Annotated in this window: 169 protein-coding genes and 2 pseudogenes; 61 read left to right on the top strand and 110 right to left on the bottom strand. The window is 73.0% G+C overall.

Annotation, left to right across the window (positions count from 1 at the left end; translation table 11 throughout):
- Positions 1–114: 114 nt before the first annotated feature.
- Genes argF through argC form a run of 5 tightly spaced genes read right to left on the bottom strand, consistent with a single transcriptional unit; the run spans position 115 to position 5,320 of the window.
- Positions 115–1,032 carry an ornithine carbamoyltransferase gene (argF, locus tag AB1673_01005; GenBank protein ID MEW6152556.1) on the bottom strand — a complete coding sequence of 306 codons (918 nt, stop codon included), beginning with the start codon at positions 1,030–1,032 and terminating at the stop codon, positions 115–117.
- On the bottom strand, positions 1,032–2,195 hold the full coding sequence (locus AB1673_01000) for an acetylornithine transaminase (GenBank protein MEW6152555.1): 1,164 nt from the start codon (positions 2,193–2,195) through the stop codon (positions 1,032–1,034). The genes argF and AB1673_01000 overlap by 1 nt, the downstream gene beginning before the upstream one ends.
- Complete coding sequence (gene argB, locus AB1673_00995) at positions 2,192–3,061, bottom strand: acetylglutamate kinase (protein ID MEW6152554.1); 870 nt, start codon at positions 3,059–3,061, stop codon at positions 2,192–2,194. The genes AB1673_01000 and argB overlap by 4 nt, the downstream gene beginning before the upstream one ends.
- Positions 3,058–4,227: a bifunctional glutamate N-acetyltransferase/amino-acid acetyltransferase ArgJ gene (argJ, locus tag AB1673_00990; GenBank protein ID MEW6152553.1), complete on the bottom strand. Its 1,170-nt coding sequence runs from the start codon at positions 4,225–4,227 to the stop codon at positions 3,058–3,060. Before argJ ends, argB begins: the two co-directional genes overlap by 4 nt.
- A gap of 46 nt (positions 4,228–4,273) precedes the next feature.
- Positions 4,274–5,320, bottom strand: a complete 1,047-nt coding sequence (argC, locus tag AB1673_00985) for an N-acetyl-gamma-glutamyl-phosphate reductase (protein ID MEW6152552.1) — start codon at positions 5,318–5,320, stop codon at positions 4,274–4,276.
- Between the two features lie 94 nt (positions 5,321–5,414).
- Between argC and AB1673_00980 the strand changes: the two genes are divergently transcribed.
- Positions 5,415–5,855, top strand: a complete 441-nt coding sequence (locus AB1673_00980; GenBank protein ID MEW6152551.1) for a hypothetical protein — start codon at positions 5,415–5,417, stop codon at positions 5,853–5,855.
- A 39-nt stretch (positions 5,856–5,894) separates the two neighbouring features.
- Here the strand turns inward: AB1673_00980 and AB1673_00975 are convergent, their stop codons facing one another.
- Together AB1673_00975 and pheT are read right to left on the bottom strand one after the other, a co-directional pair.
- Positions 5,895–6,464, bottom strand: a complete 570-nt coding sequence (locus tag AB1673_00975) for a hemerythrin domain-containing protein (protein MEW6152550.1) — start codon at positions 6,462–6,464, stop codon at positions 5,895–5,897.
- A gap of 71 nt (positions 6,465–6,535) precedes the next feature.
- Positions 6,536–8,899 (bottom strand): phenylalanine--tRNA ligase subunit beta, encoded by a 2,364-nt coding sequence (gene pheT / locus AB1673_00970; protein MEW6152549.1) that lies wholly within the window; start codon positions 8,897–8,899, stop codon positions 6,536–6,538.
- A 92-nt stretch (positions 8,900–8,991) separates the two neighbouring features.
- On the opposite strand from pheT, the gene AB1673_00965 reads away from it, so the two are divergent.
- Positions 8,992–9,369 carry a hypothetical protein gene (locus tag AB1673_00965; GenBank protein ID MEW6152548.1) on the top strand — a complete coding sequence of 126 codons (378 nt, stop codon included), beginning with the start codon at positions 8,992–8,994 and terminating at the stop codon, positions 9,367–9,369.
- A gap of 127 nt (positions 9,370–9,496) precedes the next feature.
- Here AB1673_00965 and pheS read toward each other — a convergent pair whose 3' ends face one another.
- The 6 genes from pheS to infC form a co-directional block, all read right to left on the bottom strand.
- A complete protein-coding gene (gene pheS / locus AB1673_00960) occupies positions 9,497–10,528 on the bottom strand; it encodes a phenylalanine--tRNA ligase subunit alpha (GenBank protein ID MEW6152547.1) in 1,032 nt (343 codons plus the stop codon).
- Positions 10,525–11,568: an ATP-binding protein gene (locus AB1673_00955; GenBank protein ID MEW6152546.1), complete on the bottom strand. Its 1,044-nt coding sequence runs from the start codon at positions 11,566–11,568 to the stop codon at positions 10,525–10,527. Before AB1673_00955 ends, pheS begins: the two co-directional genes overlap by 4 nt.
- A complete protein-coding gene (locus AB1673_00950) occupies positions 11,565–12,374 on the bottom strand; it encodes an RNA methyltransferase (protein ID MEW6152545.1) in 810 nt (269 codons plus the stop codon). The genes AB1673_00955 and AB1673_00950 overlap by 4 nt, the downstream gene beginning before the upstream one ends.
- Positions 12,375–12,401: 27 nt before the next feature.
- The gene (gene rplT, locus AB1673_00945; protein MEW6152544.1) at positions 12,402–12,752 is read right to left on the bottom strand and encodes a 50S ribosomal protein L20; all 351 of its coding nucleotides are present in this window, start codon (positions 12,750–12,752) and stop codon (positions 12,402–12,404) included.
- A 63-nt stretch (positions 12,753–12,815) separates the two neighbouring features.
- Positions 12,816–13,010, bottom strand: a complete 195-nt coding sequence (gene rpmI / locus AB1673_00940) for a 50S ribosomal protein L35 (protein ID MEW6152543.1) — start codon at positions 13,008–13,010, stop codon at positions 12,816–12,818.
- 31 nt (positions 13,011–13,041) lie between these two features.
- A complete protein-coding gene (gene infC, locus AB1673_00935; GenBank protein MEW6152542.1) occupies positions 13,042–13,566 on the bottom strand; it encodes a translation initiation factor IF-3 in 525 nt (174 codons plus the stop codon).
- A 260-nt stretch (positions 13,567–13,826) separates the two neighbouring features.
- Here infC and AB1673_00930 point away from each other — a divergent pair, with 260 nt between their 5' ends.
- The 6 genes from AB1673_00930 (at position 13,827) to AB1673_00905 (ending at position 18,863) form a co-directional block, all read left to right on the top strand.
- A complete protein-coding gene (locus tag AB1673_00930; protein MEW6152541.1) occupies positions 13,827–14,243 on the top strand; it encodes a hypothetical protein in 417 nt (138 codons plus the stop codon).
- A gap of 4 nt (positions 14,244–14,247) precedes the next feature.
- The gene (locus tag AB1673_00925) at positions 14,248–14,808 is read left to right on the top strand and encodes a DUF3105 domain-containing protein (protein MEW6152540.1); all 561 of its coding nucleotides are present in this window, start codon (positions 14,248–14,250) and stop codon (positions 14,806–14,808) included.
- A 113-nt stretch (positions 14,809–14,921) separates the two neighbouring features.
- Positions 14,922–15,428, top strand: coding sequence for a TlpA disulfide reductase family protein (locus AB1673_00920; GenBank protein ID MEW6152539.1), 507 nt, complete (start codon positions 14,922–14,924; stop codon positions 15,426–15,428).
- A 130-nt stretch (positions 15,429–15,558) separates the two neighbouring features.
- Complete coding sequence (locus AB1673_00915; protein ID MEW6152538.1) at positions 15,559–17,190, top strand: LuxR C-terminal-related transcriptional regulator; 1,632 nt, start codon at positions 15,559–15,561, stop codon at positions 17,188–17,190.
- 193 nt (positions 17,191–17,383) lie between these two features.
- Complete coding sequence (locus tag AB1673_00910; protein MEW6152537.1) at positions 17,384–17,983, top strand: GNAT family N-acetyltransferase; 600 nt, start codon at positions 17,384–17,386, stop codon at positions 17,981–17,983.
- A gap of 34 nt (positions 17,984–18,017) precedes the next feature.
- Positions 18,018–18,863, top strand: a complete 846-nt coding sequence (locus AB1673_00905; protein ID MEW6152536.1) for a methyltransferase domain-containing protein — start codon at positions 18,018–18,020, stop codon at positions 18,861–18,863.
- Between the two features lie 55 nt (positions 18,864–18,918).
- Here AB1673_00905 and AB1673_00900 read toward each other — a convergent pair whose 3' ends face one another.
- The 25 genes from AB1673_00900 to pyrR all read right to left on the bottom strand — a co-directional run bounded on the left by AB1673_00900 (position 18,919) and on the right by pyrR (position 45,014).
- A complete protein-coding gene (locus tag AB1673_00900) occupies positions 18,919–21,615 on the bottom strand; it encodes a calcium-translocating P-type ATPase, PMCA-type (protein ID MEW6152535.1) in 2,697 nt (898 codons plus the stop codon).
- A 169-nt stretch (positions 21,616–21,784) separates the two neighbouring features.
- Complete coding sequence (locus tag AB1673_00895; protein ID MEW6152534.1) at positions 21,785–23,509, bottom strand: sialidase family protein; 1,725 nt, start codon at positions 23,507–23,509, stop codon at positions 21,785–21,787.
- Positions 23,510–23,617: 108 nt separating this feature from the next.
- On the bottom strand, positions 23,618–23,842 hold the full coding sequence (locus AB1673_00890) for a cold shock domain-containing protein (GenBank protein ID MEW6152533.1): 225 nt from the start codon (positions 23,840–23,842) through the stop codon (positions 23,618–23,620).
- 2 nt (positions 23,843–23,844) lie between these two features.
- Complete coding sequence (hisG, locus tag AB1673_00885) at positions 23,845–24,720, bottom strand: ATP phosphoribosyltransferase (protein ID MEW6152532.1); 876 nt, start codon at positions 24,718–24,720, stop codon at positions 23,845–23,847.
- Between the two features lie 21 nt (positions 24,721–24,741).
- Positions 24,742–25,233 (bottom strand): 6,7-dimethyl-8-ribityllumazine synthase, encoded by a 492-nt coding sequence (gene ribH, locus AB1673_00880; GenBank protein MEW6152531.1) that lies wholly within the window; start codon positions 25,231–25,233, stop codon positions 24,742–24,744.
- Positions 25,230–26,441 carry a bifunctional 3,4-dihydroxy-2-butanone-4-phosphate synthase/GTP cyclohydrolase II gene (locus AB1673_00875; protein ID MEW6152530.1) on the bottom strand — a complete coding sequence of 404 codons (1,212 nt, stop codon included), beginning with the start codon at positions 26,439–26,441 and terminating at the stop codon, positions 25,230–25,232. The genes ribH and AB1673_00875 overlap by 4 nt, the downstream gene beginning before the upstream one ends.
- 5 nt (positions 26,442–26,446) lie before the next feature.
- The gene (locus AB1673_00870; protein ID MEW6152529.1) at positions 26,447–27,010 is read right to left on the bottom strand and encodes a riboflavin synthase; all 564 of its coding nucleotides are present in this window, start codon (positions 27,008–27,010) and stop codon (positions 26,447–26,449) included.
- 4 nt (positions 27,011–27,014) lie between these two features.
- A complete protein-coding gene (gene ribD, locus AB1673_00865) occupies positions 27,015–27,998 on the bottom strand; it encodes a bifunctional diaminohydroxyphosphoribosylaminopyrimidine deaminase/5-amino-6-(5-phosphoribosylamino)uracil reductase RibD (protein ID MEW6152528.1) in 984 nt (327 codons plus the stop codon).
- Positions 27,995–28,495 carry a MogA/MoaB family molybdenum cofactor biosynthesis protein gene (locus AB1673_00860; GenBank protein ID MEW6152527.1) on the bottom strand — a complete coding sequence of 167 codons (501 nt, stop codon included), beginning with the start codon at positions 28,493–28,495 and terminating at the stop codon, positions 27,995–27,997. Before AB1673_00860 ends, ribD begins: the two co-directional genes overlap by 4 nt.
- A complete protein-coding gene (locus AB1673_00855) occupies positions 28,492–29,364 on the bottom strand; it encodes a methionyl-tRNA formyltransferase (GenBank protein ID MEW6152526.1) in 873 nt (290 codons plus the stop codon). Before AB1673_00855 ends, AB1673_00860 begins: the two co-directional genes overlap by 4 nt.
- An 11-nt stretch (positions 29,365–29,375) precedes the next feature.
- Complete coding sequence (gene def, locus AB1673_00850; GenBank protein MEW6152525.1) at positions 29,376–29,888, bottom strand: peptide deformylase; 513 nt, start codon at positions 29,886–29,888, stop codon at positions 29,376–29,378.
- 42 nt (positions 29,889–29,930) lie between these two features.
- Complete coding sequence (locus AB1673_00845) at positions 29,931–30,569, bottom strand: hypothetical protein (protein ID MEW6152524.1); 639 nt, start codon at positions 30,567–30,569, stop codon at positions 29,931–29,933.
- Between the two features lie 110 nt (positions 30,570–30,679).
- A complete protein-coding gene (locus AB1673_00840) occupies positions 30,680–32,395 on the bottom strand; it encodes a hypothetical protein (protein MEW6152523.1) in 1,716 nt (571 codons plus the stop codon).
- Positions 32,396–32,508: 113 nt separating this feature from the next.
- The gene (metK, locus tag AB1673_00835; protein MEW6152522.1) at positions 32,509–33,705 is read right to left on the bottom strand and encodes a methionine adenosyltransferase; all 1,197 of its coding nucleotides are present in this window, start codon (positions 33,703–33,705) and stop codon (positions 32,509–32,511) included.
- Between the two features lie 12 nt (positions 33,706–33,717).
- Complete coding sequence (gene coaBC, locus AB1673_00830) at positions 33,718–34,941, bottom strand: bifunctional phosphopantothenoylcysteine decarboxylase/phosphopantothenate--cysteine ligase CoaBC (GenBank protein MEW6152521.1); 1,224 nt, start codon at positions 34,939–34,941, stop codon at positions 33,718–33,720.
- A 31-nt stretch (positions 34,942–34,972) separates the two neighbouring features.
- Positions 34,973–35,245, bottom strand: coding sequence for a DNA-directed RNA polymerase subunit omega (gene rpoZ, locus AB1673_00825; GenBank protein ID MEW6152520.1), 273 nt, complete (start codon positions 35,243–35,245; stop codon positions 34,973–34,975).
- Positions 35,238–35,783: a guanylate kinase gene (locus tag AB1673_00820; protein MEW6152519.1), complete on the bottom strand. Its 546-nt coding sequence runs from the start codon at positions 35,781–35,783 to the stop codon at positions 35,238–35,240. The genes rpoZ and AB1673_00820 overlap by 8 nt, the downstream gene beginning before the upstream one ends.
- Before the next feature lie 29 nt (positions 35,784–35,812).
- Positions 35,813–36,136 carry an integration host factor, actinobacterial type gene (gene mihF, locus AB1673_00815; GenBank protein ID MEW6152518.1) on the bottom strand — a complete coding sequence of 108 codons (324 nt, stop codon included), beginning with the start codon at positions 36,134–36,136 and terminating at the stop codon, positions 35,813–35,815.
- A 90-nt stretch (positions 36,137–36,226) separates the two neighbouring features.
- On the bottom strand, positions 36,227–36,919 hold the full coding sequence (gene pyrF / locus AB1673_00810; protein ID MEW6152517.1) for an orotidine-5'-phosphate decarboxylase: 693 nt from the start codon (positions 36,917–36,919) through the stop codon (positions 36,227–36,229).
- Entirely contained in the window at positions 36,906–37,865 is a 960-nt protein-coding gene (locus AB1673_00805) for a dihydroorotate dehydrogenase (GenBank protein ID MEW6152516.1), read from the bottom strand. The genes pyrF and AB1673_00805 overlap by 14 nt, the downstream gene beginning before the upstream one ends.
- The gene (gene carB / locus AB1673_00800; GenBank protein MEW6152515.1) at positions 37,862–41,191 is read right to left on the bottom strand and encodes a carbamoyl-phosphate synthase large subunit; all 3,330 of its coding nucleotides are present in this window, start codon (positions 41,189–41,191) and stop codon (positions 37,862–37,864) included. Before carB ends, AB1673_00805 begins: the two co-directional genes overlap by 4 nt.
- Entirely contained in the window at positions 41,184–42,320 is a 1,137-nt protein-coding gene (carA, locus tag AB1673_00795; protein MEW6152514.1) for a glutamine-hydrolyzing carbamoyl-phosphate synthase small subunit, read from the bottom strand. Before carA ends, carB begins: the two co-directional genes overlap by 8 nt.
- The gene (locus tag AB1673_00790; protein ID MEW6152513.1) at positions 42,317–43,597 is read right to left on the bottom strand and encodes a dihydroorotase; all 1,281 of its coding nucleotides are present in this window, start codon (positions 43,595–43,597) and stop codon (positions 42,317–42,319) included. Before AB1673_00790 ends, carA begins: the two co-directional genes overlap by 4 nt.
- Positions 43,594–44,514, bottom strand: a complete 921-nt coding sequence (locus tag AB1673_00785; GenBank protein ID MEW6152512.1) for an aspartate carbamoyltransferase catalytic subunit — start codon at positions 44,512–44,514, stop codon at positions 43,594–43,596. The genes AB1673_00790 and AB1673_00785 overlap by 4 nt, the downstream gene beginning before the upstream one ends.
- The gene (pyrR, locus tag AB1673_00780; GenBank protein ID MEW6152511.1) at positions 44,511–45,014 is read right to left on the bottom strand and encodes a bifunctional pyr operon transcriptional regulator/uracil phosphoribosyltransferase PyrR; all 504 of its coding nucleotides are present in this window, start codon (positions 45,012–45,014) and stop codon (positions 44,511–44,513) included. The genes AB1673_00785 and pyrR overlap by 4 nt, the downstream gene beginning before the upstream one ends.
- A 276-nt stretch (positions 45,015–45,290) precedes the next feature.
- Here pyrR and AB1673_00775 point away from each other — a divergent pair, with 276 nt between their 5' ends.
- Positions 45,291–45,824, top strand: a complete 534-nt coding sequence (locus AB1673_00775; protein ID MEW6152510.1) for a hypothetical protein — start codon at positions 45,291–45,293, stop codon at positions 45,822–45,824.
- On the opposite strand, the gene AB1673_00770 is transcribed toward AB1673_00775, so the two are convergent.
- From AB1673_00770 to AB1673_00700, 15 genes are read right to left on the bottom strand one after another with little or no spacing between them, the layout of a single operon-like run.
- Positions 45,750–47,573: a DUF2207 domain-containing protein gene (locus AB1673_00770; protein ID MEW6152509.1), complete on the bottom strand. Its 1,824-nt coding sequence runs from the start codon at positions 47,571–47,573 to the stop codon at positions 45,750–45,752. The genes AB1673_00775 and AB1673_00770 overlap by 75 nt on opposite strands.
- Positions 47,570–48,001 carry a transcription antitermination factor NusB gene (gene nusB / locus AB1673_00765; GenBank protein MEW6152508.1) on the bottom strand — a complete coding sequence of 144 codons (432 nt, stop codon included), beginning with the start codon at positions 47,999–48,001 and terminating at the stop codon, positions 47,570–47,572. The genes AB1673_00770 and nusB overlap by 4 nt, the downstream gene beginning before the upstream one ends.
- A 1-nt stretch (position 48,002) precedes the next feature.
- The gene (gene efp, locus AB1673_00760) at positions 48,003–48,563 is read right to left on the bottom strand and encodes an elongation factor P (protein ID MEW6152507.1); all 561 of its coding nucleotides are present in this window, start codon (positions 48,561–48,563) and stop codon (positions 48,003–48,005) included.
- A complete protein-coding gene (locus AB1673_00755) occupies positions 48,560–49,663 on the bottom strand; it encodes an aminopeptidase P family protein (GenBank protein ID MEW6152506.1) in 1,104 nt (367 codons plus the stop codon). The genes efp and AB1673_00755 overlap by 4 nt, the downstream gene beginning before the upstream one ends.
- Positions 49,664–49,713: 50 nt before the next feature.
- The gene (locus AB1673_00750; GenBank protein ID MEW6152505.1) at positions 49,714–50,169 is read right to left on the bottom strand and encodes a type II 3-dehydroquinate dehydratase; all 456 of its coding nucleotides are present in this window, start codon (positions 50,167–50,169) and stop codon (positions 49,714–49,716) included.
- Positions 50,166–51,194 (bottom strand): 3-dehydroquinate synthase family protein, encoded by a 1,029-nt coding sequence (locus AB1673_00745; GenBank protein ID MEW6152504.1) that lies wholly within the window; start codon positions 51,192–51,194, stop codon positions 50,166–50,168. Before AB1673_00745 ends, AB1673_00750 begins: the two co-directional genes overlap by 4 nt.
- On the bottom strand, positions 51,191–51,730 hold the full coding sequence (locus AB1673_00740) for a shikimate kinase (protein MEW6152503.1): 540 nt from the start codon (positions 51,728–51,730) through the stop codon (positions 51,191–51,193). Before AB1673_00740 ends, AB1673_00745 begins: the two co-directional genes overlap by 4 nt.
- Positions 51,731–51,780: 50 nt before the next feature.
- Positions 51,781–52,536 carry an A24 family peptidase gene (locus AB1673_00735; protein ID MEW6152502.1) on the bottom strand — a complete coding sequence of 252 codons (756 nt, stop codon included), beginning with the start codon at positions 52,534–52,536 and terminating at the stop codon, positions 51,781–51,783.
- An 11-nt stretch (positions 52,537–52,547) separates the two neighbouring features.
- Complete coding sequence (locus tag AB1673_00730) at positions 52,548–53,420, bottom strand: shikimate dehydrogenase (GenBank protein ID MEW6152501.1); 873 nt, start codon at positions 53,418–53,420, stop codon at positions 52,548–52,550.
- Positions 53,417–54,487, bottom strand: coding sequence for an endolytic transglycosylase MltG (mltG, locus tag AB1673_00725; GenBank protein MEW6152500.1), 1,071 nt, complete (start codon positions 54,485–54,487; stop codon positions 53,417–53,419). The genes AB1673_00730 and mltG overlap by 4 nt, the downstream gene beginning before the upstream one ends.
- The gene (ruvX, locus tag AB1673_00720) at positions 54,484–54,924 is read right to left on the bottom strand and encodes a Holliday junction resolvase RuvX (GenBank protein ID MEW6152499.1); all 441 of its coding nucleotides are present in this window, start codon (positions 54,922–54,924) and stop codon (positions 54,484–54,486) included. Before ruvX ends, mltG begins: the two co-directional genes overlap by 4 nt.
- Positions 54,921–57,506, bottom strand: a complete 2,586-nt coding sequence (alaS, locus tag AB1673_00715) for an alanine--tRNA ligase (GenBank protein MEW6152498.1) — start codon at positions 57,504–57,506, stop codon at positions 54,921–54,923. The genes ruvX and alaS overlap by 4 nt, the downstream gene beginning before the upstream one ends.
- A 35-nt stretch (positions 57,507–57,541) precedes the next feature.
- Complete coding sequence (locus AB1673_00710; GenBank protein ID MEW6152497.1) at positions 57,542–57,784, bottom strand: hypothetical protein; 243 nt, start codon at positions 57,782–57,784, stop codon at positions 57,542–57,544.
- Positions 57,784–58,152, bottom strand: a complete 369-nt coding sequence (locus AB1673_00705; GenBank protein ID MEW6152496.1) for a hypothetical protein — start codon at positions 58,150–58,152, stop codon at positions 57,784–57,786. The genes AB1673_00710 and AB1673_00705 overlap by 1 nt, the downstream gene beginning before the upstream one ends.
- Before the next feature lie 25 nt (positions 58,153–58,177).
- Positions 58,178–59,482, bottom strand: coding sequence for a replication-associated recombination protein A (locus AB1673_00700; protein MEW6152495.1), 1,305 nt, complete (start codon positions 59,480–59,482; stop codon positions 58,178–58,180).
- 23 nt (positions 59,483–59,505) lie between these two features.
- On the opposite strand from AB1673_00700, the gene AB1673_00695 reads away from it, so the two are divergent.
- Positions 59,506–60,297: a hypothetical protein gene (locus AB1673_00695; GenBank protein ID MEW6152494.1), complete on the top strand. Its 792-nt coding sequence runs from the start codon at positions 59,506–59,508 to the stop codon at positions 60,295–60,297.
- Between the two features lie 146 nt (positions 60,298–60,443).
- On the top strand, positions 60,444–61,169 hold the full coding sequence (locus tag AB1673_00690) for an SGNH/GDSL hydrolase family protein (GenBank protein ID MEW6152493.1): 726 nt from the start codon (positions 60,444–60,446) through the stop codon (positions 61,167–61,169).
- Positions 61,170–61,394: 225 nt separating this feature from the next.
- Here the strand turns inward: AB1673_00690 and aspS are convergent, their stop codons facing one another.
- Positions 61,395–63,122: an aspartate--tRNA ligase gene (gene aspS, locus AB1673_00685; GenBank protein MEW6152492.1), complete on the bottom strand. Its 1,728-nt coding sequence runs from the start codon at positions 63,120–63,122 to the stop codon at positions 61,395–61,397.
- 31 nt (positions 63,123–63,153) lie between these two features.
- Positions 63,154–64,407 (bottom strand): histidine--tRNA ligase, encoded by a 1,254-nt coding sequence (hisS, locus tag AB1673_00680; GenBank protein MEW6152491.1) that lies wholly within the window; start codon positions 64,405–64,407, stop codon positions 63,154–63,156.
- 95 nt (positions 64,408–64,502) lie between these two features.
- On the opposite strand from hisS, the gene AB1673_00675 reads away from it, so the two are divergent.
- The 3 genes from AB1673_00675 (at position 64,503) to AB1673_00665 (ending at position 68,621) form a co-directional block, all read left to right on the top strand.
- Positions 64,503–64,922 carry a pyridoxamine 5'-phosphate oxidase family protein gene (locus AB1673_00675; GenBank protein ID MEW6152490.1) on the top strand — a complete coding sequence of 140 codons (420 nt, stop codon included), beginning with the start codon at positions 64,503–64,505 and terminating at the stop codon, positions 64,920–64,922.
- A 62-nt stretch (positions 64,923–64,984) separates the two neighbouring features.
- Positions 64,985–65,731: an ABC transporter ATP-binding protein gene (locus tag AB1673_00670; protein ID MEW6152489.1), complete on the top strand. Its 747-nt coding sequence runs from the start codon at positions 64,985–64,987 to the stop codon at positions 65,729–65,731.
- Positions 65,732–65,747: 16 nt separating this feature from the next.
- On the top strand, positions 65,748–68,621 hold the full coding sequence (locus tag AB1673_00665) for an FtsX-like permease family protein (GenBank protein MEW6152488.1): 2,874 nt from the start codon (positions 65,748–65,750) through the stop codon (positions 68,619–68,621).
- A gap of 82 nt (positions 68,622–68,703) precedes the next feature.
- On the opposite strand, the gene AB1673_00660 is transcribed toward AB1673_00665, so the two are convergent.
- From AB1673_00660 to ruvC, 6 genes are read right to left on the bottom strand one after another with little or no spacing between them, the layout of a single operon-like run.
- The gene (locus AB1673_00660; GenBank protein ID MEW6152487.1) at positions 68,704–70,947 is read right to left on the bottom strand and encodes a bifunctional (p)ppGpp synthetase/guanosine-3',5'-bis(diphosphate) 3'-pyrophosphohydrolase; all 2,244 of its coding nucleotides are present in this window, start codon (positions 70,945–70,947) and stop codon (positions 68,704–68,706) included.
- A gap of 8 nt (positions 70,948–70,955) precedes the next feature.
- Positions 70,956–71,480, bottom strand: a complete 525-nt coding sequence (locus tag AB1673_00655; protein MEW6152486.1) for an adenine phosphoribosyltransferase — start codon at positions 71,478–71,480, stop codon at positions 70,956–70,958.
- A 56-nt stretch (positions 71,481–71,536) separates the two neighbouring features.
- Entirely contained in the window at positions 71,537–71,851 is a 315-nt protein-coding gene (gene yajC / locus AB1673_00650; protein ID MEW6152485.1) for a preprotein translocase subunit YajC, read from the bottom strand.
- A 41-nt stretch (positions 71,852–71,892) separates the two neighbouring features.
- Entirely contained in the window at positions 71,893–72,915 is a 1,023-nt protein-coding gene (ruvB, locus tag AB1673_00645) for a Holliday junction branch migration DNA helicase RuvB (protein ID MEW6152484.1), read from the bottom strand.
- Positions 72,916–72,918: 3 nt separating this feature from the next.
- Positions 72,919–73,527: a Holliday junction branch migration protein RuvA gene (ruvA, locus tag AB1673_00640; protein ID MEW6152483.1), complete on the bottom strand. Its 609-nt coding sequence runs from the start codon at positions 73,525–73,527 to the stop codon at positions 72,919–72,921.
- Positions 73,524–74,081, bottom strand: a complete 558-nt coding sequence (ruvC, locus tag AB1673_00635; GenBank protein ID MEW6152482.1) for a crossover junction endodeoxyribonuclease RuvC — start codon at positions 74,079–74,081, stop codon at positions 73,524–73,526. Before ruvC ends, ruvA begins: the two co-directional genes overlap by 4 nt.
- 421 nt (positions 74,082–74,502) lie before the next feature.
- Between ruvC and AB1673_00630 the strand changes: the two genes are divergently transcribed.
- Complete coding sequence (locus tag AB1673_00630; protein ID MEW6152481.1) at positions 74,503–74,976, top strand: hypothetical protein; 474 nt, start codon at positions 74,503–74,505, stop codon at positions 74,974–74,976.
- 50 nt (positions 74,977–75,026) lie between these two features.
- Here AB1673_00630 and AB1673_00625 read toward each other — a convergent pair whose 3' ends face one another.
- The 9 genes from AB1673_00625 to AB1673_00585 form a co-directional block, all read right to left on the bottom strand.
- The gene (locus tag AB1673_00625; protein MEW6152480.1) at positions 75,027–76,436 is read right to left on the bottom strand and encodes an NADH-ubiquinone oxidoreductase-F iron-sulfur binding region domain-containing protein; all 1,410 of its coding nucleotides are present in this window, start codon (positions 76,434–76,436) and stop codon (positions 75,027–75,029) included.
- 91 nt (positions 76,437–76,527) lie between these two features.
- Positions 76,528–76,917: a CBS domain-containing protein gene (locus AB1673_00620; protein ID MEW6152479.1), complete on the bottom strand. Its 390-nt coding sequence runs from the start codon at positions 76,915–76,917 to the stop codon at positions 76,528–76,530.
- 51 nt (positions 76,918–76,968) lie between these two features.
- Positions 76,969–77,733: a YebC/PmpR family DNA-binding transcriptional regulator gene (locus AB1673_00615; GenBank protein ID MEW6152478.1), complete on the bottom strand. Its 765-nt coding sequence runs from the start codon at positions 77,731–77,733 to the stop codon at positions 76,969–76,971.
- A gap of 16 nt (positions 77,734–77,749) precedes the next feature.
- Positions 77,750–78,322 carry a pyridoxal 5'-phosphate synthase glutaminase subunit PdxT gene (gene pdxT / locus AB1673_00610; protein MEW6152477.1) on the bottom strand — a complete coding sequence of 191 codons (573 nt, stop codon included), beginning with the start codon at positions 78,320–78,322 and terminating at the stop codon, positions 77,750–77,752.
- Between the two features lie 33 nt (positions 78,323–78,355).
- Entirely contained in the window at positions 78,356–79,246 is an 891-nt protein-coding gene (gene pdxS / locus AB1673_00605; GenBank protein ID MEW6152476.1) for a pyridoxal 5'-phosphate synthase lyase subunit PdxS, read from the bottom strand.
- A gap of 42 nt (positions 79,247–79,288) precedes the next feature.
- Positions 79,289–80,344, bottom strand: coding sequence for a DUF3048 domain-containing protein (locus AB1673_00600; GenBank protein ID MEW6152475.1), 1,056 nt, complete (start codon positions 80,342–80,344; stop codon positions 79,289–79,291).
- 6 nt (positions 80,345–80,350) lie between these two features.
- Entirely contained in the window at positions 80,351–81,220 is an 870-nt protein-coding gene (locus AB1673_00595) for a M48 family metallopeptidase (GenBank protein MEW6152474.1), read from the bottom strand.
- Between the two features lie 61 nt (positions 81,221–81,281).
- The gene (locus tag AB1673_00590) at positions 81,282–81,827 is read right to left on the bottom strand and encodes a LemA family protein (protein ID MEW6152473.1); all 546 of its coding nucleotides are present in this window, start codon (positions 81,825–81,827) and stop codon (positions 81,282–81,284) included.
- Between the two features lie 19 nt (positions 81,828–81,846).
- Positions 81,847–82,941: a glycosyltransferase family 4 protein gene (locus AB1673_00585; protein ID MEW6152472.1), complete on the bottom strand. Its 1,095-nt coding sequence runs from the start codon at positions 82,939–82,941 to the stop codon at positions 81,847–81,849.
- 117 nt (positions 82,942–83,058) lie between these two features.
- Here AB1673_00585 and pepN point away from each other — a divergent pair, with 117 nt between their 5' ends.
- Positions 83,059–85,566, top strand: coding sequence for an aminopeptidase N (pepN, locus tag AB1673_00580; GenBank protein MEW6152471.1), 2,508 nt, complete (start codon positions 83,059–83,061; stop codon positions 85,564–85,566).
- Positions 85,567–85,592: 26 nt separating this feature from the next.
- Here the strand turns inward: pepN and AB1673_00575 are convergent, their stop codons facing one another.
- The 4 genes from AB1673_00575 to AB1673_00560 form a co-directional block, all read right to left on the bottom strand.
- A complete protein-coding gene (locus AB1673_00575; GenBank protein ID MEW6152470.1) occupies positions 85,593–89,756 on the bottom strand; it encodes an Ig-like domain-containing protein in 4,164 nt (1,387 codons plus the stop codon).
- Between the two features lie 69 nt (positions 89,757–89,825).
- Entirely contained in the window at positions 89,826–90,125 is a 300-nt protein-coding gene (locus AB1673_00570) for a hypothetical protein (GenBank protein ID MEW6152469.1), read from the bottom strand.
- A 100-nt stretch (positions 90,126–90,225) separates the two neighbouring features.
- Complete coding sequence (locus AB1673_00565; GenBank protein ID MEW6152468.1) at positions 90,226–91,185, bottom strand: phosphatidylinositol mannoside acyltransferase; 960 nt, start codon at positions 91,183–91,185, stop codon at positions 90,226–90,228.
- Positions 91,107–91,859 (bottom strand): CDP-alcohol phosphatidyltransferase family protein, encoded by a 753-nt coding sequence (locus tag AB1673_00560; protein ID MEW6152467.1) that lies wholly within the window; start codon positions 91,857–91,859, stop codon positions 91,107–91,109. Before AB1673_00560 ends, AB1673_00565 begins: the two co-directional genes overlap by 79 nt.
- Positions 91,860–91,980: 121 nt before the next feature.
- On the opposite strand from AB1673_00560, the gene fusA reads away from it, so the two are divergent.
- The 3 genes from fusA to AB1673_00545 are packed head-to-tail and all read left to right on the top strand — an operon-like array spanning position 91,981 to position 95,170.
- Entirely contained in the window at positions 91,981–94,044 is a 2,064-nt protein-coding gene (gene fusA / locus AB1673_00555) for an elongation factor G (protein ID MEW6152466.1), read from the top strand.
- A complete protein-coding gene (locus AB1673_00550) occupies positions 94,041–94,622 on the top strand; it encodes a DinB family protein (protein MEW6152465.1) in 582 nt (193 codons plus the stop codon). Before fusA ends, AB1673_00550 begins: the two co-directional genes overlap by 4 nt.
- Positions 94,619–95,170: a DinB family protein gene (locus tag AB1673_00545; protein ID MEW6152464.1), complete on the top strand. Its 552-nt coding sequence runs from the start codon at positions 94,619–94,621 to the stop codon at positions 95,168–95,170. Before AB1673_00550 ends, AB1673_00545 begins: the two co-directional genes overlap by 4 nt.
- On the opposite strand, the gene AB1673_00540 is transcribed toward AB1673_00545, so the two are convergent.
- The 8 genes from AB1673_00540 to npdG all read right to left on the bottom strand — a co-directional run bounded on the left by AB1673_00540 (position 95,118) and on the right by npdG (position 102,549).
- Positions 95,118–96,875: an NAD-binding protein gene (locus AB1673_00540; protein ID MEW6152463.1), complete on the bottom strand. Its 1,758-nt coding sequence runs from the start codon at positions 96,873–96,875 to the stop codon at positions 95,118–95,120. The genes AB1673_00545 and AB1673_00540 overlap by 53 nt on opposite strands.
- 99 nt (positions 96,876–96,974) lie before the next feature.
- Positions 96,975–97,487: a hypothetical protein gene (locus AB1673_00535; protein ID MEW6152462.1), complete on the bottom strand. Its 513-nt coding sequence runs from the start codon at positions 97,485–97,487 to the stop codon at positions 96,975–96,977.
- 2 nt (positions 97,488–97,489) lie between these two features.
- Positions 97,490–97,717: a hypothetical protein gene (locus AB1673_00530; GenBank protein ID MEW6152461.1), complete on the bottom strand. Its 228-nt coding sequence runs from the start codon at positions 97,715–97,717 to the stop codon at positions 97,490–97,492.
- An 11-nt stretch (positions 97,718–97,728) separates the two neighbouring features.
- Positions 97,729–98,226 (bottom strand): HIT domain-containing protein, encoded by a 498-nt coding sequence (locus tag AB1673_00525; GenBank protein MEW6152460.1) that lies wholly within the window; start codon positions 98,224–98,226, stop codon positions 97,729–97,731.
- On the bottom strand, positions 98,223–100,160 hold the full coding sequence (thrS, locus tag AB1673_00520; GenBank protein ID MEW6152459.1) for a threonine--tRNA ligase: 1,938 nt from the start codon (positions 100,158–100,160) through the stop codon (positions 98,223–98,225). Before thrS ends, AB1673_00525 begins: the two co-directional genes overlap by 4 nt.
- A 50-nt stretch (positions 100,161–100,210) precedes the next feature.
- Entirely contained in the window at positions 100,211–100,720 is a 510-nt protein-coding gene (locus AB1673_00515; GenBank protein ID MEW6152458.1) for a choice-of-anchor D domain-containing protein, read from the bottom strand.
- A gap of 25 nt (positions 100,721–100,745) precedes the next feature.
- Positions 100,746–101,876 (bottom strand): cysteine--tRNA ligase, encoded by a 1,131-nt coding sequence (cysS, locus tag AB1673_00510; GenBank protein ID MEW6152457.1) that lies wholly within the window; start codon positions 101,874–101,876, stop codon positions 100,746–100,748.
- Between the two features lie 16 nt (positions 101,877–101,892).
- Positions 101,893–102,549 (bottom strand): NADPH-dependent F420 reductase, encoded by a 657-nt coding sequence (gene npdG, locus AB1673_00505; protein MEW6152456.1) that lies wholly within the window; start codon positions 102,547–102,549, stop codon positions 101,893–101,895.
- A gap of 86 nt (positions 102,550–102,635) precedes the next feature.
- On the opposite strand from npdG, the gene AB1673_00500 reads away from it, so the two are divergent.
- Entirely contained in the window at positions 102,636–103,793 is a 1,158-nt protein-coding gene (locus AB1673_00500) for a GGDEF domain-containing protein (GenBank protein MEW6152455.1), read from the top strand.
- A gap of 107 nt (positions 103,794–103,900) precedes the next feature.
- Positions 103,901–104,869 carry a M23 family metallopeptidase gene (locus AB1673_00495; protein ID MEW6152454.1) on the top strand — a complete coding sequence of 323 codons (969 nt, stop codon included), beginning with the start codon at positions 103,901–103,903 and terminating at the stop codon, positions 104,867–104,869.
- On the opposite strand, the pseudogene cbiB reads toward AB1673_00495, so the two are convergent.
- The 3 genes and pseudogenes from cbiB to AB1673_00480 form a co-directional block, all read right to left on the bottom strand.
- Positions 104,832–105,545, bottom strand: a pseudogene (gene cbiB / locus AB1673_00490) (adenosylcobinamide-phosphate synthase CbiB). The gene AB1673_00495 and the pseudogene cbiB overlap by 38 nt on opposite strands.
- A 761-nt stretch (positions 105,546–106,306) precedes the next feature.
- Complete coding sequence (locus AB1673_00485; GenBank protein MEW6152453.1) at positions 106,307–107,008, bottom strand: adenosylcobinamide-GDP ribazoletransferase; 702 nt, start codon at positions 107,006–107,008, stop codon at positions 106,307–106,309.
- A 1-nt stretch (position 107,009) separates the two neighbouring features.
- Complete coding sequence (locus AB1673_00480) at positions 107,010–107,507, bottom strand: bifunctional adenosylcobinamide kinase/adenosylcobinamide-phosphate guanylyltransferase (protein ID MEW6152452.1); 498 nt, start codon at positions 107,505–107,507, stop codon at positions 107,010–107,012.
- A gap of 101 nt (positions 107,508–107,608) precedes the next feature.
- Here AB1673_00480 and cobO point away from each other — a divergent pair, with 101 nt between their 5' ends.
- From cobO to AB1673_00425, 11 genes are all read left to right on the top strand, one after another.
- Complete coding sequence (cobO, locus tag AB1673_00475) at positions 107,609–108,211, top strand: cob(I)yrinic acid a,c-diamide adenosyltransferase (GenBank protein MEW6152451.1); 603 nt, start codon at positions 107,609–107,611, stop codon at positions 108,209–108,211.
- Positions 108,212–108,274: 63 nt separating this feature from the next.
- Entirely contained in the window at positions 108,275–108,901 is a 627-nt protein-coding gene (locus AB1673_00470; GenBank protein ID MEW6152450.1) for an FKBP-type peptidyl-prolyl cis-trans isomerase, read from the top strand.
- A gap of 308 nt (positions 108,902–109,209) precedes the next feature.
- Positions 109,210–110,025, top strand: coding sequence for an ATP-binding protein (locus tag AB1673_00465; GenBank protein ID MEW6152449.1), 816 nt, complete (start codon positions 109,210–109,212; stop codon positions 110,023–110,025).
- The gene (locus AB1673_00460; protein ID MEW6152448.1) at positions 110,022–110,657 is read left to right on the top strand and encodes a response regulator transcription factor; all 636 of its coding nucleotides are present in this window, start codon (positions 110,022–110,024) and stop codon (positions 110,655–110,657) included. The genes AB1673_00465 and AB1673_00460 overlap by 4 nt, the downstream gene beginning before the upstream one ends.
- Before the next feature lie 5 nt (positions 110,658–110,662).
- On the top strand, positions 110,663–112,270 hold the full coding sequence (locus tag AB1673_00455) for a sialidase family protein (GenBank protein MEW6152447.1): 1,608 nt from the start codon (positions 110,663–110,665) through the stop codon (positions 112,268–112,270).
- A 112-nt stretch (positions 112,271–112,382) separates the two neighbouring features.
- A complete protein-coding gene (locus tag AB1673_00450) occupies positions 112,383–112,799 on the top strand; it encodes a VOC family protein (GenBank protein ID MEW6152446.1) in 417 nt (138 codons plus the stop codon).
- A 60-nt stretch (positions 112,800–112,859) separates the two neighbouring features.
- Positions 112,860–113,198, top strand: a complete 339-nt coding sequence (locus AB1673_00445; protein MEW6152445.1) for a hypothetical protein — start codon at positions 112,860–112,862, stop codon at positions 113,196–113,198.
- Between the two features lie 90 nt (positions 113,199–113,288).
- Positions 113,289–113,540: a hypothetical protein gene (locus AB1673_00440; protein MEW6152444.1), complete on the top strand. Its 252-nt coding sequence runs from the start codon at positions 113,289–113,291 to the stop codon at positions 113,538–113,540.
- Positions 113,537–113,956 (top strand): pyridoxamine 5'-phosphate oxidase family protein, encoded by a 420-nt coding sequence (locus AB1673_00435; GenBank protein MEW6152443.1) that lies wholly within the window; start codon positions 113,537–113,539, stop codon positions 113,954–113,956. The genes AB1673_00440 and AB1673_00435 overlap by 4 nt, the downstream gene beginning before the upstream one ends.
- Before the next feature lie 167 nt (positions 113,957–114,123).
- Entirely contained in the window at positions 114,124–115,203 is a 1,080-nt protein-coding gene (locus tag AB1673_00430) for an AAA family ATPase (protein ID MEW6152442.1), read from the top strand.
- Entirely contained in the window at positions 115,200–115,946 is a 747-nt protein-coding gene (locus AB1673_00425; protein MEW6152441.1) for an AAA family ATPase, read from the top strand. The genes AB1673_00430 and AB1673_00425 overlap by 4 nt, the downstream gene beginning before the upstream one ends.
- Here AB1673_00425 and AB1673_00420 read toward each other — a convergent pair.
- The 3 genes from AB1673_00420 to AB1673_00410 all read right to left on the bottom strand — a co-directional run bounded on the left by AB1673_00420 (position 115,936) and on the right by AB1673_00410 (position 118,263).
- Positions 115,936–116,826 (bottom strand): DUF1385 domain-containing protein, encoded by an 891-nt coding sequence (locus AB1673_00420; GenBank protein ID MEW6152440.1) that lies wholly within the window; start codon positions 116,824–116,826, stop codon positions 115,936–115,938. The genes AB1673_00425 and AB1673_00420 overlap by 11 nt on opposite strands.
- 127 nt (positions 116,827–116,953) lie before the next feature.
- The gene (locus tag AB1673_00415; GenBank protein ID MEW6152439.1) at positions 116,954–117,547 is read right to left on the bottom strand and encodes a TlpA disulfide reductase family protein; all 594 of its coding nucleotides are present in this window, start codon (positions 117,545–117,547) and stop codon (positions 116,954–116,956) included.
- Complete coding sequence (locus AB1673_00410; protein MEW6152438.1) at positions 117,544–118,263, bottom strand: cytochrome c biogenesis protein CcdA; 720 nt, start codon at positions 118,261–118,263, stop codon at positions 117,544–117,546. The genes AB1673_00415 and AB1673_00410 overlap by 4 nt, the downstream gene beginning before the upstream one ends.
- 80 nt (positions 118,264–118,343) lie before the next feature.
- Between AB1673_00410 and AB1673_00405 the strand changes: the two genes are divergently transcribed.
- The gene (locus tag AB1673_00405) at positions 118,344–119,057 is read left to right on the top strand and encodes an HAD family hydrolase (protein ID MEW6152437.1); all 714 of its coding nucleotides are present in this window, start codon (positions 118,344–118,346) and stop codon (positions 119,055–119,057) included.
- A 161-nt stretch (positions 119,058–119,218) separates the two neighbouring features.
- Here AB1673_00405 and AB1673_00400 read toward each other — a convergent pair whose 3' ends face one another.
- Positions 119,219–121,372, bottom strand: coding sequence for a hypothetical protein (locus AB1673_00400; protein ID MEW6152436.1), 2,154 nt, complete (start codon positions 121,370–121,372; stop codon positions 119,219–119,221).
- Between the two features lie 26 nt (positions 121,373–121,398).
- Here AB1673_00400 and AB1673_00395 point away from each other — a divergent pair, with 26 nt between their 5' ends.
- From AB1673_00395 to AB1673_00385, 3 genes are all read left to right on the top strand, one after another.
- Positions 121,399–122,310, top strand: coding sequence for a glycosyltransferase family 2 protein (locus tag AB1673_00395; protein MEW6152435.1), 912 nt, complete (start codon positions 121,399–121,401; stop codon positions 122,308–122,310).
- Positions 122,311–122,333: 23 nt separating this feature from the next.
- Positions 122,334–122,963 (top strand): class I SAM-dependent methyltransferase, encoded by a 630-nt coding sequence (locus AB1673_00390; protein ID MEW6152434.1) that lies wholly within the window; start codon positions 122,334–122,336, stop codon positions 122,961–122,963.
- Between the two features lie 619 nt (positions 122,964–123,582).
- Positions 123,583–124,089, top strand: a complete 507-nt coding sequence (locus AB1673_00385; protein MEW6152433.1) for a lysylphosphatidylglycerol synthase domain-containing protein — start codon at positions 123,583–123,585, stop codon at positions 124,087–124,089.
- Here AB1673_00385 and AB1673_00380 read toward each other — a convergent pair.
- Positions 124,070–124,471, bottom strand: a complete 402-nt coding sequence (locus AB1673_00380; protein MEW6152432.1) for a secondary thiamine-phosphate synthase enzyme YjbQ — start codon at positions 124,469–124,471, stop codon at positions 124,070–124,072. The genes AB1673_00385 and AB1673_00380 overlap by 20 nt on opposite strands.
- A gap of 107 nt (positions 124,472–124,578) precedes the next feature.
- On the opposite strand from AB1673_00380, the gene AB1673_00375 reads away from it, so the two are divergent.
- Complete coding sequence (locus tag AB1673_00375) at positions 124,579–126,546, top strand: AAA family ATPase (GenBank protein ID MEW6152431.1); 1,968 nt, start codon at positions 124,579–124,581, stop codon at positions 126,544–126,546.
- A 190-nt stretch (positions 126,547–126,736) separates the two neighbouring features.
- On the opposite strand, the gene AB1673_00370 is transcribed toward AB1673_00375, so the two are convergent.
- Positions 126,737–128,509: a hypothetical protein gene (locus AB1673_00370; GenBank protein MEW6152430.1), complete on the bottom strand. Its 1,773-nt coding sequence runs from the start codon at positions 128,507–128,509 to the stop codon at positions 126,737–126,739.
- A 341-nt stretch (positions 128,510–128,850) separates the two neighbouring features.
- On the opposite strand from AB1673_00370, the gene AB1673_00365 reads away from it, so the two are divergent.
- Entirely contained in the window at positions 128,851–132,093 is a 3,243-nt protein-coding gene (locus AB1673_00365; GenBank protein ID MEW6152429.1) for a BTAD domain-containing putative transcriptional regulator, read from the top strand.
- Between the two features lie 60 nt (positions 132,094–132,153).
- Here the strand turns inward: AB1673_00365 and AB1673_00360 are convergent, their stop codons facing one another.
- Positions 132,154–132,384: a hypothetical protein gene (locus tag AB1673_00360; GenBank protein ID MEW6152428.1), complete on the bottom strand. Its 231-nt coding sequence runs from the start codon at positions 132,382–132,384 to the stop codon at positions 132,154–132,156.
- Positions 132,385–132,531: 147 nt separating this feature from the next.
- Positions 132,532–133,728 (bottom strand): hypothetical protein, encoded by a 1,197-nt coding sequence (locus AB1673_00355; protein ID MEW6152427.1) that lies wholly within the window; start codon positions 133,726–133,728, stop codon positions 132,532–132,534.
- A 164-nt stretch (positions 133,729–133,892) separates the two neighbouring features.
- On the opposite strand from AB1673_00355, the gene AB1673_00350 reads away from it, so the two are divergent.
- Complete coding sequence (locus AB1673_00350; GenBank protein ID MEW6152426.1) at positions 133,893–134,648, top strand: methyltransferase domain-containing protein; 756 nt, start codon at positions 133,893–133,895, stop codon at positions 134,646–134,648.
- 89 nt (positions 134,649–134,737) lie between these two features.
- Here AB1673_00350 and AB1673_00345 read toward each other — a convergent pair whose 3' ends face one another.
- The 9 genes from AB1673_00345 to AB1673_00305 form a co-directional block, all read right to left on the bottom strand.
- Complete coding sequence (locus tag AB1673_00345) at positions 134,738–135,352, bottom strand: DedA family protein (GenBank protein MEW6152425.1); 615 nt, start codon at positions 135,350–135,352, stop codon at positions 134,738–134,740.
- A 139-nt stretch (positions 135,353–135,491) separates the two neighbouring features.
- Complete coding sequence (mnhG, locus tag AB1673_00340; GenBank protein MEW6152424.1) at positions 135,492–135,869, bottom strand: monovalent cation/H(+) antiporter subunit G; 378 nt, start codon at positions 135,867–135,869, stop codon at positions 135,492–135,494.
- Positions 135,869–136,132 (bottom strand): monovalent cation/H+ antiporter complex subunit F, encoded by a 264-nt coding sequence (locus AB1673_00335; GenBank protein ID MEW6152423.1) that lies wholly within the window; start codon positions 136,130–136,132, stop codon positions 135,869–135,871. The genes mnhG (AB1673_00340) and AB1673_00335 overlap by 1 nt, the downstream gene beginning before the upstream one ends.
- Positions 136,129–136,686: a Na+/H+ antiporter subunit E gene (locus AB1673_00330; GenBank protein MEW6152422.1), complete on the bottom strand. Its 558-nt coding sequence runs from the start codon at positions 136,684–136,686 to the stop codon at positions 136,129–136,131. The genes AB1673_00335 and AB1673_00330 overlap by 4 nt, the downstream gene beginning before the upstream one ends.
- Positions 136,683–138,179, bottom strand: a complete 1,497-nt coding sequence (locus AB1673_00325; protein ID MEW6152421.1) for a Na+/H+ antiporter subunit D — start codon at positions 138,177–138,179, stop codon at positions 136,683–136,685. Before AB1673_00325 ends, AB1673_00330 begins: the two co-directional genes overlap by 4 nt.
- A gap of 223 nt (positions 138,180–138,402) precedes the next feature.
- Positions 138,403–138,792: a Na(+)/H(+) antiporter subunit C gene (locus AB1673_00320; protein MEW6152420.1), complete on the bottom strand. Its 390-nt coding sequence runs from the start codon at positions 138,790–138,792 to the stop codon at positions 138,403–138,405.
- The gene (mbhE, locus tag AB1673_00315) at positions 138,789–141,581 is read right to left on the bottom strand and encodes a hydrogen gas-evolving membrane-bound hydrogenase subunit E (GenBank protein ID MEW6152419.1); all 2,793 of its coding nucleotides are present in this window, start codon (positions 141,579–141,581) and stop codon (positions 138,789–138,791) included. The genes AB1673_00320 and mbhE (AB1673_00315) overlap by 4 nt, the downstream gene beginning before the upstream one ends.
- Positions 141,582–141,717: 136 nt before the next feature.
- Complete coding sequence (gene secD, locus AB1673_00310; protein ID MEW6152418.1) at positions 141,718–144,165, bottom strand: protein translocase subunit SecD; 2,448 nt, start codon at positions 144,163–144,165, stop codon at positions 141,718–141,720.
- 62 nt (positions 144,166–144,227) lie between these two features.
- Complete coding sequence (locus AB1673_00305; protein ID MEW6152417.1) at positions 144,228–144,578, bottom strand: hypothetical protein; 351 nt, start codon at positions 144,576–144,578, stop codon at positions 144,228–144,230.
- 92 nt (positions 144,579–144,670) lie between these two features.
- Between AB1673_00305 and AB1673_00300 the strand changes: the two genes are divergently transcribed.
- From AB1673_00300 to AB1673_00280, 5 genes are read left to right on the top strand one after another with little or no spacing between them, the layout of a single operon-like run.
- Positions 144,671–145,672 (top strand): pirin family protein, encoded by a 1,002-nt coding sequence (locus AB1673_00300; protein MEW6152416.1) that lies wholly within the window; start codon positions 144,671–144,673, stop codon positions 145,670–145,672.
- A gap of 51 nt (positions 145,673–145,723) precedes the next feature.
- Complete coding sequence (glgC, locus tag AB1673_00295; GenBank protein ID MEW6152415.1) at positions 145,724–146,959, top strand: glucose-1-phosphate adenylyltransferase; 1,236 nt, start codon at positions 145,724–145,726, stop codon at positions 146,957–146,959.
- Positions 146,956–148,128: a glycogen synthase gene (gene glgA / locus AB1673_00290; GenBank protein ID MEW6152414.1), complete on the top strand. Its 1,173-nt coding sequence runs from the start codon at positions 146,956–146,958 to the stop codon at positions 148,126–148,128. Before glgC ends, glgA begins: the two co-directional genes overlap by 4 nt.
- Positions 148,129–148,166: 38 nt before the next feature.
- Positions 148,167–148,421 (top strand): type II toxin-antitoxin system prevent-host-death family antitoxin, encoded by a 255-nt coding sequence (locus tag AB1673_00285; GenBank protein ID MEW6152413.1) that lies wholly within the window; start codon positions 148,167–148,169, stop codon positions 148,419–148,421.
- The gene (locus AB1673_00280) at positions 148,411–148,809 is read left to right on the top strand and encodes a PIN domain-containing protein (GenBank protein ID MEW6152412.1); all 399 of its coding nucleotides are present in this window, start codon (positions 148,411–148,413) and stop codon (positions 148,807–148,809) included. The genes AB1673_00285 and AB1673_00280 overlap by 11 nt, the downstream gene beginning before the upstream one ends.
- A 23-nt stretch (positions 148,810–148,832) precedes the next feature.
- Here AB1673_00280 and AB1673_00275 read toward each other — a convergent pair whose 3' ends face one another.
- Complete coding sequence (locus AB1673_00275; GenBank protein MEW6152411.1) at positions 148,833–149,975, bottom strand: cupin domain-containing protein; 1,143 nt, start codon at positions 149,973–149,975, stop codon at positions 148,833–148,835.
- 73 nt (positions 149,976–150,048) lie between these two features.
- On the opposite strand from AB1673_00275, the gene AB1673_00270 reads away from it, so the two are divergent.
- Genes AB1673_00270 through AB1673_00260 form a run of 3 tightly spaced genes read left to right on the top strand, consistent with a single transcriptional unit; the run spans position 150,049 to position 153,877 of the window.
- The gene (locus AB1673_00270) at positions 150,049–151,929 is read left to right on the top strand and encodes a nickel-dependent hydrogenase large subunit (protein MEW6152410.1); all 1,881 of its coding nucleotides are present in this window, start codon (positions 150,049–150,051) and stop codon (positions 151,927–151,929) included.
- Positions 151,930–151,936: 7 nt separating this feature from the next.
- Positions 151,937–153,316, top strand: a complete 1,380-nt coding sequence (locus tag AB1673_00265; GenBank protein MEW6152409.1) for a SpoIIE family protein phosphatase — start codon at positions 151,937–151,939, stop codon at positions 153,314–153,316.
- A gap of 39 nt (positions 153,317–153,355) precedes the next feature.
- Positions 153,356–153,877 carry an SMI1/KNR4 family protein gene (locus AB1673_00260; GenBank protein MEW6152408.1) on the top strand — a complete coding sequence of 174 codons (522 nt, stop codon included), beginning with the start codon at positions 153,356–153,358 and terminating at the stop codon, positions 153,875–153,877.
- Positions 153,878–153,962: 85 nt separating this feature from the next.
- Here the strand turns inward: AB1673_00260 and AB1673_00255 are convergent, their stop codons facing one another.
- Positions 153,963–155,357, bottom strand: coding sequence for an aminotransferase class V-fold PLP-dependent enzyme (locus AB1673_00255; protein ID MEW6152407.1), 1,395 nt, complete (start codon positions 155,355–155,357; stop codon positions 153,963–153,965).
- 405 nt (positions 155,358–155,762) lie between these two features.
- Between AB1673_00255 and mbhE (AB1673_00250) the strand changes: the two genes are divergently transcribed.
- Genes mbhE (AB1673_00250) through mnhG (AB1673_00220) form a run of 7 tightly spaced genes read left to right on the top strand, consistent with a single transcriptional unit; the run spans position 155,763 to position 161,684 of the window.
- Entirely contained in the window at positions 155,763–158,063 is a 2,301-nt protein-coding gene (mbhE, locus tag AB1673_00250; protein ID MEW6152406.1) for a hydrogen gas-evolving membrane-bound hydrogenase subunit E, read from the top strand.
- Positions 158,060–158,542, top strand: coding sequence for an MnhB domain-containing protein (locus tag AB1673_00245; GenBank protein ID MEW6152405.1), 483 nt, complete (start codon positions 158,060–158,062; stop codon positions 158,540–158,542). Before mbhE (AB1673_00250) ends, AB1673_00245 begins: the two co-directional genes overlap by 4 nt.
- The gene (locus AB1673_00240; protein MEW6152404.1) at positions 158,539–158,907 is read left to right on the top strand and encodes an NADH-quinone oxidoreductase subunit K; all 369 of its coding nucleotides are present in this window, start codon (positions 158,539–158,541) and stop codon (positions 158,905–158,907) included. Before AB1673_00245 ends, AB1673_00240 begins: the two co-directional genes overlap by 4 nt.
- Positions 158,904–160,460 (top strand): Na+/H+ antiporter subunit D, encoded by a 1,557-nt coding sequence (locus AB1673_00235; protein MEW6152403.1) that lies wholly within the window; start codon positions 158,904–158,906, stop codon positions 160,458–160,460. Before AB1673_00240 ends, AB1673_00235 begins: the two co-directional genes overlap by 4 nt.
- Positions 160,457–161,077, top strand: coding sequence for a Na+/H+ antiporter subunit E (locus AB1673_00230; GenBank protein MEW6152402.1), 621 nt, complete (start codon positions 160,457–160,459; stop codon positions 161,075–161,077). Before AB1673_00235 ends, AB1673_00230 begins: the two co-directional genes overlap by 4 nt.
- Complete coding sequence (locus AB1673_00225; GenBank protein MEW6152401.1) at positions 161,074–161,334, top strand: monovalent cation/H+ antiporter complex subunit F; 261 nt, start codon at positions 161,074–161,076, stop codon at positions 161,332–161,334. Before AB1673_00230 ends, AB1673_00225 begins: the two co-directional genes overlap by 4 nt.
- A complete protein-coding gene (gene mnhG, locus AB1673_00220) occupies positions 161,334–161,684 on the top strand; it encodes a monovalent cation/H(+) antiporter subunit G (protein ID MEW6152400.1) in 351 nt (116 codons plus the stop codon). The genes AB1673_00225 and mnhG (AB1673_00220) overlap by 1 nt, the downstream gene beginning before the upstream one ends.
- A gap of 9 nt (positions 161,685–161,693) precedes the next feature.
- Here mnhG (AB1673_00220) and AB1673_00215 read toward each other — a convergent pair whose 3' ends face one another.
- Positions 161,694–162,827, bottom strand: a complete 1,134-nt coding sequence (locus AB1673_00215) for a site-2 protease family protein (GenBank protein MEW6152399.1) — start codon at positions 162,825–162,827, stop codon at positions 161,694–161,696.
- A 148-nt stretch (positions 162,828–162,975) separates the two neighbouring features.
- On the opposite strand from AB1673_00215, the gene AB1673_00210 reads away from it, so the two are divergent.
- The 5 genes from AB1673_00210 to AB1673_00190 all read left to right on the top strand — a co-directional run bounded on the left by AB1673_00210 (position 162,976) and on the right by AB1673_00190 (position 167,141).
- Entirely contained in the window at positions 162,976–163,656 is a 681-nt protein-coding gene (locus AB1673_00210) for a response regulator transcription factor (protein MEW6152398.1), read from the top strand.
- Between the two features lie 10 nt (positions 163,657–163,666).
- Positions 163,667–165,079, top strand: coding sequence for a HAMP domain-containing sensor histidine kinase (locus AB1673_00205; GenBank protein ID MEW6152397.1), 1,413 nt, complete (start codon positions 163,667–163,669; stop codon positions 165,077–165,079).
- On the top strand, positions 165,076–165,729 hold the full coding sequence (locus tag AB1673_00200; protein ID MEW6152396.1) for a GerMN domain-containing protein: 654 nt from the start codon (positions 165,076–165,078) through the stop codon (positions 165,727–165,729). Before AB1673_00205 ends, AB1673_00200 begins: the two co-directional genes overlap by 4 nt.
- An 82-nt stretch (positions 165,730–165,811) precedes the next feature.
- On the top strand, positions 165,812–166,612 hold the full coding sequence (locus AB1673_00195) for a class I SAM-dependent methyltransferase (protein MEW6152395.1): 801 nt from the start codon (positions 165,812–165,814) through the stop codon (positions 166,610–166,612).
- A gap of 112 nt (positions 166,613–166,724) precedes the next feature.
- On the top strand, positions 166,725–167,141 hold the full coding sequence (locus AB1673_00190; protein ID MEW6152394.1) for a PLD nuclease N-terminal domain-containing protein: 417 nt from the start codon (positions 166,725–166,727) through the stop codon (positions 167,139–167,141).
- Positions 167,142–167,295: 154 nt separating this feature from the next.
- On the opposite strand, the gene AB1673_00185 is transcribed toward AB1673_00190, so the two are convergent.
- The 3 genes from AB1673_00185 to AB1673_00175 form a co-directional block, all read right to left on the bottom strand.
- A complete protein-coding gene (locus AB1673_00185) occupies positions 167,296–169,089 on the bottom strand; it encodes a hypothetical protein (protein ID MEW6152393.1) in 1,794 nt (597 codons plus the stop codon).
- A gap of 35 nt (positions 169,090–169,124) precedes the next feature.
- Entirely contained in the window at positions 169,125–170,087 is a 963-nt protein-coding gene (locus tag AB1673_00180; GenBank protein MEW6152392.1) for a glycosyltransferase family 2 protein, read from the bottom strand.
- 84 nt (positions 170,088–170,171) lie between these two features.
- Complete coding sequence (locus AB1673_00175) at positions 170,172–171,230, bottom strand: alpha/beta hydrolase (protein MEW6152391.1); 1,059 nt, start codon at positions 171,228–171,230, stop codon at positions 170,172–170,174.
- Positions 171,231–171,286: 56 nt separating this feature from the next.
- Between AB1673_00175 and AB1673_00170 the strand changes: the two genes are divergently transcribed.
- Together AB1673_00170 and AB1673_00165 are read left to right on the top strand one after the other, a co-directional pair.
- Positions 171,287–173,986, top strand: coding sequence for a DEAD/DEAH box helicase (locus tag AB1673_00170; protein MEW6152390.1), 2,700 nt, complete (start codon positions 171,287–171,289; stop codon positions 173,984–173,986).
- Positions 173,986–174,879, top strand: a complete 894-nt coding sequence (locus AB1673_00165) for an SWIM zinc finger family protein (protein MEW6152389.1) — start codon at positions 173,986–173,988, stop codon at positions 174,877–174,879. Before AB1673_00170 ends, AB1673_00165 begins: the two co-directional genes overlap by 1 nt.
- A 31-nt stretch (positions 174,880–174,910) precedes the next feature.
- On the opposite strand, the gene thpD is transcribed toward AB1673_00165, so the two are convergent.
- Entirely contained in the window at positions 174,911–175,816 is a 906-nt protein-coding gene (gene thpD, locus AB1673_00160; protein ID MEW6152388.1) for an ectoine hydroxylase, read from the bottom strand.
- A 51-nt stretch (positions 175,817–175,867) separates the two neighbouring features.
- A pseudogene (locus AB1673_00155) lies at positions 175,868–176,191 on the bottom strand (ectoine synthase).
- Positions 176,192–176,253: the final 62 nt, after the last annotated feature.

Genomic DNA, 176,253 nt, shown 5'->3' with positions numbered 1-176,253 from the left:
ACCGGGTGCTGTTCGAGGATGCGGGCCACCCGGTGCTGGCGTTGCGGTTTCGCCAGCCTCACGGCTGGCTCCACATGTCCGAGGGCGCCGCCTCCCGGGCGGCGCGTGCCAGCCTCACGGCTGGCTCTCGGGGGCGGCACCGGCCAGCCACAGCAGGAGGCCCCGCTGGGCGTGGAGGCGGTTGGCGGCCTGGCGCCACACGACGCTGCGGGGACCGTCGACCACCGAGGCGGCCACTTCCTCGCCCCGGTGGGCCGGTAGGCAGTGGAGGAACACGGCCCCCGGGGCGGCCATGGCCATGAGGGCGTCGTCGACGATGAAACCGGCGAAGTCGATGCGCCGCTGCTCGGTCTCGGCCTCCTGGCCCATCGACGCCCACACGTCGGTGTACACGGCGTCGGCCCCCGACACGGCCTCGGCCGGGCTGGCTGTGATCACGGCGTGGCCGTCGGGCGGAGGCTCGTAACCGGGCGGGCTGGCCACCCGCACGACCATGCCGGCCAGGCGGCCCACGGCCATCAGCGAGCGGCACACGTTGTTGCCGTCCCCCACGTAGGCCACCGTTCGACCTTCGAGCGTCCCGAAGCACTGGCGCAGCGTGAGCGCGTCGGCCAAGGCCTGGCAGGGGTGGGCCCGGTCCGACAGCAGGTTCACCACCGGGACCGGCGACACAGCCGCCATGCGCTCCAGCACCCGGTGGTCGAACACCCGGGCGGCGATGACGGCGCAGTACCCGGCCAGGGCGCGGGCCACATCCTCGGCCGGCTCACGGGTGTCGATGCCCACCTCGTCAGGCCGGATGGTCACCGGGTGGCCGCCCAGCTCGACGGTGGCCACCTCCATCGAGACCCGGGTGCGGTTGGACGGCTTCTCGAACAGGAGGGCAACTGCCCGGCGGGCCAGCACCGCGGGTGGGGTCCCGAGCGCGGCCAGCTCGAGCACCTTCGTCAGCTCGGCCGGGGACAGGTCGTCGACGTCAAGCACGTGGCGGACGGCCCCGGGGGCCCGGGGGGACGCGCCTTGACCGCCCATCAGGCGGCCAGTACCGAGGCCAGCACGGCCACGGCCTCGTCGAGCTCGTCGTCGGTGACGAGCAGCGAAGGCATGAACCGCAGGGTCGTCGGCCGGACGGGGTTGACCAGCAGCCCGGCGGCCAGGGCGGCCGCCGCCACCTCGGGGGCGCTGCGCCCATCCAGCTCGGCGCCCACCAGGAGGCCCTGGCCCCGCACCTCGGCGATGCCAGGCAGACCGGCGAGGGCGTCCATGAGCCGGGTACCCGCGGCCGCGGCCCGGGCGGGCACGTCCTCGGCCTCCATCACGCCCAGGACGGCCCGGGCCGCGGCGGCGGCCAGAGGCTGGCCCCCCAAGGTGGTCGCATGGTCGCCCGGGCCGAAGGCGGCAGCCACGTCGTCGCTCGCCCAGCACGCACCGATGGGAACGCCGTTGCCCAGGGCCTTGGCCAGAGTGACCACGTCGGGCCGCACCCCCTCGTGCTGGAAGCCGAACCACCGCCCGGTACGGCCCAGTCCGGTCTGCACCTCGTCGACGATCAAGAGGGCGCCCACCTCGTCGCACAGCCGGCGGGCACCCGCGAGGTAACCCGCGGGTGCGGGCCACACGCCGCCCTCGCCCTGCACGGTCTCCAGCACCACGGCGGCCACGTCGGGGGCGGCCACCGCCTCGGCCAAGGCCTCGAGCGAGCCGTAGGGCACGTGGCGGAACCCGGCGGGGAGGGGCTGGAAGGGTGGGTGCCGGTGGAACTGGCCGGTGGCCGCCAGGGTGGCCAGGGTCCGGCCGTGGAACGAACGCTCGGCACTGACGACCACGAACCTGGCCGGCGCCCCGGCCCACTTGCGGGCCAGCTTGAAGGCGCACTCGTTGGCCTCGGCCCCTGAGTTGGCGAAGAACACCCGGCCTCCGCCCCCGACGAGGCGGTCCAGGGTCGAGGCCACTTCCGGCCCCACGGTGGTGCCGTACAGGTTCGAGACGTGCAGCAGGGTTCGGGCCTGGTCGGCCAGGGCGTCGGCCACCGCCGGGTGGCTGTGGCCCAGCGAGCACACGGCCACGCCCCCCACGAAGTCGAGGTACTCCCGCCCCTCGCTGTCCCACAGGCGCGACCCCTGGCCCCGCACGAAGGTCACGGGCGGGGGCGGGTAGGTGTTCATCAGGCGGCTGTCCTTGACGGCGGTGCTCACGGGCCGACCATCGTCCCGATGCCCTCGTTGGTGAACACCTCGAGCAGCAGGGCATGGGGCACCCGGCCGTCGAGGATGTGGGCCTGGCCGACGCCGCCCCGCACGGCCCGGGCACACGAGGCGACCTTGGGGATCATCCCCCCGCTGACCGTGCCGTTGGCCAGCAGGGCCTCGACCTCGCCCACCGACACCGTGTGGACCAAGCTGGCAGGGTCAGCGACATCGGCCAGCACACCTACGACGTCAGTGAGATAGACGAGCTTCTCGGCTCCTAGGGCCTCGGCCACGGCCGCCGCGGCTACGTCGGCGTTGATGTTGTAGGCCTGGCCTTCGGTGTCGCTGCCGATGGTGGCCACTACGGGGATCAGCTCTTGGGCCAACAGCCGCTCCACGATCGTGGGGTTGACCGACACCACGTCACCGACGAAGCCCAGTTCGGGGGAACGGGCGGCCGCCGTGATGAGGCCGGCGTCCTCGCCGGAAAGGCCCACGGCCAACGGGCCATGCACGTTGACGGCGGCCACGATGTCGCGGTTGACCTTGCCGACCAGCACCATGCGGGCGATCTCCAGGGTCTCGGCGTCGGTGACCCGCATGCCGTCGCGGAACTCGGGCACCTTGCCGAGGCGCCTCATCAGCGAGCCGATCTGGGGGCCGCCACCGTGGACCACGACCGGGCGCATACCTACCGAGCGCATGAGCACCACGTCCTGGGCGAACAGGGTGGCCAGGCTCTCGCTCTCCATGGCCGCCCCGCCGTACTTGACGACCACGATCTTGCCCCAGAACCGGCGGATGTAAGGCAGGGCCTCGGCGAGTACGGCCGCCTTCGAGGCCGCCCCGGTACCCGCGACCGACGTGCTCACGATGTCCGCATGTTCTCGTCGATATAGGCGGGCGACAGGGCCGTGGCCAGGAAGGTGGCCTCCCCCTCGCCCAGCCCCAGGTCGGCGGCCACCTCGACCATCCGGCCGTCCATGTGGTCGCGCACACGGGCCGTGTCGTGGTCGACGGCCACCCCGTCGCGCGCCACGACCACCCCGCCGTAGGACACCCGGACGAGGTCGGGGTCGAAGTCGGCACCCGACGAACCGAGCTCGCTCACGATGCGGCCCCAGTAGGGGTCGCCCCCGTGCAGCGAGCACTGCACGAGCTGGCTCTCGGCCACCTTGCGGGCGGCCCGCCGGGCGTCGTCGGAGGACCGGGCACCGGTCACCTTGATGGTGGCCACCTTGGTCGCCCCCTCGGCGTCGTCGGCCATCTGCTCGGCCAGGTCGGCACAGGCCAGGGTGAGAGCGTCAGCCAGCGCGCCCGCCGGGGGGCGCCCGCCCTTGCCGCTGGCCAGCACGATGACCGTGTCGTTGGTCGACGTGCAGCCGTCGACCACCAGGGCGTTGAACGTGCCGGCCACGGCCACCCGCAGGGCCTCGGCCAGCTCCTGGGGGGTGGCTTCGGCGTCAGTCGTGAGGACGGCCAGCATGGTGGCCAGGTTGGGGGCGAGCATGGCCGCTCCCTTGGCCATCCCCCCGACGGTCAGCAGGCCAGTGCCCACGGTGGTCTCCTTGACCCGGGTGTCGGTGGTCATGATGGCCTGCGCCGCCAGCGCGCCGGCCGCCTCCGAGCCCTTGCGGGCCTCGACCAGAGGCCCGATCCCGGCGAACAGAGGCTCTTCGGGCAGGGGGATCCCGATGAGCCCGGTGGAGCACACGAGTACCTCGGCGGGCTCGCACCCCAGGCCCTCGGCCACGAGGGCACAAGTCCTCTCGGCCGCCTGCCGGCCGGCCTGGCCGGTGGCCGCGTTGGCGTTGCCGCTGTTCAGGACCACGGCCGCGGCCATGCCCCCGGTCGCTTCCAGGTGGGCGCGCGACACCAGGACCGGGGCGGCTGAAGCCCGGTTGGAGGTGAAGACGGCCGCGGCCGGCACCGGCTGGCCGTCGGCCGTGGCCACCAGGGCCAGGTCGAGGGCGTCCCCCGGCTTGATGCCGCAGTGGACGCCGGACGCCGAGAAACCCTTGGGACGGGTGACGCTCACCCGCTGCTCCTTTCACCGGTGTCGACCGGGGGTAGTGCCTGGCGGCTCACGGGTACACGCCGACCGAGGCCAGCCCGGCCCGCTCCTCTAGGCCGAGCAGCAGGTTGGCACACTGGACGGCCTGGCCGGAGGCTCCCTTGACCAGGTTGTCGATGGCCGCCAGGGCCATCACCCAGCCGGTGCGGGGGTCGTAGCGGGCGCTCAGGTGGGCGGTGTTCGAGCCCCAGGCCGCCTTGGTGGACGGCGGGGCCTCGGCTACCACCACGAAAGGCTCGGTCTCGTAGGCCGCCGCCAGGGCCTCCAGGAGGGTGCCGGTGGACAGCTCAGCGCCCGCCGCCGGGCGGGCGTAACAGGTGGCCAGGATCCCCCGGGTCATAGGCACCAGGTGGGGCGTGAACAGCACCTGCACCCCGCCCCTGGCCTGCCCGAAGGCGGCCACGGCCTGTTCGATCTCGGGCGTGTGGCGGTGGTCGAGCAGGCCGTAGGCCACGAAGTCCTCGTTTACCGTGCCGAAGTGGGTCGTGTGCTTGAGGCCCCGCCCGGCTCCCGATACACCACTGGCGGCGTCGACCACGATCCCCTGGGGCTCGATCAGCCCGGCCCGCACCAGCGGGGCCAAGGCCAAGGTGGCGGCCGTGGGGTAACACCCGGGGGCGGCCACCCCATCGGCCTTGGCCACGGCCTCCCGGTTCAGCTCGGGCAGGCCGTAGGCCAGTCTCCCGAGGATGTCGGGACAGGCGTGGGGCTCGCCGTACCACTGCTCGTAGGACGCGGTGTCGAGAAGGCGGAAGTCGGCTGCCAGGTCGACGACCTTGGGGCCGTGGTCGAGCAGGCCAGGCACGATGGCCTGGGAAGCCCCGTGGGGCAGGGCCAGGAAGACGAGGTCGACGCCCTGGGCCAGTTCCGGCCGGTAAGCCTCGAAGGCCAGGCTCGGGTAGGCGGCGGTCAGGCTGGGGTAGAGCGAAGCGACCCGCGTACCAGCCTGGCTATCCCCCGTGGCCCACGCCACGTCGAGCTCGGGGTGGCCGGCGCACAGGCGCAGGAGCTCGCCCCCCGTGTACCCGGACCCCCCGATAATCCCCACGGTTGCCATCGGCAAGCAGCATACACCCGATTGCATTCCTATGCAGGCGCCCTTTGTGAAACGATCTACGGGCGGCGCATGTCACGCGAGGAGGGCGGTCGGGATGCGAAGGACGTTTCGGGTTGTGGCGGCGGTGGCCGCAGCCGTGATGTTGGTGGGCTGCGGGGACGGTGGCGGTGAGGGCGCGGCCACCAACAAGGCGGAGTGGGAGGCCCAGCACGGTGAGCTGGTAGCGGCCTACAGCCGCGATCTCACAGCCGTCCTCAACACCATCAACCAGGGCGAACGGACCACCACGATGGCGACCTGCAACCAGGTGATCGACGACGCCAACGAGGTCAAGGAGAAGGCCCTGCCCGTGCCCAACGCGGCCGTCGACACGGCCCTGCGCAAAGCCGTCGACATCGGGCTCAGCGCGGCCGACAACTGCCTCAAGGGCGCCCGCAACACCGAGGCCCACGCCGTCGAGGTCGCCCAACGCGAGTTCGCCGAGGCCCGCGAAGCCATGGACGAAGCCGAAGCCGCCATCGAAGCCTGGACCTGACCGGCCCCAGCTGACTGCGCCGGGCTAGCCCAGCCCGAGTCAGGAGGGGGCGACGGTGGCCAGGAGCTCCTCGCGCGACATCGAGGACCGGCCGGGGACCTCCTGCTCGCGGGCCAGGTCGCGGAGCTCTTCGGTGGTGAAGGCCTCCTTGTCGGCCACGGTGGGGGCGCCCAGGCGGGCCTTTAGGGCCTCCAGGGCCTGGCCCATCTCGTCGAGGGCGGCGGCGTCAAGCACCTTGCGCACCTCGGGGAACATCTCGGACTCCTCCTCCTCGGCGTGGTGCTCCACGCTCTCGATCAGAACGGTGATCTTGGCCTCCCAGGCCTCGTCGCCCGGGGCCAGGGCCTTGATCTCCTCGATGAGCGTCTTGGCCACGTGGTGCTCCTCGACCCCTTCCGCCACCGTCTCGGCCAGTTCCTCGCTGGCCTCGCGGATCGACGGGTAGAAGATCTCTTCCTCGATCTCCGCGTGGACCTCGAGCTCCTCGATGATCTTGGCCGCCACCGCCGTCATCTCGTCCTGGTCGTCGGCTTCGTGAGCGTCCTCGAACTTCTTGAACAGCCCCCGCACGCGGTTGTGGTCGGCGGTGAGCAAGAGCAGTGCGTCCATGGCGGTTCCTCCGGGCTACGGGCGTTCGGCCTGTCGCCCGATCAATTCCCCGCGCGGACCGCCCCCGAAACTCAGCCCCGCAGCGTGGCGCCCACGGCCTTCTCCACGGCGACGATGGCCTGGGCCCGCAACTCGGCCAGCTCCTCGTCGCCGAGCGTCCGGTCGGGGGCGGCCACCCGCAGGCGAAAGGCCAGGCTGCGCCGGCCCTCCCCCAACTGGGCACCGCGGAACACGTCGAACAGCCAGATGTCCTCCAGCAGGTCGCCGGCGGCCAGCCGCAACGCCTTCTCGACGTCGGCCGCGGCCACCTCGGGACCGACCGCGAACGCCAGGTCGAAGTCGGCCGACGGGAACCGGCTGACGGGCCGGTAGTCGGCCCCGACCCGGGGGGCGGCCAATAGCCGGCCCAGGTCCAGCTCGAGCCACGCCACCGGCCCGTCGAGCCCGTGGGCCGCCACGATGTCGGGGTCTACCTCGCCGACATGGCCTACGGGCACGTCCGAGGCCGTCACGGTGGCGCTCCTGGTGGGGTGCAGGCCCGGGGGTACCGACGGGGCCAGCACCACCGCGTCGACCCGTAGGGCGCCGGTGAGGACGTCGAGCAGGACCTTGGCCGCGCCGGCGTCGGCCCCGGCCAGGACAGCCCCGACCAGCTCGGGCTCGTCGGGCAGGCCCTGGCCACCGGCCGGGGGTAGGAAGACCTTGCCGATCTCGAACAGGCGTACGTCCGGGTAGCGGTGGCCGGCGTTGGTCGAGACGGCCCGCAGCAGGCCGGGGAGCAGCGAGGGCCGCAGCACCGACTCCTCCTGGGCCAGCGGGTTCTCCACCTCGACGGCACCGGGCCCGAAGCCGCACCGGTCCAGGTCGGCAGGGGCCAGCAGGGAGGTCGACCAGGCCTCCGACAGGCCGGCCCCGGCCAGCACGTCGCGCACCCGCCGGCGGTCGCGCTGGTGGGCGGTGAGCCCTCCGCCGCGGGCCACGGCCGGCAAGGTGCGGGGGATGCGCGAGTAGCCGTGGTGGCGGGCCACCTCCTCGACGATGTCCGCTTCCCGGTCGCTGTCGGGCCGCCACGAGGGCACGGTGACGACCAGCTCGCCGGCGGTGCCCGCGGGCTCGGTGGCGAACCCGATGGGCTCCAGGTACCCGACGACATCCTCGGTGGTCAGCTCGGTGCCCAGCAGGGAGTTGACCTTGACCGTGCGCACGTTCACCCGGGGACGGGCGGGACGCTCCACGCTGGCGTCGACAACTGGGCCGTCTACGGTCGAGCCCGCGAGCTCGGTCGCCAGTTGGCAGAAGCGGGCCACGGACCGTTCGATGCCCTCGGGGTCGGTGCCCCGCTCGAAGCGGACCGACGCCTCGGTCCGCAAGCCCAGGCGCTTGGAGGTGAGGGCGATGGCCAACGGGGTGAATGCGGCCGCCTCCAAGAGCACGCTCGTCGTGGCCTCGCCGATCTCCGACGACGCCCCGCCCATGACGCCCCCGACCCCGACGGCCGTGCCCTCGGCGTCGCAGATCACGCAGTCGTCGGGGCCCAGGGCCCTCTCCAGGCCGTCGAGGGTGACGAGCACCTCGCCGGTCCGGCCCCGGCGGACGAGCAGGCCGCCGCCGGGTAGGCGCTCGAGGTCGTACGGGTGGTTGGGCTGGCCCATCTCCAGCATCACGTAGTTGGAGATGTCGACGACGTTGTTGATGGGCCGCATACCGGCCATCGTCAGGCGGTTGGCCAGCCACGCCGGGGACGGGCCGACGGCCACGCCCCGCAGCCTGGTGGCCGTGAACCGGGGGCACAGGTCGGGGGCCTCGACGACGACCGTGCTCCCCGGACCGGCCACGGCCCGATCGAGCCCGGGCGGCTCGGGCACCGTGAAGGGGACCTTCAGCCGGGCCGCGAGGTCGCGGGCCACCCCCACGATGGAGAGGGCGTCGGGGCGGTTGGGGGTGACGTCGATGTCGAACACGCAGTCGGCCACGATGCCGAGGGCCTCGGTGAGCGCCGAACCGGGCTCGGCCGCCCCCGATGGGAGCACGAGGATCCCGTCGTGGTCGTCGGACAGGGCCAGCTCGGCACCCGAGCACAGCATCCCCTCCGACCACTGGCCGCGTACCTTGCGGCGGCCGATCTGCATGCCCCCCGGTAGCCGGGCCCCGACGGGGGCGAAGGGCACGAGGTCGCCGGGCCCGAAGTTGAAGGCCCCGCACACCACGTGGGCCACCTCGCCCCCGCCGGTGTCGACGTCGACCAGTTGCACCTTGTCGGCCGCCGGGTGGGGGGCGGTGGCCAGCACCTTGGCCACCACGATGTCGCCCAGGCCCTCGCCCACCCGGTCGATGCCCTCGACCACCAGGCCCAGGCTGCTCAGGGTGGCGGCCAGGTCAGCCGGCTCGCCTTCGACGGGCGCGAAGTCGCGCAGCCACGACAGGGGGACTCGCATGACGGGCAAGGGTAGGCGACGGCCACCGGCGGCGTACCGGTAGCACCGCCCTCCTGGTGACGCCCCGGCCGGCCGTCGTTACGATGGCGGGCGTGAGCCGGGCCAAGCTCGACGACCGCGCCGCATTCGCACGGGAACTGCGCCGTATGGCGGCCGGCGACCGGCGCCGCTACGAGTACTTCCGCCGGGAGGTGGCCCGCAGCGTGCGCAAGGGCGAGGCCGTGGTCGACCCCTCGGCCGCCCCCCTGGCCATAGCCGCCGCCCGCCTGGCCCAGAAGGCCCCGGTGTGGCCTTGGACCGTGGTCGTGCCCGTCGTCGTGCTGGCCGCCCTGGCCTTGGCCATCGGCGGCTTCGCCCTCGTGTGGTTCGTGGCCACCGTCGTGCCCGCGGTCGCCACCGAACCTCTCCGTGCCCGCCGCCGCCGCAACCGCGCCCTGTCCGCCGAGGCCGCCAACCTCGCCCTGGTGTAGGGGTCGCGGGTGCACCCCCGAAAACCTGCGCGGGAATCGTGGGCGTTTCGCCCACGATTCCCGCGCAGGTTTCGTGGGGTGGGGCCCCGGACCGGCCCGACCTGGCCCGCCGGGCCCGGCCGGCGGCCTAGAACTGGCGGAGGAAGCGGATGTCGTTGGTGATGAAGTGGCGCAGGTCGTCGACGTTGTGGCGCATCATGGCGCAGCGGTCGATGCCGAACCCGAAGGCGAAGCCTTGCCACTGCTCGGGGTCGAGGCCAACGGCCTTGAACACGTTGGGGTCGACCATGCCGCAGCCTCCCAGTTCGATCCAGCCCGAGTGGGAGCAGACCCGGCAGCCGGCCCCCTCGCAGAAGATGCACGTCACCTCGAACTCGGCCGATGGCTCGGTGAACGGGAAGAACGAGGGCCGCAGCCGGGAGTGGATGGCCGGCCCGAAGTAGGCCTCGGTGAACGCCTCGATGGTGCCCGCCAGGTCGCCGAAGCTCGTGCCCCGGTCGACCACCAGGCCCTCGATCTGGTGGAAGACGGGCAGGTGGCGGGCATCGGGGGTGTCGCGGCGGTAGCAGCGGCCGGGCATGACCACGTAGATGGGGGGAGGCTCGGACTGCATGACCCTGATCTGCACAGGCGACGTGTGCGTGCGCAGCAGGGTCGACTCGGGGGCGCCGAGCTTGACGTAGAGGGTGTCCCACATGCTGCGGGCGGGGTGGCCGGGCGGCATGTTGAGCGCTTCGAAGTTGTACCAGTCGGTCTCCACCTCCGGTCCCTCGGCCACCCGGTAGCCCATGGCCACGAAGATGTCCTCGAGCTGGTCGCGCGCCTGGGTGACCAGATGGAGGTGGCCCCGGTCGATCTCCGGACGGAACTCGGTGAGGTCCATGCGCTCGGCCTCCAGCCGCTGGCGGCGCTCGGACTCCTCCAGCGCGGCCCGGCGGGCCCCGACCTCTTCCTCCAGACGCAGGCGGGCCTCGTTGACGGCCCGGCCCGCGTCCCGGCGCTCCTCGGGGGCGAGCTGGCCCAGGCGGCCCCGGGCGGCCACGATGGCCGACCGCCGGCCCAGCACGGCGCTCTCCACCTCGTCCAGTTCGCCAAGGGTGGCGGCCGCCGCCACCCGGGCCGCCCCTTCCTTGACAGCCGCCTCAAGCTCCTCGTTCACGGTGCCAGCTCCGGGGGTAGGTCGGTGGGGAGCGTGAAGCGGAACGTCGAGCCCCTCCCCATCTCGGACTCGGCCACCAGCCGGCCACCGTGGGCCTCCACCAGGCCCCGGCTGATCCACAGACCGAGCCCCGAACCGGTCGGCTTGGTCTCGGCCCGCCGGAAGAACTTCGTGAAGACCCTGGGCAGGTCGGAGGGGGGGATGCCGCTCCCCCGGTCGGTGACCAGTACCTCGATGGCACCGTTGCCGGCCGTCCCGGCGACCGTCATGCCCTTGGGGCTGGCGTACTTGGCCGCGTTCTCCACCAGGTTGGTCAACACCTGCTCAACCTTGTCAGGGTCGGCGTAGGCGCGCGGGAAGTCGGGGGGGAAGCTGACCTCGACCTCGAGCTCGGGCTCGGTCATGCGGACCTTCTCGGTGACGGCCTCGACCAGGTGGGGGATGTCCACGAGCTGGCGGCGCAGGGCCAGCCGACCGCTCTCCAGCCGGCTGATGTCGAGCAGCTCGTTGACGAGCCTGGTCACCCGGTCGGCGTCGTGGTGGACCTGCTCGAGCATCATGCGCTTCTGGTCGTCGGCCAGGCGGTCCCACCGGTTCAGCAGCAGGCTGGTGTAGCCCTTGACGGCCGTGAGCGGGGCCCGCAGCTCGTGGCTGACCGTGGAGATGACCTCGATCCCCTCGGCCGGGGACCGTCGGCGGGCGGCGCTGCGCAGCACGAGGACGGCCCCCGCCAGTGACCCATCGGCCTCCCGGTCGTAGCGCCCGGTGACGAGGGCGGTCACGACCCGGCCCTGGGCCGTACGCAGGCGGACGCGCTGTTCGGGCACCCTGGCCACCGAGCGCAGCCGGGTGGAGCGGTGCCAGCCACCGGCCGGTACCCCGTCGAGGCGGGCCAGGTCGAACAGCTCGTCGATCGTGCGGCCCTCCATCTCCGCGACGGCATAACCCGTGAGGCGGCTCGCGGCCGAGTTGGCGGCCACCACCCGGCGGTGGGCGTCGAGCTGGAGGACCGCGTCGGGGAGCAGTTCGAGGTCGATCACGTACCGCGTTGGCGGGCTGCTTCGAAACAGACCACAGCCGCCGCCATGGCCACGTTGAGCGACTCCGCCCGGCCCGCGATCGGGACGGTCACCCACTGGTCGACATGGCCCTCGAGGCCGGCCGGCAGGCCCACGGCCTCGTTGCCCATCACGAGGGCCGACGGGTGCCCGAACGAGACCTGGTGGTAAGGGGCCCCCCGGTTGGCGGCCGTGCCGAGCCGGCGCATGCCCCACGCGCCCAACTGGTCCAAAACCACCCCCACTGGCCCTCCTCTGGCCACCAGCCGAACGTGGAACAACGACCCCGCCGACGCCCGTACGCACTTGGGGTTGTAGACGTCGACCGTCCCCTCGCAGCAGACTACCCCGCCCACCCCGGCCGCCTCGGCCGTTCGTAGGATGGTGCCGAGGTTGCCCGGGTCGCGCACGTCGACGCACACCACCAGCAAGTTCGCGTCGAACAGGTCGGCCAGGACCGCCTCGGCCATGCCCACCACCGCCAGCAGGGCTTGGGGGGTGGCCGTGGCCGCCACCCGCTCGATCACCCCCGGTGCCAGGCCGAACACTCGCACGCCCGCGGCGTGCGCCCGCCCGACGACCGGGTCGGCGAACCCCGCAGGGGCGGCGTACAGGCCCTCGACGGCGGCACCGGCGGCCAGGGCCTCGGCCACCAGCTTGGGCCCCTCGACCACGAACGCCCGCTCGCTCTGGCGGTAGGAGGGCTGGGTCAGCAGGCGCCGGAGCCTCTGCGTGCGCTTGTGGCGTGGCCCCAGGAGGTTGGGGGCACCCCGTGGCCCAGTCGTCATGACATCCCGCTCAGCCGGCGGGCCCGATCACTCCCCGGCCGCGATCTTGACCAGCGCGGCGAAAGCCGGCGGATCGCTGACGGCCAGGTCGGCCAGAACCTTTCGGTCGACTTCGACGCCCGCGGTGCGCAGGCCGGCGATGAAGCGGCTGTAGCTGGTGCCGTTGACCCGGGCGCCGGCGTTGATGCGCTGGATCCACAGTTGGCGCATGTCACCCTTGCGCGCCCGGCGGTCGCGGAAGGCGTACTGCCCCGAGTGCATGACCTGCTCGTTGGCGGCCTTGAACGACCGGCTCTTGTTGCCGTAGTAGCCGCGCGCCTGCTCGAGAACGGCGCGATGGTGCTTGCGACCGTGCACCGCGCGCTTGACCCTGGCCATGCCGTGCTCCTTTCCCTCGTCCCTCTCCGTGGCGGCGTCGCCCCTGGGCGACGCCGGGCATCCCTACAGGCCCAGCAGCCTCTTGACCTGAGCCTTGTCACCGCCGACGACCTCGGCCTCCTGGGCCAACCTCCGCGTGCGCTTGCTGGGCTTCTTCTCGAGGATGTGGGCGCGGAACGCCTTGCGGCGCATGATCCGGCCGGTGCCGGTCACCTTGAACCGCTTGGCGGCTCCCCGGTGCGTCTTCATCTTGGGCATCGTCAGGGCTCTCTCGTTCTCGGCGTCCGGCTCAGGACGCCGTCGCGTTCTCCTTGGGCTTGGCCCTCTTGTCGGGGGCCAGGACCATGATCATGTTGCGCCCGTCGAGGCGGGGAGCGGCTTCGACCTTGGCCGGAGGCGCCAACTGCTCGGCGATCCGGTCGAGGATCCGCTTGCCCAGCTCGGGGCGGGCCATCTCCCGGCCCTTGAACATGATCGTGATCTTCACCTTGTGACCCTCATCGAGGAAGCTCGACACCTTGCGGGTCTTGGTGTCGAAGTCGGCCTCGCCGATCTTGATCCGGTACTTCATCTCCTTGATCGGGGAGTTGCCGCTCTTGCGGCGCGACTCCTTGTCGCGCTGAGCAGCCTCGTACTTCCACTTGCCGTAGTCGAGGATCCGGCACACCGGGGGGTCGGCGAGCGGCGCCACTTCCACGAGGTCCATGTCCAGCTCGCGAGCCAGATAGAGAGCCTCGGGAAGAGGTTTGATGCCGAGCTGGCGCCCATCGGGGTCGACCAAGCGCACCTCGCGCGCCCGGATGCGGTCGTTGATCCTGAGGTCGGTCCCCTCCGGTCCGGCGATGCGACATCACTCCTTCCCGCCGCTTCCCGGACGGCGAGCTCAGTGGTCCCAGGTTGCGGGGAACGCGAAGAAGGCGGACGTTGGGAAACGCCCGCCCCTGGCGGTCGACCGACCCGACGCACCAAACTCCCTGCGGAGACTTCTGGCTCCTCGCGGAACCCGCCTGGTGGCCGGGTGGGGGCCCGGCAGGCCCCGCTTCCCTTCTTCGAATGTGGACCTAGGGTAGCAGCATGAGCACCATCTGGACGCCGTCGGGCGAACGACCGGTACGCCGCGAGCCAGACCCCCAGCCCGCCGCTCCCGCGGAAGGGGCCGGGCTGCCGGGGGCAGGCGGCGACCGCCAGCCCACCGAGGAGGAACTGGCGGCCCACTTTGCCGAGGTCCAGCGCCAGCTCCTGGGGACGCCGGCCTCGGTCGTGATCGCCAATCACGTCATCGGCCTGTTCCAACTGGCCGTCCTTCACCTCGAGCAGCCCCAGCCCCGGCTGACCGAGGCCAAGTTGGCCATCGACGCCATGGGCGCGGTCGTCGAGACCCTTGGGCCCCGCCTGGGCGAGGAGGAGGCCCCCATGCGCGAGGCCCTGGCCCAACTACGCCTGGCCTACGTGCAGCGACAGCCGGTACCCCCGGAGCCGCCGGTAAGCTGACCACATGCGACGAGCCGGGCCCCTGACCGCGATGGCCCTGCTCGCCGTCCTGGTGCTCGCGGCGTGCGGCGATGGAGGCTCTTCTGGCGCCCCCTCGGGGGCAGGCGTCTCCTCGGGCGCCCTCGACGCCCGGGTCGAGCGTTTCACGGTCAACAGCGCCAACCACGTCAACGGCCAGGTCAACTACGCCCAGACCCCGCCCGTCGGGGGCGACCACAACGCCGCCTGGCTCAACTGCGGTTACTACCCCCAGGCCGTGATCGTAGAGATGGCTGTGCACTCCATGGAGCACGGCGCCGTCTGGGTCACCTACCGGCCCAGCCTGCCCTCGGACCAGGTCGACATCCTGCGAGCCTTCGCCCGCTCCAACCGTTACGTGCTCGTCTCGCCCTGGGCCGACGACACCCTGCCCGCCCCCGTGGTGGCCTCGGCCTGGGGCCTGCAGGTCCAGGCGGGTACGGCCGAGGACCCGGTGGTGGCCGCCTTCGTGGAGACCTACGCCAACGGCCCCCAGACCCCCGAGCCCGGCGCCCCCTGCTCGGGCGGGGTCGGCTCCCCCTCCTGATGGTCGCCCCGGCGGCGCCACCTCCGGGCGCGGCCGGCACCGGTGGGCCTCGGGACGCTCCCGGCCCGCCCCCCTCCTCCCCGCCCGACGGCCGGCCACGGCGTGCGCCCCTGGTGGTGGCGGCTGTGGTGGCCGTGGCCGCCCTGGCCGCCGCCGGCTACTTCTTCGGGACCGACGCACCGGGGCCGGCCCGCTCGGCCGGAGGGGTTGCCCCCGACATCGTGCTGCCCGACCTGCGCAGCGACCGGACCGTGACCCTGGCCGAGCTCCGGGGCAAGCCCGTGGTGCTCAACTTCTTCGCATCGTGGTGCGTCCCATGCCGCAAGGAGCTCCCCGCTTTCCAGGCGGCGTCGGTCCGCCTGGGCGGCCAGGTGGCGTTCCTGGGCATCGACCACCAGGACGACCGTGAGGGCGGGCTGCGCCTGCTGTCCGAGACGGGCGTGACCTACCCGACGGGCTACGACCCCGACGGGAAGGTGGCCACCTCCTACGACCTGTTCGGCATGCCCACGACCGTCTTCATATCGGCCGACGGCCGCATCCTCGACAAACACACGGGCGAGCTGACCGAGAGCCAGCTCCTGGCCACCGTGGCCCGGCTGTTCGAGATCGAGCCGTGAGCACCTGCCAGACGGTCTTCCTGGCGGCTGTGCTCCTGGTGGTGGCCACCGTCTTCGCCGTCCTCACCGTGGAGGTCTTCGGCCGAGGGTGAGCGGGCACGGACGCGCGGCCCGAGGGAGAATGGGGCCCGTGCAAGAGGTGTCCACGGTTCTCGACGAGGCCAGGTCCGCCTACCGCCGGCGGGACTGGGCCCTGGCCCGGGACCGCTTCGGGGCGGCCGCGGCCGAGGGGCCCTTGGGCGCCCAGGACGCCTACCAGCTGGCCTCGTGCCACTGGTGGCTGGGCGAGCTCGACCAGGCCTTGCCCGCCCTGGCCGCGGCCTACCGCCTCTTCCTCGACGCCGGCCTGGACCGCACGGCCGCCCTCGTCGCCCTGGAGGCGGGCTACACCCACGCCCTGCGGGGGGATGGCGCCCAGGCCTCGGGGTGGACGGCCCGGGCCGCCCGCCACCTCGACAACGAGACCGACTGCGGGGAGAAGGCCTACCTCGACTACCTCGCCCTGGAGGACGCCCTGGGCCAGCGCGACCTCGACCGCGCCCTGGAGCTGGCCCTCCATCTCGTGGCCACCGGCAAGCGCTTCGGGGACCCCAACTTGGTGGCCCTGGGCGTGCTCGGCCAGGGCGAGGTGATGGTCCGCCGGGGGGAGGTGGCCCGGGGGCTGTCGCTGCTCGACGAGGCCATGGTGGCCGCCGTGTCCGACGACCTGGACCCGGGCTGGGCCGGCAACATCTACTGCCACCTCATGCAAGCGTGCGACGACCTCTACGACTGGGGCCGGGCCGCGGAGTGGACGGCGGCCACCGCCCGCTGGTGTGAGGCCATGCCCGGTGCCGGGCCCTTCATGGGGATCTGCCGCGTGCACCGGGCCCGGGTCCAGGGCGTGCGGGGTGAGTGGGACCAGGCCGAGGCCGCGCTGGCCCTGGTGTGCCAGGAGCTGGCCCACTTCCTGCCGGCCATGGTGGCCGAGGCCCACTACTGCCTCGGTGACCTCCGGCGCCAGCGGGGCGACCTGGAGGGGGCGGCAGCGTCCTATGCCCAGGCCCACAGCCTGGGCCGGGACCCCTGCCCCGGGTTGGCCCTGCTGTGGCTGGCCCAGGGGCGGACCGGGGCGGCCCGGGCCTCGCTGCGCCGGGCCCTCGACGGCGCTGGCACCGACACCCTGTCTCGTGCCCGCCTCCTGCCGGCGGCCGTGGAGGTCGCCCTGGCTGCCTCCGACGTGGAGATGGCCCGCTCGGCGGCCGACGAGCTGGCGGCCGCGGCCCGCCTCTACGGCACGACCGGGCTTCGAGCCGAGGCGGCTACCGCCACCGGGGCGGTGCTGCTCGACCAGGGTGACGCCGCGGCTGCGCTGGTCTCGCTGGGCGAAGCACTGCGGGGTTGGATCGAGCTCGGCGCGGGCGGCCAGACGGCCCGGCTGCGCCTCTTGCTGGCCCGGGCCCACGAGGCGCTGGGCGAGGCCGAGGCTGGCGAGCTCGAGGCCCGGGCCGCCCGGGCCGAGCTCGAACGCCTGGGGGTGGCCCCGCCCCGGTCCCGCCCCGGGCCCCGGGCCGACGGCCTCTCGCCCCGGGAGGCCGAGATCCTGGACCTGGTGGCCGATGGGCTCACCAACCAGGACATCGCCCAGCACCTGGTGCTCAGCATCCGTACCGTCGAGCGCCACCTGGCCACGGTGTACCGCAAGCTGGGCCTGGAGGGCCGCAGCGCCCGCGCCGCGGCCGTGCGCCATGCCCTCTCGGGCAACCCCGCCGAGCCCCGCTGAGGGCGCCAACCGCCGGGGCCGGCCGCCGGTCCTACGTAGTGGGCCCTTCCCGAATGCGTAGTCGGTTGCGTGCTGGCACCGATGCCCGCGCCGGGGCCTCGGCCGTACCTTGCCTACGAGCCGCTGCTCGCCGGTAGCCGAGGCCTCCGGCGGGCAGCGGACCTGGAAAGGTCAACCGAGAGCAGGAGGCCAGATGCCCCACGACGAGACTACGACCGGGCCCCTCGGCCAGGCCCACCGCCGGCCCGGCGAGCGCGAGCACGCAGTGGCCGTGATCGTGGCCGCCTTCGCGGCCGACCCGCTGATGCGCTGGGCCCTGCCCCAGCCCGCCACCTACCTGTCGGCCTTCTCCGAGCTGGCCGACATGCTGGCCGGCACGGCGTTCGGCTCCGGGACGGCTGATCTGGCCGGGGCAGCCGTCGCCCTGTGGTTCCCTCCCGGCCAGGACCTCGACGGTGAGGCCGTCGGTGGACTGCTGGCCCGGGCGGTCGACGATGACCGGCTGCCCCACGTGTTCGAGCTACTCGGCCGGATGAGCGAGCACCACCCCCAGGAGGAGGTGTGGTACCTGCCCCTGCTGGGTGTCGACCCGTTCCACCAGGGCCGCGGGCTGGGCTCGGCCGTACTCGCCCAGGGCCTGGCCCGGGCCGACGCCGACCACCGGCCGGCCTACCTGGAGGCCAGCTCACCCCGCAACCGGGCCCTGTACGAACGCCACGGCTTCACCGTCGTGAGCGAGATCCAGGTCGGGACCTCCCCGCCCCTGTGGCCCATGGTCCGCCCCGCCCGCTGAGAGCTTCACAACTCACCAAAGGAGAGACGATCTCATGACGACCACCCCCCAGACGGCGACCCCCGAGACGGTGACCCCGGCCCACGCCTACCAGGCGTACTTCGGGCCGGCCATCTTCGAACCGCTGAGCGAGCTGGTGGTCGGCTGCGCCGCCCCCGCGCCGGGCGACCGGGTGCTCGACATCGCCTGCGGAACGGGCATCCTCACCCGCCGCCTGGCCGCCCTGGCCGGGCCCACGGGCCGGGTGCAGGGCGTCGACATCAACCCCGCCATGGTGGCTGTGGCCCGGTCCATCGCCCTGCCCCCGGGAGCCCCTGTCGACTACTCCCAAGGCAACGGCACCGCCCTCGACGTCCCGGGCTCGTCGTTCGAGGCCGCCTACTGCCAGCAGGGGCTCCAGTTCTTCCCCGACCGAGCCGCGGGAGTGGCCGAGATGCGCCGGGCGGTGGTGCCCGGCGGGCGGGCCGTCGTGGCCGTGTGGAAGGGCCCCGAGCACCACCCGTTGTACGAGGCCATGGCCGACGCCGAGTGGCCCCACCTGGCCGAGGCCGGCCTCGACGTGACCCGCGACGACCTGGTCGCCCCGTTCTCGCTGGGTGACCCCGACGAACTGCGGGCTCTCCTGGCCGACGCCGGGTTCTCGCGCGTCGAGGTCCATGAGCGCTCCGTCGAGGCCCGCTTCGCGGACGCCGACAACTTCATCGAGCGCATGGAGTTCGCCTACGCGGCCGTGATCCCCCGCTTCGCCGAGGACCCCGCCGCCTTCCAGGCCTACCTCGACGCCATCTCCGGCCAGACGAGGGCACTCGTGGCCGAGCACCGCCAGGGCGACCACGTGGTCGTGCCCATGCACACCCACATCGCGGTGGCCCAGGGCTAGGCGCCAGCACGCGGTGTTCTCTCGGTAGCTTTGCGTCCGCTGAGCGGCGACAAAGCTACCGAGACTGCACGGGCCCCGCCGGTACCGGGGCAGCGGCCGTCCTGAGCCGGCCCACGGCCCGTACCAGGGCCGAGACCACCAGCACGGTGGCCCCCAGGGAGATCGACACGCCCCAGTCCCGCAACGACAGGGGGACGGTTGAGAAGACCTCTCCGCCGAAGGTGATGATCAGGAACTGGAGGGCGACGATTACCGCGACCACCCACAGGAAGGTGTAGCTGCGGTGCAGGCCCGTGAAGGGGCTCCGGTTGAAACGGGTCGAGCGAGAGTTGAACTCGTTCCAGATGTGCAACCAGACGAAGGTGTTGAACAGGAAGGTGGCCCGGTAGTCCGAGTCGGTCGTGTCGGTGAACACGTCGGTGGTCAGGACGACGATCAGCAGGACGAACATGTACAGGCCGATGGCCAGGACGTTCGTCCACATGGTCCGGGAGATGAGCGGCTCCTCCCGACCGTGGGGGGGCTGGTCGAACAGCTCGTCGGTGGGTGGCTCGAGGGCCAGGGCCAGGGCGGCCAGCGAGTCCATGATCAGGTTCACCCACAGGAGCTGGACGGCGGTGAGGGGCGTGCCGTAGCCGGCCAGGGCGGCGGTGAAGGCCGTGGCCAAGGCCACCACGTTCACGGTCAGCTGGAACTGGAGGAACTTGCGGAGGTTCTCGAACACCGATCGTCCCCACCGGATGGCCCGCACGATCGAAGCGAAGTTGTCGTCCACGATGACGATGTCGGAGGCCTCGCGGGCCACCTTCGAGCCCGAGCCCATGGAGAAGCCGACGTCGGCCGTGACCAGGGCGGGGGCGTCGTTCACCCCGTCACCGGTGACCGCCACCACGTCTCCCTCGCCCTTGAGCAGCTCCACCAGGCGCTTCTTGTCGTCGGGCAGGGCCCGGGAGAGCACCTTGAGGCGACCGATGTCGGCCCGGACCTCGTCGTCGGACATCCCCCGGAAGGCCGGGCCTTCGAGCGCGAGGTCGCCGGGGACCATGATGTGGGCCTGGCGGGCGATCTCTTTGGCGGTGTCGACGATGTCGCCCGTGATCATCATCACCCGCACCCCCGCCCGCCGGCACAGCTCCACGGCGGCCGGCGCCTCGGGCCGGAGCGGGTCGGCGATCACGAACACCCCGGTGAACGTCAGGCCCTCGTCGAGGTGATCCTGATCGGTGCCGGCCGCCACCCGGCCCTCGGCGAAACCCAGGGTCCGGTTGCCGCGGCCCGCGCTCTGGTGCAGCGACTCCATCACGGCCCCCGCCCGAGCCTCGTCGAGGTCCACCGGCCCGGCTTCGGTGGCGATCGTCGTGCAGTGCGAGAGCACGACCTCAGGAGCGCCCTTCATGTGCACCTGCCACGTGCCGTCGCCGCTGTCGGTGACGGTGAGCATGTGCTTGCGGGTCGAGTTGAACTCCCGCCTGACGGCCACCGCCGCGCTGTCACGCTCCCGGCGGTAGTCGAAGCCCTGGGCCGCCAGCCACTTGAGCAGAGCGCCCTCGGTGGAGTTGCCGGCCACGACCACCTCGCCGTCGCGCTCGACCAGGTCGGCGGTGGAGTTGACGGCGATGCTGCGGGCCAGCGAGGAGAACAGCGGGCCCTGAGCCTCGTCGCGGCCCACCACGGCCAGGACCTCCGGCCCCCAGAGCTGGCCCCCGACCTCGGCCGACTGCAGGTTCATGGTGCCGGCGGTGAGCGTGCCCGTCTTGTCGGAGCAGACGATGGTGGCCGCGCCCATGGTCTCGCACGCCGCCAGCTCCCTGACCAGGGCCTTGTCCTGGGCCATCTTGCGCGTCGTGTAAGCCAGCGACAGGGTCACGGCCAGGGGAAGGCCCTCGGGCACGGCCACCACCACGATGGTCACGGCGATGATCAGGGCGTCGAGGATGAACTCCGCGAAGTCGGCCGTCAGCCCGAAGGGCGGTGCCTCGCCCCGGGCCACGGCCGAGAGCACGAGGGCACTGAAGGTGAGCACGGCCGCCACCGCCCCCACCTTGCCGATCCGGCTGGCCAGGGCGTCCAGCCGCTCCTGGAGCGGGGTCGTCTTGTCGCGGGCGCCGGTGGCCAGCCGAGCCTGGCCGAACACGGTGGCGTCACCCACCTCGGTGACCACCGCCCGGCCACTTCCGTCGAGCACGCGCGAGCTGGAGAAGAGCTCGTCGCCCACGGTCTTGGTCGTGTCCGGCTCACCGGTGATGGCCGCCTCGTTGACTAGGAGCTCGGCGCCCTTCACGTAGCGGGCGTCGGCCGGCAACACGTCCCCGGTGTTGACCTCGAACACGTCGCCGTGGACGAGCTCCTCGGAGTCGACCTCTTGGACCCGACCGTCCCGTACCACCTTCACCGCCGTCTTGCGGGAGACGGCGTCGAGGGCCGTGTAGTCCCGCAGGGCCCGCACCTGGTTGTACGTGCCGACGGAGGTGACCATGAGTACGGCCACGCTGATGGCGATCCCGTCGATCCAGTGCCCCGTGAAGGCCCCCAGCACCAGGGAGAACCCGGCGCACACCAGGAGGATCTTCAGCATGGGGTCGCCGAAGGCCTCCGAGAACAACTGCCAGCCCGACTTGGTCGGCAGGGGGCTGAAGGCATTGGTGCCGGCGGCCCGGCGGCGGGCCACCTCGGCGGCCGTGAGGCCGTGGATTACGTCGACATCGTCCAAGGCCTGGGCGGAGGCGTCGCCGGTGGCGAGCTGTTCTGTCACGGGGGGCTTGCTCCTTGGAGGCCCGCTCGGGGTGTGCTCCGGTTACGCACGGGAAGACGGGGTGCAGAGACGTTAGGGCTCGGCTACGGGCTGCGAGAGTACCGCCCCCCGGACGCGCACCGGCCGCGCCGGCGGTGGTGCCGGCGCGGCCTGTGCGAGGGAGCGCCTGCTAGGAGACCTCGGCGGGCGCCTTGGTCGATGCCTTGGCCTTCGACCTGGCCCTCGGCGAGGGCCCGCTCTGGCCCCTGGCCAGGAACGAGACCAGCAGCAGTACCAGGCCCACAGCCACCAGCCCCACGACCCCGGCGATGATCGCCTTGGCCGCCTTCGACATGCCCCCGCCGAGGGCCGCGAACTGGACGTTGGCCACGTAGATGTCCTGCAGGCCGCCGCCGAGGTTGGTGTTGTCGCCCACGCTGACATCGGTGTGGCGGGTGTCGTCCCATCCGATGATGGCGTGCTCGTTGGCCGAGGCCAGGCTCGGAGGCGTGGTCATGTCGTAGTTGATGGCCCACACCCCGATGCGCCGGTCGACCGAGCGGTCGGTGATGCGCTGGTTGGCCGACCACGTCTGGCCGTTGTCCTCGGAGTAGGTGTACATGATGTCGTTGGAGCGGATGCCCGGGTCGAACCGGGTGTCGTAGAAGGCCACGTCGATCCGGCCGTTGGGGGCCACCTTCAGGTTCGGGTAGTACTGCCCGTGGTAGTCCTCGGGCCGGTCGTCGGTGAGGTTGCGGGGCGTCTCCCACGTCTCTCCGCCGTCGGTGGAGCGGATGTAGTACACGTCGTGGGCCCCGAGCACCTCAGGGCGCTCCCGGTACTCCCACACGCCGTGGAGCGTGCCCGCCGGGCCGCCGCCCGGAGTCCAGGCCAGGTGGGCGAACGTGTTGTTGGCATAGGAGAAGGGCTGGGCCTGGCTGGTAGTCCACGTCGCCCCCCGGTCGGTCGACTTCGACAGGAACAGGCCCACGGGCGGCCCGGGGTTGATGTTCGCCGTGTTCGAAGGCCAGATCGCATAGGCCGTCCCATCGTCGGCCACGGTCACGACCGGCTGGAACCCGCCGAAGTTGACGGCCTGGTTGGGCTCGGCCGCCCGGGAGCCGGCCGGGGCCGTGTTGGGCGGGGTGCTCGCCCCGGGGATAGTCGTGCGGGCCGTGAGGCCCCGGGTGCGCACGCTCTCGTCGCTGAAGATCGTGACGGGCAGGTGCACGGGCTCGGCCCAGGTGGCGCCCGCGTCGGTCGAGACCATGACGGTCGAGATGGCGGGGGCCGCGTTGGGGTTGCTGAACCCCGTGAGGCGGGTCGTGAAACCCACGTAGACGATGTCCTGCGAGCCGCTGCGGGTGTCCACGGCCAGCGAGCCGATCGGGCGCTGGAACTCCTGTTCCTCGCCCTGCTTACCCCGGTTGTTGCGGGCGATGACCGTCTCCCAGCTGTCGCCGAAGTCGGTCGACTTGGCCACGATGATGCTGGAGTTGCCGCGCGTACCTGCGTCGGATTCGTCCCAGCCCGGGAAGGCGTAGTAGATGGTGCCGTTGCGCCCGAAGGCGATCTGGCCCTGGAAGGCCCCGCGGTTGTTGGTGGTGCAGAACGGGAAGGACTCGGGCGCCGGCTGGGCCTCGGGCTTCGTCCACGTCTGGCCGCCGTCGCTGGAGCGCATGAACCCGCACGACTTCGTGCGTAGCTCGTTGAACCCGGCCGCCACCCGCTTGGGGTTGGACGGGTCGATGGCCAGGGCGGGGGCCTGGTAGAGCCGGCCCGGGTTGAGGTCGTCCTTGGTCATCTGTACCGGCTGGGTGATCCCCATGGGCTCGGCGCTCAGGGCCGTCCCCTGGGCCAGTACGGTCATCGCTGCGGCCAGCATGACCAGCCGGCGGCCTGTCGAACCTCTCACTTGTTCCCCCCGTTTGCCTTGTGGCGGATTGTCCCAGCCGACCCCTCGCCCCGTCGGCGACCAATTGTCCACCGCCCCACCGCGGGTCTCAATAGATGTTCAACCCACCTATATGCGCTCAGGTCGCGATTCGAGCAGGGCCGCTTCCCACCGTCCTCCGTGGCCCGGGACGACCGAGTAAGCGACGGCCCGGCCGACCTCTATGGTCCGCGACCCGTCGGCGATGGCCGTGCAGTGGAAGAACAGCGTGCGCCCGTCGTCGCCCCTGACGGTGCCGTAGCCGGCGTGCTCGTCGAAGGTGGCCACCGTCCCGGTAGCCCGGATGTCGGCCACCGTCAGTGGACGATCTTGGCGATGGCCAACTCGACGATGTCACTGGCCCCAGCGTCTTTGAGAGCGGGGATCAGGGTGTTGATGGCCGACTTGGCCACCACCGTCTCCACCGCGTAGGCGTCCCCGCCGAAGAGCTTCGACACCGTGGGCGAGCGCAGCGCGGGCAGGATGCCGATGACCCTGTCGAGGTCGCCCTCGGCCACGTTGAGCTTCACCAGCACCCGGCCCCGGGCCTCGAGGGTGCCCTGCAGCAGGGTGTGGACCTGGGTCATGGCGTGGCGCTTTTCGGGGTCCTCGCAGGCCGCCGGGTTGGCGATCAGCTCGGTGAAGCTGACCAGGAGGGTGTCGATGATGCGCAGGCCGGCGGTCCGCAGGGCCCGGCCCGTCTCGGTCAGCTCGACCACGGCGTCCACGATGTCGGGCACCTTGGCCTCGGTGGCGCCGTACGACAGCCGCACGTCGGCCTCGATGCCCAGCTTCTCGAAGTAGCGGCGGGTGATCTCGGGGTACTCGGTGGAGATCCGCACCCCCGGGGCCAGGTCGGAAGCCCTCTCGACGGGCGACTCGTCGAGCACGGCCAGCACGATCTGCACGGGCCGGGCCGTGGCCTTCGAGTAGTGGAGCTGGCCCAGCGAGACGACCTCGGAGCCGGTCTCCTCGATCCAGTCGCGGCCGGTGATGCCGATGTCGAACAGGCCTTCGGCCACGTAGCGGGGGATCTCCTGGGGCCGCAGCACACGCACGTCGGCGATCCGCGGGTCGGCCACCGACCCCCGGTAGTCGACCGAGGACGACCGGGTCACGGCCAGGTCGGCAGCCTCGAACAGGTCCATGGTGGCCTTCTCCAGGGAGCCTTTGGGCAGGACGAGCTTGAGCATCTGAAGGGTGCCTCTTTCGGGTCAGGATCGGGGGGAAGGGAGCCGGCGCAGCAGGTCGGCCATCTCCACCGCGGCGGCCGCGGCCTCGGCCCCTTTGTTGCCGTGGGCCCCGCCCGCCCGGGCCTGGGCCGCTTCGATCGTCGTGGTCGTCAGCACGCCGAACACCACGGGCACACCGGTGTCGAGCTGGGCCCGCTGGAGCCCGGCCGCGCACTGGGTGGCCACGTGGGTGTAGTGGTCGGTCTCGCCCATGACGACCGCTCCCACGCACACCACGGCGTCGACGGTCCCCGACTCCGCCAGGCGCTGGGCGGCCAGGGGGAGCTCGAAGGCCCCCGGGACCCACAGCTCGCTCACGTCCCCGGGCGCCACCCCCAGGCGCTCGAGCTCGGCGCCCGCCCCGGCCGCCAGCCGCCCGGAGATGTCCTCGTTGAACCGGCTGGCCACGACGGCCACCCGCAGGCCTCGGCCCGTGCCCGGCCCCGGGCCGGGGGGGGCCGCCCCGGTCGTCACTCCAGGCCCTCGAGCAGGTGGCCGAGGCGGTCCTGCTTGGTGCGCAGGTAGCGGATGTTCTCGGCGTTGGGCGTGGTCAGCAGCGGCACCCGCTCGACGATCTCCAGCCCGAAGCCGTCGAGGCCGGCCCGCTTGGCCGGGTTGTTGGTGAGAAGGCGCATGGTCGTGATGCCGAGGTCCACGAGGATCTGGGCGCCGGTGCCGTACTTGCGGCTGTCGACGGGCTGGCCCAGGGCCAGGTTGGCCTCGACGGTGTCGGCCCCCTCGTCCTGGAGGGTGTAGGCCTGGAACTTGTGGGCCAGGCCGATACCCCGGCCCTCGTGGCCCCGCAGGTAGAGCACGACGCCCAGGCCCTCGACCGCGATGCGCTCGAAGGCCCCCCGCAACTGCTGGCCGCAGTCGCAGCGCATCGAGCCCAGGGCGTCGCCCGTCAGGCACTCGGAGTGGACCCGCACGAGCACGTTGGGCTGGCCCTGGACGGCCCCCTTGACCATGGCCACGTGCTGGTCGCCGTCGAGGGCCGACTCGTACACGTAGGCCGTGAAGTCGCCCCACTCGGTGGGCACCCGGGCGGTGGCCACCCGGGTGACGAGCTGCTCGCGCTGGCGCCGGTAGCGGATCAGGTCGGCGATGCTCATGAGGGGCAGGCCGTGGCGGGCTGCGAAGCGCTGGAGCTCGGGCAGCCGGGCCATAGTGGTCTTGTCCTCGCTTACCACCTCGCACAGCACGCCCGCGGGGTAGAGGCCGGCCAGGCGGGCGAGGTCGACGGCCGCCTCGGTGTGGCCCGCCCGGTTGAGCACGCCGCCCTCGCGGTAGCGCAGGGGGTACATGTGCCCGGGCCGGGCCAGGTCGGTGGGGTGGGTGCCCGGGGCGATCAGGGCGGCGATGGTGGCCGCCCGGTCGGTGGCCGAGATCCCCGTGGTGGTGCCCTGGCGGGCGTCGACCGAGACCGTGAAGGCCGTTCGGTTGGGGTCGGTGTTGTCGGCCACCATCGGAGGAAGCTCAAGCTCGTCGAGCCGCTCCCCGGTCATGGGCATGCAGATGACCCCCGAGGTGTGGTTGAGAAAGAAGGCGATCTTGTCGGAGGTGGCGAACTCGGCGGCCATGATCAGGTCGCCCTCGTTCTCGCGGTTGGCGTCGTCGACCACGACGACGATCTCGCCCCGGCCGAAGGCGGCGATCGTCTCGTCGACGTTGGAAAAGGCCATGGCGCTCATTCTCCCAGCAGTCGGGCGACGTACTTGGCGATTATGTCGAGCTCGACGTTGACCCGGTCCCCGGCCCGGCGGGAGCCGAGGGTGGTGACGGCTGCCGTGTGGGGCACGACGGCCACGTCGAACCAGTCCTCGCCCACCTCGACGACCGTCAGGCTCACCCCGTCGACGGTCACCGACCCCTTGGGGGCCAGGTAGCGAAGGTGCTGGGGGCCGTCGATACGAGCCCGGAAGTCGGGTGCGGGCCGCACAACGGTCCCCACCGTGTCGACGTGCCCCTGGACGAGGTGGCCGTCGAGGCGGTCCGACAGGCGCAGGGGCCGTTCGAGGTTGACGGGGTCGCCGGGGACGAGCGCCCCGAGGTTGGTGCGGCTCAGGGTCTCGTCGACCACGTCGGCGGCCCACGTCCCCTCCCCCATGGCCACGACTGTGAGGCACGCCCCGTTCACCGCTATCGAACCGCCCAGGCCGGTCCCCTGGGTGACGAGCTCGGCCGCGAACGTGAACCGGCTGGCCTCGCTCCCGACGAACCGCCCCAGCTCCTCCACGATCCCGGTGAACACCGCCTCAGGCCTCCGTGGCCGGCTCGAGGTCGACCCGCACGTCGGGGCCCAGGCGGGTGACGGCGGTGATGCGCCCCCGGAAGGCGGTGTCCATGGTGGGGGCACCCGCGCCGGCCAGCACGGGCCGGCCGTCCTCACCGCCCATGAGGGCGGGCGCCAGGTAGAACACGTAACGGTCGACGAGCCCGGCCCGGTGGAACTGGCCGGCCACGGTCGGGCCCCCCTCTACGAGGACCTGCACCACGCCTCGGCGTCCCAGTTCGTCGAGCACGCCGCCCAGGTCCCCCGAGAGCTGCAGGGCAGGGTGGGCGCGGGCGTCGTCTGGGGCGTGGCCCAGGACGACCCGCAAGGGCTGGCGGGGCGCCTCGACATCGCGGGCCGTGAGGCGGGGGTCGTCGGCCCGCACGGTGCCGGCTCCCACCAGCACGGCGTCGCTCTCGGCCCGCAGGCGGTGGGCGTCGGCCCGGGCCTCCTCACCGGTTATCCAGCGCGACGAGCCGTCGGGCGCCGCGGTACGGCCGTCGAGGGTGGCGGCCAGCTTGAGGACCACCCAGGGCCGGCCCGTCGTCCGGTGCTTGAGATAGGGGGCCAGCTGAGCGCGCGCCTCGGCGGCCCGCAGGCCGGTCTCGACCTCGACCCCGGCGGCCCGCAAACGGGCCAGGCCCCGGCCGGCCACCCGCGGGTCCGGGTCCTCCACGGCCACCACCACCCGGCTCACCCCGGCGGCCACGATGGCGTCCGTGCAGGGCGGGGTGCGGCCCGTGTGCGAGCACGGTTCGAGGGTGCACACCAGGGTCGACCCCCGGGCCGCGGGGCCGGCGGCCCGTAGGGCCACGACCTCGGCGTGGTCGCCTCCGGGGGGACGGGTCGCCCCCTCGAAGCCCCCGGGTAGGACCACCGCACCCACCCACGGGTTGGGCGAGGTGGTCAGCCGGACGCTCGCGGCCAGCTCTAGGGCCCGGTCCATGGCCGCCTCGGTGGATGTCACCGGGGGTGTTCGGTGGGCTCGCCGGCCAGGAGGGCGAGGGCGTGAGGCAGCACGTCGAGCACGGCCTCCAGGGACTCCACCGCCCCAGCCGCCGAACCGGGCGTGTTGAGCACCAGGCAACGGCCCAAGGTGCCGGCCACGCCGCGCGACAGCCGGCCCTTGGCCGGGTCGGCGGCCCGCATGGCCTCGGCCAGGCCCGGGGCCTCGCGTTCGAGCACCCTCCGGGTCCCCTCGGGGGTCAGGTCGCGGGGCCCGAACCCCGTGCCCCCGGTCGTGACGATCAGCCCGGCCCAGCCCCAGGCCAGCTCGGTCAGGGCACCGGCCACCCGCTCGTCGCCGTCGGCCACCACCCAGCGGTCGGCGACGTCCCAGCCGGCCGCCCCCAGGCAGTCGGCCAGTGCCGCCCCCGACAGGTCCCGGCGGGTGCCGGCCACCACCCCGTCGGACACCGTGAGCACCTTGGCCCGCAGCCGCCCCGCCCCGGCCGGGCCGCTCATGTCCCGAGCCTTTCGCCCGGCCCCAGGCGCGCCCCCCGGGCCCAGTCGCCCGCGGCCTGGGGGTTGCGGCCCTCGGGTTGAACCTCGACCAGGACGAGCCCGCCGTCCCCGGTGCCGACGGTGACGGTGGGGGCCGACGGCCCGGGCCCGACCTCGCCGGGGCCGAGGGCGTAGACCGGCCCGGCGGGGGCGGGTGTCGCTCGCAGCACCTTCAGGCGCCGGCCCCGCACGGTCGTCCACGCCTGGCCCACCCGCACCACCCGGTGGAGGTGGGCGGCCGGGCGCTCCCAGTCGAGGCGATGGTCGTCGGGCCCGAGCTTGGCCGCGTACGTGGGCTCGCCTTCCTGGGGCCGGGGCCGGCCCAGGCCCTCGCCCAGCAGGCCCACGAGCAGCTCCGTCCCGAGCACGGCCAGCTGGGCCCGCAGCTCGGGGGCCGTGGACTCGGGGCCGATGGACACCTCCCGGCAGGCGTACACCGGGCCGGTGTCGAGCCCTTCCTCGAGGCCCATGATGCAAACCCCGGTGCGCTCGTCGCCGGCCAACAGGGCGCGTTCCACGGGGGCCGCCCCCCGCCAGCGGGGCAGCAGCGAGAAGTGGACGTTGACCATGGGCAGGGCGGCCAACACGTGGGGCCGGACCAGGCGTCCGAAGGCGACCACCACGCCGAGGTCGGCGCCGGCGTCGAGCACGTCGTCCACCCGCTCGGTGACGACCAGCCCCAGCTCGGTGGCCACCTGCTTGACGGGGCTGGGCACCAGGGCGCCGCCCCTCCCCCGGCGCCGGTCGGGCTGGGTCACGACCACGGCCACGTCATGGCCGTGTTCGACCAGGGCCCGCAGGGTGACCCCGGCCTCGACGGGCGTGCCCAGGAAGGCGATCCTCAGCCCCGCTCGCTCTCCAGCGAGAGCCCCAGGCTGCGGTTGCGGAGGGTGCGAAGGGCTTGCTTCTTCTCGCCCCGGGAGAGCCTCTCCAGGAGCAGCACACCGTCGAGGTGGTCGGTCTCGTGCAGGAACACGCGTGCCAGCAGGTCCTCGGCGTCGACGGACAGTTCGTTGCCGTCGAGGTCGAGCCCGGTTAGGTGCACCGCCGCGGGCCGCACGATGGGCCACGACAGACCGGGCACCGACAAACAGCCCTCCTCGTACTCCCACTCGCCGGACCGTTCGGTGATGCGGGGGTTCACCACCGTGAACGGCCCGTCGCCGATGTCGTAGACGAAGATGCGCTTCTGGACCCCGATCTGAGGGGCGGCCAGGCCCACGCCCGGGGCCTCGTACATGGTCACGATCATGTCCTCGGCCAGCCGGACGAGGTCGCCGTCGATGTCGGTGACCTCCTTGGTGGGTACGCCCAGGACGGGGTCGCCGAAGACACGTATGTCATAGGGGGCCATCGGGCGGCCAGGGTACTCCCGCCCCTGGCCCCGGCGGGCGGGTCAGCCCGGCCGGGGTTCCCCCATCTCGTGGCGGACGCCGCCGCCCGGCACGGCCGTGACCCGCGACGGCCCGCAGTCGCCGTCGCCCAGGTGGTCGTGGGACCGGGCCGGGGACACGATGCCGTCGGCCACGGGCGGGGAGAACACGACCGACGAGTACGGCAGGTCCGAGCAGCGGGCCCGCGGGCCGCCGTAGTACTCGGTCCACATGACCGACCACCGCCCGAGCCCGCCCCAGGCCGCCGGAGCCCGGATGCGGCCCATCTCCTGGTCGTCGACCGACGCCGACCACACCCTCTCGCCGGTGCGGTCACCGGTGCCATCGCCGGTGCCATCGCCGGTGCCCTCGCCGGCCACCTCGAGGGCGAGGCGGTAGGGCCGGCCCGGCTCCCACAGCAGGGGGATGCGACAGCTCCAGCCCACACCCTCGCCCCCGAAGCGGACGACGCCCGGCCCCTCGGCCCCGATCGTGTCCCAGAACGAGAAGATGGCCATCTTGCCGAGGCTGCCGTCAGCCCGGTTGCCGTGGGTCTGCAGGCCGAGGTAACCACCCTCGCCCGCTTCGGTGCGGAACTGGTGGGCCCAGAAGTAGGTCGTCCCCGGTCCCGGGTCGACCTCGATGGTCAGGGAGTGTTCCAAGCGGGAGTACCCCTCCCCCGGCCAGTGCCAGTCGCTGTAGGTGCCTCTCGGCCGTAACGTCCGGCGCCTGAACATGGCCGCATTCTGACCGCCCGCGCGCCACCCGTGGGTCAGGCCCGGAGGGGGTCGACCTCGACCCGGGTACGGGCTGGGGGCCGGGGGGTGGCCGCCAGGGCGTCGCACAGGGTTCGATGGTCGGGGGCGCGGACGAGCCAGCGGTCGTGGGACGGGCCCATGACCTCCAGGTCGAGACGGGCGGACAGGACGGCCGCCAGCTCGGGGGCGCCGGGGCCGGACAGGCGGGCCACGGCCGTCTCGGGGGGAAGGCTCAGGGCGGCCCGGCGGGCGGCTTCCACCACCGCCAGGCGGCCCGGGTCGCCGTGGAGGGCAGCGTCGAGGGCCTCGTGGCCGGCCAGGCGGGTCTGTACCAAGACCCGGCCCCGGTTGTCGCCGCCGTCGCGTCCGCCCACCACCCGACCGGCCCGGGCCAGCAGGGCCAGCGCCCGCTCGGCGGCCCGGTAGCGGGGGGCCATCAGCTCCTGGTCGAAGTCCAAGAAGGCCACAGCCGCCGCCCCGGCGGCCCGGTGGAGCAGGGCCTCGGTGCCGACCAGGACGGGAGCGTCGGGCAGCTTCCCCTCGGCCGTGTCGGCCGTGACCTCGGCCACGTCGAGGCCGGCCAGCAGCTCCAGCTCCTCCCGGGCCCGGGACACGCCGATACGCACGGCCTTGAGCCGCCCGGCCCCACACCACCGGCACAGCGCCGGCTGCCCGGCCCCGCAGCGGCGGCACCGCAGACCGGCTACGGCCGTCTCCAGCGGGCCCTCGCAGGCCTCGCACCGGGCCAGCTCGCGGCACTGCCCGCACGCCAGCAGCACGACCCGCCCCTTGCGGTTGAGCACGCACAGCACCCGCCCACCCGGGCCCGCCCCCCGGACCAGGGCCACCAGCCGTTCCGAGTACAGCCCCAGGCCGGGGGCCTCCTGGCGCCGGTCCACCACCTCCAAGACCGGCCACCCGGCCCGCTCCTCGGCCCGGCCGGGGACCTCCAGCCGGGCCCGGGCCAGGGTGTCGAGTGACGGGCACGGCGAGGTCAGCACGCAGGGCACCCCGGCCCGCCGGGCGCGCTCGACGGCCACGTCGCGTGCGTTCCAGGTCGGGGCCCGCTCCTCCTGGTACACCTCGTCGTGCTCGTCGACGACGACCACCGCGGCCAGCCTGGGCACCGGCGCCCAGGCCCCGGCCCGGGCCCCGACCACCGAGCAACCCCCGGCGGCCGCCCTGGCCCAGTCCCGGGGCACCTCGGCCACGGCGTGGCCCCGGTTGCGCAGGCGGGCGGCCACGATGGCGGCCTCGGCCAGCGACGGGGCCAGCACCAGGGTGTCGCCCTGGGCGGCCGCGTGGGCCACCAGCGCGAACGCGTCGCCGGCGGGAGGCACACGGACAACCACCACGTCGCCGGGGGAACGGGCCGCCCCAGGGGCGGCCAACGGCCGGGGCCGGGGCCCGTCGTCGACGAAGGCGGCCCGCGGCGGCGAAGCCGTGCCCAGGAAGCGGTTGGCCGGCCCGGCCCAGCGCCAGGCAGCCCACCAAGCCAGTTCGACGATCTCGGGGCCAGGGCCGTCGCTGGACAGCCGGGCCAGGGCCAGCAACCGGCGCTCGGTCGACGGCTGGCGCGAGAGCCCCACAACCCACCCCTTGACCCTCCGCCCGTGGAACGGGGCGCGCACTATTGACCCGACCCGTATGCGCCCGGCCATCGACGGAGGGACGAGGTAGTCGAACTCCCGGCCCGACAGGGCGGCGATGTCGGGCGCCACCCGGGCCACCAGTTGACCGGGGCCCGTGCCCTCGCCCAGCGGGGGGCCGGCCCGTTCGCTCCCCGCCCGCGGCCCGGGTGCCGTGGTCGGGGCCGGCCCCTTCCCCGGGCCCGCCTCCGGGCCTACCCCAGGGCCAGAGCCTGCTTCACGTCGTCGAGGCGGTTCAGGTGCTCCCAGGAGAACTCCTTGTCGGACCGCCCGAAGTGCCCGTAGGCCGCGGTGCGCCGGAAGATGGGCTTGCGCAGGTCGAGGTCGCGGATGATGGCCGCGGGCCGCAGGTCGAAGACCTCGCCCACCATCTTCTCGATGGCCCGGGGGTCGACCGTCTCGGTGCCGAAGGTCTCGACCATGACCGACACCGGGTGGGCCACGCCGATGGCGTAGGCCACCTGGATCTCGGCCCGCCGGGCCGCGCCCGAGGCCACGATGTGCTTGGCCACCCAGCGGGCCGCGTAGGCGGCCGAGCGGTCGACCTTCGAGGGGTCCTTGCCCGAGAAGGCCCCTCCGCCGTGGCGGGCCGCTCCCCCGTAGGTGTCGACGATGATCTTGCGCCCGGTCAGGCCCGTGTCGGCGTGGGGGCCGCCCAGCTCGAAGCTGCCCGTGGGGTTGGCCAGCAACTGGTAGTGGTCGTCGGCGAACTCGGGCGGCAGCAGGGGGTGGATCACGTGCTCGCGCAGGTCGGGCTTGAGCAGCGTCTCGATGTCGATACCGGGCTGGTGCTGGGACGAGATGAGCACCGTCTTGAGCCGGACAGGCCGCCCGTCCTCGTACTCGAAGGTGACCTGGGTCTTGCCGTCAGGGCGCAGGTAAGGGAGCACGCCCGCCTTGCGCACCTCGGCCATGCGCTGGGCCAGCCGGTGGGCCAGCCAGATGGGCAGCGGCATGAGGTCATCAGTCTCGTCGCAGGCGTAGCCGAACATCATCCCCTGGTCACCGGCCCCCTGGGAGTCGGTGACGTCCTCGGTGCTGTGCCCGGCCCGGACCTCGTAGGCGGTGTTCACCCCCTGGGCGATGTTGGGCGACTGCTCGTCGATGGCCGTGACCACCCCGCACGTATTGCCGTCGAACCCGTAGGACTCGCGGTCGTAGCCAACCTCGCACACCGTGCGGCGCACGATGCGGGGGATGTCGACGTAGGCCTTGGTGGTGATCTCCCCGGCCACCACGACCAGGCCCGTGGTCAGCAGCGTCTCGCACGCCACCCGGCCCATGGGGTCCTCGGCCAAGATGGCGTCGAGGATGGCGTCGGACACCTGGTCGGCCATCTTGTCGGGGTGGCCTTCGGTAACCGACTCGGAGGTGAAGGTGTAGCTGCTCATGGGCTGCAAACCCTACTCCGGTGTCCTGGTGCCGACGGCGAGGGCGGCCACCACCTGGTCGACCACCACCGACGCCACCGCCCGCTTGCTGGCCATGGGGACGACCACCTCCCCGCCGGCCCTGTCGATGATCACCACCTCGTTGGTCTCGGACTCGAAACCTGCCCCCGGCCGCGTGATGTCGTTGGCCACGATCAGGTCGGCCCCCTTGGCGGCCAGCTTGGCCGCCGCCCGCCGCCGCAGCTCGCCTCCCCCACCCGTGGCTTCGGCCGCGAAGCACACCACGACCTGGCCGGGTGGGCGCCGCCGGACGACCTCGGCCACGATGTCGGGCGTCGGTTCGAGGACGATGTCGGGCACGCCGTCGGCCTTGGCCAGCTTGCCCTCGGCTGGAGCCTTGGGCCGGAAGTCGGCCACGGCCGCGGCCATGACCACCGCGTCACAGCCCGCCGACCTAGCCAGGACGGCGACCTCCATCTCCGCGGCCGTGGACACCCGCACGACCTCGGACCCCGCCGGGCCGGCCAGCGCCGACGCCGTCACCAGTAAGACCTCGGCCCCCCGGGCGGCGGCCTCGTCGGCCAGGGCATGGCCCTGGCGCCCCGACGAGCGGTTGGCGATGTAACGGACAGCGTCGATGGGCTCGCGGGTGCCGCCCGCGGTCACCAGCACCCGGCGGCCAGCCAGGTCCCGGGGCGCCAACGCGGCTTCGGCCGCGGCGACGATGTCAGCGGGCTCGGCCATCCGGCCCAGCCCGTCGTCCCCACCCGCCAGCCGCCCGGCCGCCGGGCCGCACAGTCCCACCCCCCGGGCCCGCAGGGTGGCCACGTTGGCCCGCACGGCCGGGTGCTCCCACATCTCGGTGTGCATGGCCGGGCAGAGCACGACGGGCGCCCGGGTGGCCAGCAGGGTGGCCGTCAGCAGGTCGTCGGCCAGCCCGGCGGCGTAGGCGGCCAGCAGGTGGGCGGTGGCCGGCGCGACCACGACGAGGTCGGCTCCCTGGCCCAGGGCGGTGTGGGGTACCGGGTCGGCCTCGTCCCACAACGACGACTGCGCCTTCTCCGACGCGAGCGCCGAGAAGGTCACCTCGCCCACGAACCGCCGGGCGCCGACGGTCAGGACGGGCACCACGTGGGCACCGGCCTCGACCAGCCGGCGGCAGAGCTCCACCGCCTTGTAGGCCGCGATCCCCCCGCTCACCCCCAACACGACCCGGCGGCCGGCGAGACGTCCCACCGCGTGCGGGGCAGGGACCGGGACCGGGGGCCTACTCCCCTTCGCCGTCGGCTGGCTCCTCGGCCCGGGGCTCGAAGGTGATCTTGTTGGCCGCGATCTCCTCGAGGGCGATCGACAGCGGCTTGCGGGAGACCGACGCCACCTGGGGAGGCACGATCGAACCCAGGCCTTCGCCCAACTGGCTGAAATAGGAGTTGATCTGCCGGCCGCGCTTGGCGGCCAGGCTGACCAGGCTGAACTTGGAGTCGACCTTCGAGAGGAGGTCCTCGATGGGGGGGTAGATCATCGTGCTGCGGTCAGCCATCGTGTCGGTCTCCAAGCTCTGAACGGTGGGCCTCCACAATACCAACGACCTCGTCCACGGCCCGCGACAGGTCGTCGTTGACGACTATGTGGTCGGCCAGGGCCCGACCCTGCTCCTCCTCGGCGTCGGCCTTGGCCAGCCGCCGGGCGATCGTCTCCTCGGGGTCACCGCGGCCCCGGAGCCGCTGCTGCTGAACCGCCCGCGACGGCGGGAGGACCAGCACCACCACGGCGCCGGGCCAGCGGGCCTTGACGTCCCGGGCCCCCTGCACGTCGATCTCCAAGAGGGCGTCGTGGCCTCTGGGCGGGTCGGGCAGGGGCGTGCCGTAGAGGTGGTCGAACACCTGGTTCCACTCCAGGAAACCCCCGCCCGCGGCCCGAGCGGCGAAGGTGGCCCGGTCGACGAAGTGGTAGGCGTCGGCCGGTTCACCAGGCCGGCGTGCCCTGGTCGTCCACGAACGGCTGAGCCACAGATCGCCGGCTCGTTCGAGCAGGCCAGCCACGATCGAACCCTTGCCGGCCCCGGACGGCCCGGCCACCACCAGGACGAGAGGGGGGCGTTCGGTTGTCAGTGGTTGTCGGGGAACAGCTTGAGCAGGGCCTCGCGCTGGTTGGCACCCAGGCCCCGCACCCGCCGGGCCTCGCTGATGTCGACCTCTTCGAGGATGCGCCGGGCCCGGACCTTGCCGACCCCGGGGAGCGACTCGAGGACGGCCAGCACCTTCATCTTGCCGACGACCTCGTCGCGTTCGCCCTGGTCGAGCAGCTCGCTGAGCGACAGCGAGCCCATCTTGAGCTTCTCTTTCAGTTCGGCCCGCTGGCGCCGGGAAGCAGCCGCTTTCTCAAGGGCAGCCTGGCGCTGTTCGGGCGAAAGCTCGGGAGGCAGCGGCATGGGCCGCACCATAGCGCGCCGCCGGCCCCCGCCGTTCTTGTCGTGCCGAGCTCGCCCGCAGCGTTCCGGGGCGGCAGGGCAACGGAGGGGTCAGCCGGCGGCCGGCGCAGCCAGCGACGCCACCAGTTCGGCGGCCGCGGCCGCCGGGTCGGGGGCGGCCGTCACGGCCCGCCCGACCACCAGCAGGTCGGCGCCCGCCCCCAACGCCGACTGCGGCGTGGAGGCCCGGGCCTGGTCGTGGCGGTCGGCGTGGGCCGGCCTGATGCCGGGGACTACGGCCAGCATGCGGGGGGCCAGCTCCTTGACCTCCCGCACGTCGCCGGCCGCGCACACCACCCCGCCGCACCCGCCCTCGACGGCGGCTGCCACCCTCCGCCCGAGGATGTGGGGCGGGGCGTCGGCGTCGCTGGTGAGGACGGTGACGGCCAGGGCCACCGGGGCGGGCAGACCGGCCGCCTCCGCCCCGTCGCGCATGCCGTCGACACCCGCTCGCAGCATGACCGGCCCCCCGTGGGCGTGCAGGGTGAGGTAGCTGGCCCCCAGCCCGCCCACGACCCGCGACGCCTTGCGGACCGTCGTGGGGATGTCATGCAGCTTGAGGTCGAGCATCACCTCCACCCCTTCGTCGACCATGGCCGTCACGGCCTCGGGACCGGCGGCCGTGAACAGTTCGAGGCCCACCTTCACCACCCCGAACCACTCCTTGAGCTGGCGGGTCAGCCGTTGGGCCAGCACCAGGTCGTCGACGTCGAGCACCAGCACCAGCCGCTCACGCATTTCCATGTGCGCTCCCTATCAGATCTGCGACCCGGAGCACACGTTGGGCCTGGCACCACCGGGCCAGCTCGTCTCTCACCCGGGCCGGTGAACGGGGGTCGACGAAAGTGGCCGTGCCGACCTGGACGGCGTTGGCCCCGGCCACCATCAGCTCGGCCGCGTGCTCCCCGGTGGACACCCCGCCCACGCCCACGATGGGCGCGGCGGGGAACGCCCGCCGGCACTCGTACACAGCCCGCACGGCCACCGGGCGCACCGCCGGCCCCGACAGGCCCCCGGCCCCCGCCCCCAGGACGGGCCGGCGGGCCACCGGGTCGACGGCCATGCCGGCCACGGTGTTTACCAGGGTGAGGGCGGCCGCCCCCGCCTCCAGGACGGCGCCTGCCACCGCCACCAGGTCGGCCGTGTTGGGGCTGAGCTTGGCCCACAGCGGCCGCCCGCAGGCGGTGACCGCCTCCACCACCTCGGCGGCCGCCGCCGGGTCGTGGGCGAACATCCGGTGGCCCCGGCCCAGGTTGGGACAGCTCAGGTTGACCTCCACGGCCACCACCGAAGGGCCCGCGCTCGCCAGCAGCGAGGCCGCCCGGCCGTAGCCCTCGACCGAGTGGCCCCAGAGCGAGGCCACCACCGTCGCCCCCGTGGCCGCCAGGGCGGGCAGCTCCTCGGCCAGCCAGGCGGGCACGCCGGGGTTCTGGAGGCCCACGGAGTTGAGCATGCCCCCATCGGTGGGATGGACCCGGGGCGCCGGGTTGCCGGCCCACGGCTCGGCCGACAGCGACTTGACCACGACCGCCCCCAGGGCCGACAGGTCGAGGTGGCGGGCCAGCTCGGCCCCGTGGCCCGCCGTCCCCGCGGCCGTCATCACCGGGTTGGCGAGCATCACCGTGCCTACGGTGACGGCCATGTCGGGCGCCCGGCCCCAGGCCCGGGGGCGGGGGCGGGGGCCGCTCACACCGGAAGGCGGAGCTGGTCGCCCCGGTGGAACTCCTGGAGGCTGCGAACCGACAGGCCGTGCTCCAGCCAGTCGGCGATCCCCCCGGCGGCGGCCAGGGCGGCGGCCACCGTCGTCAGGCAGGGCACGTTGTGGACGTTGGCCGCCCGGCGGATGTAGGCGCCGTCGGCCCTCGCTCCCCTGCCCCGGGGGGTGTTCAGGACGAGGTCGATCTCCCCGCTGGCCAGCCGGTCCACGGCCGTACGGTCCCCCTCGCCCACCTTGTCCACCACGGCGCGCACCGGCACACCCGCCTCCCGCAGGCGGGCGGCCGTGCCCGCGGTGGCGATCACCGCAAAGCCCAGGTCGACGAACCGCCGGGCGGCCAGCACGCCCCCCTCCTTGTCCCGGTCGGCCAGCGACATGAAAACCGTGCCGGTCGTGGGCAGGCGGTCGCCGGCCGCGGCCTGGCTCTTGGCGAAGGCCAGCCCGGTCGTGCGGTCGATGCCCATGACCTCGCCCGTGGCCCGCATCTCCGGCCCCAGCAGGGTGTCCACGTCGGGGAAGCGGTTGAACGGCAACACCGCCTCCTTCACCGACACGTGGCCCCCCTCCACCGGGGGCCGCAGCAGGCCCTCGGCCCGCAGCTCGGCCAGGGTGGCCCCGACCATGACCCGGGCCGCCACCTTGGCCAGGGGCACACCGGTGGCCTTGGCCACGAACGGGACGGTGCGGCTGGCCCGGGGGTTGGCCTCGATGACGAACACCTGGGGAGCCGTCTGGCCGCCCGAGGGCGCCGGCCCGGCGTGCTTGACGGCGTACTGCACGTTGATCAGCCCGATCACCCCCAGGGCGTCGGCGATGGCCCGGGTGTAGCGCTCGATCACCTCGATCACGGGGCGCGACAGGGTGGGCGGGGGGATCACGCACGCACTGTCGCCCGAGTGGACGCCCGCCTCCTCCACGTGCTCCATGACCCCGCCGATGACCACCTCGCCGGTGGTGTCCCTCAGGGCGTCGACGTCGACCTCGATGGCGTCCTCCAGGAACCGGTCGACCAGCACCGGTCGCTCGGCCGACAAGCCCCCTTCGCGCCCCAGCGACCCGAAGCCCGACAGCTCGGCCATTGCCCGCTCCAGGCCGGCGTCGTCGTAGACGATCTCCATGGCCCGGCCCCCGAGCACGTAGGAAGGGCGTACCAGGGCCGGGTAGCCGATGCGGCCCACGATGGCCAGCGCCTGCTGGTAGGTGACGGCCGTGCCCCCGGCAGGCTGGGGGATCTCCAGCCGGGCACACAGCGCGCTCCACCGCTCGCGGTCCTCGGCCAGGTCGATCGACTCGGGCGGCGTTCCCAGCACCAGCTCCGGGGCCAGGCGGCCGGCCAGCTTCAGGGGGGTCTGGCCCCCGAGGCTGACGATCACGCCTACCAGGTTGCCCGTACGCGACTCCGAGGCAATGACGTTGAGCACGTCCTCGTGGGTCAGGGGCTCGAAGAACAGGCGGTCGCTGGTGTCGTAGTCGGTGGAGACGGTCTCGGGGTTGCAGTTGACCATGACCGTGTCGAAGCCGGCGTCCCGCAGGGCGAAGCTGGCGTGCACGCAGCAGTAGTCGAACTCGATCCCCTGGCCTATGCGGTTGGGCCCCGAGCCCAGGATGATCACCGTGGGGCGGTCCCCGCCCCGGGCCTCGTCCTCGTCCTCGTAGGTCGAGTAGTGGTAGGGCGTACGGGCCTCGAACTCGGCCCCGCACGTGTCCACCGTCTTGAACGTGGCCGCCACCCCAGCCGCCAGGCGAGCGGCCCGCACGTCGTCCTCTCCCTCTCCCCACAACCACGCCATCTGGGCGTCGGCGAACCCCAGGCGCTTGGCCCGCCGCCAGTCCGCCCGGGTCATGGCCGCTGGGCCACCGGCGCCGGCCAGCCACTCCCGCTCGGCCGTGACGGCCGCGATCTGGTCCAGGAACCAGGGGTCCACCCGGGTGGCCTCGTGCAACCGCTCCACCGAGATGCCCCGGCGCAGGGCGGCTTCGAGCTGGAAGGGCCGGTCGGGGCTGGCCACGGCCGCCCGGCGCACGAGCTCGTCGTCGGAGAGGGCGTCGAGGCCGGCCTCGGCAGGGTCGCAGTTGAGGCCCCAACGGCCGTGCTCGAGCGAGCGCAGGCCCTTCTGGAGCGACTCGGGGAACGTACGGCCGATGGCCATGGCCTCGCCCACGGACTGCATGCGGGTGCCCAGCACCTCGGCAGTGCCCGGGAACTTCTCGAACGCCCACCGGGGCACCTTGGTGACCACGTAGTCGATCGTGGGTTCGAAGCTGGCCGGGGTCTTGGCCGTGATGTCGTTGGCGATCTCGTCCAGCCGGTAGCCCACGGCCAGCCGGGCAGCGATCTTGGCGATGGGGAAGCCGGTCGCCTTTGAGGCCAGAGCCGACGACCGAGACACCCGCGGGTTCATCTCGATGACGACCATGTCGCCGTCGGCCGGGTTGACGGCGAACTGGATGTTGGACCCGCCGGTGTCGACCCCGATGCGGCGGATGCAGGCGAAGGCGGCGTCGCGCATCCGCTGGTACTCCACGTCGGTCAGGGTCTGGGCCGGGGCGACCGTGATCGAGTCGCCGGTGTGCACTCCCATGGGGTCGAAGTTCTCGATCGAGCACACGACCACGCAGTTGTCGGCGTGGTCGCGCATGACCTCGAGCTCGTACTCCTTCCACCCCGCGATCGAGCGCTCGATGAGGATCTCGGTGGTGGGGCTGGCGTCGAGCCCGGCGGCTGCGATCCGGCGTAGCTCCTCGGAGTCGGCCGCGATGCCCGTCCCGCCCCCGCCCAGGATGAACGAGGGCCGCACGATGACCGGGTAGCCGATCTCGTCGCCCACCTTGACGGCCTCGTCCACCTGGTAGGCGAAGCCCGACGACGGGACCGACAGTCCGATCTCGGTCATGGCCGCCTTGAACCGCTCGCGGTTCTCGGCCGTCTGGATGGCCTCGGCCGACGCCCCGATCATCTCCACGCCGAACTCGGCCAGCACCCCCCGTTCGTGGAGGGCCATGGCCAGGTTGAGGGCCGTCTGGCCGCCCAGGGTGGGCAGCAGCACGTCGGGCCGCTCCCGTTCGATGACCGCGGCCAGCACGTCGGGCTCCAGGGGCTCCACGTAGGTCCGGTGGGCGAAGTCGGGGTCGGTCATGATCGTGGCCGGGTTGGAGTTGACCAGCACCACCCGGTAGCCCTCGTCGCGGAGCACCCGGCACGCCTGGGTGCCCGAGTAGTCGAACTCGCAGGCCTGGCCGATGACGATCGGGCCCGAGCCGATGAGCAGCACGGAGCGGATGTCGGTGCGCTTAGGCACGGGTGGGCGCGTCCATCAGGCGGGCGAACTCGTCGAACAGGTAGCGGGCGTCGTGGGGCCCGGGGCCGGCCTCGGGGTGGTACTGGACGCTGAAGGCGGGCACGTCCCGGCACCGCAGCCCCTCGACGACCCCGTCGTTGAGGTTGAGGTGGGTGACGTCGGCCGACGCCACCGACCCCTCGGCCACCGCGTAGTTGTGGTTCTGGCTGGTGATCTCCACCCGGCCGTCGGCCAGGCGGCGCACCGGGTGGTTGCCCCCGTGGTGACCGAACTTGAGCTTGTAGGTGCTGCCCCCCAGCGCCGAGGCCAGGAGCTGGTGGCCCAGGCAGATCCCGAACACCGGCACCTGCCCCAGCAGGCCGCCGATGGCATCGACGGCGTAGGTCACCGCTGCGGGGTCGCCAGGACCGTTGGACAGGAACACCCCGTCGGGCCCGCGGGCCAGGACCTCGGCCGCCCCGGTCGTGGCCGGCACCACCTCGACGGTGGCGAACTCACCCAGCAGGCGCAGGATGCTGGTCTTGACCCCGAAGTCGTAGGCCACCACTCGCAGGGGCCCGTCGCCGACGACGTAGGCCTCCGAGGTCGTTACCCCGGCCACCAGGTCGACGCCCTCGGTACCCGGTTCGGCGGCCGCCGCGGCCTTGAGCTCGGCCTCGCTGGCCGTGCCGAAAGCGCAGCCCATGGCCCCCGTCTCGCGGATGTGGCGGGTGAGGCGCCGGGTGTCGACGCCGCAGATGGCGGGCACGCCGTGGCGCCCCAGCCAGCCGTCGAGGTCCTCCTCGGCTCGCCAGCTCGAGGGCCGGGCCACCAGGTCACGGACCACCACGCCCCGGCAGAACGGCCGCCGGCTCTCGGCGTCGGCCCCGTTCACGCCGTAGTTGCCGATGTGGGGGTAGGTGAAGGCGATCACCTGCCCGGCGTAGGAGGGGTCGGTGAGGACCTCCTGGTAGCCGGCCATCACCGTGTTGAACACGACCTCGCCGGACGTGACTCCCCCCGGTGCGGGCGCCCCCGCGGCCTCACCCTCGAACACCGTCCCGTCGGCCAGGACCAGCCGCGCCCCCGGACGATGCCCGCCTGGCGAGGCGCCGTTGCCGCGCCCAGGCGCCCCGGGGTGGGTCGTCATCGCTGGGCCTGGCCGTCGATCACGACTGGTTCTCCCTGGTAGAGGGTGTGGCGGACACGGCCGGCGAGCCGCCGGCCGGCGTAGGGGTTGTTGCGGCTGCGGCTGGCCGACCGGGTCGGGTCGACGACCCACTCGGCGGTCGGGTCGAACACGAACAGGTCGGCGGCCCGGCCCTCGGCCACCGGGCCGGCGTCGACACCCACCAGCCGGGCCGGCTGCCACGACATGAGGGCCAGCACCCGGGCCACCCCCAGGTCGAGGTAGGTCAGGGCCACGGCCAGGGCCGTCTCCAGGCCCAGCATCCCGGGCGGGGCCTGGTCGAAGGGCCGTTCCTTGTCCTCCTGGGGGTGCGGCGCGTGGTCGGTGGCGATGGCGTCGATGGTCCCGTCGGCCAGCCCGGCCCGCACGGCGTCGACGTCGGCCTGGGGCCTCAGGGGCGGGTTGACCTTGAACACCGGGTCGAAGCCGGCCACCGCTGCGTCGGTGAGGCTCAGGTGGTGGGGCGTAGCCTCGGCCGACACGGCCAGGCCGCCGGCCGCCTTGGCCGCCCGCACGAGGGCCACCGAGCCGGCCGTGGACAGGTGCTGGAAGTGGGCCCGGCCCCCTGTGAGGCGGACCAGGGCCAGGTCGCGGGCCACCATGAGCTCCTCGGCCTCGGCCGGCACACCCGCCATCCCCAGGCGGCTCGACCACTCCCCCTCGTGCATGTGCCCGCCCGCGGCTAGCCGCTCGTCCTCGCAGTGCTGGGCCAGGGTGACCCCCAGCCCGGCCGCGTACTCCAGGGCCCGGCGCATGAGGCGGGCGTCCTGCACGCCCCGGCCGTCGTCGGTGAACAGGCGCACACCCAGGGCCGCCATCTCGGCCATGGGGGCCAGTTCCTCGCCCCGCCGTCCCTTGGTGATGGCCCCTGCGGGCAGGACGGCGCACAGCGCCTTCTCGGCCAGCTCCTGCACCTCGCGCACGACGGCCGCTCCGTCGATGGCCGGCTCGGTGTTGGGCATGGCCACCACGGTCGTGTAACCACCCAGGGCGGCCGCCCGCGACCCGGTCTCCACCGTCTCGGCCTCCTCCCGGCCGGGTTGGCGAAGGTGGGTGTGGAGGTCGACGAGCCCGGGGGCCACCACGCAGCCCGCGGCGTCCAGAACCGTCCAGCCGGCGGCGGGCGCGATGTCCACCTCGACGGCCACCACCGCACCGTCGCGCACCAGCACGTCGGCCCGGCGCTCGCCGGTGAGGTCGACCACCAGCCCGCCCCTGAGCAGGACCTCCCCGCTCACGCCGCGGGAGCCGATCCGAGCAGCAGGAAGAGCACGGCCATGCGCACGGCCACCCCGTTGGCCACCTGGCGGGTGATCACCGACAGCGGCAGGTCGGCCACCTCGGCCGCGATCTCGACCCCCCGGTTCATGGGCCCGGGGTGCATGACCAGGGCCCCGTCGGCCAGCAGGTCGGCCCGGCGCCGGGTCAGGCCGTAGCAGGCCGTGTACTCCCGCAGCGAGGGCAGCAGCGCCTCGGACTGCCGTTCGGCCTGCAGGCGCAGCAGGTAGACGACGTCGGCCTTGGGCAGCACGTCGTCGATGTCGTGGCTCACGGCCACCACCGGCCAGCCCTCCAGGCTGGGGGGCAGCAGGGTGGGCGGGGCCACCAAGGTCACCTCGGCGCCCATCGTCGAGAAGGCCAGGACGTTGGAACGGGCCACCCGGGAGTGCTTGACGTCGCCCACGATGGCCACCCGCAGGCCCTCCAGCGAACCCCGGGCCCGCCGGACGGTGTAGCAGTCGAGCAGGGCCTGGGTAGGGTGCTCGTGCCAGCCGTCGCCCGCGTTGACCACCGAGCAGCCCACCCAGTTGGCCACCTGCCAAGGCACCCCGGCCGACGAGTGGCGCACGATCACGGCGTCGACCCCCATGGCGTCGATCGTCTGGACGGTGTCGCGCAGCGACTCGCCCTTGGCCACCGACGAACCCGAGACCGAGAAGTTCATCACGTCGGCCGACAGGCGCCGGGCGGCCGTCTCGAAGGACAGGCGGGTGCGGGTCGAGTCCTCGTAGAACAGCGACACGACCGTCTTGCCCCGCAGGGCCGGGACCTTGGGGATGGCCCGCTCGCTGACCTCCACGAACGAGTCGCTGACCTCCAGTAGCTCGGCGATGCCCGCGGCCCCGAGGTCGGCCACCGAGAGCAGGTGCCTCACGCCGGCCGCACCTCGCCCAGGTCGACCCCGTCCTCTCGCACGTCGACCACCTCGTCGGCCCGGGTGGGCAGGTTCTTGCCGACGTAGTCGGGGCGGATGGGCAGCTCGCGGTGGCCCCGGTCGACGAGGACGGCCAGCTGCACGGCCCGGGGCCGGCCGTAGTCGTTGAGGGCGTCGAGGGCGGCCCGCACCGTACGGCCCGTGTAGAGCACGTCGTCGACCAGCACGACGACCATGCCCGTGAGGTCGAAGGAGATGTCGGTCACGGCCTCGGGGAGCACGGGGCGCAGGCCGATGTCGTCGCGGTAGAAGGCCACGTCGAGTGTGCCCACGGGCACCTCGGTGCCCTCGATGCGGGCCAGCTCCCCGGCCAGCCGGTGGGCCAGGGGCACACCCCCGGTCTGGAGCCCCACCAGGGCCAGCCCGTCGAGCCCGTGGTTGCGCTCCAGCACCTCGTGGGCGATGCGGGTGACGGCCCGGCGCAGGGCCTCGCCATCCATGACCTGGGAGCGGACCACGAACACACCGCCCTTCGACGGCGTGGGCGCACGGGCAGCGCGCTCTCTCACTCCCAAGCTGGGCTCCTCACTTTCCGTGCCGGCCTCTCGGGACCGGCCTTAACGGCTGGCCCACGCTACCACCGAGCGCGCCCGCCGAGCGGCTGCTCCCGCCAGCACTGGTGAACCCACTGGCCGCTCGGCCAGCGACGGTCCCTTCATTGGTTCAGCGCGCCGCTGAGCCGGCTCCGAGGGCCCATCGGGGTAGCGTCGCCGGGCGTGGGGGTGGTCGATGAGGTCTTGGCCGAGGTGGCAGGGGCGGCCGTGGCCGCTGGCACCCGCATGGTCGACCACGTGGCCGCCCAGGAGGCGTGCCGGCGGCGAGGTATCGCTCACGACCACTTCGTGGCCGCCCTCGTCGAGCTCAAGGCCGCCGACATGGTCGGGTTGCAGTTGTCGCCCGCGGGGGCCGTTGTGCTGCTGGCTGTCAGCAACGCCGGCCTGCAGCACCACCTGATGGCCACCCGGGCCGACCTGGGCGAGCTGCGGCGCCGGGTCGAGGGGGCGGCGGGGGCGGCCGTGGGGGCCGGGCCGGTGCGGCTGCAGGACCAACTGGGCGAGCCCGCCCTGGTCGTCGAGTGCCTGCTCGACTCCCTGGTCAACCGGCGGCGGCTGGTGTACAGCAAAGCCCCGGGCCGGCGCTTCCTCGTCCACCGCGTCCACCGGGACGGCCCCGGGTCACCAGGACCCCCCGCCCCCGCCCCCGAAGCCGCCGCCCGAGGACCCGCCGCCGCCGAAGCCGCTGGACCCTGAGGAGGCGGCGGTGGACACGATGGTGCCTGCGGTGGTGACCGAGAAGCTGTCCATGGAGCTGCCGAACGAGTTGACCGAGAACGGCTGGCTGGACACGTACCAGCCGGCGGTGGCCTGAGCCAGTTCGGTCTCGAGGCCCGAGAAGGCCCGGGCCCACTTGTCGGTGGCCCCGAACACGATGGCGTAGGGCAGGTACTCGGAGAACAGGTTGGCCCGCTCCGCGAACCGGGCGCGCTCGGCCTCGCTCTCCTCGATGAACCGGCGGAACCCGTTGGTGCGGCGCAGGACGGCGTGGCCCTTGGGCGTGCGGTGGGGCATGCGCCCGGCCCCGGCCAGCAACACGATGGCCCCGATCACCAGGGGGATGCCCACGAGGGCCATCTTGGTGGCGACTATCAGGAACACGGCCACCGCCAGGGCGGCCAGCAGGGCGAACACGCCCAGGCCCCTCCACAGCGCCCGCACCTTGTCGGGCCGGGTCGGGAACCAGCCGGCGGCCACGACGTCCTCGTAGAGGGCCTCTTGGACCTTGCGCAGGCGGTCGGCGAACTTCTGCTTCAGGTCGGACAGCTCCACCTCGTCGCCGCTCTGGAACAGGCCGTTGAGCAGCAACCGCTCGTACTTGAGCAGGCCGTCGGCCCCCTTCAACTTGGTCAGGCGCCAATCGGGCTTGCCGAACCAACCCTTCTTGGGGATCTCCTCGATGCGCAGGTAACCCCGCACGGCCAGGTCGACGATCGTGGCCGTGACATCGAGGGGGTTGGCCACCTCGTCGATCAGCGTGCCCAACTGGCCGGGCCGGATCTTGTCCGGGGGCTCGTACTCCACGGGGTCGATGGAGCGGGCGAAGAGCGGGACCCGCTCCTCCTGGCCCATCTCGTTGCCGAACACGGTGTCGACGTGCGAGCCCGTCCACCGCCGGTCACGGCCGCCGCTCAGCAGGCGAGCGGCCCCGGCCACCGCCCCCAACAACACGACCGCGCTCAAGCCGATCGACGCGGGGGTCAGCGAGAACGCCCGCCCCAGGTCCCACTTCTCGTCGAGGATGGGTGGCGGCACGGTGACCGTCCCCTTGGGCATGCCGACCACGACGGTGACACCCTCGAAGCTCGACAGGCCCGAGTGGGAGAACGTGGCCTGGGGGCCGTCGCCCCCCGACGCCCGGTCGCACGTCAGGCGGCTGCCCGTGGGCCCGGCGAAGCACGCCACCTGGGTGATGGGCCCGGGGGCCGACACCGTGACCGAGGCGGCGTCGATGGGCACGCCCCAGTTGTTGCCGGTGGCGTTCCAGAACAGCTCGTCGTGCTCCTCGAAGGCGTTCAGCGCGCCCCGCACCCGGTAGCTGATCGTGTAGTCGTGCACGCCCCGCAGGTAAGTGTCGGGGTCGCCGATGCGGAACCGCTTGACCCGTCCCGAGTCGGTCACCTCCAGGTCGCCAGGGGTGCCCGGCGCGGTGCGTACGCTCACCTGGTCGATGCGGGTCACCCGCTCGAAGCGGGGGTCGGGCTCGTAGTCGAAGCGCACGGGGATCTCCCGGAAGATGCCCCGGCGTTCGTTGGGACCGAAGTCGTAGCGGATGCGCTCGGTGACCTGGAGCGCCCCGTCGGCCCGGACCTCGACGGTTATGTCGAAGGCCCGGATGCCTTCGCCGCCCTGGGCCCAGGCCGGCCCGGCCCCGCTGGCGGCCAGCGCGGCCACGACGGCCAGGACCACCGCCAGGGCGGCCACCTGGGCCGAGGCCCGCCTCATCCGGGGCGCACCTCGCCCGCGATCTTGGCCAGCACGCCGTTCACGAACCGCCCCGACTCCTCGGTGGAGTAGATCCCGGCCAGCTCGACGGCCTCGTTGAGCACGACCGCGGTGGGTACGTCCGGGCGGTGGACGAGCTCGAAGACGGCCATGCGCAGCAGCGCCCGGTCGAGGGCCGGCATCCTCTCCAGGGCCCACCCCCGGGCGAACCGCCGGATGAGCCCGTCGACCTCCTCGGCGTGCTCCCCTACCCCGGCCACCAGCTCGGCCGCGAACGGCACGGGGCCGACGGGCAGGGCGGCCAGGACGGCGGCCGGGGAAACGTCTTTGGACTCGGCCTCGTAGAGGAGCGAGAGCGCCCGCTCGCGGGCCTGGCGGCGGGAGGGGACGATCGGAGAAGGCGGGGCCGCCCCGCGCCCGCGGGCCACCTCAGACCCGAGTCAGGTAATCGCCTGACCGCGTGTCGACCTTGACCCGGTCGCCCACGTTGACGAACAGCGGCACCTGGACCACCAGGCCCGTCTCCAAGGTGGCCGGCTTGCGGGCACCCGAGACCCGGTCGCCCTGCACTCCCGGCTCGGTCGCCGTGACCTCCAGCTCGACGGCCGCCGGCAGGTCGAGGCCGACGACCGACTCCTTGTACATCTGGGCCACGACCGAGTCGCCCTCCTTGAGGAAGCTGCCGGCCTCGCCCAAGGTGGCCGCGTCCACGTGCATCTGGTCGTAGCTGGAGTTGTCCATGAAGACGTGGTGCTCGCCCTCGCGGTAGAGGTACTGCATCTCCCGCTTGTCGATGATGGCCTGCTCCAGCTTCTCGTCGGCCCGGTAGGTGCGGTCGATGACGGCCCCGGTACGCACGTTCTTGAGCTTGGTACGCACGAACGCCCCGCCCTTGCCCGGCTTCACGTGCTGGAACTCGACGACGGTGACGAGGCCTTCGGGCAGGTCGAGGGCCATGCCGTTCTTGAGGTCGTTGGTCGATACGTTCATGGGCTGACGACAAGCTCCTTTGGGGCGTTGGTGAGGGCCCGGCAGCCTTGCTTGGTGACGAGGACCATGTCCTCGATGCGGGCACCCCCGTGGCCGGGAAGATAGACGCCCGGCTCGACGGTGACCACCGACCCTTCCACCAGGGTACCGGTCGCCGCCAGTGCCAACCGAGGGGCTTCGTGCACCTCCAGGCCCACCCCGTGGCCCGTGCCGTGCAAGAACGCTTCCCCCATCCCCGCCTCCTCGATCACCGCCCGGCAGGCGGCGTCCACGTCGGCCGCCCCGGCCCCGTGGCACACGGCCGCCACCCCAGCCCGCTGGCTCTCGGCCACGACTTCGACCATACGCCGGGCTTCAGCGGTCGGCTCGCCCACGCACAGCGTGCGGGTCATGTCCGACCGGTAACCGTCGACCACCGCCCCGAAGTCGACGATGACCAGCTCGCCGGGGCCGATGGGCCGGTCGGTGGGCCGGTGGTGGGGACGGGAGGCGTTGGGGCCGGCGGCCACGATCGTGTCGAACCCGGGGCCGGCCGCCCCCCGGGCCCGCATCTCGGACTCCAGGTCGAGGGCCAGCTCGGCCTCGGTGGGGCCCAGCGCCAGCCGGGGGCCGACCGCCGCCAGGGCGCCGTCCGCGGCCGCCGCCGCGGCCTCCATGCGGGCCACCTCACCGGCGTCCTTGACCAGGCGCAGGCCCTCCACCAGCCCGGTGGTGGCCACCAGCTCGCAGCCCGCCAGCCACCGGTCGCGGTAGCGCTGCTGCTGGGCCCAGGTCACGGCCTCGGCCTCCAGCCCGACACGGGCGCAGCCGGCGGCCGCGGCGGCCAGCAACTGGCCCTGGGCCTCCTGGGTCATGGCCGTCTCCACCCGGGCCACCACCCCGGCGGCCGCCAGCTCGGCGGCCGCCTGTTCCCGGTAGCGGCCGTCGGTGACCAGCACCAGCTCGCCGGGCAGCACGACCAGCACGGCCGACGACCCGGTGAAGCCCGTCAGGTAGCGCACGTTGACCAGGCGGGTCACGCACAGGGCGTCGCAGCCCGCCTCGTCCATGGTCGCCCGCAGGCGGTCCGCCCGGCTGGCCACGTCCATGGGGACCACCATCTGGCGATGGTCGCCCAGGGATCGCTGATCGGACCGGCCTCCCGGGCCGGTCATGGGCGGTCGGCCAGAAGCCGGGCCGCGGCGAGCACGGCCAGCTCGTAGCCGTGGCCCCCGAAACCGGACACCGTGCCGGTGGCCACCGGCGACACCACCGACGTACGCCGCCACTGCTCGCGGGCCTCGGGGTTGGAGATGTGCAGCTCGACGACCGGTCCGTCGAAGCAGGCCAGGGCGTCGCGCAGCGACCACGAGTAATGGGTGAGGGCGGCCGCGTTGACCACCAGGGCGGCGGCCCGCCCTCGGGCGCCATGGACGGCATCGACCAGAACCCCCTCGTGGTTGGACTGCACGTGTTCGAGATCGAGGCCGTGCTCGTCGGCCACCCGCCGGGCCGTGGCCACGTGGTCGTCGAGGGCCTGGGGACCGTAGATGAGGGGCTGGCGCTGGCCCAGCAGGTCGAGGTTGGGGCCCGACAGGAGCACGACCAGAGGCCGGCCCGTGCTCACCCGGCCACCTCGGCGACCTCAGCCACCTCGGCCAGGGTGGCCTCCACCGCGGCCCGGTCGACGCCAGCCACCACCTCGACCCCGGCCGGCCCGTCGAGGGCGAAGGTGAACCCGCCCACGGCCTTCTTGTCCCGGGCCATCACGGCCACCAGGGCGCCGAGGTCGTGCCCCGCCGGCACCCGCGACGGCAGCCCGTAGGTGGCCACCACGGCGTCGTGCTCGGCCACCCGCTCGTCGCCCACCCGCCCCAGGCGCCGGGCCAGGCGGGCCGCGTAACAGAGCCCGACGGCCACCGCCTCGCCGTGGCGCAGGTCGTAGTGGCCCACGGTCTCGAGGGCGTGGGCCAGGGTGTGGCCGTAGTTGAGGGTGGCCCGCAGGCCGGCGGTCTCCAGCTCGTCGGCCGCCACCACGGCCGCCTTGATGGCTACGCACCGGGCCACCTTCTCGTCGAGGGCCAGGTCGGCCAGGCCCTCGCCCCCGGGAAGGAAGTGGTACTTGGCGATCTCGCCCAGCCCGCTGCGGTACTCCCGGGGTGGCAGGGTCTCGAGCACCTCGGTGTCGCACAGCACGGCCCCCGGCTGCCAGAAGGCCCCCACCAGGTTCTTGCCCTCGGGCAGGTTGACCCCCGTCTTGCCCCCGATGGCGGCGTCGACCTGGCCCAGCAGGGTGGTGGGCACGTGCACGACGGCCACTCCCCGGTGGTAGACGGCCGCCGCGAACCCGGCCACATCGGTCACCACCCCGCCCCCGACAGCCACCACCACGTCGGCCCTGGTCAGCCCGAAGCGGGCGAAGCCCCGGCACAGCTCCTCGACGGTCTCCAGGCACTTGGCCTCTTCGCCGGCGTCGACGAAGAAGGGCTCCTGCTCGACACCCGCGTCGACCTCGACGCCCACCGCCTTCTGGGTCACCACCGCGGCCCGCTTGGCCCCCACGGGAACGACCTCGGCCAACCGGTGGCGGGCACCGCGCCCCACGAGCACGTCGTAGCTCCGATCGGCCAGCGCCACACCGACGGTGATCACGGCCGGGCCCGGGGACCGGTGGCCGCGGCCACGGCGGCCACCACCCGCTCGACGGCCTCGGACGCCGCCAGGTCGTCGACGTCGACGACCGTACCGGCCACCTCCTCGTACAGGGGCCGCCGTTCGGCCTCCAGGCGGACCAGGGCAGCCGCCGGCCCCCCGGCCAGCAGGGGCCGGCCCTCGCCCGTCCCCACCCGGCGGGCCAGCGTCTCGGGCCGGGCCCGCAACCACACGACCGGGGGGTGGCGGCGCAGCAGTTCACGGTTGGCGGGGTCGAGCACAACCCCCCCGGCCGCGGCCACCACCGCCGGACGCTCCTCGGTGGCGGCCAGGGCGTGAGCCAGGGCCTCGGCCTCCAGGCGGCGGAAGCCGTCCTCGCCCTCGTCCCGCCAGATCTGCTCGACCGTCCGCCCGGCCCGGGCCTCGACCTGGCGGTCGCTGTCGACGAAAGCCCAGCCCAGGCGCTCGGCCACGGCCTGGCCCACGGTCGTCTTTCCCGCCCCCATCATCCCCACGAGCACGGCCGAGCGTCCCACGTCCGAACTGTACCGGCGGCCCCCTGGGCCCCGGACGGCTTTACCGGCGGTCAGCCGATCCAGGCCCTGACCAGGGGGTCGCCCACCAGGACGCCCAGCGTGGCCCCTACGGCCAGGAAGGGCCCGAAGGGCACGTGGTCGGTGCGGCTCCGCAGACGAACGAGCACCAGGCCGCCCCCGACCACCGCCCCCAGCAGGAAACCGAGGAACATGCCCACGAAGACGTGGCCGTAGCCCTGCCAGCCCAGGAACAGCCCGAGCAGGAACGACAGGCGGACGTCGCCGAACCCCATGCCCCCGGGGGAGACGAGGTGGACGGCGAACAGGGCCAGCCACGCCAGCGTGGCCCCGGCCAGGGCCCTCCACAGCGGCGTCAGGCTGCCCGAGGCCAGGGCGGCGGCGGCCAGCAGCGGGACCGAGGCGAAGATGGCCGGGTAGACGATCCGGTTGGGGATGATCTGCAACTGCAGGTCGACGACGCTGATGGACACCAGGGCCGCGAAGAACACGAAGTGGGCAGGCAACGCCCAGTCGGCCCCGAAACGCACGGCGGTGGCCGCGAACAGCCCGGCCGTGGCCACCGGCACCAGGAAGTAGCGGGCCGGCAGGCGCTGGCCGCACCCGGGGCACGGCCGCCGGGGTACCAGCCAGGCCAGGGGGGGCACCCCGGCCCGGCCCTCGAAGTCCTCGGGGCAATTGGCGCAGCGGGCGCGGGGCGGCCACGGCACCTTGCGGGCCGGCACCTTGTCGACGACCACGTCGAGCAGCAGGCCGGCGGCCAGGCCCAGAAGAGCGCAGGCCGCCACGCCGAGCACGCTCACCCGGAGGGGGCGCGCCGGGCCAGCTCGGCCAGAGCGGCCGCGGACATGGCCGCTACCGGCGGGCCCGAGCCGGTCCACAGCCGGAAGGCGAGGGCGGCCTGGTGGACCAGCATGCCCAGGCCGTTCACGGCCACCGCCCCCCGGGCGCGGGCCTGCTCGACGAGGGGTGTGATAGCCGGGTTGGGAACGAGGTCGACCACGAGCTGGCCGGGGCCGAGGTCGGCGTCGCGCATGGGCGAGGAGCCCTCCGCACCCCCGCCGACCATACCCAGGGGGGTGGCGTTGACCACCAGGTCGCACTCGCCGGCGTCGGCCGCCACCCCGACCCGGGCACACCCGGGAGCCAGGGCGGCCACCGCCTCGGCCCGTTCCGCCGTGCGGTTGACGACCACGATCTCGGCCGTCCCGGCGTCGGCCAGGGCCTTGACGACGGCCCGGGCGGCCCCGCCCGCCCCCACGACCAGCGCCCGGCGGCCGACGGGGTCGAAGCCCTCGTCGGCCCGCAGTGCCTCCATGAACCCGGGCCCGTCGGTGTTCTCCCCCCGCAGTGTGCCCCCCGGGTCGAACACCACGGTGTTCACCGCCCCCAGGGCCTCGGCCAGCGGCGAGAGGCGGTCGACCGAGGCAGCCGCCGCCTCCTTGTGGGGGATGGTCACCGACAGCCCGGCCAGCCCCAGGGCCCGGGCCCCGGCCAGGGCGCGCCCGACCTCACCCGGGGCCACGTCGAATGCGAGGTAGGCCCAGTCGAGGCCCAGCGCCTCGAAGGCGGCGTTGTGCATGGCCGGGGACAGCGAGTGCCCGACGGGATGGCCGATGACGGCCGCCAGCCGGGTGGCGGCCCCGAGCCGCCGGTCGGGGCGCTCGGTCAGAAGACACCCCGCGAGCGGGCGTCGGCCACCAGGCGGTTGTGCTCGTCGAGGGTCACGGCGAAGGCGTGCTTGCCGTTCTCTTCGTACTTCACGTAGTACAGCCAGCGCCCCACGTCGGGGGACACGGCCGCCTCCAGGGACGCCCGGCCCGGGCTGGCGATCGGGCCCGGCGGCAGACCGTCGATCTGGTAGGTGTTGTACGGGTGCTGCACCTCGAGGTCGGCGAACAGCACGACGTCTTTGTGCTCGCCCAGGGCGTAGAGAACGGTGGCGTCGATCTGCAGGCGCATGGGCACGGCCAGCCGGTTGTGGATGACGCGGGCGATCGGGCCCCGGTCCTCGGGCACCCGGGCCTCACGCTCCACCAGAGAGGCCAGCACGATCAGTTCGTAGGGCGTCATGTTGAAGCGCGCCGCCGCGCTGCTGACGTCGAGGGACGAAGCCAGGCGGTCGAAGGACTCGACGAGGCGCCGGGCGATGGCCGTCTCGTCCTCGTCACGGGCCAGGAAGTAGGTCTCGGGCAGCATGAGCCCCTCGAGGTTGGTGCTGCCCGGCGGCTGGTACTGCGAGCGCACCTGGCCACTGGATGCGACCTCCAAGAAGCGGTCGCGCGACCGCCCCGGCAGCTCCCCCACGATGTCGGCGATCTGGGGCAGCGTCAGCCCCTCGGGTATGGTCAGCACGTCGGGCGTCTCGGTCGACGCCGCCCCCCCGCCGAGCACGTCCAGCACCCGCCCCATGCTCTCGTTGCGGCGCAGGGTGTACTCCCCGGCCTCCACCGCGTCAGGCCCGTTGAGGCGGACGTAGAACCTCCACACGGTGCTGTTGGAGATGACCCCGATGTCGGCCAGCATCTCGCCGATCTCGTTGACCGACATGCCAGGCTCGACCCTCACCACGACCTCGTCACCGGGGCCCCCCGGCGGGTTCACCTGGTTGCGTACCCACAGGAAGGCGGCCAGCAGTACCAGCAGGACGGCGACGAGGCCGCCCAGAAGCACCCACGGCCACCGAGAACCCTCACGGTCGTAGTCGTGGTCGAGGTCGTAAGGGGTGAGGACGCTCATGGCCCGGTGCGCCCTCCGGCCGCCGGGCGGCGGGTGTCGAGCCACGCCTGGAGCAGCACGGTGGCCGCCACCTCGTCGACCCGGCGCCGCCGGGCCCGGCCCCGCGTGCCGGCGGCCGCCAGCGAACGGTTGGCCGTCACCGTGGTGAAGCGCTCGTCGACCATCTCCACCGGGACCGCGAGCACGGCCCGCAGGGCCTCGGCCTCGGACTGGGCAGCCCGGGCCGCCGGCCCGTGGGAACCGTCGAGAGACAGGGGGAGGCCGACCACGACCACCTCGGCCCCGAGCTCGTCGACGAGGGCAGCCACCGCCGAACGGTCGGCCTCCGGGTCGCCGCACCGCTCCAGGGCGCCGTGGGGGACGGCCAGCGCCCCGCCCGCCCCGCTGACGGCCACGCCGATACGGCGTTCGCCCAGGTCGAGGCCCACCGCCCTCACGGGCGCGTCCCGTCCCCGCCGGCGGCATGGCGCGCCTGGTCGAGGGCCTCCGCCAGCTTTCCGGGGTCGCGCCCTCCGGCCACGGAGACGTCCTTACCCCGACCGGCACCGCCGCCTACCGTGCGGGCCGGGCCGGAGAGGATCTGGCCGGCGTCGAGCCCGGTGCCCGCGCCCACGGCCGCCACCAGGGCGACGCCCCCGGACGCGGGCGCCGAACCGAGTACGACCGCCTTCACCCCCGGCAAGTCGCGGACGGCGACGGCCAGAGGCTGGATGTCGGCGCGGTCCATGGGCGACACGTCGGCCACCACTATGCCGTCCACCGCCCCCGCGGCCAGGTCGCGCGCCCCGCCCACGGCCGCCTGGCGGCGGGCGGCGGCCAGCTCGTCACGCAGGGCCTTGTAGTCGGCCGCCATGCGCTCCACCGCCTCCAGGACCTCGGCGGGCGCCACTCGAAGGGCGCGGGCCACCGCCTGGACGGTGCGCTCCTCGTCACGGATGTGGTCGAGGCTGCCGGTGCCCGTCAGAGCTTCGACGCGGCGCAGGTTGGACCCGATCGACCCCTCCCCCAGCAGCTTCACAGGACCGATCGTGCCGAGCGCGCTCACGTGGGTCCCGCCGCACAGCTCGATCGAGTGGTGCCCGGCCTCCACCACCCGCACGACGTCGCCGTACTTCTCGCCGAACAGGGCCAGCGCCCCGGCCTGGCGGGCCTCCTCCTGGGTGGTCTCGTAGGCCCGCACGGGGTCGTTGGCCAGCACCTCGCGGTTGGCCAGGCGCTCGACCTCGGCCAGCTCGTCGGGGCCCACCTGGCTGAAGTGGCTGAAGTCGAAGCGCAGGCGCTCGGGAGCCACCAGCGACCCGTGCTGGCGCACGTGGTCGCCCAGGACGGCCCGGAACGCCCAGTGCAGCAGGTGGGTGGCGGTGTGGTTGCGCCGGACGGAGTCACGACGTTCGGTGTCGACGGTGGCCAGCGCCTCCTGGGCGGGCAGCAGGTGGCCCTCGACGATCTCGACGGTGTGGCGGTGGAGCCCGGGCAGGGCGTGGGTGGTGTCGACCACCCGGGCCACGCCCGTCTCGGTGCGGATCAGCCCGGTGTCACCCACCTGCCCGCCGGCCTCGGCGTAGAACGGGGTGCGATCGAGGAAGACCTCGTTGCCGGCCACCACCAGCACCCGGGCCTCGCTCTCGGTGCGCGAGTAACCGACGAACTCGGTGGGGCCGAACTGGTCGGCCAGCTCCCGGTAGGCGCTCACCCGCCCGGCGTCGGCCGCCGGACCGGCGTGGGCCGCCCGGGCGCGCGACCGTTGGGCCTCCATCTCGGCCTCGAAGCCGGCCACGTCGACCTCGAGGCCCCGCTCGGCCGCGATCTCCAGGGTCAGCTCCAGGGGGAACCCGTAGGTGTCGTGCAGGCGGAAGGCGACGTCGCCCGACAGGGTGCGCCGCCCCCCCGACAGCTCGTCGTCAAGCATGGCCGACCCGGTGCGCAACGTCTGGCGGAAGCGCTCCTCCTCGCGGGTGACCATGTCGACGATGAAGTCGCGGTTGCGGGCCAGCTCGGGATAGGCCTCGCCCATGACCTCCACGGCCGCCTCGGCCATGGGCGGCAGGACCAGGCCCTCGACGCCCAGCCCGAAGCCCTGGCGGACGGCCCGGCGCATGATGCGCCGCAGCACGTAGCCCCGGTCCTCGTTGGAGGGGAACACGCCGTCGTTGACCAGGAAGGCGGCCGTGCGGCCGTGGTCGGCCAAGATGCGCAGGCTGGTGTCGACCCTTCGGTCCATGCCGTAGCGCTGGCCTGTGGCCCGCTCGGCGGCCTCCACCAGGCGGCGCAACTCGTCGGTGTCGAACACGCTGTCGACGCCCTGGAGGGCGGTGAGCGTTCGTTCCAGGCCCTCGCCGGTGTCGATGATGCGGTTGGGCAGGTCACCGAGAGTGCCGTCCTCGGACCGGTTGTACTGCATGAAGACCAGGTTCCAGATCTCCCGGAACCGCTCCTCGCCGCCGTGGGCCGGTCCGCCGTCGGCGCCCGCCTGGGGACCGGCGTCGAAGTAGATCTCCGAGCTCGGCCCGCACGGGCCGGTGTCGCCCATCATCCAGAAGTTGTCGTCGCCCATGCGCTGGATGCGCTCGGCGGGGACGCCCACGGCGTCGCGCCAGATGGCCGCGGCCTCGTCGTCGCTCTCGTGGACCGTGACCCACAGGCGGTCGCCGTCGATGCCGTAAACCTCGGTGAGCAGCTCCCAGGCGTAGGCGATGGCCCCGTCTTTGAAGTAGTCCCCGAAGCTGAAGTTGCCCAGCATCTCGAAGAAGGTCAGGTGGCCCCACGTGCGCCCGACGTTGCCGATGTCGTCGTGCTTGCCCTTGACCCGCACGCACTTCTGCACCGACGTGGCCCGAGGAGGGTCGGGGATGGCCTCTTCACCCAGGATCACGGGCAGGAACTGGTTCATCCCCGCGTTGGCGAACATGGGGGCGGCCGGGTGGTGGGGTATCAGGCCCATCGAGGGCACGGCCCGGTGGCCCCGCTCGACGAAGTAGTCGGTGAACGTACGGCGGAGCTCGGCGGCGGTCATCGGCATGGCTGGGGCCAGGATAGGCGCAGGGGCGGGGGCGGCTACCGGGCGGGAGGGCGGAACTGCTCGCGCAGCGCCTCCTCGCGCTCTCGCATGGCCGCCCGAGCCTCCCGGCTGGCGGCCTTGACGTCGTCGCCCAGCGAACGCACGCCGGCCGACACCTGCTGGGCCACCCGCTCTGGGTAATACCGCTCCACGGTTCGCCTCAGCCGGCGCTGGGCCCAGACCGAGCCCCCGAAGCCGACGGCCGTGCCCACCGTCAGCCAGAAGAGCCGCTTGAACATCAGGCCGCCTTCTTCTTGCGCCGCCACAGGCTTCGGTAGGCCCGGGCCACGCCCGTGCCTGCGGCCATGGCCTTGACCACCGGGTTGGCGACCGCCGTGTAGGTGAGGCGGGAGGCGGCGTCGATCGTCGTCTGGATGGTCTCGGCGTTGTCGAGGATGGTGTCGACCTTCATCAGGTCGGCGTTGGCCTGGCGGACCCCGACGTGCACATCGGCGATCAGCGGCAGGGTGTGGCTGGTTATGTCCTCCACCGCCCGCCGGAAGGTGCCGATAGCCCGGATGGCGGCCCCCATCGTGAACAGCAGCCCGACGACGGCGATGCCCACCGACACCGCCACCACGATGGCGGCTACGTCACCGGCGCTCACGAGCGGCCGCGTCCGATCGGTCCCATCAGCTCTCCCGGTCCCGCATGCGCTGCGCTACCTCCCGCTCGAACCCGTGGTCCGAGGGCTCGTAGTAGACCCTCCCGTCGACCTCGGGGGGACGGTACTTCTGGGGCACCCACCCCCGGGGGTCCTCGTGAGGATAGTCGTAGCCCTGGCCGTGGCCCAGGGCAGCCGCCCCCCGGTAGGACGAGTCCCGCAGGTGGGCGGGAACGGCGCCCGCGGGCCGCTCGGCCACGTCGGCCTGGGCCCGGCGCAGGCCCTGGTAGGCCCGGTTGGACTTGGGGGCGGTGGCCAGGTGCACGACGGCCTGGGCCAGGTTGAGCTGGGCCTCGGGCAGCCCCACGAGCTCCACCGCCCGGGCCGCCGCGTCGGCCACCACCAGGGCCATGGGGTCGGCCATGCCCACGTCTTCGGAGGCCAGCACCACCAGGCGGCGGGCGATGAACCGGGCGTCCTCGCCCGCGGCCAGCATGCGGGCCAGCCAGTACAGCCCGGCGTCGGGGTCCGAACCCCTCACCGACTTGATGAACGCCGAGATCGTGTCGTAGTGCTCGTCCCGCTCGTAGCGCAGGGCGCGGGCGTCGAGGGCGGCCTCGGCGTCGGCCAGGGTGATGCGGTCCGATGACCGCCCGGCGGCCAGGGCACCCGCCACCTCCATGGCGTTGAGGGCGCTGCGGGCGTCCCCGTCGGCCCGGTTTACGAGGTGGGCCAGGGCCTCCGGTTCGGCCTCGGCCCCCAGGGCGGCCAGGCCCCGGGCCAGGACCAACCCGACCTCCTCGGGCCCGAGCGGCTCGAGGCGGAACAGGAGCGAGCGCGACAACAACGGCGAGTTCACCTCGAAGTAGGGGTTCTCGGTGGTGGCCCCGATGAGCACGACCAGCCCGTCCTCCACCAGGGGGAGCAAGGCGTCCTGCTGAGACCGGCTGAAGCGGTGGACCTCGTCGAGGAACAAGATGGTGCCCACGCCGTGCTGGCCGAGGCGGTCGCGGGCCCGCTGGGCGACCTCGCGCACGTCCTTGACCCCTGCGCTCACGGCCGACAGGGTCTCGAAGGCCTTGGCCGTGGCCCCGGCCACCAGGCGGGCGATCGTGGTCTTGCCCGTTCCCGGCGGCCCCCACAGCACGACCGACGAGAGGCGATCGGCCTCGATCAGGCTGCGCAGGGGCTTGCCCGGGCCTATGAGGTGGGCCTGGCCGACGACCTCGTCGAGGGTGCGGGGCCGCAGCCGGGCAGCCAGGGGGGCTTGGCGGGCGAGGCGGTCCTCGAGGGCGGCGCCGAATAGGTCCCCGCGGGCGCCGGCCGACGACATCTCCCCGACGGTACTGTCTTGCCGTGGGACGCCGGTGGTTGGCCGCGGCGGTGGTGGCCTCGCTGGTGGGCGGGGCCTGTGCCTCGGGCACCGGTGACCGGGCCGGTGAGAGCCGGGCCGGCACGGCGGTCCAGTCGCCCCCCACGATCGGCGCACCGACCCTTACGACCGGGCCGGGGCCCGAGGCGGGCGAGGTCACCCTGGTGGTGAGCGGGCTGCGGTTGGTCAACTCCGAGGAGTCCGACAACGGGTTCCGGGTGTTCGTGGCCTCGCCGTCGGCCCAGGTCGCGGTGGTGCTCGATGGGATGGCGTCGCCTAACCGGGTCGTCCACGTCTGCCCGGCAGTCGAGCTCGAACGCTACGTGGGCGCCCCCGGCTGCACCCCGCCCGAGAACGGCCAGACGGTGAACGTGCGCCACCAGCCCGACTACCGGGGCCTGCAGGTCGTCCAGGTAGGCGTCCAAGGGCCGGGTGAGGGGGGGCGCTCGACCGTGGTCGGGACGATCAGGGCGACCTTCACGGCTGCGTCGCGCGAGGTCCGCTTCCGCCTGCCGCCCGTGGCCCCCGGCGAAGTCGTCTCGTTCGCCCTCGGGCCCCCGGGCGACGGCACCTACCGGGCCACAGGCACGTGGCCGGCAACTGGCCAGGGCGAGCTGGTGCTGACCTCGGGCAGCCGGGAGATCAGCCGGGCCGAAGGGGGTACGGGTACGAGCCTGACCGGCAACCTGTCCCCACCCGCCCCGGCCACCGTCACGTTCCGCAACGCCGGGACAGCCCACCTGGCCGGCGTCGTGCTGACCATCGGGTTCCCCTGACCGGTCCGGGCCGACGCCGCCCGCACCCGGCCGCCCGGTGGCTGGCGGGTGCGGCTCTGACCGCCCTGGCCGCGTGCTCGGCGCCTACCGCCGGCCCCGGTGCGGGCCCCACGACCACGGCCGAGGATGTGCGACCAGGCCCGGAGGTGCGCCATGTGGCCTTGGGCGACTCCTACTCGGCGGGCGGAGGGCTGTCGGGGGGTACGGCCCCGTGCGGGCGGGCGCCGGGCGCCTACCCGGCGCTGGCCGCCGCGGCCGAGGGCTGGGACCTGGTCGTCGCCACCTGCAACGGGGCCACCACGGCCGACGTGGTCGAGCGCGACCAGTACCCCGGTGTCGGCCCCCAGGTCACCGCCTTGGCTGGCCCGGTCGACCTGGTGACCATCTCCATCGGCGGTAACGACATCGGCTTCGCGCCCACGATGACCGAGTGCGTGATCGGCCAACTGCCCTGCGACCGCCTCGAACCCGAGGTGACGGCCGCCCTGGCTGCCCTGGGCCCCAGGCTGGCCACGGTGCTCGACGAGTTGCGGGCGCGCGCCCCCGCCGCCCGGTTGGTCGTAGTGGGCTACCCCCACCTGGTGGCCGACCCCGACCTCGCGGGCTACCAGACCTGCGCGGGCGTCACCGCCCCTGAGGCCCGCTGGCTGCGGGCCAAGGCCGTCGACCTGGCGGCCGTCGTGCGCTCGGCGGCCGAGGCCGCCGGCGCGCTCTACGTCGACAGCCTGGCCGCCTTCGCGGGCCACGAGGCGTGCACGGCCGAGCCGTGGATGGCCGGCCTCACCCTGTCGGGCATCGACGGCTCGTTCCACCCCAACGCCGCCGGCCACCAGCGCCTGGCCGACCTCGTCCGCCAGGCGGCCCGGGCCTAGCTGCCTGGGCCTAGGAGGCCGCGCCCCCGACGTACGGCTTACATGTCGCCTCGAACGCCCTGTTCGGCCAGGCGCCCGCCGTCAGGTGCTCGGCCAGGGCCCCGAGGTAGGGAGGCGTGGTTCGGCCTCGATGGCCCGGGCCAGCAGTCCGGCACGGGCGAGCAGGGCGACCTCGTCGCAGCGGGTTCACACGCAACCGCTCGGCGAACGTCTCGGGGCGGGTGCTCATTGCGCCTTGGGGACCACGACGAGGCCCAGCTCGGCGAGCTGACGGGGCGCCAGGGGGCTGGGGGCCCCGGTCAGGGGGTCGGCGCCCGACTGGGTCTTGGGGAAGGCGATGACCTCGCGTATGTTCTCCTCGCCGGCCAAGAGGGCAACCAGGCGGTCGATGCCGAAGGCGAAACCGCCGTGGGGCGGGGCGCCGTGGCGGAAGGCGTCGAGCAGGAACCCGAAGCGGGCCTCGGCCTGCTCGGGGCCGATCCCCAGCAGCGAGAAGACCTGCTGCTGCACGTCGGGCCGGTGGATACGGATGCTGCCCGAACCCAGCTCCCACCCGTTGAGCACGAGGTCGTAGGCCAACGAGCGCACGGCCAGGGGGTCGGTGCCCAGCAGGTCGAGGTCGTCGGGGTGGGGCATCGTGAACGGGTGGTGGGCCGGTATGGGCCGGCCTTCGCCATCGAGGCCCTCGAACAGGGGGAAGTCGGTGACCCACACCAAGCGCAGGCCCCCTTCGTTGACGGGCGGCCGCCCCAGCTCCAGGCGCAGCGCCCCTAGGGCGGCATTGGCCACCCGCCGCTCCCCGGCCACCGCCAGCAACAGGTCGCCGGGCACCGCCCCCGCGGTCGCCACCGCAGCGATGATCTCCTCGGCCGTGAGGAACTTGGCCACCGGCGAATCGAAGCCGCCGTCGACGACCCGCCCCCACACCAGCCCGGCCGCCCCTGCGGCCCGGGCGCGGGCCGTGAGCCGGTCGAGGGCAGCCCGGTTGAGGTCTCCCTGGCCAGGCACCACCAGGGCCTTGACCGCGGCCGGGGGCTCGAAGGCCCGAAAGCCGGTGGAGGCGAAGACAGGGGTGAGGTCGACCAGCTCCATGCCGAAGCGCAGGTCGGGCTTGTCAGTGCCGAACCGCTCCTGGGCCTCGTGCCACGTGAGGCGGGGGACCTCGGCCACCTCGGCCTCGGGACGGGCCACCTTGGTGGCGGCCATGACTGCCTCGGTGATGAAGGCGATCACGTCCTCGGTGTCCACGAACGACGCCTCGGCGTCGAGCTGGGTGAACTCGAACTGGCGGTCGGCCCGCAGGTCCTCGTCGCGCAGGCACCGGGCCAGCTGGTAGTAGCGGTCGGTCCCACCCACCATCAGCAACTGCTTGAACAACTGGGGGCTCTGGGGCAGGGCGTAGAACGAACCTTGGGCCAGCCGCGAGGGCACCACGAAGTCGCGGGCCCCCTCAGGGGTGGACGCGATGAGCAGGGGTGTCTCGACCTCCACGAAGCCCTGGGCGTCCATGGCCGAGCGCACGGCCGCCACCACCTGGGCCCGCAGCCGCAGGTTGCGCTGCATCGAAGGACGGCGCAGGTCGAGGTAGCGGTGGCGTAGGCGGACCATCTCGTCGGCGTGCGCCCGGTCGGACACCGCGAACGGCGGGGGCTCGGCCTCGTTGAGGACCTCGACCGTGCAGTCGCCGATCTCCACCTCTCCGGTGGGCAGGTTGGGGTTGGTCGTACCCTCGGGCCGCAGCCGGCACGTGCCCGTCACCCGCACCACCCACTCCGAGCGCAGGTCGTGGCGCCCGTCGATCACGCACTGGACGGTGCCCGTGTGGTCGCGAACGTCCACGAACACCAGGTGCTCGCCGTGCTCGCGGTGGTGGTCGACCCACCCGCACACCGAGACGGTGCGACCCGCGTCCTCGGGCCCCAGGGCCCCGCAGTAGTCGGTCCGCAGGCTCATCGTGGTCGTACCCTCTCGGTCAGTTCTCGGTTCATGCCAGGCGCTCGCGGACGGCGGCCACGACCTGGTGGCGGTCCACGGTGTCCTGGGTGCCCTCGGCCAGGTCCTTCACCCCGACCGTGCCCCCTGCCACTTCGCGCTGGCCGACGATCAGGGCCAGGCGGGCCCCGGAGCGGTCGGCCGACTTGAGCTGGGCCTTCATCGAGCGGCCGCCGAAGGAGCGGTCGGTGGCGATCCCCGCCTCCCGCAGGTCCCGGGCCAGCACGGTGGCGTCGGAGCCGCCGGCGGTGTCGACGACCCACACGTCCACCGTGGCGTCGGGGCCCGCGAAGGAGCCCTCGGCGTCGGCTGCCAGGAGCAGCCGTTCGATGCCCAGGCCGAAGCCGATCCCGGCGGTGGGCGGGCCGCCCATGGCTTCCACCAGGCCGTCGTAGCGGCCTCCGCCCCCCACCGCGTCCTGGGCCGAACCGAGGGCCGTGGCCTGGAGCTCGAAGGTCGTACGGGTGTAGTAGTCGAGGCCCCGCACCAGCCTGGGCGCCAGCGTGTAGGGCACGCCCAGCGCCTCCAGCCCGGCCCTCACCTGCCCGAAGTGGTCGGCGCACGCCGGGCACAGGTTGTCGAGCAGGCGAGGGGCGCCGGCGGTGGCGGCCACGCACTCGGGCCGCTTGCAGTCGAGCACCCGCAGCGGGTTCACGAGCGCCCGCTCACGGTGCTCGGTACACAGCAGGTCGGTCCCGTCCTTGAGGAACAGGGCCAGGGCTTCGAGGTACGCGGGGCGGCACTGGGCGTCGCCCAGCGAGGTGAGGAGCAGACTGACGCCGGCCAGGCCCACGTCGGCCGTGCACACCGCGTAGGCCGTGGCCACCACCTCCACGTCGAGCTCGGGGTCGTCCGACCCCAGGGCCTCGACGCCCAGTTGGTGGTGCTGGCGGTAGCGCCCCGCCTGGGGCCGCTCGTAGCGGAAGCTGGGGGCGGCGTACCACGCCTTGAAGGGCACCAGCGGGCGGTGCTGGACGAAGGCCCGTACCACCGAGGCCGTGCCCTCGGGCCGCAGGGCCAGCCGGCGCCCGCCCTTGTCGAGGAAGTCGTACATCTCCTTGCGCACGACGTCGGTCTCTTCCCCCACCCGGGAGAACACGGTCACGTCCTCGAACATGGGGCTGACCACCAGGCCGTAACCCGCCAGCCCGGCCCGGTGGGCGAAGCACCCCACGAGCTGTGCCCAGCGGGCCGACTCAGGCGGGAGCACGTCTTTGGTGCCGGGAGGGGCCCGGAGCTCGGACATGGCGGGCAGGCTACCGGCCGGCCGGTGGGGCACCCGCCGAAATCCGCGGGCCTATAAGGTGGCGGTCCCGGGCCGCCCGGTGGACAGGAGGGACGGTGCACGTCGAACCCGGCATGGAGGTCATCCCCCGAGCCCGCTGCCTGAAGCTGCTGGAGTCCAAGCGGGTCGGCCGGCTGGGGTTCGTGGCCGACGGCGGCCAGCCCATCGTCCTGCCTGTGAACTACGCGGTGGCGGCCGACATCGTCCTGTTCCGTACGGGGGTGGGCACCAAGCTGGAGGCCGCCCTAGGCGCCAAGGTTGCCTTCCAGGTCGACGACATCGACGTCGAACGGGCCAGCGGCTGGAGCGTGCTCGTGCAGGGCGTGGCCGAGGAGATCACCGACGACCCCGGCGGCTTCGCCGCCATCCTGCGGGAGTCGCTGGCCCCCACGTGGGTGCCCGGCCCGGCCGACCACTCCGTGCGCATCGTGCCCCGCCTCATCTCCGGCCGCCGGCTCCCCGGTCCCCAGCGCTAGCAGGCGAGGGGCCAGCCCAAGGGCCGGGAGGCCGCCGCTCTGCCCGCTATCATCGACGCTCCGTGAACCAGAGCGCTGGGGCCCCGGCCGACGGGTACGTCCCCATCCTGGTGGCCGAGCAGGTGACCAAGGTCTACCGCACGACCGCCCAGCAGGTCACCGCCCTGCGGGGCGTCGACCTCGTCATCGAAGCCGGCGAGTTCGTGGCCGTCATGGGGCCGTCGGGATCGGGCAAGACCACGCTGCTCAACTGCCTCTCGGGCCTGGACAGCATCGACAGCGGGCGGGTGCTGGTCGAGGGGGCCGACATCCACGCCATGGCCGACGGGGCCCGCACCGAGCACCGGGCCCGCTCCATGGGGTTCATCTTCCAGAACTACAACCTGATCCCTGTCCTGTCGGCCATCGAGAACGTCGAGCTGCCCCTGCTCCTCAACGGGGCCAAGGCGTCGGTCGCCCGCAAGCGGTCGCGCGAGATGCTGGCCCGGGTGGGCCTGGCCGACCGCGACGGGCACCGGCCCAACGAGCTGTCCGGGGGCGAGCAGCAGCGGGTCGCCATCGCCCGGGCGCTCGTGGGCCGGCCGGCCATCGTGTGGGCCGACGAGCCCACCGGCAACCTCGACAGCCAGATGGCGGCCGCCGTCCTCCAGCTCCTGCGGGAGGTCCACCGGGCGGGCCAGACCATCGTCGTCGTGACCCACGACCCCACCATCGCGGCCGGGGCCTGGCGCCTGGTGCGTATGCAGGACGGGTGGATCGTCGACGACGGGCCGGCGGCCGAGCTCCTCGGTACCGGCCCGGGTTGGTGACGCCCCCCCTCGTCCCGTGCTGACCTGGGCGCTGGCCGCCCTGGCCGCACCCCTGGTCCTGCTCATCCTCCACGACATGGCCCGCCGGCCCTTGGTCAGGCGGCTGGCCGTACGCAACCTGGCCCGGCGCCGGGGCGAGGCCGCACTGATCATCGCCGGTTCCCTCCTCGGCACGGCCATAGTCACCGCCTCGTTCGTGGTGGGAGACACGCTGCGGGCCTCGGTGCGCGACGCGGCCCGTACCGAACTGGGCCCGGTCGACGAGGTGGTGACCGTCACCGGCCTGTCGGGGCTGTCCTCGGCCGACGCGGCCGTGCGCCGGGGCGTCCCGGGGACCGACGGGGTGCTGACGGCCATCAGTGCGCCCGCCTCCCTCCAGCGGCCCGGGCCCGACCCCCGCGCCCTGCCCTCGGTCACCCTGCTCGAGGTCGACTTCGACGAAGCCCGGGCCTTCGGCGGTGACCCCGCGGCCACCGGGCTGGCCGGGGCGGGCGTCACCCCCGCGGGTAATGACGTCGTGATCCCCGAGGACGCGGCCCGCGCCCTGGGCGTGCGGCCCGGTGACCGGGTCGAGCTGTTCTCCTTCGGGGCCCAGCGCTCCCTCACGGTGCGCGACGTCGTCCCTCGCATCGGTCTGGCCGGTTACGGGCGGCCGTCCGCCTTCGTGGCCCCCGGGACCATCGCCGCCCTGGCACCCCCCCTGTTCCAGGGCGCGGGGACGATCCCCCCGGTGGGCCTGGTCATGGTGTCCAACGAGGGCGGGGTCTACGACGGGGCCAAGGGGACGGGAGCCGTCATGGCCGTCCTCGAGGACCGGATCGGGGCCATGCCCAACACCGAGGTGCGAGCCGTCAAGCGCGACCTGCTGGAGCGGGCCGACGCCGACGCCCGCCAGTTCGTCCAGCTCTTCGGGGGCATCGGGGCCTTCAGCGTGACCGCCGGCGTGCTCCTGCTGGTGAACATCTTCGTGATGCTGGCCGACGAGCGGAAGGCCGAACTGGGCATGCTGCGGGCCGTCGGCCTCAAGCGCAACCAGCTCGTGCGGGCCTTCGGGGCCGAAGGGGGCATCTACTCGCTGCTGGCCGCGCTGGCCGGGGCGCTGGCCGGCGTGGGGGTGGGCCGGGTGGTGGTCGTGGCCGCCGAGGGCATATTCGGCCCGGACCAGGGCGAGACCGTGAGCACCGCCCTGCAGTTCACGGCCCGGCCCACGAGCGTGCTGAGCGGGTTCGTCATCGGGGGCACCATCGCCCTGCTCACCGTATGGGTGGCCAGCGTCCGCATCGGCGGCATGAACGTGATCCGGGCCATCCGTGACCTGCCCGACGGCCAGGCCGGCAAGCGCCGTCCCCGGGCCTTGGCCCTCAGCGCCCTGGGGGTGGCGGCCGGGGGCGGGCTCCTGGCCGCCGGGCTGAACTACCAGAACTGGTTCGGCACCCTGGTGGGCGTACCCCTGGCAGCCGCCTCGGCCGTACCCCTGATGAGCCGGGTGGTCAGCCGGCGGGCGGCCGTCACCTGGCTGGGCGGGCTGGTCATCCTGTGGGCCACGGGCTGCTTCAGCGTGTTCCCCCGCTCCTTCGACGGGGGCAACATCCCGACCTTCGTCGTCCAGGGCATCATCCTGGTGGCCGCGGCCATCGCCATCGGCGCGACCAACGCCGACGTCGTGGGCCGGGCCATCGCCCGGGCCGCGGGGACCAGGGGCAACCTGGCCGCCCGCCTGGCCTTCGCTTACCCCGTGGCCCGCCGCTTCCGCACGTCCATGCTGCTGGGCATCTACGCGCTGATCCTGTTCGTGCTCACGTTCCTGGCCGTGTTCTCGCACATGTTCGGCAAGCAGGTGCCGCGGTTCACCCGGGAGTCGAGCGCCGGGTTCGACCTGATCTTGGACTCCAACGCCTCCAACCCGGCCACGATCAACACCCTGTTCGCCCAGGACGCCATCGACCGGGTGGCCCCCATCGTGCGGGGCACCGTGCGGTTCTCCTCCCCCACCCGGCCCACCCTCACGCCGTGGACGTTCTCGGGGTTCGACCGGAGCTTCATCCAAGAGGGCCACCCCGTGCTGTCGGGACGGATGGGGCGGTTCGGGTCCGACGCCGAAGTCTGGGAAGCGGTCGTGGAGGCCAGCGACCTCGTGGTGGTGGCCAGTTCGTTCCTGCAAGAGGGCGGGGGGCCGCCCCAGAGCCTCGTCCGGGCGGGCGACGTGATCGAGGCTTTCAACCCGTCCACCAACGACACCCGCCAGCTCACCGTGGCCGGGGTCCTGGCGTCGGACTGGCTCGATCAGGGGGTCGTGGCCAGCGCCGCCCTGGCCCGCGAGTTCCTGGGGGCGGCGTCGGTCTCCAACCGCCACTACGTAGCCGTCGACGAGGGGGTCGACCCGAGCGAGGCGGCCCGGTCGCTCACCGGCAACCTCGTGCAGTTCGGCACCGACGCGGCCACCGTCTCATCGTTGATCAGCGCTCAGCTCAGCCAGCAGCAGGGCTTCCTGCGCCTGATGCAGGGTTACCTCGTGCTCGGCCTGCTCGTGGGTGTGGCCGGGCTGGGGGTGGTGATGGTGCGGGCCGTGCGCGAGCGCCGGCGCCACATCGGCATGCTCCGGGCCCTGGGGCTGACCAGCGCCACCGTGCGCCGGGCCTTCCTGCTGGAGGCCGGGTTCGTGGCCGTCCAGGGCACGCTCGTGGGCCTCGTCCTGGCCCTGGTCGTCAGCTTCCAGCTCCTGACCAACTCCGACCTGTTCGGCCAGACCGAGCTCGACTACGGGGTCCCGGTCCTGTCGCTGGTCGTGCTGGCCGTGATGGCCCTGGGGGCGTCGCTGGCGGCCACCGCCGTCCCCGCCACCCAGGCGGCCCGCATCCGCCCGGCCGTCGCCCTCCGCATCGCCGACTGAACCGAGCCGGCACCCCGCGAAACCTGCGCGGGAATCGTGGGCGATTCGCCCACGATTCCCGCGCAGGTTTCAGGGGGTGGGCCTACTTGACGGCCCGGAGGGCGCCGCGGCCGGGGACGACCCGGTAGGCGTCGTAGACCGACTCGATGCGCTTGATGGTCGCCAGGAGCGAGTCGAGGTGGGAGGGGTCGGCCAGTTCGAACTCGAAGCGCAGGCGGGCCACCCGGTCGTGGCCGGTGTGGGTGAAGCACGAGACGATGTTCACGTGGTGGTCGGCCAGCACGGTCGAAACGTCCCGCAGGAGCTTGGAGCGGTCGAGGGCCTCGATTTCGATCGAGACCACGAACGACCCGGCACCACCCCGGTCCCACTGCACGTCGACCTGGCGCTCGGCCATGTTCTGGGCCATGGCCAGCACGTTGGCGCAGTCGGCCCGGTGCACCGACACCCCCCGCCCGGTCGTCACGTAACCCACGATCCGGTCCCCGGGCATGGGGTTGCAGCAGCGGGACAGGCGCACCATCAGGTCGTCCAGGCCCTCGACGTGGACCCCTACCGACGGCGACCGGCGGGTGGGCGAGGAACGCCGGGCCGGAGGCACGTCCTCGTCATCGTCGTCCTCCTCGCCGGCCCCCATCTCCCGGGCCACCCGCTGGGCGATGGTGCGGGCGGCCACGTGCCCCTCGCCGATGGCCACGTGGAGCGATTCGAGGTCGCCGTAGTTCATCGACTTGGCCACCTCGACCAGCAGGGCCGAGCTCGTGGTCTTCTGCACGGGCAGGCCCTCGCGCCGCAACGCCTTGACCAACTCCTCCCGGCCGTTGTCGATGGCGTCTTCGCGGCGGGTACGGCTGAACCAGTGGCGGATCTTGTTCCGGGCCCGGGGCGTGGCCACTACGTGCAGCCAGTCCCGCGACGGCCCCGCGCCCTCCACCTTGGAAGTCACCACCTCGACCGTGTCGCCCGACGACAGCCGGCTGTCGAGGCGCACGAGCCGGCCGTTGACCTTGGCCCCGATGCAGCGGTGACCGACCTCGGTGTGTATGGCGTAGGCGAAGTCGATGGGCGTTGCCCCCACGGGCAGGGTCACGACCTTGCCCTTGGGGGTGAACACGTAGACCTCGTCCTGTTCGAGGTCGACCTTGAGGGTCTGGAGGAACTCCTCGGGGTCGTCGGTGTCTCGCTGCCAGTCGACGATCCGGTGGAGCCAGGCGGCATCGCTGGACGGCTGGGTGCCCTCCTTGTAGCCCCAGTGGGCGGCCACCCCGAACTCGGCCCGCATGTGCATCTCCCGGGTGCGGATCTGCACCTCCAAGGGCTTGCCCTCGGGCCCCACCACCGTCGTGTGCAACGACTGGTAGAGGTTGAACTTGGGCATGGCGATGTAGTCCTTGAAGCGGCCCTGGACCGGCTTCCAGCTGGCGTGGATGGTGCCTAGGGCGGCGTAGCAGTCCTTGACGCTGGCTACGATCACCCGCACGCCGACCAAGTCGTAGATCTCGTCGAACTCCTTGCCGCCCACGACCATCTTCTCGTAGATGCTCCAGTTGTGCTTCGGCCGGCTGGTCACGTCGGCGTCGATGCGCAGCTCGGCCAGGCGGGCCTGGACCACGTCGACGACCCGGTCGAGGTACTGGGTGCGCTCGGGGGCACGGGCCGAGACCATCTGCTCGATCTCGGCGTAGCGCTTGGGGTAGAGGGTGGCGAAGGCCAGGTCCTCGAGCTGCCACTTCACGCCCGCCACGCCCAGGCGGTGGGCCAGCGGGGCGTAGATGTCGAGGGTCTGCTGGGCGATGCGCATCTGCTTGGCCTCGGGCAGGGCGGCCAGCGTGCGCATGTTGTGGAGCCGGTCGGCCAGCTTGATGAGCAGCACCCTCAGGTCGTTGGCCATGGCCAGCAGCATCTTGCGGATGGTGGCCGCCTGCTGGGCCTCGCGCGAGTCGAACCGGATCCGGTCGAGCTTGGTCACCCCGTCGACCATGGCGGCCACCTCGGGCCCGAACTCCCGGGTGATGTCGTCGAGGGTGATGGGCGTGTCCTCCACGGCGTCGTGCAGGAGGGCGGCCGCGATGGTCACGTCGTCGAGGCCGAGCTCGGCCAGGATGGTGGCCACAGCCACCGGGTGCTGCACGTAAGGGTCGCCCGACACGCGGACCTGGCCGTCGTGGGCCTTGGCTGCCAGCTCGTAGGCGTGGTAGATGCGGTTGGGCGACGAGCGGGGATGGCGGGTGCGGAAGGCCTCGACGAGACTGGCCAGCTCGGGCGGCCGGGCCGGCGGCGCGCCGCCCCGGCGCCAAGGCAGGACCCTGCGGTCGACGGCCGGCACCGGGGCCTCTAGTAGGCCAGGAGGGACATCATCTCCCTCCCCCCCAACTTGGTGCGGCCTGCCAGGAACGTCAGCTCGATCACGAAGGCCAGGCCAGCCACGGTCGCCCCCAATCGTTCGACGAGCCGGCAGGTGGCGTCCGCCGTCCCTCCCGTGGCCAGCACGTCGTCGACCACCAGGACGTGCTCGCCGGGCGACAGGGCGTCGTGGTGGACCTCGAGCAGGTCGGTGCCGTACTCCAGGTCGTAGGCGGCCGACTCGATGCGCCAGGGCAGCTTGCCCGCCTTGCGGACGGGGACGAAGCCTGCGCCCATGCGGTAGGCCACGGGGGCGGCCAGGATGAAGCCCCGGGCCTCCACGCCCACGACCTTGTCGACCCGGCGGCCGGCGTAGGCGTCGGCGATGGTGTCGGTGCAGAAGCGCAGGGCGTCGGCCACGCCCAGCAGTGGCGTGAGGTCCTTGAACACGACGCCCGGCTTGGGGAAGTCAGCGATGTCACGGACATGGGACTTCAACCATTCGGCGTCGGCCATCGTTCCCAAAGGTAGCGTCCCGCCGGTCCCTGGACGGGCCTGCGCCCAGGCCCCGGTCAGCCGGGGATGTCGTCGGCTTCGTCAGCCCGGCCGCCGTCGCCGCCGTCGTTCCCGTCGCCGGCACCCGTGACCCGCTCGCTGACTGCCGCCCGCAACACCCGCAGCTCGACCCCGGGAGACACCTCGACGACCATCGATCGGTCGTCGACCGACAGCACCCGGCCGTAGATGCCCCCGGCCGTGATGATCTCGTCGCCCGGCTGGAGCGAGGCCACGACCTCCTGGTGCTTGCGCATCCGCCGCTGCTGGGGACGGATGAGCAGGGCCCACATGAGGCCGAACGTGATCAGGAGGGCGAAAAGAGGTTCCATGGGGTAAGGCCCGCGAGGGCGGCCTGACGTTAGCGCAGTCGTCAGCCGAACAGGCCCGGGGGCCGGCCCTCGGGCACGGCCAGGCCCAGGTGCTCCCAGGCCGCCGGGGTGGCCACCCGGCCCCGGGGGGTGCGCTTGAGCATGCCCAACTGCAACAGGAAGGGCTCGTAGACGTCCTCCACCGTCTCGGGGGCCTCGCCCACACTGATGGCCAGCGTCGACAGTCCCACCGGCCCGCCGCCGAAGCGCTGGCACACGGCCGCCAGGATGGCCCGGTCGACCTTGTCGAGCCCCGACTCGTCGATCTCGAACAACGCCAGGCCCTTGCGGGCGGCCTCGCGGGTGACCACCCCGTCGGCCCTGACCTCGGCGAAGTCGCGCACCCGGCGCAGCAGGCGGTTGGCGATCCTGGGCGTGCCCCGGGACCGGCGGGCGATCTCCAGCGAACCCTCGGGTTCGGCGGCCACGCCCAGGATCCTGGCCGCCCGGCCCACGATCGTCTCCAGTTCGGGCACGTCGTAGTAGTCGAGGCGGGCCACGAACCCGAACCGGTCGCGCAACGGCCCGGTGATGAGGCCCGTGCGGGTGGTCGCCCCCACCAGGGTGAACCGGGGGAGGTCGAGGCGCACCGAACGGGCCGACGGCCCCCGACCGATCACGATGTCGAGCTGGAAGTCCTCCATGGCCGGGTAGAGGACCTCCTCGACGGCCCGGTTCAGGCGATGGATCTCGTCGATGAACAGCACCTCGCCCTCTTCGAGGTTGGTGAGCACCGACGCCAGGTCACCTCCCCGCTCGAGGGCCGGGCCGGACGTGACCCGCAGCCGGACGCCCTGCTCGGCGGCCACGATGGCCGCCAGCGTGGTCTTGCCCAGCCCGGGCGGGCCCGCGAAGAGCAGGTGGTCGACGGCCTCGGACCGCCGCCGGGCCGCCTCCAGCAGGATCTCCATGTGCTGGCGGAGCTGGGCCTGGCCCACGAACTCGTCCAGCCGCTTGGGCCGCAGCCCGCTCTCCTCCGACCTCTCGTCGGGGCCGGCACCGGTGTCGAGCAGTTCGTTGCGCATGCCCTAGCGAGCGGCCGCCAGCAGCCGCAGGGCGCTGCGCAGCAGGTCTTCGACGCCGCCCTCGGCGGGCAGCTCCCGTAGCACGGCCACGATCTCGTCGGGCGCGTAACCGAGGCCGGCCAGGGCGGCCCGCACGTCGGCCCGCACCGGGGAGCCGGCCGCCTCGCCGGCTCCGCCGCCCATCGCGTCGGCCCCGTCGAGATCGGGCACGTCGAGGCGGGCCTTGAGCTCCAGCAGGAGGCGAGCGGCTGTCTTGCGGCCCACGCCGGGCACGAGGGTGAGGGCGTCGATGTCGCCCTCGGCCAGCACCCGGGCCAGCTCCCGGGGGGCGTGGACCGACAGGATGGCCAGGGCCAGCGACGGCCCCACGCCCCGGGCACCGACGAGGGCCTCGAAGCAGTCGCGCTCGTCGCGGGAGGCGAACCCGAACAGGGCCAGTGCGTCCTCACGGACGTGCAGGTGGGTGTGGAGCACGACCTCGGTGCCCACCGAGCCCAGGTCGGCCAGGGCCCGGGCCCCGACCAGCACCCGGTAACCGACGCCACCGACCTCGACGACCAGTTCACCCCGGGGCGTGCGGTCGACCACCGTGCCCCGCAGCCGGCCGATCACCGGGGGCTCCGGGCCGGACGGGCGGCGGGCATGGCGGGGGGCCGGGCCGGGGGCGAGCCCTCGACACGGGCCACCCGGGCCCGCAGGGGGGCCATGGCCATGTGGCACAGGGCCAGGGCCAGCGCGTCGGCCGCGTCGGCCGGGCGGGGCGGGGCGGGCAGCCCCAGGAGGGCTTGGACCATGCGGGTCACCTGCTCTTTGGGGGCGGCGCCGTAACCGGCCACCGCCTGCTTGACCTCGTTGGGCGTGTACTGGGCCACCTCGCAGCCGGCCCGAGCGGCGGCCGCCAGCACCAGGCCGCTGGCCTGGCCCACGGCCATGGCGGTGCGGGCATTGACCTGGAAGAACAGGCGCTCGACGGCTACGGCGTCGGGCCGCAGCTCGTCGATCAGCGCCCGCAGGTCGGCGTCGAGGGCGGCCAGGCGCTGGGGCATGGGCGTCGACGGGGCCGTGGTCAGCACGCCCACGGCCACCGCCCGGCCCCCCTGGCCCGAGACCTCGACGCAGCCGTAGCCGCAGCGGGACAACCCCGGGTCGATGCCAAGCACGAACATGCGTTTGGAGGTTAGCCCACAGCCGCCCCCAGATGGCGGACCGGCGGCGGGCGGGCGGCACCCGGCCGGTATAGGCTTCGAGCCGAACAGGGGGCGCGGAGCGCCCTGCGGCGGTTCACACGATTCACTTGCTCGCCCCGGACCCCGGTGGAGCATCCGTTCCGGATGTTGGAGGGTTGAGCGTGACCCGGGCCACGGGTAAGACGGCGGACGAGCACGCCACGGTCGACCGCGACCCCGGCATCGCCGGGCGCCGGGCGCGGGCGCGGTCCGTGAACGGCCGGGGGCTGCTGTACTCACGACGGACGGCCCCCGGCTACATCGGCCCTCGGACGGCCCGCCACCGCGCCGGCCCTGGGGCCGGCTCTCGACCTGCAGCGGACACGTCCCGCTCCGCGTTCCTCCCCGCCGGGCGTGCCCGATGAGATGGCGCAGCCTGCAACCGGCCCGCTCCGCCGCCCACTTCGAGGGCCAGGTGCTGTTCGCCGACGTCCGCGCCCCGGTCGTCGTGGTGGACTGCCTGGTGGCCCGCCGGGGGTCACCTTCGGGCCCTCGTCCCGCCACGCTGGTCCTCCGCCTGCCCCGTCGGGCCCGCCCGGCCGCCTCCTGTGCACGCGTCCTGCGGACCTGGGCGGCCGACGGCGTGGCCGTCGACCTGTCCCAGCAGGACGGCCGGCGCGGGGAGAAGCTGGTCATGAGGGGGCCCGGGCGCCGGATCAGCCTCTACCAGTACACCGGGCCCGTCTCGAACCGGCAGTCCCCGTCGGAGTTCTGGGAACACTTCGATGACCGCCCGGCCCGGCGCCGGCCCCCGCTCGTCCACGTGATCGAGCAACAGGTGCGGATGGTCATCAGCAGGCGCCGCCCGGGGCCCGGGGAGGGCGCAAGGTCCTGACGGGCGGTGGCCGCGTGGGTGGGGGCTGGGCCCTCGCGGCGGACCGCCCGTCAGTTACGCCAGGGCGGGGCCACTGCGTGGTAGCGCTCGACGGGCACGGTGCCCGAGTCGTTCTTGTTGTAGGTCCAGTCGGGCTGCTTGCGGCGGTAACGCTCGTCGAGCACAGCCCGCCCGCCCTGGATGTCGACCAGCTCGGTGATGAGCACGGGCTCGACGGGCGCGGCCCGGTGGGCCAGGTGCTCGGCCATCTCGTCCCCGAACAGCTCGATGATGGAGTTGATCACGACCTGCTGCTGGGTGGCCAGGAAGCACCGGGACCGGTCGGCCACCGAGGCCAGGCGCTTGCGGAACACGGCGGCGTCGTGTTTGGTGGCCTCGCTGGCGCTCACCTTGGCGAGCACCTTGGCCAGCATGAGCCCGTCGAGCTTGCAGGGCGAGCACTGCCCGCACGACTCGATGGACAGGAAGCGGGCCACCCCCGCGGCCAGGGCGGCCATGTCGACCGAGTCGTCGATCACGATGAAGCCTGCCGACCCCAGGCCGCTGCCCGCCTCGGCCAGGGCCTCGTAGGTCACCGGGGTGTCGAGGGCCGAGGCCGGCAGGAGCCCGTTGGACACGCCCGACATGACCGCCTTGATCGTGCGCCCCGGCAGCGGCCCGCCCCCGATGGCTTCGATGACCTCCCGAAGGGGCGTCCCCATCCGCACCTCGCCCACGCCCGCCCGCTTCGTCCAACCCGTGACCGTGCACACCATGGTGCCGGGCGACTGCTCGGTGCCCACCGTGCGGAACCAAGCCGGGCCCCGGGCCACGATGCGGGGCACGTTGGCCAGTGTCTCGGTGTTGTTGACCAGAGCGGGGGCGGGCGGCGTCTCCGGTGGGAGCTCGGTGATGAGGCCCCGGCGGAACGTGGGTACGACCCGGGGGAAGGGCCAGCGCCCGTCGATGGTCTCCAGCAGGGCGCTCTCCTCGCCGTAGAGGTACTCGTCGGGGCCCTCGAACACCGACACCGACGCCTCGTCGCACCAGCCGGCGTCCTCCACCTCCTCGATGGCCTCCCGCAGGCGCTCGACCTCACCGCCGAAGGACCGCTTGGTGGCCACGATCACCAGGTCGGCTCCCACGGCCCGGGCCGCGATGAGCGCCCCCTCGACCACCAGGAACGGGTTGCGGCGCAGGATCGTGCGGTCCTTGAACGTGCCCGGCTCGCCTTCGGCGGCGTTGACGATGACCGTGGTGGGCATGACCGGCGAGCGGTTCTCGGCCACCGTCTGCCACTTGCGGCCCGTCGGGAAGCCGGCCCCGCCCCGGCCCCGCAGGCCGGCAGCCAGCACTTTTGCCGTTATCGCCTCGGGCGCCATGGCCCGGGCGGCGGTGATCCCTTTACCCCCTCCCCTGGTCACGTAGTCGGCGAGGGACACGATGGGGTTCGGGTAGAGCACGCGGTGGACCAGCGTCATAGCTGAATCCTACCTGCACCATGTGATTGTGTTCACTTTCACAACCGGGGGCCACGCCACCCCGCTGCGTGGCGGCCGCCGAGGCCGGCCATCAGGCGGTGGCGCTCATCTCCTGCATCAGCCCGACCACCAGGTCACGCATCGAGAACACCCCCACGAGCCCGCCGTCGTCGTCGACGACGACCAGGTGGCGGAAGTTCTTCTCCCGCATCACCCGGGCGGCCTCCACCACCTCCATCGACTCGCTGGCAGTGGTCAACCGCCTGGTCAGGCAGTCGCGGACCTTGACGGCCTTGGGGTCGCCCCCCTGGGCGATGACCCGCAGCGTGTCACGGTCGGTCACGATGCCTATGGGTTTGCCGTCGCCGATCACCACGGCCGAGCCCACTCCCCGCTCCACCATCCACCGGGCGGCGTCGCGGAGGCTGTCGCCCTCCTTGACCGTCAGCACGGCGCGGGTGAGCAGCGATCCGATCTCCATCTTGCGTTCCTCCCGGTTCGGTCGGGCGAGCAGACCCGGAACTCTATCCCCCTAAGCCTCGACGGCGGCTAGGACGTCGTCGGGGATGTCGAAGTTGGAGTACACGGCCTGCACGTCGTCCTGGTCCTCCAGGGCGTCGATCACCTTGAGGACCCGGCGGGCGTCGCCTTCGGTCTCGAGGGCCACGGTCGTCGTCGGCAGCATCGTCAGCTCGGCCGACTCGGAGAGCACCCCGGCCGCCTCCAGCCCGTCACGCACCCTGGCCAGGTCAGTAGCCGCCGTCGTCACCTGCCACACGTCTCCCTGGTCGGAGATGTCCTCGGCCCCGGCCTCCAGGGCCACCATCATCAGCTCGTCCTCGTCGGCCGTCGGGCCCTCGGACGCCTTGCGCACCATCAGGACGCCCTTGCGCTCGAACTGCCAGGCCACGGCCCCGGGCTCGGCCGCCGACCCGCCGTTCTTCGAGAAGGCGGTCCGCACCTCGGCCCCGGTGCGGTTGCGGTTGTCGGTGAGAGCCTCCACGTAGACGGCCACCCCGCAGGGCGCGTAGCCCTCGTAGGTCACGGCCTCGTAGCGCACGCCCTCGAGCTCGCCCGTGCCCCGCTTGACGGCCCGGTCGATGGTGTCGGTGGGGATGGAGGCGTCGCGGGCCTTCTGGTACATCGTGCGTAGCGTGGGGTTGGCGTCGAGGTCGCCCCCGCCCTCACGGGCGGCCACCTCGACCTGGCGGAGCACCCGGGCGAACAGCTTGCCCCGGGCCTTGTCGGCCGCGCCCTTGCGGTGCTTGATCGTGGCCCACTTCGAATGTCCGGACATCGGCCCCTCCTCGGGTCTAGATCTCGGCCAGGAACGCCTGGTGGAGGCGCAGGTCGTCGGAGAGCTCGGGATGGAACGCGGCCACCACCACCGGGCCCTGGCGGCACAACACGGGCCGGTCCCCCACCGTGGCCAGCACGTCGACCCCCTCGCCCACCCGCTCCACGGCCGGGGCCCGGATGAACACACCGGGGAACGGGCCTCCGGCCAGGCCGGCCACCGCCAGGCCGGACTCGAACGAGTCGCGCTGGCGCCCGAAGGCGTTGCGGCGCACGGCGATGTCGACGGCCCCGAAGCAGCGTTGGTCGGGGCGGCCGTCGAGCACCTCGGCGGCCAGCAGGATCATCCCGGCGCACGTGCCCAGGGCGGGCACGCCCGCGGCCAGCAGGTCGGCCAGCGGGCCGAACATCTCCGAGGTCTCCAGGAGCAGCGACAGCGTCGTCGACTCCCCGCCCGGCAGCACGAGGGCCTCGATGCCCGCCAAGTCGTAGGGGGACCGGGCCAGGACGACATCGGCCCCCAGCGCCGTCAGGGCCTCAGCGTGGCGCTCGAAGGCCCCCTGCAGGGCGAGGACGCCGACCTTGGCCACCTGGGGGCCGCCAGTCACCGCTCATGACCCGGCCTACCAGCCCCGCTCGGCCAGGCGGATGTCGAGGGTCGAAACCTCCTGGCCGGCCATGGCCTCACCCAGGCCACGGCTCACCTTGGCCACGATGGCCGGGTCGTTGAAGTGGGCCGTGGCCTCGACGACCGCCTTGGCCCGGGCCACGGGATCAGAGCTCTTGAAGATCCCCGACCCGACGAACACCGACTCGGCCCCCAACTGCAGGACCAGGGCGGCGTCGGCCGGCGTGGCGATGCCCCCGGCGCAGAACAGGGGCACGGGCAGGCGACCGGTTTCGGCCACCTCCTCGACCAGCGCGATGGGGGCGCCCAGCGCCTTGGCCCACCCGTAGCGCTCGGCCCCGTCGGCCTGGGTGAGCCGGCGCACGTCACCCAGCACCGAGCGCAGGTGGCGGACGGCCTCGACGATGTTGCCCGTGCCCGCCTCGCCCTTGGACCTGATCAGGGCGGCGCCCTCGGAGATGCGCCTGAGGGCCTCGCCCAAGTTGGTGGCGCCGCACACGAACGGCACCGAGAAGGTCCACTTGTCGATGTGGTGGGCCTCGTCGGCCGGGGTCAGCACCTCGCTCTCGTCGATGTAGTCGACCCCCAGGGACTCGAGCACCTGGGCCTCGGCGAAGTGGCCGATGCGGGCCTTGGCCATCACCGGGACCGTCACCGCCTCGGCGATGGCCTCGATGATCGCCGGGTCGGCCATCCGGGCCACACCGCCGTCACGGCGGATGTCGGCCGGGACCCGCTCGAGGGCCATGACCGCCACCGCCCCGGCGTCCTCGGCGATGCGGGCCTGCTCGGCGTTGACGACGTCCATGATCACGCCGCCCTTGAGCATCTCGGCCAGGCCCCGCTTGACCCTCTGGGTGCCGGTGTTGCGGTCTTGTCCTTCCACGGGAGCGAGTCTACCGGCGTGACCCGCTCTCCCCCGCCAGGGTCAGGTGGTCGTGAGGGCCGAGCCCACGGCTGGCAGTTCCACCCATGTGCGGCCCGCGGGCAGCGATATCGGGGCGCCCGCCAGGTCGGTGTAGGTCGTCATGGCCGTGGGCGAGGGCTTCGACCACCGGGCGTTGACCATCAGGCCACCGGCGAAGACCACGGCGTCGCCCGAGCCGACGACTTTGGCCTCCAACACCGCCGACCCGCTGGTGTCGACCTCGCCCGTGGGCTCGTAGCTGACGAACTGCACGATCACCGTGGTGGGCGCCACTTGGCCCCCGTTCTCGACCATGAACGGCCGGCCGTCGGTCGAGCGCTTCCACGTGGCCGACGACGGGTCGTACTGGTAGCCCGTCGTGCTCGAGCCGCCCACGGCCACGGCCAGCGACGACACCGGCAGGGCCCCGGCCGGGGCGAAGGCCTCCCCGGGGCGCAGGAACGGGGCGAAGGGCGGGGGCACGTCGGCCTCCGGGGCCTTGGCCAGCAGGGCGGGCACCGACACGTAGAGGTTGTGGGGCGCGGACTTGTCGCGGCGCCGGCCGAAGGCGTTGGCCCCGCTGGTCTCGTCGAAGTTGGTCAGGCCCGTGGCCTTCATGGCGTTGACGAACCGGGCGATGCCACCCGAGTAGGCCACCACGCCGCCGAAGGGGGCCACGATGGCGGGGTCGCTGGAGCGCACCGAGCGAACCGGCCCGACCACCGGGGCGTCGGTGGAGTGGAACACCGCCAGGAAGCGCGTCTGGCCGCCCTCGACGACCGCTTCGTAGACGACGTCGGCCTTGTCGAGGCCGGTCTGGGGCCGCGAAGCCGCCGAGTTCTCGATCTTCACCGTCACCGCCTGACGGGTGGCCAGGGCCGGGTCGCCCACCATGAGGCCCGTCAGAGGGAAGAACCGGGGGGCCGTGGTGGGCGGGGCGCCCCGCCCCGAACCCAGTTCAGCCGAGTCGCCCCCGAGGCACCCAGAGGTGACCAGGGCCAGCACGACGAGCATGGCCCCGGCTCGCGACCGGTGCCTGAGGGCGTTGCGGGTACCGCCGGTGGTCCGGCGCGCCAATGGCGATCAGAGCTCCTTCAGTGCCTGGATGCGCTCTTCGAGAGGCGGGTGGGTGTCGAAGAGGCGGTTGAGCCGGGAGAGACGACCCTCTTCGCGGTTGTGGGCCAGGGGCGACTCTATCCACAGGTGGGCGGTGGCCCGCGACGACGAGTGCACCACCGTGGTGTCGTCGCGCAACTTCTCCAGGGCGGAGATGAGCCCCGGCGGGTAACGGGTGAGAGCCACGCCGCTCACGTCGGCCAGGGTCTCGCGCCGGCGGCTGACCGTGGCCTGCAGGAGCCGGGCGGCCAGGGGGCTCAACACCATCAGGACCAGCCCGACCAGGGCGATCACGGCCGCCGGCCCCGCCCCACCCCCACCGCGGGAGTCGTTGCGGTGACGGGGGCCGCCCCACCACAGAAAGCGCATGGCGAAGTCGCTGAGCAAGGCGATCATGCCCACCATGGTCACGGCCAGGGTCGAGACCAGCAGGTCGTAGTTCTTGATGTGGCTCAGTTCGTGGGCCAGCACACCTTCGAGCTCTACCCGGTTCATCTTCTCCATCAACCCGGTGGTGACGGCGATGGCCGCGTGGCGGGGGTTGCGGCCGGTGGCGAAGGCGTTGGGCGCCGGGTCCTCGATGACGTACAACCGGGGCTTGGGCAGGCCGGCGGCGATGCACAGGCCCTCGACCAGGTTGTGGAGCCGGGCGTGCGCCACGGGGTCGGCCGGGCGGGCGTGGCTCATGGCCAGCGCGATGGAGTCCGACTTCCAGTAGGCCACGAAGGCACTGCCGGCTGCGAACACGGCCGCGAACAGCGGGGCGGCCGGGCCCATGCCCAAGGCATAGGTGGCCGCCCAGCTAACGCCCAGCACGAGCAGGACGAAGACCGCCACCAGCGCGGCCGAACGGCGCTTGTTGGAGGTGATCTGGTCGAACAGGGGACTTAGAGGTCGGTCAGAACTGGACCGACACCGGGCCGCGCGAGGTGCCGTCGGCCTCGAAGTACTCGTGCTCGCGGAAGCCGAACATGTTGGCGATGACGTTGCTCGGGAACGACTGCACCTTGGTGTTCATCTGGAGCACGGCGTCGTTGTAGAACTGGCGGGCGTAAGCGATGCGGCCCTCGGTCGAGCTCAGCTCCTCCTGGAGGGAAAGGAAGTTCTGGTTGGCCTTGAGGTCGGGGTAGGCCTCGGCCACCGCGAACAGCGACTTGAGGGCCCCCGAGATCATGTTCTCGGCGGCCGCCTGGTTGCCGACCCCTTGGGCGTTGATGGCGTTGGCCCGGGCCTGGGTCACCGCCTCGAAGGCCTCCCGCTCGTGGCGGGCGTAACCCTTGACCGTCTCGACCAGGTTGGGGATCAGGTCGTAGCGCCGCTTGAGCTGCACGTCGATCTGCGCCCAGGCATTGGCGATGCGGTTGCGGAGCTTGACCAGGCCGTTGTAGGTCAGCACGACGTACAACGCCAGCAGCACGACTATCCCGAGGATTACCCAGAGCATGGCGCCCCCTGTGTATGGGTCACGCGGGCATTGTACGGGCCGAGCCGGACAAAACCTGTTCGTACAGCCCGAGGTAGAGCTCGGCCAGCCTTTCCATGGAGAACTCGGCGGCCCGCAGGTCCCCGGCCGCGGCCAGGGCGCGGGCCGTGCCGGGGTCGGTCAGCACCCGGTTGAGCGCCGCACCGAGGGCCCGCCCGTCGCCCGGGGGCACCAGCAGCGCCTCCTGGCCACCCCGGGCCACGTTGCGGTAGCCGGGCAGGTCGCTGGCCACCAGCGGGGTCGAAGCAGCCATGGCCTCCAGCAGCACGAGCCCGAAGGACTCCCCGTGCAGGGAGGGGGCGCACATCACATCGGCCCCCCGCAGGCGGCGGGCCTTCTCCTCCTCGCTGATCCTCCCCAGCCATTCCACCCGGCCGTCGCCGGCGGTGGCCGCCTTCAGGCGCTCGGTGTCGGGGCCGTCGCTGGCCACCCAGACCCGCACGTCAGCGGGCAGGTCGTCGAGGGTGGCCAGCAGCACGTCCAGCCCCTTGCGGGCCTCGTGGCGGGACAGGAACAGCACGGTCGGGCCCTCGGTCGGCCACGGCGTGGCCTTGGCGAAGCGCTCGACCTCGATGCCGTTGAACAGGAGCTGGTAGTCGCCTCCCAGGGCCTTGTGGGCCATGTCGCGCGCGTCCTCGGACACTGCGCAGCGCACGCTCAGGCGGTTGGCCAGCCACCGGACCCCGGGCCGCAGCCAGCGGTAGAGGGGGCTCTCGCCGGCCGCGTGGAACGTGCCGACGATGGGGGCGGTGGCCAACACCAGCGACGTCTGGGCCGGGCCAGGGACGCACGGCTCGTGCACGTGGAGCACGTCGAAGCCCTCGTCGCGCAAAGCCCCGATCGTGCGGAAGGCACACGCGAAGTCGGCGGCGATGGGGGCGACTGAGCCGTTGGCGTGGGTCGGCACGCAGCGGCCCACGGGGATGACCCCTATGTCGGGCGGCGGCCCGTCGCACGGCCCCAGCACCCGGGCCTGGTGGCCCATCGCCCTCAGGGTGCGGGCCAGCCCGAGCACCTGCTCTTGGACCCCGCCAGGGATCGACAGGCTGTAAGGGCACACGAGGCCTACTCGCACGCCCGCAGGTTAGCGGGGGGCGAGCGCATCCCGGCCCGGCGTCGGTTTCGCGCGCCAACCGTAAAAGTTCCGGCCCGGCCCCGTTCGCGGCCCGCGGTGCCCTGCCAGACTGGCGCCATGCGCGACGACAACCTCACGCGGGACGAGGCCCAGGAGCGGGCCCGCATCGTCTCCAACCTCAGCTACGACGTCTTCTTGGACCTGACCAGCGGGGATGAGACGTTCCGCAGCGAGACGACCGTCCGCTTCTGGACGCCCCTGACGGGTCTGCACACGTTCATCGACCTCGAGGCCGAGCAGGTGCACACGGCCAGCTTCAACGGCCGGGAGATGAGCTACGACCCCGAGCGCAACCGCATCCCCCTGCGGGGCAGCCGTCCCAACAACGAGCTGCGGATCGTGGCCGACTGTGCGTACCAGCACACGGGGGTGGGCATGCACAAGATGGTCGACCCCACCGACGGCTCGGTCTACCTGCACACCCAGTTCGAGCCCTACGACGCCCACCGGGTGTTCGCCTGCTTCGACCAGCCCGACCTCAAGGGCGAGTTCACCCTGACCGTCAAGGCGCCCGAGGACTGGGTGGTCGTGAGCAACACCCCCGCGACCCGCGACGGCGACCTGTGGCGGTTCGCCACCACCCGCAAGCTGTCGACCTACCTGGTGGCGGTGGTGGCCGGGCCCTACGAGGTCGTCCGCGACCGCCACGGCGACGTCGACCTGGGCCTCTACTGCCGGGCCTCGCTGCGCCAGTACCTCGACCCCGACGAGCTGTTCGAGCTGACCCGCCAGGGCCTCGACTACTTCAACGCTGAGTTCGGCTTCGCCTACCCCTTCGAGAAGTACGACCAGCTCTTCGTGCCCGAGTTCAACTTCGGGGCCATGGAGAACCCGGGCTGCGTCACCTTCAACGAGTACATGGTCTTCCGCTCGCGGGTCACCGAGGCGGCCCGCGAGGGCCGGGCCAACACCCTGCTGCACGAGATGGCCCACATGTGGTTCGGCGACCTCGTGACCATGAAGTGGTGGGACGACCTGTGGCTCAACGAGAGCTTCGCCACCTACATGGCCACCCTGGCCTCGGCCGAGGCCACCCGCTTCCACGACGCCTGGGTGCGCTTCGCCTCGGGCATCAAGGCGGGGGCAGCCAGCCAGGACCAGCTCCCCTCCACCCACCCCATCTCGGCCGACATCGTCGACACCGACGCCGTGCGCCTCCACTTCGACGGCATCACCTACTCCAAGGGGGCCTCGGTCCTCAAGCAGCTCGTGGCCTGGGTGGGCCGCGAGGCCTTCACCGCCGGGGTGCGGGACTACTTCGACCAGTACCAGTGGTCCAACGCCGACCTCGGCATGTTCCTCAAGGCCCTGGAGAAGGCCAGCGGGCGCGACCTGGCGGCGTGGTCGACCGAGTGGCTGGAGACGGCCGGGGTCAACACGCTACGGCCCTCGTTCGAGGTCGGGGCGGACGGCTGCTACTCGTCTTTCGCCATCGTGCAGGAGGCTCGCGAGAGCCACCCCACGCTGCGCTCCCACCGGGTGGCCGTCGGGCTCTACGACCGGGGCGAGGGCGGCCTGGAGCGGCGCCTGCGGGTGGAGCTCGACGTCGTGGGCGAGCGCACCGAAGTGCCCGACCTGGTCGGCGAAGCCCAGCCCGACCTCCTGGTCCTCAACGACGACGACCTGACCTACGCCAAGGTCCGCCTCGACGAACGTTCGCTGGTCACCGCCTCCGGCCACCTCTCCTCGATCGTCAGCCCCCTGGCCCGCACCCTGGTGTGGGCGGCCGCCTGGGACATGGTGCGCGACGCCGAGCTGGCCACCCGCCGCTGGGTCGACCTGGTGGTGGCCCACGCCCCGGGCGAGGGTGACGACGCCACCCTGGCCCGCCTGCTGGGCCAGGCCCAGGCGGCCGTGGACGCCTACGGTGACCCGGCCAACCGGCCGGCCATGCGGGCGCGGCTGGCCGACCTGGCCCGCGCCGGCGTGGCCGCGGCCGAGCCGGGGAGCGACCGCCAGCTGGTATGGGCCCGGGCCCTGTTGGGCACAGCCGACGCCGAGGCCAACCTGGCGTGGGCGCGGGGGCTGCTCGACGGCACGACGGCGGTCGACGGCCTCACGGTGGACACCGACCTGCGGTGGTCGGTCGTGGCCGCCCTGGCGGCCCACGGGGCCGACGACGGAGGTGCACTGATCGACGCCGAGGAGCAGCGCGACCCCACCGACATCGGCCAGCGGCGGGCGGCCTCGGCCCGGGCCTCGCGCCCCACAGCCGAGGCCAAGGCCCACGCGTGGAGCCTGCTGACCGAGCAGCGCCCTCACCTGGCCATGATGAGGGCCACGGCCGGGGGCCTGGGCCAGTGGGGCCAGGACGACCTGCTGGCACCCTACGTCGAGCCCTACTTCGAGTCCCTGGCCCGGTGGTGGGCCGACCGCCCCCGAGAGGAGGCCCTGAGCCTGGCCAACGGGCTGTTCCCCGGCACCCTGGTCGGGCCCGAGCTGGTGGCCGCGGTCGACGCCGCCCTGGCCGGCGCCTCGCTGCCCGGCCCCGTCACCCGCATCCTCATGGAGGGCAAGGACAGCATCGAACGGGCCATCCGGGCCCGGGCCGCCGACCGGGACTGATCAGCCAGGCTTCAGGGGTGAGCGGCTCACGGCGAACCGGTTTGGTTGCGGGCCCACCCCGGCGGCCCGGTGGCGGCCTGGCCGGCGCAGCTCCCCGGGCCCGTGAAGTGGCCGGTCAGCTCCAGGGCCGAGGCGTTGCCCCCCACGTAGCCCGTCGGGCGATGGAAGTAGACGTCGGCTCGCGGGTAGGCCGCGCATGACGGCGCCATCTGGCCCCACCACCCCACACTGGTGACGCTGGTGGGTGCCACCCGTCCCCAGCTCGAGGGGAGCGAGACCGTGCCGATCGTGGTCCACTTGGACGCCGTCTGGTCGAAGGCCCACCCGCCCCACTGGCCGCCCCCGAGGTCATGGAAGTACAGGAAGTAGGCCCGGTTGGCCGTCCAGGCTAGGGGGACGGCCCGGGTCTGCGGTTGCCCCCCGGCGGCGTTGACCGTGAGCAGAGCGGCCTTTCCCGACGGCCCGGTCGACAGCCCGATCATGCCCTGGGCCGTGCTGGCCGTGAACTTGACGGTCAGCCCGTACACGTAGGCGGCCGGGACCTGGCCGGCGGCCGCCGCCGGGGCGTTGGCCGGTATGACCCACGTGCCGATCCCGTCGAGAGCCGTGGACGACGGCTGCATCCAAGACGAGTAGGGCGTCCCGAGGACGGCCGGCAGTGGCGGCGTGGTCGTGGTCGTGGTGGGATGCGGCGACGTGGTGGTCGTGGTCGTGGGCGGCGGTGACGTGGTCGTGGTGGTTGTGGTCCCACCGGGCATAACGGTCACCGCCACGGTGGCCTGGGCCGTCGCTCCCTTGCCGTCGCTGACGGTGTAGACGAACGAGTCCGGCCCGCTGTAGCAGCAGGTCGACGTGTAGGCGAGGGTCTTGTCGACGTTCACGCTGACTGTGCCCTGGCCGGGCACCGTGTGGCCGACGATCGACAGGGGGTCACCGTCGGGGTCGCTGTCGTTGGCCAGCACGTCGATGGTGACCTGCCCGCCCGAGACGACCTCGGCCGCGTCGGCGACGGCCACCGGTGGGTCCTGGACGGGCGTCACCGTCACCGTCACCGAGGCACCGGCACTGCCGCCTTGGCCGTCGGAGGCGACGTAGGTGAACGAGTCCTGCCCGTGGAAGTCGAGGGCCGGCGTGTACCTGACGTGGGTCCCGGCGGCCCCGATCACCGCCGTGCCGTGGGCCGGTACCGACACCGTGGCCACCGTCAGGGGGCCGGCCTGGGAGGGGGCGTCGTTGGCCAGGACAGCGACGTCCACCGCGGTGTCCTCGGCGGTGACGGCGGCGTCGTCGTTGGCGACGGGCTCGGGCCCGGGCACGACCGAGACGGCCACGGTCGCCCGGTCGGTGCCGCCCCGGCCGTCGGCGACGTCGTAGGTGAACGAGGTGGCCCCCACGAAGCCCGGGGCCGGGACGAACGTCACGTGGCCGCCGGCGCCGACGGTCGCGGTAGAGCCGACCGGGGACGAAGTCCCGGTGACCGCCAGGGCGTCGCCGTCGGGGTCCACGTCATTGGCCAGGACGTCGACTGCCACCGGCTGGCCGGCCGGCGTCGTGGCGGAGTCGTCGACCGCGTCCGGCGCCACGTTGCCGGCGGCCCACGCGGCCCGGAATGCGACGGCCGCAGCCGAACCCTCCAGCACGGGCGCGTCGTGCGAGTAGGACAGGCCGTCCGTACCCGTGGCGTTCTCGATGCCGATGGTGGCCGACCCGCCCCTGACGGTGTTGTCGTCGAACAGGCCCCGGTACTGGTAGAGGATGCCCCCGGACTGGTCGAGCACCACCTCGAAGTCGAACCTCAGCGATGGCGAGGAGTAGAAGCGCACGTTGCGCCACTCGACGACGAACCGCCGGTGGGGTTCGGTCCCCACGGCCCCGGTCCTGACGCTGGCCGACCCGTCCACCCACAGGTCGTCCCAGAAGGCGTAGACGGCACCGTTGGGGAGCGGGGTGTCGGGGATCGGGCGGTTCGTCCATACGACGGAGGGCTGGACGAAGTTGACCGTTCCCTTGCTCGACACGTGGGCCCTGGTGTAGCTGGTGCCGTAGAAGCTGAAGGGGAACGGCAGGTCGATGGTGGTGGTGACATCGAGCCCGCTCAGCGGGAGGACCGTGCTGGCCTCGACATAGGCCGCAGCGGCCGGCCGGCACCGGTAGCCGAACCCGTCGCTGTGCTCGTCGTCGAGCACGACGTCGATGACCAAGTCGGCCCCGAGGGCCACCTCGCGGGTCTCGGGACCGAAGCAGCCCCCGGCGGTCACCGTGACCAGGTAGGTGCCGGCCGGGACAGCGCCGAAGGCGAACGCCCCCGATGGCGCCGTCTGCTGGGGGGCGACCGGGCCGGGTGACACCGCCACCTTGGCGGCCACGACCGCGGCGCCGGTCCCGTCCACCACCGACCCGGAGAGGCCGTAGCGGGGCACGGCGAGCAGCCCGACGGCCACCGGGGTCGTCTCGTCCTCTAGGACCACTACTTCGGTCGATGCGCCGTGGTACCCGAAGGCGGTGACCTCGACCTGGTAGGTCCCAGGTGGTACTCGGTGGCGGAAGGCGCCGGCGTCGTCGCTGTAGGACGTGCGGGCCAGCGCGCCGTTGCCGGTGACCTGGGCCCGTGCCCCGGCCACCGGAGCCCCGGCGACGGCGTCGGTGACCGTGCCTGCCAGGGTGCCCAACGGTCCCCGGGGCGACGCCTCGACGGCGGCGCGGGCGTCGAGCAACCCCTCACCCCAGACGCCGTTGTCCTCGGGGGTGCCTCCGCAGGATAGGTCGGCCACGTCGACCGCCGTCTGGTCGAGCAGCAGGCGGGTGGTGGCCACGTCCGACAACAGCGCGGGCGCCACCGACCACATCAGGGCCACCGTGCCGGCCACATGGGGAGCGGCCATCGACGTGCCGCTCATGGTCCCGTAGGCGCCGCCCGGCGTGCTGCTGCGGACGCTCTGGCCCGGTGCGGTGATGTCGGGCTTGACCAGCCCCGCCGGTGAGCCCCGGCTCGAGAAGGAGGCGATCGCGCCGGCGCTGGTGGAGGCGCCGACGGCGTAGGCCTCGGGGTAGTCGGCAGGCGAACCCGAGCTGTTGCACCCCGGCCCGCTGTTGCCGTTGGAGAAGACCGGGAAGATGCCGGACGCGACCCACGCCTCGACCACGTCCTGGTACCAGAAGTTCTGGCCACCACCACTCCAGGAGTTGTTGACGACGTTGGGCCGCAGGTCGGGGCGGGGGTTGCCGCCGGCCATGTCGGTCGGCGCCAGCACCCACTGGCCGGCCCCGAGCAGGGAGCTGGTCGAGCAGTAGTTCGACTCACAGCCTTTGGCCGCCACCCAGGTCGCCCCGGGGGCGACCCCGATCGCGGGCTGGCCGTCGACCCCCGCGCCCAGGACCGTCCCCATGGTGTGGGTGCCGTGGCCCTGGTTGTCGCATGGGGTCACCGACGGGTTGCCGCACACGCGGGCGGGGTCGTACCAGTTGTAGTCGTGGTCGAACCCCGTCCCGGTGTTCCCCCGGTAACGGCCCACGAGGGCGGGATGGTCGTACTGCACGCCGGTGTCGATGTTGGCCACGACGATCCCCTCGCCGCGTGCCCCGTATTCCCCCCACGCCTCGGGCGCCTTGATGGCGGCGACGTTCCACTCGACGGCCGCTGCGGCCGCCTCGCCGGCCTCGAGGCCCGGGCCCGGCAGGGCCAGCGCCCGGTCGGCAACGATGCTCTCCACCTCGGGCCGGGCCGCGACCTGGCGCACGAGCTGGCCGTCGCCCCGCACGAGCACGGCGTTGGAGATCCAGAAGGCCTGGTGGTCCGCCCCCCGGGCCTCGAGCCAGCCGACGAGGCCTGCCTGGCTCGCCCTGGCCGCGCCCTGGAGCCGATCTACGACCGCGCGGCCGCGGTCGTCCCAACGGGTCTGGGCGGCCGCTGTCCGCAAGTCCGCCTCGTCTCTCAGGACGACCCAGAAGTCGACCTCGCGGGCCTCGCTGGCGGCCAGCAGCCCGGCTTCGACCTTGACGTCGGTCCCGGCCGCCACGCCGGCCACGGCCAGACCGGGCGGGGCGGACGCCGCGCCGGCCAGCACCAGAGTCAGGGTCGCGAACGAGACCATCGCACGCCGGCCGCCCCTGGAGGGCCTGTCCCGCCCGATGATGCCCACGACCCGGTTGTCGACCGCCGGAGACCGCCACTGGAGGGCCGTTCGGCCCATTGCGACCGCCCCCGGCCTGGCGCGGTTCGCCCGCTCCTCCGCGCTCGGACCGCGGACGGCGGCTGGCCGCTACCGGGGGGCCGCGCCGGGGTGGCGAGGCCGGCGCGCCGGCAGGGCCCAGTTGACCGCCGCGAACACGGCCGCTCCCCCGATCCACACCGAGACGGAACCGTTCACCGCGGCGTTCGTCCGGTCAGCGGCGAAGGCCACGCAGGTCGTGGTGTGGGTCTCGCACCCCGACCCGCCCAACGCGTTCAGCGTCCACCAGATCGTCCCCAGCGACACAAGCACCGACCAGCACAGCAGTACGACCAGGAAGCGCACGAGCCTCCCGCCGACGAACCGAGGGCGTGCCTCTACCTCCCTCACACCCCTAATTGTGGCCCAACCGGTGTGCGAAACGTACCAACCGTGGCGCGTTTTCCACACCGGTTCGGGCTGTGCGGCTGCACCTCGCTCTGAGGAAGGCTCATCCGCCCTCCCGGTCCGACGGCCAGTTGGGCTGGAAGAGGTGCCACTGGTCGGGGGCGGGGCGGATGAGGGCCTCGAGCTCGGTGGCGATGGCCTGGGTGAGGCGGGCGACGTCGTCGCGGAAGCGGCCGGTGCGGGCAAAGTCGATCGGGGGACGCACGACGGCGCGATGGCGGGGGCCGTCGAAGTAGATGGCGGTGGGGAGCACGGGGGCGCCAGCGCGCAGGGCCAGGGTGGCCGGGCCCCCGGGGAGCGTGGTGCGCTCGCCGAAGAACTCGACCTCGACGCCGCCGCCGCCGATGTCGCGGTCGCAGAGCAGGCCCACGACCTCGTTGGCCCGCAGGCAGCGCAGGACCTCGGTGCCCGCGCCCGTCCCCAACGCTATGACCTTCAGGCCGAACGAACGGCGCAGGCCCGCGAACCACTCGAACAGCTCGGGGGGTTCCACCGGTTCGACGACAACGGCCAGCGGGAAGCCGTGGGCCACGAACCAGGCCCCGCCCACGTCCCAGCCCCCGACGTGGGGGATGGCCAGCACCGCCCCCGTGCCCGCCTCCCGGGCGCCCTCTATGTGCTCGAGCCCTTCGATGGAGAACTGGGCGTCGATGCGGGCGTGGTCGATGCGCCTCAGCCGCAGCGACTCCATCCAGTAGCGGGCATAGGACTCGACCGACGCCCGCACGGCGGCCTTCTCCTCGGCCGGTGTGAGGGACCGGCCCGCGACCCGGGCGGCGTGGCGGGCCACCATCGCCCCCCGCCGGCCCAGCAGGGGCACGGCTGCCCGGGCCAGGCCCCGGGCCACGGGCCGGGCGGCCGCCTCAGGAAGGGCCGCGGCCACGCCCGCGCCGGCGCGGTAGGCCCAGTAGGTGAGGCGGGGGTTCAGCCCCGCGGGGACCGCGGCGGGCGCGGGGCGCGGGGCGGGCGGGCCCGGCGGGCCTCGGGGGAACGCTCCCGCCACCGGGCCTTGGTCTCACGCTTGCTCGGGCTGAAGCCCTCGCCCGGCCGCCAGCCCAGCAGGCGGCCGCCGATCCCCTCGCCGGCCGGGGCCCGGGGGCTGGACCCCTGGCGCCACACCATCAGGAAGCGGTGCACGGCGGTGACGGCTGTCAGCGCCAGCATGACCCACAGGACGGGGACCAGGAGCGACCCGAAGGCCAGCCCGAAGCCGAGCAGGAGCATGCGCTCGGCCCGCTCCATGAGCCCGCCCCGGGCCGTGAACCCCAGGGACTCGGCCCGCGCCCGCTCGTAGGAGACGAGGTTGGACATGCCCAGCACGGCCAGGGGCAGCACGGCCATGTGGCCGCTCTCCGCCCCCGCCAGGTACCACGCCACCCCGCCGAGCACGAACGTGTCGGACACGCGGTCGCTGACCGAGTCGAAGAACGCCCCTCGGGGCGAGGACGTGCCTGACGCCTTGGCCACGGCCCCGTCGAGGACGTCGGGGATGGCGGAGGCGGCCAGCAGCGCCATCCCTACCAGCAGCCAGCCCCGGGCCACCGCCAAGCCGGCGAAGACCGAGATCACCACCCCGGTGGCCGTGAGCTGGTTCGCCGTTATACCGACCTTGCCGAGGCCAGAGCCGACAGGGCGGAGGCTGCGCTCCACGCCCGTGCGGCATCGCTTGTCGAACACAGGAGCTCCCTCGCTCGATGTTCCTGGCCCTCCAAACTACCAGGCCATCTGGGTAGGCTGGCGATCCCTTACAGCTGGTACGCCGGCTAAGCGCCGGCAACGACTCGTAGCGAGGCGCCTTGTGAAGAGCTTCCCTCCGGCCAGGATCCGCAACGTCGCGCTGGTGGGGCACGGCGGCGCGGGAAAGACGAGCCTGGCCGAGGCGCTGCTCTTCTGCTCCGGGGCCATCACCCGGCTGGGCCGGGTGGAGGACGGCAACACCACCTGCGACTTCGACCCCGAGGAGGTCAAGCGGGGCATATCGCTGTCGCTCGCCCTGGCCCCCTTCGAGCACGACGGCCACAAGGTCAACCTGCTCGACACGCCGGGCTATGCCGACTTCGTGACCGACGTGCACGCCGCCCTGCGGGTGGCCGACCTCGTCGTGCTCGTGGTGAGCGCCGTCGAGGGGCCCGAGGTGGGCACCGACATCGCCTGGAAGATCGCGGCCGACGCCGGGCTGCCCCGCATGTTCTTCGTGAACAAGCTCGACCGTGAGCGGGCCAGCTTCACCCGCACGCTCGACGCCCTGCGCGAGCACTACGGCTCGGGCGTGGCCCCCCTCGATCTACCCATCGGTGAGGAGGCGTCCTTCACCGGGGTGGCCGACGTGTTGGGGGGCACAGCCTTCACCTACCAGAACGGCTCCAGGACCGGGGCCCAGGGCCAGGTGCCGACCGAGCTCCAGGCCCAGATCGACGAGGTGCGCGACAGCCTGATCGAAGGCATCGTGGTGTCCGACGACGCGCTCATGGAGCGCTACCTCGAAGGAGAGGACCTCGATCCCAAGGAGCTGCGCCAGGCCCTGGCCAAGGGCGTGGCCGAGGCCTCGGTGTTCCCGGTGGCCGTAGGGTCGGCCACCAAGCTGGTGGGCGTAGACCGCCTGGCGTCGCTGATCACCGAGGTGGGGCCCTCGCCCCTCGACCGACCGCCCGTCCCGGTGACGGCCGGGAGCACGACCGCCGAGGTGGCGCCCGACCCGGCGGGCCAGCCCCTGGCCCTCGTCTACCGCACCCTGGCCGACCCCTACGTCGGCAAGGTCTCGTTCTTCAAGGTGCTCTCGGGCACGGTCCGCCCCGACTCCCACCTGACCAACCCCCGCACGCACTCCGACGAACGGCTCCACTCGCTGTTCACCATGCGGGGCAAGGAGCAGGACCCGGTGCCCGAGGTACCCGCCGGCGACCTCGGGGCGGTGGCCAAGCTGAGCGACACGGCCACCGGCGACACGCTCGCCCCCAAGGGCACGCCGGTAGTGATCCCGCCCATCGAGCCGCCCGTCCCGGTGCTGTCGGTGGCCATCAAGCCCAAGTCCAAGGGGGACGAGGACAAGCTGATGACGGGCCTGCACCGCCTCCAGGAGGAGGACGCCGCCCTCCAGCTGCGCCGCGACGACGAGACCCACCAGACGCTGCTGTCGGGCATGGGCGAGACCCACCTGGCCCTGGTGACCGACAAGCTGGCCCGCAAGTTCGGGGTCGAGGTCGAGACCGAGGAGGTCAGGGTCCCCTACCGCGAGACGGTCACGGGTACGGCCGAGGCCGAGGGCAAGCACAAGAAGCAGACCGGGGGTCACGGCCAGTTCGGCGTCGCCTTCCTGCGGGTGGAGCCCATGGAGCGGGGGGCGGGTTTCGAGTTCGTCGACAAGATCGTGGGCGGGGCCATCCCCCGCCAGTTCATCCCCGCCGTGGAGAAGGGGGTGGCCGAGACCATGTCGGCCGGTGGGGTGTTCGGCTACCCGGTGGTCGACGTGCGGGTCACGCTCTACGACGGCAAGTTCCACCCCGTCGACTCGTCGGAGCTGAGCTTCAAGATGGCCGGCTCGCTGGCCCTCAAGGAGGCCATGGCCAACGCCCACCCTGTCATGCTGGAGCCCATCTCCCACCTGGAGGTGACCGTCCCCATGCAGTACCAGGGCGACATCATGGGCGACCTCAACTCCCGGCGGGGCCGGGTGCAGGGCACCGAGGCCGTCGGCAACGGCGAGCAGATGGTGACCGCCCTGGTGCCCACGTCCGAGGTGATGCGCTACTCCATCGACCTGCGCTCGATGACCGGGGGGCGGGGCCGCTTCTCGGTGAGCCACAGCCACTACGACCTGCTCCCCTCCCACCTCGTCGACAAGGTTGCCAGGAAGGGCGAATGACCGAGACCCAGGGCCAGGCGGGCGAGGCGGGCGATGCGGGCGAGAGCAACGCCTGCGAGGAGTGCGGGTTCACCGACGACCTGTCGATGGACGAGGCGGTGGCCGCCATCGGACGGTTCGCCAAGCGCTACCGGGCCCCGCTGACCCGGTTCCTGCCGGGCGAGGACGGGGATGCCGTTGTCCGCGCCCGCCCCGCCCCCGGGGTGTGGTCGGCCCTGGAGTACGCGGCCCACGTCCGCGACGTGTTCGGCTGGTACGACGAGTGGGTGCGCAGGTCGCTCGACGAGGACGGCTTCGTGGTGGATGCCCCTGGGCCCGACGAGGCGGCCGACCTGGGCCGCTACGGTGAGCTGGCCCCCCAGGAGGTGGCGGCCGCCCTGGAGGCCAACGCTTCCCGCTTGGCCGCCACCTTGGCCGCGGTCCCCGAGGGCTCATGGGGCCGCACCCATGTGCGCCGGGGCCACCGCCGCTCGGTGCTGTTCACCGCCCGGCGGGCGGTCCACGAGGGCAACCACCACCTGCTCGACATCGGCCGCGGCATGCGGGCCGTGCGAGACGGCCTCAAGGGGGCGACATGACCATCAGCTGGACCTGCCCGGAGTGCGGGCTCGACTACGACAAGATCTCGCCGCGCGACGCCTCGGGGGCGGTCCGCACCTTCCCCCGCCGGTACCGGTCGGTGCTCACCCACTTCGCCCTTCCCGGGGAGGACCTGGAGGAGATCGTGCGCCAGCGTCCGGCCCCGGGGGTGTGGTCGGCCCTGGAGTACACGGCCCACGTGGCCCAGACCCTCGACCTGATGGCTCCCACCATCCGCCAGATCGTGCTGGAGGACAACCCGCACCTGTTCGCATGGGACCCTGACGAGCAGGCCGAGGAGCAGTCCTACAACGACTGGACGCTGATGGAGGCCATCGCCGAGCTCGAGTCGGCGTGTGCCGACCTGTCGATGGCCCTGGAGTACGTCGGCAGCGAGGACTGGACCAAGAAGGGCACGTTCGACTACGGCGAGCGGGAGGCCCTCGACGTGGCCCGCAACGCCGTCCACGAAGGGTCACACCACCTGCGCGACATCAAGCGGGGGCTGAGCCAGATCCTCGGCCGGGAGGTGGAGGAGCAGTTCTGACCTTCGCGTGACGGCGCCGCCCTTCACCCGGGTAGCGGTCCCGGAAGAGCTGCTCGGCCTGGGTGTCGCCGATGAGGACCAGCTCGGTGCCGGCCTCCAGGGGGACGAACGGGTCGGGGTTGGCCTCGATCCGGCCCTGCCGTATGACGGCCACCACGTTGCACCCGGTGCGCGACCGGATCCCCGAGCTGGCCAGTGCCTTGCCCGCCAGTGACGGCGGCAGCTCCAGACGGAACACGTCGAGGCCTTCGGCCAGCTGCAGGGTGGTGTCGGCCGTGAGCAGGTTCCAGATGGCGGTGGCCCCGGTGGACGCGTAGGAGAGCACGAAGTCGGCCCCGGCCCGGTGCAGCGTCGTCACGTTGCGGTCGAGGTTGGCCCGGGCGATGACCTGGGCCTCGGGCCGCAGGCGGCGGCAGTAGAGCGTCAGGTACACGTTGATGTCGTCGTCGTGGGTCGTGACCACGGCGGCCGCGGCCTCGCTGATCCCCGCCCGCTGGAGCACGGCCAGGTCGGCGGCGTCACCCTGCACGTAGGTCTCGGGGTCACGGATGCGAGAGGCGTCGCGCTCCACCACCCGGTAAGTCAGCCCGGCCTCGCCTAGGGCGCGGGCCGCGGCCCGGCCCACCCGCCCGGCACCGATGACCACGACGGGCGCGTCCGAGCGGGTTACAGCCGGCCGGGTGGCGTCGTAGGCGTCCAGCTCGGCCCGGGTGCCGGCCAGCACGACCACGCTGCGGGGCTTGACCACCGTGTCCGGCCCGGCGATCTCGAAGGTGCCGCCCTGCCACACCCCGACCACGTTGATGCCGAGGCGCTGGCGCAGGTCGGACTCCCGCAGGGCGGAGCCCACGATCGAGGCGGGGGCCACGGCCTCGGCTATGAGCAGGTCGCCGAACTCGCCGATCACCTGGCTGCGCCCGTCGGGGCCCAGCACCCGCTGGGCCAGCGCCCGCCCCAGCATCTCGCCCAATTGCAGCACCCGGTCGCAGCCCGCGAGTTGGAGGATGTCGACCGCGTCGGGCGAGTTGGCGGTGGCCACCACCTGGGCCGACTCGCTGATCTCCCTCACGGTGAAGGCCACGTTGGTGTTGGCCGTGTCGCTGCGGGTGGCGGCCACCAGGGCGGCTCGGTTCACCCGGGCGGCCCGGTAGGCGGCCGGGTCGTCGAGGTCGCCGACCATCACCCGGTAGCCGCGGTCGTGCAGTCCCAGGGCCTCCTCCAGGTCGCTGACCAGCACGGCGTAGGGCACCTCGGAGCGGTCCAGGCGCCGGATCAGGGCGTTCTCGATGGGCCCGATGCCCGTCAGCAGCACGTGGCCGGACAGGTCCTCGGGGAGCTGGCGAGGGGCGCGGTCGCGCTGGCGGGCCTCCATGAGGGGCACGTAGACGAACTGGATGAACGTGAACGGCAGCAGCACCAGGATGAACAAGGCCCCCGACAGCAGCACCACCACCGAGAACAGCCGGCCCAGGTCGGACTGGAAGGTGATGTCGCCGAACCCCAGGGTCGACATCGTCACCAGCGTCCAGTAGACGGCCGTGGGCCAGCTGTGGCTCTGGCCCTCGCGGTCCATCAGCAGGTGGAACAGCCCGCTGTAGAGGGCCACCACCGCCACGAGCACCACGTGCAGCCACAGCAGCACCCGCACGTTGCGGCGCGCCATGGGCGTCGACAGGTAGGCCAGGACCAGCGCCAGCGACTTCACGGAGGGCCAGCCAAACACACCCGAGCGGGTAACCCCACGAAACCCGCGCGGGAAACGTGGGCGAAAAGCCCACGTTTCCCGCGCGGGTTTCGTGGGGTGTTACCGGTCGTAGGCCGACCAGTCCTCGGGGTTGTCCTCGACGAAGTGGGAGAGGACCTCGCCGTCGACGGCGTCCACGAGCACCAGTCCCCGCCGCGACGGGGGGTCCTCGCCGGAGTACAGCAGGATCCGCCACGTGGGCCGGCTGAGCAGGCCCCGCCAGCCGAGCTGGGCCGAGGCGTGACCGACGGGGAAGCCCACCTCACCGGCGGCCTGCACGAGGGCGTCGGTCTCGCGCACGGCCAGGGGCCAGGCCGTGACCATGTGGTACACCCCCAGTACCCCCAGCAGCGCGCCCACCAGCAGCAGGCCGCGGTTGACCATGACGGGGTCGTCACCCCGGGCGAACCAGGCCAGCAGGCACAGGGCGGCCGTGGCCAGGTAGATCCACGCCGCGATCCGGCGCCGGCGGATGTCGGGGAACGTGTAGACGCCCCGGTAGGCGGTGATGTCGAGGTCCTCGGGGAGCTGGTCCCCCCCGCCCGCGGCCTCGTCGTCGTGCTTGTCGGCCATGGTCAGTGGCCGCCGAAGGCGATGGCGGCCAGGACGTCCATCCGGGTGACCTCGGCCAGGGGCCGCTCGATGTGGAACACGAACGGGGTCTCCCCGGGCGTCTCGATGGCCAGTTCGGTCACCACCGGCGAGCACCGGGGGTCGTTGCTGGGCTTCTCGGCCACCGTGACCACCGCCGCAGGGTCAAGGCCGAGCTCTTCGCGTGCCCACTCGATGACGTTCTGCTCCATTGGTGCCGAAGTTAGCGGGGCCACGCGGCCTGGACCTTGCGCGAGGTCTCCGAGAGGGCTTCGGGCATGACCCGCACCTCGGCCACCGCGGTCATGAAGTTGGTGTCCCCGTTCCAGCGGGGCAGGACGTGGAGGTGGAAGTGCCCGGGGATGCCGGCGCCCGCCGGCCGGCCCAGGTTGGCCCCGATGTTGAGGCCGTCGGGCCGGTAAGCGGCCTTGATGGCCCGCACCGCGTCGGTCACCGCGGCCCACACGGCCGCCCCCTCCTCGGCGCCCAGGTCGTCCACCTCGGCCACGTGGCGCACGGGCATGACCAGCACGTGCCCGCCCGTGTACGGGAAGGCGTTGACCAGCACGGCGCAGGTCTCGTCCCGCCAGACCACCTGCCCCTCACCGGTGCCCCCGGGGGCCAAGATGGCGCAGAACACGCACTCGGGCCCGTCCCCGGCGGCCGCCCGCTCCACGTAGGCGCTGCGCCAGCCCGCCCACAGGCGGTCGAGGCCGCTCACCCCTGGGGCTGGGCGTCGGCCTTGACCCGGGCGACGAGCTCGGCCACGGCCACGCCTCGCACCACCGCCCCGTCGCGGGCGTTGACCCCGACGGTCCCGCTGGCCGCGTCGTCGGCCCCCACGACCAGCACGTAAGGCAGCTTCTCCAGCTTGGCCTTGCGGATCCGGGCCCCGATGGTGTCGTCGGCCACGTCGGTGTCGGCCCTCAGGCCCGCCCCCCGCAGCTCGGCCACCACCGAGGCGGCGTAGCGCTCGTGGTCGGAGGACACGGGCAGCACCCGGGCCTGGACGGGCGAGAGCCACGTGGGCAGGGCCCCGGCGTAGTGCTCCAGGATGATGGCCAAGAACCGCTCAAGGGACCCGAACAGGGCACGGTGGACCATGTAGGGCCGGTGGCGGCTGTTGTCGGCCCCCGTGTACTCCATGTCGAACCGGTTGGGCATCTGGAAGTCGACCTGCAAGGTGGAGAGCTGCCAGCGCCGGCCGATGGCGTCGCGGATGTGGACGTCGATCTTGGGCGCGTAGAAGGCGCCCTCGCCCTCGGCCACCTTGTAGGGGATACCGGCCTTCTCCAGGGCCTGGCGCAGGGCTTCGGTGGCCTCGTCCCAGTCGGCGGGGTCGCCCACGAACTTCTCGGGCCGGGTGGCCAGCTCGGCGTCGAACTCGGTCAGCCCGAAGGTGCGCAGCACGCGCAGGACGAAGGCCAGGAGCGACTCCAGCTCGGGGCCCAGCTGGTCGCGCGTGACGAAGATGTGGCTGTCGTCCTGGGTGAAGCCCCGCACCCGGGTGAGGCCGTGCAGCACGCCCGACTTCTCGTAGCGGTAGACCGTGCCCAGCTCGAACAGCCGCAGCGGGAGCTCCCGGTAGGACCGGGCCCGCGACTTGTAGATCACGATGTGCATCGGGCAGTTCATGGGCTTGGCGTAGTAGGTGGCCCCGTCCATCTCCATGGGCGGGTACATGCCCTCGGCGTACCACTCGAGGTGGCCCGACGTCTTGAACAGGGTGTCCTTGGAGATGTGGGGCGTCCACACGAACTCGTAGCCCGCCTTCTCGTGCTCGGCCTTGGAGTAGTCCTCCATGAGCTTGCGCACCAGGCCGCCCTTGGGGTGGAAGACGGGCAGGCCGCTGCCGATCTCGGGCGGGAAGTGGAACAGGTCGAGCTCGGCCCCCAGCTTGCGGTGGTCACGCTTCTCCGCCTCCTCCAGCCGGTGGAGGTGGTCGGCCAGGGCCTGGTTGGACTCCCAGGCCGTGCCGTAGATGCGCTGGAGCATGGGCCGGCGCTCGTCGCCCCGCCAGTAGGCCCCGGCCACCTTCATGAGCCGGAAGGCCCCCAGGCGGGCCGTCGAGGGCACGTGCGGGCCCCGGCACAGGTCGACCCACGAGTTGTTGCGGTAGGTCGACACCACGGCCGCGTCGGCCCCCTCCCCGGGGTCGACCCCCTCGATGATCTCGACCTTGAAGGGCTGGTCGGCGAACACCTCCAGGCCCTGCTGGCGCGACAGCTCCTCGCGGACGAAGGGCTGGTCCTCGGCCACGATCTCGCGCATCCGGGCCTCGATGCGGGCCAGGTCGTCGTCGGAGAAGTGCACGCCCCCGGGCAGGTCGAAGTCGTAGTAGAAGCCGTCGTCGATGGGCGGCCCGATGGCGTAGCGCGCCCCGGGGAACAGGTCGCACACGGCCTGGGCCATCACGTGGGCCGTGGAGTGGCGCAGCACCTCCCGGCCCTCGTCGGTGTTGGACGTGACGATGGCCACCTCGGCCCCGTCGGGCAGGGGCCGGTGGACGTCGTAGGCCGCCCCGTCGACGGTGGCCGCCACCGCCGCCTTGGCCAGCCGGGGCCCGATGGCGGCCGCCAGGTCGGCGGCCGTCGCACCCGCCGGCAGGCTGCGGGAGGACCCGTCGGGCAGGCGGACTTCGATCGTCTCGGACATGGACGCACGATAACGGCGCCCGGTGGCTCCCCCGACGAGATAACCGCCGGCTACAGGATGTGGCGGCCGGTGACGTCGACCTCGCGGGCCGTGCCGCCCTGGGGCTCCACCACCAGCCGGGCCGCGTAGTCGCCGCTACGGGGCGGGGCGAAGCGCACCCGCACCTCGCACGACCGGCCGGCGGCCACCTGGGGCAGGCACGACACGTCGGTCACCGAGAAGGCGGCCGCGTCGGGGCCGGATATCGTGAACGGGCGCCACGTGATGGCCGACGTGCCGTTGTTGCGTACCGTGACGAGGACCTCCCGCTGGCCCAGGGCCTCGAAGGTCACCCGGGACGGCTCGACGGTGAAGGTCGGCGGCCCCGCGGCCGTGGTCGCCACGCCGCCCGCCCCCGTGCCGGCCACGGTGGTCGTCGTCGCCGGGCCGTCGCCGCCGCCGCCCAGCCAGCCCAGCTGGGTCCCGACGGTCAGAAAGCCCACGACCGCCGTCAGCAGGGCGGCCAGGCCCGTCACCAGGCCCGTGGTCGTAGTGAAGAAGGAGCGGCTCCGTTCACTCATGGCATCGTTTCTTCCACGCCCGCCCTCAGCTGATGCCCTCCGGGGCCAGGCTAACGCCCAGCAGCCCGGCTGCCCGGCTGACGCCGACGCCGGTGGCCGCCGCCTCGTCGACGGCCGCCAGGGCACGGGGGGTGTCGACGTCCTCGTCGAGGGCGGCCCGCACCTCGCCCAGCGCACCGTCGCCTTCCCCGGCCGCCCGCCAGAGCTCCAGGCGCCGGGCGGCCACCGCCAGCAGCTCGTCGGTCCACTCCCAGGGGCGCCGGTAGTGGTGGTGAAGCAGGGCCAGGCGCACGGCCATGGGGTCGTGCTCTTTGACCAGTTCGCTCACGAACACCAGGTTGCCCAGCGACTTGGACATCTTGGTGCCATCGAGGTTGACCATGGGGGCGTGCAGCCAGTAGCGCACGAACCGCTCCCCGGTGGCTGCCTCGGACTGGGCCGCCTCGCACTCGTGGTGGGGGAAGATCAGGTCGCTCCCCCCGCCGTGGATGTCGACGGTCGTGCCCAGCTCCCGCAGGGCCAGGGCCGAGCACTCGATGTGCCAGCCCGGCCGGCCCGGGCCCCACATCGACTCCCATGCGGGTTCGTCGGGGGCCGAGGGCTGCCACAGCACGAAGTCGAGCGGGTCGTGCTTGGCCGGGTCGCCGGGGTTGCCGCCCCGCTCGGCAGCCAGGGCCAGCATGTCGTCGCGCCCCAGGTGGCTGACCTGGCCGAAACGTTCGAAGCTCGACACGCTGAAGTACACGGCCCCACCCGACCGGTAGGCGTGGCCCCGGTCGAGCACCATCCCGATGAAGCCCAGGATGTCGTGGATCGCCGACGAGGCCGCCGGCTCGCTGAAGACCTCCAACACGTTGAGGGCGACCATGTCGGCCTTGAACCGGGCCACCTCCTCGGCCGCCAGGTCGAGGTAGTTCACGCCCAGCTCGCGGGCCCGCCGCAGGATGTCGTCGTCCACGTCGGTCACGTTGCGCACGCACTGGGTGCGGTGGCCGGCGTCGCGCAGGCGGCGCTGCACGAGGTCGTAGAGCACGTAGGTGGCGGCGTGGCCGACGTGGGTTGCGTCATAGGGGGTGATCCCGCACGTGTACATGGTCACCAGCGGCCCCAGCTCGAGCTCGACCACCTCCCGGGCGGCCGTGTCGTAGACACGCATGCGCCCCCGGCCTCCCTCAGTCGCCGATGCCGACGAACCGCACCGTCGAGCGGGCCTTGTGCCGGCGGTTGACGGCCAGCAGCACGGCGGTGAACTCCTCCACGGCGCCGGCCAGGGCCAGGCTGCCGGCGTGCACGGCCCGCAGGTCGGGAAGGCGCTCGACCAGGTCGGCGGTGGCGGCCACGGCCTCGTCGGATGCTCCGCAGATCACCACGTCGCCCTGGACAGGGCGGGACAGGTCGGCCACCGCCTTGGCCGGGAGGTGGTGGAAGGCGGCGGTGACCAGCGCCTCGGGCACGGCCCGCTGGACGGCCTGGGCTACCGATCCCTCGGGGGGCACGACAGGCCGTAGCTCCCGGCCCTCGGGCACCAGGCCATTGGCCATGGAGACGACGACCTTGCCGGCCAGGGCCTCGGCCACCGAGGCGGCCGTGGCCGCGGCTGCGTCCCATGGGGTGGCCACCACGACCAAGGTGGCGGCGGCTGCCTCGGGGTTGGTCCCCCCCGTGAGGTCGAGGTCGAGGTCGGGCCAGCGCTTGCGGACCTCCTCGCCGGCCACCGTCGCGCGTTCGGCCGAGCGTGAGCCGATGACGACCGACAGCCCGACCGACGCCATGCGGGCCGCCATCGCCTGCCCTGCCGGGCCGGTGCCCCCGAGGATGCCGACGTCCATGCGACAACACTGGCACGGACCCGGCGGTTGCGCCCAACCCGGGCCCGGCCCTTGAGGTCGGCCCCCCACGTGCCGATAGGCCACATATGGGCATAGCCTCACCCCGGTGGGACGGCGGTCCCGGTTCAGGGGAACTCCCTCCTGACCGTCTGTTCCGCGGCTACGACAGCCGGAGCGCCGACTGGGGCCTCATGCTGGGCTCGCTCATGGCCATCTGGGGCCTGAGCGCCACCGTGTTCCTGGCCGCCCTGCTGTTCGGCAACCCGCCGGCGCGCGCCCACCACGTGCTCGTGGGCGTCGACGTGATCGCCTTCACGGTGCTCGGCATGCTGTTCGTGGGCCGGCGGCGGCTGCCCCGCTGGGCCCCCGACCTGTGCGCCTACGCCATGTACGTGATCGTCGGCGGCGTCATATTCAACCTGCGCGACCCCGAGACGCCCATCGCCTTCTTCTACCTCTGGCTGTCGGTGCACTCGTTCTACTTCCTGCCCTGGCGCCGGGCCGCGCCCCAAGTCGTGTTCATCGCCGCCAACTACGCGTTCTCCCTCCTGGCCATCCGGGGGGCGGCCTTCCCACACGTCCGCTGGGGCGTGACCGTCCTCACGGTGGCCGTGATCTGCACTTTCGTCGCCCTGCTGCGGGCCCGGGTGGACGCCCTGGTGACCCGCCTGTCGGGCGCGGCCCGCACCGATGCCCTCACCGGCCTGCGCAACCGGCGGGCCTACGAGGAGCAGTTCGCCCTCGAGATCGAGCGGTCCGACCGGTCGGGGCGCCCCCTGGCCCTGCTCGTGGCCGACATCGACCACTTCAAGCGCATCAACGACCGCTACGGCCACCCCACCGGTGACGCCGTGCTGCGCAAGGTGGCCGACCAGCTGGCCCGGGCCGAGCGTCGAGTCGACGTCGTGGCCCGCATCGGGGGCGAGGAGTTCGCCATCCTGCTGCCCGACACCGACCTCGACGGTGCCCACCTGGTGGCCGAACGGGCCCGCCACGCCGTGCGCCACGCCTTTCCCCGGGAGGGCATGCGGGTCACGATCAGCGTGGGGGTGGCGACCTACCCCGACAACGCCGACGACCCTGACTCGCTGTTCCAGGCGGCCGACGAGGCCCTGCTGGCAGCCAAGGCGGCCGGTCGGGACACGGTCGTCGTCTCCACCCGGCGAGCTTCCGGGACCGGCCAGGACCGGTCGGCGGCCCTGCGCCGCCGCCGCCCGGCCGAGGAAGGTTCGTCGGCCGGCTGAACGCCGTGATCGCTCACAGGCTGGGCCTCGCTGGGGCGCGTGTGACAGGTGTGGCTTGTGTTGCTAACGTTGCCGTGGGTGCGAAGGGGCGCTAGGAGGCGTGCACCGTGCAGGCCAGAAGGCTCCTGTTCGTAGGCCCGGTGGTAGCCGGGGTGATCGCCGCGGCCGTGCTGCAGATGCAGCTCGCCTCGGCCAACCAGTACCTCGTCGAAGAGGGCGACACCCTCTCGGAGCTGGCGGTGAGGCTCGGGGTACCCCTGGAGCAACTGGCCGCGGCCAACGGGATCGTCGACCCCAACTTCATCATGGCCGGCCAACTGCTGGTGGTCCCCGTGGACGGGCGGTCGGCCACCGAGTACCTGGTCGTGCCGGGCGACACCTTGTGGGCCATCGCCGAGAAGGTGGGCGTCCCGGCGGCCGACATCGCCAAGGCCAACGGCCTGGTCGACCCCGACTGGGTCCCGGCCGGGCGCCTCCTGTCGGTTCCGGGCGTGGGTTCGACGGTCACCGCCGGGGGGGCGCTGGCCGGGGCCGGGGCCGGGCCGGCGGGCACCTACACGGTCAGGCCGGGCGACGACCTGTCGGCCATCGCCTACCGCCTCGGCGTCTCGGTGGCCGCCCTGGCCGAGGCCAACGGGATCGTCGACCCCGACTTCATCGTGGTCGGCCAGGTGCTGACGGCGTCGGCCACCTGGGTGTGCCCGGTGCCCAGCGGGACCTTCGTCAACGACTACGGCTACGTGCGCGACGACGGTTCGGCCCACAAGGGCGTCGACCTGTTCGCCGAGACGGGCGCTCCCATCCTGGCCCCCGTGGGCGGCCTGGCCGAGCGCTACCCCAACCGGCTCGGGGGCCTGGCCGTGCAGCTCTACGGCAACGACGGGAACCGCTACTACTTCGCCCACCTCGACGACTACGGCGCGGTGGGCCGGGTGGTGGCCGGCGAGGTGATCGGCTACGTCGGCGACAGCGGGGACGCCAAGGGGACCTCGCCCCACCTGCACTTCGAGATCCACCCCGGGGGCGGGGCGGCCACCATCAACCCGTTCCCCTCGCTGGTGGCCGCCTGCCGCTGAGCCCCGGCCCGAAGGCGTACCAACCGCCGAGGGCACCGGTCAGGGCCCAGGCCACGTCGGAGGACAACCTGACGGCCCGCCCGATGTCGGGCGGGCCGGGCGGGCGCCCCGTGCCCAGCGACGGGCGTTGCTCGGTGCGGTCGCCGTAGCGGTTGACGCCCCCCAGGCGCACACCCAGGGCGGCCGCGAAGGCGGCCTCGGCCACCCCCGAGTTGGGAGACGGGTGGGCCGGGGCCTGGGACCGGACAGCAGCTAGCACCGCTGCGGCCGCCCGGGGGCGCACGACCACCACGAGCGCGGCGGTAGCCCGGGCCGGGGCCCAGTTGAGGGCGTCGTCGAGCCGGGCGCTGGCCCACCCGAAGCGCTCGTAGCGGGCATCTCGGTGGCCGACCATGGCGTCGAGGGTGTTCACCGCCCGGTAGGCCAGCACCCCGGGGGCACCGGCCGCGGCCGCCCACAGAGCCGGGGCCACGATGGCGTCCACGGTGTTCTCGGCCACCGACTCCACGACAGCCCGGGCCAGCTCGGTCTCGTCCAACCCGTTCGGGTCCCGGCCCACCAGGGCGGGCAGCAGGGCACGGGCCGCTCCCAGGTCCCCGGCCTCGAGGGCCGCCCCCACCCCGGAGGCCGCCTCCCACAGCGCCCGGCCACCCACCGCCAGCCACGTGGCCGCCGCCACCGGCGCGCCCCGGCCCAGCCCACTCCACCCCGGGGCGGCACCGGCTGGGGGCGCAGCCGCCGGCCGGGGGCCAGCCCGGTATCCCTCGGGGAGCCCACTCCACCCAGGGGCGGCACCGGCTGGGGGCGCGCCCCGGCCCAGCCCACTCCACCCGGGGGCGGCACCGGCTGGGGGCGCAGCCGCCGGCCGGGGGCCAGCCCGGTATCGCTCGGGGAGCCCACTCCACCCGGGGGCGGCACCGGCTGGGGGCGCGCCCCGGCCCAGCCCACTCCACCCCGGGGCGGCACCGGCTGGGGGCGCAGCCGCCGGCCGGGGGCCAGCCCGGTATCGCTCGGGGAGCCCACTCCACCCAGGGGCGGCACCGGCTGGGGGCGCAGCCGCCGGCCAGCCGCCCGGCCAGCCGCCCGGCCAGCCGCCCGGCAGCCCGGCCGTGGACCTCCGCGGCCGGCTCGTGGGCGCGGGGGCCAGAGCGCCGGACGTGGGCAGGACCGGTGTCGCCAGGGCGCCGCGGGGCCGGGCAGCCCACTGGAGCCCGCGGGGTACGGCGGCCAGGGCCGAGCCGGCGGCCGCTCCCAGGGCCGAGCCGGCGGCCGCGTGGACGGTGCCGGCCAGCCGGTCGTCGGCCCACCACGCTCGTTCGGCAGCCGCCATGAGCCAGCCGAAGCCCCGCAAGGGGTGGAGGTTCGCGGGCGGCTCACCCAGCAGCCTGTCGGCCACCAGGCCCAGGGCGGCTGCGCCGGAGCGGGCGAAGGGCCGGCTCACCAGCGAGCGGCCGCGGCCACCAGGCCGGCCGTCTCGGCCATGACCCCAGCGGCCCCCAGCACGTCGCCCGTGTAGCCGCCGAGGCGCCGGTGGGCCAGCCAGAGGACGGCGGTCCCGGCCGCGAGGGCGACCAGGGCGGCCGCCAGCGCGGCTGCGCCCAGGGCCGGGCCGGCGGCCGCCAGCAAGACCGCCGTCAGCACGGCGCCGGTGGCTCCCACCACCACCGGGCCCCGGCCCTGTGCCCGGAAGGGCTCGGCCAGCCCGCCGGCCCGGGCGTAGGGCAGGGCCCGCAGGGCCACGGCCATCACCGTTCGCGACAGGCACCACAGGCCGGCTACCAGCCACACCGACGGTTCGATAGAGGCGAAGGCGGCCCACCGCACGAGCAAGGTGGCAGCCAGGGCCAACGCCCCGAAGGCACCCGTGCGGGGGTCGGCCATGACCTCCAGGCGCCGTTGGCGTTCCATGGGGGCAAGCAGGCCGTCGGCACTGTCGGCCACCCCGTCGGCGTGCAGGCCCCCGGTCAGGACCAGGTCGGCCACCACCGTCAGGGCGGCGGCCAGGGCCGGGGCCCACAAGTGGTCGGCCCCCCACCACACACAGCCCACGGCCCCGCCCACCAGCGCCCCCACCACCGCCCCGGGGGTGGGCGCGGCCGGCCCGCCCGCGAACGTCAGGAAGGCCAGCGCCCGGCGCACGTCAGGGCCGGGCCAGGGGCAGCACGCGCCCGGCCACCACCAGCAGGACGTCGTCGGCCACGGCCGCCACCTGGCGGTTGAGCTCGCCGAGCCGGTCGCGGAACACCCGCCCGGCCTCCGACGACGGGTGGACCCCGAGGCCGACCTCGTCGGACACCACGACCGTGGGACCGGGTCGACCGGCCAGGGCGGCGCACAGCCGGTCGGCGTCGATCTCGAAGCCGGGGGCGGCCGCCAGCCAGGTGGTCAGCGAGTCGACGAGCACGGCCTCGGTGGCCACCAGGGCCTGAAGGGCCCCGGCCAGGTCGCCGCCGCCGACCTCGACCGTCACCCAGTGGGCGGGCCGCCGGTCCCGGTGGGCGGCCACCCGGGCAGCCAGGTCGGCGTCGTCCCCCACCGAGGCGGTAGCGACGTAGGTGACCCGCGGGTAGCGGTCGCACATCGCTTCGGCCACCGCCGACTTGCCGGAACGGGCCCCTCCGAGCACCAGGGCGATCATCGGGGGTGAGCCCGGGACGGCCGGGCGCCCGGCAGCGGGCCGCTCAGGGAGGGTTCGGCTGCCAACCTCCCGGTCACCCGGGCGAGAGTACCCTCAGGGCCATGGCCCCAGCCGGCGACGAGGCGGCAGCCGCCGAGACGGGCCGGGAGAGCACCGCCGAGACGGGTGGCGGCCCCGGGCGGCGCCGGGCGCCTTCGGTCATCCTGGTCAACACCGGCCACGGCAAGGGCAAGTCGTCGGCCGCCTTCGGGGTGATGGGCCGGGGCTGGGCCCGGGGGTGGAGGGTCGGGGTCGTGCAGTTCGTCAAGGGCGGCAAGTGGAAGACGGGCGAGCGCAAGCTGGCCGACCACCTCGGCATCGAGTGGCACACCCTGGGCGACGGGTTCACCTGGGAGTCGACCGACCTGGACGAGACGGCCGCCAAGGGCCGCCACGCCTGGGACGTGGCCCGCCAGAAGCTGGCGTCGGGCGACTACGACCTGCTGATCCTCGACGAGCTCACCTACGCGGTGAAGTACGGCTGGGTCCCCGCCGCCGAGGTGGCCGCCGCTCTGGCGGGGCGGGCCCCTCACACCAACGTGGTGGTCACCGGCCGCGACGCCCCGGCCGAGGTCGTCGAGGTGGCCGACACCGTGACCGAGATGCGCAAGGTCAAGCACGCCTTCGACCAGGGGATCGGCGCCAAGAAGGGCATCGAGTACTGACACCGGGACGACCGCCGGCCCGGCGATGGTGGTCGGCGGGCCGCGGTTGCTAGCTTTCGGGCCTTGCCTTCCGACAAGCGTGCCCGCCAGAAGTCCTACCGCCAGGCCAAGCTGGCCGCCGAGGCCGCCGCCCGCCGCCGCCGCCAGCGGCGCCGCCAGCTCACGTTCCTGGGCATCGTGGCCGCCACCATCGCGGTCACGGTACTGATCGTCTCGCTCACGGGCGACGACGAGGGCCAGGACGTGGCCAGCGGCGGCACGACGACGACCGCGGCCGGGGCCTCGGCCGCCGGCAAGCCCTGCGTGCCGCTGGCCGACCCCTTGCCCCCGGGTGCCCCGGAGGTGCCGGTCATCGTCGGTCCGCCGCCCGCCCAACTCGTGATCGACGACCTGCGCGAGGGCGACGGCGCCGTGATCGAGTCGTCCAACACGCTCACGGTCAACTACATCGGGGTGTCGTGCTCGACCGGGCGCATCTTCGACTCGTCCTACGCCCGGGGCCAGGCGGCCACCTTCCCCCTCAGCGGGGTCATCCCCGGCTGGCAGATAGGCCTCCCGGGCATGAAGGTGGGCGGCCAGCGCCTGCTGGGCATCCCCTCCGACCTGGCCTACGGGCCCGCCGGGTCGCCCCCCAACATCGCGCCCGACGAAGCCCTGTGGTTCGTCGTGGACGTGGTGTCGGCCACCTAGCGCCTCGACGGGCCTGAAAATGGCTCGTGGGCCCGGTGAAGGGCCCACGAGCTGATACGGGACGAGGCATCGACCACCCCCGGTCCGGCCCTCGACCCTCTCCCTGAAGGCGGCCAAGCCAGAGAGAGCGCCGGGGGCTGTTCCCGGGGCTTCGCGCCCCGCCCACGAACAGGTACATAGTCCTCCTCCCCGGGGCCGTCGGCAATCGGGGATCCCCCCGGTCCTGACCCTGACGCGACCCTGACAACCCCGGTTTCGCTGCCCGGGGCCGGAGACAGAGGCGGCCGGCCATGGGATCATCGGGGGCCGTGGCACCTCCCCGTCCACCGCTCTCGCAGGCCACCGACACCCGCATCCTGGCTGGGGTGGCCCTGGGCCTGGCCCAGGTCGTGGTCGGTGCCCTGCTGGTGGCGGCCGGCGCCGGCCTCTACCTGACGGCCGAGGACGGGGTCGGGCCCCGGCGGGCGCTGGTAGCCGCGGCCGCCGTGTGCGCCGGCTTGGCCCTGGTGGCCGGGCCCTGGTGGTGGAGGCTGAGCCACGACCTGGCCTCGGAGCGGCGAGAGCGCATCCGCATCCAAGAGCGCGACGAGATGGCAGCCCACATCCACGACTCGGTGCTGCAGACCCTGGCCCTGATCCAGCGCAACTGCGGCGAGCCACGCACCGTGGCCACCCTGGCCCGCCACCAGGAGCGGGAGCTGAGGACCTGGCTCTACGGCCATCCCTCGCCGGTCGACGAGGGCGAGAGCCTGGCCGCCGCCCTCCAGCGGGTGAGCGACGAGGTGGAGGACCGGCACGGGGTGAACGTTGAGACCGTCCTGGTGGGCGACTGCCCGCTCGACGAGCGTTTCACGGCCCTGGTCCAGTCCAGCCGGGAGGCGCTGTCCAACGCCGCCCGCCATTCGGGGGCGGCCGTGGTGTCCACTTACCTGGAAGTCGAGCCCCACCAGGCCACCGTGTTCGTGCGGGACCGCGGGTGCGGCTTCGACCCCGCGGCTGTGCCCGGTGACCGCCGCGGCATCGCCGAGTCCATATTGGGGCGCATGGACCGCTACGGTGGCAAGGCGGCGGTCCGCAGCCAGCCCGGGGAGGGGACCGAGGTGGAGCTCGTGATGCCACGGTGAAGCCCCGGGTGTTCCTCGTCGACGACCACCGCCTGGTCCTGACCGGGGTGAGGGCCGAACTGGGCGACGCCGTCGAGGTGGTGGGCGAGGCGTCCGATGTCGACACGGCCGTGGCCGGCATCCGCCAGGCCCAGCCCGACGTCGTGCTGCTCGACGTGCACCTGCCGGGCGGGGGGGGCCAGGCCGTGATCGAGGCCGTCAGCCGGGCCAGCCCGGGGGTGCGCTTCTTGGCCCTGAGCGTGTCCGACGCGGCCGAGGACGTGATCAACGTGATCCGAGCTGGTGCCCGGGGTTACGTGACCAAGACCATCTCGGGGCCCGAACTGGTCGACGCCGTGGAACGGGTGGCCGGGGGTGACGCCGTGTTCTCCCCCCGGCTGGCCGGCTTCGTGCTCGACGCCTTCGCAGGCGAGCTCGGGGGCCCGTCCGACCCCGAGCTCGACCAGCTCACGACCCGGGAACGGGAGGTGTTACGCCACCTGGCCCGGGGTTACTCCTACAAAGAGATCGCCCGCCAGCTCTCGATCTCGGTCAAGACGGTCGAGACCCACGCCTCGGCGGTGCTGCGCAAGCTCCAGCTCTCGAGCCGTCACCAGCTCACTCGCTGGGCCAGCGACCGCCGGCTGGTCTGAGCCCGGTGTGGAGGTGGTTGCGCATCGGGCTGGGGGCAGCCGCCGTGCTCCTGCTGCTGGCCGCGGTGTGGGCCCCGACCTCGACCCGGGGCCCGGCCACGGTGAGCCGGGCCGTGATCGTCAACGAAGGAGGCGACCAGCCGTTGGTCCGCAGCCTGGAAGCCCCCGACCTGGTGGTCGACAGGCGCAACCCCGACCTGGCCTGGCTGTCGGCCGTCGAGCTCACTTCGGGCCAGTGCCGCCTCTACGTGTCGATCGACGGCGGTCGCTCCTGGCGGCCCGAGAACGCTCCCCAGTTCGACCCGTTCAGCGAGAACTGCGCCATGGGGTCGGTACTGCCCCAGGGCGTGCGCACCGACATTGCCCAGGGGGCCGACGGCACCTTGTACTACGCCTTCGGGGGCAACGACCCCGACGCCGGGGGGTCGCGCAGCGTCCTGCTCGGCCGGTCCCACGACAGCGGGCGCACGTGGGACGCGGTGACTGTCGACATCGGCCCGGCGGCCGCCACCATCGAGGACGTCCGGCTCAACTTCCAGGCCCACGTGGCCGTCGACCCCGACGACCCGCGCACCGTATGGGTCATGTGGCGGCGGGCCTCCCCCGCCGTCGAGCCCGGTGCCCGCCCCGAGCCCAGCCGGCCCTGGTTCGCGGTGTCCACCAACGGGGGGGCCACGTTCAGCCGCCCGGCCATGCTGGTGGACGCCGACCTCGGGACCGACGGGCCCCGGCCGATCGTGGTCGGGGGGACGGTCTACGCCTTCTACCGCCAGGCCGCTCCTCCGCTAGGGCAGGGTTCGTCCGCCCCCTCCCCCACTCCCCCCCTGGCCCGCCTCTACGTGGCCGCGTCGACCGACGGCGGCCGCACCTGGGCCCGCTCGGAGATCGCGGCCGCCCGCGACGCCAGCGACCCCGTGCCCGCCTACGACCACCGGCGCAAGCGCTTCTACGTGGTGTGGCACGACAACCGCAAAGAGGAGCTCGACGTGTGGTTCTCCAGCTCCCCCGACGGGGTCACGTGGAGCCAGCCCCACCAGCTCAACGACGACCCGCCCGGCACCCGGGTGGGCCAGCACTACCCCCAGATCTCGCTGAGCCCGGGTGGCCGCGTCGACGTGGCCTGGTACGACTGGCGCGACGACCCCTTCCCGGCGCCGTCGGTCGGGCCGGGCAACGTGCTGGGGCTGTTCAGCAACCGGGGCAAGGTGGCCAGCGTCTATCTGACCAGCTCGCGCGACGGGGGCCGCACCTGGTCGCCCAACGTGCGGGTCAACGACGAGCTCATCGACCGGACCATCGGTACGTGGGCCAACAACTACGACGTGCTCGCCCCGCCGGCCATCGTGTCCACGCCCTCGGCCGCCCTGGTGGCCTGGTCGGACACCCGCCACGGCACCACCCTCAGCCACAGCCAGGACATGGCCACCGCCCGGGTCACGTTCGAGACGGTCGACGCCCCCCGGGTCACGGGCCTGCAGGCCGGTCTGGTGGGCGGCCTGGTCGGTGCCGGCCTGGCCATGTGGGCCGCCCTGTTCGTCGTCCGCCGCCCCCCGGCCGGCCCCGGGCCAGCCCGCCGGCGGGCCGGCGCCAGCCAACCCGCCCAGGTCGGCTGAGCGCCCGCCACTCCCCTGTCAGGCCGTGGAGGTTCAGCGGTCTCGACGAGCCGTCGACGGCGCGGTAGAACGGCGGGCGAGCGGTCGCCGTGGAGCGCAGAGGAGGAAGCAGATGGCCTTTCATCCTTACCTGATGTTCGGGGGGAACTGCCGGGAGGCGCTTGGGCGCTACCAGGAGATCTTCGGCGGTGAGCTGTCGGTGATGAGCATGGCGGACATGCCGGGCGACCAGCCCCCGCCGCCCGAGCAGGCCGACTTGGTCATGCACGGTGCCCTCACCTTCGAGGGCCACCTGCTCATGGCCTCCGACGACCCCACCGGTGGCTTCGACGGGGTTCGCGGGATGGCCGTCAGCTACAGCGCGACCAGCCCCGGCGAGGCCCGCCGGGTGTTCGACGCCCTGGCCGACGGGGGCTCGGTGACCATGCCCTTGGGCGAGACCTTCTGGTCACCCGCCTTCGGCATGTGCGTCGACCGCTTCGGCACCCCCTGGATGGTCGGCGTCGACGGCCCCGCCACCGATGGCTGACCCATCCTCTGACCGCCGCGGCCGGCCGGCGCGTGCGGGCCACCATCGCCAGCCGGGCCCGTGACCCAGCCGGCTGGGCGCCCCCTGGCCGACCTGTTCGTGCCCGAGCCGGCCCAATGGGGGCTGCGGGGCGACCCCGCCGTCTGGCGAGCCATGCGGGCGCTCCTGGCCGAGGTCGCGGTCCCCGACGACCCCGCGGACGCGGCCGCCATGCTCCACAGCGCGTTCGAGCAGGTCGTGGGTGCCCGCCTCGACGACCCCGCCTTGCCGCCCCAGGTCCACCGCCCGGACCTCGACGACGGAGGCCTGTCCGCCGGTACGGTCGACATCGAGACGTGGCGCCAGCAGTTGATGCCCCTGCTCACCGAACGGGCCGGTCGCCCCGCACCGCCGGCCTAGTTCCTCCACGGAGGGAACGAGACCTTCGGCGCCCGGACATCGGGACCATCGGCCCTGGGCCTACAGCCCCGAACCCAGGATGATCGGACCGTGGATGCCGTGGCCCTGCGCTGGCTGGCCGGTCTCGTCGGGCCGTGCCCCGAGTGCCGCAACGGCACGCTCCAGCCGGTCCCGGTGGGCGAGCAGACCAACTTCCTGTGCCCCAACTGTGGGTGCTGCTGGCACGGCGAGCGCGACTGGGTCAGCCAGATGAACCCGCTCACCTGTCCGGGCTGCCCGTCCCGGGACCAGTGCACGGCCCCACGCCACCGCACGGCGTCGTCGTCAAAGGGGCGACCGTGAGGCTCGTCGACCAGGGTGGGCTGGAGATGCTCGACTATGACGAGTGCCTGCGGCTGCTGGCCGCGGGGCGGCTTGGGCGGATCGGCATCGTCGATCACGGTCAGCCGGTGATCCTGACGGTCAACTACGCCCTCGACGGCGAGGCTCCGGTCTTCCGGACGGGGCCCGGCCTCAAGCTGCGCATGGGCGCGGGCTCCCCCGCCTGCTTCCAGCTGGACTCCTGGGACCTCGACACCAACTCCGGCTGGAGCGTGCTGGTCACCGGACGGCTCGAAGAGGTCACCGGCTACGACGAGGGCACGCTGGTCTCCCGGGTCCGCGAGCTCAAAGTGACGCCGTGGGCGCCCGGTGACCGCTCCCACTGGATGCGGCTGGTCCCGAGCCGCGTCTCCGGCCGCCGGGTGGGGCCTGGCTAAGGCACCTCAGGGGTGAGGAAGGAGCGGCACTGCTCGCCGCCTCCCCAGCGTCGCCGCGACCGCTGGCCACCGTGGAAGGTCATCTTCTTCGTACGCGGCCGGGCCGAGGGGCGGCGGGGTCGTTAGACTGGCCGAGGGCGGCCGGCCGACGAACAAGAAGGTGGGAGATGGACGACGCCGAGCGTGACGCGCGGCGGGTCAGGCGGGAGGCGTGGGCGGCCGACAACCTGGGCCGGCAGACGGCGGTCATGGACGACCTGGTGGGGCGGGCCGACGACACCCTGGGGTGGCTGGCCGTCGAGCGCCAGGCCGGTTCGTTGTTGCGCCACCTGGCGACCTGGCAGCGCAGCCGGGGGTTCACCGGGATCAACGACATGCTGGAAGCCCACGAGACCCGCCTGCGCGACCACGCCGAGGAGGCCCGGGCCCGCCTCCAGGGGGTTGAGGCCGACGAGCTGGCCGACGCCCGCAGCCGGCTGGGGCTGCGGATCGCCATCATCGGCAAGGGGGGCTCGGGCAAGACCGTGATCTCCTCGACGATGGCCCGCCTGCTGGCCCGCCAGGGCCGGCGGGTGCTGGCCGCCGACATGGACGTAAACCCCGGCCTGGCCTACAGCATCGGCCTCAACGGCCAGGACGTGGCCCTGCCCGACGAGGTGCTCGAGCGCAACCCGGGCGCGGCCTACGGCTGGCAGCTGCGGTCGGGCCTGCTGCCCCGGGAGGTGGTCGAGAAGTACACGGTGGCCGGCCCCGACGGGGTGGCGGTCACGGGCCTGGGCAAGATCGGCGAGACCGACAAGAGCTCGGCCAAGAAGACGGTGGTGGCCCTCGTCCAGACCTTGCTGGGCTTCGGGGAGCCGGCCTGGGACGTGATCGGCGACCTGGAGGCCGGCCCCACCACGCCCTTCGAGCGCTACCACGCCTTCTCCGACGACGTGATCGTGGTGACCGGCCCGGCCTGGCGGTCGGCCATGACGGCCCGGCGCCTGCTGCCTATGGTGGGCGAGGGCCGCACGACCACCGTGGTCGCCAACCGCTTCCGCGACGAGCCCGACCACCCGGGCCTGGCCCCCCACATCCGGGTCCCCTTCGACCCCGAGGTGGCCGAGGCCGAGCGCCAGGGCCTGTCACCGCTCGACGCCTGCCCCGGTTCACCCACCATCGCGGCCATCGAATCGCTGGTCGCCCAGTTCACCCGAAACCAGCTCACCCACCGCCGGAACACATCCCAGGAGGTTCACGCATGAGGATCGCGATCTGTGGCAAAGGAGGGTCGGGCAAGAGCATGATCTCGGGCGCCCTGGCCCGCAGCCTGGCCCGCCGGGGCCACACGGTGGTGGCCGTCGACGCCGACCCCAACCCCAACCTCGGCATCTCGTTGGGGGTCGACCGTGAGACGGTCGAGCACATGAAGCCGATCCTCAACGCCCTGCTCGACGCCGGGCACACCCACAACGACCCCAAGCCCCTGGCCGAGGACCTGCTCGACCACTACGGGGTGGACGCCCCCGACGGCATCCGGCTGGTGGCCACCGGCAAGATCGAGCGACCGTCCGATGCCTGTCTGTGCTGCGGGTCGCACAACACCACCCGGCAGTTCTTCGGCGAGCTGGCCGACACCGACCGGGTGGTGGTGGCCGACCTCGAGGCCGGCCTCAACGACCTCATCTGGGCCAAGCCCGGGGCCAACGACGTCGTGCTGGCCGTGAGCGAGGGCAGCGAGAAGTCGGTCGAGATCGCCCGCCGAGCCGTGGTCGTGGCCCAGGAGCTGGGCGTCACCCGCATCATCGGGGTGGCCAACCGTTCGCTCACGGCCGAGGACGCCGCCCGGGTGGCCGCCGCCCTGGGCACCGACGAGATGTTCACGGTTCCCGAGGACCCGGCCGTCGAGCACGCCGACCAGTTGGGCGTCGCCCCCATGGACGCCGACCCCGGCTCACCGGCCATGGTCGCCGTCAGCGAGCTGGCCGACCTGATCGTCAAGCAGTAGGCGGCGTCGAGGTCTGACCGGCGCCGGGCACGGCCCCGGCCAGAGCCGCCTGGACGGCCACGATGGCCACCTCGACCTGGTCGGGCGAGGGCGCGCGGGTCGTAAGCCGCTGCACGGCCATGGCCGGCACCATGACGGGCCGCAGCCAGCGGCTCACCCCCGGCCGGTCGGACACCCGCAGGACCTCGTAGGCCACGCCCGCCACCACCGGCAGCAGCAGCACCCGGCTGGCGGCCAGCAGCCACCACGAGGCGGGCGAGACCAGGGCGAAGGCGAACACGGCTACCACCGCCACCAGCACCAGGAAGTCGGTCCCGCAGCGGGCGTGGCGGGGGCTGTAGCGACTGACCCGTTCGGGAGTCAGCTCGTCGCCCGCCTCGGCGGCGGCGATGGCCTGGTGCTCGGCCCCGTGGTACTCGAATGTCCGCCGGATGCCCGGCAGGCGCCCGATGGCGGCCACGTAACCCACGAACAAGCCCAGGCGCACCACGGCCTCGACGGTGGCGAACAGCACCCCGCCGTGGCCGGCCACCGCCCGGGCCACGGCCGCCGGGGCCAGGGCGAAGATCGTAACGAACACGGCCACGCTCAGGCTGGCAGCGGCCACCACCGAGCCCTTCGAGGCCGGCTGGCCGCCGTCGGCCACCGAGCGGGACCACGACAGGGCCTTCAGGCCGAGGCCCACCGTGGACGCCAGGGCCACCGTGCCCCGGGCCACCGGCACCCGGCGCAGGGCCGCGGCCCAGGCCGGGACCACACCTTCATGGGTGGCTACCCGGCCGTCGGGCCGGCGGGCGGCCACCGCCCAGCGGGGCCCGTAGCGCACCATGACCCCTTCGATGACCGCCTGCCCGCCCAGACGCGTCGTTGGAGCTCCCATGGCCCCCATGATCGGCTCGCGCCGTGCGCTCCTTGAGCCGGCGAGCGGGACGAAGGGCGGGCCGGGCGCCCATGGGCCGCTCCGGCGCTCCCCATCCCGCCGGCCTCGACCTGGCGGGCCCGAGGGCCTACCGGGGAGAGGGGGCGGTGCCGGCGGACACCTTGGCCAGGATGTCCTCCAGACCGGCGGCGGTGACACCCCCTATCAGCTTGGCGGCCACCGTGCCGTCGGGGCTCACCAGGTAGGACTCGGGCACCCCGGCCACGCCGAACTCGAGCGCCAAACGGCCCTGGGGGTCGACGAGCATGGGCCACTGCCCACCCTCGCGGTCGCGGAAGCGGCGGACGGCCTCGGCGCTGTCGTCGTAGACCACACCCACGACGGCCCCGTCGCCCAGCCGGCGGTGGCGCTCGTCGAAGGCGATGAGGTGGTCGTGTTCGCGCACGCACGGGACGCACCAGGTGGCGAAGAAGTTGACCACTACCCAGCGGCCCCGGTAGTCGGCCAAGCTGACGGCGTCACCGTCGATCGTCTCGCCGGCCAGGGCGGGGGCGGGCTTGCCCAGCAGGGGCGAGTTGGCGGCCCTCACCCCGGCGGGCTCGCTCAGGGCCAGGACCACGAGCAGCACCGCCACCGGGACACCGGCGGCGGCCGCCACCCACCGGGCGCGCAGGCGGCGGCCGGGGCGGGTTGGGGCGGTGGGGCCGTTGGCGTCGCTCATATCGGCCAGTTGGTGAACCAGCGCTGGAGGGGGCGGAACAGGGGGTCCCAGCGGCCGGTGACGAACAGGACGCCGACCAGCACCAACATGGAGCCCCCGACCACCTCGACGGTGCGCCCGTGGCGCTTCAACCAGTCGACCGAGCGCTGGGCCCGGTTGTAGCCCAGCCCGATCAGCACGAAGGGGATGCCCAGGCCGATCGAGTAGAGCACGAGCAGCACAGCTCCCCAGGCGGCCGTGCCGCTGGCGCTGGCCGTAGCCAGGATGGTGGCCAGCACCGGCCCGATGCAAGGCACCCAACCGGCCGCGAAGGCCATGCCCATGGGGAAGGCCCACGCCGGGCCCCGGGGCACCCGGGCCATGTCGATGCGCCGCTCCCGTTGGAGGACGGGCACCCTCAGCACGCCCGCGGTGACCAGCCCGAGCACGATGATGACCACCCCGAAGACCTGGATCATCGAGTCCCGGTTGCGCAGCAGGAGGCTGCCGGCCACCCCGGCGCTCACCCCCAGGAGGGTGAACACGGTCGTGAAGCCGCCCACGAACAGCAGGGTGGCCTTCAGCGTCAGCCTGCGGGCCTGGCGCTCCCCCAGTTCGCCCACGGGCAGGGCGGCCACGTAGGAGAGGTAACCGGGGACAAGGGGCAGCACGCACGGCGAGCTGAACGAGATGGCGCCTGCCACCACCGCCACGAACGGGAACAGCAGGCCCCTCATCGACCCGATCGTACCGCCGCCCTTCACCCGGCCGTCCCCGCCCGCCCGCGTGCGACCACCAGGCTCGTACAGTCGACGCGGTGGTCAGGGCCGTGCTCTTCGACTTCTTCGGGACCCTGGCGAGGGCCCTGTCGTGGGGCCCGGGGCCGGCCGAGGTGCTGGCCGGCCACGGTCTGGCCCTCGACCCGGCCGCCTTCGCCCGCTGGCAGCACGAGGGCGCCGACGGGGCTGACCACGGCCCCCACTCGGCCGACCGGGACCGCTATGTGGCCTGGGAACGTGCCCGCTGGCGTGCCCTGGCGGCCGGGTGCGGGGCCGGGCCCGACCGCCTCGAGGCGGTGAGCGACGCGCTGCTGGTGGCCTCCAAGGACTACGTCTTGGCCGCCTACGACGACGCCCCAACCACCCTGTCGGCGCTGCGGGACCTAGGCGTGACGGTGGCCGTGTGCTCCAACTGGGACTGGGACCTTGACGTCGCCCTCGACACATGCGGGCTATCGGGGCTGGTCGACGTGGCCGTCACGTCGGCCCGGGCCGGGGCCCGCAAACCCCACCCCCGCATCTACGAGGCGGCCCTGGCGGCCTGCGGCGCGGCCCCGGCCGACACCCTGTTCGTGGGCGACACCTGGCTCGCCGACGTGATCGGCCCGGCGGCCGCCGGGATCCGCCCCGTCCACCTCTGCCGCACCGGCGAAGGCACCGGCGAAGGCACCGGCCAAGGCACCGGCGGCCAGGTTGCGCCCGGGCCCTTTCCCCGAGCCCGCACGCTGGCCGAGGTCCTCGGCCACCTTTGACCGGCCGGTCTCGACAGGGGGACTAGGAGGCTGGTGGCTAAACCCTCCCCAGGCGGCCGACCGCCCCGTTCGCGGCTCGTTGATATTGCAAAGGTGCTGGTCAGGGGCAGGTCGGCCGCTCGGCGCGAAGCGCCGATCGCGAAAGACACCAGCCTCCTAGGTCAGCCCCGCACCCGCCCCTGGGGCACGATCAGGGCGATGGTGGCCTCGCTGATGCACAGGCGCGAGCGCGACGGCGGGATCACGACCACCGTGGTGAACCCGGCCCGGCCCAAGGAGACGACCGCTTCCGAGCGGCCGGCCACGAAGCCGATGCGGGGGTCGGCGGCGTCGACGAAACCCTCCCCGTGGTTCACCAGGACCCGCCCGGGCAGGACCCGCGGCCCTTCCAGGCCGGGCACCGACGTGCTCACCGTGTAGTTCATCCTCAGGTACCACTCGCCGTCGCCCACCGGGACGAGGGGGAACAACCCGATGGCCGGGGCCTTCTCGCCTGACTGCACGCACACCGCCCCTTCCGAGACGTTGGCCGCCTCCGCGGGCATCGTGGCCAGCCGCCCGGAGGCCAGCAGCTCGGTGGCCGGCCCGCCCACCAGGGGGGTGAACGCCACCTGCTCGAGGCGCCCGTTGGCCAGCACCCGGTGCACGCGGTCGCCCGAGGTGCCGATGATGTCGTCGTAGCCCAGCAGGGGCAGCAGGAAGCTGAGGCGGTTGGCCGGGGCGTAGATGCGGTCGATCATGGCCCCGGGCAGGTCGCCGTCCATGACCACCGCCCGGCCGGGCTGGGACGTCACCAGGGAGACGTCGGCCCGTAGGGCGTCCAGGTAGCGGCCCGACCGGCCCCCGACGAACTCGTGCATGACCCTGGCCCCCATCCACGCCGACGCCGCCACGTAGAGCGTGGCCACCGTGGCCAGCCCCGCGACCAGCGCCCACCTCGGGGCACCAGCCCGAGCCCGGCGCCCGCCGCCGCCCGCGCCAGCGCCCGTACCGTCGTCAGGCTCGGCGTCGAGCTCGGCGTCGAGCTCGGGATCGAGCTCCTCGCCGGTGTCCTCGCCGGTGTCCTCGCCGGTGTCCTCGCCGGTGTCCTCGCCGGTGTCCTCGCCGGTGTCCTCGCCGGTGTCCTCGCCGGCCGGGCCCGGCGCGACGGCGGCCCCCGACGGTCCGCCGTTGCGCACCGGGAGAAAGGCGAAGCCGAGGGCGATGGCGAAGTAGGCGATGGTCTGGGAGTAGTAGCGGTACTGGTGGGCCACCAGCTCGGGCGTGAATATGACCGTGCGGACCAGGGCCACCGGCAACTGGGTCACGGCGAAGCCGACGGCGAAGAACAACCACCCCCGCCCCGCCACCTTCCGCCGCCGAACCGTCCAAGCCACCAGGGCGGCCAGCGCAGCCTGGCTGGCCACCACGATGACCATCTCGACGCCCGTGAGCGGGCCGTGGTTGACGTACTGGCCGAACACCGCGGGGGTGAACCCGTGGAACCAGGCCGCCCCCAGGTAACGGCCGGCATTGCCCAAGGGCGACGCCCCGCCTGCGGCGGTCGTCTGGGCCGTCACGCCGATGAAGCTGACCAGGATGGGAGCCAGGTAGAGCATCCACACCCGCCACTCGCTCAGCGCCGCCCGGGCCGCGGTCATCACCGGGGTGGCGCTGTCCACCAGGAGCACCCGGAGGGCGACGAGCACGACCAGGGCCACGGCCGCGTCCTCCGAGAAGGAGAGGGCGGCCGCCAGGGAAAGCACCGAGCCGGCCAGCGCCGTCCGGTTGCCCGACCGGTGCCATCGCAGGTAGGTGAGGAACATGAGGAGCACGAAAAGCATCGAGGGCATACGGCTCAACGCCGCCGACCACCACTGGCCCGTCCCCACGTGAACGGCTGACGCCCCGTAGAACAGGGTGAGGAGCATGGGCCCGGGGCCGGGGCGGAACAGTTCGGCCATGAGGCGATGGAAGACCAGCAGGGTGGCCATGAACACGGCGACGACCACGGCCGTGGTCAGGCCGAAGTCGAAGGGCGAGATGGCCCCCACCGCCCAGAAACCGAGGCGGTGGCCGGGCACGAAGTGGTCGAACACGGGCCGGGTCAGGAACCCCAGCGACAGGCCCTCCTGGGCGTCGCGGAAGCTGAAGAAGTCGGACCCGACGAACCCGCTGGTGCTCACGAACGCGCCCAGGAGCGCGCCCAAGCCGGCGACCATGCCGATCAGCACGGCCAGCCTCACTCCGTCGTCGCGCGAAACGTCGGAGACGTCGAGAACGGTCGCCGCTCCCCAGCGTTCCCGAACGCGGCCGGTGGCGTCCGTGACCTGCACCCGAGCGAAGCGTATCGTTGAGCCGGATGGCAGGTAGCGCGGACGACCGCTGCGACGTCTCGGTGGTCCTGCCCGTCTACAACGAGGCGGGCCACCTGGGCCAGGAGCTAAAGCGCATCCGCGCCGCCCTGGAGGCGTCGCCCTACACCTTCGAGCTCATCGTGGTGGACGACGGTTCGACCGACGGGTCGGCCCAGGAGCTGGAGCCCGTCGAGGGGATCACGCTGATCCGCTTCGCCTCCAACCGGGGGACGGGCGCGGCCCGCCGGGCGGGCACCAAGGCGGCCCGGGGCCGCGTGGTGGTCTGGACCGACGTCGACATGACCTACCCCAACGACGACATCCCCCGCCTGGTGGCCGAGCTCGAGGGTCACGACCAGGTGGTCGGGGCCCGCCTGCAGGAGAAGGGCACCCACAAGACGGCCCGGGTGGCGGCCAAGTGGTCGATGCGCAAGCTGGCCGGCTATCTGGCCGAAGAACCCATCCCCGACCTCAACTCGGGGTTCCGGGCCTTCCGGCGGGAGGTGGCCGCCCAGTTCCTGCACCTGCTGCCCCGGGGGTTCTCGTGCGTCAGCACGATGACCATGGCCTTCCTGCTCAACGGCTACTCGGTGAAGTACCTGCCCATCGAGTACGGCGTGCGGGCCGGGCGCTCGAAGTTCCACTGGCGGCGCGACACCTACCGCTACCTCCAGCAGGTCGTCCGCCTCATCATGGCCTGGCAGCCGCTGCGCATCTTCGTACCCCTGGGCCTGGCCCTCCTCGCCCTGGGTACGGCCAAGCTGGGCTTCGACCTGATCGCCCACCCCTTCCGGGTGGCCACCAACACGCTTCTCATCCTGTTCGCCGCCCTCCAGGTCTTCGTGGTGGGGCTCCTGGCCGATCTGGTCGTCACGACCACCAAACCAGCCGACCTGATCGACCCGGCCCGCCCGTGACGCCGGCGCCGCCCCGGAGCGCGGTGCCCACCGGGAACACCTACGACAAGTACCAGAGCACCCACGGGCTCGAACGCCGCCTCGTGTCCCGCTTCCTGGCCTGCCTCGACCAGGCCCTGGCCGGGCCGCCGCCCACCCGGGTGCTGGAGATCGGCACGGGCGAGGGCATGATCGCCGACCGGTTGGCCCGCCGGTTCGTATCGTCGGCCGTCGTGGGCGTCGACCTCTGCGACCCCACGCTGGTGGCCCACTGGCGGTCACGGGGGCTGGTGGGCACGTTCGCCGATGCCACCCGGCTCCCCTTCCCCGACGGCCGCTTCGACCTCGTGCTGGCCATCGAGGTGCTCGAGCACCTCCCCGAACCGGCCGCCGCCCTGGCCGAGATCGCCCGGGTGGCCTCGGGCCGGGTGCTGCTGTCGGTACCCCGGGAGCCGCTGTGGCGGGCCGGCAACCTCGCCCGCGGCCGCTACGTGGCCGCCTGGGGCAACACCCCCGGGCACCTCCAGCACTGGGGCCGCCGGTCCTTCGTGGCCACCGTCGGTCGCCACCTCGAGGTTGTGGGGCACTGGCAGCCCCTCCCGTGGACCATGGTCCTGGCCCGCACCTCCCCGGCACCGGGCCCCGTGGGACCGGCACCGGGCGCCCCGGCCTAGGCGGTGAGCGGGCCGAGCGCGGGCCGCCTCTCCCCCGGACTAGGCCCTGGCCGGAGGCCCTCGGCGCCCGGCGCCGTTACGCCCGGCGCCTGGTGCTCCGGCCTAGGCGAGGCCCGGGAACCGGGTCGAGGGCCGGCCACCGTTCCTTGGACCTGGTCCTGGCGGTCCTCGCGTCACCCGTGGACCGGTGACGTGGCGGGCCGGGGTGGGCGGTGACCGGGGGCCGGGCGCGGTGGCTGGGCCTGGGCGCGGCCATGGCCGGGGCGTTCTTCGTGGCCCGCGCCTTGGCCGGCCACTGGGACGCGGCCTCCGAGGCCCTGGCCTCGGCCCGCCCGGGGTGGCTGGCCCTGGGGGCCGCCCTCGCCCTGGCCGCCATGGTGGCCATGGCCTGGCCGTGGCGGGCCGCCCAATCCCTGGTCGGGCCCCCGCTGAGCCGTTCGGGCACGCTCACCCTCTACTTCCAGGGCGAGATGGGCAAGTACGTGCCCGGCGCCGTCTGGGCCCTCGTGGGCCGGGCCGAGCTCGCCCGCCGGGCTGGCCTGCCCCGGGGCACGGCCTACGCCGGGGTGGGACTGTCGTTGGCCGCCCTCTACCTGGCCTGCGCGGCCGTGGCCGCCTTATGGGCCGCGGCCCGTCTGTCCGGCGCCCTGGGGAACGGACCAGCCGGTGGCCCCGGGGCCGAGGCCGAGTTGTCGCCAGGCTGGGTCGCGGTGGCTGCGGTGGCTGCGGCCGCCGGGCTGGTGGCGCTCCACCCTCGGCTCACCGGCCCCGTGCTGGCCCGCCTGGGCTCGGCCGCCCCGCGGCCTGGGCCCTGGTGGGGCTGGCCACGGCCGCGCTGGCCCGGGCCGTGGCCCCCTCGGCCGACCTGTGGTCGGTGGGGCTGGCCGCTGCCCCGGCGTGGCTGGCCGGCTTCGTGGCTGTCGGGGCACCAGGAGGGATCGGGGTACGCGAGGCCGTGTTCGTGGCCGCGGCCACCTCTCTGCCCGACGGCCAAGCGGTGGCCGTGGCCCTGGTGGCCCGGCTGGCCTTCGTGGCCGCCGACGCGGCCGGGGCCGCCCTGGCGTCGGGGGCCCGGCGGTTGTCGGGCCGAGGGGCCCGGCCCGACGTCAACCTTCCAGGAACGTGAGACGCACCTGGCGCCGGGGGTTGTCGGCGTTGAGGTCGACGAGGACAACCGACTGCCAGGTGCCGAGGACCAGCCGGCCCCCCTCCACGGCCAGGACCATGGACGGGCTCACGATGGCGGGCAGCACGTGGTCGGCCCCGTGGCCGGGCGAACCATGGCGGTGGCGGTAGCGGCCGTCGCGCGGCAGCAGGCTCTCGAGGGCGGCCACCAGGTCACCCTCCGAGCCCGACCCCGTCTCCATGAGGGCCAGTCCGGCGGTGGCGTGGGGGACGAAGACGTGCAGGAGCCCGTCGCCCCGGGACCGGGCGAACTCGGCCACCCTGGCCGTGAGGTCGACGGTCGAGGCCGAGGACGTGTCGATGTCGAGAACCGTCGAGAACAAGGTGTTGCTCCTTCGCACGCAGAAGTACCCGGGGCCAGTGACAATGATGACGATCAGCGCGCCCACCAGCGATACTTGGGCGAACCATCCTCCACCAGGGAGGCCTGATGGCCAGCAAGAGACGTAGGTTCCGCCTTCCCCGGCCGTTCAGGGTCGCCCTGGTCATGGCCAGCATCGTGCTGATGGCGTTCTTCGCCTTCTCGTGGCTCCAGGGCTACGACCGCATCGTGCGCGACAGCATCACCGGCCAGCTCGTGCAGCTCAAGGTGCGGCCCGGGCCCGCCGAGTCGCTGCGGGAAATCGGCGCCTTCTTCCCCGAGTTCCTGCGCACCGCCTTCCCGATGCTGATGATGATGCTGTTCTTCTTCGTCATCGTCGTCATGCAGTTCATCGGGCTGTTCTGGTACCTCTCGCGGGGCCAGAGCTACACGATCTACCCGGGCGAGTACGACGTGACCTTCGACGACGTCCGAGGCCAGAAGGCCATCGTCGACGCCACCAAGGAGGTGGTGAAGCTCTTCGAGGGCTTCAAGGAGTTCCGGCGCATGGGCGGCTACCCACCCCACGGCATCCTGTTCGAGGGCCCGCCGGGCACCGGCAAGACCCTGCTGGGCAAGGCCATCGCCGGCCAGACCAACGTGCCCTTCCTCTACTCCAACGGCAGCGCCTTCACCTCGATGTTCCTGGGCGTGGGCAACATGAAGATCAAGGCCATGTTCCGGGAGGCCCGCCGGCTCTCCAAGGACTACGACGGTGCCGTCATCTTCATCGACGAGCTCGATGCCGTGGCCGGGTCCCGGGGTCAGGTCAGCGCCCGCTCGGTGCCCTACGACGACCCGTTCGTCCCCCGGTCGGTGCGCGACTTCTGGTCGGTCGACCGCTTCATCATGGGCGGGGTGGGCGGGGCCAACTCGATGCTGGTCAACGAGCTGCTGGTGAACATGGACGGCCTCGTGCTGCCCAAGCGCCGGTTCCGCCACATAAAGCGGGCCCTGCGGGTCAAGCCCAAGGTCCCCATCTACAACATCCTCATCATCGGGGCCACCAACCGGGCCTCGGTGCTCGACCCCGCCCTGCTGCGACCCGGCCGCTTCGACCGCAAGATCCACGTGGGCAACCCCACGGCCGAAGGTCGCAAGGACATCGCCGCCTACTACCTCGAGAAGGTCAGGCACGAGGAGATCGACCTCGACAAGCTGGCCAGCGCCACCGTGGGTTACTCCCCGGCCCGGATCAAGAACGTGATCAACGAGGGCCTGATCTTCGCCCTCCAGGACGGCCGCGAGGCGGTGACCTACGACGACATCTGGCAGGCCATGCTCACCGACGAGATCGGGCTCAAGCAGCCGGTGATCTACACGCCATGGGAGAAGGAGGCCACCTCCATCCACGAGGCGGGCCACGCCGTCGCCCGCTGGTTCTGCGACCCATCCAAGTCGGTGACGGTCATCACCATCCAGAAGCGGGAGGACGCCCTCGGCATGGTCGTGTCGATGGAGCTGGAGGAGCGCTTCTCCCGCACCCGGGAGGAGATCCTGGCCGACATCAAGGTCAGCCTGGCCGGCATGGCCGCCGAGCAGGTCTGGTACGGCACGACCACCAGCGGCCCGGGCTCGGACCTCCAAGCGGCCACCATGCGGGCCGCCCAGATGGTGGCCTACTACGGGATGGGGCCGAGCCTGTTCTCGTACGGCGCCATCCCCCCGTCGGGCCCGGGGGGAGAAACCCTGTCGGGCCTGCTGGCCGATCCCGAGTTCCGGGGCGAGGTCGACCGCATCCTCGAGCACTGCCGGGCCGAGGTGACGGGCCTGCTCCAGCGCAAGGCCCACTGCGTGGAGGCCATCCGCGACCGCCTGCTGGTCGAGGAGCAGATCACGGGCGATGGCTTCGCCAACCTGATGGAGTCCTTGGGCGAAGGCCGCGACGGCCCCGAGGTGGCCCGGCTCCGCCAGCCCCCCCGGGCCTTGGGCGACCTGCGCAACCTGCCCCCAGCCAACGGCGATGGCTCCGGTACGGCCACCAACGGCGACACCGCTCCCCGCCCCGCCTCCCCCTGGTCCCGCCCGCCCGACTAACCCGGAGGGAGGGGAACGAGGCCTGCCCCAACCCGACGGCCGCACGAGACGGTCCCCGTCCTCACCCGCCATGGGACCAGCCACGGCGGTGCCGTCACCCCTCGTCCCCTCCCGTTGTCGCCGCCGCCCTACTGACGCGAAAGAGGGGGGGAGGAGCCGGAGCCCCTCCCCCCCTCGTCACCGCAGTACCTCAGTCCCGCGAGCGGGCCCGGACGGCCCGGGGGCGCAGGGTGCGCCGCAGGACGACCGCCCCCAGCAGGAGCGCCCCGCCCAGGACCAGCAGGCCCTGGTCGCCACCGGTGGCCGCCAGCACGCCGGAGCGGCTGACGTTGGGCCCGATCAGGGTGATCGAGCCGCCGATGGTGGCGTTGTTGCTGAGCGTGTTGATGACGCTGCCCACGACCTCGTCGCCCTCGCCCGTGCCCTCGCAGTTGCCGAGGCTGGCCGAGACGTTGGCCGTGTCGCGCAGCACCCCGTCACCGGAGTTGCCGGGGATGCGTCCCCTCACCGTCAGCTCGATCGGTGGGTCACCGGGTGTGTAGTTGCCGATGTTGTCCCACGTGACCGTCGAGCCGTCGGCGCCGATCACCCCGCCGTCGCTGGCGCTGGTGAGCACGAACGACGGGTTGCCGCTCTCGATGGCGTGCTCGTCGGTGACCCGGATGGAGACCAGGTCGCAGGCGAACAGCTCGGTGAACAGGCCGCTGTCGCTGGGGATACGGATCGTCACCGTGAAGTCGTTGCCGGCGACCACCGGGTTGGGCGTGGCCGACTTGCTGACCGGGATCTCGCAGGTGACGCCCCCGGCAGGAGCGGAGGCGGCCGCCTCCATGTGGCCGATGGCCAGGTTGGTGCCGACCAGGAGCGGGGGCAGGTTGAGCACCTTGAGGGTGACCACGTCGACCGCACCGGCGGCCGCCGTGCCGTCGGCCGCGTCGGTGACCGGGCCGTTGCCGCCGAGCTGGCGAGCGGGCGTGCCGATGGTCAGCTCCACCAGGCCGCTGAGGGCCCCGAGCAGCGGGCCGGTGTCGAACCCGCCGGGCCCGAACAGCTGCTGGGCGGTGATGACCGTGGGCAGCCCACCGATCGTCAGGCTCACGACCGGGGTGGTCGGGCCGGCACCGACAGGGGCGTACTCGACCCGGGCACCGTCGGGGCCGGGCTTGCCGGTGGCGATGGCCCGCAGGGCCCACTCCCCGAGCAGCTCGAGGGTGATCGCCCCACCGAGCAGGCTGACGGGGGCGATGGTCTGCCGGGTCTCGCTGACGACCCCGAAGGTGCCGTCGCCATTGGGGATGAGGTAGGTGAACGACCGGGTGCGGGACACGTTGCGGGGGTCGTTGCTGTCGACCGGGAGCGACGAGCCGACGAGCGGGTTGTTGAGCGGGCCGCCGCCGTTCTCGCTGCCGACGAGCTGGAGGCCGGTGGCCTCACCCTGGCCGAACGACAGGGGCCGCCCGACGGGGCAGAAGTTGGGGTTGAACGTGGCCTGGGCCGAGCCCTTGAGCAGGCTGGCATAAGCGAGCCCGCCCAGCGAGATGGGGCCGATCTCGCGCTCGATGAGGCCGCTGCTGGGCGGGGCGTTGGCCGTGGCCAGGCCCGACAGCAGGATCTGGTTGGGGTCGGGGTTGGGGTCGGGCGTCAGCAGGCCCAGCTCCAGGCCCGTGCCCCGCCCGAAGGCGTTGCCGGGGGTGCCCGCGGGCTGGACGATGTAACCCAGCTCGTTGAACAGGCCAGCCCCGGGGAGGCCCTGGCTGAACGTGGACTGCCCGGCCGCCGCCGCCTGGACGTTGACCGCCTGGGTCTGGCCCAGCTGGAGGGCGCTGAGGCTGATCGTGGCCCCCGACCCGTACCCGGCGAAGACCTGGTCGGTTACCGCCTGGGCCCCGACCGGGCTCGGCCCGGTGCCAGCCAGGGCCGCCACCATCGCCATCACGCCGATCAGCGCCGCATGTCGTCGCATCCTCAACCCACCAGCTCCTTTGATCGCTACCCGAACCTCTTCACCACATGATGGGGACGGAGAGAGCGTCGTCGGCGGCCGGTGGCCCGTGACCGGGACGGACGGCGCGTAGCCGTCAGTCCCGGACAGGAGCGACCTTTCGCTTCCTGGCCCACCCGACCTAGAGGCGCCTGGATCGTAGCACCGGGCCCATGCACCGGCGAGGACCATCTCCGGCAGCCGCCCCAGTCCCCCACCCGCGCCCCACGGCCGCCTCACTACCCTGTCGGGGGAACTCCAAACCGTGGCCTGTCGAGGCAGCCGAGACTCTGGCCACCAACGATCCCGCCGAGAGCCTCCCCGTGAACCCGCCGCCCCGCATCTCGCTCACCGGTCGAGCGGGGGCGCGGGTGGCCGACGGCTTCGTGGAAGCGACCGGCATGGGCCGCCTCGGACGGCTGGCCTTGGCCTACCTCGTGCTCGGCCGGGACCGGCCCACCGCCCGCGACGAGTTGGCCGAGGCCCTGTGGGGCGATGACCTGCCCCGGACCTGGGAGACCTCGCTGCGGGTGGTCATCAGCAAGCTGCGCGCCTGGCTCGACGAGGCGGGCATCGGGCGGGACGCGCTCGAGTCGGGGTTCGGTACATACCAGCTCCTCCTGCCGCCCGGCACCGAGATCGACGTCGAGGTCGCGAACCAGCGGCTGTCCGACGCCCAAACGGCGCTAGCCGCGGGCGACACCGCCCGGGCCCGGGACGCGGCCGCGGAGGCGGCATCGGGAACGGCCGCCGAGTTCCTGCCGGGCTCGGCCGGGCGCTGGGCCGAGCAGCGCCAGGAGGACCTACGGGCCGTCCGGATCGCCGCCCTCGAGCTGCTGGCCGACGCCTGCACCGCCATGGGCGACATGGTCCAGGGGCTGGCCGCCGCCGAGGAGGCCGTGTCCATCGAGCCCCTGCGCGAGTCGGCCCACCTCCGGGTCGTCCGGGCCCACGCCGCCGCCGGGAACCGGGGCGAGGCCCTGCGGGCTTACGAGCGGGTCCGGCTCAAGCTGGCCGAGGAACTGGGAGTAGCGCCCTCGCCCCAGACCGAGGACGCCTACCTGGCCCTGCTGGCCGACCCCGGTGCCGACCCGGCCACGGCCGCCGGCCGCCAGCCCGCCCCCGCCGGGCCACCGGTGCCCGGCCCCGGGCCCCACGTGTCGCCCCGCCCGCTCCCCCTGGCCCTGTCGAGCTTCGTGGGGCGCGAGAGGGAGGTGGCCGAGGTGGAGGGCTTGCTGGCCGGCCACCGCCTGGTGACCCTGGTCGGCACCGGTGGCCTGGGCAAGACGCGCCTGGCCCTCGAGGTGGCCCGGCGGTGGGCCCCCCCCGAGGGCGCCGCAGCCGTGCTCGTGCCCCTGGCCGAAGCCGCCGACGCCGCGGCTGTCGGAGCTCTGGCGGCCGCCGCCCTCGGCCTCGAGGGTACCGACCTCGGCCCCGAGGGGCCGACGCCCGCCGCCCTGGCCGCGCTGGTGGGCGAGATCGAGCTCCTGGTGGTCCTCGACAACTGCGAGCACGTGATCGGGCCGTCCTCCCGGCTGGCCGCCACCCTCTTGGAGCGCTGCCCGGGGGTGCGCGTGCTGGCCACCACCCGGGAAGCGCTGCGGGTGGCCGGCGAGAGGGCCTGGCCCGTGCCTGGACTGTCGGCGGGCGACGCCGCCCGGCTGTTCCGGGTGAGGGCATCCTCGGCCCACCCCACGTTCGCCCCAGGGCTCGGCCCGGCCGGTGAGGAGGAGGCCCTAGCCGAGGTGTGCCGGCGCCTCGACGGCCTGGCCCTGGCGATCGAGTTGGCGGCTGCCCGCACCGACGTGCTGACCGTCAGCCAGATCGCCGCCCGCCTCGACGACCGCTTCGCGTTGCTCACCCGGGGGGAGCGCAACGCCCCGGCCCGCCAGCAGACTCTGCAGGGCGCCCTCGACTGGAGCTTCGACGCCCTGGCCCGCCCCGAGCAGGACCTGTTCGCACGGTTGTCGGTGTTCGCCGGGGCGTTCACCTTCGAGGCCGCCGAGAAGGTCACCGGCGACGAGGACATGGCCGGGCTGTTGGGGTCGCTGGTGAGCCGATCGCTGGTGACGGCCGAGCGCTCGCCCTCCGGTCTGCGCTACCGGATGCTGGAGACGGTCAGGGGTTACGCGGCGGCCAAGCTGGGCCCCGGCCCCGAGCGCGACCGGTTGGAGGGGCGCCTGCTGGCCTGGGCCGTCGAGCGGGCCGAGCACGCCGAGGTCCACCTCGACGGTCCCGGCCAGGCCGAGTGGCTGGCCGAGCTGGAGAGCGACAGCGCCAACTTCCGGGCCGCGTTGGCGTCCGCCCTCGGGCCGGGACGGCCGTCGTCGGGCCCACAGGCCACGGGTGCGCTGCGCCTGGCCACGGCCCTGGGCCGCTACTGGGAGGTCAGGGGGCACCTCGACGAGGGCCGCGAGCTACTGCGGGCCGCGCTGGGTGCGGCGGGCGAGGCGCCTGCCGAGTTGGCGGCCCGCGCCCAGAACGCGGCCGCCAACCTGGCCCTGCGCCAGGGCGACTACGCGGCGGCCCGCTCCCGCCTCGAGGCGGCGCTGGCCCTGCGCAGCCAAAGCGACGATGGCCTGGGGTGGGCCGTGGCCGTTCACGGTCTAGCCAGCGTGGCCGCCCTCCAGCGCGACCTGGCGGCCGCCGGCGACCTCTTCGCCCAGAGCCTGGCCGCCGGGAGGGAGCTGGGCCATAACACCCTGGTAGCGGCGTCGCTGGCCAACCTGGGCTGGGTCGCCCACTCCGCGGCCGACCTGGCCGCGGCCCGGGCCTGGTACGGCCAGGCCCTCGACGCCCGCCGGGCCATGGGCGACGCCCACGGCACAGCCCACGTGCTGGCCCAGCTCGGTGACCTCGCCTACCAGGAGGGCGACACGGCCGCGGCCTCGGCCCTCCACCGCGAGAGCTTGGACCTGCGCCAGGACCTGGGCGACCGCGCCGGTGCGGCCGACTCGCTGTCCACTCTGGGCCACATCTCCCTCGTCGAGGGCAACCTGGTCGAGGCCCGCGGCCGCTTCGCCCAGTGCCTGGCCCTGCGCCGGGAGCTGGGCGATCGTTCAGGGCTTCCGGCCGCCCTGCTCAACCTGGCCGACCTCGACGCGGCCGCCGGTGACCTGGGTGCGGCCCAGGCCCACCTGGCCGAGGCCGCGGCCGCCGCCTCGGCCGCGCGCGACCGGGCCTCCCTGGCCCACGTGCTGGGCCACCGGGGCCGGGTCGAGCGGCGGGCCGGCGACCTCGGGCGCGCCGCGGCCACCTACGCCGACGCCGCCCGGGCGGCCCCTCCCGCCGGACCGGTGGGCGCCGAGTGGCTCGAGGGCGTGGGGGCGGCGCTGGCGGCCGCCGGCCGGGCCACGACCGGGGCCCGCCTGCTGGCCGCCGCGTCCGCGGCGCGAGCCTCCTGGGGTGCGCCCGTCCAGCCCCATGAGCACGCGACCTACGAGGTCGAGCTCGAGTCCGTGAGGTCGGTGCTCGGGGACGACGCCTTCTCGGCGGCCTGGGCCGAGGGCCTGGGCCTGGGTTTCACCGAGGCGGTGGCGGAGGCCCTGGCCGCCTTGGGCACCTGACCGGCTGAGCCGCGTGGCCCGGCTGGTGGCCGGGAGGCCGGCCCTCGAAGGCGCCGGGGGTCAGCCCAGCAGCTCGGCCTCGGCCGCCCACATCGCGTCCCAGGCGGCCCGTAGCTCGGCTCGCGCTCCGGCCAGTGCCTCGTCGGTCGGGGCCTTGGGGTCCCAGCGGCCCCTCTGGCGGGGGGTAGCCGTCAGGGCCTCGAGCGCCTGGGAAGCGTTGCGCAGCCGGTGGTGGGCGCGGCTCAGCCGGGCCCGCTCGTCATCGTCGAGTTCCTCTGGGCTCCTGGGCACCGGCCCGAGCCTGCCACAGGCCCGCACGGCGCGCGAGAAGGGGGCCGTCCCGGCACCGGGAAGCCCCCTCCTCCGACCGCCTTGCGCTTTCGCCCCTACCCCGGCACCGGGGCCTGGGCGGTCCTGCATGGGCCTTCCCTGACGGCGCTACCACGTCCCGAAGACCATCGCAGTGCCGAGGATGGCGAAGTTGAGAGCGACGGGACTGGCCGTGGCCGGCCCGGTCGGGCCGGTGGCCCCCGAGCCGCCCGAACGGGCGACCGGGTTGCTCTCGGCGTTCGACCACGAGCTCCCGGTGTGGCCGCTGTTGGTCGCACTCGACTGGGCGGTTGCCGCCCCTGATCCCCCGGTGGTGGAGGTCGGGTTGGAGCTAACCGACACAGTGCCCCCGGCGCCTCCGTCGGAGCTGCCGACGGCCACGCTGGAGCCGCCCACGGCGGTGACCGCGCCCGACGGCGCGAGCACCACGTTGACGGCCGGTGCGCCCGGCCCGGCGAACTGGACGGACACGCCGCCCGGGCCGCCGCCGCCCCCGGCCCCGACGCCGGCCACCACGTTCTGGCTGACGCCGGTGTGGCCCGACGCCGACAGAGCGGCGGCCGTGGCCCCCGAACCGGCGACGCTGGTGGCGTTGCCGATGGCGGTGGCCGGGCCCGTGCTGCCCGAGCTACCGGAACCACCCGAGGTCGCCCCGCCGCCGATGGCGACGGCCGTACCCAAGATGGCGTGGTTGGTAGCGGTCGGGTTGGAGGTGGCCGCCCCCGTCGCCCCCGTGGCCCCGGAGTTGCCGGACACGGCAACCGGGTTGGAGACGGCGCTGGAGGTGGCGTCACCGGTGTTGCCCGTGTTGGTGGCACTGGCCTGGGCGCTGGTCGCACCCGAGCTGCCCGTCGTCGCCGACGGGCTGACCACCACGTCCGAGCTCCCCCCGCGGCCACCGTCGGCACTGCCCACGGCCACACTGGAGCCGCCGACCGCGGTCGACGACGCCGTGGGGGCCGTAAGCACGTTGACGGCCGCACCGCCCGAGCCGGAGCCCGACACGGCGACGCCGCCGCCGCCCCCGTCGCCGCCGGCCGCGACCACCTCCACCGTGTTGCTGGCGCTGCCCGTGGGCCCCGACTGGGACGTCGAGGTCGCCCCCGCTCCCGAAGTAGCCGAGCTGGTGGCATTGCCTATGGCGGTAGCCGCACCGGTCGAACCGGAGCTGCCCGAGTCTCCCGACGTGGCCTGGGCCCCGGCGGCGGTCGCGCTCCAAAGGAGCAGGACCAGCACCGCCAGGGCACCGCCGAACGCGGCCAGGACGACCTGGGCAGGTGTGCGGAACTTCGCTGTACTCATCATTGTTCAATCACCTCCCTTCGTGCTCCGGGCCGGCCTGCCGGCCAGCCCGGGGATGAAGAGAGACCATTGAGGTCCCAGCCCTCGATTTCCCTTGTCAGCGGGCGGGATGATACCGGCCTCCCGTCCCTTGTGGTGCCACGCGCGCGTCCTCGCAGGCGGGTGGCATGATCGTCTCAACGATGGCTGAGGACTGGGACGCGACGGCCTACGACCGGGTGGCTGGCCCCCAGACCCGGTGGGGTTCAGCGGTCGTAGAACGGCTCGACCTCCGGGGGGACGAGCGGGTGCTCGACGCCGGCTGCGGCACCGGACGGGTCACCGAGCTCGTGTTGCGCCGGCTCCCACGCGGGCACGTCGTGGCCGTCGACTCCTCGGAGGCCATGCTGGCCGAGGCGGGCCGCCGGCTGGCCGCGTTGGGAGACCGGGTGACCCTGCTGCCAGCGGACCTGGGCGAGCCCTTGGCCCCCGTCGTGGGCGCGCCGGTCGACGCCGTCCTGTCCACCGCCACACTGCACTGGGTGGTCGACCACGACGCCCTGTTCGCCAACCTGGCGTCGGTCCTGCGCCCGGGCGGGGCGCTGGTGGCCCAGTGCGGCGGCCACGGCAACGTCGCATCCGCTCTGGCCGTGGCCGCCGAACTGGGGGCGAGCCCGGGCCCGGTCAACTTCGCCACCGCCGAGGCCACGGCCGCCCGCCTGCGGGCCGCTGGGTTCGGCGACATCTGGACGTGGCTCCAGCCCGAGCCTACGGTACTGACCGGTCCCGAGCTCGAGGAGTTCCTGGCCACCGTCGTGCTGCGTACGCACCTGGCCGGCCTCCCCGGGCCCGAGCGGGCCGCGTTCACCGGGGCCGTAGCCGCCCGCCTGGTGGGCGCCGAGGTCGACTTCGTGCGCCTGAACATCCTCGCCCGCCGGATCTGACCGGTCACCGCCAGGGCCCGAGTCGAAGATCACCCGGGCGGCGTTGGGCGGCTGGGCGGCTGGGCTGCTGGGCCCGTGGGGCCGCCGACTCAACGCTGCCGGACGACCCGCGACCAACAGAAGGCGAGCACTGCCCCAACCAGGAGGACCACGACCAGCCCTTGCAGTAGCCCAACGACGCCACCGACCCGCTCCCAGCGCTCACCCAGCACGGCGCCCGCCCCGATCAACGCGGCGTTCCAGATGGTGCTGCCCACAGCCGTCAGGATGGTGAACGGGACCACATCCATCCTGCGGAAGCCGGCCGGCACCGACACTATCGATCGGATCAGCGGGACGCATCGGCCGAAGAGGACTGCAGCCCGGCCTCGCCGGTCGAACCAGGCCTCGGCCCGGTCAAGGTCAGCCTCGCGCACGCCGAACCAACGCCCGTGCCGGCACACGAGGGCCCTCAAACGGGCCGGCCCGATCCAGGCCGCCACGCCGTAGAGGGCCCAAGCTCCGACGACCGAGCCAGTGGTCGCCGCCCCGATCATGCCAACGAGGTTCGCGTCGCCGCGCCCGGCTACGAACCCGGCGAGCGGCAGCACCATCTCTGACGGGATCGGTGGGAAGAGGTTCTCGATCGCCACTAGGAGGGCCACGCCCACATAGCCCAAGGTGGCGATCACCTCCGACGCCCAGTGCGCCACGTCGGTCAGCACTGGCCAGTCCCGAAGGGGGTCACGGAGGGGGCGTCCTGGTCCACGAGCATGTTCGTCGGGAGGTGCGCTGCGAGCGGGCGAGGCCCAGAGGCTCGGCCGCCGCTCCTAGTCGGGCGCCACCTCGCTATCGTTGGCCCTGTCACCCGCCACTGGCGGGTCGGTTGGGGTCGGCGGGCCCCTCGGTCGGGTCGAGGTCAACGTCGGCGAGCTGGTCGAGGACTGTATAGGGGCTCAACTCCGTGCCCGATCGGTACGCCGCACGGCTGACGAGGTGGGCCGAGACCGGCGCCGTGACGAGCTGAAGCGCCGCCGCCAGCGCGAGTTTCGCGGTGTCGGTCCCGGGGTCGAGGGCGAGGGCTGTGCCAGCCGCCGCCAGCAACACACCGAAGGTCACCGCCTTGGTCGCCGCGTGCACGCACGAGAACACGTCGTCGAAGCGATGTAGCCCAACGGCGGCGAGCAGCACGAACCCCACCGAGCTGACGAGGAGCGCCCCTGAGAGCACCTCGACCACCATCACCGGGACCCCCTCCGCTCGATGAAGCGCCCCACCGCGGTGGTGCCGATGAAGGCAACGAGGGCCACCAGTAGGAGCGCGTCGAGGTAGACGCCGTCGCGCGTATGGACCGCCCCTATGGCTACGCCGACCACGACCACGATGAGGAAGGTGTCCAAGGCCAAGACCCTCCTTGCGACGGAAGGGCCGGTGACGACGCTGGCGACACAGATGAGCCCGGCCACGGCGAGCACAGCCAAGCAGAACGTCGTGATCACGATCATGGCCTCGGGCCCTCCTTGAGCTGAACGATCGACAACTCGCGGATCTGGCGCTCGACTTCGGTGATCGCCTGGTCGGGCCCGAACGCCAGCAGGAGGCGACGCTGCATCTCGAGCACCTCCAGCCGCACCGCAGCGACGGACGTGAGCACTAGGACATGAAGGTAGAAGACGGTAGGGCCGGACCGGACCTCGACGATCGACGTTCCCGGCGTCAAGGACACTGCGTTGGCAAGGAACCAGACGATCGTCTCCGAGCAGTCCGTCACGCGCACACTCACGATGGCCCGCCGGTACCGCACCCGGCCCGGCGATATCACGGCGAGCGCCACCTGCGCGTTGGCGCGGGCCAACCTGATGAGGAAGTAGGCCACCAGCCGGCAGACGGCGATGGGACGGAACCGGATCCCCTCGCTATCGCGATCGTCGAGGTGGAACAGTCGGGTCACGACAACTGCGACCACCACTCCGGCGAGCACCCCCTGACGAGTGAACGACTCGCTGGCTATCAGCCACACGGCGACAATCCAGGCCACCGCGGCCAGGTGGGACATCATGGGCCCAGGACCGCACGGAGATAGACCCCAGCGGGGTCGAGAATGTCGCGGGCTGCCCGCTCGCTCAACTCCCAGACGGGTTGGGCCAGCACGGCAATGGCCAACGTGAGGGCCACCAGCCCGATAGTCGCCGCGTTCATCAACCGCGGTGCCCGCAACGGCCCCTCGCCGGCGGCCACCGCCAGCGGGGGCAGCTCAGCCGGCTCACCCCAGAAGACGTTCGACCAGATCTTCGTCATCGAGTAGAGGGTTAGGACGCTCACGGCCAGGCTGATGCCGGTGACTGTCCAGGCCCGCGCCGCCAAGCCGGCGTCGAGGAGGGCCAACTTGCCGAAGAAGCCTGAGAAGGGTGGGATCCCGGCAAGGCTGAGAGCGGCCAGCATGAACAACGCTGCAGTCAACGGGGTCCGCCGCACCAGCCCCCCGAGCCGGTGCAGAGCAGCGGTCCCGGTGAGGGTCTCGACCAGGCCGTTCACGAGGAACAGCGCGGTCTTCACCGGGATCTGGTGCACGATGAACAGGATCGCGGCTCCCAGGCCGGCCACGCTGTAGAGGCCCAGCCCGAACAGCATGTAGCCGATCTGGCTGACGATGTGGAAGCTCAGGATGCGTTTCATGTCGTCTTGCGCGATGGCGCCAAGGACACCAACGACCATGGTCGAGGCCGCGGCCGCCAGCAGGAGCGGCGACGGCCCGTCGCCGGGGAACAACAGGGTCTGGGTCCGGATGATGGCGTAGACGCCGATCTTGGTCAGCAAGCCAGCGAACACCGCAGTCACCGGCGCAGGAGCTGTCGGGTAGGAGTCTGGCAACCAGAAGAACAAGGGGAAGATCGCCGCTTTGATGCCGAACGTGACCAGGAGCATCGCGCCGAGGGCCCTCCGGACTCCCTCCGGGACCTCGGCCAGACGTACAGCCACGTCGGCCATGTTCACCGAGCCTGTCGCCGCGTAGATCAGACCGATCGTCGTGATGAGGAGGGTGGACGCGAGGAGGTTGATGACGACGTAGGTGATCCCCGAGCGGACCTGCTCACGTCGACCTCCGAGGGTGATCAGCACGTAGCTGGCCACGAGCATGATCTCAAAGGCGACGAACAGGTTGAAGAGGTCCCCAGTGAGGAACGAGGCCGATACGCCAGCGGCGAGGACGAGGTAGAGGGCGTGGAAGTAGAACGCGCTCTTGTCGGCGCGGGGTTGGCCGATGGCGAACACGAACACGGCCAGCAGTGTGGCCAGGGCGACCGAGAGGAGCAGTACTGACAGCACGTCGGCCACGAGCGTGATACCGACGGGCGCGCGCCAGCCCCCGAGGTGCACGACCACTGGGCCGGTGGCCACCACGTGGGCAAGCAGTGCGAGCGAGGCCGCCAGCCCGCCCGACAGCAGGGCGACCCCGAGCACCTGCTGGATGCGCACGAAGCGCCACAGCGCCATGGAGAGGCCGGCCCCCAGCAAGGGCATCACGACGAGGAGGGGGACGAGGACCCTCAACTACCCTCATCACCCATCGCAAGTGGGGCCGGGGCAGGCCCGCGCCACATGGCTCTGGTGCGGGCCCCCAGCCTGGCTGGGAGGCTGGTGTCTTTCGCGTTCTGCGCTGAGCGCCGAGGCGCCCGACCTTCCCCTGAACAGCACCTTTGCAGTGTCGCCGAGCCGCGAACGGGGCGGTCGGCCGCCTGGGGAGGGTCTAGACACCACCCTCCTAGGCCCCCTTTCACAGGCGGTCCTCCTCGAGCAGCATGAGCTCCTCCTCCCGGACCTGTCGCGCGATCCGCCGGTCCTCGATATCGTCCTCGGCCTCGTCCCCACCGGTGAGGGTCCAGCTCCGGTAGGCCAGAGCGAGGAGGAAGGCGGAGATGCCGAACGTGATAACGATGGCGGTTAGGGCCATGGCCTGGGGCAGGGGGTCGGCCATGGCTGTCGGGCGGCCGTCGGTGACTAGCGGAGGCTGACCGGCTCGGCCACCGCTGAGCAGCAGCAGCACGTTCACCGCGTGCCCGTAGAGGGACAGCCCGAGGATGATGCGGGTCAGCGTGCGCTGCAGCAGCAGGTAGGTGCCTCCGGCGAAGAGCACCCCCACCAGGAGCACCAACGCGACGATCACCGCGGTGCCCCACTCGACGCCTGGGGCGAACCTCCCCTTACGTCCTCTTGGCCGAGCGAGCGGAGCAGGGCCACAACCAAGCCGACCACCACCAAGTAGACTCCCCCGTCGAATAGCAGCACAGTCGCCAGCTTGACCCCTCCCAGTAGCGGAACGTCGAACGAGATGTGGGACGCCTCGAGGAACTCCCCCCCCGAGAGCCAACCGAAGAGCCCAGCCAAGGCGGCCAGGCTGATCCCAAGGCCCAGGAACAACTCGGGGTTGAGGGGCTCCGCCCGCTGCAGCCGGCCGGTACCGCCGGCCAGGTATACCAACATGAAAGCAGCGCCGGCCACCAGGCCGCCGATGAACCCGCCTCCCGGCTCGTTGTGCCCGATCAGCAGGAGCACGACCGAGAACGTGATGACCGTATGGAACAGGGCCCTCACAGCCCGGTCGAGGATCAGCGATGGTTCTTGGCGAATTGGCCCCGGGCGCGTTGGCTGGGGGACTCGCTCTCGGCTGGCGGCGCGTACGAGGCCGATCACCCCGAGACCGGCGACAGTCAGCACGACGATCTCCCCTAGCGTGTCGAAGGCCCGGAAGTCGACGAGGATCGTGTTCACGATGTTGCGCCCGTCGGCCTCCGGGAGCGAGCGGGCCAGGTACTCGACCGAGACAGGCTCAAGGTCGGGCCGCGCCCCCACCGCCACCATCGCGAAGACCGCCGCGAACAGACCGACCAGCACCGCCAGGACGGCTCGAGGAGCGGTCGGTAGCGCTGTCTGGGCGCTGGTGAACCGCCTCGGCAGGTGCCGGAGCACGAGCACGAACAGCACCAGCAGGAGGGTCTCGATCATCAGCTGGGTCAGGGCCAAGTCGGGGGCGCCCTGGATGATGAAGAGCACGGCGACCCCGTACCCAACGGCGCCGACAGCCATCACCGCCCCCAGGCGGTGCCTGGTACGGATCGCCCCCACGGTGGCCACCACCATGGCGGCGGCGACTGCCACCTGTACCGGCCGGTCGACAAGGAGCAGTTCGGACGGGAGGTCGAGGCTGACCAGCAGGAACGTGCCCGGCACGACGAGCACCGTGGTGAGGATGATCAGGAGGTAGACGGGCAACGATCCCGTCTGGAGGGCGCCGGTCACGCGGTCGGCGGCGCGGACTGTGTTGCGCAGAAGCAGGTCGAAGGTGCGGGCACCTGAGGGCGGGACGTGGACCATCTGCTGCAGCCGCTCGAGTCGATGCCTAGCCACCCACAGCAGGGCTCCGGCTCCGATCGTGATGGCGGAGAGCGTGAGAGGAGCGTTGAAGCCATGCCACAGCCTGAGATGGGCTGGGGGGACGTCCGGGTCGATCGCCTGGGCACCGCTGACGACGATGGCCTCGACAAGCGTCGGCGCAGCACCGAGCGCGACGGCCAACGCAGCGAGCACTGCGGCGGGCAGGACCAGCCGCAGGCCGGCCCCCGAGACGGGGCCGACGCTCGTCCCGTCCTCGAGGTCCAGGGGCCCCTTGTGGGCGAACGCCCCCCACAAAGCGCGGGCGCTGTAGGCGAAGGTCAGGGCCGAACCGGCCACCAGCAGCGCGACCACGAGGCCTGCCATTGCGAGGCCCGAGCCGAGCGCCGCCTCATAGGTCGCCTCCTTGGCGACGAACCCCAGCATGGGTGGGACACCCGCCATCGACCCGGCGGCGACGGCCGCCACCAGTAGGGTCGTCCGCAGCGGCCGGTGGAGGCCGGTCAGCTTCCGGATGTCGCGGGTACCAGCTGCCTTCTCGATGATGCCGACGACCATGAACAACGCCGCCTTGTACGCGCCGTGGGCCAGCAGCAGAACCACGCCGGCCAGCGTGGCCTCGGGGTAACCGGCACCCAGCAGTACGACCAGGAGGCCCAGTTGGCTCGTGGTGCCGTGCGCCAGCAGCAGCTTCAGGTCGTGCTGGGCCAGCGCTCGCCAACCCCCGAGCAGCATGGTGGCAAGACCGACCGAGATCACCATTGGCCTCCACACGCCAACCTCGGCGAAGGGAGGCGCGAACCTGGCGATGAGGTACACGCCAGCTTTGACCATGGTCGCGGAGTGGAGGTAGGCGCTGACCGGGGTGGGGGCGGCCATGGCCCCTGGGAGCCAGAAGTGGAATGGCACCTGAGCCGACTTGGTGAATGCCCCGAGCAGGACCAGCACCAGCGCGACCTCCACCACTGCCCCGCGAGGGGGGTCGGCAAGGATCTGGGTCAGCGACCACGACCCGGCTTCCTGGGCGAGCAGGACGAAGCCCGCGAGCATGGCGAGGCCCCCGACCCCGGTGGTGAGTAGTGCTCGCAATGCGGCGGAGCGGGCGGCGGCCGACCGGTCGTCGTTGCCGATCAGCAAGTAGGAGGTGATCGAGGTCGCCTCCCAGAACAGGAAGATGGCCAGCAGGTTGTCGGTGACGACGAGGCCCAGCATCGCTCCCGAGAACCCCATCAAGAGGCTGGCCAGGCGGCCGAGGTCAGGCCGCTCGCCGAAGTAGGCGAAGCCGTAGGCGAAGATCAGCGCGCCGATCCCAGATACGAGCAGCACCATGACCAGCGAGAACGAGTCGACCCGGACCGCGATCTCGAACCCCAGGTCGGGTGCCCAGCCGATTCGTTCCTCCACGGGAGCACCGTCGAGGATCCGCGGGGCCGTGGTCGCCACCCAGAGCAGGACCGCGCCCGGCACGGCGGCCAGGACGAGCAGGCCTCGTGGCCCGGCCCGGCGCACCAGGGGCACGGCAGCCAAGGCGGCGGCCAGGTGCAGCGCCAGCAGGGTGCTCACCCATCCCGGCCCACCCGTCACCGGCGATCCATCCCGGCGAGGCCCCCTGACCGGCTCACCAGGTCGGGGACCTCACCCGCGACGGGTGCCGGCCCGTCAGGTGCGAGGGCCGCGTGTGCCCAACCGAGGGCCAAGGTCAGTTCCTCCTCCGACCGGGCTTGCGCCGCTTGTTCTTCCGCGGGCGGGGTGCCGCCGCCGCCGGCCGGGCCGGCGTGGGCCGGGTTTGCGATACCGGCCGCTGGGGTGTGGGTGGGCGCGACCGGACGGCGACGGCTCGGGACCGGTCGGCATCACCACCAGGGTCCGCTCCTTGGTGACCGTGGCTTCGCGCCTGCGCGAGGGGCGCGCTTGCGGAGGCTGGCTGGGCCCGCTCGGCTTGTGGTGGCCTACGGTCACCCGAGCCCCAATGGTTCTCCAGCCACAATGCGACGGGAGTAGCTGTAAGGACGGAGGAATAGGTCCCGACGACGAGGCCGACCAGCAATGCCAAGGCGAAGTCAGCGAGCGTGTCGCCGCCGAACTGCCACAGCACGACGAGGATGAACATTGCCCCCAACCCTGTGTTGATCGTCCGAGGAACGGTTTGGAGGCATGCGTCGTTGGCCACAACCCGCAACAGCTCCCTCGGCCGGGCGCGCCGCAACTCGCGTATGCGGTCGAACACCACGACCGAGTCGTTAACAGAGTAGCCGATGACCGTGAGAAGTGCGGCGAGGAACACGCCATCGAGGTCCTTGCCCAGCCAAGCGAACAACCCGAGCAGGATGAGGACATCGTGGACCATCGCCACTACCGCACCCGCTCCGTAGGTCCACTTGAAGCGTACGGCGAGATAGGCCAACTGGGCCGCCAGCGCGATCGCCAGCGCTATCAGCGCCTTACGGCGGAGCTCGTCGCCGATGGTCGGCCCGACGAACTCGTCGCGCATCACCTCCGCCCGCCCTCCGACCGCCTCGACTGCAGCGACCACGCGCGACTGCTCCTCTGGCGTCAGGGTCTCGATCCGGACGGTGAGCTGGGCGTCTCCCGCAGCCTGTACGACTGCCCTTGGGAACCCAGCGCGAGCCAGTTCCGACCGGACGAGGTCGAGGTCGGGCGGTCGCTCCGTCCGGTACTCGATGAGGCGCCCGCCGGAGAACTCCAGCCCTAGGTCGAGGCCCTTGACTCCCACCCCGGTTATGGCGAGGACCACCGCCAGCCCCGACGCACCCAGGAAGCGGCCGCTGTGGCGCATGAGGTCCGGGCGAGCCGTCGAGATCCACGTCCGCAACCTGGCGCCGACCTCGAGGCCCAGCAGGCGGGGCCGGTTACGCAGGCGGGTGCGGAGCACTACGTCGACCATCAGCCGCGTCACCACCAGGGCCGTGAACATCGACGTGAGCACCCCGACCGTGACCGTCACACCGAATCCCCTGACGGCCCCGGACGCGAAGAAGAACAGCAACATGGCTGCGATGACCGTCGTGGCGTTGGAATCAGCGATGGCGCTCCAGGCGCGCCGGAACCCGTTCCGGCCTGCGGCTCGCGTCGATGCGCCCCCGGCGTGCTCCTCCTTGATCCTTTCGTAGACGAGGACGTTCGCGTCGACAGCCATCCCGACGGCGAGCACGAAGCCCGCTATGCCCGGAAGCGTGAGCGTCGCCCCTAGTAGGAGTAGGACCGCGAAGCTGAGCGCCCCGTAGACGCCGAGGGCGATCACCGCCAGCACTCCGAGCAGGCGGTAGTACACAACCATGTAGAGAGCCGTCAGCAGCGCCCCGATGATGGCCGCCTTGATGCTCGCCTCGATGGCCGCCTTGCCCAAGGTGGGCCCGATCGTGGTCTGGCCGACGATCTCGACCGGGACCGGTAGAGCGCCTGCTCGTATCAGCAGGGCCAGCTCTCGGGCCTCGGCCTGGGAGAAGTTGCCGGTGATGACCGTCGTCCCGCCGCTGATGCCGCGCGGGCAGTTCACCTCGGCCGCCACCTCGGGGCTGGAGATCACGTCCTCGTCGAGCACGATGGCGATGCGCCGGGCCGGGTCGCCCAGGGGGGCGCAGGCGGCCTGGCCGGTGAGCGTCTCCCACCTACGGCTGCCGTCGCCCCGGAAGTCGACCTGGACCTGCCAGGTGACGGCGAACTCGCCCGCCACCCGGGCGGTGGCCGTAGCCACGTCGTCGCCCGTCACCGCCGCCGGCGCCAGGCGCAAGGGCTCGCCCGACTCGGCGAAGAGCACGAGGTCGTCGGGCTCTGGTGCGCCCGCCAGCACGGGGTGGAAGCGCAGCTGGGCCGTACGCCCGATGATGTCCACCGCCTCATCGGGGTCCTCCACTCCCGGTAGCTCGATGAGTATGCGCCGGTCACCAGAGCGCTGCAGCGAAGGCTCGGTCACCCCCAAGGCGTCGACGCGGCGGCGCAGCACCTCCAGGGTGCGGTTCACGGTGTCGCCGTCGACCCTCTGGCGCTCGCTGTCCTGGGCCTCCAGGATGATCTGGGTGCCACCTTTGAGGTCGAGCCCCAGGCGGGCCGGCTGGGTGGCGATCAGGACGACGGCGCCCACCACGAGGGCCAACACGGCGATGGCGCGCCAACGGACTTGCTGCACAGGGAAGCCTCCAGGTGGGCCGTCCCGGCGGGGCGGCGTTCAGGACGAGGACAGGACTGGGGTCAGCAGCACGAGGCGCCAGGCGGCCCGCGGGGGCGCACGGCCAAGGTGAGCGTGGCCGGGAGGGTGACGACGCCGGGCCAGGCCGGGCGCCATCCGGCACCCGCGGCAGCCATGCCGACGGCGGCTGCCAGCACGGCCGCCACCAGGGAGGAGCCTTGCTCGACGGCCATCCGCTTGGCCGGCGCCAGGGCCATCTCCCGCTCGAGGCTCTGGAGGAGGGCACCCGCTCCCGCCCTGGTCTCGGGCACGCCCTCCGGCCGGGCGCGCGCCGTAACGTCGGCGGCCACCACGACGGCGACCAGCGCGAGGGGTACCAGCAGTACGGCAGGCAGGCGCCGGGTACGGGCCACGGCTCCCCAGCCTATGCGCGGGCCCCGGAACAGGGAGGGCTGTGCTGCGGTTTAGACCAGATAGTTGACACCGCAACCACTGGAGCGCCCGAATGCCCGCCGCCACTGCCGACCCGCTGAGCCTTCCCCGCCTGCCCCTCCCCGGCCCCGGTTCGGCCGCCAGGCCGGTGGCCCTGGTAACGACCGCCCCGAGCGGGTTCGAAGGCGAGGGCTTCCCCGTGCGCCGGGCGTTCTCCGGGGCGCCCCTCGAAGCCCTCGACCCGTTCATCCACATGGACGAGATGGGGGCCGTCGACTACGGGCCGGGCGAACCCCGGGGTACGAGCTGGCACCCCCACCGCGGGTTCGAGACCGTGACCTACATGCTCGAAGGTGCGTTCCAGCACCAGGACTCCCACGGTGGGGGCGGGCTCATCGCCGACGGCGACACCCAGTGGATGACGGCCGGGGCGGGCATCTTGCACATCGAGACCCCACCCGAGGAGCTGGTGGTCAGCGGAGGGCTGCTCCACGGCCTCCAGCTCTGGGTCAACCTGCCCGCCCGCCAGAAGTGGTCACCGCCCCGCTACCAGAGCCTGGCCGGGTCCCGGGCCGCCATGGTCGCCTCGGCCGACGGCGGCGCGCTCGTGCGGGTCATCGCCGGCGACGTGGCCGGCCACGCCGGGCCGGGGTCGACGCACACGCCCATGGCCTTCGTCCACGCCTCGCTGGCACCGGGGGCCGCGCTCGACCTCCCCTGGCCGGAGGGGTTCAACGCACTGGCCTACGTCATGTCGGGCGCGGGCACGGCCGGGCCCGAGGGCCGGCCCCTGGCCTCGGGTCAACTGGCTGTCTTCGGCCCCGGCGGGCACCTGCGGCTGGTGGCCGGGGCCCGCCCCGGCGGCGGTGACGGCCGGCCTGCGGCCGAGGACCTGGACGTGATCGTGCTGGGCGGCCAGCCCATCCGCGAGCCGGTGGCGTGGTACGGGCCGTTCGTCATGAACGACAGGGCGGAACTGGTCCAGGCCATGGAGGACTACCGCTGCGGCCGCCTGGGCGTCGTCCCGCCCGGGGCACTGATGCCCCATGGGGCGGCTCGGCCAACCAATCGCTGAGGCCCGGGGCGGCACCACCACCGCAGCCATGGCAGGCATTACCTTCCTGCCATGGCTGCTCGGAAGGTGATGGCGATGGTGTTGGCCGGTGGCGAGGGCAAGCGCCTCCACCCACTGACCGCCGACCGGGCCAAGCCCGCCGTCCCGTTCGGCGGCCACTACCGGCTCATCGACTTCGTGCTGTCCAACCTGGCCAACGGTGGCTTCCTGCGCATCGTCGTGCTGACCCAGTACAAGAGCCACAGCCTCGACCTGCACATCTCCCGCACGTGGCGGCTGTCGACGCTCCTGAGCGACTACGTGACGCCCGTGCCCGCCCAGATGCGCCTGGGGCCGCGCTGGTTCCTGGGCTCGGCCGACGCCCTCTACCAGAACCTCAACCTGGTCTGGGACGAGCAGCCCGACCACATCCTGGTTTTTGGCGCCGACCACATCTACCGCATGGACCCCCGCCAGATGCTCGAACAGCACATGGTCTCGGGGGCGGGCGTGACGGTGGCCGCCATCCCCGTGCCCGAAGGCGAGGCCAGCGCCTTCGGCGTGCTCGAACCGGGCGAGGGCACCCGCATCCGGCGCTTCTGGGAGAAGCCCGACGACGCCGGCGGCCTCCAGAACGCACCGGGCACGGTGCTGGCGTCCATGGGCAACTACGTGTTCAGCACCGACGTGCTGGTCGACGCCGTGCGGGCCGACGCGGCCGACGAGTCGTCGGTCCACGACGTGGGGGGCAGCATCCTGCCCATGCTCGTGTCCCAGGGGGTGGCCCACTACTACGACTTCGCCACCAACGAGGTACCCGGGGCCACCGACCGTGACCGGGCCTACTGGCGCGACGTTGGGACCATCGACTCCTACCACGAGTCGCACATGGACCTGGTATCGGTCCACCCCGTGTTCAACCTCTACAACGAAAAGTGGCCCATCTACACGTCCAACCCGCCCCTGCCCCCGGCCAAGTTCGTGCTCGAGGACCACGGCCGTACCGGCCAGGCCATCAACTCGCTGGTCTGCGCCGGCTCGATCATCTCGGGCGGGACGGTGCGGGGGTCGGTGATCTCGCCCGGCGCGCACGTGCAGCCCGGGGCCCTGGTGGAGGACTCGGTCATCATGCACAAGGTGGTGGTCGAGCCGGGGGCCGTCGTGCGCCGGGCCATCATCGACAAGAACGTGGTGGTGCCCGCGGGCGCCCGCATCGGCGTCGACGCCGCCCGCGACCGCGAGCGGTTCACCGTCAGCGAGCGGGGCATCGTCGTGCTGGGCAAGGGCGAGCAGGTCCCCCACCCTTGAAGGTAGCCCTGCTGACCCGTGAGTTCCCGCCCGAGGTCTATGGGGGGGCCGGGGTACACGTCGAGCACCTGGCGGCCGAGCTGGCCGAGCTGGTCGATGTCGGCGTCCACTGCTTCGGCCGGCCCCGGCCGTCGGGGCTGGTGGCCGGCAACTACGAGATGGCACCCGGGGCCGACCCGGCCCTGGGCGCCATCGCCGTCGACCTGCAGATGGCCGCGGCCGTGGCCGGGGCCGACGTGGTCCACACCCACACGTGGTACACGAACATGGCCGGCCACCTGGCCAAGCTGCGCCACGGCATCCCCCACGTGATGACCAGCCACAGCCTGGAGCCCCTGCGGCCATGGAAGCAGGAACAGCTCGGGGGCGGCTACGAGGTGTCGCGTTTCTGCGAGCGAACGGCCATCGAGGCGGCCGACGCCGTGATCGCCGTCTCAGGGGCCATGCGCGACGACGTGTTGGCCACCTACCCGGCCGTGGGCCCCGACCGGGTGGTGGTCGTGCACAACGGCGTCGACGCCGACGCCTATCACCCCGACCCGTCGACCGAGGCCCTCGATCGGGTGGGCCTGGCCCCGGAGCGCCCCTACGCCCTTTTCGTGGGCCGTATCACCCGCCAGAAGGGCATCGGGCACCTGCTGGACGCAGTGCCCCTGCTCGACCCGGGCATGGTCGTGGTCCTGTGCGCCTCGGCCCCCGACACCGAGGCCGAGGGGGCCGAGCTCGAGGCCCGCCTGGCCGACCTCGCCAGCCGGTCGGGCCCGGGCGCCCAGGTGGTATGGGTACGCGACGCCCTGCCCCGTCCCCAGGTCGTACAGCTGCTGACCCATGCCGCGGCCTTCGTATGCCCGTCGGTCTACGAGCCCTTCGGGCTGGTCAACGTGGAGGCCATGGCCTGCGAGGCCCCGGTGGTGGCCACCGCCGTGGGCGGCATCCCCGAGATCGTCGTCGACGGCGAGACGGGCTGGCTGGTGCCCTACGACGCCGGGGACCCCCAGGCCGTGGCCGCCGGCCTGGCCGCCCGGGTCAACGAGCTGGTGGCCGGCCCCGACCAGGCCCGCCGGTTCGGCCAGGCCGGCCGCCGCCGGGTGCTGGCCGAGTTCGCCTGGCCCGCCATCGCCCGCCGCACCGTCGAGGTGTACGAGACGGCGATCTCGTCGTCCCACTGAACAGCCTGGTCACGTAGCAGTACTGCTACGCTCTAGTTGTGGCCGACATACCTGCCCGCGACCTGCGCAACGACGTGAGCGCCGTTCTGCGTCGGGTCGAGGGCGGCGAGCGCCTTCGGGTGACCGTGAGCGGCCGGCCGGTGGCCGAGCTCTCGCCCCTCCCGGCCCGGCCCCGGTCCATCGCCTGGGACGATTTCGAGCGGGGGCTGGAGAAGGCGCGCGCCGATGCCGGCCTGGCCCGCCAGCTCCGCGAGCTCGTCGGCGACATGACCGACGATCCCGATGGCGGGTGAGCACCGGCCGGCCCTCGCGCTGGCGGACACGTCGCTGTTCATCGCTCAGGAGCAGGATCGATCGATCACCGGCGCACCACCCGAGCGAGTAGTGGTCTCGGTCGTCACCGTCGGGGAGCTCTCGCTCGGCGTGCTCGCCGCCGAAGGCGACGCTCGCGCTCAACGGCTGCAGACCTTGCGCTGGGCCGAGGCCCTCGATCCCTTGCCGATAACCCGTGAAGTGGCCGAGACGTGGGCCGCGCTCCGGTTGTCGTTGCGCGACGCCGGCCGGCGGATGCCGCTCAACGACTCGTGGATCGCAGCCACCGCCATCACCGAGGGGATCCCGGTGGTGAGCCAGGACGACGACTACGACGGCGTCCCCGGCCTGTCGGTCATCCGCGTTTGACCCCTCGGGTACCTACTGCGGCGTCAGCCGTCGCGCAGGACCCAGAAGAGCAGGGCGGGGTCGTTGGTGAGGTTGCGCCAGCCCGAGACGGCCGTGCGGGTGGCCAGGGCGGCGTCGCCCGCCCGCATGACGGGCGTGTCAGAACCGATCGAGACCTGCACCAGGCCCGAGGCCACGAGCACCAGTTCCTCGCCCTTGTGGCGGATCTCGGGGGCAGCCGATTCCCACGGGCCCAGGCGCACGAGGTAGGCCCGCAAGCCCGCCTTGGGGTCGTCGAGCAGGGCCTTCTGGACGCTGCCCGAGGCCCGGGGGCGGCGGGCCAGCACGTAGTCGGGCTCGGCCGAGGCCGACAGCAGCTCGTCGAGGCTGACCCCCAGGCGGTCGGACAGCAGCAGCAGGGTGTCGAGGGACAGGCCCCGCTTGCCGGCCTCGGCCTGGCTGATGGCGCTGGGGCTGACCCGGCCGAAGCGGGCCAGGTCGCTCTGGGTCAGGTTGCGCTCGCGGCGTAACCGTTCGAGGCCCCGGCCCAGGCGCCCGAGGCCCATCTCGTCCTCCAGGGTGACGGCCCCGTCGACCACCCGCAGCCGCTGGAGGCTGCCCTGGGCGCCGGGCGGGCGGCCCTCGGCCTTGATGACCCGCAGGTGATCTCCGGACACCTCGAGCACGCACTGGGTCACCTGGGTGATGCGTTCGAGCGACGATCGGGTCAGCTCCCGCTTGGGGGCCCACCAGTAGGCCAGTGCCCCGATGTCGAACAAGCGGGGGCACACCCGGCTGAAGAAGGCCACTGCCCGGTCGGGGCCCCAGCGCCGGGCGAACGACCCCAGGTTGTCGACGACCACGCACCCGGGCGGCGAACCCCGGGAACCCTCGATGACGGCCGTGGCCAGCACCCCGGGGTCGCCGTAGGGACCGCCCCCGCCGGCATCGAGCACCACCACCCCCGGGCCCAGCCGGCGCTTGAGGGCATCGTTGACCAGCCCCGACGCCACGTAGAAGCACGGCTGGCCCCGCCGCACCGACTCGGCCAGCAGGGCGTCCTCCAGCCGGCGGACGACGTCTTCGTCGTCGCCCACCCAGACCACGTTGTCGCCCAGGATGAGCCCGTCGAGCAGCAGGTCGAGGTCCTCCACCCCGCTCGTCAGGCGCTCACCGTCGTTAAGCATTGCTAACAACACTAGGCGTTCTTGTCACTTAGATGCGATGTTGCAGGGCAACCGACCGAAGAGGGGCGCCTACATGTGCTTCAAGAACCTTCCCATCGAGTTCGATGCCACTGGCAAGGCTCACCTGCGTGAAGGCCTGGCCGAGCCATACGCCGTGACGGGCGGGCAGCGCAAGGGGTACGTGCGCCGGCGTTCGGGCCCCGGCGCCCAGTTGGCGGCCCCGCCCCGGCTGCGTGAGTGGTCGATCGACCCCATGACCCGGGTGGCCGGCGCCCTCGCCATCCACACCGTGCTCGACCTCGAGAACCGCAAGGCCGTGGAGTGCCACTCCCGGGCCATGCTCTTCCGGGGCTACGAGATCATCCTGCAGGGCCGTGACCCCCGCGACGCCATCGACATCTCGTCACGGGCGTGCGGGGTGTGCGGTGGCGTGCACGCCTCGGTCTCGGCTCTCGGCCTGGAGCAGACCTTCGGCATCTGTGCCCCGCCGCTGGGCGTCGAGGTCCGCAACCTGGGCGAGTGCGCGGAGATGTTCTACGACCGGCCCCTCCACCTGGGCCTGCTGGCCGGGCCGGACTACTCCACCGCCATCGTGTCGGTGACCAACCCCGAGCTGGTCACCCGGGCCGAGAAGACCCTGGCCCCCAACGCCGACATCCACGGCTACACGACCATCAAAGACATCATGGACGCCATGAACCCCCTGACCGGCAAGATCTACCTCGAGGCCCTCGAGTGGACCCGGGTGGGGCGCATCATGTGCATGCTCATGTACGGCAAGTTCCCCCACCCCTCGACGCTGGTCCCCGGTGGGGTGTCCACCACCATCACCACGTCGAGCTTCAACGAGTACTACAGCCAGCTGGGCAAGATCATCGACTTCGCCAAGGTCATCCCCCGCATCTGGGACGACATCTGCGACTTCTTCCTGGAGGCCAACCCCGAGTACGAGCAGGTCGGCGCCCGCTCGGTCAACATCGCCCAGACCGGCATCTACGACAACTCCAAGGTCTACGACGCCACCTACGCCAACCTCGACACCTGGGGCAACTCCCGGTGGTCGACGCCCTCGATGATCATCGACGGCAAGCTGGTCACCACCAACCTGACCGACATCAACATGGGCTACGAGGAGTTCGTCGAGCACTCGTTCTACGAGGACTGGACCAAGACCGGGCCCCAGAAGTTCAAGACCGACCCCCTGGGTAACCCCCTGTCGCCTTACCACCCGTGGAACAAGACCACCATCCCCAAGCCCACGGCCACCAACTTCCGGGAGCGCTACACGTGGGACACGGCCCCCCGCTGGGACCGCAAGTCGATCGAGACAGGGTCCTACGGCCAGCTGTGGGCCACTGCCCTTGCCCAGAAGGTGCCCGAGAACCCCTTCTACGAAGCGACCGGCGACGGGGTGAAGATGCTGCTCCCCCGCCACGCCCTGCCCGAGACCGAGCTGTTCTGGTCGGTGCCCCGCACCCTCAACGCCCTCGAGCGCAACCGGGGACGGGCCTACGTGGTGGCCATGACCTCGGCCATCGCCATGAACTGCCTGTTGAAGGCGTTCGAGTACTGGCGGGCCGGTGAGACCAGGGTGCACACCCCGTTCAAGATCCCCAAGGACCACCGCATCGGGGTCGGTTTCTGGGAGGCGGCCCGGGGCTTTCTCGTCCACCACATCGAGATGGACAAGGGCAAGCTGGTCAACTACCAGATCACCACCCCGTCCACCCTCAACGCCTCGCCCACCGACGCCTTCGGCCAGCTCGGCCCCTACGAGGAGTGCGTGGTGGGCACGCCCCTGCTGGAGTCGGTCCCCGAGGACCAGATCAAGGGGATCGACGTGCTCCGGGCCGTGCGCAGCCTCAACCCGTGCATGCCCTGCACGACCCACATGGACACCGGCAAGGGCGTGATCGTGCGGGAGGTCAACTCCTGCGGCTGCACGTTCGAGTAGGCCGGACGTGACCATCTTGGGCTGGGGCCCGGCTGCCGCCGGGCCCCAGGTCGCATCCTGCCGGGCGCTGGTGGCCGGCTTCGGGGTCAGGGCCCGGCGGGACCTCGACTTCGGCCGCCAGGCCGTTCGTTACCTCAGCTCGTTCCCTTGGCCCCCGGGGGTGGTCGTCGAGGACCTCCCCTACGCCGCCCACCTCGCCCTCCACCGCGTCGACGAGCTCCAGCCCCCCAAGCTGGTGCTGGTGGGCGCGGCGGCCCGAGGGGGCGTGCCCGGGTCGGTACGGTGCCGCCGCCTGGGCCACCCGGCGCCCGCCACGACCGGTCCGGCCGAGGTGGCCGAGGGCGTTGCCGAAGCCCTGGCCGAGTCCATCGCCGGGGCCGGTGACCTCGACCACACCCTGGCCGTGCTGGGCCACTGGGGCGCCCTGCCGGCTGACACCGTCCTCATCGAGGTCGAACCGGCCGACTGCTCCTTCGGCACCGGGTTCAGCGAGGAGGTCGGCTGCTCCCTCGACACCGTGCTCACCCTCGTGCGCGAGGAGCTCGGTGACGCGGGCGCCTGCGACCAGGAGCTCGCCGAGGAGGTGCCCCCTCCCGAGGCCGCCCCGCCTGACGAGGGACCACCCGAGCCTTCGCCCGCCCTGGCCGCCCTGGTCGACTACGCCGGGCGCCGCCGCGCCGCCCAGGCCCACGAGAGGGGCCGGGGCCCGGGCCCGATGGCCGACGGGCCCGAGGGGATCGAGGTCGTGGGGCGCTCGCGACCGTGGGCCATCGGCCTCGACGGGGGCGGCGACTGGTGGGACGTGTTCCCCCTCGACCACGGGGCCGTGGGCATCGTGGTGGGCGACGCCCCCGGGTGCGGGGTGGGGGCGGCCGCCCTCAAGAGCGACCTGCGGGTAGCGGTGGCGGCCTACGTAGTCATCGAGGGCCGGTTCCCGGCCCGCCTGGTGAGCTGCCTCGACCGCTTCGTGGCGGCCACAGGCCGGGGAGAGGGCGCGGCCTTGGTGTACATGGTCGTGCAGCCCGACACGGGCGAGCTCCGCCTGTGCTCGGCCGGCATGTGCCCCCCGCTGATCGTCGACGAGCACGGCGGCCGGTTCCTCCACGAGCAACTGACCGCGCCCGTGGGCGCGCCCGGGGCCGGCCACCGCCGGGAGGTGTCCGGCCAGCTGGGGCCGGGGGCGACCCTGCTGGCTTACACCGACGGGCTGGTCACCGGCCCGAACCGCTCGCGGGCCCGGGGCCTGGCCTCGCTGCTCGACGCCGCGCTCACCGGTCCCCTGGGGCTCGAAGCCCTGTGCGGCCACATCGTGGGCGCGTGCGCCAACCACGAGCGGCGTGACGACGACCTGACCGTGGTCGGGGCCCGGGCCACGACCACGCCCTGAGGCCTCGGGCCAACGCAGCAGGCCGGCCGCGTACCTGGCATGCTCGCGGGCGTCATGATGTCGGTCGCCGCCTTCGTCCGCCTCACCGACCTTGTCCAGCCACCGGACTACCCCGTGCGGGCCAACGGGGACTGGAAGCGGTTCACGAGCGTCAACGGCTTCCCGCCCCCCGAGGACTACCGCATGCTGGTGCGGGAGTACGGATCGGGCACCTTCGGCGGGGTGATCAGCCTCATCGAGCCGTTCGACCCCTCCAAGTCGTTCATGGACCTGATCGAACCCCGCTGCCGGGCCCTGCGCAACGGTTCGGGACGGTCGGTGTGGCCCGAGCCCGGTGGGTTCCTGCCCTGGGGGGTGGTCGCCGGCGGAGGCCTGGTCGGCTGGCGGACCGACGGCCGCCCCAACGACTGGCCCACCGTCTACTGGTCGGACCGGGGCCACGGGCCCGTCGAGCTGCCCATGGGGGCCGTGGGGTTCGTAGTGGGCGTGCTCGAACGCACCCTCGACCCCGCCCTCCTGGCCGGCCTCACGGTGGGCGCCGCCACTTTCACCTCCGCCTGACGGCCACGCCCGACCAATCGGTGCGCGAAACCCGCCAGGTCCGGCGCGTTCGGCACACCGGTCCGGGTGGGACCGGCCGCCAGGGTCAGCCGCGGGCGCAGGAGGCGCCGACGGCCCGGTCGGCGGACGACCATCCGAGCGACTCGCCCTCGGGCCAGAAGTCGCCGGTGCGGGGATCCTGCACGTAGGGCAGGGGTGGGGGGCCGCCGCCGGCGATCTCGGCCACCGCCGAGAGCAGGCGGTCGATGTCGGCCGCCGTCGTGTTGATCCCGGCGCTGGCCCGCACCGCCCCGGGAACGTTGCGGCGGTCGTGGCGCAGCACGGCGTCCCGGTACTCGGCCGTCTCGGCGGCCGTCAGCCCCAGCAGGCGCAGCAGGTACGGGTGGGCGCAGAAGCAGCCGTGGCGTACACCGATGCCGTACTCGGCGCTGAGCCGGGCCGCCACCAGGGCGTGGTGGGCCCCCTCGACGGTGAACGTGGCCAGCGGCAGGGTGGGCACGTCCAGGCCGGGCCCGAGCAGGCGAACGCCGTCGATGGCCGCCAGCCCGGCCCGTAGCCGCCGGGCCAGCCGGTCGTCGTGCGCCACCACTGCGTCCCAGCCGAACCGGCCCATCTCGTCTATGGCGGCGTGCAGGGCCACGGCCCCGATCACGTTGGGCGAACCGGCCTCCTCCCGCTCGGGGGGGTCGGTCCAGGCCACCTCGTCGAGGTCGACGAGGTCGACCGCGCCCCCACCGGCCAGGAACGGGTCCCCTTCGGTGAACGCGTCCCGCGGCCCGGCCAGCACCCCCGCCCCGAAGGGGGCATACATCTTGTGGCCGCTCCAGGCCACGAAGTCGGCCGACGCCGGCAAGGGCCGGTGGGGGGCCAGCTGGGCGCCGTCGACCAGCACGGGCACACCGCGCTCGTGGGCCAGGGCCACGATCTCGTCCACGGGCGGAGCCCAGCCGGTCACGTTGGACGCGCCGGTGACCGCCACCAGCCGGGGGCGGGGGCCGCCATCGATGGCCTCGGCCACGGCCCCGGCCTCGAACGTGCCGTCGGGCCCGCATTCGACGAACCGCCGCTGGCACAGCCGGGCCCAGGGCAGCAGGTTGGCGTGGTGCTCGACGACCGTCGTCACCACCACGTCGTCGGGAGCCAGCCTCAACCGGTAGGCCAGATGGTTGACCGCCTCGGTCGTGTTCCGGCAGATGATGGCTATGTGGTCGCCCGTGCCCTCGCCGGTCCCGCCGTGGCCGCGGCCCGCGAAGGCCAGTGCCGCCCGGCGGGCGGCCTCGTAGGCGTCGGTGGCCCGCCTCGACTTGAAGCCGGCCCCCCGGTGGACACTGGAGTACCAGGGGAGGAACTCGGCCACCCGGTCGGCCACCGCCACCAGGGCATTGGTGGACGCCGCCGCGTCGAGGTTGAGGTAGCGGCGGGACTGTCCGTCCACGCACGGGACCTCGAGGCCGTCGCCCACCAGTTCGGTGGCCCCCACGAGGCTGGTGCCTTCCGCGGTCGGCGCTCCGCGCCGAGGCGGCCGACCTGGCCCTGACCAGCGGCTTGGCACATCGGCTTCACCGCCGGCAGGGCGGTCGGCGGCCGAGGAAGGGTCTAGGCACCCGTCTCCTGGCGTACCCCCCACGGCGTTCTCTGGCACCCGCCGAGGTTACCCAGCGCCTCGTCAGCTCAGGTCTGCCCCTCCCGTCCTCGTCGGTGGACTGGCCGCGAACCGTAAGGTGGCAGGCGCCGGGGCGGGCCGGACGCCCGGGCGGCGGCGGCTACGATCGGCCATCGTGCTGCTCGCCGGCCCCCCGACGGCGGCCCTGGGAGGCGGGCCTTCGCCCATGCGCCACGGGTTGCCTGTCCCCGCCGCTCCGCCCGCCGGGCGATAGACGCGGCCGTGGTCCTCCTCCTCGCGCTCCACGCCGCCATCGCCGTGGTCGCCCCGGCCGCCGGGGCCCGGCTCGGGCGGAAGGTCTTCTGGCTGTGCGCCATCGCCCCGGCGGCCACGTTCGCCTGGGTGATGGCCCAGTGGTCGGGCGTCGTCGCCGGCACCGCCGTCGACCAGCCGCTCTCGTGGGTCCCCGGCCTGGGGCTGTCGCTCGACCTGCGCTTGGACGGGTTCTCCCTGCTCATGGCCGGCCTGATCTCGGGAGTCGGCGTGCTCGTGATGGTGTACAGCCGGTACTACTTCTCCGAGCGGCCCGGCCTGGGGCGGTTCGCGGGCACGCTGACGGCCTTCGCCGGGGCCATGCTCGGGATCGTCCTGTCCGACAACCTGCTGGCCATCTACGTCTTCTGGGAGCTCACCTCGGTGACCTCCTACCTGCTGATCGGCTTCGAGGACAGCAAGCCGTCGGCCCGGGCGGCCGCCCTCCACGCCATGCTGGTCACCGGGGCGGGCGGGCTGGCCATGCTCGGGGGCTTCGTGGTGCTCGGCCAGGCGGCCGGCACCTACTCCTTGTCGGCCATCCTGGCCGACCCCCCGTCGGGCACGGCCGTGAGCTGGGGCCTGGCCATGATCCTGCTGGGGGCGTTCACCAAGTCGGCCCAGGCCCCGTTCCACCCCTGGCTGCCCGGCGCCATGGCCGCCCCGACCCCCGTGAGCGCCTACCTGCACTCGGCCACCATGGTCAAGGCGGGCGTGTACCTGATCGCCCGGCTGGCCCCCGCTTTCGCGGCCGGCGTCGGCTACTGGCGGCCGGTGGTCATCTCGGTGGGGCTCACGACCATGCTCGTCGGGGGCTACCGCGCCCTGCGCCAACACGACATCAAGCTGGTGCTGGCCTACGGCACGATCAGCCAGCTGGGGTTCCTGGTCGTGCTGGTGGGTGCCGGCTACCCCGAGCTGTCGTTCGCGGGCGGCGCCCTCCTGCTGGCCCACAGCCTCTTCAAAGCCGCCCTGTTCCTGGTCGTGGGGATCGTCGACCACCAGGCCCACACCCGCGACCTGCGGGAGCTGTCGGGCCTCGGCCGGCGCATGCCCGCAACGTTCGCGGTAGCCGCCGTGGGCGCGGCGTCGATGGCCGGCCTACCGCCTCTGCTGGGGTTCGTCACCAAGGAGGCGGCTTACGAGGCCCTCGTCCACGGTCACGGCCTGGGCGGCCTGCTGACCCTGATAGGAGTCGTGGCCGGGTCGGTCCTGACGTTCGCCTACGGGGCCCGCTTCTTGTGGGGGACCTTCGCCGACAAGCCACCGTCGGGCCGGCCTCGGATCGGGCCCGAGGTGCCCCTGCCCAAGTGGCAGTTCCTGGCGCCCGCCGCCCTGCTGGCCGGCCTGACGGTGCTCTTCGGGTTCGCCCCCGTCCTGGTGACCGGGCTGGCCGAGGCCGTGGCCGCGTCACTGCTGGCCGAGGTCGACGTGCACCTCGTGCTGTGGCACGGGTTCACGCCCGCCCTGGCCCTCTCGGGGGTCACCATCGCCCTCGGCGTGGCCCTGTTCCTCGCCCGCGAGAGGGTCGAGAGGGCCCAGGACCACCTACCAGCCGTGCCCACCGCCCAGGGGGCCTACGAAGGCTCGGTCCGCAACCTGGTGCTCGGGGCCACCCGCCTCACCGGCGTGGTCCAGAACGGTTCCTTGCCCACCTACCTGGCCATCATCCTGCTGACCATGGTCGCCCTGCCGGCCGTGGCCCTGGCCCGGGGGGCCTCGCTCCCCGACGGGCTCACCTTCGCGGAGTCGCCCCTCCAGGTGGCGGTCGCCGCCCTTGTCCTGGTGGCCGCGGCCGGGGCGGCCACGGCCCGGGGCCGCTTCGCGGCCGTGCTCTTCCTGGGCGGGGTGGGCTACGGCGTGGCCGTCCTCTTCCTCATCCAGGGGGCCCCCGACCTGGCCCTCACCCAGTTGCTCATCGAGACCCTCGCCCTGGTCATCTTCGTGCTCGTCCTGCGCCACCTGCCCGACCGCTTCGATCCCAAGCCCTGGCGGCTGCGGGAGCGGGGGCGCATCGTGCTCTCGGCCGGCGTGGGGGTGTTCGTGGCCTTCTTCGTGATGGTGGCCGCCGGGTCGCGCACGGCCCCCCCGGTGTCTGAGGAGTACCTGGCCCGGGCCCTGCCCGAGGGCGGCGGGCGCAACGTGGTCAACGTCATCCTCGTCGACTTCCGGGGCATGGACACCATGGGCGAGATCACCGTGCTGGTCGTGGCCGCCCTGGGCATAGCCAGCCTGGTCATGGCCGGCCGGCAACGGGAGGAGGCCCCGTGACCGCCCGCCCCGGCAAGGTCGGGCCCCACCACGTCGGGCCCGGCGAGGAGGAGCCGTCGCTCATCCTGGCCACCTGCGTGGGGGCCATCTTCCACACCGCCCTGCTGTTCTCGCTGTTCCTGCTGTTCGCGGGCCACAACGCCCCTGGGGGTGGGTTCGTGGGCGGCCTGGTGGCGGGCGCCGCCTTCGTGCTGCGTTACGTGGAGGGTGGCACGGACGACCTCGGTCGGCTGATGCCCGTGTCGGCCACCGCCCTGCTGGGCGCCGGCCTGACCATGGCCGTCGGGACCGGCCTGGCCGCTCTGGTCGTGGGCGGGCAGTTCCTCGAGAGCGGCAAGGTCACCCTCGACGTGCCGCTGCTGGGCGAGGTCAAGGCCACCTCCGCCCTGCCCTTCGACATCGGCGTCTACCTGGTCGTGGTGGGCCTCGTCCTCGGCATCCTCACCACCCTGGGCGCCGAGAAGGGCGAGCGGGCATGATCGTCGTGCTCGCCCTGGTCGTGGGGACGCTCTACGCCGTGGGCACCTACCTGCTCCTGCAGCGCAACCTGACCCAGATCGTCATCGGGCTGGCCATGATGGGCCACGGCGCCAACCTCGTGCTGCTCATGGCCGGGGGCCGGGCCGGGCGGGCGCCCATCTCGGGAGGCGAGACGGCTGGCTTCGCCGACCCCCTCCCCCAGGCCCTCGCCCTGACGGCCATCGTCATCGCTTTCGGCGTGAGCGCCTTCTTGCTGACGCTGGCCTACCGGAGCTGGCTGCTCCGCCATGACGACGAGGTCGAGGACGACCTGGAGGACCGGCGCATCGCCCGCAGCCGGCCCGACCCGGAGGACGTGCGGTGAGGTCCCTCGTGACCCTGCCCGTGGCCCTGCCCCTGCTGGCGGCCGCTCTGTCGATGGTCCTGCACCGCCGGCCCCAGGCCCAGCGGGCGCTGAGCGTTTCGGTCCTGGTGGCCTGCCTGGCCCTGACCGTCGCCGTCCTGGTCCAGGTCAACGACCAGGGCCCCGTCGCCATCCAGGTGGGGGCGTGGCCCGCGCCCATCGGCATCTCGTTGGTCGCCGACATGTTCGCCGCCCTGATGCTGGTCGTCTCCGCCCTGGTGGTGCTGGCCGTGCTGGTGTACTCCATCGGCAGCCCCCGCACAGCCGACGACCGGCTCTTCTTCCACCCCGTCTACCTGATCCTGGCCGCCGGGGTGTCGGCCTCGTTCCTGGCCGGCGACCTGTTCAACCTGTTCGTCGCCTTCGAGGTCATGCTCAGCGCCAGCTATGTCCTGATCACCCTGGGCGGGGGGCGCGACCAGGTGCGTACGGGCATGACCTACGTGGTCATCAGCCTGGTGGCGTCGACGTTCTTCGTGACGGCCGTGGGCCTCATCTACGCGGCCACCGGGACGGTCAACATGGCCGACCTGGCCGGCCGCATCGGCGAGCTGCCCCAGCCCGTGCGCCACGGCCTGGGCCTGCTCCTGCTGGTGGTGTTCGGGGTGAAGGCTGCCATCTTCCCGCTGTTCTTCTGGCTGCCGGACTCCTACCCGACGGCCCCGACGCCCGTCACCGCCATCTTCGCCGGCCTGCTGACCAAGGTCGGGGTGTACGCCATCATCCGCACCCAGACCCTCATGTTCCCGACCGACGGCGGGCCATCGACGGTGCTGCTCGTGCTGGCCGGGCTGACCATGGTGGTGGGCGTGCTCGGCGCCATCGCCCAGAACGACATCAAGCGGCTCCTGAGCTTCCACATCGTGAGCCAGATCGGCTACATGATCATGGGGGTCGGGCTGTTCTCGGTGGCCGGGCTGGCCGGCTCGATCCTGTTCATGGTCCACCAGATCATCGTCAAGACCACGATGTTCCTGGTCGGGGGCCTGATCGAGAACGCCACCGGCACCGGCGCGCTCAGCCGCCTGGGAGGACTCCTCCATCGAACGCCACTGCTGGCCGTCCTGTTCATGGTGCCCGCCCTGAGCCTGGCCGGGGTACCCCCGTCGTCGGGTTTCGTGGGCAAGCTGGCCCTCGTCAACGCCGGCGTCGAGATCGAGCGCTACGGGATCGTGGCCGTGAGCCTGGCTGTCAGCCTGCTGACCCTGTTCTCCATGACCAAGATCTGGGCGGCCGCCTTCTGGGGCCAGCCTGGCGAGGGGGGGCCGGGCGCGGGCGGGCCGGGGGCGGCCGGGACGGGTACCGTGCTCGGCTCCGGGGCGGGTGGGACGGCCACCGTGGCGGCTGCCGGGCGCATCTCGTTGCCCCCGATGATGACAGTACCCACGGTGGTGCTGATCGTGGCCAGCCTGGCCGTGGCCGTGGCCGGTGCGCCCCTTTACGACATGGCGGTCGACGCGGCCACCGTGCTGGCCGACCCCGCACCGTACATCGAGGCGGTACTGGGCCGGTGAGCCCCCGGCGCCAGGGGCCGCTCCCCTTCACGCTGCCGCTGATGATCGGCTGGCTGGCCCTGGTGTGGGTCGCCCTGTGGGAGTCGTTCAGCGTCGCCAACGTGGCCGGCGGCGTGCTGGTGGGCTGGGTACTGGTGACGCTCTTCCCTCGGGCCGAGCGGGGCGCCCCCGGGGCGTTCCGCCCGGTGGCCGTGGCCCGCTTCGTCGTGTACTTCGCCTGGAAGCTGTTGGAGGCCAGCGCCATCGTCCTGTGGGAGGTGGTCACGCCCAGCAACCGGATCAACGAAGGCGTGGTCGCCATCCCCATCAAGGGGGTGTCGGACACCCTCACCACCCTGGTGGCCAACGCCATCTCGCTCACACCCGGCACCCTGACCATCGAGGTCCACCACGACCCCACCGTTCTCTACGTCCACGTCCTCCACCTCAATGACATCGAAGCCGTCCGCCGTGAGGTGCAGTACCTCGAGGTCCTGGCCATCCGGGCGTTCGGCACCAAGCGCGCCGTCGCCGCGGCCGAGGGCCTGCTGGCGGCCGAGGGGCCCGGGCCGGGCCCGTCGGGCGCGGCGGGGCCGTCGACAGCATCGGGACCGTCGGACCAGAAAGGGCAGCCATGACAACTGTCACGACCGTGGCCTTCGCCATCTTGGCGGTCGCCGTCTTCTTGTGCCTGGCCCGCCTCGTGCGGGGCCCGTCGCTGGCCGACCGCATCGTGGCCCTCGACACCGTCCTGGTCCTGATCGTCAGCGGGATCGCCGTAGGGGCGGCCCGCACCGGGTCGGGCGTCTTCCTCGACGTGCTCGTGGTGACCGCTCTGCTCGGGTTCGTGGGCACGGTCAACGTGGCCCGGTTCATCGAGCGGAGAGGAGCCTGATGCCCGAAGCCATCGCCTCCGCCCTGATCCTCGCCGGCGTCACCCTGGGCCTCACCGCCGGGCTCGGGCTCCAGCAGTTCCCCGACGTGTTCGCCCGCATGCACGCGGCCACCAAGCCGGCCACGCTCGGTCTCGTGCTCGTGCTGGCGGGCGCGGCCATCGTCATCGACAACCGGGGTGACGTGGCCAAGCTGCTCCTGGTGATCGTGCTCCAGTTCGTCACGGCCCCCGTGGGGGCCCACATGGTGGGCCGGGCCGCCTACCGGGCGGGCACCGAACTGAGCCCGCTTACCTCCGTCGACGAGCTGGCCGAGCACCATCGCCGGGGGGAGGGCCGGCCCCGAACCTGACCTCCGCCGTCAGGGATGGCCCTTGCGGGCGGCCGACAACTCGACGGCCCGGGCGATGTCGGTGGGAGACACGATCCCGACGAGCCGGCCGTCGTCGATGACCAGGGCCCGGCCGTCGGCGCAACCCGAGAGCTGGCCGGCGAGGTCGAGCAGCATGGCATCGGAGCGCACGATGGGGACCTCGGCCAGAGGGCAGGCCACGTCGAGCACCCGGACCGCCCCCCGCTGGTCGCGGGGGACGCCCTTGAGGCGGTTGATGGTCACGAGGCCGTCCAGCTCGCCGTCGAAGCGCTCCACGGGGAACGACGAGAAGCGGTGCCGCAGGGCGTAGTCCTCCAAGAAGGCGTCCACCGTGACCCAGCCGGGGGCCACCACCGGGCCCGGCGTCATCACGTCGGCTACCCGTACCCCGTCGAGGTGCGACCGGGTCTCGGCCACCATCTGCTCGGACCGGGCGGCCATGAGCAGGAACCAGCCCAGGAACACGAACCACAGTCCTCCCACGCCGTCGCCCGCCGACACGCCCAGCAGGCCGGCCGCGATCAGCAAGTAACCGAGGCCCCGGCCGGCGCGGGCCGCACTGACAGCCGCCCCCAGCCGGTCACCCCGGCGCTTCCAGAGCAGGGCTGACAGCAGCCTCCCCCCGTCGAGGGGGGCAGCCGGGAGCAGGTTGAACACGGCCAGCACGACGTTGATGCGGGCCAGCCAGCCGGCCGTACCAGCCACCAGAGCAGGCGCTCCCGCCAGGTCGAGCACCAGGGCCAGCACCGCGAACCCGGCGGCCGCGGCCAGGCTGATGGCCGGTCCCACGGCCGCCACCCACGCCGCCCCCGCCGGGGTAGCCGACTCGCCCTTCATCTTCGTGACGCCGCCGAAGAGCCACAGGGTGATGCCGTCGACCTCGATCCCCTGGCGCCGGGCGACCAGGGCGTGGCCCAGTTCGTGGGCCAGCAGCGCGCCGTAGAACGCCAAGGCGGTGAGGATGCCCGCCACCCAGTAGGCCCCGTCGGCGTAGCCCGGGTAGTCGCGCGGCAGGCGGCCCGAGGCCAGCCCCCAGGCGATCAGCCAGAAGACCACGAGAAGGCTCCAGTTGGCCCCGACGCGGACCCCGCCGATCCTGCCGATCCGCACGCTCTCTTCCACAGCGCTCCCCTCCCGATGGGCGGAACTCTGGGTAGATCATCCCCCGCAACGTGCGACAACACGGCGCGGGACGGGTTGCGGTTCGGTGACATGGCGCCCCGGCAGGGCGCGCGTTGGCGACCGGGGCCGGCCAGGGCATCATGGTGGCGTGGCCGCCCAGCTCCTGATAGTCGAGGACGACGAGAGGATCCGCGATTCCCTGCGCCTCGCCCTCGAGGACGAGGAGTACTCGGTGACCGTGGCCGAGAGCACCGAGGAGGCCCTGGGTCTGTTCGCCGAGCGGCCCGCCGAGCTGGTGTTGATCGACGTGATGCTGCCGGGCCTCGACGGGTTCGATCTCTGCCGCACCCTGCGGAGCACGAGCAACGTCCCGATCATCATGGTCACCGCCCGGGCCGACAGCCACGACGTGGTGGCCGGCCTCGAGGCCGGGGCCGACGACTACGTCACCAAGCCCTACGTGGTCAAGGAGCTGTCGGCCCGTATCCGCTCGCTCCTGCGCCGCGTGCGCTCCGGCGAAGCCCCGGCCGAAGTCCTCCGGTTCGGCACCCTGGAGGTCCAACCCGACACCGGGGTCGTCCGGCTGGGGGGCGACGAGGTGGTGCTCACCAAGACCGAGTTCAGGCTGCTGTGCGAGCTGGCCACCAACGGCGGGCGCCTCCTCACCCGCGAGGCCCTCCTCGACCGCATCTGGGGCTACGACTACTTCGGCGACGGCCGCCTGGTCGACGTCCACATCCGCCGCTTGCGGCGCAAGATCGAAGAAGACCCGGCCCGGCCCCGCCACCTTGTCACGGTCCGGGGCCTCGGTTACAAGCTCCAGCCCTGACCCGCGGGACGTGACCGCCCCGAACGCCGCCACGGCCCCGCCCGACCGGGGGAGCCGTCGCCGCCTGGGCCTGCGCCGGCGGGTCGTCGCCGGTTTCGCGGGAGGCGCCCTGCTGCTCAGCGCGTCGCTGGCGGTCATCACCTACCAGTTCGCCCGCACCTACCTTCTCGACCAGCGCGAGGCCTCGGTGCTGGGGCGCAGCCAGGCGGCGGCGGGGCTGGTGGCCACGGAGCTGTACGCCGCCGCGCCCGACATCCCCCGCCTCCTGTCGGCCCTGGTGGTGCCGGCTGGTTCCCACCCGGTCGTGCTCCACGAGAACCGGTGGTTCGCGTCCACCCTCCAGGTCGGTCGGGACGACATCCCCGCCGACGTGCGGGAGCGGGCGGCCGCCGGGGACGCCGTACTCCGCCTGTTCAGGCTCCGGGACGAACCTCACCTGGCCGTCGGCCTTCCCCTGGCGGGTGAGGCCGGGGCCTACTTCGAGGTGGCCTCCCTCGATGATCTCGACCGTACTCTCCGGGTCCTGCGCAACGCCCTGGGAGCAGCCGCGTTGATCACCACCCTCGGAGGGGTGGGCGTCGGCGTTTGGGCCGGCGGGCGCCTTCTCCGGCCCCTGACCGAAGCGGCCCAGGCGGCCGCCGCCGTCGGGGCCGGGTCCCTCGACGTCCGGCTGCGGTCGACGGGAGACGCCGACCTCGACACCCTGTCGGACGCTTTCAACGCCATGACCGCCGCCCTCGGCGAGCGCATCGAGCGCGACGCCCGCTTCGCCTCGGCCGTCAGCCATGAGCTGCGTTCCCCGCTGACCACACTGTCGACATCGGTCCAGTTGCTGGAGGCCCGGCGCGACGACCTGCCCGAGCGCGCCCGGCGGGCACTCGACCTGCTGGCCGGCGACGTCCGCCGCTTCCAGAGGCTGGTCGAGGACCTGCTGGAGATGTCCCGCATCCGTGCGGGGGCGGCCGAGGTCACCCTCGAGGTCGTCCGCCCCGACGAACTCGTGGCCCACGCCCTACGCTCGGCCCAGGCCGCCGGGGTGCCCGTGCACGTCGAGCCCGCGGCCGGCGACCTCCTCGTACGGGTCGACAAGCGGCGCCTGGAGCGGGTGATCGTCAACCTGGTCGAGAACGCCCAGACCCACGGTGGTGGGGTGGTCAGGATGTCCATCGAGGCCCGGCCGGGAGGTGTGCTGCTGGCCGTGGAGGATGCCGGGCCGGGGGTTGGCCCCGAGGACCGCGACCGCATATTCGAGCCCTTCGTCCGGGGCCGGGCCGCCGGCCGGCGGGGCAACGCCGAAGGCACGGGCCTGGGCCTCTCCTTGGTCGCCGAGCACGTTCGGCTCCACGAGGGCCGGGTGTACGCCGCTGAACGGCCCGGGGGCGGCGCCCGGTTCGTCGTCGAGCTGCCCGAGGCCGAGCGATGACGGCCTCCCGGGCCGGGGCCCTGTCCCAGCCGCGGAGCGGGCCGCGCCGGCGGCCCGCCTCCCCGGTGGGGGCTCTGGTCAGCTCTCCGGTCGCCGGGGTGGTCGCCGGTCTGGTCGCCTGGGCGCTGGTGGCGTGCGGTGTGCCGGTCGACGACCGGGCCCGCACGGTGGCCCCCGCCGACCTCGGGACGCCGGCCACCGTGCCGTCCGACGCCCCGCCCGTGGCCCGGGGACCGGGCCGGGGTACCGCCCAGGTCTACTTCGTACGTGGATCCCGCCTGGAGCCCGTCGACCGCGAGGTCGCCCTCCCCCTGGCCGACGGGGCCATCGAAGCCCTCCTGGCCCGACCGACGGCGGCCGAGCGCGACCAGGGCCTGCGAACGGCGGTCACGGGCACGGCCCGGCTGGCCGGGACGCTGGCCGCCGGGGTCCCCCTGGTGGAGGTGGACGAGGCCTTCGTGCAGGTCGAGGGTGAAGAGCAGGTCCTGGCCCTCGCCCAGATCGTCTACACCCTCACAGGCCTTCCCGGCGTGAGCGGGGTGGCGTTCGCCCTCGACGGCCGGACGGTCGAGGTGCCCACCGGCGATGGCGCCCTCCGCCCGGGGCCGCTGCGCCGCTTCGACTACGTAGCCGTCAGCCCGGCGCGGTGACCGCCGCGGTCACGCCATCGGGCCTGCCGGCCGCGCCTAACCTCGGGGGCACGCCAGGGCAGCCACAGGGAGGACGACCACCATGACGGGCTCGACGGCCAGCACCGACCGGCCCGCCGGGGACCACCACGGCGAGGCGCCGGGCGAGCCCCTCCACGGTCAAGGTTCCCCGAGGGGGCACGCGCACCGGCACAGCCACTTCGACGAGATCGCCGGCCACTACGACGGCGCCATCCCCGCGCACGTGATGGGCCACTACCACCGCAAGCGGGTGGCCGCCGTCCGCCAGTGGGCACCGGTGGGCGGGCGGGTCCTCGACGTCGGGTGCGGCACCGGCGCCCTGCTCGAGAAGGTGGCCGCGGCCGGGTTCCGGGCTTACGGGGCTGAACCATCGGCGGGCATGCTCGACGTGCTGTCCGAGCGCCGGCCGGGGCTCCCGGCGGCCGTGGCCCAAGGGGCCCTGCCGTTCCCCGACCAGTGCTTCGACCTCGTGTACTGCGTGGCCGTGCTCCACCATGTGATCGACCCGGAGGCCGTACGCCTGACGCTGGCCGAGATGGTGAGGGTGACCCGCCCGGGGGGCCACGTGCTCATCTGGGACCACAACCCCCGCAACCCCTACTGGCCCTACCTGATGAAGCGTGTCCCCCAGGACTGTGGTGACGAGCGGCTCGTGCCCGAGGCGGAGATCGTCGGAGGGCTGGAGCGGGCCGGGGCCTGCGTCGTCTCCTCGGCTCAGCTCGGCCTGGTCCCCGACTTCGCCCCGAGGTCACTGCTGGGCGCCTTCGCAGGGGTCGAGAAGGTGGTCGAGCATCTGCCCGGCGTACGCCGCCTGTGCGCCCACAACGTGGTCGTGGCCCGCCGGGCCGGCGCCCGGCATTAGCCACCGCCCCACCCCGAAGAAGCCCCTCGGGGCCGCGAGCTGGTAACGATATGGGCGAATTGAGGCACTCGATGGGCCGGCGGGCAGAGCCGCCCGGCGGGAGGGAGGGGTCGTGTTCCGCTTCGCAGGTCTCGGTTTGGTGGGTTTCATCGCCTTGGCGGTGTGGGTCTATTGCATCCTCGACGTGATCTCGTCGGAGGAGGTGCTGATCAGGAACCTGCCCAAGATGACGTGGTTGCTGATCGTCTTGTTGTTCTCGACCATCGGTTCCATCGTCTGGTTGGCGGTGGGCCGGCCCCTCTACGCCGGGTGGCGGCCCGGCGGCACCGCCAGCGCGCCGGGCGCCGGCGGCCGTCGGCCCGCTCCGCCACCCCGGAGGCGGGCCCTCGGGCCCGAGGACCGAGAGGATTTCGTCCCCCGTACCCGCCCCGGCGACGAAGAGCGCCTCAGGGCGTGGGAGGCCGACCTCCGGCGCCGGGAGCAGGAGGTACGGCGGGACGACGGCGACGAGGGCCCGCCCCCAGCCTGATCCTGGTTCCCCCCCAAAGTGGCGGGTGCCCGAGCCCTTCCCGGGCGACCGACCGCCCCGTCTGGGGCTCGGTCCCACCTAGAGGTCAGGCAAGGGCCAGGTCGGCCGGTCGGCGGGTCGGCGCGCCGACCGCCAAGGGGATCGGTCCCTCGGCTTAGGGCGCAGCTCCGGGCCGCGGGGCCACGTCGTCGCGGCGGAGGAACAGCAGGGGGTTGTCCCGGGGTGGGAGCCACGTGCGGTAGGTGGTCGTGCTGACCTCGACGTAACCGGGCAGGGGCAGGGTCGACACCACGTACTGGGGGTCGGTCTGGGGGGCGAACAGGTTGAGCCACCAGACCCGCTCGGGGTCGGGCGGCGGTAGGTCGTCGAAGTCCCGGTGGAGGCGCTCGCCGTTCCACTGGGCGCCGGCGTCCATGAACCGGTCCTCCACGCCTGCCCGGTTGGCGGCCGCGGCCACCTCCCAGATCGTGCGCTGGAGGACGAGCAGGTCCCGCGCCCCGGCCACCGACACCACGGCCAGGACGGCGACCAGCCCCCATGCCGGCCAAGAGGGCACCCGCAGGCCGGCGGCGGCCCACACGGCCAGGCACAGGGCCAGTGGGAGCAGCGGTAACAGGTACCGGTCCATGGTGATCGTCATGATCCCGCCCGGGTTCTGGAAGTGGAGGGAGGCGGGCACCGCTCCCCCGGCCTGGGCCACCAGCATCACCAGCAACAAGCCGGCCCCGGGCCCTCCGGGGGCCTCGGGCCCGGCAAGCCGGCGCACCACCAGCGCGGCGCCTACCGCCGTGGCCATTACGACCACGGCCGTGAGCACCCACAGCCACAGGCCGCTCACGACCTCGGGGCGCCCGCCCTGGACGTCGGCCGGGCCCAGCCCCCACGAAGCCAGGTACTGAGGCACATAGGGCATGTACCGGCCGGTGACGGTCAAGGCCAGCGCACCGGTGGCCACCACCCCCAGCACCACGATCAGCCAGCGGCGCCCCCGGGGTGGCAGGCCACGGGCCAGGCGGGGCCCGGCCAGGGCCGCGGCGGCTGCCACGGGCAGGACGAAGAGCCCGGCGTAGAGCAGTTGGACGGCGGCCAGCTCGCCCAGGAACCGTGGCGTCTGGGCCCGCCAGATCAGCGACAGCTCGTCGCTGAACATGCGCTGGCCGCCGGGGACGCCGTGGGACAACGCCAACCACGCCCAGTAGAGGGCCGCGGTCAACGCCGGGACGGCGGCCACGGGGACGACCAGCGCCCGCCCGGCACGGCCCCACGACCGCCGGCTGAGCCACAGGTAGGCGAGCACCGCCAGCGGGATGAGCAGGCCCTGCTGGCGGACCAGGAAGGCGACGGCTGAGGCCGCCGAGCCGGCCACCACCCAGCCCACGCCCACGCCCACGCCCAGCAGGGTGGTGTCTTTCGCGTTCGGCGCTGCGCGCCGGGGCGGCCGACCTGCATCGGACCTGTACCTCTGCGATGTCGCCGAGCCGCGAACGGGGCGTTCGGCCGCCGGGGGAGGGCCTAGGCACCACCCTCCTAGCCCTCGTACGTAGAAGTAGGCCGCGATCGCCAGGAGGGCGGCGAACGTCGAGTCGGTCATGTAGCTGTTGGCCAGCACGTAGTTGAGCGGGTTGAACAACCACAAGGCGGCCCCGACCGCCGCCCAACTGCGTCCCGCCCCGAGGAGGCGGCACAGCAGGTAGACAGCTACCGCGCCCCCGGCCGCGGCCGTCGCGGTGGAGTACCGCAGGGCCACGAACGTCGGCTCCCACAACCATGCGAAGAGGGAGCCCCACACCACTTGGGCCACGAGGGTGACCACCGATGCGTCCTCGATGACGAGCCCACCGCCGTCGAGCAGCGTCCACACCGACCGGGCGTAGACCCAGTCGTCGCCGATAGGCACGTCGGCGCGCGGCAGCAGCACGACCGAAGCGGCGAAGGCGGCCACGACCACCGCCAGAGGGGCGGCCCGCGCGATGCGGTCCAGGGTCAGCCCGTGGGCGGGGCCACGGCCCGCCGGCCACCGACGACCGCCTCCGCCGCGGGGGCGCTGGCCCGGCCGTCGACGTGGGGCAGCAGCCCGTTGGCGTGGATCCTCACCACCCGCCAGGCGTCGCGGTCGATCCGGCGGTTGCCCGGGTGACCGTGGGTACGTCCGAGGCTCCGCAGGCGGAAGGCCACGATGAACCCGGCCATGCGTAGCCCCAGGCGTACGGCCTTGCCCAGGTCGCCGGTGACCGAGGAGACGCCCACCCTGGGCAGGTAGTTGACAGGCACCTCGACGACCCGGAGGTCGGCCGTGAGGCACAGGAGCATGAGCTCGGGACCGAAGTGCTCGCCGCCGACGGTGAAGCGGTGCCGGACCTGTTCGAGGGCCTCCCGCCTTAGCAGCCGGTATGTGCACCCGACGTCGCTCAGGTGGCTGGTGTCGAACAGCACCTCGATGAGCTTGGCCAGGCCCCAGTTGCCCCAGCGCATGAACCAGCCCATGTTGGCGCCGTGCCACAGCAGCTCGCGGGTCGTGCGGGTGCCCAGGACCACGTCGCAGTCGTCGCTGTAGACGAGCAGCTTGAAGATGTCACCGGGAAGGAACGTACCGTCGGGCTCGCACAGCACGACGATGTCGCCCGTGGCTTCGGCCAGGCCTCGGCGGGTGGCCCAGCCGTAGCCCTGGCGTCCCTCGTGGACCTGGCGGGCGCGAGTCACGGCCACCAGGTCGTGGGTGCCGGGCTCGGCGTTGTTGTTCACGACCACGACCTCGTCGACTACCCCGGTCGCGTAGAAGCCCTCGATCGTCTCGCGGATCGAGCCCTTCTCGGCGTAGGTCATCAGCACCACCGACACGGTGCTCGAGTGCCACATCAGGACGACCTCGTCGCCCTGGGACGCCGTGCCCCCACCCGTTCCGACGGCACGAGGAGGCGGTACACGGCGTGACAGTACCCAACGCACCGCGCTCTCCTTCAAGCCCGCGCCGCATGAGCCCAAACCGCGCCAATATCGCGCGTCTGTCGTCAGGTTGGCGGGACCTCGGGATCAGGCCGTCAGAAAGCGCGTGAGGCGCTCAAGGGCCTCCGGGTCCCTCTCGCTGCCGATCACCGGCGTGGTCGTGCTGTGGTCGTGCACCGGGCTGTTGGGGTCGGACGGGTCCGAGTCCGGGGGCGGGCCGAGGACCTCCATGGTCGGGCCCCCGTCGGTCCTCAGCACCTCGGCCCCGGCGATGAGCCCCGCCAGCCGGTCGGCTTCGTAGGGGTTGCCGTCTCGAGGTACGACTATGAGGGCTCGGGCCCGGGCCCGAGCGGCGTCGACCGCGGGGTCGACCGAGTACAAGTCGGCCAGGAAGGCAGCCTCCCCGGGAGGCAGGAGGGGTCGCAGTTCGGCGGGCATGGCGTCGAGGGCCGGAAGAGTTCTGGTGGCTACGAGCTCGGCCACGATCCTCCGCAGGGCGTCGGCCGACTCGGGGCCGTAGGCCGCCTGGAGCTCGGCCGCTTGGACGTCGACCAGCGACCGTCCGGGCACACCGATGAGGACGAGACGGCGGACCCGCTCGTCAGTCGCGGCCAGCCGCAGGGCGACCAACCCGCCTGGGCCGTAACCGACGACCGAGAACCCCCCATCACCGGTCTCGCGCCGGTCGGCCAGCAGGTCGAGGGCGGCGCGGGCGTCGGCCACCAGCGCGTCGAAGCTGCGTGTGGCACCGTCGTCGAGCCGGCTCTCGCCCGTGCCCCGGCCGTCGTAGCGGTAGGTGACCAGGCCGGCCGCCGCCAGGGTCTCGGCCAGCTCCCGCCCGATGTTGTCGGGGTCACCGGTCGGCCGTGTGACGCCGTTGCGGTCGCCCGGGCTGGTGCTGGGCACGAGCAGGACACCGGGAGCCCCTCCGTCGCCCGCCGAGGGCGGCACGTTGAGGGTGCCGAACAATCGCACCCGGTCGGCGCTCACCACTTGGACCGTGCGCTCTCCCGGACCGCTCTCGATGACGTCGAGGAGGGGGTCGTCGGTGGTCGCCCGCTGGCCCCCGTCTGCTCCGCAGGCCGTGGCGAGCAGGACCAGAGCGAGCACGGCGCCCGCCCACCGGATGGGCACTGTTGCTCTCATCCCCCCGACCGTAGCGGTCCGCGCCGGCCGGTGGCCGCTCGGCCATGATGGCGCCAATGTCCCCGACGAAGACGACCACGGCCCCTCCACCGAGCGGCCGGCCCTCGGGGGCGAGCGCCCATCCCCCCGCCAGCGGCCAGACCGTCGACCAGGACGCAGTCGACGCCGTGGCACGCGCCCTGGTGGCTGCGGGCCGCGTGGTGCCCGGGCTCACGGTCGACGAGGACGGGCGGGGGCGGTCGTGGTGGTGGCCCTTGCCGGCCGCCTCCCACCGCTCGCTGGTCGCCAGCGTGGCCGCCGGCTCCTCGGTGGCCGACCAGCGGCGGGCGGCCACCGGCCTGGCCGAGGCGGTCGACGCTATGGCCCGCGGCCGCCTGGTCGACGCCGGGGCCTCCCTGTCGCCCCGGAGGGGAGGAAGGCCGGCGGTGGCCGAGGCGTGGGCCCGCTCGCTGACCTCGGCCGACCCTTGGCTGCCGGCCACCCTTGACCCCGTCAAGGTGCGGGCGCTGGCCGAGGCGGTCGCCGGTTGGGCCCGCAGTGGTGCCGTGGTCGAGGGCCGGGCCCGGCTCTGCCTGCGGGTCCAGGAGCCGGCCCGGGGTGACCGCTGGTACGTAGAGATGCTGGCCCAGGACCGCGATGAGCCGAGCCTGGTCGTCCCCCTGGCCGACGTGTGGGGCGGCCGCTCACCCTTCGGGGTACCGGTGACCGAGGAGGTCCTCACCGCGCTGGGGCGCATGGCCCGCCTGGCCCCGGAGCTGGCGCCCGCCCTCGACGAGGGCGCGCCCGCGGGCGTGGCCCTCGACGGCCGGGGCGTCCTCACCCTGCTGGCCCACCGGGCCGGTGCCCTCGACGACGCCGGCATCGCCATGTTGCTGCCCTCATGGTGGGCCCACCGTCCCCGGCTGGGGCTCAAGGCCAAAGCCACCCGGTCGGGTACCTCTTCGCCCTCGGGCGGGGCCCCGGGGGGAGTCGGCATGGACGCCATCGTCGACTTCCGGTGGGAGGCGGCCCTGGGCACCCGGACGCTGACCAAGGCCGACCTGGCCACGCTGGCCCGGGCGGTGGAGGCCAAGCGCGAGCTCGTCCGGGTGCGGGGCCAGTGGGTCGAGGTGGACGCCGCCAAGGTGGCCAAGCTGCTGGAGGCGGCCGGCACCGCCGGCCAGGCGGCGGCCCACGACCTGCTGCGGGCGGGCATGGGGCTCGACGACCTGGGCCAGGACGGTGACCTCGAAGTGGTTGGCGTGGACGCCTCGGGGATCGGGTGGTTGGCCTCCGTGCTCGACGACGCCTTGCACGCCACGGTCGCTCCTCTGACCACGCCGCCGGGGTTCGAGGGGAGGCTGCGTCCGTACCAGGAGCGGGGGGCAGGGTGGCTGGCCTTCCTCGGACGGCTCGGCCTGGGGGCCTGCCTGGCCGACGACATGGGCCTGGGCAAGACGGCCCAGCTCATCGCCACCGTCCTGGCCGACCCTGCCCCCGGGCCGACGCTCGTGGTCTGCCCGGTGTCGGTGCTCGGCAACTGGGAGCGGGAGCTGGCCCGCTTCGGCCCCGCCCTGCGCGTCCACGTGCACCACGGGGCCGGCCGCCACAGTGGGCGCCGGTCGTTCGCCAAGGTGGTCGCGGGCCACGACGCCGTGCTGACCACCTACTCGCTGGTGGCGCGCGACGCCGCCCACCTCGGGGCCGTGGAGTGGGGCCGGCTGGTCCTCGACGAGGCCCAGCAGGTGAAGAACCCGGGTGCGGCCCAATCCCGAGCCGTGGCCCAGCTCAAGGCCTCACGCCGCATCGCCCTCACGGGCACACCCGTCGAGAACCGCCTCAGCGAGCTGTGGTCGATAATGAACGTGCTCAACCCCGGCCTGCTGGGCTCGGCCCGCGAGTTCCGCGACCGGTTCGCCCTGCCCATCGAGCGCGACGGAGACCCCGAGGCCACCGCCCTGCTGCGCCGGGTCACCGGGCCGTTCGTACTGCGGCGCCTCAAGACCGACCGCTCCATCATCACCGACCTGCCCGACAAGATCGAGACCGTCGACCACTGCCCCCTGACCCGGGAACAGGCCACCCTCTACCAGGCGGTCGTCGACGACCTGCTGGCCAGCGCCGACGAGGCCGAGGGCATGAACCGGCGGGGAATCGTGCTGGCCGGCCTGCTGCGCCTCAAGCAGGTGTGCAACCACCCGGCCCAGTTCCTGGCCGACGGGTCCCCCCTGCGGGGCCGTTCCGGCAAGCTCACGAGGGCCGAGGAGCTCCTCGAGGAGATCCTGGGGGAGGGCGACAAGGTGCTGTGCTTCACCCAGTTCGCGGCCTGGGGCGGGCTGCTGGCGCCTTACCTCGAGCGCCAGTTCGCCACCGAGGCGCTGTGGCTGCACGGCCGCGTCCGGCGGCCGGTGCGCGACGAGATGGTCCGGCGCTTCCAGTCCCCCGACGGCCCCAAGTTGTTGCTGATCTCGCTCAAGGCGGGGGGCACCGGGCTGAACCTGACGGCCGCCTCCCACGTCGTCCACCTCGATCGTTGGTGGAACCCGGCCGTGGAGGACCAGGCCACCGACCGGGCCTACCGGATCGGCCAGACCCGTACGGTCCAGGTCCACAAGCTGGTCACGGCCGGGACGGTCGAGGAGCGCATCGACGAGATGATCAACCGCAAGCGGGCACTGGCCGGCAAGGTCGTGGGGACGGGCGAGGAGTGGCTCACCGAACTGTCGACCGACGAACTGCGCGACCTGGTCGCCCTGCGCTCAGGCGGGGGCGCCTGATGGCCCCCCGCCGGTGGGACGACCCCTGGCAGCGCTACCCGGCGTCTGTCCCGTTGCCGGCCGAGGGCGGGCTGGCAACGTCGCGCCAGCGGGGCGCCATGGCGTCGACGTGGTGGTCCAAGCGCTTCGTCGAGGTCCTGGAGTCCTACGGGCTGGGAGCCCGGATGCAGCGGGGCCGGCGCTACGCCCGCTCCGGCCAGGTGCTCACGCTGGAGGTCAGGTCGGCCACCATCGCCGCCCAGGTCCAGGGTTCGCGCCGCACGCCCTACCTGGTCACCGTGTCGCTACCCGAGCCTGGTCCCCCGCAGTGGGACGCCATCGACTCCGCCATGCGGGCCAAGGTCGGGTTCGTGGCCCGCCTGCTGGCCGGGGAGGTCCCCACCGACCTGGAGGACGTGTTCGCCACGGCCGGCGTGGCCTTGTTCCCAGGCTCGTGGCAGCAGGTGCGGGCCGAGTGCAGCTGCCCCGACTGGGAGAACCCGTGCAAGCACATCGCGGCCGTCCTCTACGTGTTCGCCGACCAGCTCGACGCCGACCCGTGGCTCCTGCTGGCATGGCGGGGCCGGTCCCGAGAGCAGGTCCTCGGCCCGCTCGCCGGGCCCGGGGCGGGGGCCGCGGGGGCCGCGGGGGCCGCGGGGGCGGGCCCGGTCGACGAGGTGGCACCATGGTGGCCGTTCGCCGGCGGTGCGTTGCCGGCTCGTGGCGACCTCGTCCCCGCGGCCGGCGACGTGCGCCCCGCCGACCCCGATCACCCGGACGCGGTGCTCGACGGGCTGGAGCCCCTGGACGTGACGATCGGCGGCCGCCCCATCCGCGAAGTCCTGGGCCCCGCCTACGACGCCTTGATCATCGGAACAGCCAACAGTGAGACCCATGACAGTGAGGAACAATGAACCGCGGAGGTAGTTCTTGCTCGCTCGTGCGTCAGACCGGGGTGAAGTCCCGGCTGGCCACGAACGAAGGGCGCCGCCCGGGGGCCGAGAAGGGCTCGACGGCGGTGTTCTCCACGCTGTTGTAGACGATGAACAGGTTGGACCGGGGGTGGGGCGAGATGTTGCTCGACGACCCGTGCATGCAGTTGCAGTCGAAGATCGTCACGCCCCCGGCGCCGCCCGTGAAGGTCCGGATCCCCCCCGCCTGCTCGGTCAGCAGGCGCAGGCTGTGGTCGTCGGGGGTGCCGATCTCCTGGCTGCGCAAGGACTGGCGGTAGTGGTCGGCCGGGGTCTCGCCCACGCACGCCACGAACGTGCGGTGCGAGCCCGGGATGATCATCAGCGGGCCGTTGACCGGCAGGTTCTCGGTCAACGCCACCGAGAAGCTGACCGTGCGCATTGCCGGCAGGCCGTCCTCGGCGTGCCAGGTCTCGAAGTCCGAGTGCCAGTAGAAGCCCTCGCCCCCGAAGCCCGGCTTGTAGTTGACCCGGCTCTGGTGGACGTAGACGTCGCCCCCCAGGATCTGGCGGGCGGCATCGGCCAGGCGGGGGTCGGAGGCCACCTTGGCGAACAGCTCGCTGGCCCGGTGCACTTCGAAGACGGAGCGCACGACCTCGCCCGCGGGCTCGATCACCACCCGCCCCGAAGCCCTCAGGTCCGAGCGCACGGCCAGGGCCTCCATCTCGGCCCGCAGCTCGGCGACCTCGGCCGGGCCGAACAGGTCGGCCAGCTGGAGGAACCCGTCCCTCTCGAAGGCCCCGAGATCGTCAGGACCGAGCGGCCCGTCGTGCGGGGTGCCGTCGCCGGTGCGGTGGACGACCGGGCCCAGGCGGGGCAGCAAGGCGGGGCGGTCCGACTTCCTGGTCGGGTAGCGGTCGGCCGCCCGGGCCTCGGTCAGCAACGGGTAGACGCCCTCGTCGTCGTGCACCTCGCTCCCCACCAGTGGCGGCGTGAAGACACACAACATGCGTAGGTCGGTGGCGGCCCGCAACTCGTGTCGTTCATGGTTGTCGAGCACGTAGAGCAGGCCGGGCCTGACGTCCCACATCCGCCCGCTGGCCAGCTCGACCACCTCCCCCTCACCCGACAGGCAGTACACGGCCTCGACGTGGTGGCGGTACTCCATGGTCGTGACCGTCCCGGCGTGCAGGGTCGTGTCGTGGAGCGAGAAGTCGGTGCCGTCGCGCGCCAACAGCAGCCGGTGGCTGACGAACGTGGGGGCGTCGACGGCCCGCTCCGTCCCCCGGACCTCGTCCAGGTACCGGACGATCACCGTCCAGCCCCCCTCCAGACGCAAACCCGCGCGGGGGGCGGGGGGGGAACGGCCCCGCACCC

This window comes from Actinomycetota bacterium, from assembly GCA_040754375.1.
Classification (GTDB): Bacteria; Actinomycetota; Acidimicrobiia; order Acidimicrobiales; family AC-14; genus JBFMCT01.
The sequence above is the reverse complement of the archived record's forward strand: the minus strand, read 5'-3'. Positions and strand labels throughout refer to the sequence as shown.

Excerpts from the sequence above, each read along its gene's own strand:
- argF (MEW6152556.1), bottom strand. The coding sequence starts at position 1,032 with ATGGGCGGTCAAGGCGCGTCCCCCCGGGCCCCCGGGGCCGTCCGCCAC.
- argC (MEW6152552.1), bottom strand. The coding sequence starts at position 5,320 with ATGGCAACCGTGGGGATTATCGGGGGGTCCGGGTACACGGGGGGCGAG.
- AB1673_00980 (MEW6152551.1), top strand. The coding sequence starts at position 5,415 with ATGCGAAGGACGTTTCGGGTTGTGGCGGCGGTGGCCGCAGCCGTGATG.
- AB1673_00975 (MEW6152550.1), bottom strand. The coding sequence starts at position 6,464 with ATGGACGCACTGCTCTTGCTCACCGCCGACCACAACCGCGTGCGGGGG.
- pheT (MEW6152549.1), bottom strand. The coding sequence starts at position 8,899 with ATGCGAGTCCCCCTGTCGTGGCTGCGCGACTTCGCGCCCGTCGAAGGC.
- AB1673_00950 (MEW6152545.1), bottom strand. The coding sequence starts at position 12,374 with ATGACGACTGGGCCACGGGGTGCCCCCAACCTCCTGGGGCCACGCCAC.
- rplT (MEW6152544.1), bottom strand. The coding sequence starts at position 12,752 with ATGGCCAGGGTCAAGCGCGCGGTGCACGGTCGCAAGCACCATCGCGCC.
- rpmI (MEW6152543.1), bottom strand. The coding sequence starts at position 13,010 with ATGCCCAAGATGAAGACGCACCGGGGAGCCGCCAAGCGGTTCAAGGTG.
- AB1673_00930 (MEW6152541.1), top strand. The coding sequence starts at position 13,827 with ATGAGCACCATCTGGACGCCGTCGGGCGAACGACCGGTACGCCGCGAG.
- AB1673_00925 (MEW6152540.1), top strand. The coding sequence starts at position 14,248 with ATGCGACGAGCCGGGCCCCTGACCGCGATGGCCCTGCTCGCCGTCCTG.
- AB1673_00910 (MEW6152537.1), top strand. The coding sequence starts at position 17,384 with ATGCCCCACGACGAGACTACGACCGGGCCCCTCGGCCAGGCCCACCGC.
- AB1673_00905 (MEW6152536.1), top strand. The coding sequence starts at position 18,018 with ATGACGACCACCCCCCAGACGGCGACCCCCGAGACGGTGACCCCGGCC.
- hisG (MEW6152532.1), bottom strand. The coding sequence starts at position 24,720 with ATGCTCAAGCTCGTCCTGCCCAAAGGCTCCCTGGAGAAGGCCACCATG.
- AB1673_00875 (MEW6152530.1), bottom strand. The coding sequence starts at position 26,441 with ATGGCCTTTTCCAACGTCGACGAGACGATCGCCGCCTTCGGCCGGGGC.
- AB1673_00860 (MEW6152527.1), bottom strand. The coding sequence starts at position 28,495 with ATGAGCGGCCCGGCCGGGGCGGGGCGGCTGCGGGCCAAGGTGCTCACG.
- def (MEW6152525.1), bottom strand. The coding sequence starts at position 29,888 with ATGGCCCCCTATGACATACGTGTCTTCGGCGACCCCGTCCTGGGCGTA.
- metK (MEW6152522.1), bottom strand. The coding sequence starts at position 33,705 with ATGAGCAGCTACACCTTCACCTCCGAGTCGGTTACCGAAGGCCACCCC.
- rpoZ (MEW6152520.1), bottom strand. The coding sequence starts at position 35,245 with ATGGCTGACCGCAGCACGATGATCTACCCCCCCATCGAGGACCTCCTC.
- mihF (MEW6152518.1), bottom strand. The coding sequence starts at position 36,136 with ATGCCGCTGCCTCCCGAGCTTTCGCCCGAACAGCGCCAGGCTGCCCTT.
- pyrF (MEW6152517.1), bottom strand. The coding sequence starts at position 36,919 with ATGGAAATGCGTGAGCGGCTGGTGCTGGTGCTCGACGTCGACGACCTG.
- carA (MEW6152514.1), bottom strand. The coding sequence starts at position 42,320 with ATGACGACCCACCCCGGGGCGCCTGGGCGCGGCAACGGCGCCTCGCCA.
- pyrR (MEW6152511.1), bottom strand. The coding sequence starts at position 45,014 with ATGGATGGCGAGGCCCTGCGCCGGGCCGTCACCCGCATCGCCCACGAG.
- AB1673_00770 (MEW6152509.1), bottom strand. The coding sequence starts at position 47,573 with ATGAGGCGGGCCTCGGCCCAGGTGGCCGCCCTGGCGGTGGTCCTGGCC.
- efp (MEW6152507.1), bottom strand. The coding sequence starts at position 48,563 with ATGAACGTATCGACCAACGACCTCAAGAACGGCATGGCCCTCGACCTG.
- AB1673_00755 (MEW6152506.1), bottom strand. The coding sequence starts at position 49,663 with ATGGTGGTCCCCATGGACGTGGCCAGCCGGGCGGACCGCCTGCGGGCG.
- mltG (MEW6152500.1), bottom strand. The coding sequence starts at position 54,487 with ATGAGCGTCCTCACCCCTTACGACCTCGACCACGACTACGACCGTGAG.
- alaS (MEW6152498.1), bottom strand. The coding sequence starts at position 57,506 with ATGCCGATGACCGCCGCCGAGCTCCGCCGTACGTTCACCGACTACTTC.
- AB1673_00710 (MEW6152497.1), bottom strand. The coding sequence starts at position 57,784 with ATGTTCAAGCGGCTCTTCTGGCTGACGGTGGGCACGGCCGTCGGCTTC.
- AB1673_00700 (MEW6152495.1), bottom strand. The coding sequence starts at position 59,482 with ATGTCGTCGGCCGGCGCCCGCGGGGACCTATTCGGCGCCGCCCTCGAG.
- aspS (MEW6152492.1), bottom strand. The coding sequence starts at position 63,122 with ATGAGCCTGCGGACCGACTACTGCGGGGCCCTGGGGCCCGAGGACGCG.
- hisS (MEW6152491.1), bottom strand. The coding sequence starts at position 64,407 with ATGTCCGAGCTCCGGGCCCCTCCCGGCACCAAAGACGTGCTCCCGCCT.
- AB1673_00655 (MEW6152486.1), bottom strand. The coding sequence starts at position 71,480 with ATGGCCGACGCCGAATGGTTGAAGTCCCATGTCCGTGACATCGCTGAC.
- yajC (MEW6152485.1), bottom strand. The coding sequence starts at position 71,851 with ATGGAACCTCTTTTCGCCCTCCTGATCACGTTCGGCCTCATGTGGGCC.
- ruvB (MEW6152484.1), bottom strand. The coding sequence starts at position 72,915 with ATGCGCAACGAACTGCTCGACACCGGTGCCGGCCCCGACGAGAGGTCG.
- ruvC (MEW6152482.1), bottom strand. The coding sequence starts at position 74,081 with ATGTTCGTGCTTGGCATCGACCCGGGGTTGTCCCGCTGCGGCTACGGC.
- AB1673_00630 (MEW6152481.1), top strand. The coding sequence starts at position 74,503 with ATGAGATGGCGCAGCCTGCAACCGGCCCGCTCCGCCGCCCACTTCGAG.
- AB1673_00625 (MEW6152480.1), bottom strand. The coding sequence starts at position 76,436 with ATGACGCTGGTCCACCGCGTGCTCTACCCGAACCCCATCGTGTCCCTC.
- AB1673_00620 (MEW6152479.1), bottom strand. The coding sequence starts at position 76,917 with ATGGAGATCGGATCGCTGCTCACCCGCGCCGTGCTGACGGTCAAGGAG.
- AB1673_00615 (MEW6152478.1), bottom strand. The coding sequence starts at position 77,733 with ATGTCCGGACATTCGAAGTGGGCCACGATCAAGCACCGCAAGGGCGCG.
- AB1673_00590 (MEW6152473.1), bottom strand. The coding sequence starts at position 81,827 with ATGCTCTGGGTAATCCTCGGGATAGTCGTGCTGCTGGCGTTGTACGTC.
- pepN (MEW6152471.1), top strand. The coding sequence starts at position 83,059 with ATGCGCGACGACAACCTCACGCGGGACGAGGCCCAGGAGCGGGCCCGC.
- AB1673_00575 (MEW6152470.1), bottom strand. The coding sequence starts at position 89,756 with ATGGGCCGAACGGCCCTCCAGTGGCGGTCTCCGGCGGTCGACAACCGG.
- AB1673_00550 (MEW6152465.1), top strand. The coding sequence starts at position 94,041 with ATGACCGAGACCCAGGGCCAGGCGGGCGAGGCGGGCGATGCGGGCGAG.
- AB1673_00545 (MEW6152464.1), top strand. The coding sequence starts at position 94,619 with ATGACCATCAGCTGGACCTGCCCGGAGTGCGGGCTCGACTACGACAAG.
- AB1673_00535 (MEW6152462.1), bottom strand. The coding sequence starts at position 97,487 with ATGGCCGACAAGCACGACGACGAGGCCGCGGGCGGGGGGGACCAGCTC.
- AB1673_00530 (MEW6152461.1), bottom strand. The coding sequence starts at position 97,717 with ATGGAGCAGAACGTCATCGAGTGGGCACGCGAAGAGCTCGGCCTTGAC.
- thrS (MEW6152459.1), bottom strand. The coding sequence starts at position 100,160 with ATGTCCGAGACGATCGAAGTCCGCCTGCCCGACGGGTCCTCCCGCAGC.
- AB1673_00515 (MEW6152458.1), bottom strand. The coding sequence starts at position 100,720 with ATGAGTGAACGGAGCCGCTCCTTCTTCACTACGACCACGGGCCTGGTG.
- cysS (MEW6152457.1), bottom strand. The coding sequence starts at position 101,876 with ATGCGTGTCTACGACACGGCCGCCCGGGAGGTGGTCGAGCTCGAGCTG.
- npdG (MEW6152456.1), bottom strand. The coding sequence starts at position 102,549 with ATGGACGTCGGCATCCTCGGGGGCACCGGCCCGGCAGGGCAGGCGATG.
- AB1673_00500 (MEW6152455.1), top strand. The coding sequence starts at position 102,636 with ATGGGCATAGCCTCACCCCGGTGGGACGGCGGTCCCGGTTCAGGGGAA.
- AB1673_00480 (MEW6152452.1), bottom strand. The coding sequence starts at position 107,507 with ATGATCGCCCTGGTGCTCGGAGGGGCCCGTTCCGGCAAGTCGGCGGTG.
- cobO (MEW6152451.1), top strand. The coding sequence starts at position 107,609 with ATGGCCCCAGCCGGCGACGAGGCGGCAGCCGCCGAGACGGGCCGGGAG.
- AB1673_00450 (MEW6152446.1), top strand. The coding sequence starts at position 112,383 with ATGGCCTTTCATCCTTACCTGATGTTCGGGGGGAACTGCCGGGAGGCG.
- AB1673_00430 (MEW6152442.1), top strand. The coding sequence starts at position 114,124 with ATGGACGACGCCGAGCGTGACGCGCGGCGGGTCAGGCGGGAGGCGTGG.
- AB1673_00425 (MEW6152441.1), top strand. The coding sequence starts at position 115,200 with ATGAGGATCGCGATCTGTGGCAAAGGAGGGTCGGGCAAGAGCATGATC.
- AB1673_00420 (MEW6152440.1), bottom strand. The coding sequence starts at position 116,826 with ATGGGAGCTCCAACGACGCGTCTGGGCGGGCAGGCGGTCATCGAAGGG.
- AB1673_00415 (MEW6152439.1), bottom strand. The coding sequence starts at position 117,547 with ATGAGCGACGCCAACGGCCCCACCGCCCCAACCCGCCCCGGCCGCCGC.
- AB1673_00410 (MEW6152438.1), bottom strand. The coding sequence starts at position 118,263 with ATGAGGGGCCTGCTGTTCCCGTTCGTGGCGGTGGTGGCAGGCGCCATC.
- AB1673_00395 (MEW6152435.1), top strand. The coding sequence starts at position 121,399 with ATGGCAGGTAGCGCGGACGACCGCTGCGACGTCTCGGTGGTCCTGCCC.
- AB1673_00385 (MEW6152433.1), top strand. The coding sequence starts at position 123,583 with ATGGGCCGCGGCCCGTCTGTCCGGCGCCCTGGGGAACGGACCAGCCGG.
- AB1673_00375 (MEW6152431.1), top strand. The coding sequence starts at position 124,579 with ATGGCCAGCAAGAGACGTAGGTTCCGCCTTCCCCGGCCGTTCAGGGTC.
- AB1673_00370 (MEW6152430.1), bottom strand. The coding sequence starts at position 128,509 with ATGCGACGACATGCGGCGCTGATCGGCGTGATGGCGATGGTGGCGGCC.
- AB1673_00355 (MEW6152427.1), bottom strand. The coding sequence starts at position 133,728 with ATGATGAGTACAGCGAAGTTCCGCACACCTGCCCAGGTCGTCCTGGCC.
- AB1673_00350 (MEW6152426.1), top strand. The coding sequence starts at position 133,893 with ATGATCGTCTCAACGATGGCTGAGGACTGGGACGCGACGGCCTACGAC.
- mnhG (MEW6152424.1), bottom strand. The coding sequence starts at position 135,869 with ATGGTGGTCGAGGTGCTCTCAGGGGCGCTCCTCGTCAGCTCGGTGGGG.
- AB1673_00335 (MEW6152423.1), bottom strand. The coding sequence starts at position 136,132 with ATGATCGTGATCACGACGTTCTGCTTGGCTGTGCTCGCCGTGGCCGGG.
- AB1673_00330 (MEW6152422.1), bottom strand. The coding sequence starts at position 136,686 with ATGATGTCCCACCTGGCCGCGGTGGCCTGGATTGTCGCCGTGTGGCTG.
- AB1673_00300 (MEW6152416.1), top strand. The coding sequence starts at position 144,671 with ATGCCCGCCGCCACTGCCGACCCGCTGAGCCTTCCCCGCCTGCCCCTC.
- glgC (MEW6152415.1), top strand. The coding sequence starts at position 145,724 with ATGGCTGCTCGGAAGGTGATGGCGATGGTGTTGGCCGGTGGCGAGGGC.
- AB1673_00280 (MEW6152412.1), top strand. The coding sequence starts at position 148,411 with ATGGCGGGTGAGCACCGGCCGGCCCTCGCGCTGGCGGACACGTCGCTG.
- AB1673_00275 (MEW6152411.1), bottom strand. The coding sequence starts at position 149,975 with ATGCTTAACGACGGTGAGCGCCTGACGAGCGGGGTGGAGGACCTCGAC.
- AB1673_00270 (MEW6152410.1), top strand. The coding sequence starts at position 150,049 with ATGTGCTTCAAGAACCTTCCCATCGAGTTCGATGCCACTGGCAAGGCT.
- AB1673_00260 (MEW6152408.1), top strand. The coding sequence starts at position 153,356 with ATGCTCGCGGGCGTCATGATGTCGGTCGCCGCCTTCGTCCGCCTCACC.
- AB1673_00240 (MEW6152404.1), top strand. The coding sequence starts at position 158,539 with ATGATCGTCGTGCTCGCCCTGGTCGTGGGGACGCTCTACGCCGTGGGC.
- AB1673_00225 (MEW6152401.1), top strand. The coding sequence starts at position 161,074 with ATGACAACTGTCACGACCGTGGCCTTCGCCATCTTGGCGGTCGCCGTC.
- mnhG (MEW6152400.1), top strand. The coding sequence starts at position 161,334 with ATGCCCGAAGCCATCGCCTCCGCCCTGATCCTCGCCGGCGTCACCCTG.
- AB1673_00200 (MEW6152396.1), top strand. The coding sequence starts at position 165,076 with ATGACGGCCTCCCGGGCCGGGGCCCTGTCCCAGCCGCGGAGCGGGCCG.
- AB1673_00195 (MEW6152395.1), top strand. The coding sequence starts at position 165,812 with ATGACGGGCTCGACGGCCAGCACCGACCGGCCCGCCGGGGACCACCAC.
- AB1673_00175 (MEW6152391.1), bottom strand. The coding sequence starts at position 171,230 with ATGAGAGCAACAGTGCCCATCCGGTGGGCGGGCGCCGTGCTCGCTCTG.
- AB1673_00170 (MEW6152390.1), top strand. The coding sequence starts at position 171,287 with ATGTCCCCGACGAAGACGACCACGGCCCCTCCACCGAGCGGCCGGCCC.
- AB1673_00165 (MEW6152389.1), top strand. The coding sequence starts at position 173,986 with ATGGCCCCCCGCCGGTGGGACGACCCCTGGCAGCGCTACCCGGCGTCT.